The sequence below is a fragment of the Nocardioides scoriae genome, from assembly GCF_900104965.1.
Lineage (GTDB): Bacteria > Actinomycetota > Actinomycetes > Propionibacteriales > Nocardioidaceae > Marmoricola > Marmoricola scoriae.
This window is the reverse complement of sequence record NZ_LT629757.1, coordinates 1305994-1534943: the sequence shown is the minus strand read 5'-3', so window position 1 is coordinate 1534943 and position 228950 is coordinate 1305994. Positions and strand designations below refer to the sequence as shown.

The 228950-nt window shown below is 73.2% G+C and carries 212 protein-coding genes, 1 tRNA gene and 2 pseudogenes (1 of these 215 running past the window's edge); 135 read left to right on the top strand and 80 right to left on the bottom strand.

The window, feature by feature from the left end; translation table 11 throughout:
- Positions 1-6: 6 nt before the first annotated feature.
- From BLU55_RS07345 to hisF, 8 genes are read left to right on the top strand one after another with little or no spacing between them, the layout of a single operon-like run.
- Entirely contained in the window at positions 7-885 is an 879-nt protein-coding gene (locus BLU55_RS07345; RefSeq protein WP_091727837.1) for an aldo/keto reductase, read from the top strand.
- Positions 886-887: 2 nt separating this feature from the next.
- Positions 888-3065, top strand: coding sequence for a DUF4185 domain-containing protein (locus tag BLU55_RS07340; protein WP_091727834.1), 2178 nt, complete (start codon positions 888-890; stop codon positions 3063-3065).
- A gap of 35 nt (positions 3066-3100) precedes the next feature.
- A complete protein-coding gene (gene hisD / locus BLU55_RS07335) occupies positions 3101-4405 on the top strand; it encodes a histidinol dehydrogenase (RefSeq protein WP_091733577.1) in 1305 nt (434 codons plus the stop codon).
- Positions 4402-5562: a histidinol-phosphate transaminase gene (locus BLU55_RS07330; protein ID WP_091727831.1), complete on the top strand. Its 1161-nt coding sequence runs from the start codon at positions 4402-4404 to the stop codon at positions 5560-5562. The genes hisD and BLU55_RS07330 overlap by 4 nt, the downstream gene beginning before the upstream one ends.
- The gene (gene hisB, locus BLU55_RS07325; RefSeq protein WP_091727829.1) at positions 5559-6167 is read left to right on the top strand and encodes an imidazoleglycerol-phosphate dehydratase HisB; all 609 of its coding nucleotides are present in this window, start codon (positions 5559-5561) and stop codon (positions 6165-6167) included. The genes BLU55_RS07330 and hisB overlap by 4 nt, the downstream gene beginning before the upstream one ends.
- Entirely contained in the window at positions 6164-6814 is a 651-nt protein-coding gene (gene hisH, locus BLU55_RS07320) for an imidazole glycerol phosphate synthase subunit HisH (protein WP_091733575.1), read from the top strand. The genes hisB and hisH overlap by 4 nt, the downstream gene beginning before the upstream one ends.
- Positions 6815-6834: 20 nt before the next feature.
- The gene (priA, locus tag BLU55_RS07315) at positions 6835-7644 is read left to right on the top strand and encodes a bifunctional 1-(5-phosphoribosyl)-5-((5-phosphoribosylamino)methylideneamino)imidazole-4-carboxamide isomerase/phosphoribosylanthranilate isomerase PriA (protein ID WP_091727826.1); all 810 of its coding nucleotides are present in this window, start codon (positions 6835-6837) and stop codon (positions 7642-7644) included.
- Positions 7641-8402 (top strand): imidazole glycerol phosphate synthase subunit HisF, encoded by a 762-nt coding sequence (hisF, locus tag BLU55_RS07310; RefSeq protein WP_091727823.1) that lies wholly within the window; start codon positions 7641-7643, stop codon positions 8400-8402. Before priA ends, hisF begins: the two co-directional genes overlap by 4 nt.
- Positions 8403-8417: 15 nt before the next feature.
- Here the strand turns inward: hisF and BLU55_RS07305 are convergent, their stop codons facing one another.
- Both BLU55_RS07305 and BLU55_RS07300 read right to left on the bottom strand, forming a co-directional pair.
- Positions 8418-9275 carry a septum formation family protein gene (locus BLU55_RS07305; protein ID WP_091727820.1) on the bottom strand — a complete coding sequence of 286 codons (858 nt, stop codon included), beginning with the start codon at positions 9273-9275 and terminating at the stop codon, positions 8418-8420.
- 10 nt (positions 9276-9285) lie between these two features.
- Positions 9286-10092 (bottom strand): septum formation family protein, encoded by an 807-nt coding sequence (locus tag BLU55_RS07300; RefSeq protein ID WP_091727817.1) that lies wholly within the window; start codon positions 10090-10092, stop codon positions 9286-9288.
- Positions 10093-10314: 222 nt separating this feature from the next.
- Between BLU55_RS07300 and BLU55_RS19410 the strand changes: the two genes are divergently transcribed.
- The 4 genes from BLU55_RS19410 (at position 10315) to leuA (ending at position 16723) form a co-directional block, all read left to right on the top strand.
- Positions 10315-10842: a heme NO-binding domain-containing protein gene (locus tag BLU55_RS19410; RefSeq protein WP_157682778.1), complete on the top strand. Its 528-nt coding sequence runs from the start codon at positions 10315-10317 to the stop codon at positions 10840-10842.
- A 7-nt stretch (positions 10843-10849) separates the two neighbouring features.
- Complete coding sequence (locus tag BLU55_RS07290; protein WP_091727812.1) at positions 10850-12301, top strand: sensor histidine kinase; 1452 nt, start codon at positions 10850-10852, stop codon at positions 12299-12301.
- A gap of 37 nt (positions 12302-12338) precedes the next feature.
- Complete coding sequence (locus BLU55_RS07285; protein WP_231917095.1) at positions 12339-14834, top strand: GH92 family glycosyl hydrolase; 2496 nt, start codon at positions 12339-12341, stop codon at positions 14832-14834.
- 152 nt (positions 14835-14986) lie between these two features.
- Positions 14987-16723, top strand: a complete 1737-nt coding sequence (leuA, locus tag BLU55_RS07280) for a 2-isopropylmalate synthase (RefSeq protein WP_091727810.1) — start codon at positions 14987-14989, stop codon at positions 16721-16723.
- On the opposite strand, the gene BLU55_RS07275 is transcribed toward leuA, so the two are convergent.
- Together BLU55_RS07275 and BLU55_RS07270 are read right to left on the bottom strand one after the other, a co-directional pair.
- A complete protein-coding gene (locus BLU55_RS07275) occupies positions 16710-19205 on the bottom strand; it encodes an ATP-binding protein (RefSeq protein ID WP_091727807.1) in 2496 nt (831 codons plus the stop codon). The genes leuA and BLU55_RS07275 overlap by 14 nt on opposite strands.
- Positions 19206-19254: 49 nt before the next feature.
- Entirely contained in the window at positions 19255-22050 is a 2796-nt protein-coding gene (locus BLU55_RS07270; RefSeq protein ID WP_172833883.1) for an ATP-binding protein, read from the bottom strand.
- Between the two features lie 104 nt (positions 22051-22154).
- Here BLU55_RS07270 and BLU55_RS07265 point away from each other — a divergent pair, with 104 nt between their 5' ends.
- The 5 genes from BLU55_RS07265 (at position 22155) to BLU55_RS07245 (ending at position 25613) form a co-directional block, all read left to right on the top strand.
- Positions 22155-23003 (top strand): alpha/beta fold hydrolase, encoded by an 849-nt coding sequence (locus tag BLU55_RS07265; RefSeq protein ID WP_091727802.1) that lies wholly within the window; start codon positions 22155-22157, stop codon positions 23001-23003.
- A 15-nt stretch (positions 23004-23018) separates the two neighbouring features.
- The gene (gene recO / locus BLU55_RS07260) at positions 23019-23780 is read left to right on the top strand and encodes a DNA repair protein RecO (protein WP_091727799.1); all 762 of its coding nucleotides are present in this window, start codon (positions 23019-23021) and stop codon (positions 23778-23780) included.
- Positions 23780-24571 (top strand): isoprenyl transferase, encoded by a 792-nt coding sequence (locus BLU55_RS07255; protein ID WP_091727796.1) that lies wholly within the window; start codon positions 23780-23782, stop codon positions 24569-24571. Before recO ends, BLU55_RS07255 begins: the two co-directional genes overlap by 1 nt.
- A 106-nt stretch (positions 24572-24677) precedes the next feature.
- Positions 24678-25061 (top strand): hypothetical protein, encoded by a 384-nt coding sequence (locus BLU55_RS07250; protein WP_091727794.1) that lies wholly within the window; start codon positions 24678-24680, stop codon positions 25059-25061.
- Positions 25062-25121: 60 nt separating this feature from the next.
- On the top strand, positions 25122-25613 hold the full coding sequence (locus tag BLU55_RS07245) for a metallophosphoesterase family protein (RefSeq protein WP_091727791.1): 492 nt from the start codon (positions 25122-25124) through the stop codon (positions 25611-25613).
- 3 nt (positions 25614-25616) lie between these two features.
- Here BLU55_RS07245 and BLU55_RS07240 read toward each other — a convergent pair whose 3' ends face one another.
- From BLU55_RS07240 to BLU55_RS20145, 8 genes and pseudogenes are all read right to left on the bottom strand, one after another.
- On the bottom strand, positions 25617-25802 hold the full coding sequence (locus BLU55_RS07240; RefSeq protein WP_091727789.1) for a hypothetical protein: 186 nt from the start codon (positions 25800-25802) through the stop codon (positions 25617-25619).
- 55 nt (positions 25803-25857) lie between these two features.
- On the bottom strand, positions 25858-26292 hold the full coding sequence (locus BLU55_RS07235; RefSeq protein ID WP_091727786.1) for a hypothetical protein: 435 nt from the start codon (positions 26290-26292) through the stop codon (positions 25858-25860).
- Positions 26289-28217, bottom strand: a complete 1929-nt coding sequence (locus BLU55_RS07230; protein ID WP_091727784.1) for an alpha/beta hydrolase — start codon at positions 28215-28217, stop codon at positions 26289-26291. The genes BLU55_RS07235 and BLU55_RS07230 overlap by 4 nt, the downstream gene beginning before the upstream one ends.
- Positions 28217-28546: a hypothetical protein gene (locus BLU55_RS07225; RefSeq protein WP_091727781.1), complete on the bottom strand. Its 330-nt coding sequence runs from the start codon at positions 28544-28546 to the stop codon at positions 28217-28219. The genes BLU55_RS07230 and BLU55_RS07225 overlap by 1 nt, the downstream gene beginning before the upstream one ends.
- A gap of 53 nt (positions 28547-28599) precedes the next feature.
- On the bottom strand, positions 28600-29598 hold the full coding sequence (locus tag BLU55_RS07220; RefSeq protein ID WP_197681123.1) for a metal ABC transporter permease: 999 nt from the start codon (positions 29596-29598) through the stop codon (positions 28600-28602).
- Positions 29598-30428: a metal ABC transporter ATP-binding protein gene (locus tag BLU55_RS07215; RefSeq protein ID WP_197681122.1), complete on the bottom strand. Its 831-nt coding sequence runs from the start codon at positions 30426-30428 to the stop codon at positions 29598-29600. The genes BLU55_RS07220 and BLU55_RS07215 overlap by 1 nt, the downstream gene beginning before the upstream one ends.
- A pseudogene (locus tag BLU55_RS07210) lies at positions 30425-31180 on the bottom strand (metal ABC transporter substrate-binding protein); the annotation flags it as partial. The pseudogene BLU55_RS07210 and the gene BLU55_RS07215, both read right to left, overlap by 4 nt.
- Positions 31181-31245: 65 nt before the next feature.
- Positions 31246-31455: pseudogene (locus BLU55_RS20145) on the bottom strand (hypothetical protein); the annotation flags it as partial.
- Positions 31456-31516: 61 nt separating this feature from the next.
- Between BLU55_RS20145 and BLU55_RS07205 the strand changes: the two are divergent.
- The 5 genes from BLU55_RS07205 (at position 31517) to BLU55_RS07185 (ending at position 36261) form a co-directional block, all read left to right on the top strand.
- Positions 31517-31831: an antibiotic biosynthesis monooxygenase family protein gene (locus tag BLU55_RS07205; protein ID WP_091727776.1), complete on the top strand. Its 315-nt coding sequence runs from the start codon at positions 31517-31519 to the stop codon at positions 31829-31831.
- 108 nt (positions 31832-31939) lie between these two features.
- Entirely contained in the window at positions 31940-33337 is a 1398-nt protein-coding gene (locus BLU55_RS07200) for a glycine--tRNA ligase (protein WP_091727773.1), read from the top strand.
- 47 nt (positions 33338-33384) lie between these two features.
- A complete protein-coding gene (locus BLU55_RS07195; RefSeq protein WP_091727770.1) occupies positions 33385-34053 on the top strand; it encodes a hypothetical protein in 669 nt (222 codons plus the stop codon).
- A 49-nt stretch (positions 34054-34102) separates the two neighbouring features.
- Positions 34103-35254 (top strand): tRNA dihydrouridine synthase DusB, encoded by a 1152-nt coding sequence (gene dusB / locus BLU55_RS07190; RefSeq protein WP_269457942.1) that lies wholly within the window; start codon positions 34103-34105, stop codon positions 35252-35254.
- A gap of 122 nt (positions 35255-35376) precedes the next feature.
- Positions 35377-36261: an SH3 domain-containing protein gene (locus BLU55_RS07185; RefSeq protein ID WP_157682777.1), complete on the top strand. Its 885-nt coding sequence runs from the start codon at positions 35377-35379 to the stop codon at positions 36259-36261.
- 45 nt (positions 36262-36306) lie between these two features.
- Here BLU55_RS07185 and BLU55_RS07180 read toward each other — a convergent pair whose 3' ends face one another.
- Complete coding sequence (locus tag BLU55_RS07180; RefSeq protein ID WP_091727765.1) at positions 36307-36951, bottom strand: TIGR03085 family metal-binding protein; 645 nt, start codon at positions 36949-36951, stop codon at positions 36307-36309.
- Positions 36952-37023: 72 nt separating this feature from the next.
- On the opposite strand from BLU55_RS07180, the gene BLU55_RS07175 reads away from it, so the two are divergent.
- Genes BLU55_RS07175 through BLU55_RS07150 form a run of 6 tightly spaced genes read left to right on the top strand, consistent with a single transcriptional unit; the run spans position 37024 to position 42608 of the window.
- Positions 37024-38865, top strand: a complete 1842-nt coding sequence (locus BLU55_RS07175; protein WP_331713774.1) for an ABC transporter ATP-binding protein — start codon at positions 37024-37026, stop codon at positions 38863-38865.
- Positions 38862-40736, top strand: coding sequence for an ABC transporter ATP-binding protein (locus tag BLU55_RS07170; protein ID WP_331713773.1), 1875 nt, complete (start codon positions 38862-38864; stop codon positions 40734-40736). Before BLU55_RS07175 ends, BLU55_RS07170 begins: the two co-directional genes overlap by 4 nt.
- A 35-nt stretch (positions 40737-40771) precedes the next feature.
- On the top strand, positions 40772-41143 hold the full coding sequence (hisI, locus tag BLU55_RS07165; protein WP_091727762.1) for a phosphoribosyl-AMP cyclohydrolase: 372 nt from the start codon (positions 40772-40774) through the stop codon (positions 41141-41143).
- On the top strand, positions 41136-41879 hold the full coding sequence (locus BLU55_RS07160) for a Trp biosynthesis-associated membrane protein (protein ID WP_157682776.1): 744 nt from the start codon (positions 41136-41138) through the stop codon (positions 41877-41879). The genes hisI and BLU55_RS07160 overlap by 8 nt, the downstream gene beginning before the upstream one ends.
- 37 nt (positions 41880-41916) lie before the next feature.
- On the top strand, positions 41917-42165 hold the full coding sequence (locus tag BLU55_RS07155) for an HGxxPAAW family protein (protein WP_091727755.1): 249 nt from the start codon (positions 41917-41919) through the stop codon (positions 42163-42165).
- Positions 42165-42608 (top strand): DUF2752 domain-containing protein, encoded by a 444-nt coding sequence (locus tag BLU55_RS07150; protein WP_091727753.1) that lies wholly within the window; start codon positions 42165-42167, stop codon positions 42606-42608. The genes BLU55_RS07155 and BLU55_RS07150 overlap by 1 nt, the downstream gene beginning before the upstream one ends.
- Before the next feature lie 15 nt (positions 42609-42623).
- Here the strand turns inward: BLU55_RS07150 and BLU55_RS07145 are convergent, their stop codons facing one another.
- Positions 42624-43067, bottom strand: a complete 444-nt coding sequence (locus tag BLU55_RS07145) for a DUF4190 domain-containing protein (RefSeq protein WP_091727750.1) — start codon at positions 43065-43067, stop codon at positions 42624-42626.
- A gap of 131 nt (positions 43068-43198) precedes the next feature.
- Here BLU55_RS07145 and trpC point away from each other — a divergent pair, with 131 nt between their 5' ends.
- The 8 genes from trpC to pyk all read left to right on the top strand — a co-directional run bounded on the left by trpC (position 43199) and on the right by pyk (position 55328).
- Positions 43199-43993, top strand: a complete 795-nt coding sequence (gene trpC, locus BLU55_RS07140) for an indole-3-glycerol phosphate synthase TrpC (RefSeq protein ID WP_091727747.1) — start codon at positions 43199-43201, stop codon at positions 43991-43993.
- Positions 43990-45291: a tryptophan synthase subunit beta gene (trpB, locus tag BLU55_RS07135; protein ID WP_091727745.1), complete on the top strand. Its 1302-nt coding sequence runs from the start codon at positions 43990-43992 to the stop codon at positions 45289-45291. Before trpC ends, trpB begins: the two co-directional genes overlap by 4 nt.
- The gene (gene trpA / locus BLU55_RS07130) at positions 45288-46088 is read left to right on the top strand and encodes a tryptophan synthase subunit alpha (protein WP_091727742.1); all 801 of its coding nucleotides are present in this window, start codon (positions 45288-45290) and stop codon (positions 46086-46088) included. The genes trpB and trpA overlap by 4 nt, the downstream gene beginning before the upstream one ends.
- Entirely contained in the window at positions 46081-46737 is a 657-nt protein-coding gene (locus BLU55_RS07125) for an SCO family protein (RefSeq protein ID WP_091727740.1), read from the top strand. The genes trpA and BLU55_RS07125 overlap by 8 nt, the downstream gene beginning before the upstream one ends.
- The gene (gene lgt, locus BLU55_RS07120; protein ID WP_231917093.1) at positions 46734-47630 is read left to right on the top strand and encodes a prolipoprotein diacylglyceryl transferase; all 897 of its coding nucleotides are present in this window, start codon (positions 46734-46736) and stop codon (positions 47628-47630) included. Before BLU55_RS07125 ends, lgt begins: the two co-directional genes overlap by 4 nt.
- A gap of 181 nt (positions 47631-47811) precedes the next feature.
- Entirely contained in the window at positions 47812-52344 is a 4533-nt protein-coding gene (gene gltB / locus BLU55_RS07115; RefSeq protein WP_091727737.1) for a glutamate synthase large subunit, read from the top strand.
- Positions 52337-53815 (top strand): glutamate synthase subunit beta, encoded by a 1479-nt coding sequence (locus tag BLU55_RS07110; protein ID WP_091727735.1) that lies wholly within the window; start codon positions 52337-52339, stop codon positions 53813-53815. Before gltB ends, BLU55_RS07110 begins: the two co-directional genes overlap by 8 nt.
- Positions 53816-53885: 70 nt before the next feature.
- On the top strand, positions 53886-55328 hold the full coding sequence (gene pyk / locus BLU55_RS07105; RefSeq protein WP_091727732.1) for a pyruvate kinase: 1443 nt from the start codon (positions 53886-53888) through the stop codon (positions 55326-55328).
- A 1-nt stretch (position 55329) separates the two neighbouring features.
- On the opposite strand, the gene BLU55_RS07100 is transcribed toward pyk, so the two are convergent.
- Positions 55330-55405 (bottom strand) — tRNA-Leu (locus BLU55_RS07100).
- Positions 55406-55661: 256 nt separating this feature from the next.
- On the opposite strand from BLU55_RS07100, the gene BLU55_RS07095 reads away from it, so the two are divergent.
- Complete coding sequence (locus BLU55_RS07095) at positions 55662-56999, top strand: ABC transporter substrate-binding protein (RefSeq protein ID WP_231917092.1); 1338 nt, start codon at positions 55662-55664, stop codon at positions 56997-56999.
- Positions 57000-57476: 477 nt separating this feature from the next.
- On the opposite strand, the gene BLU55_RS07090 is transcribed toward BLU55_RS07095, so the two are convergent.
- From BLU55_RS07090 to BLU55_RS07075, 4 genes are read right to left on the bottom strand one after another with little or no spacing between them, the layout of a single operon-like run.
- Positions 57477-58379 (bottom strand): ABC transporter ATP-binding protein, encoded by a 903-nt coding sequence (locus BLU55_RS07090; protein ID WP_231917091.1) that lies wholly within the window; start codon positions 58377-58379, stop codon positions 57477-57479.
- Entirely contained in the window at positions 58376-59302 is a 927-nt protein-coding gene (locus BLU55_RS07085; RefSeq protein WP_091727729.1) for an ABC transporter ATP-binding protein, read from the bottom strand. Before BLU55_RS07085 ends, BLU55_RS07090 begins: the two co-directional genes overlap by 4 nt.
- Positions 59292-60266, bottom strand: coding sequence for a branched-chain amino acid ABC transporter permease (locus BLU55_RS07080; RefSeq protein WP_091727726.1), 975 nt, complete (start codon positions 60264-60266; stop codon positions 59292-59294). The genes BLU55_RS07085 and BLU55_RS07080 overlap by 11 nt, the downstream gene beginning before the upstream one ends.
- 13 nt (positions 60267-60279) lie before the next feature.
- Complete coding sequence (locus BLU55_RS07075; RefSeq protein WP_091727723.1) at positions 60280-61626, bottom strand: branched-chain amino acid ABC transporter permease; 1347 nt, start codon at positions 61624-61626, stop codon at positions 60280-60282.
- 219 nt (positions 61627-61845) lie between these two features.
- Between BLU55_RS07075 and BLU55_RS07070 the strand changes: the two genes are divergently transcribed.
- Entirely contained in the window at positions 61846-62535 is a 690-nt protein-coding gene (locus BLU55_RS07070) for an ANTAR domain-containing response regulator (RefSeq protein ID WP_197681120.1), read from the top strand.
- On the opposite strand, the gene BLU55_RS07065 is transcribed toward BLU55_RS07070, so the two are convergent.
- Positions 62532-63305, bottom strand: a complete 774-nt coding sequence (locus BLU55_RS07065; protein WP_091727720.1) for a DUF554 domain-containing protein — start codon at positions 63303-63305, stop codon at positions 62532-62534. The genes BLU55_RS07070 and BLU55_RS07065 overlap by 4 nt on opposite strands.
- 128 nt (positions 63306-63433) lie before the next feature.
- On the opposite strand from BLU55_RS07065, the gene BLU55_RS07060 reads away from it, so the two are divergent.
- Together BLU55_RS07060 and polA are read left to right on the top strand one after the other, a co-directional pair.
- Positions 63434-64003, top strand: coding sequence for a GNAT family N-acetyltransferase (locus tag BLU55_RS07060; protein ID WP_091727716.1), 570 nt, complete (start codon positions 63434-63436; stop codon positions 64001-64003).
- A 71-nt stretch (positions 64004-64074) separates the two neighbouring features.
- Complete coding sequence (gene polA, locus BLU55_RS07055; protein ID WP_197681119.1) at positions 64075-66774, top strand: DNA polymerase I; 2700 nt, start codon at positions 64075-64077, stop codon at positions 66772-66774.
- A gap of 10 nt (positions 66775-66784) precedes the next feature.
- Here the strand turns inward: polA and BLU55_RS07050 are convergent, their stop codons facing one another.
- Positions 66785-68041 (bottom strand): lipopolysaccharide biosynthesis protein, encoded by a 1257-nt coding sequence (locus BLU55_RS07050; RefSeq protein ID WP_091727713.1) that lies wholly within the window; start codon positions 68039-68041, stop codon positions 66785-66787.
- A 92-nt stretch (positions 68042-68133) separates the two neighbouring features.
- Between BLU55_RS07050 and BLU55_RS07045 the strand changes: the two genes are divergently transcribed.
- Together BLU55_RS07045 and BLU55_RS19405 are read left to right on the top strand one after the other, a co-directional pair.
- Positions 68134-69870, top strand: a complete 1737-nt coding sequence (locus BLU55_RS07045) for a hypothetical protein (protein ID WP_091727709.1) — start codon at positions 68134-68136, stop codon at positions 69868-69870.
- A gap of 46 nt (positions 69871-69916) precedes the next feature.
- Positions 69917-70078, top strand: coding sequence for a DUF2613 family protein (locus tag BLU55_RS19405; RefSeq protein WP_157682775.1), 162 nt, complete (start codon positions 69917-69919; stop codon positions 70076-70078).
- Positions 70079-70094: 16 nt separating this feature from the next.
- Here the strand turns inward: BLU55_RS19405 and BLU55_RS07040 are convergent, their stop codons facing one another.
- On the bottom strand, positions 70095-71285 hold the full coding sequence (locus BLU55_RS07040) for a glycosyltransferase family 4 protein (RefSeq protein WP_091727706.1): 1191 nt from the start codon (positions 71283-71285) through the stop codon (positions 70095-70097).
- 36 nt (positions 71286-71321) lie between these two features.
- Between BLU55_RS07040 and BLU55_RS07035 the strand changes: the two genes are divergently transcribed.
- Together BLU55_RS07035 and BLU55_RS07030 are read left to right on the top strand one after the other, a co-directional pair.
- Positions 71322-72071, top strand: a complete 750-nt coding sequence (locus BLU55_RS07035; protein ID WP_091727703.1) for a class I SAM-dependent methyltransferase — start codon at positions 71322-71324, stop codon at positions 72069-72071.
- Positions 72068-76222 carry an alpha-(1->3)-arabinofuranosyltransferase domain-containing protein gene (locus BLU55_RS07030; protein WP_172833882.1) on the top strand — a complete coding sequence of 1385 codons (4155 nt, stop codon included), beginning with the start codon at positions 72068-72070 and terminating at the stop codon, positions 76220-76222. Before BLU55_RS07035 ends, BLU55_RS07030 begins: the two co-directional genes overlap by 4 nt.
- Here the strand turns inward: BLU55_RS07030 and BLU55_RS07025 are convergent.
- Positions 76135-77397 (bottom strand): acyltransferase family protein, encoded by a 1263-nt coding sequence (locus BLU55_RS07025; RefSeq protein WP_157682774.1) that lies wholly within the window; start codon positions 77395-77397, stop codon positions 76135-76137. The genes BLU55_RS07030 and BLU55_RS07025 overlap by 88 nt on opposite strands.
- Positions 77394-79259: a hypothetical protein gene (locus BLU55_RS19400; RefSeq protein ID WP_157682773.1), complete on the bottom strand. Its 1866-nt coding sequence runs from the start codon at positions 79257-79259 to the stop codon at positions 77394-77396. The genes BLU55_RS07025 and BLU55_RS19400 overlap by 4 nt, the downstream gene beginning before the upstream one ends.
- Before the next feature lie 120 nt (positions 79260-79379).
- On the opposite strand from BLU55_RS19400, the gene BLU55_RS07020 reads away from it, so the two are divergent.
- Complete coding sequence (locus BLU55_RS07020) at positions 79380-80315, top strand: DUF3068 domain-containing protein (protein ID WP_157682772.1); 936 nt, start codon at positions 79380-79382, stop codon at positions 80313-80315.
- Here BLU55_RS07020 and BLU55_RS07015 read toward each other — a convergent pair.
- Entirely contained in the window at positions 80279-81094 is an 816-nt protein-coding gene (locus BLU55_RS07015) for a class I SAM-dependent methyltransferase (RefSeq protein ID WP_091727694.1), read from the bottom strand. The genes BLU55_RS07020 and BLU55_RS07015 overlap by 37 nt on opposite strands.
- Before the next feature lie 64 nt (positions 81095-81158).
- Here BLU55_RS07015 and BLU55_RS07010 point away from each other — a divergent pair, with 64 nt between their 5' ends.
- From BLU55_RS07010 to BLU55_RS06980, 7 genes are all read left to right on the top strand, one after another.
- On the top strand, positions 81159-82049 hold the full coding sequence (locus BLU55_RS07010; RefSeq protein ID WP_091727692.1) for a phosphotransferase family protein: 891 nt from the start codon (positions 81159-81161) through the stop codon (positions 82047-82049).
- Positions 82050-82178: 129 nt separating this feature from the next.
- Entirely contained in the window at positions 82179-83324 is a 1146-nt protein-coding gene (locus BLU55_RS07005) for an ABC transporter substrate-binding protein (RefSeq protein WP_091727689.1), read from the top strand.
- A 36-nt stretch (positions 83325-83360) separates the two neighbouring features.
- Complete coding sequence (locus BLU55_RS07000; RefSeq protein ID WP_091727686.1) at positions 83361-84221, top strand: ABC transporter permease; 861 nt, start codon at positions 83361-83363, stop codon at positions 84219-84221.
- Positions 84218-85084, top strand: coding sequence for an ABC transporter permease (locus BLU55_RS06995; RefSeq protein WP_231917090.1), 867 nt, complete (start codon positions 84218-84220; stop codon positions 85082-85084). Before BLU55_RS07000 ends, BLU55_RS06995 begins: the two co-directional genes overlap by 4 nt.
- Positions 85081-86142 carry an ABC transporter ATP-binding protein gene (locus BLU55_RS06990; protein ID WP_091727684.1) on the top strand — a complete coding sequence of 354 codons (1062 nt, stop codon included), beginning with the start codon at positions 85081-85083 and terminating at the stop codon, positions 86140-86142. Before BLU55_RS06995 ends, BLU55_RS06990 begins: the two co-directional genes overlap by 4 nt.
- A gap of 224 nt (positions 86143-86366) precedes the next feature.
- Complete coding sequence (gene rpsA / locus BLU55_RS06985) at positions 86367-87836, top strand: 30S ribosomal protein S1 (RefSeq protein WP_091727681.1); 1470 nt, start codon at positions 86367-86369, stop codon at positions 87834-87836.
- 133 nt (positions 87837-87969) lie between these two features.
- Complete coding sequence (locus BLU55_RS06980) at positions 87970-89829, top strand: hypothetical protein (protein WP_091727679.1); 1860 nt, start codon at positions 87970-87972, stop codon at positions 89827-89829.
- Here BLU55_RS06980 and BLU55_RS19395 read toward each other — a convergent pair.
- The gene (locus BLU55_RS19395) at positions 89826-89978 is read right to left on the bottom strand and encodes a hypothetical protein (RefSeq protein ID WP_157682771.1); all 153 of its coding nucleotides are present in this window, start codon (positions 89976-89978) and stop codon (positions 89826-89828) included. The two genes, BLU55_RS06980 and BLU55_RS19395, sit on opposite strands and share 4 nt — an antisense overlap.
- A 93-nt stretch (positions 89979-90071) precedes the next feature.
- Here BLU55_RS19395 and BLU55_RS06975 point away from each other — a divergent pair, with 93 nt between their 5' ends.
- Both BLU55_RS06975 and BLU55_RS19390 read left to right on the top strand, forming a co-directional pair.
- Positions 90072-91040: a GlxA family transcriptional regulator gene (locus BLU55_RS06975; RefSeq protein ID WP_091727677.1), complete on the top strand. Its 969-nt coding sequence runs from the start codon at positions 90072-90074 to the stop codon at positions 91038-91040.
- Positions 91037-91177 carry a hypothetical protein gene (locus BLU55_RS19390; protein ID WP_157682770.1) on the top strand — a complete coding sequence of 47 codons (141 nt, stop codon included), beginning with the start codon at positions 91037-91039 and terminating at the stop codon, positions 91175-91177. Before BLU55_RS06975 ends, BLU55_RS19390 begins: the two co-directional genes overlap by 4 nt.
- A gap of 3 nt (positions 91178-91180) precedes the next feature.
- Here BLU55_RS19390 and BLU55_RS06970 read toward each other — a convergent pair whose 3' ends face one another.
- A complete protein-coding gene (locus BLU55_RS06970) occupies positions 91181-91756 on the bottom strand; it encodes a mismatch-specific DNA-glycosylase (protein ID WP_091727675.1) in 576 nt (191 codons plus the stop codon).
- Complete coding sequence (locus BLU55_RS06965; protein ID WP_091727674.1) at positions 91756-93030, bottom strand: class I adenylate-forming enzyme family protein; 1275 nt, start codon at positions 93028-93030, stop codon at positions 91756-91758. Before BLU55_RS06965 ends, BLU55_RS06970 begins: the two co-directional genes overlap by 1 nt.
- Positions 93031-93105: 75 nt before the next feature.
- Between BLU55_RS06965 and BLU55_RS06960 the strand changes: the two genes are divergently transcribed.
- The 3 genes from BLU55_RS06960 to coaE are packed head-to-tail and all read left to right on the top strand — an operon-like array spanning position 93106 to position 94469.
- Complete coding sequence (locus BLU55_RS06960) at positions 93106-93489, top strand: PLD nuclease N-terminal domain-containing protein (RefSeq protein ID WP_091727672.1); 384 nt, start codon at positions 93106-93108, stop codon at positions 93487-93489.
- Positions 93490-93532: 43 nt separating this feature from the next.
- The gene (locus BLU55_RS06955; protein ID WP_091727671.1) at positions 93533-93811 is read left to right on the top strand and encodes a DUF3072 domain-containing protein; all 279 of its coding nucleotides are present in this window, start codon (positions 93533-93535) and stop codon (positions 93809-93811) included.
- Between the two features lie 40 nt (positions 93812-93851).
- Entirely contained in the window at positions 93852-94469 is a 618-nt protein-coding gene (coaE, locus tag BLU55_RS06950) for a dephospho-CoA kinase (RefSeq protein WP_091727669.1), read from the top strand.
- 64 nt (positions 94470-94533) lie between these two features.
- Here coaE and BLU55_RS06945 read toward each other — a convergent pair whose 3' ends face one another.
- Positions 94534-95484: a sigma-70 family RNA polymerase sigma factor gene (locus BLU55_RS06945; protein WP_091727668.1), complete on the bottom strand. Its 951-nt coding sequence runs from the start codon at positions 95482-95484 to the stop codon at positions 94534-94536.
- 253 nt (positions 95485-95737) lie between these two features.
- Between BLU55_RS06945 and BLU55_RS06940 the strand changes: the two genes are divergently transcribed.
- The 3 genes from BLU55_RS06940 to BLU55_RS06930 are packed head-to-tail and all read left to right on the top strand — an operon-like array spanning position 95738 to position 97955.
- Entirely contained in the window at positions 95738-96481 is a 744-nt protein-coding gene (locus tag BLU55_RS06940) for a LamB/YcsF family protein (protein ID WP_091727666.1), read from the top strand.
- A gap of 3 nt (positions 96482-96484) precedes the next feature.
- On the top strand, positions 96485-97102 hold the full coding sequence (gene pxpB / locus BLU55_RS06935; protein WP_091727664.1) for a 5-oxoprolinase subunit PxpB: 618 nt from the start codon (positions 96485-96487) through the stop codon (positions 97100-97102).
- Positions 97095-97955: a 5-oxoprolinase subunit C family protein gene (locus BLU55_RS06930; protein WP_091727661.1), complete on the top strand. Its 861-nt coding sequence runs from the start codon at positions 97095-97097 to the stop codon at positions 97953-97955. Before pxpB ends, BLU55_RS06930 begins: the two co-directional genes overlap by 8 nt.
- Here BLU55_RS06930 and BLU55_RS06925 read toward each other — a convergent pair.
- Positions 97930-99291, bottom strand: a complete 1362-nt coding sequence (locus BLU55_RS06925) for a DNA polymerase IV (RefSeq protein ID WP_091733549.1) — start codon at positions 99289-99291, stop codon at positions 97930-97932. The two genes, BLU55_RS06930 and BLU55_RS06925, sit on opposite strands and share 26 nt — an antisense overlap.
- Before the next feature lie 122 nt (positions 99292-99413).
- Here BLU55_RS06925 and BLU55_RS06920 point away from each other — a divergent pair, with 122 nt between their 5' ends.
- The gene (locus BLU55_RS06920) at positions 99414-100502 is read left to right on the top strand and encodes a DUF4192 domain-containing protein (protein ID WP_091727658.1); all 1089 of its coding nucleotides are present in this window, start codon (positions 99414-99416) and stop codon (positions 100500-100502) included.
- A 66-nt stretch (positions 100503-100568) separates the two neighbouring features.
- Positions 100569-102041, top strand: coding sequence for a glutamate--cysteine ligase family protein (locus BLU55_RS06915; protein WP_091727655.1), 1473 nt, complete (start codon positions 100569-100571; stop codon positions 102039-102041).
- A 29-nt stretch (positions 102042-102070) separates the two neighbouring features.
- On the opposite strand, the gene BLU55_RS06910 is transcribed toward BLU55_RS06915, so the two are convergent.
- Positions 102071-102514: a hypothetical protein gene (locus tag BLU55_RS06910; RefSeq protein WP_091727651.1), complete on the bottom strand. Its 444-nt coding sequence runs from the start codon at positions 102512-102514 to the stop codon at positions 102071-102073.
- Between the two features lie 68 nt (positions 102515-102582).
- On the opposite strand from BLU55_RS06910, the gene BLU55_RS06905 reads away from it, so the two are divergent.
- From BLU55_RS06905 to BLU55_RS06845, 13 genes are all read left to right on the top strand, one after another.
- Positions 102583-103149 carry an HhH-GPD-type base excision DNA repair protein gene (locus BLU55_RS06905; protein WP_091727648.1) on the top strand — a complete coding sequence of 189 codons (567 nt, stop codon included), beginning with the start codon at positions 102583-102585 and terminating at the stop codon, positions 103147-103149.
- A gap of 164 nt (positions 103150-103313) precedes the next feature.
- Positions 103314-104516 (top strand): RNA polymerase sigma factor, encoded by a 1203-nt coding sequence (locus tag BLU55_RS06900; protein ID WP_331713767.1) that lies wholly within the window; start codon positions 103314-103316, stop codon positions 104514-104516.
- Positions 104517-104632: 116 nt separating this feature from the next.
- Entirely contained in the window at positions 104633-105121 is a 489-nt protein-coding gene (locus BLU55_RS06895) for a hypothetical protein (protein WP_157682769.1), read from the top strand.
- Positions 105118-106035 carry a tyrosine-type recombinase/integrase gene (locus BLU55_RS06890; RefSeq protein WP_091727643.1) on the top strand — a complete coding sequence of 306 codons (918 nt, stop codon included), beginning with the start codon at positions 105118-105120 and terminating at the stop codon, positions 106033-106035. The genes BLU55_RS06895 and BLU55_RS06890 overlap by 4 nt, the downstream gene beginning before the upstream one ends.
- Positions 106032-106565 carry a hypothetical protein gene (locus BLU55_RS06885; protein ID WP_157682768.1) on the top strand — a complete coding sequence of 178 codons (534 nt, stop codon included), beginning with the start codon at positions 106032-106034 and terminating at the stop codon, positions 106563-106565. Before BLU55_RS06890 ends, BLU55_RS06885 begins: the two co-directional genes overlap by 4 nt.
- 424 nt (positions 106566-106989) lie before the next feature.
- Positions 106990-107202: a DUF6011 domain-containing protein gene (locus BLU55_RS20140; protein WP_407938413.1), complete on the top strand. Its 213-nt coding sequence runs from the start codon at positions 106990-106992 to the stop codon at positions 107200-107202.
- Positions 107199-107480, top strand: coding sequence for a hypothetical protein (locus BLU55_RS06875; RefSeq protein ID WP_091727635.1), 282 nt, complete (start codon positions 107199-107201; stop codon positions 107478-107480). Before BLU55_RS20140 ends, BLU55_RS06875 begins: the two co-directional genes overlap by 4 nt.
- Complete coding sequence (locus BLU55_RS06870; RefSeq protein ID WP_091727632.1) at positions 107477-108712, top strand: AAA family ATPase; 1236 nt, start codon at positions 107477-107479, stop codon at positions 108710-108712. Before BLU55_RS06875 ends, BLU55_RS06870 begins: the two co-directional genes overlap by 4 nt.
- A 277-nt stretch (positions 108713-108989) precedes the next feature.
- Positions 108990-109370, top strand: coding sequence for a helix-turn-helix domain-containing protein (locus tag BLU55_RS06865; RefSeq protein WP_157682767.1), 381 nt, complete (start codon positions 108990-108992; stop codon positions 109368-109370).
- Positions 109367-110056, top strand: a complete 690-nt coding sequence (locus tag BLU55_RS06860; protein ID WP_091727627.1) for a hypothetical protein — start codon at positions 109367-109369, stop codon at positions 110054-110056. Before BLU55_RS06865 ends, BLU55_RS06860 begins: the two co-directional genes overlap by 4 nt.
- 117 nt (positions 110057-110173) lie before the next feature.
- Positions 110174-110392, top strand: a complete 219-nt coding sequence (locus tag BLU55_RS06855; protein ID WP_091727624.1) for a hypothetical protein — start codon at positions 110174-110176, stop codon at positions 110390-110392.
- Positions 110389-111261 carry a hypothetical protein gene (locus BLU55_RS06850; RefSeq protein ID WP_091727622.1) on the top strand — a complete coding sequence of 291 codons (873 nt, stop codon included), beginning with the start codon at positions 110389-110391 and terminating at the stop codon, positions 111259-111261. The genes BLU55_RS06855 and BLU55_RS06850 overlap by 4 nt, the downstream gene beginning before the upstream one ends.
- A gap of 49 nt (positions 111262-111310) precedes the next feature.
- Positions 111311-113521: a hypothetical protein gene (locus BLU55_RS06845; protein WP_091727620.1), complete on the top strand. Its 2211-nt coding sequence runs from the start codon at positions 111311-111313 to the stop codon at positions 113519-113521.
- A 174-nt stretch (positions 113522-113695) separates the two neighbouring features.
- On the opposite strand, the gene BLU55_RS06840 is transcribed toward BLU55_RS06845, so the two are convergent.
- Positions 113696-114304, bottom strand: coding sequence for an SEC-C metal-binding domain-containing protein (locus BLU55_RS06840; protein WP_157682766.1), 609 nt, complete (start codon positions 114302-114304; stop codon positions 113696-113698).
- 88 nt (positions 114305-114392) lie between these two features.
- On the opposite strand from BLU55_RS06840, the gene BLU55_RS06835 reads away from it, so the two are divergent.
- Entirely contained in the window at positions 114393-114572 is a 180-nt protein-coding gene (locus BLU55_RS06835) for a hypothetical protein (RefSeq protein ID WP_091727615.1), read from the top strand.
- A gap of 135 nt (positions 114573-114707) precedes the next feature.
- Positions 114708-115004, top strand: coding sequence for a hypothetical protein (locus BLU55_RS06830; protein WP_091727612.1), 297 nt, complete (start codon positions 114708-114710; stop codon positions 115002-115004).
- Positions 115005-115502: 498 nt separating this feature from the next.
- Here the strand turns inward: BLU55_RS06830 and BLU55_RS06825 are convergent, their stop codons facing one another.
- The 4 genes from BLU55_RS06825 to BLU55_RS06800 form a co-directional block, all read right to left on the bottom strand.
- Positions 115503-115883, bottom strand: a complete 381-nt coding sequence (locus tag BLU55_RS06825; RefSeq protein ID WP_091727609.1) for a hypothetical protein — start codon at positions 115881-115883, stop codon at positions 115503-115505.
- A gap of 278 nt (positions 115884-116161) precedes the next feature.
- Positions 116162-116476 (bottom strand): tyrosine-type recombinase/integrase, encoded by a 315-nt coding sequence (locus BLU55_RS20135; protein ID WP_407938429.1) that lies wholly within the window; start codon positions 116474-116476, stop codon positions 116162-116164.
- A gap of 206 nt (positions 116477-116682) precedes the next feature.
- Positions 116683-117855: a CHAP domain-containing protein gene (locus BLU55_RS06815; protein WP_231917160.1), complete on the bottom strand. Its 1173-nt coding sequence runs from the start codon at positions 117853-117855 to the stop codon at positions 116683-116685.
- A gap of 1399 nt (positions 117856-119254) precedes the next feature.
- Positions 119255-119668, bottom strand: a complete 414-nt coding sequence (locus tag BLU55_RS06800; protein ID WP_091727596.1) for a hypothetical protein — start codon at positions 119666-119668, stop codon at positions 119255-119257.
- A gap of 198 nt (positions 119669-119866) precedes the next feature.
- On the opposite strand from BLU55_RS06800, the gene BLU55_RS06795 reads away from it, so the two are divergent.
- Positions 119867-121258 (top strand): hypothetical protein, encoded by a 1392-nt coding sequence (locus tag BLU55_RS06795; protein ID WP_157682764.1) that lies wholly within the window; start codon positions 119867-119869, stop codon positions 121256-121258.
- 129 nt (positions 121259-121387) lie between these two features.
- Here the strand turns inward: BLU55_RS06795 and BLU55_RS06790 are convergent, their stop codons facing one another.
- The 6 genes from BLU55_RS06790 to BLU55_RS06765 form a co-directional block, all read right to left on the bottom strand.
- Positions 121388-122197 (bottom strand): hypothetical protein, encoded by an 810-nt coding sequence (locus tag BLU55_RS06790; RefSeq protein WP_091727590.1) that lies wholly within the window; start codon positions 122195-122197, stop codon positions 121388-121390.
- 441 nt (positions 122198-122638) lie between these two features.
- Complete coding sequence (locus tag BLU55_RS06785; protein ID WP_091727588.1) at positions 122639-123073, bottom strand: hypothetical protein; 435 nt, start codon at positions 123071-123073, stop codon at positions 122639-122641.
- Positions 123070-123405 (bottom strand): DUF6907 domain-containing protein, encoded by a 336-nt coding sequence (locus tag BLU55_RS06780; protein WP_157682763.1) that lies wholly within the window; start codon positions 123403-123405, stop codon positions 123070-123072. Before BLU55_RS06780 ends, BLU55_RS06785 begins: the two co-directional genes overlap by 4 nt.
- 11 nt (positions 123406-123416) lie before the next feature.
- On the bottom strand, positions 123417-123683 hold the full coding sequence (locus tag BLU55_RS06775; RefSeq protein ID WP_157682762.1) for a hypothetical protein: 267 nt from the start codon (positions 123681-123683) through the stop codon (positions 123417-123419).
- Positions 123684-124149: 466 nt separating this feature from the next.
- Complete coding sequence (locus tag BLU55_RS06770) at positions 124150-124755, bottom strand: hypothetical protein (protein WP_091727579.1); 606 nt, start codon at positions 124753-124755, stop codon at positions 124150-124152.
- Positions 124756-124879: 124 nt separating this feature from the next.
- Entirely contained in the window at positions 124880-126445 is a 1566-nt protein-coding gene (locus tag BLU55_RS06765) for an amino acid permease (protein WP_091727576.1), read from the bottom strand.
- A 148-nt stretch (positions 126446-126593) separates the two neighbouring features.
- Here BLU55_RS06765 and BLU55_RS06760 point away from each other — a divergent pair, with 148 nt between their 5' ends.
- From BLU55_RS06760 to egtD, 11 genes are all read left to right on the top strand, one after another.
- Positions 126594-127346: a FadR/GntR family transcriptional regulator gene (locus BLU55_RS06760; protein WP_231917089.1), complete on the top strand. Its 753-nt coding sequence runs from the start codon at positions 126594-126596 to the stop codon at positions 127344-127346.
- Positions 127347-127359: 13 nt separating this feature from the next.
- Positions 127360-128724, top strand: coding sequence for a glutamine synthetase family protein (locus BLU55_RS06755; protein ID WP_091727574.1), 1365 nt, complete (start codon positions 127360-127362; stop codon positions 128722-128724).
- An 80-nt stretch (positions 128725-128804) separates the two neighbouring features.
- On the top strand, positions 128805-130166 hold the full coding sequence (locus BLU55_RS06750; protein WP_172833880.1) for an aldehyde dehydrogenase family protein: 1362 nt from the start codon (positions 128805-128807) through the stop codon (positions 130164-130166).
- Between the two features lie 50 nt (positions 130167-130216).
- Positions 130217-130996, top strand: a complete 780-nt coding sequence (locus BLU55_RS06745) for a 3-oxoacyl-ACP reductase (RefSeq protein ID WP_091727571.1) — start codon at positions 130217-130219, stop codon at positions 130994-130996.
- A gap of 4 nt (positions 130997-131000) precedes the next feature.
- Positions 131001-131711 carry a gamma-glutamyl-gamma-aminobutyrate hydrolase family protein gene (locus BLU55_RS06740; protein ID WP_091727569.1) on the top strand — a complete coding sequence of 237 codons (711 nt, stop codon included), beginning with the start codon at positions 131001-131003 and terminating at the stop codon, positions 131709-131711.
- 147 nt (positions 131712-131858) lie between these two features.
- Positions 131859-132578: a hypothetical protein gene (locus BLU55_RS06735; protein WP_091727566.1), complete on the top strand. Its 720-nt coding sequence runs from the start codon at positions 131859-131861 to the stop codon at positions 132576-132578.
- A 93-nt stretch (positions 132579-132671) separates the two neighbouring features.
- Positions 132672-133841, top strand: coding sequence for an aminotransferase class V-fold PLP-dependent enzyme (locus BLU55_RS06730; protein ID WP_157682761.1), 1170 nt, complete (start codon positions 132672-132674; stop codon positions 133839-133841).
- Between the two features lie 172 nt (positions 133842-134013).
- Positions 134014-135336: an ergothioneine biosynthesis glutamate--cysteine ligase EgtA gene (gene egtA, locus BLU55_RS06725; RefSeq protein ID WP_091727560.1), complete on the top strand. Its 1323-nt coding sequence runs from the start codon at positions 134014-134016 to the stop codon at positions 135334-135336.
- Positions 135329-136645 (top strand): ergothioneine biosynthesis protein EgtB, encoded by a 1317-nt coding sequence (egtB, locus tag BLU55_RS06720; protein WP_231917088.1) that lies wholly within the window; start codon positions 135329-135331, stop codon positions 136643-136645. Before egtA ends, egtB begins: the two co-directional genes overlap by 8 nt.
- On the top strand, positions 136646-137359 hold the full coding sequence (gene egtC, locus BLU55_RS06715) for an ergothioneine biosynthesis protein EgtC (protein ID WP_157682760.1): 714 nt from the start codon (positions 136646-136648) through the stop codon (positions 137357-137359). It begins immediately after the preceding gene.
- A complete protein-coding gene (gene egtD / locus BLU55_RS06710) occupies positions 137356-138327 on the top strand; it encodes an L-histidine N(alpha)-methyltransferase (protein WP_331713765.1) in 972 nt (323 codons plus the stop codon). Before egtC ends, egtD begins: the two co-directional genes overlap by 4 nt.
- 18 nt (positions 138328-138345) lie before the next feature.
- Here egtD and BLU55_RS06705 read toward each other — a convergent pair whose 3' ends face one another.
- From BLU55_RS06705 to BLU55_RS06695, 3 genes are all read right to left on the bottom strand, one after another.
- Positions 138346-139209, bottom strand: coding sequence for a DMT family transporter (locus BLU55_RS06705; RefSeq protein WP_157682759.1), 864 nt, complete (start codon positions 139207-139209; stop codon positions 138346-138348).
- On the bottom strand, positions 139206-139691 hold the full coding sequence (locus BLU55_RS06700) for a DUF456 domain-containing protein (protein WP_091727557.1): 486 nt from the start codon (positions 139689-139691) through the stop codon (positions 139206-139208). The genes BLU55_RS06705 and BLU55_RS06700 overlap by 4 nt, the downstream gene beginning before the upstream one ends.
- A gap of 79 nt (positions 139692-139770) precedes the next feature.
- The gene (locus tag BLU55_RS06695; RefSeq protein WP_091727554.1) at positions 139771-139989 is read right to left on the bottom strand and encodes a DUF7455 domain-containing protein; all 219 of its coding nucleotides are present in this window, start codon (positions 139987-139989) and stop codon (positions 139771-139773) included.
- Positions 139990-140293: 304 nt separating this feature from the next.
- Between BLU55_RS06695 and BLU55_RS06690 the strand changes: the two genes are divergently transcribed.
- Positions 140294-142399, top strand: a complete 2106-nt coding sequence (locus BLU55_RS06690; RefSeq protein ID WP_091727550.1) for a DNA gyrase/topoisomerase IV subunit B — start codon at positions 140294-140296, stop codon at positions 142397-142399.
- A gap of 40 nt (positions 142400-142439) precedes the next feature.
- The gene (locus BLU55_RS06685; RefSeq protein ID WP_091727547.1) at positions 142440-142781 is read left to right on the top strand and encodes a DUF2200 domain-containing protein; all 342 of its coding nucleotides are present in this window, start codon (positions 142440-142442) and stop codon (positions 142779-142781) included.
- A 15-nt stretch (positions 142782-142796) separates the two neighbouring features.
- Here BLU55_RS06685 and BLU55_RS06680 read toward each other — a convergent pair whose 3' ends face one another.
- The 5 genes from BLU55_RS06680 to BLU55_RS06660 are packed head-to-tail and all read right to left on the bottom strand — an operon-like array spanning position 142797 to position 148823.
- Positions 142797-143204, bottom strand: a complete 408-nt coding sequence (locus BLU55_RS06680) for a PPOX class F420-dependent oxidoreductase (RefSeq protein WP_091727545.1) — start codon at positions 143202-143204, stop codon at positions 142797-142799.
- Between the two features lie 4 nt (positions 143205-143208).
- Complete coding sequence (locus BLU55_RS06675) at positions 143209-143709, bottom strand: beta-class carbonic anhydrase (RefSeq protein WP_091727542.1); 501 nt, start codon at positions 143707-143709, stop codon at positions 143209-143211.
- A 58-nt stretch (positions 143710-143767) separates the two neighbouring features.
- Entirely contained in the window at positions 143768-145600 is a 1833-nt protein-coding gene (locus BLU55_RS06670; protein WP_091727539.1) for an MFS transporter, read from the bottom strand.
- Positions 145601-145608: 8 nt separating this feature from the next.
- Positions 145609-146340: an LppX_LprAFG lipoprotein gene (locus BLU55_RS06665; protein ID WP_091727536.1), complete on the bottom strand. Its 732-nt coding sequence runs from the start codon at positions 146338-146340 to the stop codon at positions 145609-145611.
- A 5-nt stretch (positions 146341-146345) separates the two neighbouring features.
- Entirely contained in the window at positions 146346-148823 is a 2478-nt protein-coding gene (locus BLU55_RS06660; RefSeq protein WP_091727533.1) for a DNA gyrase/topoisomerase IV subunit A, read from the bottom strand.
- Between the two features lie 76 nt (positions 148824-148899).
- Between BLU55_RS06660 and BLU55_RS06655 the strand changes: the two genes are divergently transcribed.
- The 3 genes from BLU55_RS06655 to BLU55_RS06645 are packed head-to-tail and all read left to right on the top strand — an operon-like array spanning position 148900 to position 153409.
- On the top strand, positions 148900-151617 hold the full coding sequence (locus BLU55_RS06655) for a bifunctional acetate--CoA ligase family protein/GNAT family N-acetyltransferase (protein ID WP_231917086.1): 2718 nt from the start codon (positions 148900-148902) through the stop codon (positions 151615-151617).
- Between the two features lie 32 nt (positions 151618-151649).
- A complete protein-coding gene (locus BLU55_RS06650; protein WP_091727531.1) occupies positions 151650-152240 on the top strand; it encodes a DUF5998 family protein in 591 nt (196 codons plus the stop codon).
- A gap of 8 nt (positions 152241-152248) precedes the next feature.
- Positions 152249-153409 (top strand): alkaline phosphatase family protein, encoded by a 1161-nt coding sequence (locus BLU55_RS06645; protein ID WP_091727528.1) that lies wholly within the window; start codon positions 152249-152251, stop codon positions 153407-153409.
- 40 nt (positions 153410-153449) lie between these two features.
- On the opposite strand, the gene BLU55_RS06640 is transcribed toward BLU55_RS06645, so the two are convergent.
- Positions 153450-154103 carry a thymidine kinase gene (locus tag BLU55_RS06640; RefSeq protein WP_091727524.1) on the bottom strand — a complete coding sequence of 218 codons (654 nt, stop codon included), beginning with the start codon at positions 154101-154103 and terminating at the stop codon, positions 153450-153452.
- A 16-nt stretch (positions 154104-154119) separates the two neighbouring features.
- Here BLU55_RS06640 and BLU55_RS06635 point away from each other — a divergent pair, with 16 nt between their 5' ends.
- Both BLU55_RS06635 and BLU55_RS06630 read left to right on the top strand, forming a co-directional pair.
- Positions 154120-154983, top strand: coding sequence for a sulfurtransferase (locus BLU55_RS06635; RefSeq protein ID WP_091727521.1), 864 nt, complete (start codon positions 154120-154122; stop codon positions 154981-154983).
- Between the two features lie 9 nt (positions 154984-154992).
- A complete protein-coding gene (locus BLU55_RS06630; RefSeq protein ID WP_091727518.1) occupies positions 154993-155760 on the top strand; it encodes a class I SAM-dependent methyltransferase in 768 nt (255 codons plus the stop codon).
- Positions 155761-155763: 3 nt separating this feature from the next.
- On the opposite strand, the gene BLU55_RS06625 is transcribed toward BLU55_RS06630, so the two are convergent.
- From BLU55_RS06625 to sepH, 3 genes are all read right to left on the bottom strand, one after another.
- Positions 155764-156279 (bottom strand): DUF952 domain-containing protein, encoded by a 516-nt coding sequence (locus BLU55_RS06625; RefSeq protein ID WP_091727515.1) that lies wholly within the window; start codon positions 156277-156279, stop codon positions 155764-155766.
- Positions 156280-156282: 3 nt separating this feature from the next.
- Positions 156283-158292, bottom strand: a complete 2010-nt coding sequence (locus BLU55_RS06620; RefSeq protein WP_091727513.1) for an SDR family oxidoreductase — start codon at positions 158290-158292, stop codon at positions 156283-156285.
- 97 nt (positions 158293-158389) lie between these two features.
- Positions 158390-159547: a septation protein SepH gene (gene sepH, locus BLU55_RS06615; RefSeq protein ID WP_091727510.1), complete on the bottom strand. Its 1158-nt coding sequence runs from the start codon at positions 159545-159547 to the stop codon at positions 158390-158392.
- A gap of 57 nt (positions 159548-159604) precedes the next feature.
- On the opposite strand from sepH, the gene BLU55_RS06610 reads away from it, so the two are divergent.
- Positions 159605-160246: a trimeric intracellular cation channel family protein gene (locus tag BLU55_RS06610; protein ID WP_091727507.1), complete on the top strand. Its 642-nt coding sequence runs from the start codon at positions 159605-159607 to the stop codon at positions 160244-160246.
- A 52-nt stretch (positions 160247-160298) separates the two neighbouring features.
- Here BLU55_RS06610 and BLU55_RS06605 read toward each other — a convergent pair whose 3' ends face one another.
- Both BLU55_RS06605 and BLU55_RS06600 read right to left on the bottom strand, forming a co-directional pair.
- Entirely contained in the window at positions 160299-161597 is a 1299-nt protein-coding gene (locus tag BLU55_RS06605; RefSeq protein WP_091727505.1) for a D-arabinono-1,4-lactone oxidase, read from the bottom strand.
- Positions 161594-162817 (bottom strand): MFS transporter, encoded by a 1224-nt coding sequence (locus BLU55_RS06600; RefSeq protein WP_157682758.1) that lies wholly within the window; start codon positions 162815-162817, stop codon positions 161594-161596. The genes BLU55_RS06605 and BLU55_RS06600 overlap by 4 nt, the downstream gene beginning before the upstream one ends.
- Between BLU55_RS06600 and BLU55_RS06595 the strand changes: the two genes are divergently transcribed.
- The 3 genes from BLU55_RS06595 (at position 162816) to BLU55_RS06585 (ending at position 165240) form a co-directional block, all read left to right on the top strand.
- Positions 162816-163895, top strand: coding sequence for a ferrochelatase (locus BLU55_RS06595; protein ID WP_091727500.1), 1080 nt, complete (start codon positions 162816-162818; stop codon positions 163893-163895). The genes BLU55_RS06600 and BLU55_RS06595 overlap by 2 nt on opposite strands.
- Positions 163896-163899: 4 nt before the next feature.
- The gene (locus BLU55_RS06590) at positions 163900-164697 is read left to right on the top strand and encodes an inositol monophosphatase family protein (RefSeq protein ID WP_091727497.1); all 798 of its coding nucleotides are present in this window, start codon (positions 163900-163902) and stop codon (positions 164695-164697) included.
- A 252-nt stretch (positions 164698-164949) separates the two neighbouring features.
- On the top strand, positions 164950-165240 hold the full coding sequence (locus tag BLU55_RS06585) for a DUF4193 domain-containing protein (protein ID WP_091727494.1): 291 nt from the start codon (positions 164950-164952) through the stop codon (positions 165238-165240).
- 118 nt (positions 165241-165358) lie between these two features.
- On the opposite strand, the gene BLU55_RS06580 is transcribed toward BLU55_RS06585, so the two are convergent.
- Positions 165359-165697 carry a DUF4235 domain-containing protein gene (locus BLU55_RS06580; protein WP_091727493.1) on the bottom strand — a complete coding sequence of 113 codons (339 nt, stop codon included), beginning with the start codon at positions 165695-165697 and terminating at the stop codon, positions 165359-165361.
- 78 nt (positions 165698-165775) lie between these two features.
- Positions 165776-166276 (bottom strand): DUF3093 domain-containing protein, encoded by a 501-nt coding sequence (locus BLU55_RS06575; RefSeq protein WP_091727490.1) that lies wholly within the window; start codon positions 166274-166276, stop codon positions 165776-165778.
- A 64-nt stretch (positions 166277-166340) separates the two neighbouring features.
- On the opposite strand from BLU55_RS06575, the gene dut reads away from it, so the two are divergent.
- From dut to BLU55_RS06555, 4 genes are read left to right on the top strand one after another with little or no spacing between them, the layout of a single operon-like run.
- Positions 166341-166808: a dUTP diphosphatase gene (gene dut, locus BLU55_RS06570; protein WP_091727488.1), complete on the top strand. Its 468-nt coding sequence runs from the start codon at positions 166341-166343 to the stop codon at positions 166806-166808.
- Positions 166805-167476, top strand: coding sequence for a DUF3710 domain-containing protein (locus tag BLU55_RS06565; RefSeq protein WP_091727485.1), 672 nt, complete (start codon positions 166805-166807; stop codon positions 167474-167476). The genes dut and BLU55_RS06565 overlap by 4 nt, the downstream gene beginning before the upstream one ends.
- Positions 167473-167868 carry an OB-fold nucleic acid binding domain-containing protein gene (locus tag BLU55_RS06560; RefSeq protein WP_231917084.1) on the top strand — a complete coding sequence of 132 codons (396 nt, stop codon included), beginning with the start codon at positions 167473-167475 and terminating at the stop codon, positions 167866-167868. The genes BLU55_RS06565 and BLU55_RS06560 overlap by 4 nt, the downstream gene beginning before the upstream one ends.
- Positions 167868-168596, top strand: a complete 729-nt coding sequence (locus BLU55_RS06555; protein WP_091727482.1) for a DUF3159 domain-containing protein — start codon at positions 167868-167870, stop codon at positions 168594-168596. The genes BLU55_RS06560 and BLU55_RS06555 overlap by 1 nt, the downstream gene beginning before the upstream one ends.
- A 16-nt stretch (positions 168597-168612) precedes the next feature.
- On the opposite strand, the gene BLU55_RS06550 is transcribed toward BLU55_RS06555, so the two are convergent.
- On the bottom strand, positions 168613-169290 hold the full coding sequence (locus tag BLU55_RS06550; RefSeq protein ID WP_091727480.1) for a potassium channel family protein: 678 nt from the start codon (positions 169288-169290) through the stop codon (positions 168613-168615).
- The gene (locus BLU55_RS06545; protein ID WP_407938428.1) at positions 169290-169937 is read right to left on the bottom strand and encodes a potassium channel family protein; all 648 of its coding nucleotides are present in this window, start codon (positions 169935-169937) and stop codon (positions 169290-169292) included. The genes BLU55_RS06550 and BLU55_RS06545 overlap by 1 nt, the downstream gene beginning before the upstream one ends.
- Before the next feature lie 75 nt (positions 169938-170012).
- On the opposite strand from BLU55_RS06545, the gene BLU55_RS06540 reads away from it, so the two are divergent.
- The 4 genes from BLU55_RS06540 to BLU55_RS06525 all read left to right on the top strand — a co-directional run bounded on the left by BLU55_RS06540 (position 170013) and on the right by BLU55_RS06525 (position 175450).
- A complete protein-coding gene (locus BLU55_RS06540) occupies positions 170013-172040 on the top strand; it encodes an APC family permease (protein WP_091727477.1) in 2028 nt (675 codons plus the stop codon).
- Positions 172037-173239: a class I SAM-dependent RNA methyltransferase gene (locus tag BLU55_RS06535; RefSeq protein ID WP_231917083.1), complete on the top strand. Its 1203-nt coding sequence runs from the start codon at positions 172037-172039 to the stop codon at positions 173237-173239. The genes BLU55_RS06540 and BLU55_RS06535 overlap by 4 nt, the downstream gene beginning before the upstream one ends.
- A gap of 31 nt (positions 173240-173270) precedes the next feature.
- Positions 173271-174776 (top strand): hypothetical protein, encoded by a 1506-nt coding sequence (locus BLU55_RS06530; protein ID WP_091727474.1) that lies wholly within the window; start codon positions 173271-173273, stop codon positions 174774-174776.
- A gap of 326 nt (positions 174777-175102) precedes the next feature.
- Complete coding sequence (locus BLU55_RS06525) at positions 175103-175450, top strand: MmcQ/YjbR family DNA-binding protein (RefSeq protein WP_091727471.1); 348 nt, start codon at positions 175103-175105, stop codon at positions 175448-175450.
- Positions 175451-175553: 103 nt separating this feature from the next.
- Here the strand turns inward: BLU55_RS06525 and BLU55_RS06520 are convergent, their stop codons facing one another.
- Positions 175554-176516, bottom strand: a complete 963-nt coding sequence (locus BLU55_RS06520; protein WP_172833878.1) for a hypothetical protein — start codon at positions 176514-176516, stop codon at positions 175554-175556.
- Between the two features lie 172 nt (positions 176517-176688).
- The gene (locus BLU55_RS06515; protein ID WP_091727466.1) at positions 176689-177717 is read right to left on the bottom strand and encodes an aldo/keto reductase; all 1029 of its coding nucleotides are present in this window, start codon (positions 177715-177717) and stop codon (positions 176689-176691) included.
- Positions 177718-177883: 166 nt separating this feature from the next.
- Between BLU55_RS06515 and BLU55_RS06510 the strand changes: the two genes are divergently transcribed.
- Positions 177884-180718 (top strand): aconitate hydratase, encoded by a 2835-nt coding sequence (locus tag BLU55_RS06510; protein WP_091727463.1) that lies wholly within the window; start codon positions 177884-177886, stop codon positions 180716-180718.
- Positions 180719-180737: 19 nt separating this feature from the next.
- On the opposite strand, the gene BLU55_RS06505 is transcribed toward BLU55_RS06510, so the two are convergent.
- Both BLU55_RS06505 and BLU55_RS06500 read right to left on the bottom strand, forming a co-directional pair.
- Entirely contained in the window at positions 180738-182861 is a 2124-nt protein-coding gene (locus BLU55_RS06505; protein WP_091727461.1) for a sensor histidine kinase, read from the bottom strand.
- Positions 182862-182947: 86 nt separating this feature from the next.
- Positions 182948-184963, bottom strand: a complete 2016-nt coding sequence (locus BLU55_RS06500) for a sensor histidine kinase (protein ID WP_091727458.1) — start codon at positions 184961-184963, stop codon at positions 182948-182950.
- Between the two features lie 108 nt (positions 184964-185071).
- Here BLU55_RS06500 and BLU55_RS19715 point away from each other — a divergent pair, with 108 nt between their 5' ends.
- From BLU55_RS19715 to BLU55_RS06475, 5 genes are read left to right on the top strand one after another with little or no spacing between them, the layout of a single operon-like run.
- Positions 185072-185386, top strand: coding sequence for a thiamine-binding protein (locus BLU55_RS19715; RefSeq protein WP_091727456.1), 315 nt, complete (start codon positions 185072-185074; stop codon positions 185384-185386).
- On the top strand, positions 185383-186009 hold the full coding sequence (locus BLU55_RS19610; protein WP_197681117.1) for a GNAT family N-acetyltransferase: 627 nt from the start codon (positions 185383-185385) through the stop codon (positions 186007-186009). Before BLU55_RS19715 ends, BLU55_RS19610 begins: the two co-directional genes overlap by 4 nt.
- The gene (locus BLU55_RS06485; RefSeq protein WP_091727453.1) at positions 186006-186410 is read left to right on the top strand and encodes a YjbQ family protein; all 405 of its coding nucleotides are present in this window, start codon (positions 186006-186008) and stop codon (positions 186408-186410) included. The genes BLU55_RS19610 and BLU55_RS06485 overlap by 4 nt, the downstream gene beginning before the upstream one ends.
- Before the next feature lie 7 nt (positions 186411-186417).
- Entirely contained in the window at positions 186418-187146 is a 729-nt protein-coding gene (locus BLU55_RS06480; RefSeq protein ID WP_231917082.1) for a sulfite exporter TauE/SafE family protein, read from the top strand.
- Between the two features lie 14 nt (positions 187147-187160).
- The gene (locus tag BLU55_RS06475; RefSeq protein WP_091727450.1) at positions 187161-187640 is read left to right on the top strand and encodes an XdhC family protein; all 480 of its coding nucleotides are present in this window, start codon (positions 187161-187163) and stop codon (positions 187638-187640) included.
- Here the strand turns inward: BLU55_RS06475 and BLU55_RS06470 are convergent.
- Together BLU55_RS06470 and BLU55_RS06465 are read right to left on the bottom strand one after the other, a co-directional pair.
- Positions 187604-188884: an RNA polymerase sigma factor gene (locus BLU55_RS06470; RefSeq protein WP_091727447.1), complete on the bottom strand. Its 1281-nt coding sequence runs from the start codon at positions 188882-188884 to the stop codon at positions 187604-187606. The two genes, BLU55_RS06475 and BLU55_RS06470, sit on opposite strands and share 37 nt — an antisense overlap.
- Positions 188885-188928: 44 nt before the next feature.
- On the bottom strand, positions 188929-189312 hold the full coding sequence (locus BLU55_RS06465) for a YciI family protein (protein WP_091733525.1): 384 nt from the start codon (positions 189310-189312) through the stop codon (positions 188929-188931).
- A gap of 133 nt (positions 189313-189445) precedes the next feature.
- On the opposite strand from BLU55_RS06465, the gene BLU55_RS19380 reads away from it, so the two are divergent.
- The 9 genes from BLU55_RS19380 to BLU55_RS06425 all read left to right on the top strand — a co-directional run bounded on the left by BLU55_RS19380 (position 189446) and on the right by BLU55_RS06425 (position 199364).
- Positions 189446-189859, top strand: coding sequence for a hypothetical protein (locus tag BLU55_RS19380; RefSeq protein ID WP_157682756.1), 414 nt, complete (start codon positions 189446-189448; stop codon positions 189857-189859).
- Between the two features lie 18 nt (positions 189860-189877).
- A complete protein-coding gene (locus BLU55_RS06460; RefSeq protein WP_157682755.1) occupies positions 189878-190306 on the top strand; it encodes an NUDIX domain-containing protein in 429 nt (142 codons plus the stop codon).
- On the top strand, positions 190303-191259 hold the full coding sequence (locus tag BLU55_RS06455; protein ID WP_091727442.1) for an SMP-30/gluconolactonase/LRE family protein: 957 nt from the start codon (positions 190303-190305) through the stop codon (positions 191257-191259). The genes BLU55_RS06460 and BLU55_RS06455 overlap by 4 nt, the downstream gene beginning before the upstream one ends.
- A gap of 101 nt (positions 191260-191360) precedes the next feature.
- Positions 191361-193304 (top strand): 1-deoxy-D-xylulose-5-phosphate synthase, encoded by a 1944-nt coding sequence (gene dxs / locus BLU55_RS06450; protein ID WP_091727439.1) that lies wholly within the window; start codon positions 191361-191363, stop codon positions 193302-193304.
- Entirely contained in the window at positions 193246-194532 is a 1287-nt protein-coding gene (locus BLU55_RS06445; protein ID WP_091727437.1) for a gluzincin family metallopeptidase, read from the top strand. The genes dxs and BLU55_RS06445 overlap by 59 nt, the downstream gene beginning before the upstream one ends.
- A 60-nt stretch (positions 194533-194592) precedes the next feature.
- Positions 194593-196125, top strand: coding sequence for an amino acid permease (locus tag BLU55_RS06440; protein WP_091727434.1), 1533 nt, complete (start codon positions 194593-194595; stop codon positions 196123-196125).
- A 38-nt stretch (positions 196126-196163) separates the two neighbouring features.
- Entirely contained in the window at positions 196164-197072 is a 909-nt protein-coding gene (locus tag BLU55_RS06435) for a proteasome assembly chaperone family protein (protein WP_091727432.1), read from the top strand.
- A gap of 4 nt (positions 197073-197076) precedes the next feature.
- Complete coding sequence (locus BLU55_RS06430; RefSeq protein ID WP_091727429.1) at positions 197077-197940, top strand: acyl-CoA thioesterase; 864 nt, start codon at positions 197077-197079, stop codon at positions 197938-197940.
- A gap of 113 nt (positions 197941-198053) precedes the next feature.
- A complete protein-coding gene (locus tag BLU55_RS06425; RefSeq protein WP_091727426.1) occupies positions 198054-199364 on the top strand; it encodes a VCBS repeat domain-containing M23 family metallopeptidase in 1311 nt (436 codons plus the stop codon).
- Positions 199365-199397: 33 nt separating this feature from the next.
- On the opposite strand, the gene BLU55_RS06420 is transcribed toward BLU55_RS06425, so the two are convergent.
- Together BLU55_RS06420 and BLU55_RS06415 are read right to left on the bottom strand one after the other, a co-directional pair.
- Positions 199398-200273, bottom strand: a complete 876-nt coding sequence (locus tag BLU55_RS06420) for a MaoC family dehydratase (protein WP_091727422.1) — start codon at positions 200271-200273, stop codon at positions 199398-199400.
- The gene (locus BLU55_RS06415) at positions 200270-201607 is read right to left on the bottom strand and encodes a 3-oxoacyl-ACP reductase (RefSeq protein WP_091727419.1); all 1338 of its coding nucleotides are present in this window, start codon (positions 201605-201607) and stop codon (positions 200270-200272) included. The genes BLU55_RS06420 and BLU55_RS06415 overlap by 4 nt, the downstream gene beginning before the upstream one ends.
- Before the next feature lie 168 nt (positions 201608-201775).
- On the opposite strand from BLU55_RS06415, the gene BLU55_RS06410 reads away from it, so the two are divergent.
- The gene (locus tag BLU55_RS06410) at positions 201776-203071 is read left to right on the top strand and encodes an acetyl-CoA C-acetyltransferase (RefSeq protein ID WP_091727416.1); all 1296 of its coding nucleotides are present in this window, start codon (positions 201776-201778) and stop codon (positions 203069-203071) included.
- A gap of 102 nt (positions 203072-203173) precedes the next feature.
- On the opposite strand, the gene BLU55_RS06405 is transcribed toward BLU55_RS06410, so the two are convergent.
- Positions 203174-203851, bottom strand: coding sequence for a TetR/AcrR family transcriptional regulator (locus tag BLU55_RS06405; RefSeq protein ID WP_091727414.1), 678 nt, complete (start codon positions 203849-203851; stop codon positions 203174-203176).
- A 71-nt stretch (positions 203852-203922) separates the two neighbouring features.
- On the bottom strand, positions 203923-204363 hold the full coding sequence (locus BLU55_RS06400; RefSeq protein WP_157682754.1) for a GtrA family protein: 441 nt from the start codon (positions 204361-204363) through the stop codon (positions 203923-203925).
- Positions 204364-204449: 86 nt separating this feature from the next.
- On the opposite strand from BLU55_RS06400, the gene BLU55_RS06395 reads away from it, so the two are divergent.
- On the top strand, positions 204450-205229 hold the full coding sequence (locus BLU55_RS06395) for a CDP-alcohol phosphatidyltransferase family protein (RefSeq protein ID WP_231917081.1): 780 nt from the start codon (positions 204450-204452) through the stop codon (positions 205227-205229).
- Here the strand turns inward: BLU55_RS06395 and BLU55_RS06390 are convergent.
- Complete coding sequence (locus tag BLU55_RS06390; RefSeq protein WP_091727408.1) at positions 205189-206730, bottom strand: ATP-dependent DNA ligase; 1542 nt, start codon at positions 206728-206730, stop codon at positions 205189-205191. The genes BLU55_RS06395 and BLU55_RS06390 overlap by 41 nt on opposite strands.
- A gap of 50 nt (positions 206731-206780) precedes the next feature.
- Here BLU55_RS06390 and BLU55_RS06385 point away from each other — a divergent pair, with 50 nt between their 5' ends.
- Positions 206781-207725 (top strand): DNA-3-methyladenine glycosylase family protein, encoded by a 945-nt coding sequence (locus BLU55_RS06385; RefSeq protein WP_091727405.1) that lies wholly within the window; start codon positions 206781-206783, stop codon positions 207723-207725.
- Positions 207726-207755: 30 nt separating this feature from the next.
- On the opposite strand, the gene BLU55_RS06380 is transcribed toward BLU55_RS06385, so the two are convergent.
- Positions 207756-208754 (bottom strand): LacI family DNA-binding transcriptional regulator, encoded by a 999-nt coding sequence (locus BLU55_RS06380; protein ID WP_197681116.1) that lies wholly within the window; start codon positions 208752-208754, stop codon positions 207756-207758.
- A 246-nt stretch (positions 208755-209000) separates the two neighbouring features.
- Between BLU55_RS06380 and BLU55_RS06375 the strand changes: the two genes are divergently transcribed.
- From BLU55_RS06375 to BLU55_RS06365, 3 genes are all read left to right on the top strand, one after another.
- Entirely contained in the window at positions 209001-210077 is a 1077-nt protein-coding gene (locus BLU55_RS06375; RefSeq protein ID WP_091727400.1) for a substrate-binding domain-containing protein, read from the top strand.
- Between the two features lie 105 nt (positions 210078-210182).
- Complete coding sequence (locus BLU55_RS06370; RefSeq protein WP_091727397.1) at positions 210183-211238, top strand: ABC transporter permease; 1056 nt, start codon at positions 210183-210185, stop codon at positions 211236-211238.
- Positions 211235-212065, top strand: coding sequence for an ATP-binding cassette domain-containing protein (locus tag BLU55_RS06365; RefSeq protein ID WP_091727395.1), 831 nt, complete (start codon positions 211235-211237; stop codon positions 212063-212065). The genes BLU55_RS06370 and BLU55_RS06365 overlap by 4 nt, the downstream gene beginning before the upstream one ends.
- 110 nt (positions 212066-212175) lie before the next feature.
- Here the strand turns inward: BLU55_RS06365 and BLU55_RS06360 are convergent, their stop codons facing one another.
- The 3 genes from BLU55_RS06360 to BLU55_RS06350 all read right to left on the bottom strand — a co-directional run bounded on the left by BLU55_RS06360 (position 212176) and on the right by BLU55_RS06350 (position 217321).
- Complete coding sequence (locus BLU55_RS06360; RefSeq protein WP_091727392.1) at positions 212176-214416, bottom strand: cytochrome P450/oxidoreductase; 2241 nt, start codon at positions 214414-214416, stop codon at positions 212176-212178.
- A 71-nt stretch (positions 214417-214487) separates the two neighbouring features.
- A complete protein-coding gene (locus BLU55_RS06355) occupies positions 214488-215510 on the bottom strand; it encodes a LacI family DNA-binding transcriptional regulator (protein ID WP_231917080.1) in 1023 nt (340 codons plus the stop codon).
- Entirely contained in the window at positions 215507-217321 is a 1815-nt protein-coding gene (locus BLU55_RS06350; protein ID WP_331713756.1) for a gamma-glutamyltransferase family protein, read from the bottom strand. Before BLU55_RS06350 ends, BLU55_RS06355 begins: the two co-directional genes overlap by 4 nt.
- Positions 217322-217472: 151 nt before the next feature.
- Between BLU55_RS06350 and BLU55_RS06345 the strand changes: the two genes are divergently transcribed.
- Positions 217473-219125 carry a fatty acid--CoA ligase gene (locus BLU55_RS06345; protein ID WP_091727389.1) on the top strand — a complete coding sequence of 551 codons (1653 nt, stop codon included), beginning with the start codon at positions 217473-217475 and terminating at the stop codon, positions 219123-219125.
- 6 nt (positions 219126-219131) lie between these two features.
- On the opposite strand, the gene BLU55_RS06340 is transcribed toward BLU55_RS06345, so the two are convergent.
- From BLU55_RS06340 to BLU55_RS06330, 3 genes are read right to left on the bottom strand one after another with little or no spacing between them, the layout of a single operon-like run.
- Complete coding sequence (locus BLU55_RS06340; RefSeq protein WP_231917079.1) at positions 219132-219650, bottom strand: Lrp/AsnC family transcriptional regulator; 519 nt, start codon at positions 219648-219650, stop codon at positions 219132-219134.
- Positions 219651-219695: 45 nt separating this feature from the next.
- Positions 219696-221090: an NAD(P)/FAD-dependent oxidoreductase gene (locus tag BLU55_RS06335; RefSeq protein ID WP_091727386.1), complete on the bottom strand. Its 1395-nt coding sequence runs from the start codon at positions 221088-221090 to the stop codon at positions 219696-219698.
- Between the two features lie 2 nt (positions 221091-221092).
- Positions 221093-221569, bottom strand: a complete 477-nt coding sequence (locus tag BLU55_RS06330; protein ID WP_172833876.1) for an Lrp/AsnC family transcriptional regulator — start codon at positions 221567-221569, stop codon at positions 221093-221095.
- 173 nt (positions 221570-221742) lie between these two features.
- Between BLU55_RS06330 and BLU55_RS06325 the strand changes: the two genes are divergently transcribed.
- From BLU55_RS06325 to BLU55_RS06305, 5 genes are read left to right on the top strand one after another with little or no spacing between them, the layout of a single operon-like run.
- Positions 221743-222930 carry an ABC transporter substrate-binding protein gene (locus BLU55_RS06325; RefSeq protein WP_231917078.1) on the top strand — a complete coding sequence of 396 codons (1188 nt, stop codon included), beginning with the start codon at positions 221743-221745 and terminating at the stop codon, positions 222928-222930.
- Positions 222923-224098 (top strand): ABC transporter ATP-binding protein, encoded by a 1176-nt coding sequence (locus BLU55_RS06320; RefSeq protein WP_231917077.1) that lies wholly within the window; start codon positions 222923-222925, stop codon positions 224096-224098. Before BLU55_RS06325 ends, BLU55_RS06320 begins: the two co-directional genes overlap by 8 nt.
- Entirely contained in the window at positions 224095-225009 is a 915-nt protein-coding gene (locus BLU55_RS06315) for an ABC transporter permease (RefSeq protein WP_091727377.1), read from the top strand. Before BLU55_RS06320 ends, BLU55_RS06315 begins: the two co-directional genes overlap by 4 nt.
- A complete protein-coding gene (locus BLU55_RS06310; protein WP_231917076.1) occupies positions 225006-225830 on the top strand; it encodes an ABC transporter permease in 825 nt (274 codons plus the stop codon). The genes BLU55_RS06315 and BLU55_RS06310 overlap by 4 nt, the downstream gene beginning before the upstream one ends.
- A complete protein-coding gene (locus tag BLU55_RS06305; RefSeq protein WP_091727374.1) occupies positions 225827-227251 on the top strand; it encodes an NAD(P)/FAD-dependent oxidoreductase in 1425 nt (474 codons plus the stop codon). Before BLU55_RS06310 ends, BLU55_RS06305 begins: the two co-directional genes overlap by 4 nt.
- Positions 227252-227321: 70 nt before the next feature.
- On the opposite strand, the gene BLU55_RS06300 is transcribed toward BLU55_RS06305, so the two are convergent.
- Both BLU55_RS06300 and BLU55_RS06295 read right to left on the bottom strand, forming a co-directional pair.
- The gene (locus BLU55_RS06300; protein ID WP_091727372.1) at positions 227322-228593 is read right to left on the bottom strand and encodes an HNH endonuclease signature motif containing protein; all 1272 of its coding nucleotides are present in this window, start codon (positions 228591-228593) and stop codon (positions 227322-227324) included.
- 219 nt (positions 228594-228812) lie between these two features.
- Positions 228813-228950, bottom strand: the 3' portion of a protein-coding gene (locus BLU55_RS06295) for a hypothetical protein (RefSeq protein WP_091727369.1). It continues 81 nt past the right edge of the window; the window shows 138 of its 219 coding nt (coding positions 82-219); its start codon lies beyond the right edge, outside the window; its stop codon occupies positions 228813-228815.

Here is a 228950-nt window from a genome sequence, read left to right as displayed (position 1 = left end):
GAACCCATGGAGACCCGTCGTCTCGGCCGTCTCGAGCACCGCTCCTCGGTGCTGATCTACGGCGCCGCCTCCCTGGGCGAGGTCGACCAGGACACCGCCGACGCGTCCGTCGCCGAGGCGCTCGCCGCGGGGATCAACCACGTCGACGTCGCCGCGGCGTACGGCGAGGCGGAGCTGCGGCTGGGCGCGATGATGACCGACCTGCGCGACCGGGTGTTCCTGGCCACCAAGACCGGCCTGCGCACCGAGGAGGAGGCCTGGCGGCAGATCAACGAGTCGCTCGAGCGGCTGCAGACCGACCACGTCGACCTGCTCCAGCTGCACGAGGTGGGCAAGCTCGCCGACCTCGACCGGTGCACCGCCGAGCAGGGCTCGCTGGCCGCGGCCGTCCGGGCGCGCGACGAGGGGCTGGTCGGGGCCATCGGGATCACCGGCCACACCCACGACGCGCCCGCCACCCACCTCGAGGCGCTGCGGCGCTTCCCCTTCGACACGGTCCTCACGCCGCTCAACCGCACCCTGGTCCGCGTGCCCGGCTACGCCGAGGACTACGCCGCCCTGGTCGAGGCCGTGAGGGCGGCCGACGTCGGGCTGATGACGATCAAGACCGTCGCCCGTCGCCCCTGGCCGACGCCGGAGCACCGCTGGGCGACCTGGTACGAGCCCTTCGACGACCAGCCCCACGTCACCGCGGCCGTCGCCTGGGTGCTCGACGGGCACCCCGAGGTCACGGGCATCGCCACCGCGGGGGAGACCCGGTTGCTGCGCCAGGCGATCCGGGCCGAGCAGGAGCGCCACGACCTGGCGGCCGGCGAGGCCGAGCGGGTCCTCGACGCCCTGCCCGACACGGACTACTCGTCGCCCTTCGTGGGCGCCGACGCCTGAGGGTGCCGAGGAGGTACGCCGGCCCGCTGGTCGTCGCCCTGCTGCTGGTGCCGGTGGTGCTGCTGCTGGTGCACGCCGCCCGCGCCACGCCCCGCCCCCACGAGGTCCCGGTCGCCGTGCAGGCGCCCGCCGTGGTGGCCGACGCCGTGGTCGCGCGCCTGGACGCGCTGGCCGGCTCGCCGGTCCGGGCACGGGCGATCCCCGAGGACGCCGACCCGCGCGAGCCGTTGCGGCAGGGCACCGCGGCGGCCGTCGTGGTCGTCGACCTGCGGGTCGCGCAGGACGTGCTGCTGGTCCCTGCCGTCGGAGACCCGGAGCTGACCCGGTTGCTGGAGGGCCTCTCGGACCGGGTCGGCACCCCGCTGGGCCGCACGTCGCGGACGGTGGAGGTCGCGCCCGTGCGCGACCCGTCGCTGGGCCGCGGAGCGCTCGCGGCGTCGGTCGGGGCCTGGGTCCTGGTCGGCGTCCTCGTCGGGGTCGCCGCGGGGCTGGTCGTGCCGCTGCTGCGCCGCCGTCGCGGACGGGCCGCGCCCTCGGTCCGGGTGCGGGTGGCCCGGGTGCTGCTGGTCGCCGGGCTCGCGGGGGTGGCCGCCGGTCTGGTGGTCGCGCTGGTGGCGTCCTGGCAGGGCGGCCTGGCGCCGGGGGCGGTGCCCGCGTGGTGGCTGCTCGGGGCGGGCGTGGTGGCGGCGACCGCGCTGGCCACGGCCGGGCTCGAGGCCGTCGGCGGCCCCTGGGGGACCGCCGTGGCGGGCCTGCTGGTGCTGGCGCTGACCGGTCCGCTCGTCACCGGACGCGACCCGCGGGTGCTGCCCGAGCCCTGGCCGGTGCTCGCGGGGTCCACGGTCCACGGCGCGGGCCTGGCGCTGGCCCGGGCGACCGCGTGGACCGGCGGGCTCCCCGCGGGGAGCGTGCTGCTCCTGCTGCTGGTCGCGGTGCTCGGGGTGGGGCTGCTGGCGTGGGACGCGGCCCGCTCCGCCGGTCGGCCCGCGACCCCCGCCGACCAGCCGCGGCGGCTGCCACTGCTCGGTGCGCTGGGTGTGCCCCTGGCCGTGGCGGCGCTGGGGGCGACCCTGCTGGCCCCGCGACAGACCGACGGGCTGAGCGCCGCCCCGGTGGCCCGGGCGGCCCAGACCGAGTGCCTCGAGGTGCCCGACGTCTCGGACCTGGCCGGTCTCAACCGGTTCGCGGGGCGGGTGCGCGGGGGACCGTCGTTCCAGGGCGCCGACGTCGGGGCCGACGTACGCCTCCAGGACGGGCGGCGGCTGTGGGTCTTCGGCGACACGCTGCGCTCCGCGTCGTTCCGCGGCCAGCGGTTCGTGCGCAACTCGATGCTGGTCTTCGGGCCGGGCTGCGTGCGCAGCGTGCTGCCCGCCGACGGGGGCGCGCTGGTCCCCGACCGGGCCGACGGCGTGGGCTACTGGCCGATGTCGGTCGCCCGGGTGCAGCGGCCCGGCTACGACCTGGTCGGGGTCGCCACCCAGCGGGTGCGCTCGACCGAGGCCCCCGACGGTGCCGGGGCCTTCGACAACCTCGGTCCCTCGATGGCCGTCTTCGTGGTGCCGCGGGGCGGCACCCCCCAGCTGGTCGAGCAGCGCGACCTCGGCCCCGACAGCGCCGACCCGGCCCGACCCGAGTGGGGCGCCGCGGCCGTGGTGCGCGGCGGCTGGGTCTACCTCTACGGCACCGCCCGGCCCGACACCCCGGGCGTGTTCGGCTTCTCGCTGCGGGTCGCGCGCACCCGGCCCGAGCAGCTGCTGCGGCAGCGGTCCTGGCGCTACTGGGACGGCGAGCGGTGGCAGGCCGACCCGGACCGGGCCGGCGAGCTGGTCCCGGCGCGCGGCGGGGTCTCCCAGACGCTGAGCGTGTTCCCCCGGGGCGACCGGTGGTACGCCGTGAGCAAGCGCGACGAGTTCCTCGGCACCGACCTCGTGGTCTGGTCGGCGCCCTCGCCGACCGGTCCCTTCGACGGGGGCACCACCGTGGCGCGGATCCCCTCCGACGTGGCCGCGGGGGAGCTGCGCTACATGCCGCTGGCCCACCCCGACCTGCTGCCGGAGCCCGGCTCGGTGGTGGTGTCCTACAGCCGCAACGACACCGACGTGGCAGCGGTCGAGGCCGACCCGTTCCGCTACCGCCCCGCCTTCCTCCGGGTGCCCCTGCCCGCCGCCGGAGCGCGCTGACCGGCGCGCCCGGACCCGGCTCTAGAATGGGTCCCATGATTCGCCGGATCGACCTCCGGGACGGCGCCGCCGGCGCCGATCCCGACTACCGCACCCTCGTCCCGCGCGCCGACTTCGACGTCGAGGCCGCGGTCCACGTGGTGCGCCCGATCTGCGACGACGTCCGCGACCGCGGCGTCGAGGCGATCCGGGAGTACACCGCGCGGTTCGACGGCGTCGAGCAGACCGAGGTCGCCGTGCCGCGCGAGGCGCTGCGCGACGCGCTCGCGGCCCTCGACCCGCAGGTGCGCGCCGGTCTGGAGGAGTCCATCCGCCGGCTGCGGCTCACCTGCGAGGCCGAGCTCGAGTCCGACGTCGTCACCGAGGTCGCCGCCGGCGCGCGGATCACGCAGCGGCTGGTCCCCGTCGACCGGGTCGGGCTCTACGTCCCCGGCGGGCTCGCGCCCCTCGTCTCCAGCGTGGTGATGAACGTCGTCCCCGCCCAGGTGGCCGGGGTGTCCTCGATCGCGCTGACCAGCACGCCCCAGAAGGCCTTCGGCGGGCTGCCCCACCCCACGATCCTGGCCGCCTGCGAGCTGCTCGGCGTGGAGGAGGTCTACGCCGTGGGCGGGGCCCAGGCCATCGCGATGTTCGCCTACGGCGCTGGTCCCTGCCGCCGCGTCGACCTCGTGACCGGGCCGGGCAACATCTACACCGTCTCGGCCAAGCGGCTCCTCAAGGGCGTCGTCGGCATCGACTCCGAGGCCGGGCCGACCGAGATCGCGGTGCTCGCCGACGACACCGCCGAGGCGGGCCACGTCGCCGCCGACCTGGTGAGCCAGGCCGAGCACGACCCGATGGCCGCCTCCGTGCTGGTCACCGACTCGCTGCGGCTCGCCGACGAGGTCGAGGCCGAGCTCGACAAGCAGGTGGCCGCCACCCGCCACGTCGACCGCGTCCGCACCGCCCTGGACGGCGTCCAGTCCGGCATCGTGCTGGTCGACGACGTCGAGCAGGGCCTGGCGGTCATCAACGCCTACGCCGCCGAGCACACCGAGATCCAGACCGCCGAGGCCGCCTCGGTGGCGCGCCGGGTCCGCAACGCCGGGGCCGTGTTCGTCGGCCCGTGGGCGCCGGTCTCGCTGGGCGACTACTGCGCCGGGTCCAACCACGTGCTGCCCACCGCCGGCTGCGCCTGCCACTCCTCGGGGCTCTCCGTGCGCTCCTTCGTGCGCGCGGTCCACCTCGTCGAGTACACCCGCGAGGCCCTGGCCGAGGTGGCCGGCCACGTCACGACGCTCGCGCACGCCGAGGACCTCCCCGGCCACGCCGCGGCCGTCGACGTCCGGTTCGACCGGTGAGCACGAGCACGCAGCCGACCTCCACCGAGCGCTCCTGGGTCCCGCTGCGCGAGGAGCTCCGCGGGGTGGAGCCCTACGGCGCGCCCCAGCTCGACGTGCCGGTCCAGCTCAACGTCAACGAGAACCCCTACGCGCCCTCGGCGGCCGTCGTCGAGGACGTCGCCGCCTCGGTGGCGCGGGCGGCCACGACGCTCAACCGCTACCCCGACCGCGAGTTCACCGAGCTGCGCGAGGGCCTGGCGGCGTACCTGGGTCGCGAGGCGGGGGTCGTGGTGGACCCGGCGCAGGTGTGGGCGGCCAACGGCTCCAACGAGGTGATGCTCCAGCTGCTCCAGGCCTTCGGCGGCCCGGGCCGGACCGCGATCAGCTTCGCGCCGACCTACAGCATGTACCCGGAGTACGCCCGCGACGCGATGACCGGCTGGGTCGCCGGGCGCCGCCACGAGGACTTCAGCTTCGACCTCGACGAGGCCCGCCGGCTGGTGCGCGAGCACCGCCCCAGCGTGGTGCTGCTGCCCTCGCCCAACAACCCGACCGGCACCGCGCTGCCGCACGACGTCATCGGCACCCTGTGCGAGCTGGTCGGCGACGACGGCGTCGTGGTCATCGACGAGGCGTACGCCGAGTTCCGCCGCGCCGGCACGCCCTCGGCCCTCGAGCTGCTCGCCACCGCGGACGGGCAGGGTCACCGCAACCTGGTCGTCACCCGCACCATGAGCAAGGCCTTCGCCCTGGCCGGTGCCCGGCTGGGCTACCTGGCCGCGGCGCCGGAGCTGTGCGACGCGCTGCGCGTGGTGCGGCTGCCCTACCACCTCTCCGCCGTCACGCAGGCGACGGCGCTGGCCGCGCTGCGCCACGCCGACGAGCTGCTCGGCAAGGTCGAGGAGCTGCGCGCCGAGCGCGACCGCACCGTCGCCTGGCTCGAGGAGCAGGGTCTCGAGGTCGCCCCCAGCGACGCCAACTTCGTGCTCTTCGGCCGCTTCGCCGACCGCCAGGCGGTCTGGCAGCGGCTGCTGGACGACGGCGTGCTGATCCGCGTCACCGGCCCCGAGGGCTGGCTGCGGGTCTCGATCGGCACGGCCGCGGAGATGCAGGCCTTCCGGAGCGCCCTCACCGGAGCGCTCGCCCACCCCACCACCGAAGGAGCCGGCCGATGAGCCGCACCGCCCGCATCGAGCGCCAGACCAAGGAGTCGAAGGTGCTCGTCGAGCTCGACCTCGACGGGTCGGGCCGCACCGAGGTCTCGACCGGCGTCGGCTTCTTCGACCACATGCTCACCGCTTTCGGGCGCCACGGCCTGTTCGACCTGACCGTGCAGACCGAGGGCGACGTCCACATCGACGGACACCACACCGTCGAGGACACCGCGATCGTGCTGGGCGACGCGCTCCTCGAGGCGCTCGGGCCGAAGTCCGGGATCCGGCGCTTCGGCGACTCGCTGGTGCCGCTCGACGAGGCGCTGGTGCAGTGCGCCGTCGACGTCTCGGGCCGGCCCTACTGCGTCCACACCGGCGAGCCCGCCGGCCAGGAGTACTTCCAGATCGGCGGCAGCGGCGTGCCGTACGCCGGATCGCTCACGCGCCACGTCCTGGAGACGCTGGCCCACCACGCCCAGATCGCGCTGCACGTGCGCGTCCTCGGCGGCCGCGACCCCCACCACGTCGTGGAGGCGCAGTTCAAGGCCGTGGCCCGGGCGCTGCGCGACGCGGTCGCCCTCGACCCGCGCGAGACGGGCGTGCCCTCCACCAAGGGCACGCTCTGAGCACCGCAGCGCCCCGGGTCACGGTCCTCGACTACGGCTCGGGCAACCTGCGCTCGGCCGTGCGTGCGCTGGAGCGGGCGGGGGCCGAGGTCACGCTGAGCGCCGACCGCGCGACGGCCATGGACTGCGACGGCCTCGTCGTGCCGGGCGTGGGCGCCTTCGCCGCGTGCATGGAGGGCCTGCGGGCGGTCCGGGGCCACGAGGTGATCGGTCGCCGGCTCGCCGGCGGTCGTCCCGTGCTGGGCATCTGCGTCGGCATGCAGATCCTCTTCGAGCGGGGCGTCGAGCACGGCGTGGAGACCGCCGGGTGCGACGAGTGGCCCGGCGTGGTCGAGCGGCTGCAGGCGCCCGTCGTGCCGCACATGGGGTGGAACACCGTCGAGGCCCCCGAGGGGACACGACTGTTCTCCGGGCTGGAGCAGGAGCGGTTCTACTTCGTGCACTCCTACGGCGTGCGCGACTGGACCCTGCAGACCAACGACCGCACCCGACCGCCGCTGGTCACCTGGGCCGAGCACGGCGGCGACCGCTTCGTGGCGGCCGTCGAGAACGGCCCCCTGACGGCCACCCAGTTCCACCCCGAGAAGTCCGGTGACGCCGGGGCTGCGCTGCTGCGCAACTGGGTCGCCTCGCTGCCCCGCCCCTGACGACCCACCCGGAGGACCACATGACCCAGCACCCCGCCAGCCAGATCCCGGCGCCCCACCTCGAGCTGCTGCCCGCCGTCGACATCGCCGGCGGCCAGGCCGTGCAGCTGGTCCAGGGGGTCGCCGGCTCCGAGAAGCGGTTCGGGGACCCGGTCGAGGCGGCGCTGCGCTGGCAGCAGGCCGGGGCGGAGTGGATCCACCTCGTCGACCTCGACGCCGCCTTCGGGCGCGGCCACAACCGCGAGCTGCTGGCGCGGATCGTCGGCACGCTCGACATCGACGTCGAGATGAGCGGCGGCATCCGCGACGACGCGTCGCTGGAGTCGGCCATGACGGCCGGCTGCCGCCGGGTCAACATCGGCACCGCGGCGCTGGAGCAGCCCGAGTGGTGCGCCTCGGCGATCGCCTCGCACGGCGACCGGATCGCGATCGGGCTCGACGTGCGCGGACGCACGCTGGCGGCCCGGGGCTGGACCCGCGACGGCGGCGACCTGTACGACGTGCTGGCCCGTCTCGACTCCGAGGGCTGCGCGCGCTACGTCGTCACCGACGTCAACAAGGACGGCATGCTCCAGGGCCCCAACCTCGACCTGCTGCGGGCCGTGTGCGCCGAGACCGACCGCCCGGTGGTGGCCTCGGGCGGCATCACCGAGCTGGCCGACCTCGAGGCGCTGATGGGCCTGGTGACCCCGGCCGACCAGCCGGGCGGCGTCGAGGGCGCCATCATCGGCACCGCGCTCTACGAGGGCCGCTTCACGCTCCCCGACGCCCTGGACCTGACGTGGCCGGAGCGGCCCCGCCCGGTGGACCAGCCGGTGCCGCAGCCGTGAGCCTGGCCGTCCGCGTCATCCCCTGCCTCGACGTCGACGCGGGGCGGGTCGTCAAGGGCATCAACTTCCAGTCGCTGCGCGACGCCGGCGACCCGGTGGAGCTGGCCAAGGTCTACGACGCCGAGGGCGCCGACGAGCTCACCTTCCTCGACATCTCGGCCTCCCACGAGGGTCGCTCGACCACGATGGAGATCGTCTCGGCCACCGCCGAGCAGGTCTTCATCCCGCTCACGGTCGGAGGGGGCGTGTCCAGCGTGGCCGACGTCGACCGGCTGCTGCGGGCCGGCGCCGACAAGGTCGCGGTCAACACCGCCGCCATCCGCCGCCCCGAGCTGGTCGCCGAGATCGCCGACCGGTTCGGCAACCAGGTGCTCGTGCTCTCGGTCGACGCCCGCCGCGCCGCGGGCACCGACTCCGGCTTCGAGGTCACCACCCACGGCGGGCGGACCTCCGCGGGTCTCGACGCCCTGGAGTGGGCCTCGCGCGCCGCGGAGCTGGGGGCCGGCGAGATCCTGCTCAACGCCATGGACGCCGACGGCACCCAGGACGGCTTCGACCTCGACCTGGTCCGCGCCGTGCGCCGCGAGGTCGCGGTGCCCGTCATCGCCAGCGGCGGCGCCGGGGCCCTGGACCACTTCGCCCCGGCCGTCGACGCGGGCGCCGACGCGGTGCTGGCCGCCACGGTCTTCCACTTCGGCACGCTGCGCATCCCCGAGGTCAAGGACACCCTGCGCGCCGCGGGCCACGCCGTCCGCTGACCCCGGGGCCCGCCCTCAGGCGGCGGGGACCCAGCACCACCCGTAGCGCTGGCCGGCGTCCCACCGGGTGCGGGTGGGCCACTCGAAGGACCAGGAGAACTCCAGGTCCCCTCCGGCGCGGTCGGACGCGACGGCACGGCAGCGGTCGTCGCCCTGGGCGGTGAGGTCGGCGGCGAGGTAGCGCGCCCCCTGCGGCAGCGCCACGACGTCGACCGCGCGCCAGGTGTGCCCCAGTGCGCAGGCCACCCGCTCGAAGCGGCGGGCGTCGGGGGCGGCGGTGCCGCAGGTGCCGTAGGTGTCGAGCGCGCCGGCGCCGTCGAGGAGCCCGCGGGCCCGGCCGGGCAGGCGCTGCAGGCGGTCGGAGGAGGCGACCGAGACCAGGTCGCAGCGGAACCAGTCGGCGCCGGCGTCGGCCTGCTCGAGCGTCGGGGTGAACCACACGACCTCGAGCCGGCTCAGCCGGCGGGCGGTCTCGTCGCCGCCCGCCCAGCTCGCCAGGGAGGCGGGGCACGCCGCGGCGACCCGGGCCCGGGTGGTGCGCGAGTCGACCGACAGCAGGTGTCCGTCGGCCAGCGAGGACAGCCGCCCGACCCTGACCGTCACCGAGGTGTGGGGACGGGCACAGCCGACGGCCTCCCCGTCGTCCACCGGCCGGGTCGCCGCGGTCAGGGTCAGGTCGTGGCAGCTCCCGACGGCGGGGGCGCGCGGGGCCGTGGCAGCCGCCGTGACCGAGGCCGTGGGGGAGGGCGAGGCGGAGCGCGAGGTGACCGGGGCGTCGCCGGCGGTCCCGGGGCCCCCCGAGCTGCAGGCGCCGAGCAGGAGCACCAGGGGGACCAGCAGGACCCCCAGGCGCCGTCCGCGCCCCGCCGTCATCGTGCCGGCCTCACCGGTCGGTCCTCGCCCAGCAGACCGAGCGCCGGTTGCCGGCCTGCCACTCGGCCTCCTTGAACCACGTGTAGCCGTACTCGTAGTCGACCGGGTAGTTCATCCAGGCGCCGACCGAGTCGGAGCAGAAGTCGCGGGTGCGCACCTGCACCAGCCGCTCGCCGGGGTACTCGTCGTCGGGCTGGCCGAGCTTGATGGTGGTGACCGCGCGCCAGTCGTGGGGCTCGGTGCAGGGCAGCTTCTCGGCCTCCAGCACGGTGGGCCCGGAGGCGCAGGTGAGCCACTGCTCGGGTGGCTTGGCGGCGAACAGGCCCTTGGCGTCCTGCGGGAGCGGGCGGTACGCCGTGGCCTCGGTGCTGCCGCCGACGAGGTCGCAGCGGTACCACCGTGCGCCCTTGTCCCAGCCCTCCTGCGAGGGCCGGAACCACGCCCAGCTCAGCTGGATCCGCATCGCCAGGCTCTCGTCGACGCCGAGGAACTTCTCGAAGGCGGCCTCGCAGCGCGGGTAGATCCAGCGGCCGTGCGCGCGGTCGTCGTACGCCGCGCCCGTCGACTCCGGCAGCGTGCCGACCGCGAAGGTCTGGGAGGTGTGGGCGGCGCCGCACGCGACCGGGTCGGTGTCGTTGCTGCTGCTCCCGACGTCCTCGGGGGTGAGCGGGTAGCAGGCGCCGAGCTCCGGCGGCGAGGTCCGGTCGGAGGCCTCCGGGCGGGCGAGCGGGGCCGACGAGCAGCCCGCCAGCACCACGAGGACCGCCAGCAGGGCGGCGACCGGGCCCGCGAGCACGGGCGTACGCCGAGGACGCACGGACTCTCCTCCCCACCCCTCGGGCCCCTGCCCGACGAGCGCTGGCCGCGATGCTACCGCCGCCGGCCGTCCTCGTGCGGCCGTTCGCGGCCGCGAGGGTGGCTAGACCAGGACACGCCTGGGTGGACGGTTGTACTGATCGTTCGCGCCGCCTTCACTAGCCTCCCAACCGGAAGGTTGTGGCCGCGGACTCCTGGGGGCCTCGTAGTGAAGGGCGTCATCTTGAACCTCGTCGAGGAAGCCGTGGTGCTGCAGCACGGCGACGCGGTGTGGGACCGGATCCTGGTGGACGCGGACCTCGACGGCGTGTGGACCAGCCTGGGCAACTACCCCGACGACGCGCTCCCACGCCTGGTGGGGGCGGGGTCGGAGCTCCTGGGCGTGGCGGAGGCCGACCTCTGCGTCGAGCTGGGACGCCACGCCACGCAGGGACTGTCGCAGCGCTACCCGGGTCACTTCGCCGCCCACGACGACGTCCGGTCCTTCCTGCTCACGCTCGACGACCTCGTCCACGCCGAGGTGGTGCGCCTGCACCCCGACGCCCAGCCGCCCCGCTTCTGGTTCGACGACGGTGAGGACGGGTCACTGCTCGTGCACTACCGCTCCCACCGCTCGCTCTGCGCGCTCGCCGAGGGCATGATCGAGGGGGCCGGCGTCGTCTACGACGAGCCGACCGCGGTCCACCACGAGGCGTGCCAGCTCCACGACGCCCCCCACTGCTCGCTGCGCGTCACCTTCGAGACAGGCTGAGGACCCCATGGAACTGGTCTCCGACACCGTCGAGTCGACGGACCCCGTCGCCGAGGTGCGACGGCTCCGTCGGCAGCTGCGCCGCGAGCAGGCGCGCCGGCAGGCGGCCGAGTCGATCGGGGAGCGGGCCACGGCCGACCTCTACGACTCCGTGCGCGAGCTGCGCAACGCCCAGGCCGAGCTGCTGGAGCGCGCCGACCAGGCCCGCGTGGTCACCGAGCTGGCCCGGGCGCTGCGCCAGGACTTCGACTCCGCCCAGCTGGTCAACCGTGCGGCGGAGTCGGTCGGGCAGGCCACCCAGGTCGACCGCTGCGACGTGCTGCTGGTCGACGCCGAGCGCTACTCCGCCGTCCGGGGGGCGTGGTCGGCCGGCCCCGAGGCCGCCCGGCTGCCGCAGCCCGCGTCGTTCGTCGACCTCCCCGAGTCGCTGACCTCGCTGCTGCTCGAGGCCGCCCAGCAGCTCGAGCCGCTGCGCATCGACCACGTCGGCGACGACCGCCGCCTCGACCCGGTGGGTGCGGCGGAGATCGTCGAGGCCCTCGGCGTGGTGGCGCTGGCCGCGGTCCCGGTCGCGGTGGGCGACGAGGTCGTCGGGTGGCTGCTGCTGTCCTCCATCCGGCCCCGCGCCTGGCAGCCCCGCGAGCTGGCGATCTGCCAGGGCGTCTCCCACGACCTGGTGGCCTCGCTGGTGCAGGTGCAGGCCTTCGAGCAGCAGCGCGAGTCGATGCGCCGCCTCGAGGAGCTCGACCGCGCCAAGGACGCCTTCATCTCGACCGTCTCCCACGAGCTGCGCACGCCGCTGACCAGCATCGTCGGCTACCTGGAGCTGATGAGCGAGGGCGGCATGGGCGAGCTGACCTCCGACGTCGCCCAGAGCGTGACCATCATCGAGCGCAACGTCGGACGGCTGCGCGCGCTGGTCGAGGACCTGCTCTCGCTCTCGGCGTACGACGCGGAGCAGGTCCACCTCGACCTGCGCGCCCTCGACCTGGCGCCGGTCGTGGCGGAGTGCCAGCAGACCCTGGCGCCGTCGACCGCGGCGAAGGACATCGAGGTGACCGTGGTCTCCGACTCCGAGGTGCCCCTGGTCCTCGGCGACCGCCGCCAGCTCGAGCGGGTGCTGCTCAACCTGCTCAACAACGCGGTCAAGTTCAGCCACCCGCACGGCGCGGTGACCGTGCGGCTGCACGCCGAGGGCGACGACGTCGTGCTCTCGGTGGTCGACACCGGCATCGGCATCCCGGCCGCCGAGCAGGACCGCCTGTTCTCCCGCTTCTTCCGCTCCTCCCTCTCGGTCGCCGACGAGATCCAGGGCACCGGCCTGGGCCTGGCCCTGGTGCAGTCGGTGGTCGAGTGGCACGGCGGCAGCGTCGAGATCGAGTCGCAGGAGGGTCGCGGGACCACCGTGCTGGTGCGGTTGCCGCGGGCGCCGCAGGAGGACGTCGCCACATGGGCCTAGTGTGACCCGGACCACAGCCCGCACTCGGAGGTCTCCCGTGAGTCGTCACGTCCACCGCTCCTCCGGACGCCGGTTGCTGCCGGCCCTGGCCCCGTCCCTCGTGCTGGCGCTCGGCGTCACCGGGCTGGCCCTCCCGGCCGCCGGGCCGGCCGTCGCCGCCCCGTCCGAGCGCAGCAGCGGCGAGGCGGGCTCCGGTGCCGCTCGCACCGTCCGCTCCGCCGTGGCCTACGTCGACCCGCTCATCGGCACGGCCAACGGCGGCAACACCTACCCGGGCGCCGTGCGCCCGTTCGGGATGCTGTCGTGGTCGCCCACCAGCACCAGGGGCGACCAGACCGACACCGGGGCGGCCAACGGGTACCAGTACGACACCACCCGGCTGCGCGGCTTCGCGCTCACCCACGTCAACGGCGCCGGGTGCCACCCCGGTGCGGCCGGCGACGTCCCGGTCTTCCCCCACGTGGGCGACATGACGGTCTCGCCGAGCGCCGACAGCGCCGATGCCACCTACGCCAGCGACTTCTCCCACGACGACGAGGTCGCCGAGCCCGGCCGCTACGCCCTGGGCCTGGCCAACGGAGTGCGCACCGACTTCGCGGCCACCACCCGCGCCGGCATCGGCACCTTCCGGTTCCCCGCCGACGAGCCCGCGCACCTGCTCTTCCGCGTGTCCAACTCGCTCAACGGCAGCGAGGCGGCCGACGTCCGCATCGACCGCAGGGCGCGGATGGTCACGGGGTCGGTGCTGACCGGCGGCTTCTGCGGTCGGCGCGCCAACGGCGGCGGCAGCAACAAGTTCTCCTACTACCGGCTCCACTTCACCGCCCACTTCGACCGCGCCTTCGCCTCGACCGGCACCTGGGTCGACGGGCAGCTCCGGCCGGGCACCACCACGGCCAGCGGGGGAGAGGGCTACGAGACCGGCGACCTGCGCCGCGGCCGTGGCTCGGGCGGCTACGTCGGGTTCGACACCTCGGGGCGCAACCGGCCGGTGACGATGCGCGTCGGGCTGTCCTACACCAGCGCCCGCGCCGCCGAGGCCAACCTGGCGGCCGAGCTGGGCCGCCGCGCCACCGTCCGCACCGTGGCCGCGGCCGGCACCCGCGCCTGGGAGCGGCAGCTGCGCAAGGTCGAGGTGGCCGGCGGCACCCGCGACGACCGCACGGCGTTCTACACCGCGCTCTACCACGCGGCGCTGGAGCCCAACGTCGCCAGCGACGTCGCCGGCACCTACCTGGGGGCCGACCGCTCGGTGCGTCGACTCGCCCGCGGCCAGGCTGCGCAGTACGGCAACTTCTCCGGGTGGGACCAGTACCGCGCCCACACCCAGCTGCTGGCCCTGCTCGACCCGCGGGTGGCCGGCGACTTCGCGCAGTCGCTGCTCAACCTCTCGCGCCAGCGCGGCGGCGTCTGGGACCGGTGGGTCCACGTCAACGGCGCCACCCGCGTCATGACCGGCGACCCCAGCGCCCCGACGCTCGCCGGCATGCACGCGCTGGGCGTGCGCAACTTCGAGGTCGGCGCCGCCTTCGACTCCCTGGTGCGCCAGGCGAGCGTGCCGCACCCCGACAGCCTGTCCGACTACGGCTGCCCCGGGCAGTGCGCGGGGATGCGCCCCGGCCTCGCCGAGTACCTGCGCCTGCACTACGCGCCGCAGGACGACTGCCACTGCTGGGGCGGCGCGGCCGAGACGCTCGAGGACGCCACCGCCGACCAGGCCCTGTCCGACTGGGCCCGCCGGCTGGGGCGGCCGGCGACCGAGCGCCGCTTCGCCGACCGCGCGGGCTGGTGGGAGAACACCTTCGACCCGGACGCCACCCCCGAGGGCGGCTACCAGCGGGCGCGCAACGCCGACGGCTCCTGGCTGGAGCCCTTCACCCCGGCGACCGGTGACGGCTTCGCCCAGGGCACGTCCGCGACGTACACCTGGATGGTGCAGCACGACGTGCAGCGCCTGGCCGAGCTCATGGGCGGGCGGAGGGCGGCCGCGAAGCGCCTCGACGCGTTCTTCCACACCGAGGACGGCTCGTGGTCCACGACGGTCGACCCGCTGCGCTACGACCCCACCAACGAGCCCGGCATCCACGTGCCGTGGCTCTACAACGCGCTGGGCCAGCCCTGGAAGACGCAGGAGACGGTCCGGGCCTACCAGCGGCTGGTCTACGGCACCGGCCCCACCGGCCTGCCCGGCAACGACGACCTCGGCACCATGTCGGCGTGGTACGTCTGGGCCGCCCTGGGGATGTACCCCCAGACCCCGGGCCGCGGCGAGGTGCTGCTCTCGAGCCCGACCTTCACGCTGGCCCGCATCCACCGCGGGGGCGGTCGCACCCTCACCGTCCGCGCGCCCGAGGCGTCCGCGCGCGCGATCTACGTCGAGGGCCTGCGCGTCGACGGCCGCCGGTCGACCCGCAGCTGGCTCCCGGCCTCGGTGCTCGTTCGGGGCGGCGAGCTGCGCTACGACCTCTCCACCCGGCCCGACCCCGACTGGGGGACGGGGGAGGGCGACCTGCCCGTGGACCACGGGCGCTGAGGGTCGGTGCCCGGGGTCTGGGCTAGGGTGGCCCCGATGACGTGCAGCCTCCTCCTTCGCTGCCGCAGCGAGGTCTGACCCGGCCGGACCCCTCGCCTGCGGAGAGCTCGACGCGCCCGGCTCGCACCCCGCAGCGACCCCGAGGATCCCCGATGACCCTGCAGCACTCCGGCTTCACCAACACCCAGCAGCCGAGCGGCATGCCGTTCCAGCGCTACCGCGCCTTCCCGCCCATCGACCTGCCCGACCGCACCTGGCCCTCGGCGCAGATCACCCAGGCGCCGCGGTGGCTCTCCACCGACCTCCGCGACGGCAACCAGGCCCTCATCGACCCGATGTCGCCCGAGCGCAAGCACCGGATGTTCGACCTGCTGGTCAAGATGGGCTACAAGGAGATCGAGGTCGGCTTCCCGTCGGCCAGCGAGACCGACTTCGCCTTCGTGCGCCAGCTGATCGAGCGCGACAAGGTGCCCGAGGACGTGACGATCTCGGTGCTCACCCAGGCCCGCGAGGACCTGATCGAGCGCACCACCCAGTCGCTGGTGGGCATCCACCACGCCAACATCCACCTCTACAACGCGCTCGCGCCGCTGTTCCGACGGGTGGTGTTCCGGGCCAGCAACGACGAGGTCAAGGACATCGCGGTGCGCGGCACCGAGATGTTCATGAAGTACGCCGAGCAGAACCTCGCCCAGACCGTCATCGGCTACGAGTACTCCCCGGAGATCTTCACCAGCACCGAGCTGCCGTTCTCGCTCGAGGTCTGCGAGGCCGTCTCCGACGTGTGGCAGCCCGAGGACGGCCGCGAGATCATCCTCAACCTGCCGGCCACCATCGAGGTCGCGACGCCCAACGTCTACGCCGACCAGATCGAGTGGTTCTCCCGCCAGCTCACCCGGCGCGAGCACACCACCATCAGCCTGCACCCCCACAACGACCGCGGCACCGCGGTGGCGGCCACCGAGCTGGCCCAGATGGCCGGCGCCGACCGCGTCGAGGGCTGCCTGTTCGGCCACGGCGAGCGCACCGGCAACGTCTGCCTGGTGACCCTGGGGATGAACCTGTTCAGCCAGGGCATCGACCCGCAGATCGACTTCTCCGACATCGACGAGGTCCGGCGCACGGTCGAGTACTGCACCCAGCTGCCGGTCCACCCGCGCCACCCGTACGCCGGCGACCTCGTCTACACGGCCTTCTCCGGCTCCCACCAGGACGCCATCAAGAAGGGCCTCGAGGCGCTCGAGCAGGAGGCCGAGCGCGCGGGCCGTCCCGTGGGCGAGCAGACCTGGGAGGCGCCGTACCTGCCGATCGACCCCAAGGACGTCGGCCGCACCTACGAGGCCGTGATCCGCGTCAACAGCCAGTCCGGCAAGGGCGGCGTGGCCTACGTGATGAAGTCCGAGCACAAGCTCGACCTGCCGCGCCGGCTGCAGATCGAGTTCAGCCGCGTGGTGCAGGAGCGCACCGAGTCCACGGCCGACGGCCAGGGCGGCGAGATGACCTCGGCGGCCATCTGGGAGGCCTTCCGCAGCGAGTACCTCGACCGTGACGCTCCGCTGGCGCTCGACTCCGTGCACACCTCCTCCGCGGCCGGCGAGCAGGACCAGCTCGACGTGCGCGTGAGCATCGACGGCGAGCTGCAGCAGCTCCACGGCGCGGGCAACGGCCCGATCGCGGCGTTCGTGGACGCGCTCAACTCGCTGCCCCAGGAGCTCGACGTGCGGGTGCTCGACTACGCCGAGCACGCCCTGTCCTCGGGCGGCGACGCGATCGCCGCGGCGTACGTCGAGTGCGCGGTGGGCGAGCAGGTGCTGTGGGGCGTCGGGCTCGACGCCAACATCGTCACCGCCTCGCTCAAGGCGGTGCTCTCGGCGGTCAACCGGCGCTGAGCCCCGCGGCCGGCGCCACCGCCGGCGCCGCCGCCACCGGTGCCGCCACGGCAGCGGGGGCGGCGGCCAGCGGCAGCCGCACCGTGAACGTGGTGCCCTCCAGGTGGGCGGAGCGGACGCCGACGTCGCCGCCGTGGGCCCGCACGATCGAGTGGATGATCGACAGGCCCAGGCCGGTGCCCTGGATGGCGCGCTCCTGGGCCGTGGAGGACCGGAAGAACTTGGTGAACAGCTCGTCCTGCTCGTCGAGCGGGATGCCGATGCCGGTGTCGCTGACCTCGAGCACCGCGGTGCCCTCGTCACGGTGCAGGCGGCACCGCACCCGGCCGCCGTCGGGGGTGAACTTCACGGCGTTGCTCAGCAGGTTCATCGCGACCCGGTCGAGGTGGGCCGCGTCGCCGCTGACGAGGACCTCGCCCCAGGAGACCTCGACGTCGACGTCGAGGTCGCGGTCGGCGAGCAGCGGGTGGATCGCCTCGCGGGCGTGCTCCACGACCTGCACCAGGTCGACCGGCACCCGGGTCCACGACGCGCTGTCGCCCGACTCGAGGCCGGCCAGGGTGAGCAGGTCGCTGGCGACCGAGATCAGCCGCTCGCCGTTGCGCGCGATCGCGTCGAGCATCACCTCCTGGCCGGGGGAGACCGGCCCGGCGGCGCCCTCGCGCAGCATCTCGGTGTAGCCGACGATGCTGGTGGTCGGGGTCCGCAGCTCGTGGCTGACGGTGGAGACGAAGTCGTTCTTGGCGGCATCGAGGCGGCGCAACCGGTCCACGACGTGGCGCTCCTTCTGCAGTGCAGCGACCAGCATCTCCTGGCTGCGGCGCTGCTCGGTGACGTCGCGCCCGACGCACAGGTAGCCCGTCACCCGGCCGACCACGTTGGTGACGACGCTGATGGTGGTCGAGACGACCAGCTCGGTGCCGTCCGCGTGGCGCCAGGTCCAGTCGTGGGTCTCGGGCACGCGGGCCGGGCAGTGCGAGGGCTCGAGCGGGCCCAGCTCGCCGGGCGCGGGGCCGTCGGCGCCGGGGCACACCGGCGTACCGCTGATGAAGGCGTGGGGGTGGCCCGAGGTGACGACGGTCGAGACCGGGCGCGAGACGAGGTCGGCCTCGCTGCGTCCCAGCAGGGCTTCGGCGCCGTGGTTGAGCAGCACCACCCGGCCGAGGTCGTCGAGCGCGACCAGGGCGGTGGCCACCGGTGCCTCGAGCAGGTGGCGGACCAGGCCCGAGGTGCTGCGCTCGCTGGTGACGTCGGTGGCGGTGCACACCACGCGGACCACCTGGCCGGCGGCGTCGCGGACCACGTTGTTGCTCCAGACCACGCGCAGCCGCTCGCCCGAGGCGGTGAGGACGTCGGCCTCGCGGAACTCCGGCACGCCCGACCCGTCGGGGTCGGCGAAGATCCGGCGCACCGTCTCGGCGCGCTCGGGCGGGACCAGGGGGCACTCCCAGAACCGGAGCCCGAGCACGTCCTCGGGGGTGAACCCGGCCAGCCGGGTCAGGGTGGCGTTGCACTGCAGGATCGTGCCGCCGGCGTCGCTGACCACGATGATCGCCGAGGTGGTGTCGAGGGTGGTGGCGCTGAGCTCGCGCTCGGCGGCCAGGCGCCGGGTCAGCTCGGCGCGCTGCGCGGAGGCCAGCGCGGTCGGCACGGCCAGCAGCGCGGCGCAGACGAGGTAGCCCTGGACCGACGCGCCGGCCTGGAGCGGGTCGAGCAGGCCGTCTCGCCCGGCGAAGGGTCCGGCGCCCAGGGTTGTGCTGGCGGTGGCGACCACGGCCAGTGCCCCGACCTGGAGCGCGGCGAGGTACGGCGTGAGCCGCAGCGCCGCCCACACCAGCACCGGCAGCGGCAGGAAGGACAGGCTCAGCGGCCACGAGGGCCAGAACACGGCCACCACCGCGAGCACGAACAGCGTGCCCTGGGCGAGCGCCTCGACGCGCTGCCCCGCCGGCACGCGCAGCCGCACCGGCATCAGCAGCAGCGGCACGATGACCAGGGTCGCGGCCAGGTGCGAGGGAGCCACGGTGCGGGCGCTGGCCCACGCCGGCTCGCCCACCAGGGCGGTGGCCAGCGCGGTGCCGAGCCCGATGGTGAGCGCGGCGGCGCAGGCGGCGGCGAGGACGCCGGCGTACCCCTCGGGGGCCTGCAGGCGCAGCCGACCGGCGCCCCGGCCCAGGTGGGTCAGCACGGTCGCCGCCACCAGCGCCTCGAGCGCGGTCGCCGCGCCCATGAGCAGGCTGATCGGCACCGCCCTGCCCGCCACCAGCGAGGACACGCCCGTGCAGGCGCCGACGGCGAGCAGCAGCAGCGGCCACGAGGAGCGCCGCGACAGCGCGAGCAGTGCCACCGCGAAGCCCGCGGCGGGCCACCACGTGGCGACCGCCTGCGGGTCCGGCCGCCACAGCAGCGAGGTCAGGGAGGCGCCGAGCACCGCCGCCAGGAGGGCCACGGCACGCAGGGCCCTCCGGGGATCGGTGCTCACGCCCCGATTCTGCGCCGGATCGGACCGAAGATTCTCACAAATCGGACTTTTAGGTTGGGGGAGCGCTGCGGGTGGAGCGGTGGGCGAGCGGCAGGGTCAGCGCGAAGGTGGTGCCCTCGCCGACCCGGGAGCGCACGGTGATGCTCCCGTCGTGGCTCTCCACGATGCTGCGGACGATCGACAGGCCCAGGCCGGATCCCTGGATGGCGTGCTCCTGGACGACCGAGGTGCGGAAGAACCGGTCGAAGACGTGCTCGAGGTCGGCCTCGGGGATGCCCAGCCCGGTGTCGGCGACCTCGACGACGACCGAGCGCCGGTCGGGCAGCGGCCGCAGGCCGACCGTCACGCGGCCGCCGTCGGGGGTGAACTTCACGGCGTTGGTGAGCAGGTTGGTGACGGCGCGCTCCAGGTGGGAGGCGTCCCCCGAGACGGTCACGGGCTCCTGGGGCAGCTCGCAGCCGGTGGCGAGGTCGCGCCCGGTCAGCAGCGACTCCACCGACCGCACGCTCTCGCGGACCACCTCGACCAGGTCGAGCTCGGCGCGCTGCGCCGGCCACGCCTCGCGGTCGAAGACGGCCATCAGGAGCAGGTCGTCGGCCAGGGCGAGCAGCCGGTCGCCGTTGCGGGCGATCACCTCCACGAGCTGCTGCTGCCCGGGCTCGAGCTCGCCGGTGATGCCGTCGGCGAGCATCTCGGCGCTGCCGATGATGCTGCTCATCGGGGTGCGCAGCTCGTGGCTGACGGTGGAGACGAAGTCGTCCTTGGCCCGGTCGAGGTCCTGCAGCCGGGCCACGACCTCGCGCTCGCGCCGCAGCGCGTTGACGAGGATCTCCTGGTTGCGGCGGGTGTCGGTGACGTCGCGGGCCACGAACAGGTAGGCGAACACCTTGCCGAAGCCGGTCGCCACCGGGCTGCTGGTGAGCGAGACCCGCACCCCGGAGCGGCCCTGCGGCAGCATCGTCCAGTCCTGGGTCTCGGGGGTCAGCTCGCCACCCCGCCGGCCGAACAGGTCGACCAGCTCGAGGGGGGTGCCGGGCTCCGGGCCCTCCTCGTCGTGGACCGGCGCCAGGAAGTCGACCAGCCGGCGGCCCTGGGCCTCGGCGGAGGTCAGCCCCAGCAGCCGCTCGGCGCCGGTGTTGAACAGCGTGATCCGGCCCTGCAGGTCGGTGCCGACGAAGGCGATGGTGGTGGCCGACTGCAGCACGTGCTGGACCAGGCCCGCGCTCTCGCGGGCGTCGGTCACGTCGGTGGCGCTCAGCACCAGCGTCACCGGCCCCTCCGGGTCGCTGCGGTGGACCACGTTGGAGAACACCACGGTGCGGTGCTCGCCCGAGCGGGTCATGACGGTCGCCTCGCCCTGCCGCGGCAGCGAGACCAGGTTGCCGATCAGGTCGCTGACGCCGGCGCGCAGGTGCTCGGGCATCAGCGTGTCCCAGAACGACCGGCCCACCAGGTCGCCCTCGGCGTACCCGGTCATGCGGGTGGTGGCGGGGTTGGCCGCGATCACGGTGCCGCGGTCGTCGGTCACCAGGATCATGCTCGACGCGGTGTCGATGACAGCGCGGGTGTAGGTGCGCTCGGCCTGCAGCCGGGCCTGCAGCTCCAGCGTCTCGGTCAGGTCGGTCAGGTGCAGCGACCAGCGCCCCGCGCCGGGACCGGTCTCCAGCTGCGAGAGCACCGCGTCGAGCCGGGCGCGCGGGCGGTCGTGGAGGCCGACGCGGCCCGACCACCCGCCGTCGACCTCGCCCCGGGCACCGGCCGCGGCGACCCGGTCCCAGCCGTCGAGCAGGTCGGGTGCGGTCACCAGGTCGCCCAGCCGTCGCGCGGGCAGGTCCGCGAGCGGCTGCTCGAGCAGGACGGCGGCGGCCTCGTTGCCCTCCTCGACGACGAGGTGTCCGGTGTCCTCGCGGACCAGCAGGATCGGGACCCGGGACGCGGTGAAGGCCTGGCGGGCGTGTCGCTCCCGGCTGGCCAGGCGGCGCAGCGCCTGCTCGCGCTCGCCGACGGCCAGCGCCAGCGGGAGCCCGATCAGCCCGGCGCAGGTGAGGTAGACCTGCGAGACCACCGCGCTCACCGTGCCCGGGCCGGCCATGGTGACGAAGGGCCCCCACTCGGCAGCGGTGCCGACCGAGACGACCACGGCCAGCGCCACCAGCTGCAGCGCCACCGTGCGCACGGGGAAGCGGCTGGCCGCCCACACCACGAGGGGCAGCGGCACCAGGCCGAGCCCCTGCAGCGACGCCCCGAGGGGGCCGAAGGCCAGCAGCGCCACGACCAGCAGCAGCGTGGTGTGCAGCGCGACCTCGCGACCGCGCTCGTGCGACCCCGGGCGCCACGCGACCATCCCCAGCGGGGCGATGAGCACCACCGACGCGAGGTGGGCCGGGGCGATGGTCGCCAGCGTCGCGGCGTACGGCCGGTCCAGGAGCAGGGAGTACGCCGCCGCGACGCCGACGCCGGCCACCACGGCGCCGCAGACCGCCGCCAGCACCAGCCACCAGGCGTCCTGGAGCCGCCTCAGCCGTCCGCCGGACCAGCGCTGGAGCAGCGCCATCACCACCGCCGCCTCGACCGTGTTGGCGGCGCCCAGCAGCAGGGCGGCGAGCGGCGGCCGCCCGGCCGTCAGGTTGGCGCCGACCCAGGCGACCAGCAGCGCGAGCAGCACCACCCGGCGCCGGCGGGGCGGGGCCAGCAGCAGCGCGACGATCCCGAGCCCCGCGGCCGGCCACCACGAGACGGTGACCTCGACGGTGTAGGCGGCCCACAGGCTGGCCACCGCGGCGACGTAGCTGGCCAGCACCAGCGCCACCACCGGCCCGCGCCCGGTCGTCGTCTCGGAGTCCACGCGGTGATTCTGGTCCCTGCCGCCGGCCGCTGTCGCGCGGCCCGCGTGCCCGTGATGCGGACGCGACCCCTGCACCCCGACCGCGCGCCTGCCAAGGTGGCCCCATGAGCCTGGTCTCGGAGCGCATCGGTCAGTTCTTCCACGACGGCCACCGCCTGGAGTTCACCGAGTACGGCGGCGGCGACCGCTGGGTCGTGCTGCTCCACGGCCAGCTGATGCCGCGCCGCATGCACCAGCCGCTGGCGCGCCACCTGGCCTCCCAGGGTGCCCACGTCATCACCCTCGACCTGCTCGGCCACGGCCGCTCGGACCGCCCCGACGACCCGCTGCTCTACTCGATGACCGCCTTCGGCGAGCAGGTGATCGCGCTGCTCGACGAGCTCGGCATCGAGCGCGCCGTCATCGGGGGCACCTCGCTGGGCGCCAACACCTCGCTCGAGGTGGCCTCGCTGGCCCCCGAGCGGGTGCAGGGCCTGATCTGCGAGATGCCGGTGCTCGACAACGCGCTCGAGGCCGGGATCCTGGCCTTCGCCCCCCTGCTGTTCCTCTCGCGGTTCGTGCCGCTGAGCGTGAGCGCCCTGCGCACCGTCACCCGCGCCGTCCCGCGCGGGCTGGTGCCCTTCTGGACCGGCATCGCGCTCGACACCATGGACCAGCGCCCGGCCCCGATGGCGGCCGCCATCCACGGCATCTTCTTCGGTCGGGTCGCCCCCTCCTCGCGGCTGCGCCGCCGGATCCAGGCCCCGGCGCTGGTCGTGGGCCACCCCAGCGACCCGATCCACCCGGCCGCCGACGCCGCCATGCTCGCCGGCGAGCTGCCCGACGCCCGCTTCGTCGAGGCCCGCTCGATCCTGGAGTGGCGGGTGCGGCCGGCGCGGCTCGACGGGCTGACCAGCGACTTCGTGGCCGAGTGCTTCGCCCGCGAGGCGGTGCCGCGCTCCGTCGGGAGCTGAGGGGACAATGGGCCCATGCCCCTGTACAGCGACGAAGCGGTCGTGCTCCGCACGCACAAGCTGGCCGAGGCCGACCGCATCATCACGCTGCTGACCCGCCAGCACGGCGTGGTGCGCGCCGTGGCCCGCGGCGTGCGACGGACCTCGTCGCGGTTCGGCTCGCGCCTGGAGCCCTTCACCCACGTCGACCTGCAGCTCGCCGAGGGGCGCAACCTCGACACCATCACGCAGGCCGAGACCCGGGCGCCGTTCGGGGCCACCATCTCGGCCGACTACGACCGCTACACCGCCGCCTGCGTGATGCTCGAGACCGCCGAGCGGCTGGTCGTGGAGGAGCGCCAGCCCTCGGTGCAGCAGTACCTGCTGCTCGTCGGGGCGCTGCGGGCGATGACCGCGGGGGAGCACCGCCCCGGCGACGTGCTCGACTCGTTCCTGCTGCGCTCGCTGGCCGTGGCGGGCTACGCGCCGTCGTTCGTGGCCTGCGCGAGCTGCGGGCTCGAGGGCCCGCACCGCGCCTTCAGCCCGGCCGCCGGCGGCTCGCTGTGCACCACCTGCCGCGTCCCCGGCTCGGCCAACCCGGCGGGGGAGACGCTGACCCTCATGGGCGCGCTGCTCGCCGGTCACTGGGACGTCGTCGACGAGGCCGAGACGCGGCACCGGCGCGAGGCGCGCGGCCTGGTCGCGGCGTACGTCTCGTGGCACCTGGAGCGCGGGCTGCGCTCGATGCCCCACCTCAGCGAGACCTGGGACGCCCGCCCCGGCGTGGCGGGCGCCTGATGCGCCGTTCCCGCCGGTCGGCACCGGACCGCGGTCCGGTCCGGCCCCCGACCCCCCACGCCAGCGGCGCCACCGCGCCCGACGTGCCGCTCGACCTGGTGCCGCGCCACGTCGCGATCATCATGGACGGCAACGGCCGCTGGGCCCAGGAGCGCGGGCTGCCCCGCACGGCGGGCCACGCCGAGGGCGAGTCCTCGCTGTTCGACGTGGTCGAGGGCGCGATCGAGGTCGGGGTCAAGGCGATCTCGGCGTACGCCTTCTCCACCGAGAACTGGTCGCGCTCGGCCGACGAGGTGAAGTTCCTCATGGGCTTCAACCGCGACGTCATCCGCCGCCGCCGCGACGAGATGCACGAGCTCGGCGTGCGCGTGCGGTGGGCCGGCCGCGCCCCCCGGCTGTGGCGCTCGGTGATCAAGGAGCTGCAGGTCGCCGAGGAGCTGACCCGCGACAACGACGTGCTGACCCTGACCATGTGCGTCAACTACGGCGGCCGCGCCGAGCTCGCCGACGCCGCCCGCGCCCTGGCCCAGGACGTCGCCGCCGGACGGGTGGACCCCGACCGCGTCGACGAGCGCACCTTCGCGCGCTACCTCTACGTCCCCGAGCTCGCCGACGCCGACCTCGTCTGGCGCACCTCCGGCGAGCAGCGCCTGTCCAACTTCATGCTCTGGCAGGCCGCCTACAGCGAGCTCGCCTTCACCGACGTCCTGTGGCCCGACGTCGACCGCCGCCACCTGTGGGCCGCGGTCGAGGAGTACGCCGGCCGCAACCGCCGCTACGGCACCGCCTGACTCCTCCCGGTCCCTGAGGAACGACGGAGTCGTGTCTCGAAGGGCGCCGCCCGTCCGCCGGACGCGGGGGCTGACGGGTGTCGGTGGCCGGGGTTAGCGTGCCCCGGTGAGACGCGCACCCCACGAGAACGTCGCCACCGTGCTGGTGGAGCCGGGCGTGCTCGCGGACCTCGAGCTCACGCTGATGGCGCTCGACCTGCGGCTGTGGCCGGTGCGGACGGCGCCGATCGTGGAGGACGGCCCGCGCCAGGAGTTCCAGGTGCGGCGGCGGCTGCTGGTGGCGCAGCGGGGGGCGTGGGACCTCGCGCAGACCTGGACGCCGGTGTGGATCGGGTTCGGCCCCTCGTGGCACCACGACGGCGACCCGCTGCCCTGGGCGGCCCACGTCGCGCTGTGGCGCTCCCTGGAGGCGTACGCCGACCACGTGCGCTTCCACAAGCGCCTCGGCGGGGTGCAGCGGCTGCCGCTGCCGGCCGACATCGACGTCTGAGGCACGGCCCCGTCCCGGCCCCGTCCCGGCCCTCGACCGCCCGGCCGCCACACTGGACGGGTGCGCATCGCCGTCCTCGCCGACACCCACTCGCCCCGCTTCTGGAAGGGCTGCCCGCCGGCCGTGGCACGGGCGCTGGAGGGGGTCGACCTGGTGCTGCACGCGGGCGACGTCTGCCGCGCGGAGACGCTGGACGAGCTGGCGGCGCTGGCCCCGGTGCGGGTGGTGCTCGGCAACAACGACGGCCCGGACGTGGCCGCGTGGGGGGCACCGGAGGTGCTGGAGCTGACGCTGGCGGGCGTCGCCGTGGCGATGCTGCACGACAGCGGGCCGGCCAGGGGGCGCGGTGCCCGGCTGCGCCGGCGGTTCCCGCACGCCGACCTGGTGGTCTTCGGGCACTCGCACGTGCCGTGGGACGAGGTCCACGAGGGCCAGCGGGCCTTCAACCCGGGGTCGCCGACCGACAAGCGGCGCCAGCCGCACCGCACCATGGGCGAGCTGGTGCTGGAGGACGGCGAGGTCCGCAGCAGCCGGGTCCTCGTGCTGGACTGAGGCTCAGCCGATCCCGACCGTGCGCAGCAGCCAGTCGGTCTCGGCCTCCTGGGCGCCCCGCTCGACGGGGTCGGGTCGCACGTCGTGGACGGCCCGCAGGTCCTCGAAGCGCACGGCCGGCGGCAGCTCGGCGTACCTGCTGCGCGGTGCGGGTGCGACGGGCCGGTCGGCGTCGGCGGGGTGCGTCATGGCGACCTCCAGGGATCGCTCCCAGCGTACGCCGCGCCGCCCGCGACGGCGACGCTCAGCGCACGCATCCGCCGCTGCCGCTGACCGCGGCGAGGCCCTTGTCCTCGAACACGGTCACGCCCATGGTCACCTCGCCCTTGCGGAACACGGTGTTGTCCGAGCCGCGGGGGCGCACCTCCCAGCCGTCCTGCTCGTACTGCTGGGCGACCTCGGAGCGCACCCGCTCGAGGGTGCCGGGCTGCACGGTGACGCGGACGTTGTAGATCAGGTCCTTGCCGGAGTCGCGGTCGCCGGGCACGCAGTCGGTGATGGTGTCCTGCTGGACCTCGGGGTCCTGGCCGACCCGGCCCGCGAGCTCGTCGATGAGGGTGCGGGCCTCGGCGGCCACGGTCTCGATGTCACGGTCGGGCACGGAGGGCTCCTTGCTGCTGGTGCAGGCGGTGAGGGTGGTCAGCAGGGCGACGAGCACGAGGGCTGCTGCGCGGGTCACTCGATGTCCACCTGTTCCCCGGGTCCCCACCCGGTCTGGTAGGACGACACGCCACCGTAGGGGGAGGTGACGTAGTCGTACTCGGGCGCCCGGTAGGTCGTCACCTCGCCGCCGTTGAGCACCTCGACCATGTTGTACCAGGCGTCCGACTGCTCCTCGAACACCGCGCTGTGGGAGTCCGTGCCGGTGTTGAACTCCCCGTCGGCGGTGTTGCCGGTGTCGAGCCGGACGGTGCCGGGGAAGCTGTCCGGGTCGGCCCCGTGGCCGATGTTGTCGCCGGCCTGCGTGCCCTGGGAGAGCTCGATGACGTCACCGGGGGCGGTCATCGAGTAGCGGTCGACACCGGCCTGCGAGGCCGGCAGGTCACCGGGGTCCTGCACGTCGTGGCCCATGCCGGCGGACTCGACGTGCAGCACGCGGTCGGCGTCGAGCCCGGCGAGCTCGGAGCGCCCGACGACGGCGCCGCCGTAGGAGTGGCCGAGGTAGGTCGTCTGCGCGTCGTTGCCCGCGGCCGCCGAGTGGTCGATCTCCTGGCGGACGTCGTGGGAGAAGTCGGCCAGCCGGGGACCGAGGTCGCGGGCGTAGTTGGCGAACGGGGCGTCCTGCACGACGCTGTCGGGCAGGTCGCCGCCCATCCACGAGATCATCGCGAGCTCGCCGGGCGGGCTGGCGTTGACGAACGACTCCGAGCGGTCCGCGACGCCCTGGTAGCCCGCCAGGTCGGTGCCGGTGCCGGGCACGCTGACCCCGACGTTGCGGGTCTCGGCGCCGATGTCGCCGTGCAGCTCGGCGATGGCGCCGTCGCCCGCGGGGTCGAAGTAGAGGATCTGCCGGTCGTCGCCCAGGATCGACTCGTAGAGGTCGATGCGGCTCTGCGCGTCGGACAGGGGGCCCTCGAGGTCGTCGTTGTTCAGCCCGAGGAAGTCCCAGTCGTCCTGGTTCTCGGCGTGCTGGTCCTCGAGGTCGGACAGGTGGGCCCGCTCGTCGGCGAGGGCGACGACCACGGCGACGGTGTTGGCGTCCGCGCGGTTGCCGAAGGGGACGCCGTCGAGGTTGCCGACCACACCCGGGTAGAGCATCGCCAGCAGCGCGGCGTCCTCGGGCGGGAGGCTCTCGAACAGCGCGCGGGCGTCCTCGCGCCGCTGCTCGTGCAGGGCCGCGGAGCCGTCGGGGGTGGTGAGCGCGGGTGCGAGGATCGCCGCGAGCTCGGCGGCGGGACCGGTGCCGGGCGGGGGCCGCCGCTCGAGCAGGGCGGCGGCTGCCTCGGGGTGGTCGATGATCCAGGCCCGCAGCTCCTCGCTGGTCATCCCGGCCGCCCCGGGGGGCAGCGTGCCCCGTGCGACGAGGTCGGCCACGAGGGCGTCGAGGGAGCTCGAGCGGGAGGCGACGTACTGCCCCGCCTCGGCGGGCGTGTCGGATCCCTGCAGCACCGCGACCAGGGTGTCCTCGGCGCGCGTCGTGTCGTCCTGCCAGGTCTGGACGCGCTGCACGAAGGCGTCGACGTCGGCCTGCAGCGCCTGGGCGCGCTGGCGCAGGTCGGCCTCCTCGTCCTCGGTGTACGACGCGCCGTCGGCCGCCAGGGTGCGCTGCCGGTCGGCGAGGCTGCCGCGCTCCTCGACGAGGTCGGTGCGGCGCTGCTCGAGGGTGGCGACGGTGTCGAAGAAGGTGTCGAGCGCCGTCGCGACGCGGTGCAGCACGGCGACGGCGGCGTCGAGGTCGGTCGCGAGCGCGCTCATCGCGTGGCCGGCCGCCTCGGAGGCGTCGCCCTCCCACCCGGGCGGCACGCCGTCGGCCGCGGCCCAGTCCGACACCTCGCCGGTCGTGGTGGCGGCGTCGCGCACCGGCCGCACCATCGGGGAGCCGGTCGAGCGGGGCTCGAGGAGGGGCACCTCGGGCGGCGGCGCCGGGATCACGACGGCGGCCATCAGGACCCCTCGGGGCGGCTGGTGCGCTGGTCCCAGGGCAGCAGGGCGGCCATGGCGGCGTGGCTGGCCTCGTCGGTGGCGTCGTACGACGCGGCCGAGGCGTCGAGGTCGTCGGCGTGCCGCTCCGCGGTGTCCGCGTGCAGCGTGAGCGCCTCGACCCAGGTGTCGAGGAAGGCCGACAGGGCGGGCTCGACGCGGGGTCCCGCGGCGGTGGCGGTGCCCTCGGCGCCGGCCAGGCCGCTGCGGGCCGAGCGCAGGGTGGCCTGCTGGTCGCGCCACGCGGTGGCGGCGCCGCGCAGGCTCGCGGTCCAGGCGGTGACGTCGGTCATGACCCTCCCGGTGGTGTCGGCACGGATCCTAGGGCGCCGACGGACGCGGCGGGTCAGTGTTCGTCGTAGTGCTCGTCGTGCGCCGCGTGCCGGTGGCCGCCGTGGACGTAGTCGAGGTGGTCGCCGTGGCTGACGGCGACGTGGCCGCAGTCGGGCCCGTGGTCGTGGGGGTGGGGGTCGGTCTCGAGGTGCTCCGGCGGGTCGACCTCGGCGAAGGGAGCCCGCAGCCGGGCGCGGTGGCGCACCCACACGCCCAGGGGCCAGGTGGCCACGAAGCCGGCCAGCGAGAGCAGCACGATCGCCGGTCCGGGCGCCACGGCGGTGGTCGAGGGGGCCAGGGCCGAGAGCACGAGGCCGCCGACCGAGGCGAGGGTGCCGAGCACCATCGCCGCGGCCAGGGTGGAGCGGAAGGTGCGGCTGAGCTGCTGGGCGGTGGCCACCGGGACCACCATCAGGGCCGAGACCAGCAGCAGGCCGACCGTGCGCATCGCCACGGTGACGGTGACGGCGGCCAGCACCGCGATCAGCACGTTGTAGGCGCGGACCCGCAGGCCCGCGACGCGCGCGAACTCCTGGTCGTGGGCGATCGCGAACAGCTGGGGCGCCAGGCCCACGCAGCACAGCACCACGACCGCGGCCAGCACCATGGTGACCAGCACGTCGGGGATCGCGATGGTGGTGATGGCGCCGAAGAGGTACTCCTGCAGCCGGGCCGCGCTCTGCCCGCCGAGGCCAGTGAGCAGCACGCCGCCGGCCAGGCCGCCGTAGAACAGCAGCGCCAGCGCGACGTCGCCGTTGGTGTGGCCCCGCTCGCGGATCACCTCGATCAGCACCGCGCCCAGCACCGCCACCACGACCGCGGTCCAGGTGGGGGAGGTGCCGGTGAGCAGGCCCAGCGCCACGCCGGTCACCGCCACGTGGCCGATGCCGTCGCCCATGAGGGCCATCCGGCGCTGCACCAGGTAGGTGCCGATGGCGGGGGCGGCCAGGCCCACGAACAGCGCGGCGATCAGCGCGCGCTGCATGAAGCCGTAGTCGAAGATGTCGGGCATCAGTGGCGCTCCAGCGGGGCCGCGACGTGCGGGACGTGGTCGTGGCGCGGCGGGTGGTCGTGGACCTGGCGCGGGTGGTGGTGGTGGGCGTGCAGCTCGCCGAACGCCGCGTCGTGCACCTCGTGGTCGCCCAGGGGGGCGCCGTCGTAGGCGACCCGGCCGTCGCGCATCACCACGGCGCGGTCCACGAGCGGCGCCAGCGGGCCGAGCTCGTGGGCGACCAGGACGATGGTGGCGCCTCGCTGCTTGAGGGTCCCGAGCGCATCGGCGAGGGCCTGCTGGTTGAGCGCGTCGACGCCGGCGGTGGGCTCGTCGAGGAAGAACAGCTCCGGCTCGCCGGCCAGGGCACGGGCGATGAGCGCGCGCTGCTGCTGGCCACCGGAGAGCTGGGCGATCCCGTCACGGGCCTTGTCGGTGAGGCCCACCACCTCCAGGGCCTCGCGGACCGCGGCGCGGTCGGCCCGCGAGAGCGGCCGCAGCAGCCGGCGGCGGGTCAGCCGCCCGGAGGCGACGACCTCCCACACCGAGGCGGGGACGCCGGAGGTCGCGCCGGTGCGCTGCGGCACGAAGCCGACCCGCTGCCAGTCGTGGAAGTCGGCCACCGGCTCGCCGAAGACGCGCAGCTCGCCGGAGGTGAGGGGCAGCAGCCCGGTCAGCGCGCGCACCAGCGTCGACTTGCCCGACCCGTTGGCCCCCATCAGGGCGAGGAAGTCGCCGGTGCCGACCGCGAGGTCGATGCCGCGCAGGATCGGGCGCCCGCCGATGGCGACCGACCCGGCGACGAGGCTGACGGGGACCTCGGCGGGGGTGCTGCGGGGGGTGGGGTTCACGAGCACCCGTTGGCCTTCTCCAGCGCCGCGAGGTTGGCCTCCATCAGCGAGAGGTAGTCCTGGTCGGCGGTCTGGTCGCTGAGCCCCTCGATGGGGTCGAGGACGGCGGTGCCGACCCCGGCGTCGCGGGCCAGCGAGGCGCTGAGACGCGGGCTGACCAGACGCTCGGAGAACACGGTGGTGATGCCGTCGCGCGCGATCAGGTCCTGGAGCCGGGCCAGGTCGGCCGGCGTGGGCTCGGCGCCGGGGGACAGGCCTGCGATGGGCTCCATGACCAGACCGTACTTCGCCAGGTAGTTGAACGCGTCGTGGGAGACGACCACGGTGTCGCGCTGGCAGGACGCCAGGCCCTGCTCGTAGGCGCGGTCCAGGTCCTCGAGGTCGCCGCGCAGGTCGGCGGCGTTGGCGGCGTACTCCTCGGCGTGGTCGGGGTCGACGTCGGCCAGCTGCTCCGCCACGGCGTCGCCGAGGTCGGCCATCCGGGCCGGGTCCTGCCAGAAGTGGGGGTCGAGGTCGGAGTCGCCGTGGTCGTGGCCGTCGCCCTCGGTGTGGTCCTCCCCGGTGTGGTCCTCCCCGGCGTGGTCCTCCCCGGCGTGCTCCTCCTCCGCGGCGTGCTCGGCGGCGAGCTCCTGGAGGTCCACGACGTCGGCGGCGTCGAGGGTGTCGCCCTGCGCGTTCTGCTCGACGGCGTCGTCCACCGCGGGCTGGAAGCCCGACTCGTAGACCACGAGGTCGGCGTCGACGATCTCGACGGTCTCGGCCGGGGGATCTCCAGGTCGTGGGGCTCGCCGCCCGGCTTGGTGAGGTTGGCGACCTCGCCCCGGTCGCCGACCACGCGCTGCGCGACGTACTGCAGCGGGTAGAAGGCCGCGACCACCTGCACCTGCCCGTCGGACGCGGCGGCGCCGGGGCCGCCGTCGTCGCTGAAGGCGGCGCAGCCGCTCAGGGCCAGGGCGCCGGACAGCAGGCCGGCGGCGAGGGGGAGCCGGGTCGGTCGGGCCGGGCGGGACGGTCGGGGGAGGTGCATGAGAACGATTCTCATTGAGCCTGAGAATCATTGTCAAACCGAGCGGCGTACTGTCCGGTCCGTGCTGGTGGTGAACCGATTCCGGGTGGACGAGGACGACGCCGAGGCGTTCCGGCGCGACCTGGAGGCAGCGCACGCGGTGATGGCCGCGCAGCGCGGCTACGAGTCCGGCGACCTGGGGCGCAACGTCGACGACCCCACGCTGTGGACCATGGTGACGCGCTGGCGCGACGTCGGCAGCTACCGCCGCTGCCTGTCGTCGTACGACGTGAAGGTCGGCGCCGTGCCGCTGCTGAGCCGGGCGCTGGACGAGCCGTCGGCGTACGAGCCCCTCGACGGGGAGCTCAACCGGTGGGAGGCCCGCGAGCGCGGCTGAGCGTCGACCCGACTCCTCGGTAGGGTGTCCACTTCGCCCTGACCCGGGCGGACCGAACCCGTGACCGGCGCAGCCAGCGACCGGCAGAAGATCCCAGGAGCTCCACCCGTGGCCAAGCCGCCCCCGTCGACCGTCGACCACGTCGTCTCCCTCGCCAAGCGGCGCGGGTTCGTCTTCCCCTGCGGCGAGATCTACGGCGGCACCAAGTCCGCCTGGGACTACGGCCCGCTGGGCGTCGAGCTCAAGGACAACATCAAGCGGCAGTGGTGGCGCCAGACCGTCCAGGCCCGCGAGGACGTCGTCGGCCTGGACTCCAGCGTGATCCTGCCCCGCCAGACCTGGGAGGCGTCGGGCCACGTCGCGACCTTCTCCGACCCGCTCACCGAGTGCCAGTCCTGCCACAAGCGCTTCCGCGCCGACCACCTCCAGGAGGCGGTGGCGGAGAAGAAGGGCATCGACGACCCCGACACCGTCGACCTCGCCGAGCTCGCCTGCCCCAACTGCGGCACCCGCGGCGCCTGGACCGAGCCGCGGCAGTTCTCGGGCCTGCTCAAGACCTACCTGGGCGTGGTCGAGGACGAGTCGGGCCTGCACTACCTGCGCCCCGAGACCGCGCAGGGCATCTTCCTCAACTTCGCCAACGTCGTGACCAGCTCGCGCAGGAAGCCGCCCTTCGGCATCGCCCAGATCGGCAAGAGCTTCCGCAACGAGATCACGCCGGGCAACTTCATCTTCCGCACCCGCGAGTTCGAGCAGATGGAGATGGAGTTCTTCGTCAAGCCGGGCGAGGACGAGGAGTGGCACCAGTACTGGATCGACGAGCGCACGCGGTGGTACACCGACCTCGGCATCGACCCGGCCAACCTGCGCCACTACGAGCACGCCCAGGAGAAGCTCTCCCACTACTCCAAGCGCACCGTCGACATCGAGTACCGCTTCAACTTCGCCGGCTCGGAGTGGGGAGAGCTCGAGGGCATCGCCAACCGCACCGACTTCGACCTCAAGACCCACTCGGAGCACTCCGGCACCGACCTGTCCTACTTCGACCAGGCGGCCGGCGAGCGCTACCTGCCCTACGTCATCGAGCCGGCGGCCGGGCTCTCGCGCAGCCTGATGACCTTCCTGGTGGACGCGTACACCGAGGACGAGGCGCCCAACACCAAGGGCGGCGTGGACAAGCGCACCGTGCTCAAGCTCGACCCGCGGCTGTCGCCGGTCAAGGTCGCCGTGCTGCCGCTGAGCCGCAACGATGCGCTGACGCCGAAGGCCCGCGACCTCGCCGCCGAGCTGCGCCGGTCGTGGAACATCGAGTTCGACGACGCGGGCGCCATCGGCCGCCGCTACCGCCGCCAGGACGAGATCGGCACGCCCTTCTGCGTCACCGTCGACTTCGACACCCTCGAGGACGGCGCCGCCACCGTGCGCGAGCGCGACACGATGGCGCAGGAGCGGATCAGCCTCGAGGGCCTGCACCGCTGGCTCGGGGAGCGACTCGTCGGCTGCTGAGGCCGCAATGCGGCCCGGGGAGGGCGGCCGGCTGGCACGATGTGCGGGTGCTGCCGCCTTCCCCCTCGCGCCGGTCCTCCCGGACCGCCCTGCTCGCCGTGCTGGTCTCCTCGGGGCTGCTGGTCGCCGGCTGCGGCGGCGGTGACGCCTCCACCGGCGCGTCCGCCTCGGCCTCCACGTCGCCGTCCGCCTCCCAGCCCACGACCGACGTCGAGGTCCCCGACGGCGTCGAGCTCACGGCGGCCGGCACCGGCCTCGACCTGGGCCAGGACGCGGTCGTCCCCTACGAGCCCGGGGGCGCCGGGTCCGACGGGTCGGTGCTGTCGCTGCGCGTGGCCTCGGTCCGCACCGGCACCGTGAAGGACCTGGCGGCCTACCAGCTCGACGCCCGCACCCGCCGGTCGACGCCCTACTACGTCCGCTGGTCCGCCGAGAACGTCGGCACCGGCGACCTCGGCGGTGCGCCGGTCCCGCTGTACGCCGTCGACTCCGACGACAGCCTGGTGCAGCCCTCCTCGTTCACCAGCAGCTTCACCACCTGCCCCTCGACCCCGCTGCCGAAGAAGTTCGGCCAGGGCCGGAAGACCTCGGGCTGCCTGGTCTACCTGCTGCCCGACCGGGGGAAGCTCACCGGTGTCAGCTTCCGACCCGTGCAGCAGGTCGCCCCGATCACCTGGACCGGCGAGGTCCAGCCCGTGGCGAAGAAGAAGGGCTGACCCCGCCGGCGATTTGGGCGGCCCCGCGCCGGCGTCGCACACTGGTGCCGTGACGACCGCCGCCGCTCCCGTGCTGCCGCCGCTGCGCCTGGGGCCCCTCGAGGTTCCCACGCCGGTGGTGCTGGCGCCGATGGCCGGCATCACCAACGCGGCGTACCGCCGGCTGTGCGGCGAGCAGGGGGCGGGCCTCTACGTCTGCGAGATGATCACCAGCCGCGGCCTGGTGGAGGGCGACGAGACCACCCGCCGGATGCTGGTGTTCGACGAGGCCGAGACGGTGCGCTCGGTGCAGCTCTACGGCACCGACCCGGCGTACGTCGGGAAGGCGACCGAGATCCTCGCCACCGACTACGGCGTGGCCCACGTCGACCTCAACTTCGGCTGCCCGGTGCCCAAGGTGACCCGCAAGGGCGGGGGAGCGGCCCTGCCCTGGAAGCGCCGCCTGCTCGCGGAGATCCTCGAGGCCGCGGTCACCGCCGGCGAGCGCCACGGCGTGCCGGTGACGATGAAGACGCGCAAGGGCATCGACGAGGACCACCTCACCTACCTCGACGCCGGCCGGATCGCGCAGGAGTCCGGCGTGGCGGCGATCGCGCTGCACGGCCGCACCGCCATCCAGGGCTACTCCGGCACCGCCGACTGGGAGTCGATCGCCCGGCTCGTCGAGCACGTCGACATCCCGGTGCTGGGCAACGGCGACGTCTGGGAGGCCTCCGACGCGCTGCGCCTGGTCGCCGAGACCGGCGCCGCCGGCGTCGTGGTGGGACGCGGCTGCCTCGGCCGGCCGTGGCTGTTCCGCGACCTGGCCACGGCGTTCGCCGGCGAGCCGACCACCACCCTGCCCTCGCTGGGCGAGGTGGCGGTGATGATGCGCCGCCACGCCGAGCTGCTGTGCGCACACCTCAGCGAGGAGTGGGGCTGCAAGGAGTTCCGCAAGCACGTCGCGTGGTACCTCAAGGGCTTCCCCGCCGGCGGTGACCTGCGCCGCGCGCTGGCCCTGGTCAGCAGCCTGGACGAGCTGGACCGGCTGCTCGCCGAGCTCGACCCGGCCGCGCCGTTCCCGGTGCTCGAGCTGGGCTCGCCGCGGGGTCGGCAGGGCGCTCCCCGCAAGGGCGTCGCGCTGCCCGAGGGCTGGCTCGACGACACCGACGGGACCGCCGGACTGGCCCGCGAGGACGTCGCCGAGACCACCGGCGGCTGAGCGCCCGACCGGCGCCGGACGTGTCCGAGGTCACCCCCGGACCCGGGAACCTCGATTGGCCAGGCGGGGTCCCGCCATGTTTGTGTGGTGCGAATGCCCTGACCCCGACGTGAGGAATCCTCGTGCCCCGAGGCCCCCGCCGCCTGGTGCCCGGCTCTGCCCGCACCCGCACCATCGCCCTTGTCACCGCCCCCCTCCTGACCGCCGCCGTCGTCGGCGTCGGGGTCGCCGCCGGCGACCCGGAGCGCGCCACCCCGGCCGCCACGGCCTCGATCTCCGACGCCGCCGCGACGCCGTCCGCCGAGGCCTCGCCCACCGAGGAGCGCACCCTCGGCACCTCCCGCTCCGCGGCCCGCGTGCCGCTCGTGAGCACCCGGGTGCCGAAGGCCACCGGCAAGCTGTGGACCACCGCCCCGCTCAAGCTGCGCGTGCAGCCGCGCGAGCAGACCCGCAGCGTCGGCACCGCCGCCGAGGACACCCGCGTCGCCGTGACCGGCGAGCGCCGCGACGGCTACGCCGAGGTCGTGGTCGGCAGGACCGCCCGCTGGGTCACCGCGTCGTACCTCAGCCGGACCAAGGTCGTCGACCCGCCGCCCGCGGCCGCCTCGGGGAGCGGCAGCGCCGGGAGCAGCTCGTCGGCGTCCGGCACGAGCAGTGCGCCGTGCCCCGACGGGTCGAGCATCGAGTCCGCCCTGCAGCCCGGCGCGGTGAAGATCTACCGGGCCGTGTGCGCCGCCTTCCCCGAGCTCTCGGCGTACGGCGGCCAGGACGGCCACGGCGAGCACGTCAACGGCGAGGCCATCGACTTCATGGTGCCCAGCGGCGACGTCGGCGAGCGGGTCAAGGACTACCTGTACGCCAACCGCGCGGCGTTCGACCTGTTCGACATCATCTGGGCCCAGCACATCTGGACCATCGAGCGCTCCGCCGAGGGCTTCCGGCCGATGGAGGACCGCGGCTCCGCCACGGCCAACCACTTCGACCACGTCCACATCAAGATCAACTGACGCCCCGACCGGGCGGCGCGGCCGCGCGGGCGGCGACCGGGGACGCTAGAGGCCCAGGTCGCTGCCGCGCAGGCGTCGCACGCCGTCCGGCGGGCCCTCGACCGTCACGCCGCGGTGCTGGTCGCGACCGAGCAGCAGCATCGCCACCTCGCTCGGCTCGCCGCTGACGACCACGGGATCGGCGCCGCTGCGCAGCGTGGTCGCCCCGGTGCCCTCGGGGGCCCCCGGCCAGCGCAGCTGCACGGGCACGCCCGAGGAGCGGACGGCACCCCGGCCCGCCACCGCGAGCGAGCGCCACAGCGCTCCCTGCTCGGTCGTGGTCAGCTCCCGCGGCTCCCACGACGGCGCCGCCCGGCGCACGTCCTCGTGGTGGACGAAGAACTCCAGGGTGTTGGCCGCGCGCTCCACCGGGGGCAGCGCCATCGGCGACCACACCGGCGGACCGCTGCGCACCCGCTCGACCAGGGCCGTGAAGTCCTGGCGGGCCAGCGCCCGCGAGGTGCGGGTGGTGAGGAACGACAGCGGCGGCGCCACGATGCCGGTGGCGCCGAGCGGGTGGCGCTCGCGCACCACCAGGTGGACCACCAGGTCCTTGACGCTCCAGCCCTCGCACAGGGTCGGGGCGTCCTGTCCCGCCTCGAGGGCCGAGTTGCACAGGGCCGAGCGCTCCGAGCGGGACATCGGTTGCATGACCACGATCCTAGGACGGGCGGCGCGACCGGTGTAGGCGCTGTCGGTGGTGGTGCCTACTGTGGGGGAGTTGTGTCGAGCCCCTCACCCGCCCCGTCCCCACCCACCGCCCCGACCCGCGCCCCCGCCGCCGCCGCGGCCCCGGGCCGACGCCGGGCCTCCAGCCTGTCCGCGGGCTTCCGCGTCCTGGGCGTCGGCATCCGCCGCGAGCCGTGGGTCTTCACGCTGTCGGCCATCGGCAGCGTGCTCTTCGGAGCGCTGACCGTCGCCGACGCCTGGGTGCTCGGCTGGGCCACCGACCACGTGCTGCTGCCCGCCTTCGACACCGGCACCACGACGACCAAGGGGCTGCTGGCGATCCTCGCGCTGTTCCTCGGCGTCGCGATCCTGCGGGCGGTGGGCATCGTCGCGCGGCGCCTCGGCGCCGGCATCATGCAGTACCGGATGCAGGCGGCCTACCGCCGCGAGGTGACTCGCCAGTACCTCACCCTGCCGATGGACTGGCACCAGCAGCACCCCACCGGCGAGCTGCTCTCCAACGCCAACTCCGACGTCGAGGCCGCCTGGGCGCCCATCGCGCCGCTGCCGATGGCGGTCGGCACGCTGGCGATGATGGTGATCGCGGTCGCGCAGATGCTGTTCACCGACCTGCTGATGGCGGTCGTGGGGCTGCTGGTCTTCCCGCTCGTGATGGTGGCCAACGTCGTCTTCCAGCGGCTGTCGTCGCCCATCTTCACCCGCATCCAGTCGCTGCGCGCCGAGCTCAGCGAGGTGGCCCACGAGTCCTTCGACGGCGCCATGGTCGTCAAGACCCTGGGCCGCGAGGAGCAGGAGACCGAGCGGTTCGCGGCCAGGGCCCGGATGCTGCGCGACGAGGGCATCCGCGCCGGTCGCATCCGCGCCGCCTTCGACCCGCTGCTCGAGGGCCTGCCCAACCTCGGCGTGCTGGCCGTGCTCGGGGTGGGCGTCGCCCGCGTCGGCTCCGGCGCCGCCGACCCCGGCGACGTCGTCACCGTGGCCTACCTGCTCACCATCGTCGCCTTCCCGATCCGCTCCATCGGCTGGCTGCTGGGGGAGTTCCCGCGCTCGGTGGTGGGCTACCAGCGCGTGCACCGCGTGCTCGACGTGGTCAGCACGACCACCCACGGCGAGGCGCGCCCGGTCGTCGACGACCGGGGCGCACGCCTCGAGGTCGAGGGGCTCGACTACCGCTACGTCGCCGACCAGCGGCTCCTGGAGGGCCTCGACTTCGAGCTCGCCCCCGGGCGCACGGTCGCGGTCGTGGGCGCCACCGCGTCGGGCAAGAGCACCCTGACCTCGCTGGTGACCCGGCTCGTCGACCCGGTCGGCGGCCGGCTGCGCCTCGACGGCCACGACCTGCGCGACCTCGCGCCCGGCGAGCTCGCGCGCCACGTGGCGCTGGTGCCCCAGAGCGCCTTCCTCTTCGACGACACCGTGCGCGGCAACGTCACCCTGGGGGCCGAGGTGCCCGACGAGGACGTCTGGGAGGCGCTGCGCACCGCCCAGGCCGACGGCTTCGTCGCCGCCCTCCCGCACGGCCTCGACAGCCGGCTGGGTGAGCGCGGCACCTCGCTCTCCGGCGGCCAGCGCCAGCGCCTGTCGCTGGCCCGGGCGCTGCTGCGGCGGCCGCGCCTGCTCGTCCTCGACGACGCCACGTCGGCCGTCGACCCCGAGGTCGAGGCCCGGATCCTCGCCGGGATGCGACGCACCGGCGGCGGCACCACGATGCTGCTCGTGGCCTACCGCAAGGCGACCATCGCGCTGGCCGACGAGGTGCTCTTCCTCGAGCACGGCCGCATCGCCGACCGCGGCACCCACCAGGAGCTGATCGCCCGCAACCCGGGCTACGCCCACCTGGTCAACGCCTACGAGACCGAGGGGGCCGCGTCGTGAGCACCAGCACCGACTCGGGCACCGACCCGACCGCGGACCCCACGACCGACCCGGTCGAGCAGCTGGCCGCCGAGGGCACCAGCGTCGAGAGCGGCGACGAGATCGGCGCCTGGGCCACGATGCGCCAGGGCCTGGTCCACTCGCCCGAGCTGGCCGAGGGCTTCGGCCTCACCCTGTTCCTCGCGCTGGTCGGCACGGGCGGCCGGGTGGTGGTGCCGGTCGCGGTGCAGCAGACCCTGGACCGCGGCATCAACGCCCCCGGTGGCATCGACTACGGCTTCGTGGGCCAGATGGCGCTGCTGGCCGGTCTCGCGATCGTGCTGACCGGCGCCTCGTCGTACCTCATGACGGCGCGGCTGTTCACCTCCGCCGAGCGCGGCCTGGCGACCCTGCGCACCAAGGCCTTCCGCCACGTGCACGACCTGCCGCTGCTCACCCAGAACACCGAGCGCCGCGGCGCGCTGGTCTCCCGCGTCACCAGCGACGTCGACCAGGTCTCGCAGTTCGTCGTCTTCGGCCTGGTCTTCGGCATCATCAGCGTCGGCCAGGTGCTGCTCGCCACCGTGGTGATGCTCGTCTACTCCTGGGAGCTGACGCTGCTGGTGTGGGTGTGCTTCGCGCCGCTGTTCATCTCGCTGCGCTACTTCCAGCGGCGGCTGTCGCTGGCCTACGGCGTGGTGCGGCGCTCGGTCGGCAGCATGCTCTCGGCGATCTCCGAGCCGGTGGTGGGCGCGGTGACCGTGCGCACCTACGCCATCGAGGAGCGCACCCAGCAGCGCATCGACGAGGCGATCCGGGTCAACCAGGCGGCCTCCACCCGCGCCCAGGGGCTGACCGCGTTCTCGTTCTCGCTCGGGGGCGTCTCCGCCGGCCTGGCCAACGCGGGGGTGCTCATCCTCGGCATCTGGCTCGGCCTCGACGGCGGCATCACCTCGGGCCAGGTGCTGGCCTTCGCCTTCCTGGTGACGCTGTTCGTGGGGCCCGTGCAGATGGGCACCCAGGTGCTGACCGACGCCCAGAACGCCATCGCCGGCTGGCGACGCGTCATCGGCATCCTGGACACCCCGGCCGACCTCGACGACCCGGGCCCCTCGGGCAGCTCGCTGTCCCGCGGCGCGATGGACGTCACCTTCGAGGACGTCTCGTTCGGCTACCCCGGCGGCACGCTCGTGCTGCGCGAGGTCGACCAGCACCTCGCCTCGGGCAGCCGGATCGCCGTCGTCGGCGAGACCGGCTCGGGCAAGACCACCTTCGCCAAGCTGCTGACCCGGCTGATGGACCCCACCTCGGGCCGGGTGCTGCTCGACGGCGTCGACGTGCGCGAGGTGGAGTTCGCCTCGCTGCGGCGCCGCGTGGTGCTGGTGCCCCAGGAGGGCTTCCTGTTCGACTCCTCGCTGCTGGACAACGTCCGCTACGGCGACCTCGACGCCACCCGCGCCCAGGTGGTCGCCGCGGCGACCGAGCTCGGCCTGGGGGACTGGCTCGAGGGCCTGCCCCACGGCCTCGACACCCGGGTCGGGCAGCGCGGGGAGTCGCTCTCCGCCGGCGAGCGCCAGCTGGTCGCGCTGCTGCGGGCCCACCTGGCCGACCCCGACCTGCTGGTGCTCGACGAGGCCACCAGCGCGGTGGACCCCGCCCTGGAGATGCGCATCGGCCGGGCCCTGGAACGGCTGATGAGCGGGCGCACCAGCGTCACCATCGCCCACCGGCTGTCCACCGCCGAGCAGGCCGACGAGGTCATCGTCTTCGACCGCGGCCGCGTCGTGCAGCGGGGCCACCACGCGGCGCTGGTGCAGGAGCGGCTCGAGGGCGACGAGCCGTCGGTGTACGCCCGCCTGCACGCCTCCTGGGTGGCCCAGCAGGCCCTGTAGGCCCCGGCCGTGCCCGCGGCAGGGATACTGGACGCGTGACCCGGCAGCAGACCAGCGACCTCGACCCGGCCGTGGCCGGCCGCCTCAAGCGGACCTCCGACGGGCTGGTCCCCGCCGTCGTGCAGCAGCACGACACCGGCGAGGTGCTGATGCTGGGCTGGATGGACGACGAGGCGCTGCACCGCACCCTCACCACCGGGCGCGGGACCTACTGGTCGCGCTCGCGCCAGGAGTACTGGGTCAAGGGCGAGACCTCCGGCCACGTGCAGCGGGTCGTCGACGTCCGCCTCGACTGCGACGGCGACACCCTGCTGGTGCAGGTCGACCAGACCGGCCCGGCCTGCCACACGGGCGACCGCACCTGCTTCGACGCCGACCGGCTGCCGCTGGCGCCTGCCCGTGGCTGAGCGCAGGCGCAGCTTCGGTCCCGTCGTGCTCGCGGGCCTGGTCACCGCCGGGCTCGCCGCGCTGGCGGCCGGCCGCTCCTGGGTCGGCGGCGCGAGCACCGGCGACGCCCGCACCAACGGCTCGCTCGCCGGCGCGGTCTCCGACAGCAGCACCACCTACCCGCTGGCGTCGGCCCTGAGCCTGGTGCTCCTGGCCTGCTGGGGCGTGCTGCTCGTCACCCGGGGCCGCGTCCGCCGCACCTTCGCCGTGCTGGCCGCCGTCGCCGCCGTCGGGCTGGTGGCCGCGGTCGTCGTGGGCGGGCTCACCCTGCCCGGGGACGCCGGCAGCTCCTACGACCGGCTGATGGGCCGCTCGGTCGACACCGGCCTGACCGCGTGGTTCTGGACCGCGGCCGTCGCCGCCGTGCTGGCCGTGGTGCCCGCGGTCGCCGCCGTGCGGCTGGTCCCGTCGTGGCCGGAGATGGGCTCGCGGTACGACGCCCCCACGGCGTCGGCCGGGGCGGGCGAGACCACGCGCCGTGGCCCGGAGCGGGCCGACGCCGGCCCCCCGACCGAGCAGGAGCTGTGGAAGGCGCTCGACGAGGGCCGCGACCCGACCGACGTCCCGGCCGACGTCCCGGGCGACCTCCCGGACGACGTCCGGGGCGAGGTCAGGGCCGACGTCCGGGGCGACGCAGGAGGCCCCCCGGACCCGTCGGGGCCGTCCACCGGCGGGCAGCGCGACCCCTCTGCCTAGAATGTGCGCCACGTCCACCCACGAACCGAGGAGCTCCATGTCCGACAACCACGGCAACACCCCGGCAGCCTGGTCGGCCGTGGTCGTCGGCCTCGCCGCCTTCGTCGTGGGCGGGATCGGGCTGATGATCGGCAGCATGCTCACGTTCTGGATCGGGGTCGCCCTGGCGCCGATCGCCCTGGTCGTCGGCGCCGTGATGTCCAAGCTGGGCTTCGGCGGCCGTGACCACAGCAAGGAGCGCGCCGAGGCGCGCGGGCGCGAGCACGGCGAGGAGCCGGCGCGCTGATGCCGCCGTCCGCCGGGCCCTCGGCCCCGGCGGTCCCCGGCTGGGCCCGGGCCCGCCAGCCGCTGCTGGTCGGCGCCGGCGTCGCCGCGCTGACGCTCGCGCTGCGGCTGCGCGACCCGCACCAGCAGGGCAGCTGGGGCGTGTGCCCCTACCTGCTCACCACGGGGTTCTACTGTCCCGGCTGCGGGGCCCTGCGGGCGGTCAACGACCTCGCCCACGGCGACGTCGCCGGCGCGCTCGGCAGCAACCTGCTGCTCACGCTGCTGGTGCCCGTCGTGGTGGTGCTCTGGGCCCGCTGGCTGCTGCGCTCCTGGCGCGGCGCGCCTCCCGGCCCGGGCCCGGGCCGCGCCGGCCGGGTCGCCCTCGTGGCCGTGGCCGCCGTGGTGATGGTGACCTTCACCGTGGCGCGCAACACCCCCCAGGGCGCCTGGTTGGCTCCCTGAGGGGTGTGGCACGCCTCAGCCGAGGTTGATCTCGCCGCTGTTCCAGCCGAAGACGATGTTGAGCACGAACAGCACCACGCCCAGGACGAGGCCGACGATGCCGAGGACCAGGCCGGCCTTGGCCAGGCCGTCGCCCTTCTGCCGGCCGCCCGACTGCGCGATCTGCTTGCGGCCGATGACGCCGGTCACCACCGCGGCGATGCTCAGCACGAAGAAGTTGCAGCACAGCACCCCCAGGATGCCGGTCACCAGCGAGACGATCGCCAGCGGCGAGGTCTGCTGGGGCTGCGGGTAGCCGTCGGGCGCGCCGTACGGCCCCGGCGTGCCGGGCGGCGGGGGCGGTGGCGGGGTGGCGCCGTACCCGGGCTGGTCGACGGGCCGGTCGCCCGGGCGGGTGGGGTCGTGCGGGCCGCCGGTGGGCTCCTGCCCCGACCCGTACGGGGGGTAGTCGTTGCTCATCTGGACCCTCTCGCGGTCTGGTGGGAGACGCCGAACCTACCGACACCCGCCCCTGCGGCCTGTGAGAACCTGGTACCTGCACCGGACCGTGTCGCACCGACCGGTCCCGCACCACTGCTGGAAGGCCTCGCATGTCCGTGCTCGACGACATCGTCGCCGGCGTGCGCGAGGACCTCGCCGCCCGCCAGGCGCAGGTGGGGGAGTCGCAGCTGCTGGAGGCGGCCGCCGTCCTCCCGCCCGCGCTCGACCCGCTCCCGGCGTTCCGCGCGCCCGGCCTCTCGGTCATCGCCGAGGTCAAGCGCAGCTCGCCCAGCAAGGGCCACCTCGCCCCGATCCCGGACCCGGCCGCGCTCGCCGCGGCCTACGCCGCGGGCGGGGCCGACGCGATCTCGGTGCTCACCGAGCAGCGTCGCTTCGGGGGCAGCCTCGACGACCTGCGCCAGGTGCGCGCCGCCGTCTCGACGCCGCTGCTGCGCAAGGACTTCGTGGTCACCGGCTACCAGCTGCTCGAGGCGCGCGCCGCCGGCGCCGACCTGGTGCTGCTGATCGTCGCCGCGCTCGACGACGCGCTGCTCCACGACCTGCACCAGCAGGCCGGCGAGCTGGGCCTGACCGTGCTCACCGAGGTGCACGACGAGGCCGAGACCGAGCGCGCGCTGGCCGTCGGAGCCCGGCTCGTGGGCGTCAACGCCCGCAACCTCAAGACCCTCGAGGTCCACCCCGAGGTCTTCGGACGGCTCGCCGGGCTGCTGCCCGACGACGTCGTCACCGTCGCCGAGTCCGGGGTCACCGGGCCCGACGACGCCGCCAGGTACGCCGCTGAGGGTGCACAGGTCATCCTGGTGGGCGAGGCCCTCGTCAAGGACGGGGATCCCCGTGGCGCCGTCGCGGCGATGCGGGCAGCAGCACCAGGAGGAGAGCGATGAGCACCACCGTCAACCGCCCCGAGACCACCCCTGCCGCAGGAGCCCCCGGCTCTGCCGGCGGCCCCGACGAGGCCGGCCGCTTCGGCAGCTTCGGGGGCCGCTTCATGCCCGAGGCGCTGATGGCGGCCCTCGACGAGCTGACGCTGGCCTGGCAGGACGCCATGGGCGACGCGGCGTTCGTGGGCGAGTTCGAGCGCATGCTGCGGGAGTACGCCGGCACGCCGAGCCTGCTCTACGACGCCACCAAGCTCTCGGAGAAGGCCGGCGCCCGGATCCTGCTCAAGCGCGAGGACCTCAACCACACCGGCGCCCACAAGATCCGCAACGTGCTCGGCCAGGCGCTGCTGACCAAGCGGATGGGCAAGACCCGGGTCATCGCCGAGACCGGCGCCGGCCAGCACGGCGTCGCGACGGCCACCGCCGCGGCGTACCTCGGGCTCGACTGCACCATCTACATGGGCGAGGTCGACACCCAGCGACAGGCGCTCAACGTGGCGCGGATGCAGCTGCTCGGCGCCGAGGTCATCCCCGTCACCTCGGGCGCGCGCACCCTCAAGGACGCCATCAACGAGGCGATCCGCGACTGGGTCTCCACGGTCGAGCACACGGCGTACTGCTTCGGGACCGCCGCCGGCCCGCACCCCTTCCCCGCGATGGTCCGCGACTTCTGCCGCGGGATCGGCGACGAGGCCCGCGAGCAGACCCTGGCGCTGACCGGGGCCCTTCCCGACGCGGTGCTCGCGTGCGTCGGTGGCGGCTCCAACGCCATCGGCATCTTCACGGCGTTCCTCGACGACACCGGTGTCGACCTGGTCGGCCTCGAGCCCGGCGGCGACGGCGTCGACACCCCGCGCCACGCCGCGACCATCCACGCGGGTCAGGTCGGCGTCCTCCACGGCGCGCGCACCTACGTCCTGCAGGACGACGACGGCCAGACCTCGGAGTCGCACTCGATCTCCGCCGGTCTCGACTACCCCGGCGTGGGTCCGCAGCACGCCCACCTCGCCGAGACCGGCCGCGCGACGTACCGCCCGGTGACCGACGCGCAGGCCATGGACGCGATGGCGCTGCTCTCGCGCACCGAGGGGATCATCCCGGCCATCGAGTCGGCCCACGCCGTGGCCGGCGCGGTGCAGCTGGCCGCCGAGCGCCCCGGGTCGACGATCCTGGTCAACCTCTCGGGCCGCGGCGACAAGGACATGGGCACCGCGATCGAGTGGTTCGGCCTCGGGCAGACGACGCCCGACGGCGAGCCGCGACCGGCCACCGAGGAGCAGATCGCCGAGGGGGCCAAGTGAGCCACTCCACCGCCACTGCGTTCGAGAAGACCCGCGCCGACGGCCGGGCCGCGCTGGTGGGCTACATGCCCGCCGGCTTCCCCGACGTCGACGGCGCCGTCGAGGCGATCGGCGTCATGGTCGAGCACGGCTGCGACATCATCGAGATCGGGCTGCCCTACAGCGACCCGGTGATGGACGGCCCCACCGTCCAGGCCGCCGCCCAGCAGGCCCTCGAGGCCGGCACCCGGACCACCGACGTGGTCCGCACTGTCGAGCGCGTCGCGGCGATGGGCGTGCCCACCGTGGTGATGACCTACTGGAACCCCGTCGAGCGCTACGGCGTCCCGCGGTTCGCCGCCGACCTGGCCTCGGCCGGGGGAGCAGGGCTCATCACCCCCGACCTGACCCCCGACTCCGCCGAGGAGTGGATCGCCGCCGCCGACGAGCACGACCTCGACAAGGTCTTCCTGGTGGCGCCGTCCTCCACGGACGCACGGCTGCGCTACACCACCGACCACTGCCGCGGCTTCGTCTACGCCACCGCCGTCATGGGCGTGACCGGCACCCGCACGTCGTCCTCCGACCTGGCCGGACCGCTCGTCGGGCGCACCCGCCAGGCCACCGACCTGCCCGTCGGGGTGGGTCTGGGGGTCTCCAACGGCGACCAGGCCGCCGAGGTCGCGGCGTACGCCGACGCGGTGATCGTCGGCTCGGCCTTCATCCGCGTGCTGCTCGACGCCCCCGACCGCCGCACCGGCCTGGCCGAGCTGGCCCGCGTCACCGCCGACCTCGCCGACGGCGTGCGACGTGGCTGAGCGCCGCGCCCGCCGGGTGGTCTCGGGCCTGCTCGCCGCCGGCCTGCTCGGGCTCACCGCCGCGTGCGGGGGCGGCGGCGAGAGCGGCGCACCCGTCACCGGCATCACCAGCAGCGACGACGACGGCTACCGGGGCATCTACTTCGCGCCCGACGAGGCCTACCAGGTCCCCGACGTGACGCTGACCGACACCGAGGGCCGGCCCTTCGACCTGGCCACCCAGCAGAAGCGGACGCTGGTCTTCTTCGGCTACACCAACTGCCCCGACATCTGCCAGACCGTGATGAGCACCATCGCCTCGGCGGTGGCCAAGCTGCCCCAGGCCGACCAGGACAAGCTCCAGGTCGCCTTCGTCACCACCGACCCGGCCCGCGACACGGCCTCGGTGATGCGGCGCTACCTGGACCGCTTCGACCCCGACTTCGAGGGCGTCACCGGCTCGCTCGCCGACATCGACCGGCTCGGCACCCCCATGGACATCTACGTCGAGAAGGGCCGCAAGCTGCCCAGCGGCGGCTACGAGGTCGACCACTCCACCGTCGTGGTCTCGGTGTCCGACGCTCGCGGCGACCTCGTCTGGACCGGGGCGACCTCCCCGTCGGACATGGCGGCCGACCTCGAGCAGGTGCTGCGGGACGACGCGGCGTGAGCGGCACCGTCCTGGCGCTGCTGCCGCTGTCCATCCCCAGCCCGTCGCAGGGCGTCTGGTACCTCGGCCCGGTCCCGATCCGGGCCTACGCCCTGTGCATCATCCTCGGCGTCGTGGTGGCCGTGTGGCTCGGCGAGCGTCGCTGGGTGGCTCGCGGCGGCGTGCGCGGCCAGGTCGGCGACGTCGCGCTGTGGGCCGTGCCCGCGGGCGTGGTCGGCGCCCGGCTCTACCACGTGGCGACCGACCACGACCTCTACTTCGGGCCCGGCCGCGACGCCTGGCGGGCGCTGGAGATCTGGAACGGCGGGCTCGGCATCTGGGGCGCCATCGCCGGCGGGTTCCTGGGCGCGTGGTTCTACTGCCACCGCCACGGGATCCTGGTGCGCCCCTTCGCGGACGCCCTGGCCCCGGGGCTGCTGCTCGCCCAGGTCGTGGGCCGCTTCGGCAACTACTTCAACCAGGAGCTCTACGGCCGGCCCACCACGCTGCCCTGGGGCCTGGAGATCGACCCGGCCAACTGGCCCACGGGCCTCACCTTCGCGGCCGGCACGACCTTCCACCCGACCTTCCTCTACGAGGCGCTGTGGAACCTCGCGGGCGTCGCGCTGCTGCTGGTGCTCGACCGTCGCCTGCGCCTGGGCTTCGGGCGGGTGTTCGCGCTCTACGTGATGATCTACACCGCCGGACGCGGTTGGATCGAGACCTTCCGCATCGACACGATCGAGCTCGACGACGTGCTCGGCCTGCGCTGGGGGGTGTGGATGTCGCTCGTGCTCTTCGTGCTGGCGGCGCTCTACTTCGTGGCCGCCGGACGCCGGCACCGGTCCCCGCAGACCCGCGAGCCGGTGCCCTACCGGGAGGGCGCGCGCGCCGCCCAGCCCGTCGCCGACTGAGAGATTCCACGCACCGTCCGCGGAGGGTGGCGCACGCCACGCCTGCGGTAGGCTCAGGGCTCCGCCTGGGCCAACGTCGTCCCAGCATCTGCTCACCACCGCCGCACCGTGCGGGCCCGGGTCGGACGTCGAGTCCCACCTCGGTCCCTGCTGTGCGCCGACCGACGACGGGAGAGGGCACGTGCAGGCATTCCCGCCGCCCCAGGGCCTCTACGACGGAGCCCACGAGCACGACGCGTGTGGCGTCGCCTTCGTGGCCACCATGACCGGTGTGCCGAGCCACGACATCGTGGCCAAGGCGCTCACCGCGCTCCGCAACCTCGACCACCGCGGCGCCGCGGGCGCCGAGATCAACTCCGGCGACGGCGCCGGCATCCTGATGCAGGTGCCGGACCGCTTCTTCCGCGAGGTGGTCGACTTCGAGCTGCCCAAGAAGCACGCGTACGCCGTCGGCACGGCGTTCGTCCCCGGTGACGAGGAGCAGGTCGCCACGACCCGCCGCCGCATCGAGGAGATCGCCGTCGAGGAGGGCCTGACCGTCCTCGGCTGGCGCGAGGTCCCCACCGACCCGTCCTCGCTGGGCCGCACGGCCGTCGACTGCATGCCGTCGTTCAGCCAGCTCTTCGTGGCCTCCGCCGGCAGCCGCCTCATGGGCATGGGCCTGGAGCGTCTCGCCTTCTGCCTGCGCAAGCGCGCCGAGCGCGAGACGGACGTCTACTTCCCGTCGCTGTCGAGCCGCACCATCGCCTACAAGGGCATGCTCACCACCGACCAGCTCGACCACGTCTTCCCCGACCTGGTCGACGAGCGCGTCGAGAGCTCCATCGCGGTCGTGCACTCGCGGTTCTCGACCAACACCTTCCCGAGCTGGCCGCTCTCGCACCCGTTCCGGTTCATCGCCCACAACGGCGAGATCAACACCGTCATGGGCAACCGCAACTGGATGCGGGCCCGCGAGGCGCTGCTCAAGTCCGACCTGATCCCGGGCAACCTCGACCGGTTGTTCCCGATCTGCACCCCCGGGGCCAGCGACTCGGCGTCGTTCGACGAGGTCCTCGAGCTGCTCCACCTCGGCGGGCGCAGCCTGCCGCACTCGGTGCTGATGATGATCCCGGAGGCCTGGGAGAACCACACCGAGATGAGCGCCAAGCGGCGCGCGTTCTACGAGTTCCACTCCACCCTGATGGAGCCCTGGGACGGCCCCGCGTGCGTGGTCTTCACCGACGGGTCCCAGGTCGGCGCGGTCCTCGACCGCAACGGCCTGCGCCCCTCGCGCTACTGGGTGACCGACGACGGCCTGGTCGTGCTGGCCAGCGAGGTCGGCGTGCTCGACATCCCGCAGGAGTCGATCGTGCGCAAGGGCCGGCTGCAGCCGGGCCGGATGTTCCTCATCGACACCGAGGAGCACCGCATCGTCGAGGACGAGGAGGTCAAGGAGGCCCTGGCCGCCGAGCACCCGTACGACGAGTGGCTGCACGCCGGGCTGATCAAGCTGCCCGACATCCCCGACCGCGAGCACGTCATCCACAGCCACGCCTCGGTGACCCGCCGCCAGCAGATCTTCGGCTACACCGAGGAGGAGCTGCGCGTCCTGCTCACCCCGATGGCCAACACCTCGGCCGAGCCGATCGGCTCCATGGGCACCGACACCCCGGTCGCGGTCCTCAGCGACCGTCCGCGGCTGCTGTTCGAGTACTTCGCGCAGCTGTTCGCCCAGGTGACCAACCCGCCGCTGGACGCCATCCGCGAGGAGCTGGTGACCAGCCTCAACGGCAGCATCGGCCCCGAGGCCAACCTGCTCGACCCGACGCCCGCGTCGTGCCGCCAGGTGGTGCTGCCCTTCCCGGTCATCACCAACGACGAGCTGGTCAAGATCCGCCACATCAACCGTGACGGCGACATGCCCGGCTTCATCGCCCACGTCTCGCGCGGGCTCTACGACGTCAACGGCGGGGGCGAGGCGCTGGCCGCGCGGCTGCAGGAGATCTGCGAGGAGGTCAGCGCGGCGATCGCCGAGGGCGCCCGCGTCATCGTGCTCTCGGACCGCCACGCCGACGCCACCCGCGCGCCGATCCCGTCGCTGCTCATGACGGCGGCCGTGCACCACCACCTGGTGCGCGAGAAGACCCGCACCCAGGTCGGCCTCGTGGTCGAGGCCGGCGACGTCCGCGAGGTCCACCACGTCGCCCTGCTCATCGGCTACGGCGCCGCGGCCGTCAACCCCTACCTGGCCATGGAGACCGTCGAGGACCTCGCCCGCGACGGGTTCTACGTCAAGGTCGAGCCCGAGAAGGCCGTGGCCAACCTGGTCAAGTCCCTGGGCAAGGGCGTGCTCAAGGTGATGTCCAAGATGGGCGTCTCCACGGTCGCCTCCTACACCGGCGCCCAGATCTTCGAGGCCCTCGGGCTCTCGCAGGACCTGGTCGACCAGTACTTCACCGGCACCACCTCCAAGCTCGGGGGCGTCGGGCTCGACGTCATCGCCGAGGAGGTCGCGCTGCGCCACCGCACGGCGTACCCCGTCGGCGGCATCGCGCCCGCCCACCGCGAGCTCGAGGTCGGCGGCGAGTACCAGTGGCGCCGCGAGGGCGAGCTGCACCTGTTCGACCCCGAGACCGTCTTCCGCCTGCAGCACTCCACGCGGGCCGGCAAGTACGACGTGTTCAAGCAGTACACCTCCCGCGTCAACGAGCAGTCCGAGCGGCTGCTGACGCTGCGGGGGCTGTTCCGCTTCAAGGACGGCGAGGCCACCGGTCGGCCGCCCGTCGACATCGACGAGGTCGAGCCGGTCTCGGAGATCGTCAAGCGCTTCTCCACCGGCGCCATGTCCTACGGGTCGATCTCGCAGGAGGCCCACGAGACGCTGGCGATCGCGATGAACCGCCTCGGCGGCAAGTCCAACACCGGCGAGGGCGGCGAGGACGCGGAGCGGCTCTACGACCCCGAGCGCCGCTCGTCGATCAAGCAGGTCGCCTCGGGCCGCTTCGGCGTCACCTCGGAGTACCTCACCAACGCCGACGACATCCAGATCAAGATGGCCCAGGGCGCCAAGCCCGGCGAGGGCGGCCAGCTGCCCGGCCACAAGGTCTACCCGTGGGTGGCCAAGACCCGCTACAGCACGCCCGGCGTGGGCCTGATCTCCCCGCCGCCGCACCACGACATCTACTCCATCGAGGACCTCGCCCAGCTGATCCACGACCTGAAGAACTCCAACCCCTCGGCGCGGGTGCACGTCAAGCTCGTCGCCGAGGTCGGGGTCGGGACGGTCGCGGCCGGCGTCTCCAAGGCGCACGCCGACGTGGTGCTCATCTCCGGGCACGACGGCGGCACCGGCGCCTCACCGCTGACCTCGCTCAAGCACGCGGGCGGACCCTGGGAGCTCGGCCTGGCCGAGACCCAGCAGACGCTGCTGCTCAACGGACTGCGCGACCGGATCGTGGTGCAGGCCGACGGCCAGCTCAAGACCGGGCGCGACGTCGTCGTGGCGGCGCTGCTCGGGGCCGAGGAGTACGGCTTCGCGACCGCACCGCTGGTGGTCTCCGGCTGCATCATGATGCGGGTCTGCCACCTCGACACCTGCCCGGTGGGCGTGGCGACGCAGAACCCCGTGCTGCGCGAGCGCTACTCCGGCCAGGCGGAGTACGTCGTCAACTTCTTCACCTACATCGCCGAGGAGGTCCGCGAGCTGCTCGCCGAGCTGGGCTTCCGCAGCCTCGACGAGGCCATCGGCCACGCCGACGTCCTCGACTCCACCGAGGCGGTGAACCACTGGAAGGCCGCGGGCCTCGACATCAGCCCGATCTTCCACGTGCCCGAGCTCCACGAGGACACCGCGCGGCGCCACGTGCGCCCGCAGGACCACGGCCTCGACAAGGCGCTGGACAACGAGCTGATCCGGCTCTCGGCCGACGCCCTCGAGCGCGGCGAGCCGGTGCGCGCCCAGGTGGCGGTCCGCAACGTCAACCGCACGGTCGGGACGATGCTGGGCCACGAGGTGACCAAGCGCTACCGCGGCGAGGGCCTGCCCGACGGCACCATCGACCTGACCCTGGTCGGGTCGGCCGGCCAGTCGTTCGGCGCCTTCGTGCCCCGGGGCGTGACGCTGCGCCTGGAGGGCGACGCCAACGACTACGTCGGCAAGGGCCTCTCCGGCGGACGGATCGTGGTGCGGCCCGACCGGGCGGTCACCTTCGACCCGAGCAAGCACATCATCGCGGGCAACACGATCGCCTACGGGGCCACGTCGGGGCAGATCTTCATCCGCGGCGGCGTCGGCGAGCGCTGCGCCGTGCGCAACTCGGGTGCCCACCTGGTCACCGAGGGCGTGGGCGACCACGGCTGCGAGTACATGACCGGCGGTCGCGTGGTCGTGCTCGGCAAGACCGGGCGCAACTTCGCCGCGGGCATGAGCGGCGGCGTCGCCTGGGTCCTGGACCTCAAGGACTTCCGCGTCAACCAGGAGCTGGTCGAGCTCGGTCCCGTCAGCGGGGACGCCGAGGTCGAGCTGCACGACCTGGTCCGCGCCCACTTCGAGGAGACCGGCTCGGCCGTCGCCGAGGCGCTGCTCGAGGACTGGGAGACCGCCCTGACGCGGTTCACCGAGGTGATCCCGCGTGACTTCCGGATCGTCATGGACGCCAAGGCCAAGGCCGAGGCCGACGGGCTGGACGACCACGAGATCGCGAACAAGATGATGGAGGCCCTCCATGGCTGACCCCAAGGGATTCCTCAAGGACGGGCGCCAGGTCGCGGACCGGCGTCCCGTCGAGGAGCGCACGCACGACTGGAACGAGGTCTACCCCGGTGGCCCCGGTCGCGCCCTGCTGCCGATCATCACCACCCAGGCCGGTCGCTGCATGGACTGCGGCATCCCGTTCTGCCACCAGGGCTGCCCGCTGGGCAACCTGGTCCCCGAGTGGAACGACCTGGTCTGGCGCGACGACTGGGACGCCGCGATCGAGCGGCTGCACGCGACCAACAACTTCCCGGAGTTCACCGGCCGGCTGTGCCCGGCCCCCTGCGAGACCGCCTGCGTGCTGGGCATCAACCAGGACCCGGTGACGATCAAGAACGTCGAGGTCGCGATCGCCGACCGCGCGTGGGAGTCGGGCGCCGTGCGCCCGCAGCCGCCGGAGTGGCTCACCGGCCGCACCGTCGCGGTCGTCGGCTCGGGCCCGGCGGGCCTCGCCGCGGCCCAGCAGCTGACGCGGGCGGGCCACACCGTGGCCGTCTACGAGCGGGCCGACAAGATCGGCGGGCTGCTGCGCTACGGCATCCCGGAGTTCAAGATGGAGAAGAAGGTCCTCGACCGGCGCCTGGACCAGATGCGGCGCGAGGGCACGGTCTTCCGGGCCGGCGTCGACGTCGGCGGCTCGCTCACCGGCGACCAGCTGCGCGAGCGCTACGATGCCGTCGTGCTGGCCATGGGCGCCACCGAGGCGCGCGACCTCGACATCCCGGGTCGCGACCTCCAGGGCATCCACCAGGCGATGGAGTTCCTGCCGCAGTCCAACCGGGCCTCGCTCGGCGAGCCCGCGACGGCGGACGGCTCGGAGCAGATCCGCGCCGACGGCAAGCACGTGGTCATCATCGGCGGCGGCGACACCGGGGCCGACTGCCTCGGCACCTCGATCCGCCAGGGTGCGGCGTCGATCACCCAGCTCGAGATCATGGACCGTCCCGGCGACGAGCGGCCCAGCAACCAGCCGTGGCCGACGTACCCCATGACCTACAAGGTCTCCTCGGCCCACGAGGAGGGCGGCGAGCGCGTCTACTCGGTCTCCACCCAGGAGTTCCTCGGTGACGACCAGGGTCGGGTGCGTGCGCTGCGCCTGGCCGAGGTCCGCTACGAGGACCGCCAGTTCGTCGAGGTCGAGGGCAGCAGCCGCGAGATCCCGGCCGACCTGGTGCTCTTCGCCATGGGCTTCACCGGCCCCGAGAAGGCCGGACTGGTCGAGCAGCTCGACGTCGCCCTGGACGAGCGCGGCAACGTGGCGCGCGACGACGGGTACGCCACCTCGGTGGACGGCGTCTTCGCCGCCGGCGACGTCGGCCGGGGCCAGTCGCTCATCGTGTGGGCCATCGCCGAGGGCCGCGCCGCCGCGGCCGCGGTCGACGTCTACCTCTCGGGCAGCACCACCCTGCCGGCGCCGATCCCGCCGACCGCACGGCCGCTCACCGCCTGACCCGGACGCCCCGGACCCCCACGGGTCCGGGGCGTTGGATCGTTCAACTCGGGAGGGCTAGGCTCGACCCGTGCGAAGAGCAAAGATCGTGTGCACCCTGGGTCCGGCCACCTCCAGCCCCGAGCGGATCCGAGAGCTGGTGGCCGCCGGCATGGACGTCGCCCGTCTCAACCTCTCCCACGGGGCGTACGCCGACCACGAGGCCATCTACCGCCAGGTCCGCGAGGCGGCCGAGGAGTCGGGCCACGGGGTCGGCGTCTTCGTCGACCTCCAGGGCCCCAAGATCCGGCTGGCGAAGTTCAAGGAGGGCTCGGCACGCATCACCGCCGGCCAGGCCTTCGTCATCACCACCCGCGAGGTCCCGGGCAACCACGAGATCGCCGGCACGACGTACGCCGGGCTCCCGGGCGACGTCGGCGTGGGCGACCAGATCCTCATCGACGACGGCAAGGTCCGCCTGCGCGTGAGCGAGGTCGACGGCCAGGACGTGCACACCGTGGTGGTGACCGGTGGCCGCATCAGCGACCACAAGGGCATCAACCTGCCCGGCGTGCCGGTCAGCGTGCCGGCGATGTCGGAGAAGGACATCGAGGACCTCCGCTGGGGCCTGCACCTCGGGGTCGACTTCATCGCGCTGTCCTTCGTGCGCAACGCCCGCGACGCCGAGGACGTGCGCGCGATCATGCGCGAGGAGGGCGTGATGCTCCCCGTGATCGCCAAGATCGAGAAGCCGCAGGCGATCGAGAACCTCGACGAGGTCATCAAGGCCTTCGACGGCTTCATGGTCGCGCGCGGCGACCTCGGCGTGGAGTGCCCGCTCGAGGACGTGCCGTTCCTGCAGAAGCGGGTGGTCACCAAGGCCCGCCGCAACGCCAAGCCCGTCATCGTGGCCACCCAGATGCTCGAGTCGATGATCTCCAGCCCGGCGCCGACCCGCGCCGAGGCCTCCGACGTCGCCAACGCGGTCCTCGACGGTGCCGACGCGGTGATGCTCTCGGGCGAGACCAGCGTGGGGGAGTACCCCATCGAGACGGTCCAGACGATGGCGCGCATCATCGAGTCGACCGAGAACCACGCGCTGCACTCGATGGCCGAGATCGACTGGCAGCCCCGCACCCGCGGTGGCGTCATCGCCAAGGCCGCGGCCGAGGTCGCCGAGCGCACGGGCGCCAAGTTCCTGGTGGCCTTCACCCAGAGCGGCGACTCCGCGAAGCGGCTCGCGCGCTACCGCGGCTCGATCCCGGTGCTGGCGTTCACCCCCGACCCGCAGGTGCGCTCGCAGCTGTCGATGACGTGGGGCGTGGAGACCTTCCAGACCGACGCCGTCGAGCACACCGACGAGATGGTGCGCCAGGTCGACGAGCAGCTGCTGCAGACCGGCCGCGTGCAGGAGGGCGACCTGGTGGTCATCATCGCCGGCAGCCCGCCCGGCATCCCCGGGTCGACCAACGCGCTGCGCATCCACCGGATGGGCGACGCGATCAACGAGGTCGCTCCGGCGTACCGCCGCTAGCTGGTGCCCCGGGTGGGATTCGAACCCACACTGGACGGTGTTTGAGACCGCTTCCTCTGCCGTTGGGATACCGGGGCCACGAGGGCGGGCACACGCTATCCCAGAGCGGGGTTTGTCCAGTCAGCAGCCCGCGCGACCCCGACCGGTCCAGGCCAGTACGTGCGCAACATGTCCGAATCGTCGCGATCGGGGCGGGGTTGGTCACGACTTCGCAACGAGGCGCGTGGGGTGCTGCCCCCTGACCTGCGGCGGAACCTATGTTGTGGGCACTCCGGTGCGGCACAGGTGTGGGTGCACATGTCACGGAGCATGAATCGCGATCACGGAGGTCACATGTCCCGTCCCAACCGCTTCACCCGCCTCGCCGTGCTGGCGGTCGCCGGCACGTTCGCCCTGTCCGCGTGCGGCAGCGGCGACGACTCGAGCAGCGACTCCAGCGGTGGCTCGTCGAGCAGCAGCGGCAGCTCCTCGGAGAAGGCCGGAACGCAGCTCTACTTCGTCGACGGCAACACCGCCAACTACTCCGAGGACTTCGACCCGGGCACCCTCAAGGGCGTCAAGGCGACCTACCCCGGTGCCGAGCTCGGCGACGCCTTCAAGGAGCGCCTGCTGGGCGTCAACAAGAACCTGAAGGACTTCACCTACGGTCCCGAGTCCTACGACGCCACGATCGTGACCGCGCTCGCGGCGATCGCGGCCGACAACGACTCCGGCAAGGCGATCGCCCAGGAGATGGCCAACGTCTCCGGCGGCGGCGAGAAGTGCACCGAGTTCAAGCAGTGCGCCGACCTCCTGGCCGACGGCACCGACATCGACTACGACGGCGTCTCGGGTCCCATCGACCTGAACTCCACCGGCAGCCCCTCGGCCGCCACCATCGGCATCTTCCAGTACGGCGAGGACAACAACTACAGCAACCTCGACTACGTCACCGGCGAGATCCCCGACGAGTCGGACGTCAAGGACAACCAGAAGGTCTCGGGCGGCGCCGGCAACGGCGACGGCACCCTGACCGTCGGCACGCTGCTGCCGGCCACCGGCGACCTCGCCTTCCTCGGCCCCCCGGAGTTCGCGGGCGTCGACCTGGCCGTCAAGGAGATCAACCAGGGCGGCGGCGTCCTCGGCAAGGACGTCAAGCAGGTGAAGGCCGACTCCGGTGACGGTTCGCCCAACATCGCGCCGTCCGAGACCGACAAGCTGCTCCGCGGTGGCGCCGACGCCATCATCGGTGCGGCCTCGTCCTCGGTGTCGCTCTCGGTCATCGACAAGATCACCGGTGCCGGCGTCGTCCAGGTCTCCCCGGCCAACACCTCGACGGCGTTCGACACCTACGCCGACAAGGGCCTGTACTTCCGCACCGCCCCTTCCGACGTCCTGCAGGGCCAGGTCATGGCCCAGACGGTCTCGAGCGACGGCTTCCAGAACATCGCCATCCTGGCCCGCCAGGACTCCTACGGCGAGGCGCTGGCGCAGAACGTGCGCAAGTTCTACGAGGAGGCCGGCGGCAAGGTCGTCAGCTACACCCTGTACGACGCCAACGCGGCCAACTACACCGCCGAGGTCGAGGAGATCAAGGGTCAGGACCCCGACGCGATCGTGCTGATCGCGTTCGACGAGACCAAGAAGATCGTCCCCGAGCTCATCAAGGCGGGTCTCGGCCAGAACGGCTGACCCACCCCGCTCCACCTGCTCCATCCCGACCCCCCGGACCGCTCTGGTCCGGGGGGTCGCGGCGTCCGTGGCCAGCTCGTACCGGCGGCCCGACGTACCGGCGGCCCGACGTGCCGGCGGACGTCATGCGGTGTGGTCACCAGGGCGACCGTTTCGCATGACCTCCCGGGGGACGTCGTGCGGTGTGGTCGCCGGGGCGACCGGCTCGCATGACGTCCCGGACGGCGTCATGCGGCCCGGTCGCCGGTCGACCAGCTCCTACGACGTCCGGGTGGACGTCGTACAGCCTGTTTGCGCGGCCGGCCCGGACGTCATGCGGTGTGGTCGCGGGGGCGACCTGCTCGTACGACGTCCCGGCGGACGTCATGCGCTGTGGTCGTCGGGACGGCCGGTTCGCACGACGTCCACGTGTCGGGCCCCGGACGCGACGACGCCCCCGGCCGAGGGCCGGGGGCGTCGAAAGGTGGAGCAGAGGACCTACTTGTTCGACTCCGCCAGCGTGCCGAGGTAGAGCTCGATGACCTTGGGGTCCTTGGCCAGCGAGGCGCCGGTGGCGGTGTAGGCGTTGCGGCCCTGGTCGAGGACGTAGCCGCGGTCGCAGATCTGCAGGCAGCGGGCGGCGTTCTGCTCGACCATGATGACCGAGACGCCGGCCTTGTTGATCGCCCGCGTCTGGACGAAGACCTCGTCCTGCATGGCGGGGGACAGGCCGGCCGACGGCTCGTCGAGCAGCAGCACGGACGGCTCCATCATCAGGGCGCGACCCATCGCCACCATCTGGCGCTCGCCACCGGAGAGCTGGCCGGCGCGCTGCTTGCGCCGCTCGCCCAGCGCCGGGAACAGCGTGGTGACGAAGTCGAACCGCGAGGCGAACTTCTTGGGGGCCTGGTAGCAGCCCATCTGGAGGTTCTCCTCGATGCTGAGCGAGGGGAACACGTTGTTGGTCTGGGGCACGAAGCCGATGCCCTTGGCGACCAGCGTGTCCGCCCGCTCGTTGGTGACCTCCTGGCCGCGCAGCGTGACGGTGCCGGAGTTGATCCGGACCAGGCCGAACAGCGCCTTGAGCAGCGTCGACTTGCCGGCGCCGTTGGGGCCGATGATGCCGACGAGCTCGCCCTCCTGGCAGTAGAGGTCGGCGCCGTTGAGGATGTTGACGCCGGGCAGGTAGCCCGCCAGCAGGTCGTCGGCCCGGAGGACGGCGCCCTCGGCGGCCTGCAGGTGGACCTTGCGGGCCTCCTGGTCGACCTTGGGGGCGTAGGGGTCGGCCTCGGCGACGATCTCGCCGTCCTCGGAGACCACCGGCTCCTCGGTGGGCTTGTTGGCCGCCGCCAGCGGGTCCTCGGCGGCCGCGGCGTCGTGGTCGTGGGGTGTCTGGCTCACGCGGAGTGGTCCTTTCCGTGCTCGGCCTCGACGACCTGCTCGAGCTCGCTGATGTCGGTGTCGTGGTGCGCGCCGAGGTAGGCGTCGATCACGCGCTGGTCGGTCATGATCGAGCGCGGGGGACCCTCGGCGATCACCTTGCCCTGGGCCATCACGATGACCCAGTCGGAGATGTCGCGGACCATGTCCATGTCGTGCTCGACGAAGAGGACGCTCATGCCCTCCTCGCGCAGCGACTTCACGTGGGTCAGCAGCGACTGCTTCAGCGCCGGGTTGACTCCCGCCATCGGCTCGTCGAGCATCACCAGCTCGGGCCCGACCATGAGGGCGCGGGCCATCTCGAGCAGCTTGCGCTGGCCGCCCGACAGGGAGCCGGCGAAGTCCTGCTCCTTGGCGTCGAGCTTGAAGCGGCCGAGCAGCTCGCGCGCCCGCTCGGTGATCTCCTGCTCCTGGCTCTTCCAGAGGAAGGGCAGGGCGCCGGCCCAGAACTTCTCGCCGCGCTGGGAGGTGGCCCCCAGGCGCATGTTCTCGAGCACGGTCAGCTTGGAGAGCACCTTGGTCAGCTGGAACGTGCGCACCATCCCGAGGCGGGCCACGCGGTAGGCGGACTTGCCCTTGAGGGAGGTGCCGTTGAAGCTCCAGGACCCGGAGTCGGGCTGGTCGAAACCGGTCAGCAGGTTGAAGAAGGTCGTCTTGCCGGCGCCGTTGGGGCCGATCAGCGCGGTGATGACACCGCGCTGGATCTCGACGTGCTCCACGTCGACGGCCGTGAGGCCGCCGAAGGTGCGGCGCACGTCGGAGGCGACGACGATCGGGTCCTTCTTCTTCACGCCGGGCTCGGTGGGCAGGCCCTCGAGGTCGGCGCGGCCCTGGTCGGCCACCGAGCGCGTCGGGGTCGAGGTGGGAGAGGTGTCAGCGGGCATCGAGCGCGATCTCCTTCCGGTCGCCGAAGATCCCCTGGGGTCGGTAGATCATCAGCAGCATCAGCACCAGGCCGACCAGCATGAGCCGGACGTTGGAGGCCTGGTCGGCGTTCATGAACTGCGCCACGGTGGGGTTGGACGAGAGGTCCGAGAGGATCGTGCCGAGGAACGACAGCACCGCCCAGAACAGGATCGCCCCGACGACCGGCCCCAGCACGCGCGCGGCGCCACCGAGGATGAGCATCGTCAGCGCGATGAAGGTGAAGTCCAGGTTGAAGGTGTCGGCCTGGACCGAGGCGGCGCCGAAGGCACCGACGAAGCCGCCGATGCAGCCGATGACGCCGCCGAGGACGAGCGCCTGCATCTTGTAGCCGTAGACGTTCTTGCCCAGCGAGCGGACGGCGTCCTCGTCCTCGCGGATGCCGCGCAGCACGCGGCCCCACGGCGAGCGCATCAGGGCCCACACGAGCACGCAGATGAGGATCACGACGGTCCAGCCGACGATGATCGTCCACAGCTCGTTGCGGCTGAAGGTGAGGAAGAACCCGTCGTAGTCCGGCAGCGGGTTGAGGCTGCGGAAGCCGTCGGCGAAGCCGGTGACGCCGTCCTTGCCGCGGAAGTACTCGCGGAAGGAGGTGCCGAAGACGAGCCGGAGGATCTCCGCGGCCGCGATGGTGACGATGGCCAGGTAGTCGGCGCGCAGCCGCAGCGTGGGCACGCCGAGGATCAGCGCCAGCGCCACCGCGAAGAGGATCGCGATGAGCATGGCCGGGATGGTCGGCAGGCCGCTGGTCGCGATGGCCGCGCCCATGATGTAGCCGCCGATGGCGAGGAAGGCGGCCTGGCCGAAGTTCAGCAGGCCGGCGTAGCCGAACTGGATGTTGAGTCCGATGGCGGCCAGGCAGTAGGAGATGGCCACGTAGCCGAACCCGTCGTGGAGGGCTCCGGTGATTGCGTCGAGCATGTCGTGTCCTTCCTCAGCCGATCCTCTGGGCCCGTCCGAGCAGGCCTTGTGGCCTGAACAGCAGCACGATGATCAGCAGGATCATGGCGCCGGCGTACTTCAGCTCGGAGGGGATGAACAACGTCGAGGTCTCGACGAAGACGCCGATGATCAGCGAGCCGACCATGGCGCCCCAGATGGAGCCGAGGCCACCGACGCAGGTGGCGGCGAAGATCAGCAGCAGCACCTGGGCGCCGAGCTGGTAGGTCACCGACTGGGAGAAGCCCAGGAACGCACCGCCGAGACCTGCGAGCGCGGCCCCGAAGATCCAGACCGTGGTGATCACCCGGTTGACGTTGATGCCCGTCGAGGCGGCGAGCGCGGGGTTGTCCGAGACCGCGCGGGTGGCCCGGCCCAGGCGGGTGAACTGCAGCGCCATCGTGACGGCGACGAGCGTCAGGAGGCTGACGGCGATGATCACGATGTCGCGGGTGGTGTAGGTGAACAGGCCGAAGGCGTCCTGGCCGACCGGGGTGACGTACTCGCGGTAGGTCAGCGAGCGACCGCCGGTGAAGTACTGGTAGAGGTTGCGCAGCAGGAACTGCAGGCCGATGGAGACGATCATCATCGCGATCAGACCGGTGCCGCGGCGGCGCAGCGGGGCCCACAGGCCCTTGTCGTTGAGCCAGCCGAAGGCCGCGGAGAGCACGACCGCCATCAGCACGGAGACCACGATCGGCAGCCCGAAGACGCGGTTGCCCATGTAGGTCATCACGGCGCCGAAGGTGACCAGCTCGCCGTGGGAGAAGTTCGTCAGGCCGGTGGTGCCGAAGACCATCGACAGGCCGAGCGCGCCCAGCGACAGCACGATGCCGAAGAGCAGGCCGTTGTAGAGCAGCTGCGGCACCTGGTCCCACTTGGTCGACACCTGGCGGTTGTCGGGGCCGAGCGCGAAGTTGGCCGTGATGGTGCTCAGGCTGCCCGTCGGCTTGAGGGTGTCGGGAGCGCCGGGACGCAGGTCGACGCCGTCGGGGAGGGTGTCGGTGTCGAGGACGACGCTGAGGGTGCCGTCGTCGGAGGCCGGCACCGAGATCTCGAAGCGGCCCTCGTCGTTGCTCTCCCCGGTGTAGGTCTCGCCCTTGCTGGACTCGACGTTGATCGTCACCCCCGGCACCGGGTTGTTGGCGTCGGCGGAGTTGCGCAGCGTCCCGATGACGGTGCGGTCACCGTCTGCGGCCTGCGCGGGCGACCCGAGGGCCAGGACGGCGAACACGCTGGACATCACCAGCAGCAGCAGGGTGGCGGCGGGGCCGCGACCACGGGTGCGGCCGGTCGCGCGGGCGGTCCCGCGGTGGGGCGCTCGTCGGCTCGAGGGCGGCATGGTCCTCCATTCACGGATGGCGCCGGAGGGTCCCGGCAGGGGCAGACCTGACGCCGTCGGACGGCGTCCGACGGCGGGGTGGGGGTGAGCATAAGGCGTGGCGTGACCTGCAGCACGTCACCGCCGATCGTGGAGCATCCCCGTTACCGGACTGTTTCCTCGCGACGTCTTCCGTGATCGGGCCGGGGTCCCCGAGCGCGGGGCGCTAGCCTGCTGCCCGTGAGCGAGCAGACCCCTCGACCGCCGTCGGGCGCGACCCCCGGGAGCACCCCCGGGACGGGCGCAGGCGCGGCCCCCCGCGTGGTGATCGCCGAGGACGAGGCGCTGATCCGCATGGACCTCGCCGAGATGCTCGAGGAGGAGGGGTACGTCGTGGTCGGCCAGGCCGACGACGGCGAGAAGGCCGTCGCGATGGCCACCGAGCTGCGCCCCGACCTGGTCATCCTCGACGTCAAGATGCCCCGGCTCGACGGCATCGCCGCGGCCGAGCAGATCGCGCGCCAGCGGATCGCGCCGGTCGTCATCCTGACGGCGTTCAGCCAGCGTGACCTGGTGGAGCGGGCCCGCGACGCGGGTGCGATGGCCTACCTGGTCAAGCCCTTCGACCAGACCGACCTGGTGCCGGCGGTCGAGATGGCGCTGAGCCGCTTCGCCGAGCTGCGCCAGGTCGAGGCCGAGGTCGCCGACCTGCAGGAGCGCCTGGAGACCCGCAAGGCGGTCGACCGCGCCAAGGGCGTGCTGCAGGAGCGCCTGTGCCTGACCGAGCCCGAGTCGTTCCGCTGGATCCAGAAGACGGCGATGGACCTGCGGCTGTCGATGCGCCAGGTGGCCGACGGCGTGGTGCTGCACGGCCCGGGCGGCTCCGGCCCGGCCCGCAGCGGCGGGTCCGGCGGCCCCGACGTGGTCTAGCGCACCACCACGACCAGCTGCGTCAGCAGCGGTGCCACCACCAGCGCCGGGAGCAGGTCGGCGACCTTGACCTGCTTGAGGTCGAGCAGCCGCAGCGCCACCCCGACGAGCAGCAGCCCGCCCGTGGCGGTGAGAGCGGCCAGGTGGGCGTCGGGGACGAAGCTGCCCAGGCCCGCACCGAGCACGGTCAGCCCGCCCTGCACCACGACCAGCGAGAGCACGCTGGCGCCGACCCCCCAGCCGAACGACGCCGCGAAGGCGATGGCCGCGAAGCCGTCGAGGGCGCTCTTGAGGAGCAGCTGGTCGGCGCCGTTGCCCAGCCCCTCCTGGAGCGAGCCCAGGATGGTGAGGGGGCCGACGCAGAACACGAGGGAGCTGACGACGAAGCCCTGGACGAACCGTGCCCGGGCGCGCTCGGCGGCGTCGTCCTGGTCGGGGCCGCGGCGCGCACGTCGGGTGGCGGCGCGCTGCAGCAGGCCGCCCAGCGCCTCCAGCCGGTCCTCGATCCGCAGCAGCGAGCCGGTGATCCCGCCGACGAGGACCGAGCCCAGGACGACCAGCAGGGGAGCGGCGTCGCCGACCGCGTCCGACAGGGCCGCGTCACCGACCGCGGCGGCGGAGCCGGCCGCGATGAGCAGCGTCACCAGGCCGAGCCCGTCGGTGACCACGGTGCGGGTGCGCTCGGGGAGGCGGTGGCCGACGGAGGTGCCCACGAGGGTGCCCAGCAGCACCGTCACGACGTTGACGAGCGTGCCGACCCCCGGGAACATCCATCTCCTTTACAACGCAACTACGACGGCGGATAGTCTCTCACCGTCCGGGTCCGCCGACGGGTCCGGCGTCTCGGGTCGAGTGTGTCCACGCATCCTGCGTCTCGTCCGTGTCCACAGGAGGTCCGATGCCGCGCCAGGCGCCACAGATCCGTGATGCCGTCCCGGAGGACGCCGAGCGGCTGCTGCAGCTGTGGGCGGAGACGACCCGCACCGGCGAGGGCAGCGAGCAGGCCCGGCGCGACGCCGAGCAGTCGCTGGCCAACCTCGCGCTCAACCCCGACGAGCGGCTCCTGGTCGCCGAGTGCGACGAGCGCATCGTCGCGGCGCTGCACCTCCAGCGCGGGCCGATCTCGCCGCTCTCGCTCGACACCGCGGTGCACACCTCCTACCTGGTGGTGCTCCCGGCCTACCGCCGCCACGGCTACGCCCACGCGCTGATGGAGGCCGCGGTCACCTGGGCCGAGGAGAAGGACGTCGAGCAGCTCAGCGCCTTCACCGACGGCAACCGCGAGACCAACCGCTTCTTCGCCCGCCTGGGCCTGCAGACCGTGGCCACGGTGCGGCTGGTGAGCACCCCCGCCCTGCGCAAGAAGCTCTCGGTGGAGCGCGCCCGGGCCGGTGCCGGCACCAACCGCCACCTCGTCGAGGTGCTCGCCCAGCGGCGCTCCGCCCGGCGTCGCCAGGCCGGCGCCTGAGCCTGCCGACCGGCGCTCGACGGCTCCACCGCGCCCGCGGCGCTGTCGGTGCCCCGCGTTAGGGTCGGCCCGTGGCCGAGTCAGCTGAGATCACCCGCCCGCGCCTGCTCCTGCTGGACGGGCACTCGTTGGCCTACCGGGCCTTCTTCGCCCTGCCCGTGGACAACTTCTCCACCACCACGGGGCAGCACACCAACGCGGTCTACGGCTTCGTCTCGATGCTCATCAACGTGCTGCGCGACGAGCAGCCCACCCACCTCGCGGTCGCCTTCGACGTCTCGCGCCAGACCTTCCGCTCCGAGGCCTACGTCGACTACAAGGCCAACCGGTCGACCTCGCCCTCGGAGTTCGGCGGGCAGGTCTCGCTGATCAAGGAGGTGCTCAACGCGCTGCGGGTGCCGTTCCTGGAGAAGGACGGCTTCGAGGCCGACGACATCATCGGCACCCTGGCCACCCAGGCCTACGCCGACGACTTCGAGGTCCTCATCTGCTCGGGCGACCGCGACTCCTTCCAGCTGGTCAACGAGCGCACCACCGTGATCTACCCGATGCGCGGCGTCTCGGAGATGAAGCGGATGACGCCCGAGGCCGTCGAGGAGAAGTACGGCCTCGCCCCGGCGCGCTACCCCGAGCTGGCGGCGCTGGTCGGGGAGACCTCCGACAACCTGCCCGGCGTGCCCGGCGTCGGCCCCAAGACCGCCGCGAAGTGGATCGCGACCTACGACGGCCTCGAGAACGTCATCAACCGCGCGGAGGAGATCAAGGGCAAGGCCGGCGAGAGCCTGCGCGAGCACCTGGGCGACGTGATCCGCAACCGCCAGCTCAACGCGCTCGTGGTCGACCTCGACCTGCCGCTGGTGCCCACCGACCTCGCCGTCCAGCCCTGGGACCGCCAGGAGGTGCACACCCTGTTCGACGGCCTCGAGTTCCGGGTGCTGCGCGACCGGCTCTTCGAGACCCTCGAGTCGGTCGAGGACATCGACGACTCGGGCTTCGCCCTCGACTCGACCCGGCTCGAGCCCGGCGCGGTGGGTGCCTGGCTCGCCGAGCACGCCAGCGACGGCCAGCGCGTCGGGGTGCACGTGGAGGGGGAGTGGCGCGCCGGGTCGGGCGAGGTCCTCACGCTCTCGTTCGCCACCGCTGCGGGCACCGCCGCTCACCTGGTCGTCGAGCAGCTGGCGCCGGAGGACGACGCCGCCGTCGTGACCTGGTTCGGCGACGCCGGGCAGCCCAAGGTGCTCCACGACGCGAAGGGCCCGCTGCTGGCCCTGGCCGCCCGCGGCTGGCAGCTGCGGGGCCTCGAGCGCGACACCGCCCTCTCGGCCTACCTGGCCCGGCCCGACCAGCGCTCCTACGACCTGGCCGACCTGACCGTGCGCTACCTCAAGCGCGAGCTGAAGCAGAACGTCGTCGACGACGGCCAGCTGAGCCTGGACGGCCTCGACGGCGACGCGGGCGACGCGGGGGCCGAGACGGCGATGCTGCACGCCGGTGCGGTCCTCGACCTGGCGGCCGCGCTCGACCAGGAGCTCGAGGAGCGGGGCGGCACCCAGCTGCTCGCCGACGTCGAGCTGCCGCTGATCGACGTGCTCGTCGCGATGGAGCAGGTCGGCATCGCCGTCGACCGCGAGCTGCTCTCCGAGCTGGAGGCGGGCTTCGGGGTCGGGGTCCGCGAGGCGGCCGACGACGCCTACGGCGTCATCGGCAAGGAGATCAACCTGGGCTCCCCCAAGCAGCTGCAGACCGTGCTGTTCGACGAGCTCGACATGCCCAAGACCAAGCGCACCAAGACCGGCTGGACGACCGACGCCGACGCGCTGCAGGGCCTCTACGAGAAGACCGAGCACCCCTTCCTGCTCCACCTGCTGCGCCACCGCGACGTGATCCGGCTGCGCCAGACCGTGGAGGGCCTGCTCAAGACGGTCTCCGACGACGGGCGCATCCACACGACGTTCAACCAGCTGATCGCCGCGACCGGACGGCTGTCGAGCACCGACCCCAACCTGCAGAACATCCCGGTCCGCACCGAGGCCGGGCGCCGGATCCGCGAGGGCTTCGTGGTCGGTCCCGGCTGGGCCGAGCTGATGACGGCCGACTACTCCCAGATCGAGATGCGCATCATGGCGCACCTGTCCGAGGACGAGGCGCTGATCGCGGCGTTCCGCTCGGGGCACGACTTCCACTCCGTCACCGCGGGGCGCGTCTTCGACGTCGACCCGACCGACGTCACGGGCGAGATGCGGGCCAAGATCAAGGCGATGAACTACGGCCTCGCCTACGGCCTGTCGGCGTTCGGCCTCTCCCAGCAGCTGCGCATCGACACCAGCGAGGCCCGTGGCCTCATGGACGAGTACTTCGAGACCTTCGGCGGCATCCGCGACTACCTCGGCGGAATCGTCGACGAGGCCCGGCGCAGCGGCTTCACCGAGACCATCATGGGGCGCCGCCGCTACCTGCCCGACCTGACCAGCGACAACCGGCAGCGGCGCGAGATGGCCGAGCGGATGGCCCTCAACGCACCCATCCAGGGCTCGGCCGCCGACATCATCAAGGTCGCCATGCTCAAGGTCGACGCGGCGCTGCGGGCCGAGGGGCTCACCTCGCGGCTGCTGCTCCAGGTCCACGACGAGCTGGTGCTCGAGGTGGCCCAGGGCGAGCGCGAGCAGCTCGAGGCGCTGGTGCGCCGCGAGATGGCCGCGGCCGCCGACCTGACCGTGCCCCTCGACGTGTCCGTCGGCACCGGCATGAGCTGGCACGAGGCCGCGCACTAGCCGACCGGCGCTAGCCGACCCGGGCGTCCTCGCGCACGACCGTCCGGCTGCCCCGCAGGCCGTGCACGCTGGTGGCGAGCAGGGCCAGCATGACCACGGCGTCGACGGCCACCACGACCAGCGCCAGCGACGTCGCGTCGTCGACCGCGCGGGTGGCCAGCACCAGGGCGACCAGGCCGCCCCACAGCAGGTAGACCGACCGGCGCGACTGCCGGGCGACCACGCTGTAGACGAGCAGCTGCACCACCGACAGCACGGTGCCGAGGATCGCGAACAGCCAGAGCCGGTCCTGGATCTCGGCGTATTCCGGGCCGCCGACGAAGACCAGCGCCAGGCCGCTCAGCACCAGGGCGCCCAGCGTCGAGACCACGCCCAGGACCAGCACGACGCCCACGCTGCCGGCCAGCGCACGGCCTCGGCTGCGACCGTCGGACATCGACGGGAAGGCGACCACGACCACGAACTGCGGCAGGAACAGCACCGCCTTGACGAGGATCAGGCCGCCGGCGTAGAGCCCCGACTCGTGGCCGCCGAGCACGTCGCGCGCGATGATGACGTCGGCGTTGGAGAGCGCGAAGAACGCGAGCAGCGCGTGGGAGTTGCGGAAGGTCTCGGCCAGGATGCTGCGCTCGTCGTGGAGCCCGGTCGCTGCCTGGCTGCGACCCGGCGCGGAGCGGCGCAGCGCCCACCACCCGACCACGACGGGGGCGACGAAGGCGACGGTCACCGCCAGCACGGCCATGGTCTCGGTCGGGCGCCACGCCAGCAGCGCGCCGCCGAGGAGCAGGCGAGGCACCCCGGCCGCGAGGTAGAGCGCCGCGAGGGCCCGCCACCGCCGCTCGCCCTGGAGGACCCCGGCCTGGCCGCCCATCACCGTCATCGGCAGCGCGGTGAACGCCACCAGGACCGCGGTGGGCAGGCTGCCGAGGTGGAGCAGCCGGTCGACCAGCGGCGAGAGCAGCAGGCAGACCAGGGCCAGGACGGCGGCCGCGCCGTAGGTGACCCGCATCAGCGCCCGCTCGACCTCGGCGACGCTCTCGGGCTGGGCCGCGATCCGGCGCGCGCCGGTGGTCTGCAGGCCCAGCTGGAGGACGCCGATGACGAGCAGCAGGCCCATCACGGCGGCGAAGGCGCCGTAGCTGCCGGGGCCGAGGAGCCGGGCCGCCACCATGGTGTAGCCGTAGGTGGTCACGTTCATGACGGCCATGGCCACGGCGATGACCCCGCCGTTGCGCGTCCAGTCGCCGCGCGTGCTGCCCTCCGTCACCAGGTGAGCCTACGGGGCGCGGTTCCGGGTGGTTTGATCTGGTGTCGCTCCGACGAACCGCGCCGGGGCGCCGCAGCCGGGGAGGCCGAGACGTGGGGTCGACGTGGCGTCGCCGGCTGCCCGTGGTGTGGGTGCTGGTGCTCGCGGTGGTGCTGCTCGGACCGGCGCTGCTGCCGGGCCACGTGCTGACCTACGACATGGTCTGGGTGCCCGACCTGGCGCTGACCCGCGACGCCCTGGGCGTGGGCAGCGCGCTCCCGCGTGCGGTGCCCTCCGACGCGGTGGTGGCGGTCCTCGACGAGGTGGTGCCGGGCCAGCTGCTGCAGCACCTCGTGCTGCTCGGGACCCTGGTCGGGGCCGGTCTCGGCGTGCTCCGGCTCGCCGACCGCGGCTCCCTGGTGGCGCAGCTGGTGAGCGCCACGGCGTACGTCTGGAACCCGTTCGTGGTCGAGCGGCTGGTGATGGGGCACTGGCCGGTCCTGGTGGGGTACGCCGTCGCCCCGTGGGTCGTCTCGGCGGTGCTCGCCTGGCGACGCAGCGGCGTGGTGCCCGCGTCCCTGTGGGGGCTGGTCCCGCTGGGCAGCCTGAGCGCCAGCACCGGGCTGGTGACCGCCCTGCTCCTGCTGGCCACCACCCTCACCGTCGGGCCGGCCCGTCGGGGGCGGGGACTGCTGGTCGTCGCGGCGACGCTGCTCGTGGCGAACGCGCCGTGGCTGGTGTCGGGGCTGCTGCACGCGTCGGTCGCGACGACCGACGCGGGCGCGTCGAGCCGGTTCGCCCTGCAGGACGAGGGCGGGCTCCCGGGCCCGCTGGCCGCTCTCACGCTCGGCGGCATCTGGAACGCCGAGGTCGTCCCCGCCAGCCGGCTGGGCGTCCCGGGCTGGCTGTGGCTGGCGGCCGTCGTGGTGCTGGTCGTGCTGGGCGCCACCGGGCTGCGCCGCCGGCTCGGGACCCCGCTGGTCGCGGCCCTGGCGGGGTGTGCCGTTCTCGGCTGGGGCGCGGCGACCCTGTCCTGGGTCGCGCCGACGGCGCTGGGCTCGCTGGCCGCGTCGGTGCCCGGGGGAGGGGTGCTGCGCGACAGCACCCGGCTGCTCGCCCTGGTCGCCCCCGGGCTGGCGCTGGTCCTCGGGGAGGGAGCGGCCCGGCTGGTCCGGGCGCTGCCGGCGGCGGCGCGCCCGGGACTGGGCGTGGCGCTGGTGCTGCTCCCGGTCGCCACGCTGCCCGACGCCGGCCTCGGCGCGGGCGGTCGGCTGGAGGCGGTCGAGCTCCCCGCCGACCTGGCGGCGGCCCGCGCGGTCGTGGCGGGGCTCGACGGCGACGTGGTGCTGCTGCCGTTCAGCAGCTACCGCCAGCCGGCCTGGAACGGCGACCGCAAGGTGCTCGACCCGACCGGGCGCGCCCTGGGACGCGACTTCGTGGCCGACGACGCGCTGTCCGTGGGCGGTCGCGTCGTGCCGGGGGAGGACCCCCGCGCACGGGCCGTCGGCGAGGCGCTCCGACAGGGGGACGAGCGCGCCCGCGCCGACGCCCTGCGCGACCTCGGCATCGGCGTGGTGGTCACCGAGCGCGACGCCGGCGAGGCGCCCGCGGTCGCCGGCCGCACGGCGTACGACGGCGACGTGCTGCTCGTGCAGGCCCTGGGCGACGTCGCCCCGCCGGTCGTCCCGCGCACCTGGGTGGTGGCCATGACCCTGGCCTGGGCGGCGTACGTCGGGGCGCTGGTGGCGGGCACCGTCCTGGGCCTGCTCCGGGCCGTGGGCGCCCGACGAGGGCGGCGTCACGAGGGCCGGACCAGCCCACCGCGCGGCGCGACCCCGCCGATGCGGTGATCGGGCCTACCTGTTGGTAGGGTCACCGGCGACTAGGGAGGTCCACATGGTGGGAACGTCGATCGTGACGACCATCGCCAGCGTTGTCGCCGGCGGAGCAGTAGCAGCGGTCAGCATCGTGGGGCTGGTGAGCTCGCAGACCAGCGCGCCCAGCGAGTCGCCGGCCGACGTCAACGCCCCCGTCGTCATCGACTACGGCAGCAACTGACCTCCCGTCCCGCCCGCTAGGACTCGTCGGGGTCCTGGCTCTCCACGCGTCGGCCCGCCAGCACCTCGCGCAGCACCACGGCGAAGGACTCCTGGGCGTGCTCCCAGGTGAAGAGGTGGCTCATCCGTCGTGCCCCGGCCGAGAGCCGTGAGCGCAGCTCCGGGTCGCGCAGCAGCGCGCCCAGCGCGGCCGTGAGCTCGTCGGGGTCGTCGACCAGCAGCCCGGAGACGCCGTCCTCGATGGACTCGCGGGTGCCGCCCGCGCTGGCGTAGGCCACCGTCGGGGTGCCGTGCATGCCGGCCTCGCCGACGACCAGGCCCCAGCCCTCCTTGAGCGAGGGCAGGGCCAGCACCCACGCCTGCTGGTAGACCTCGTGCTTGCGCTGCTCGTCGACGTGGCCCTCGAAGACGACCGAGCCGGCCGCGTGGGTCTCGGCGTGCTCGTGCAGGCGGCCCTCCCACCAGCCGCCGCCGACGACGTGCAGGCGCAGGTCGGGGAACTCCTCGCGCAGCGCCACGGTGGCGTCGATGGCGTGCTCGACCTGCTTGTGGGGGACCAGCCGCCCGACGACCGCGACCAGCGGGTGGTCGGCCTCGGCGGTGCCCGTGGGCACGGCCGGGTCGGTGCCGTTGTGCACCACGGCCACGCGGCGCCCCCGCACCCCGAGCTCACGCAGCTCCGTGCGCGTGGCGCGCGACACCGCGACGTACTGCGAGCTCCGGTAGAGCACGGGGGAGAGCCGGTGCTCGATCCACCAGCCGACGCGGCCCACCAGGCCGGGGTAGACGACCGGCCACTGCTCGCGGTGCACGTGGTGGACCAGCACCACGACGGGCGCGCGGGTGACCAGCCGCGAGAAGAACGGCAGGCCGTTCTGGACGTCGACCACGAGGTCGGGCTCGCCGAGGTCGCCGCGCCGCAGCGCGCGCATGCCGGCGGGGTAGACCGAGAGCTTGGAGCCGCGGCGCACGAACCGGATGCCGTCGCGGGTCTCGTCGGGCGGTGCGGCAGCGTGCGCGGCGCAGAAGATGGTCACGTGGGCGCCGCGGGCGACCAGCCCGGCGGCCATCTGCTCGAGGTAGCGCTCGGCGCCGCCACCCTCCGGGTTGTGGGTGTCGCGCCAGCTGAGGAAGACGATCCGGGCGCCGTCGAGGGCGTCGCTCCCGAGCGGCGGACCGGGGTGGGACGAGGCGTCGGGGCGGGGCATGCGGGGCACCCTAGGCCCACGGGTACGCTCGCCCGCGTGTCCGCCCCCCGAGACGGCGCCCCCCGGTGGCGCGCCACCCTGCAGCGGGCGGTCCGGTTGCTCGGCGAGTTCCGCCACGAGCAGACCGACCCGGCACGCTTCTACGGCGCGCTGGCCGAGGACTCGGCCGAGCAGCTGCGCCACTTCGTGGACCTGCGCGGGGCGCTGATGCTCGACGTCGGCGGCGGCCCGGGCTACTTCCGCGACGCCTTCCAGCGCGAGGGCGCCTCCTACCTGGCGCTGGACGCCGACGCCGGCGAGCTCGCCGGTCTGGGCGACATCGCGACCGGCACGGTCGTCGGCAGCGGCATGGAGCTGCCGTTCCGCGACGCCGCCTTCGACGTCTGCTACTCCAGCAACGTGCTCGAGCACGTGCCCGACCCGTGGCGGATGGCCGAGGAGATGGTGCGCGTCACCCGCCCCGGCGGGACCGTCTTCCTCAGCTGGACGGTGTGGTTCGGGCCGCACGGCGGCCACGAGACCGCTCCGTGGCACTTCCTCGGCGGCCGCCGGGCACGGGCGCGCTACCGCCGCACCCACGGGCACGAGCCCAAGAACCGCTTCGGCGAGTCGCTGTTCGCCGTCACGGTCCGCGACGGCCTGCGGTGGGCCCGCCGCCAGCAGGACGCCGACGTCGTCGCCCTGCTCCCGCGCTACAACCCGCGCTGGACCTGGTGGCTGCTGCGCGTGCCGGTCGTGCGCGAGGTGGTGACGTGGAACCTCGTGATCGTGCTGCGCAAGCGGTGAGCGAGCGGGAGACCCCCGCACCCGAGCAGGAGGGCGGTCACCGCACCCGGCTGCGGGTGGCGGCCGCCTGCCTGCTGCTCGTGGGACTGGCCTTCGTGCAGGACCCCGGGCTGCTCGCGGCGGACACCAAGTTCGACCTCGTCGTCGACCCCGGGCGCTTCCTGCGCCGCGCCCTGCACCTGTGGGACCCGGCCGGTGCCTTCGGCCAGCTGCAGAACCAGGCCTACGGCTACCTGTGGCCGATGGGTCCCTTCTTCTGGCTCGGCGACCTGCTGCAGCTGCCCGGCTGGGTGGTCCAGCGCGGGTGGTGGGCGCTGCTGCTGTGCGTGGCCTTCGTGGGGGCCGTCCAGGTGGTCCGGGCGCTCGGGGTCCGCTCGGACCTGGCCGCGCTCGTCGCCGGGGCGGCGTACGCCCTCTCGCCGCGGATCCTCACCGTGATCGGCCCGATCTCGATCGAGGCCTGGCCCAGCGCGCTCGCGCCCTGGGTGCTGCTCCCGCTCGTGCTGGGCTCCAGGACCGGGTCGGCCCGCCGGGCCGCGGCGCTCTCGGCGCTGGCCGTGGCCATGGTCGGCGGCGTCAACGCCGCGGCGACCTTCGCCGTGCTCCCGCTGGGGGCGGTGTGGGTGCTGACCCGCAGCCGGGGCCCGCGCCGCCGCCAGCTGCTGGTCTGGTGGCCTCTGTTCACGCTGCTCGGGACGCTGTGGTGGCTGGTGCCGCTGTTCGTGCTCGGCGCCTACAGCCCGCCCTTCCTCGACTTCATCGAGACCAGCTCGGTGACGACCTTCCCGACCACCGTGCTCGACGCGATGCGCGGCACCTCGGACTGGGTGCCCTACCTGTCGCTGGAGTCCCGGGCCGGCAACGACCTGGTCTCGCAGGGCTACCTGGCCCTCAACAGCGGCGTGCTGCTCGCGCTCGGGCTCGCCGGCCTGCTGGTGCGCCGCCACCCGCACCGGCTGTTCCTGTCGCTGTCGCTGCTGGTGGGCCTCGTCATGGTGACCGCGGGCCACCAGGGCAGCGTGCAGGGCCTGTTCGCCGACGGGCTCGGCGGCCTGCTCGACGGGGCCCTGGCCCCGCTGCGCAACGTCCACAAGTTCGACCCCGTCGTCCGGCTGCCGCTAGTGGTCGGGCTCGGCCTCGTGCTCCAGACGCTGCTGGACGCCGGCCGGGCGCGGGCGGGCGCCGCCCACCTGCGCGTGGACCGCACCGTGGCGCTCGGGCTGGCGCTGCTCGCCGTGACCGTCTGCGCCGGGCCGGCCCTGGCCACGCGCCTGGCCCCGGGCAACGCGGTCCTGGAGGTGCCCGGCTACTGGCGCGCGACGGCCGCCTGGCTGGACCGCAACGCCACCGACGGCACCACGCTGCTGGCACCGGGGTCGGGCTTCGCCGACTACGCCTGGGGCTCCCCGAAGGACGAGCCGCTGCAGTACCTCACCGGATCCTCGTGGGCGGTCCGCAACGCGATCCCGCTCGCCCCGCCCGGCAACATCCGGGCCCTCGACCGCGTGGAGCAGTCGTTCGCCCGGGGGGAGGGCTCCGCGGGCCTGGCCGAGCAGCTGCGCCGCGCGGGCGTGCAGCACCTCGTGGTCCGCAACGACCTCGCGCCCCGCGAGGACGTGCCCGACCCGGTGCTGGTCCACCAGGCCCTGGCGCGGACGCCCGGACTGAGCCGCGTCGCGACCTTCGGCCCCAGCGTCGGCGGCGGTGCCCACCTCTTCGACGGCGACCGCCGGCTGGTCGTCAACGGCGGCTGGCAGGCCGAGCGACCCGCGGTCGAGGTCTTCGCGCTGGACGCGGCGCGCGGGGACGCGGCGGCGACCACCGCTCCCACGGTGGTGGCCGGCGGCCCCGAGGACCTGGCCGACCTCGTCGACGCCGGCGTGGTCGGCGACGGGGCGACCGTGCTGGCCCCCGACGTGCCCGACGGCGACCTGGCGTCCCTGCCGGCCGGCACCGGCGTGGTGCTCACCGACGGGCTGCGGGCGCGGGAGCGGTCCTTCGGCCGGATCCACGACGGGGCGTCCGCGACCCTGACCCCCGGTGACGTGCGCCGCACCGGCAACCCGACGCGCGACTACCTCGACGCCGGCCAGGACGCCTGGTCGACCACCGCGTCGCTGCAGGGGGCCGCAGCCGTCGCCGCGTCGTCCTCGGCCAGCGACGCGATCGCGTCCGGCGGCGCCGACCGCGGCCGGCTGCCGTACGCCGCCCTCGACGGGGACGCGCTGACCGAGTGGGTCGCCAACCGGGGCGGGGACCGCCCCGACCGCTGGCGGGTCACCTTCGACCGGTCCCGGCCCCTCGGCACCGTGACCCTGCTCGGCGGGAGCTCGGCGGGCGAGCGCCAGAGCGTCCGGGTCCGCACCCAGGCGGGCACGACCGCGCCCGTGCCCCTGGCCGCGGGGGTGCGGGCCGAGGTCGACCTCGACGGTGCGCGGACGTCGTGGCTCGAGGTCGAGGCGGTCGGCTCCGGGCCGCCGCTGGCGCTGGCCGACGTCGGCACCGACGGGCTGTCCGTGGTGCGACGCCTGGACCTCCCGACGCTGCCACGCGCCTGGGGTGCCCCCGACGCCGTGGTGCTGCGACCCGACCTCGACCCGCGAGACGGCTGCGCGGAGGTGGGCGCCGCGGTCCCGTGCCGTCCCTCGGTGGTGCGCAGCTCCGAGGAGCAGGCCGGGGCGGCCCGGGGCTTCGCCCTGCCCGCCGCCGCGGCGTACGACGCGCAGCTCACCGTCCGCCCGCAGCCCGGTGCGGCCCTCGACGAGCTGCTGTTCCGCGAGCAGCCGGTCAGCGTCGCGGTGTCCTCGACCGGGGTGGACGACCCGCGCGCGGGCGGACTGGCCGCCGTCGACGCAGACCCCGGGACGGCCTGGCTCGCCGACGTCGACGACCCGCGCCCGACGCTGACGGTGGGCTGGCTGCAGCCCCAGCGCGTCTCCGGGCTCTCGCTGGCGCTCTCCGACGACCTGCCGGCCGCGCGTCCCACCGAGGTCGTGCTCACCTGGTCCGGCGGCCGGCGCGTGGTGGAGCTCGACGACGACGGCGAGGCGAGCTTCCCGGCGCTGCGCACCCGCCTGCTCCGGATCGCCGTCACGGCCACCGCCCCGACCGAGGACCTGGACCCGGGCGCCCCCTCGGGGCAGGTCGGTGCCGGGGTGGGGGAGCTGCGGCTGCGCGGAGCCGCCGGGCTGCCCCTGACGCCCTCCGCGCGCGTGGTCGAGCGCGGCTGCGGCAGCGGCCCGATGGTCGAGGTCGACGGCACGGCGGTGCCGACGTCGGTGCGCGCCTCGGACGCCGACCTCTACGCCGGCCGCAGCCTGCCCGCCACGCTCTGCACGGCCGGCGCCCGCGCCGGGGGCACGCCGACCGGTGACGACGCCGGCCCGCTGTCCCTCGCCGCCGGCACGCACGAGGTCGTGCTGCGCCCGGGCGGCGGGTTCGAGGCGACCAGCCTGGTGCTGCGCCGGGAGGGCGGCGTCGCGCTGCCCGCGGTCGCGGCCGACCCCGTCACGGCGACCCGGCCCGGCCCCACCGAGCTGCACACGGGTGCAGCCGCGGCGGGCCTGGTGACGGTGCGCCAGAACCGCAACGCCGGCTGGTCGGCCACCGCCGACGGCCGGTCGCTGACCGCGGTGACGGTCGACGGCTGGCAGCAGGGCTGGCTGCTGGAGGAGCCGACCGACGACCTGCGGGCCCGGTTCGGCCCCGACACGGTCTACCGGGCCGGGGTCGGCGCCGGGCTGGTGACGCTCGTCGGGCTGCTGCTCGGCGCCGCGCTGCTCCGCCGGCGCGGCGACGGCGCGCGCCTGCCCGGGCTGCACGAGGTGCGCGCACCCCGGGTGGTGGGCGCCGCCGCGGCCGTGGTCGGTGGCACCCTGCTCGCCGGGTGGTGGGGGGCCGGGCTGGCCGTGCTGTGCGTGCTGGCCGACGCGCTGCGCGCCCGCCGCGGCTGGGACCCGCCGGTGGTGCCGGTCGCGGGGCTCGCGGTCGTCGCCTCGCTGGCCTACCTGGCCCGGCCCTGGGGGAGCCCGTCGGGCTGGGCCGGCGACCTGGCGTGGCCGCACTACCTCGTGCTGGTGCCGGTCCTGCTCGCCCTGGTCGGGAGCGCCACCGAACGCAGCCGCATCGCCGGGCGCTCGACCAGGCGGTAGGCGAGCTCGGCGGCCACCAGGCTGAGGACGACGGTGAGCACGAAGATGCCCAGCAGGTGCCCGTCGAAGAGCTCCCAGCCGGTCAGCCACATCACCAGGTGCAGCACCGGCAGGTGGAGGCAGAACAGGCTGTAGGAGACCAGGCCCAGGTGGCGGGCGGCGGGGTGGGAGAACGCCCGGGTGAAGCGGCCCTCGGGGGCGAAGACGCCCGTGAGGACCAGCAGCAGCCCGACCCCGGCGTACGCCAGGTGCTTGAAGGTGCCCTCGGCCGCGGTGGCCGGGGCGAGCATCGAGGGGCCGGCCAGCGGCGTCGCGCTGACCAGCAGCAGCGCGCCGGCCATCGCCCAGCAGACGCCGGGCTGGCGCCCGAGCCGGACCAGGGGAGCGGTCCACCGGTCCCAGCGGCCGCGGCGGCGCAGCTCGACGAGGAGGGCCACCAGGATGCCGCACGCGAACCACGAGAGGTACGCCGGCAGCCACTGGCCGGGCTGGCCCGCGACCCGGCCCTCGAGCGCGGGCGTCGCGACCAGGTGCCACAGCAGCGAGACCGCCACCAGGCCCACCAGCACGGCCAGCACCCGGCCCGGCGCCCAGGGCCGGACCCGCCGGCGACGACCACCGGTAGCCAGCAGCATCAGGGCCGGGAGCACCAGGTAGAACGCCGCCTCGACGGCCAGGCTCCACATCTGGGTCAGGCCCGCGGGCAGCAGGTCGTGGACGTAGGTGTCGAGGAGCAGCAGCGAGGCGATCCAGTCCAGGACGCCGCGGTCGCGGTTGTCGGCGATGAGGGACAGCGCGAGGACCACCGTCACGGCGTACACCGGGAGGATGCGCAGGGCCCGCTTCCACAGGTAGCGGCCGGCGGCCGGCGCGGGTCGCTCGTCGGCGGCCGAGGCCAGCCAGGGGCGGGCGAGCAGGAAGCCCGAGAGCACGAAGAACACCGCGACGCCCACGTCGAGCCGCGAGAGCAGCGTGCCCCAGACGCCGTGGCCGGTGTAGGCGCCGGCCCAGAAGGCGGTGTGGGTCGTGAGGACCGCCAGCGCACCGACGGCGCGCAGCGAGTCGAGGACCGGGAAGTGCGCGCCGGCGGAGACGCGGCCGTCGAGGTCGGCGAGGCCGGGGTCGGACGGGGTCTCGGCGGCGCCGGGGGGCCGGGGACCGGCAGTGGCGCTCACGGCGCGGGCACCGCCGACACGTCGCCCACCGACACGCGGTCCAGGCAGAGCGCGGTGCCGGGCCGGTCGGTGCGGATGCTCACCCGGTCGACCGGGCCCTCGCCGCGGACGTACCAGCGGTGGAGCCCGGCACGGACCTCGCCGCGCAGCTGCTGGTCCCCGACCGTGATCGTCATGGCCCCATCCTGACTGGCGAGGTAGGCGACCTCCAACCACCAGAAGAAGCGCTGCGGCTGGCCGGACATCGGCAGGTCCACCGGCGTGGTGCGCACGGCGTACCCGCAGTCGCGCAGCGGCCCGGGCTCGGAGACCGCCCCGGCCACCTCCGGCACGGCCGGCGCCCCGTCGTCGTCGAGGATCCCGAGGTCGGTCCCGGCGTCGCTGGCCGCCACGCGCTCGCGCCCCAGGGGCGCGAAGACGCGGCTCGGCAGGTTCTCGGGGAAGCTGGTGCCGGGCACGACCCGGCCCGGCACCGGCTCGTCGAGGAGCTCCAGGCGCTGCGTCTGGCTCTCGCCCACCACGCGCTGCACGTAGGCGCGTGTCGGGAAGTCGGCCGTCCAGTGGCCGGCGTAGCGCACGCTGGAGACCGCCGTCCCCGCCACCAGGGCCAGCACGAGCGCCGCGCCACCCAGGGTCTCCCACCGTGCCGTCCGCGGGTCCCAGGCCGCGCGGGGCGGGAGCGAGGGCAGGTGCGGGCCGTCGTGACCCGGGGCGGGCGCCAGGGGCCGGCGGCCGACGACGACCAGGCCCAGCGCCAGGGAGAGCACCGGCGCGAGGTCGGCCAGGTAGCGCAGCTCGAGGCCGGAGTCGACGCCCAGCAGGCTCGCGCGGCCACGGGCGACGAGCACGACCGACACGACGAGGTAGGGCAGCACCACCGCCGCGGGCCGCCAGCCCGGCCGGAAGGTGCGCCACAGCCCGACGAGGACGCCGAGCAGGACCAGCCAGCTGAGCGCGACGGCCCACCCCGGGGCGGCGGACACGGCGAGCGGCGGGTTGCGGTCGTCCCAGGTCCAGGGGCCGCCGAGCAGGGCGGGTCCGAGCGAGCGACGGACCAGGGTGTCGGCCAGGCCGAGGTACGGCGTGGCCTCGCCGGTGGCGACCGGGTTCGGCACCCGCAGCAGGTAGTAGGCGAGGTAGCCGCCCACCGCCACGGCGTACGCCGCCCACAGGACCAGGTGCGCGCGCAGGTGGGCGACCGCCCGGGCGAGGGGGCGGCGGCCCGGGTGCTCCTCGAGGCCCCACCAGAGCACGCTGAGCGCCAGCAGCGGCAGCACCACCAGGACCGCCTTGACGTAGCAGGCCAGGCCGAGGAGCAGCGCGGCCACCGCCAGCACGCCGTCGCGCCGTCGCCCCGAGCGCAGGTGGCGCACGTGGAGCAGCACGACGAGGAAGAAGCACAGCTGCACCGGCACCTGGTTGAGCGCGGCGGCCCACCAGAAGAACGCCGTGAGGGTCAGCGGGCTGAACAGGTAGAGGGCCAGGGGGGCCAGGCACCACCAGCGCACCCCGAACAGCTCGCACAGCATCGCCCAGCAGGCCGTCCCGGCGAGCGCCTGGAGCACCAGCACGCTGACGGCGGCCGCGGCCCACGGGTAGTCGCCGACCCGCTCGACCAGCCACGTGAGCGCGATGCCGCCCGGCATCAGCTGGCTGTCGTGGGGCGCGAGCAGGTAGGACAGGCTCAGCGGACGGCCCTGGGCCTGTCGCAGGAACTCCAGGTCGTCGCCGTAGAACCAGCCCTGGACCAGACCAGTGCCGCGCAGCAGCAGCTGCAGCAGGACGAGCCCGGCGGCCGCTGCCACCGCGGGGTGGTGGGCGTCACGCCAGCTCGACGTGGGCGTGGCGGCGGCGTGGGACACGACCGGGACTATCTCACGCGGCTAGTCTGTGACGGCCATCACGTTTACCGGGTGGTAACCGAGATGCTGCGGGTGGGTTACGGTTCCGCCGCAAGGATTCCTGGGGAGGGACGAGAAAAGATGCGCAAGCTCGCGCCAGTGCTGTTCGGTCTGGGCGGTTTCCTGCTCGTGGCGGGTCTCATCGCCGCGTTCTGGGCGCCCGGAGCCGTGAAGAAGACGCCGCTCGACGTCGACTCGACGACCCGCCTCGCCGGCCAGGTCGAGAAGCTCGACACCGCCACCGGGGAGCTCGAGGGCAACCCGGTCAAGGCCACCAGCATCACCAAGGCCGACAGCGAGCGCTCCTCCGACTCCACCGTGCTGTTCACCAACAGCCAGTGCCTGGTCATCGACACCGACGACCCGGGCGACTGCGTGGACGGCGAGGACCCGCGCCTGATCACCGCCAGCACCGACGTGTGGGCCGCCAGCCGCAGCACCGCCCTGGCCGTCGACTCCGACCAGCTGCCGTCGGACGCCGTGCCCCACGAGGGCCTCACCAACAAGTGGCCCTTCGGCGCGGAGGAGAAGACCTACCCCTACTGGGACGGCACCACCGCGAAGGCCGTGCCGGCGAAGTTCGACCGCACCGAGACCGTGCGCGGGCTGGACGTCAACGTCTACCAGGTCGACATCCAGAAGGCGCCGATCGAGATCGGCGAGGGCATCCCGGGGACCTACGACGACCTCAAGGAGATCTGGATCGACCCGGCCACGGGCGCGATCATCAACCAGGTCGACGACCAGCAGCGCTACCTCGAGGACGGCACCAAGGTCCTGGACCTGCAGCTGTCGTTCACCGACGAGCAGGTCGCGACCAACGTCAAGGACACCGAGGCCAACGTCAGCAGCCTCAAGCTGATCACCTTCTGGGTCCCCGTCGTCGGCATCGTCCTGGGCCTGCTGCTCCTGCTCGGCGCCGTGCTGGCCCTGCGCAGCGCCCGTCGCCCCGGTGACGGGTCGGCCGCCACCACCAGCGCTCAGGTCGACGAGCCGACCCCGAGCCGCGCCACGTAGAGCGCGGTCCCGGGGGTCAGCACGCCCCGGACGCGGCTCCAGCCACCCCAGGTGCGCTCGTGGTCCGGGGGCCACTCCGGCTCGAGCAGCCCGGTGATGACGAAGCCGGCCTGCGCGAGCGCCGCGACCCAGTCGCCGATCGTGCGGTGGTGCTCGACGTACCTCGTCTCGCCGGTCTCGTCGTCCACCTCGACGTACGGCGTGCGGTCCCAGTAGGACTGCGAGGCGACCAGCCCCTCCTCGCCGGGGTCGTCGGGGAACATCCAGCGCGTCGGGTGGGTCACCGAGAACGCGAAGACACCTCCCGGGCGCAGCACCCGGGCGGCGTCGACCACCAGCGCCTTGGCGTCGGCCACGAACTGCAGCGCGCCGAAGGCCGAGAAGACGGCGTCGAAGCTGGCGTCGCGGAAGGGCAGCCCCGCGGCCGACGCGCACACCGTCGGCACCACGACGCCGTGCTCCTCGTCGATGCGGCGGCTGTGCTGCAGCTGGCGCATCGACACGTCGATCCCGACGGGCCGCCCGCCGTGCTCGAGCACCCAGCGCGAGCACTGCCCGGCGCCGCTGCCGATCTCCAGGACGTCCCTGCCGGCGACGTCGCCCAGGGCGTGCACGTGGTCCTCGCGCATCCCCTCGGGTCCCCACAGGAACCCGCTGTCGCCGAGGAACTCGCCGTGGGTGGACTGGTACTCGTCGGCGTAGGCGTCCCAGTCGGCGCGGTTCGCGCGGAGCGACTCCTGCTCGTCGACGGGACGGCGCTCTGGGCGGACTCCGGACACGGGCCGACCCTAGCCCCGCCGCGGCGGGGCCGGGGTCCCGTCCCCGGCGTGGGAGGGTCGGGCCATGGACGCCTTCGCGACCTCGCTGCGCCCGCTGGCCGGGGGCCACAGCGGTGAGACCTTCCTGGCCGGCGCGGGCGACGAGCAGCTCGTCGTCCGGGTGTACGCCGCCCGCTCGCGCGCCCGGGGCCCGCTCGCGCCGGAGGTCGACGCCGCCGTCCTCGAGCTGGTCCGCGGCCTGCTGCCGGTGCCGACCGTGCTCGAGGTGCGCCGCGGCGACCCGGACACCGACGTCCCGGGCCTGCTGGTCACCTCCCTCGAGCCGGGGGAGCGGCTCGACCTGGTGCTGCCCGGTCTCGACGACGCGGGCCTGGCCGCCACCGGTCACGCGCTCGGGATCGTGCTGGCCCGGCTGGGCCACGTGGTGCAGCCGCGGGCGGGGTTCTTCGGCGACCGGTCGCTGGTGCCCGTCGCCCCGCTGCCCGACCTGGTGACCTTCCTCGACGCCCACCTGGACGCGCTCGACCGGGTCCTGGGCGCCGAGGCGGTGGCTGCGCTGGAGCCCGTGGTCGGGGTGGCGCAGGACCTGCTCGACGCGGACCGCCGCACGGTGCTCGTCCACGCCGACCTCGGGCCGGGCAACGTCCTGGTCGACCCGGCGAGCGGGGAGGTGACCGCGGTCGTGGACTGGGAGTTCGCCCACGCCGGGAGCCCGTGGTCCGACCTGGGCACGCTGCTGCGCGACGAGCGGCGGCCGGCGTTCGTCGGCGCGGTGCTGGCGGCGTACGCCTCGTGGGTGCCGGACGTGCCCGACGACGTCCTCGACCGCGCCCGCTCGGTCGACCTCGCCGCCCTGGTCGACCTGGCGGTGCGCGACGGGGCGAGCGCGCCGGTGCTGCGCGCCCGCGACCGGCTGCTCGCGGTGGCGCGCACCGGTGACGTCCACGCCTGCTGACGACACGTCGGCGGCACGTGCCCACCTGAGCCCCACGCGGCGCGGGTGGGGCTACGTTGCCCGGAGGCGTTCGTCCCGCCGTCACCGGCAGGTTGCACCCGCGTCGTCTCCTCTCCCGAAGGTTGGCACATGTTCACTCGATCCTCGTCCGCTCGTCGGACCCCGCTCCTCCTCGCCGCCGCCGCGATGGCCCTGGTCCCGCTCGCCGCCTGCGCCCCGCCCCAGTCCGACAGCACGTCCGCCGAGACCGACTCGGGGGTCAAGGTCGACGAGGCCACCTCCGCGCAGGACTTCGGCGGCATGGACAAGCTCGTCGCCGCCGCGAAGAAGGAGGGCGAGCTCAACACCATCGCCCTGCCGCCCGACTGGGCCAACTACGGCAACATCATCTCGGCCTTCTCCGACAAGTACGGCATCAAGGTCAACTCCGCCCAGCCCGACGCGGCCAGCCAGGACGAGATCAACGCCGCCAACCAGCAGAAGGGCAAGAGCTCGGCCCCCGACGTCTTCGACCTCGGGCAGTCGGTCGCGCTGGCCAACACCGCCATGTTCGCGCCGTACCAGGTCACCGACTTCGACCAGATCCCCGACGAGTTCAAGGACCCCGACGGCGCCTGGGTCAACGACTACGGCGGCTACATGTCGATCGGCTACGACTCGAGCAAGGTCTCGCCGATCACCAGCGTCGACGACCTCCTCCAGCCCGAGCTCAAGGGCAAGGTGGCCCTCAACGGCGACCCGACCCAGGCCGGCGCCGCGTTCTCGGGCGTCGTGATGGCGGCGCTGTCCCAGGGCGGCTCGGCCGACGACGTGGCCCCGGGCGTCGACTTCTTCGCCAAGCTCAAGGACGCCGGCAACTTCCTGCCCGTCGACCCCACCCCCGCGACCATCGAGTCGGGGCAGACCCCGGTCGTCATCGACTGGGACTACCTCAACGCCGCCGAGACGGCGAAGCTGCCGTCCTGGAAGGTCGTGGTGCCGGAGAACGCCGCCGTCGCCGGCTACTACTTCCAGGCCATCAACAAGGACGCCCCGCACCCGGCGGCCGCCCGGTTGTGGCAGGAGTTCCTCTACAGCGACGAGGGCCAGAACCTGTGGCTCGCCGGGGGTGCCCGGCCCGTGCGCGCCGACGCCATGGTCGAGGCCGGCTCCATCGACCAGAAGGCCTACGACGCGCTGCCCGAGGTCTCGGGCGACCCGGTGATCGTCAGCGAGGACCAGGCCGCCACGGCGACCAAGTACCTCCAGGCCAACTGGGCCAAGGCCATCGGCTGACCTGACCACCTCGACGCGACCCACCGAGAGACCCCGATGACGACGAGCAGCACCAGCCGCAGGCTCCGCGAGGGCCTGCCGCTGGTGCCGTTCGCGCTGTTCCTGCTGGTGTTCCTGGTCGTGCCGACGGTGACGGTGGTGACCCACTCCTTCTACGAGGGCGGCGTCCTCACCACCGAGCGGCTGCGCGCGCTGGGCAGCGACACGGCCGTGGCGGCGCTGTGGCGCTCGCTGGTGCTCTCGGGCAGCACGGCGCTGATCGGCGCCGTGCTGGGGGCGGTGCTGTGCTGGCTGGTCACCGCCAGCCCGCCGACCTCGCTGCTGCGCCGGATGGTGGTCTCGGTCTGCAGCGTGCTCGCGCAGTTCGGGGGCGTGGCGCTGGCGTTCGCGTTCCTGGCGGTGCTGGGCCTCAACGGCGTGCTGACCGTGTGGGCCCAGGACCTGCTGGGGTGGGACCTCGCGGGTTCCGGCTGGCTCTACTCCCTGCCCGGGCTGGTCCTCGTCTACACCTACTTCCAGATCCCGCTCATGGTGATCGTCTTCCTCCCCGCCCTGGAGGGCCTGCGCGAGCAGTGGCGCGAGGCCGCGGTCAGCCTGGGGGCCACCCGCTGGCAGTACCTGCGCGAGGTCGCGGTGCCGCTGCTGCGGCCGGCCTTCCTCGGCTCGTTCCTGCTGCTGTTCGCCAACGCCTTCGCGGCGTACGCCACCGCCGCGGCGCTGATCAGCCAGGGCAGCAGCATCCTGCCGCTGCTCATCCGGGCGGCCCTGACGAGCGAGGTCGTGCTGGGCCAGGCCGGGTTCGCCTACGCGCTGGCCACGGAGATGATCGTGGTGGTCGCGATCGCGATGGTCGCCTACGCCGCCCTGGTGCGTCGTACGTCGCGGTGGCTGCGGTGAGCGCCGTCGGTGCCGGCTCGACCGGCGGCCGCGTCGGCCGCGGCGTGCTGCTCGTGCTGTTCTGCCTGTTCTTCTTCTTCCCGCTCTATGCCATGGCCGACTTCAGCACCCGCGAGCCCGGGGGCGACGGCCGCACGCTGGACGCGTGGCGCAACCTGATCGCCGACCAGACGCTGTTCTCCTCGATCGTGGTCTCGCTCTCGCTCGCCGCGCTCACCGTGGGGCTGATGCTGCTGGTGCTGGTGCCCACGATGATCTGGACGCGGCTGCGCGCCCCGTGGGCCCGGGGCACCATCGAGTTCCTGTGCCTGCTCCCGCTGACGATCCCGGCCCTGGTGATCGTGGTCGGGCTGCGCGACGTCTACCTGTGGGTGACCTACTTCTTCGGCGAGTCCGCGCTCACCCTCACCTTCGTGTACGCCGTGCTGGTGCTGCCCTACTCCTACCGGGCCATCGACGCCGCGCTCTCGGCGATCCCGCTCACCACCCTCGCCGAGGCCGCCCGCTCCCTGGGCGCCGGCTGGACCACGGTGATCGCCCGCGTGGTGGTGCCCAACATCTGGTCGGGCATCCTCTCGGCGGCCTTCGTCTCGGTGGCCATCGTGATCGGGGAGTACACCATCGCCTCGCTCAGCGGCTACACCAACCTGCAGGTCACCATCGTCCAGATCGGCAAGACCGACGGCGCCACCTCGGTGGCCGCGTCGCTGGCGGTGCTGCTCCTCGGCTTCGTGCTGCTCTCGCTGCTGGCGCTGCTCACCCGCAGCCGGCGCCGCAGCGGCCACGAGACCGCGGCGGCGGTCACGGCTGCCGTGGCCAGCCCGGCGCCGACCACCCCCACCACGACAGGAGCCCACCCGTGAGCGCCAGCCCCGCCCCCGCCGGACGCGACGGCGTCGCCGTCGAGCTCACCGAGCTGACCCGGGTCTACGGCTCGGTCCGCGCGCTCGACGGCCTGACGCTGCACCTCGAGCCCGGCGAGCTGGTCGCCCTGCTCGGCCCCTCGGGCTGCGGCAAGACCACGGCGCTGCGGATCCTGGCCGGCCTCGACGAGGCCACCTCGGGCACCGTCACCGTCGGCGGCCAGGACCTGACCCGCGTGCCGGCCAACAAGCGCGACATGGGCATGGTCTTCCAGGCGTACTCGCTGTTCCCGCACCTCACGGTGACCGACAACGTCGCCTTCGGGCTCAAGCTGCGCGGCACCGACACCCGCGCCCGGCGGGCGCGGGCGATGGAGATGCTCGAGCTGGTCGGGCTCTCCGCCCACGCGGACAAGTACGCCGACCAGCTCTCCGGCGGCCAGCAGCAGCGGGTGGCCCTGGCCCGCGCCCTGGCCATCGAGCCGCGGGTGCTGCTGCTCGACGAGCCGCTCTCGGCGCTGGACGCCAAGGTGCGGGTGCAGCTGCGCGAGGAGATCCGCCGGGTGCAGCTCGAGGTCGGCACCACCACGCTCTTCGTCACCCACGACCAGGAGGAGGCGCTGGCCGTCGCCGACCGGGTCGGGGTGATGAGCCAGGGCCGGCTGGAGCAGCTGGCCACGCCGACCGAGGTCTACGCCCGGCCGGCCACGCCGTTCGTCGCCGAGTTCGTCGGCCTGCACCACAAGGTGCCGGTCGAGGTCGTCGACGGCCGGGTGCAGCTGTGGGGGAGCGAGGTCGAGGTGCTGGCGGGCTCGCCGACCTCGGGCCCGGGCCGCGCGATGCTGCGCCCGGAGTCGGTCTCGCTGCGCTCGGACGGCCAGGACGCGGTCGTCGGCTCCATCGCCTTCCTCGGCCCGGTGTCGCGGGTGCGGATGACGCTGCCCGACGGCTCCGAGGTGGGGGCCCAGCTCGGCAGCACCCAGGCCCGTGGCCTGCGGGTGGGCGACCACGTCGGCCTCACCGTGGACCCCGCGCCGGTGCTCGTCGTCCCCGCCTGATCCGGGCGGGGCTCACGCCCGGGCCCGGTTGGACGCTCGTGCCGCCGCGCGCGTAGACTCGGACACTGCGCCAGAAGTCTGCGTCGGTCTCAGACAGAGCAGGCTCACGCTCGCTGTCAGTCCAGCGATGGTCCCCGCGGCCGCCGATCTCGACTCCAGATGGTGAAACCAGCTTCTGCGCGTGCCCGCACGACTTCTATCCACCCGAAGGTTTCCCTCTCCCTATGACCATCACCCCCACCCTCTCCGACGCTCCGCAGGTCGCCGTCAACGACATCGGTTCGGAGGAGGACTTCCTCGCCGCCATCGACGCGACGATCAAGTACTTCAACGACGGCGACATCGTCGAAGGCACCATCGTCAAGGTCGACCGCGACGAGGTCCTGCTGGACATCGGCTACAAGACCGAGGGTGTCATCCCCTCGCGCGAGCTCTCGATCAAGCACGACGTCGACCCCAACGAGGTCGTCGAGGTCGGCGACCGGGTCGAGGCCCTGGTCCTCCAGAAGGAGGACAAGGAGGGTCGGCTGATCCTGTCCAAGAAGCGCGCCCAGTACGAGCGCGCCTGGGGCACGATCGAGCAGGTCAAGGAGGAGGACGGCGTCGTCGAGGGCACCGTCATCGAGGTCGTCAAGGGCGGCCTGATCCTCGACATCGGCCTGCGCGGCTTCCTGCCCGCGTCGCTGGTCGAGATGCGCCGCGTGCGCGACCTGCAGCCCTACGTCGGCCAGACGCTCGAGGCGAAGATCATCGAGCTCGACAAGAACCGCAACAACGTGGTCCTGAGCCGTCGTGCGTGGCTCGAGCAGACCCAGTCCGAGGTGCGTCACGGGTTCCTCACCCAGCTGCAGAAGGGCCAGATCCGCAAGGGCGTCGTGTCCTCGATCGTCAACTTCGGTGCCTTCGTGGACCTCGGTGGCGTCGACGGCCTCGTGCACGTCTCGGAGCTGTCCTGGAAGCACATCGACCACCCGTCCGAGGTCGTCACCGTCGGTGACGAGGTCACCGTCGAGGTCCTCGACGTGGACATGGACCGCGAGCGTGTCTCCCTGTCGCTGAAGGCGACGCAGGAGGACCCGTGGCAGCACTTCGCCCGCACCCACCAGATCGGCCAGATCGTCCCGGGCAAGGTCACCAAGCTGGTGCCCTTCGGTTCGTTCGTCCGTGTCGAGGAGGGCATCGAGGGCCTGGTGCACATCTCCGAGCTGGCCGAGCGCCACGTGGAGATCCCCGAGCAGGTCGTCCAGGTCAACGACGACGTCATGGTCAAGATCATCGACATCGACCTCGAGCGTCGCCGGATCTCGCTGTCCCTCAAGCAGGCCAACGAGACCGCCGCTGCCACCGAGGTCGAGGAGTTCGACCCCACGCTCTACGGCATGGCCGCGACCTACGACGACCAGGGCAACTACATCTACCCCGAGGGCTTCGACCCCGACACGGGCGAGTGGCTCGAGGGCTACGAGGACCAGCGCAAGACCTGGGAGGACCAGTACGCCCAGGCCCACGCCCGCTGGGAGCAGCACGTCAAGCAGCAGGCCGACGCCAAGGTGGCCGAGGCCGAGGCCGGCGAGGCCACGTCCTACAGCTCGGGTGGCGACGACACCGGCGCCAGCCAGGCCGAGGGCGGCTCGCTCGCCTCGGACGAGGCGCTGCAGGCGCTGCGCGAGAAGCTGACCGGCGGGGGCGCCTGACCCGCACGCACCACCTGTCCGGAGCCCGGTCCCCTCGTGGGGCCGGGCTCCGGCGCGTCCGGGGGACCTTCCGCCCCGTGCTCGACCCGCAGCCCCTAGGGTCTGCCTGGACCGCAGCAGGGGAGGGGGCCCGGTGAGCCACGTGCAGCTGCGCCCGCGCGCCCCGCTCGCGCCCGGTGCCCGGGGACTTCTGGCGCGCCTGGACCGGCTGGACCGGACGCCGTACGCCCTCGCGGTCGCAGCGCTGCTCGTCGCGGTGGTCGCGGTGCGCCTGTGGTCGGTGTCCCGGTGGACCTGGGTCGACGACGACTGGATCTACCTCGAGCGGGCCGGCTCCACCGGCCTGGGCCCCTACCTCGTCCAGAACTACAACGGGCACCTGATGCCGGGCGAGTTCCTGGTGGTGTGGCTGCTCACCCGCCTGGCTCCGCTGGCCTTTCTGCCGGCGGTGGCGCTGGTCGCCCTCACCGCCGCGGGCAGCGCCGCGCTGTGGTGCCGGGCGCTCGCCGAGCTCGTCGGTCCGCGGCTGCGCGTGCCGGCCCTGGTCGCGCTGATGACCCTCTCGCCGCTGCTGCTGCGCCCGACCATGTGGTTCGCCTCCGCGCTCCAGGTGCTGCCGCTCCAGCTGTGCACCGCGCTGGTGGTGCTCTTCGCGGCCCGCGTGGCGCGTCGCGGGGAACGGGCGGACCACCTGGGGCTGGTCCTCTCCTTCGTGCTCGGCCTGCTGTTCTGGCAGAAGGCGCTGCTGCTGCTGGTGCCGGTCACGGCCGTGCTGGTGTTCACCTCCGGCGACCGGTTCCGGGTCACCGTGCGACGCCACCTCGGCGTCGTCGCCGTCCTGGGTGGGGTCACGGCCGCCTACCTGGCGCTCTACCTGTGGCTCACGGCCGTCGACCCCGGCCAGCGCGACATGCGGGCCTCGCTCGCAGCCGACCGCAGCGTGGGCGACGCCGTCACGGTCTTCGCTCGCGCCGCTGGCGACCTGCTGCTGCCGGGCCTGCTCGGAGGCCCCTGGGGGACCATGCCGGTCGAGGGCGACAAGGGGGCTCGCCCGCCCCTGGCGGTCCTGCTGGTGTGTGCGGTGCTGGTCGCGGGGACGGTGGCGGTGCTGGCCGCACGGCGGCGGCGCGCCTGGCAGCCGCTCGCCATGGTGGTCGTGCACGCCGCCGTGTCGTGGTCGCTGGTGCTGTTCAGCAACCGCTTCGACATGCTCGGGCCCGAGGCGATCAACGACGAGAGGTACCACGCCGACGTGCTGACGGTGGCGGTCCTGGCGCTGGCGATGCTGAGCACGCCGACGGTGGCCGAGGACCCGGCGGGCGCCTGGCGCCGGCCCTGGCCGGCCTGGTCGGGCTCGGGCCGGCTCCGCGTCGTGGCGGTCGGGGTGCTCGTGCTCTCCCTGGTCGTGGGCAACGTGAGCGCCCTGGTGCGCATCGGCACCCACCCCGGCAAGGCCTGGCTCGCGCACGTGCGGACCACCCTCCCCGAGGGCGAGGTGGACCTGGTGGACGCCTACGCCCCCGACGACGTGCTGTCCGCCGCGTTCTGGGCGCGCAGCGCGCGGGTCTCGGCGATGCTGGCGCCGCTGGGCGACCGGCTCGACTTCGCCGGCACGGGGAGCCCGCTGCACGTCGTGGCACCGGACGGGCGGGTGCGGACGGCCCGGGTGGACCCGGCCGTGAGGGCCGAGCCCGGACCGGTGGCCGGCTGCGGCTACGCGGTCGGACCCGCGACGCCCAGCCGGGTCCCGCTCACCGGGGAGCTGTTCGACTACGACTGGGCGGTGCAGGTCGACACGGTGGCCGGGTCGTCCGGTCGCCTGGTGGTGGAGCTCGACGGCCAGGACCTCGAGCTCGAGGTGCCGCGCGGGCTCGGGGCCGTCCAGGTGGCGTTCACGGGCCCGGTCACCGAGGCGGTGCTGCGGGTGCCTCCCGGGGAGCCGACGCTGTGCGTCGCCGGTCTCGTGGTCGGCCCCGTCCGTCCCGCGGGCTAGAGGCTGGCGTACCACGCGGGCGGCGGCCCGTCGTGCGCGTGGCTGCGGGGCGGGGCGAGGTCGGGGCGCCGCGGGTCGTGGCGCCAGGCGTGCGCCACGGCGTACGTCGTCAGCAGGAACAGGGCCAGGAGCAGGAGGAGTGCGGTCATGGCAGCAATCCTGCGCTCGCTCGGATCCAGCCACCAGTGGCAGAAGAGTCATGCTCCGTCGATTTCCTGCCGGTGGCATGGCATGCTGACGGCGTGCTGACCAACGTGGCCGTCGTCGTGGACGAGGGCGTCGCCCCCTTCGAGCTCGGTCTGCTCTGCGAGGCCTTCGGCGTGGACCGCAGCGACGACGGGGTGCCGCTCCTCGACTTCGCCGTGTGCGGGCCCGGGCGGGCCACCGTGCGCACCTCGGGCGGGTTCACCGTCACGCCCGACCACGACCTGGCCCGGCTCGCCGAGGCCGACCTGGTCGGGGTGCCGGCCTTCGACGGCCACCTGCGGGCCTCGCCGCCGGTGGTGGAGGCGCTGCGGGCGGCGCACGACCGCGGGGCGCAGCTGCTCTCGGTCTGCTCGGGGGCCTTCGTGCTCGGCGACGCGGGCCTGCTCGACGGCCGTCGCTGCACCACGCACTGGCGCCACACCCAGGAGCTGGCCGAGCGCTTCCCGCTGGCCGTGGTGGTGCCCGAGGTGCTCTACGTCGACGACGACCGGGTGGTGACCAGCGCCGGCACCGCCGCCGGGCTGGACGCGAGCCTGCACGTGTGGCGCCAGGAGCACGGGTCGGCGGTCGCCTCCGCGGTGGCGCGCCGGATGGTGGTGCCGCCGCAGCGCGAGGGCGGCCAGGCCCAGTTCGTGGCGCGTCCGGTCGTCGACTGCGACGCCGAGACGCTGGCCCCGCTGCTGACCTGGGCGCTGGGCCACCTCGAGGAGGACCTGGGCGTCGAGGCGCTGTCGCGGCAGGCGCTGCTGTCCCCGCGCACGTTCGCCCGCCGCTTCCGCGAGGAGACCGGCACCACCCCGCACGCCTGGGTGACGGCCCAGCGCCTGGCCGAGGCCGAGCGGCTGCTCGAGACCAGCGACCTCTCGGTGGAGCAGGTCGCCCAGCGCGTCGGGATGAACGGCGCCGCGACCCTGCGCCACCAGTTCCAGCGGGCCCGGGGGATCAGCCCGCAGACCTACCGCCGCGCCTTCCGCCGGCGCGACGACGAGGCGGCCGCGTCGTGAGCGCCGTCGAGGTCACGGTGCGGGGCGAGCACGTCGTGCTGCTGCCCCCCGAGCGCGCGACCGTGCGCGCCGAGGTGTCGCTGGAGGCGGGGTCCGCCCAGGCCGCGCTCGCCGACGCCCGCTTCGTCGTCGGCTGAGCCTCAGGGGAGCAGGCCGGCGGCGCGCCCGACCTCGGCGTACGCCGCGGCGAGGCTGACGACCGTCTCGTGGGCGTTGAGCCCGCTCGGGTTGGGCACCACCCACAGCTCGCAGTCCTCGAAGCGCTCCGGCTGGCGACCCGCGCTGGCGCGGCGCAGCCCGAAGGCCTGGCGGTACGCCGTGACGCCCGCGACCGCGACCACCGCGGGTCGGCGCAGGCGCACCAGGGCCCGCAGCTGCTCGCCGCCCGCCTGCAGCTCCTCGGTGCTGAGCTCGGAGGCGCGGGCGGTGGCCCGCGGGGCGAGGTTGGTGATCCCGAGACCCCGGTCGGTGAAGCGACGCCGGTCGTCGTCGGTCATGCCGCGGCTGGGGTCGACCGGCTCGTGGAGGATGCCGGCGCGCAGCAGCGCGGGGTAGAACCGGTTGCCGGGGTGGGCGAAGTGGGTCTGCGTCGCCGCGGTCCACAACCCCGGGTTGATGCCGACGAGGAGCAGGCGCAGCGGTCGGCCGTCGGGAGGGAGCAGGTCGGGGACCAGCGCCCCGACGTAGGACTCCAGCTCGGCGCGGGTGAACCCCATCAGCCGCGCCCGGCAGCCAGGTCGGGCAGGTCGAGGCGCCGCACCTTGCCGGTAGCCGTGCGGGGGAGGGCGTCGAGCCGCAGGTAGTCCTTGGGCCGCTTGGCGGGCGCCAGGTGCGTCCGGGCGTGCTCGCGCAGCGCGGCCTCGGTGGCCGGGCCGACGACGGCCGCGCAGACCCGCGCACCCCAGCGCTCGTCGGGCAGCCCGAAGACCGCCACGTCCGTGACGCCCTCGACCTCGGCGAGCACGCGCTCGACCTCCGCGGGGTAGACGTTGACGCCGCCGCTGATCACCAGGTCGTCGCGGCGACCGTCGAGGAAGACGTGCCCGTCGTCATCGATGCGCCCCAGGTCGCCGACGGTGAACGCGGGGCCCAGGGGGGTCTCGCGCCACGCCGCCGCGGTCTTCCCCGGAGCCCGCCAGTAGGAGAAGCGCGCGTGCTCGGGCACGACGCACCACAGCCGACCGTCGGGGTCGACGGTCATGGTCCGCCCGGGGCGGGCCCGCCCGAGCGTCCCGGGCCGCTCGAGCCACTCCTCGCTGCGGCACGCGGTGAACTGCCCCTCGGTCGAGCCGTAGAACTCCCACGTCGAGCCGGCCGGGAACGCCGCCACCAGCTCCCGCTTGACGTGGTCCGGGCAGGGAGCGCCGGCGTGGGCCACGAGGCGGAAGCCCGACAGGTCGGGGCGACGGTGCTGCTCCCAGTGGGCGAACAGGCGCTGCAGGTGGGCCGGCACGCAGAACATCGTGGTCGGACGCTCGGCCTCGATCGCCGCGGTCACCCGCGCCGGGTCGAAAGGGCCGGGCACCACGACCCGGCCGCCGGCCAGGCGGGTGCCGACGGCGAAGCGCAGCGGCGCGGAGTGGTGGATCGGGCTGAGCACCAGGTTGACGTCGTCCTCGCGAAAGCCCCACAGCTCGCGCTCCTCGGCCACCAGCGCCGCCGCGGCACCGGGCTCGAGCAGGCCCGAGAACACGCCCTTCGGCCGGCCGGTCGTGCCGCTCGTGAGGTGGACCGGCCTGCCCAGCGGCGGTCCGTCGACCGGGTCCGCGTCGAGCGCGATCCGCAGGTCCTCGAGCTGCTCGGTCGTGGTCACGACCAGGGCGGGCTCCAGCTCGGCCAGCAGCGGCTCGCGCTCGGTGGGGGTCAGGCCGAGGTCCATCGGCACCGGGAAGACGCCGCGGCGCAGCAGAGCGATCACCAGGTCGACGTACGCCGGGCTGCCGGGGACGAGCAGCGCCACCCGCTCGCCGGGGCGGGGAGTGGTGCTCACGCGGCGATCCTGCCAGGCGGACCGAAGTCGCGGACCGCCGGACAGGGGCGGGTCGGCTGCCCCACACTGCTGCCCATGGTGCGCGTGGAGCTCTTCCTCGGTCTGGCGGTCCTGGCGCTGTGGATCTACTCGCTGATCGACGTCATCGGCAGCGACGAGGGCGGCATCCGGCACCTGCCCAAGCTGTGGTGGCTGCTGATCGTGCTGCTGTTCCCCTTCGCCGGGTCGGTGGCGTGGCTGGTCGCCGGTCGTCCGACCGGCGCCGGGCGCGGCCGCTCGCCGCACGAGCGTGCGGTGCCGGAGTTCCCGGAGTACGACCGCCCCGGCCGGATGGCGGCGACCGACGCGCGCGCCGACGAGGAGTTCCTGCGCGGGGTGCGCGAGCGGGCCGAGGAGCAGCGCCGGCGCCACCGCGAGGAGCAGCGCAGGCGCGAGCAGGAGGGTCCCGGCGCGGGCTGATCCCGGCCGTGTCGTGTCGGTGGCGGTGGGTACTGTCGAACACATGAGCGAACAGACCCCCACCCACGACCAGCCCAGCGGCGAGACCCTGGGCAGCGCCACCCCCGAGACCGGCGCCCAGCGCGACCCCGAGGAGTGGGTCACCGGCGACGAGCCGATGACCGGTCCCCAGCGCAGCTACCTCGACAACCTGGCCCGCCAGGCGGGCGAGGAGCTGCCCGCCGACCTGACCAAGGCGCAGGCCTCCGAGCACATCGACCGCCTCCAGTCCAAGGTCGACGGCGCCGGTGCCGGCCAGCAGGACGACGCCACCACGCGCTGACGCACCCGCTGCGGGCCACCCCGCCTGCGATGATCGCCCCGTGAGCACACGGGTGGGTCTGACGGGCGGGGTGGCCTCGGGCAAGAGCACGGTCACCGCGATGCTGCGCGACCTCGGCGCGGTCGTGATCGACGCCGACGTCCTCGCCCGCGAGGTCGTCGCCCGCGGCACCCCCGGGCTGACCGCCGTCGTGGAGGCCTTCGGCGAGGAGCTGCTGACGCCCGAGGGCGACCTCGACCGACCGGCCATGGGCCGCCTCGTCTTCGGCGACGCCGAGTCCCGGCGTCGCCTCGAGGCGATCGTCCACCCGCTCGTCTACGAGCGCATCGCGGCCCTCGAGGCCGAGGCGCCGGCGGGTGCCGTCGTGGTGCACGACATCCCGCTGCTCGCGGAGAACCGTCGCGCCGGCGACTTCGACCACGTCGTGGTCGTCGACGCGCCCCGCGAGCTCCAGCTCGAGCGGATGCTGCGCGACCGCGGGTGGACCCGTGAGGACGCCGAGTCGCGGATCGACGCCCAGGCCTCCCGCGAGGACCGGCTGGCGGTCGCGACCCACGTCGTGGAGAACACCGGGACGCGCGAAGACCTCCGCGACCGGGTCGCGGAGGTCTTCGCTGACGTGGTCTCGGCGGGTTCCGGAGCACCTGGACGCCCCTGAGGGTCGCCTGGGTCGTTCCGGAACCGGCCGAGCGTCGGTGGGCGGGACGCGTGTCCCGCGCGGGTCAGGCCGCCAGGTCGGGGTCGGCGATCTTGCGCAGCTTGGTGATCGCCTCCCGCTCCAGCTGGCGCACGCGCTCGGCGGAGATGCCGTGGCGGGCGCCGATGTCGGCGAGCTTGTGCTGGCGTCCGTCCACCAGGCCGTAGCGCGAGCGCACGATGTCGGCCGAGCGGTCGTCGAGCAGGCCCACCAGGTTGTTGAGCCGGTCGCGGGACTCGGTGTCCAGCACGGTCAGGTCGGGACCCGGGGCGCTCTCCTGGGCGATGAGGTCGCCCAGCGAGGTGTCGCCGTCCTCGTCGACCGGGGTGTCGAGGCTGACGTGGTCGCGTCCCCACGACATCAGGTCGAGCACGCGGTCGACGTCCATGTCGAGCTCGGCGGCGATCTCGGCCGGCTCGGGGTCGCGGCCGAGCTGCCGCTCCAGGGTGCGGCGTGCGGAGCCGACCTGGTTGAGCTCCTCGACCACGTGGACGGGGAGCCGCACGACGCGGGCCTGCTGGGCGATGCCGCGGGTGATGGCCTGGCGCACCCACCACGTGGCGTACGTCGAGAACTTGTAGCCCTTGGCGTAGTCGAACTTCTCGACCGCGCGGATCAGGCCGGTGTTGCCCTCCTGGATGAGGTCGAGCATCGGCATCTGCGAGCGGCCGTACTTGCGCGCTATGGAGACCACGAGGCGGAGGTTGGCGTTGATGAAGCGCTGCATGGCGCGCTCGCCCTCCTCGACCAGCCAGGTCAGCTCGGCCTCGTTGGCCGACTTGGGGGCGCCGCCCTTGCGGCGTCCGATGCGGCCCTCCTCGAGGAGCTTCGCGGCGAACAGCCCGGCCTCGATCGTCTTGGACAGCTCGACCTCGGTGATGGCGTCGAGCAGGGGGGTGCGGGCGATCTCGTCGAGGTAGAGGCCGACGCTGTCGCGGCCCTCGATCTCACGCTCGTTGCGGACGGTGGTGGTCATACCTGACTCGTTCCCTTCCTACAGGTGGGTCGACACAGGACCCTGTGCTGTCCAACGCCTGCGAGGTGGTCGGGATTCCCGCCGGGTCGGCCGCGTCACGTTCGTGAAGCGTCATCGGTTAGGACGTCCGGGTACCCCGCCGAGTTGCTGCTCAGCCCACTTCTCAGCCACTTCTCAGTGACGTGTTGCCGCCATCCCCGCAGGTCGCCGCGGAGGTCGCGCGGCCACGTCGCGCGGGCGGCAGACTGGGCCCATGGGCGAGCCGCGACACGTCGACCTCAACGCCGACCTGGGGGAGGGCGTCACCGACGACGACGGCCTGCTCGACCTGGTCACGAGCGCCAACCTGGCCTGCGGCTTCCACGCCGGCGACGAGGAGACGATGCGCCGGGTGTGCGCGGGCGCCGCCCGGCGCGGGGTGGTGGTCGGGGCCCAGGTGTCGTACGCCGACCGCGCGCACTTCGGGCGCCGCCACCTCGACGTGGCCCCCGACGTGCTCGTCGGCTGGGTCCGGGAGCAGGTCGGGCTCCTGGGGTCGCTGGCGGTGGAGGCGGGGACCGAGGTCGCCTACGTCAAGCCGCACGGTGCGCTCTACAACCGCGTGGTCGACGACGAGGAGCAGGCGGCGGCGGTGCTGGCCGGCAGCGGTGACCTGCCGGTGCTGGGCCTGCCCGGGTCGGCCGTGCTGCGGCTCGCGGCCGGGGCCGGGCGGGTGACGGTGACCGAGGGGTTCCCCGACCGGGGCTACACCGACGACGGCCGGCTGCTGCCGCGGGACCGGCCGGGCGCCCTGGTGGAGGGGGCCGAGCAGGTCGCGGCCCACGCCGTCGCGATGGCCCGCACCGGCGAGGTGAGGTCGCTGTGCGTGCACGGCGACTCCCCGGGTGCGGTCGCCACCGCGCGGGCCGTGCGCCGGGCGCTGGAGGCCGCCGGCTGGGCCCTGCGCCCGTGGTGGCCCGGGGACGGCCGGGCACCGCGCCCCGGCGAGGACGGCTGAGGCGTGCCCGCCCCGGAGGCGCGTCGCGTCGGTCAGCACGCGCTGCTGCTCGAGTGCGGCTCGACCGACGCCGTGCGGGCCGTCCACGCGGCCGCGCTGGAGCGGCGCGAGGCCGGGCTGCTCCGGTGCGTCGACGTGGTGCCGGGCGCGACCACGGTGCTGCTGGACGGGGTGGCCTCGCCCGAGGAGGTCCGCTCCGGGCTCGGGGGGTGGGAGCTGCGTCCGGTCGCCGACCTGGAACGGCGGGTGGTCGAGCTCCCGACGGCGTACGACGGGCCGGACCTCGAGGACGTCGCCCGGCTGTCCGGCCTCGACGTCGACGGGCTCGTGGCCCGCCACCGGGCGGCCGAGCTGGTGGTCGCCTTCTGCGGGTTCGCCCCGGGGTTCGCCTACCTCGCCGGTCTGCCGGCCGAGCTGCACGTGCCGCGCCGCGACGAGCCCCGCAGCCGGGTGCCCCAGGGGGCGGTCGGGCTGGCGGGGGAGTTCTGCGGGGTGTACCCGCGGTCCTCCCCGGGCGGGTGGCAGCTGGTCGGGCGCACCGAGGTGTCGCTGTGGGACGCCGCCCGCGACGAGCCGGCCCTGCTGCTGCCGGGGACGACCGTGAGGTTCACCGGTGCCTGAGCGCGTGCTGGAGGTCCTGGACGCCGGGCCGCAGGTGCTGGTCGTGGACCTCGGCCGGCCGGGCCTGGCACACCTCGGCGTGCCGCGCTCGGGGGCCCTGGACCTCCCGGCGCACCGCCTGGCCGACCGCCTGGTCGGCAACCCCGAGTCCGCCGCCACCCTCGAGGTGCTCGGGGGCGGGCTCCGGGTGCGGACCAGCGCCGCCGTCACGGTCGCGGTGACGGGGGCGGTCGTGGCGGTCGCCGTCGACGGCCGTCCGGCCGCGTGGGGGCAGGCGGTGGCCGTGCCCGCGGGGGCCACCGTCACGCTCGGTCCGGCGACCGCCGGGCTGCGGGCCAGCGTGGCCGTCTCGGGTGGCGTCGCGGTCGCGCCCGTGCTCGGGTCGAGGTCCAGCGACGTGCTCTCCGGACTCGGCCCGCGGCCGGTCACCGCGGGCGACCGGCTGCCGCTCGGCGACCCCACGGGCGATCCCGTCCCCGTGGACGCCGTGGCGCCGGTCCCGGCCCCCGGCGTGCTCGACCTGGTGCTCGGTCCGCGCGACGACTGGTTCGTGCCGGCGTCGGTGCGGCGGCTGGGGACGACGGCGTACGTCGTGGGCGCCGCGTCCAACCGGATCGGGCTGCGGCTCGAGGGCGAGCCGGTGGTGTGGGAGCGCACGGGCGAGCTGGCCAGCGAGGGCATGGTGCTGGGGGCCGTGCAGGTCCCGCCCGGCGGCCAGCCGGTGGTGTTCCTCGCCGACCACCCCACGACCGGGGGCTACCCCGTGGTCGGCGTGGTGGACGAGGCGTCGCTGGCCCGGTGCGCCCAGCTGCGGCCGGGCGACGAGGTCAGGTTCCGGGTGCGTCGGGGCTGAGCGGGTCGAGGTCGTCCTCCGGCGGCACCAGGGAGAAGCGGTGCAGGGCCGGGTCGTCGGCGGCCAGGCTCAGCACCCGTCCGGGCGGGGTCTCGGCGGTCTCGAAGCGCACGGTCACCACCCCGCGCCCGGCGCCCCAGACCCAGCCGCGCCCGTGCACGTCGTGCTCGACGTCGAGCCCGGGGGACCAGCCCTGGCCTCGCGAGGCGGCCGCGAAAACGGCGGCGGCCATGGCCTCGTCGACCTCGGGCTCGGCCTGCACCTCGTCGGCGAACAGGTCCTCCTGGATCCAGTCGGCCAGCCCGGAGACCCCCACGCCCAGCAGCCGCACGCCGGCCGAGGTGTCCAGCTCGCCGAGCAGCCGGCGGGCCACCCGGGCGATCAGGCGCCCGTCGTCGCTCGGCTCCGGCAGCGTGGCCGAGCGGCTCACGGTCGAGAAGTCGTGCAGCCGCACCTTGATCGACACGGTGCGGCCCGAGAGCCGGGCCTTGCGGAGCCGCTCGGTCACCTTGGCCGACTGCCGGTCGAGCAGCGCCGACAGCAGGCCGGCGTCGACGTGGTCGGTCTCGTAGGTGTCCTCGACGCTGATCGACTTCGCCCCGCGGGCGTGCTCGACCGGACGCGGGTCCTGGGCTCGGGCCATCGCGAACAGCGAGCCGCCGTGGGCGCGACCCAGCAGCCGCACCAGCTCGTCCTCGCCGAGCTGCTCCAGGTCGAGCACCGTGTGCACGCCCGCGCGCCGCAGCCGCTCCGCGGTCGCGGGGCCGACGCCCGGGATGACGGTCACCTGCATCGGCCGCAGCAGGTCCTGCTCGAGGCCCGGGGCCACCACGACCAGGCCGTCGGGCTTGTCGAGGTCGCTGCCGATCTTGGCGACCAGCTTGGAGGTGCCGATGCCGACCGAGGCGGTCAGGCCGCCGGTCGCCTCGGCCACCCGGGCGCGCAGGTCGCGGGCCAGGGCGCTCACCGAGGCCACGGAGTGGTCCGGCAGGTCGGCGGCCTCGAGGTCGACGTACGCCTCGTCGAGGGAGAGCGGCTCGATGACCGGGCTGGTCTCGCGCAGCACCCGCATCACCTGACGGCTGGCCTCGCGGTAGGCGTCGAAGCGGCCGCCGAGGAAGGCCGCGTTGGGGCACCGCCGGCGGGCCTCGGCCGTCGACATCGCCGAGTGGACGCCGAACGCCCGCGCCTCGTACGACGCGGTGGCCACCACGCCCCGCCCGCCGGTGCCGCCGACCACGACCGGCCGGCCCCGCAGGCTCGGCTTGTCGCGCTGCTCCACGGCGGCGTAGAAGGCGTCCAGATCCAGGTGGAGGATCGTCGGCTCGGCACGCACCCCCGGATCGTGCCACGCACCCCGCCTGCCCGCCGTCCACAGGGGGCCGGTGCGACCGGCCTGCTCCACAGGCCCGCTCCTGCCCCTGCCCGCGGCCCCGGCGGCGTCCGAGGGTGGGCGCCATGTCGAACCGTCGCCGCTCCCGTGCCGCCCGCCGCGCCTCCCCGCACGACTCCCTGCGCGCCGTGCCTCCGGTGCCCCCGCCGTCCCCGCGCCCGCCCTACGTCGCCCGGTCCACCACCGACCTCGTCGCGATGGTGCCGCTCGTGCTGGGCTTCCACCCCGAGGACTCGGTGGTGGTGCTCAGCTTCGGCCACGCCCGCGGGCCGTTCTCGGCCCGCGTCGACCTGCCGTCCGGGCGCGAGGAGCAGGCGGAGGTGGCCGAGCTCCTGACCGGGGCGTGCACCGCCAACGGCGTCGACCGGGCGGCCGTGCTCGTCTACACCGACGACGTGGTGCGCGCCCGCACCCAGGGCCTGCTGCTGCTCGACCGGCTGCTCGAGGTGGGCATCGAGGTCATCGACGTGGTCCGGGTCGAGCCGGGTCGGTGGTTCGCCGTGCTGGAGGACGACGCGCACGCCGGCGCGGCCGGGACGGCGTACGACCTCGGCTCGCACCCGTTCACCGCCCGCAGCGTCTTCGAGGGCCAGGTCGTCCACCGGGGCCGCCGCGAGGTGGTGGAGAGCCTGACCGCCGGCGACGAGGTGGAGCGGGCCGAGGCCGTCACGCTCGCCGGGCTCGCCGCCCAGCGGGCCGGGCTCGCCGACGCCGCCGCCCACCCCGCGCGGTTCTGGGCCCGCGAGGCCCGCTGGCTGCAGCAGCGGGTCCGGGAGCAGGTGGCGACGGGGGAGCGGCTCGACGCGGTCGACGCGGCCCGGCTCGTGGCGCTCGCCAACGAGGTGCCGGTGCGCGACGTCGCCTGGGCCGAGATCGACCGGGAGGGCGCAGCGGCCCACGTCGAGCTGTGGCGCGACCTGGTCCGGCGCTGCCCCGTCCACCTGCTGCCCGGCCCCGCCAGCCTGCTCGCCTTCGCGGCCTGGCAGGCCGGTGACGGGGCGCTGGCGTGGTGCGCGATCGACCGCTGCCACGAGGCCGACGCCGACTACTCGATGGCCGCTGCCGTCGCCCGGCTGCTGGTCGAGGCGGTGCCGCCGCAGACCTGGACGCGGATCCCGCAGGAGGCGCTGCAGGTGCTCGACGACGTGGGCTGAGCCCGGCTGCGCCCCGTCCGGCGTCCGCGGGGATCCCGGGGGCCCGGGCGGTCTAGTGTCAGGCCCATGGGAGAAGAGGTCGACCTGCAGGAGTTCACCCGCGCCGACCGCACGCGGCACCGGGAGAAGGTCCGCCGCTGCCTCGACGTGCTGGCGCGGATGCTGCGCGAGTCCCGCTTCGACGTCGAGAACCCGATGACCGGCATGGAGATCGAGTTCAACCTCGTCGACGACGACGGGCACCCGTCGCTGAAGAGCGCCGAGGTGCTCGAGGCCATCGCCGACCCCGCCTTCCAGACCGAGCTGGCGCAGTTCAACCTCGAGATCAACATGCTGCCCCGGCCGCTGGGCGACCGCGGCGCCACCGGCTTCGAGGACGACCTGCGCGCGAGCCTCAACGAGGCCGAGACGCGGGCCAACGAGGTCGACGCCCACATGGTGATGATCGGCATCCTGCCGACCCTCGAGGACGGCCACCTCAGCCCGTCGAGGATCAGCCCCAACCCGCGCTACAAGCTGCTGAGCGACCAGATCCTCGCGGCCCGTGGCGAGGACCTCGTCATCGACATCGCCGGCGCCGAGCGGCTGAGCACGACGTCCGAGTCGATCATGCCCGAGGCGGCGTGCACGAGCACCCAGCTCCACGTCCAGGTCAGCCCGGACAACTTCGCGGCGTACTGGAACGCCTCGCAGGTGATCTGCGGCATCCAGCTCGCGATCGGCGCCAACTCGCCCTACCTGCTGGGCCGCCGGCTGTGGGCCGAGACCCGGATCCCGCTCTTTGAGCAGGCCACGGACACCCGCAGCGAGGAGCTCAAGGAGCAGGGCGTGCGTCCCCGGGTGTGGTTCGGCGAGCGCTGGATCACCTCGATCTTCGACCTCTTCGAGGAGAACGTCCGCTTCTTCCCCGCGCTGCTGCCCATCACCGACGAGGAGGACCCGCTCGAGGTGCTCGAGGCCGGGGGCACCCCCGCGCTCTCGGAGCTCAAGCTGCACAACGGCACGGTCTACCGCTGGAACCGCCCGGTCTACGACGTCGTCGACGGCGTGCCCCACCTGCGGGTCGAGAACCGCGTGCTGGCGGCCGGGCCGACCGTCGTGGACACGCTGGCCAACGCCGCCTTCTACTTCGGGCTGGTCCGGGTGCTGGCCGAGGACGACCGGCCGATCTGGTCGCGGATGTCCTTCCAGGCCGCCGAGGAGAACTTCCACGTCGCCGCCCAGCACGGCATCGACGCCAAGGTCTACTGGCCCGGCGTGGGCGAGGTGCCGGCCACCGAGCTGGTGCTGCGCCGGCTGCTGCCGATGGCGCGCGAGGGCCTGGCGCGCTGGGGCGTCGCCGACGACGAGGCGGAGCGGCTGCTCGGCATCGTCGAGCAGCGCTGCGTGCTGCACCGCAACGGCGCGTCCTGGTACGTCGACCGCGTGGCCGCCCACGAGGCCGCAGGCGAGGACCGGGCCGAGGCGCTGCGGCTGACGCTGCTGGAGTACCGCCGCCACATGCACTCCAACGAGCCCGTGCACACCTGGCCGCTCTGAGCCCACCCGATCACGTGCACGGCCCCGCGCTACCGGGGCGCGGCGCGCACCCGGGACCACCGGCGCTGGTCGCCGCCGACGAGGTCGACCCAGCCGTGGCGGTTGAGCACCACGAACGCCGCCACCTCGAGACCGTGGCGGCCGAAGCCCGCCCGAGCCGCGGCGTGCCAGGCCAGCTCCTCGTCGCCGGCCAGCAGCGGGCCCGACCGCGCCACCCAGGCGAGCGCGCCGCGGGCGTCCTCCAGGCCGTCGAGGGCGCGCTCCACGAGGTCGGCCCGCAGGCCCGCGTCGGCGTCGCTCCCGGGGCCGGGCAGCAGCAGGGAGGCGCCGCCCGGACGACCCACCCGGCAGGTCGCGGGCACCAGCCGACGGGTCCCGGCCTCGGTCACGAAGCGGCGCACCTCGGCGCGCAGCCCCGCCACGACGGCCGGGGGCAGCGCGCGCGTCGCGTGCGGGGTCACCGGTCGGGTCACGGGGGCATCCTGCCCACGTCGCGGCGACCGTGCTCGTCGTCGTCCACAGGGGGTGGGAGCATCGGTCCATGGCGATCCACATCACCGGCGACGACCGCGCCGACCAGGTGCTCCAGGACGACCCCTTCGCGCTGCTCATCGGCATGCTGCTCGACCAGCAGTTCCCGATGGAGCGCGCCTTCGCCGGGCCGGCCACCATCCTCGAGCGCCTCGGCACGCTGAGCCCCGCCGAGGTCGCCGCCGCCGACCCCGAGCAGTTCGCGGCGCTGGTGGCGCAGACCCCGGCCGTGCACCGCTTCCCGGGCTCGATGGCGGCGAAGGTGCAGGCCGTCGCCCGCATCGTCACCGAGGAGCACGACGGCCGCGCCGAGCGGCTGTGGACCGAGGCCACCGACGCGCAGGACCTGGTGAAGCGGATCACCGCCCTGCCCGGCTTCGGCCAGCAGAAGGCCAAGATCTTCGTCGCGCTGCTGGCCAAGCAGCTCGGTGTGCGCCCCGAGGGGTGGGAGCGGGCGGTCGGTGACTACGCCCTCGAGGGGTATCGTTCGGTCGCTGACGTGGTCGACACCGCTTCGCTCGAGAAGGTCCGGGCCTTCAAGAAGGAGCAGAAGGCGGCCGCGCGCGCCGAGCGATGACCTGCGCTCCGGAGGGGTTCCGGAGCGTGGACACCAGCGCCCACGGCGGTTTCGGCCCGGCTTGGTCCTCGTGCCACAATGGACGAGCAGCGTTTGACACCAGCGGGTCGAGTCACGCCCCCTCGGTTTCCTGAACGTTCCCTGAATGCTTTGGAGAGTTGGTTTTGTCCCCTACCTCGGCAAGTTCGACCGTCAAGAAGACGGCGGCGAAGAAGGCCCCCGCGAAGAAGGCTCCGGCCAAGCGGGCGGCAGCCGCCAAGACCGCTGAGCAGATCCAGGCCGAGGCTGCCGCCGTCGGCCCGGACGGCAAGAAGCTGCTCGCGGACGTCCCGGACGAGGTGTTCGAGGCCGACGTCAAGAACGACCCGACCATCAAGGAGGACGAGAAGGAGGCCACCTTCGTCGTCTCCTCCGCCGACGAGACCGACGAGCCCGAGCAGCAGGTCATGGTCGCCGGTGCGACCGCCGACCCGGTCAAGGACTACCTCAAGCAGATCGGCAAGGTCCCCCTCCTCAACGCCGAGATGGAGGTCGAGCTGGCCAAGCGCATCGAGGCCGGTCTCTTCTCGGAGGAGAAGCTCGCCAAGGGCGGCAAGATCACGCCCAAGGTGCTCGACGAGCTCCAGTGGATCGTGCAGGACGGCCGCCGCGCCAAGAACCACCTGCTCGAGGCCAACCTGCGGCTCGTGGTCTCGCTGGCCAAGCGCTACACCGGTCGCGGCATGCTCTTCCTGGACCTCATCCAGGAGGGCAACCTGGGCCTCATCCGTGCGGTCGAGAAGTTCGACTACACCAAGGGCTACAAGTTCTCGACGTACGCCACCTGGTGGATCCGCCAGGCCATCACGCGTGCCATGGCCGACCAGGCCCGCACCATCCGCATCCCGGTGCACATGGTCGAGGTCATCAACAAGCTGGCCCGCGTGCAGCGCCAGATGCTCCAGGACCTGGGCCGCGAGCCCACCCCGGAGGAGCTCGCCAAGGAGCTCGACATGACCCCCGAGAAGGTCATCGAGGTCCAGAAGTACGGCCGCGAGCCCATCTCGCTGCACACGCCCCTGGGCGAGGACGGCGACTCGGAGTTCGGCGACCTCATCGAGGACTCCGAGGCCATCGTGCCGGCCGACGCCGTGTCGTTCACGCTGCTCCAGGAGCAGCTGCACGCCGTGCTCGACACCCTGTCCGAGCGCGAGGCGGGCGTGGTCTCGATGCGCTTCGGCCTCACCGACGGCCAGCCCAAGACGCTCGACGAGATCGGCAAGGTCTACGGCGTGACCCGCGAGCGGATCCGCCAGATCGAGTCCAAGACGATGTCGAAGCTGCGCCACCCGAGCCGTTCCCAGGTCCTGCGCGACTACCTGGACTGACGTAGGTGTCGCCCGCTGGGTGTTCATGCAGGCCAGAGGCTTGTGAGGCATCTGGTGGGCGACACGCTACCCCCGCACAGCGCTCCTAGTCCAGATATCGCAGTAGACTGCGTGCCGTGGACGAGCCAGCAGCGCCCTCAGGCTGGCGGAACCGTGCGTGGCACGGGTTCAACGGCCTCGGCGTCGTGCTGCTGGCGCTCGCCCTGTTCGACCTGTGGCACCCCTGGACGACCCTCGCCATGGTGGTCGCCTTCGCCGCTGGCCCCGTCGTGCGCGGCGACTTGAGCCGTCGTGTGATCGACCTGCGAGACGAGGCGTCACGCCTGGGCCGCCGGCCCCGGACGGCACGAGAGCTGGCTTGGCGCGAGTTCACGGCGGGCTTCTGGGCCGGCCACCGCAAGTGGTTCGCGCTCGCGGTCGCGGTCGGTGGCCTGCTCACCGGCTCAATGCTGCTCTGGGGCGGTTCGGCCCCGTTGTGGCTGGTCAACGTCGGCTTCCTCGCCAGCCTCGTCCTGCTGGGGTTCGGGATCCTGGGCCACGAGATCTCGGAGGTCCGCGCCCGCCGGCGTGCCCAGGTCGAGACGGAGGGTCCAGCCCGACCATGACCCTCACCGTCGCCGACCTCGAGTCCTTGGCCGTCTCCTGGCAGCTCTCCCTGCGCGCCGAGCGCAAGAGCCCCCAGACGCTCAAGACCTACGGCGACGGCGTCCGCTTCTACCTCGCCTGGTGCGACACCAGCGAGGCTGGTCCGTTGACCCAGACGTCCCTCAACGGCTGGATCGCTGGCCTCATCGAAAGCGGCTCGGCAGCGTCGACCGCACGCTCCCGCCAGCTCGCCGTCCGCCGCTTCACCGCCTGGCTGGCCGAGGAGGACGAGCTCCCCGCCGACCCGTTCCTGGGCGTCAAGGCGCCCAAGCTCGACGAGCGGGTCATCGAACCACTGACCGACGACGAGCTCCGCCGGCTCCTCAAGGCGTGCCAGCCACCCAAGGGCGCCGACCCCAAGGTCGCGATGCGGTTCCGGCGCGACGAGGCCATGGTCCGCGTCATGTTCGAGACCGGCACCCGGGCAGGGGAGGTCGTCGCCATGGAGGTCGACGACCTCGACCTGGTCGCTGGAACCGCCACCGTCCGCCGCGGCAAGGGCGGGAAGGGGCGCGTCGTGCCCATCGGACCCGACGCCACCCTCGCTCTCGACCGGTACCTCCGGCTCCGACGCGGACACCGACTCGCGCAGACCTCGGACCTGTGGCTGGGGGACCGGGGCAAGCGGTTCTCCTACGACGCCCTCCACAAGACCCTCGCCGAACGCGCCGAGGCCGCGGGCATCACGGGCTTCCATCCCCACAAGCTGCGCCACACCGCCGCGCACCGCTGGCTCGCGGCCGGCGGCTCCGAGTCCGGACTGATGGCCGTCGCCGGCTGGACCCGCCCCGACATGCTGATGCGCTACACCAAGGCCCAGGCTTCTGCCCGTGCCGCCGAGGAAGCCAAGAAGCTTAACCTGGGGGAGTTGTGACCGAAGGCGACCTATCCACGGTGCGCGCGGCAGTGCGTCAGCAACAGACTCGAGCAGTTGAGATCGAACGGCGACGCAAAGCCCTCCTTGGGTCCGAGGATCGCAACGGCCGAAGCCTCACGCTGCGCTGCACGAAAGGTCACGGCGGTGGCAAGCAGCCCATGGTCGCCGAGGTGCAAGCCACAAGCCAGGGAACATTTTTCCACTCGACACTGCCCTGGGCTCGGTCGGACGCGGGTCAACTCCGGCCGTGGGTCGCTGACGTCTACTTGGCTCGCGTCTTGACCGGGTCGTCGTTGGACGACGACGAACTGCTGAGTAACGCTCTCGACAACCTTGCGGAGATGCGGAAGTCCGGTCCCGGCGATCTGAGCTGGATCGCAGACCGCGCTGGCCGCGCCCACCAGATCCTGGAGGTGATCGACCTGCCCTTCGCCGAGGGACGTATCCCGCTCTGGGTGCGTTGCCCGCTCCATCTCGAGGACTTCGAGGTTGTCGACCCCCGGCGTCTGGTGGACAGGCTGCGGTAGTCCGCCCTACTCAACTGGTATTGTTCTGTTGGTTAGCAGTACACCGCTCCGCAGGGAGCGGCGGGGCCAGGATGACTCGTCTCCAGACCACCGCACCAGTGAACGGGCGTTCGGTGCACCTTCTTCGTGAGGTGCATCATGCCCGAACTGACCCAGGCCGAGCGTTCGCTTCTCGGCACCATCGCAGCCCACCAGTCGTGGGCGAACACGAGCAATCGCGCCGCGCGCACGGCACCGGCTCGCGCAGCGCACGATCGCAAGTTTCTCGAGCAGGCGGATTGGGACCCCGTTCGGGCCGCTCACCTTCGGAAAGCTCACTATGCGCGCCTGGCATTGAAGTCGGCGCAAGCCCGCCGTAGGGCTCGAGAGGCTCTCGCGTCTGCTGAGGCCGCAGAGACTGAGCTTGAGTCGCTCGGGGGCGCAGATGACGCTGCCTGAACGGCACGAACGCCGCCCCCTGGCAGAGACGGCGCCCGAAGTTATCCACGACGACAACATGGCCATTGTAGCAACTGCTACAGAAGATCCCGTGCGTTGCCGACGGTGCGGGCACGCCCTGACGGCGGAACGCTCGGTTGAGCTCGAGGTCGGTCCCCACTGCCGGCACCTCTTGGGGCTCGAGCGGGTGGTCGCATGATCACGGGCAACGTCTACGTCGATCTGCGCAAGAGCAGCGACGATCCCTACCAGGAGTGCCGAGCTGACCGACGTCGGCTCGCGGTTCTCGAGCGCTGTCCAGATGGCGCCAGTGTCCTGGTGGACATCGGCAGGCGCCAGTACATCTCGGAGGACGCGGCCCGCCACCTGCACGAGCAGGACCACCGGCTCGCCATCACCATCCAGGGCGACCTCCCCGAAGCGGTGGCTCGCTTCGTGCGTGCCGCTCGGGATGCCGAGTGGAGCGTGGTCGCATGACCGGGCTGGGCTACTCGGACTTCCCAGACGTGGATGTTCCCCCGCCCTACGACGACGACCCGGTGTTCCGCCGGATCAAGCTGACCAGTGCCGACACCATCAAGATCCGCCCGGTGCATTGGCTCTGGACCGACCGGATCGCCTTGGGCACCCTGGCCCTCTTGGGTGGCCGCGAGGGCATCGGCAAGTCCACGGTGGCCTACCAGCTGGCGGGCGACATCACCCGTGGGCGCCTCGCCGGTCGGTTCCACGGCACACCGCGCGCGGTGATCGTTGCAGCGACCGAGGATTCTTGGAAGCACACCATCGTGCCGTGCTTGATCGGCGCCGATGCAGACCTCACCCGGGTCTACCGGGTGGACGTCGAGACGGTCACGGGAGCTGAGGTGGGGCTCAGCCTCCCGCGCGACCTCGGTTCGCTCGCGGATGCGGTCCGGGAGGTCGACGCCGCGTTGATCCTGCTCGACCCCCTGATGAGCCGGCTCGACGCCAAGCTCGACACCCACAAGGACGCAGAGGTCCGTCAAGCCCTTGAGCCCCTTGTCCGGATCGCCGATCAGACCAACGCGGCGATCCTGGGGCTCATCCACCTCAACAAGTCGCTGAGCACCGACCCCTTGACGATGCTGATGGGCTCGCGGGCGTTCGCAGCGGTGGCCCGTGCGGTGCTGTTCGCGATGGTCGACCCCGAGGACGAGACCAAGCGGATCCTGGGGCAGCCGAAGAACAATCTGGGGCGCACCGACTTGCCGACACTCGCGTTCCAGATCGTCTCCGCCCACGTCGCTGACACCGATGAGGGCCCCGTCTGGACGGGCCGCGTGGACTGGCAGGGTGAGTCGACGCGTCTGCTCGGTGAGGTGCTCGAGGCGGCGTCAGACGGCCCCGATGCCCGCACGGCGACCCAGGAGGCAGGAGAGTGGCTGGGCGACTGGCTCGTCTCTGTCGGGGGCGTGGACGATTCGGCGTCGATCAAGAGGAAGGGGCAGAAGGCCGGTCACTCGCAGGACTCGCTCAAGCGAGCTCGGCGCCGTATCGGAGCGCTCATCCACAGCGAGGGCTTCCCTCGGCGGACGTTCTGGTCACTGCCTGACTCACAGCCAGTTGGAGCACCCTCTGGGGAGACTGCTCCAACTGCACCAACTACACCCACTGCACCGACTGGGGCTCAGTGGGAGCAGTTGGCGCAGTCAGTGCAGTCGGCTGAGGCTCCAGGGCGGTGCTCCGAATGAGGCGCCGCAATCAAGTGGTGTCAGGACGGCTGAGCCGGCGCTGCGTCCGGAAGCGGGTCGGGGGCCTCGTTGGGCTGTTCGGCCGGCTGCTGCTCAGCAGGGTCGATGCCGGGCTCGATCGGGTCAGGGGTCTCGGGTGCAGTGGTCATGTTTGCTGTCGTACCCGGATGGGCGGGGGTCCCTCCACCCCCGGCACGCGACGCCCCTCTCGGCATAGGCGGCGATCTCTCCGGGTCGTTTTTTTCGCATCGGGGGGTGAGATGCGATGAGCGCCCGGATGGACACCTCGCCCTTGGTCCTGCGGCTGTCGGGAGAACTTCTGGCATACGTCGTCGACGCTCTTCGGAACCACGCTCGGCTCTACAAGGCGAACGGGATGTCGCAGCCGTCCGGCGTGGACGGGTTGGTGTCCGCACTCGCTTTTCGCGCCAGCGAGGGCCAGCCGGGGACGAGCAATGCAGGCGGTTGCGATCACGGGCAAGTTGAGGCTGTGAAGCCACGACTCGTCTCCTACGACACCGCCGCCAGCATGCTCGATTGCTCGACGCGGCAGGTGAAGCGGCTGGTTTCCGACCGGACGCTGCGGCCCGTTCTGGTGGGCGGGCTGCGGCGTCTGCGGATCAGTGACATCGACGCGTTCATCGAAGGGCAGGCGTGACCATGGTCAACTCTCAGCAGATCCTCGAACTGGCTGGCACTAGCCGGTGGACGCGGATGACCCACGGCAAGCTGGACGCTCTGGAGCGTTTCGCCTCGACCACCCGAACCTGGGAGACCGCTAGCCGCCGAAAGATGCTCGACGACCTCCGGCAGGTGCCGCTGGCCCCCCGCAGTGCTGGTTACGTCCATCCCGAGCAGACCGCTGGGGTTCAGTCCTACCGGCGCGAGTCCGGCGCCACAGAGCTGACGCCGGCTGAGTTGGTATGGCTTCAGCGGCTGCCGCTCGAGCCCGAGCGAGTCAGCCACGGCGACGCGGTTCGTCTGGCGGGGATGGCCGCCACGATCGACCGACAAACGAGCCCGTCAAGCCACCAACTCGTCCAGTCGGTCTGGGGCCCCGTCAAGGAGCTACACGACCACCAGCAAGCCGCACACGAGCTCGAGGTGCTACGTGCGTCGCCCCCGCCCAAGCTCCCCGCCTCGGTCCTGGACGCCCTGACCGAGGCGTTGACGGAGGAGAACCCCGACTGGCCCCTAGCGGGTGCGCAAGAGCGAGCCCTTGAGCTGCTCGGCCAGCAGATCAACGAGCGCGATCGATACCTCGCGGCTGCCGAACGGGCTCTCCAGGAGCGCATCACCGCCGTCGAGAACGCGGCGTCGGAGCGAACGGCGCTAGTTCGATGAGCGCCCGCGAGGAAGTTGCTGGCATCCACCGGCCCTGGGGCCACAGCTATGTGCGGCATCGGGCTTCCTTTCACACGGAGATCGAAGGCCCTCGACGCCCCGAGCGGAGCGACTCCCATGGCTGAGGTGGCATCTGCTTTCGTCAGCATCCTCCCCAGCACCCGGGGTTTCGGGACGGCGCTCGAGGGCGACATCGGAGCCGATGTCGACAGGGTCGGCAAGTCGGCCGGTGGTCGCTTCGGTTCCGTGTTCGGCACCGCGTTGAAGCTGGGCGGGATCACTGCGGGTGTCTCGTCGGCGCCGCTGTTCCGTGCTGGTCCTGAGGTGGTCGCATGACCCTCATCGCCTTCGCCGCCTACGGCAAGAAGCGGGCCGAGTTCGTCACCGACACCTGGGCCTACAACGCCGTCGCAGATTGGTCGGGGCAGTGCACCAAGCACCTCGTCCTCAACCACCTCGACGCGGCCGCGCTCAACACCGGTCCGATCGACTTCTGCCACATGTTCCGAGCGGTTGTCCTCGAGGCCAGCGTCGGTCTTGCGAGCTTCGACGAGCTGGCCGATGGTGCGCCGTCGATGCTGCTCGAACTTCGACGGTTCTGGCGTGAGCACAGTCCAGCCGGGAGCCGGACTGGCGCCCACTACCAGCCGACCGTCGCTCTGGTCGGCTGGTCTGACCGAGCACAGGAGTTCGCCGGTTTCGTGTTCGCGGCGGCGTCTGACTTCGATCCCACCGTGCCCGAGGGGCTCTGGGTGTCGACATCGACCGAAACGCAGAGGGCGAATCCTGCCCGCCTCGACGACTGGCGCGCACTGGCCCTCAAGGCCCGCCGCGACGCGTCCGAGGTGGGCGGCATTCCTGTCGGCGGCGACGTCGTTCACACCAAGATCGAGCGCGGCAGCGCGATCACCAAGCGGATCCACACCTTCAACGACGGCGGTGAGGAGTTCGCCAAGATGGTCGAGGGCACAGCCCATCCCGTGGCCCTGGCCCGGGACTGCTACTGCGGGAGCGGAAGCTCCTTCGGCGACTGCCATGTCTCCGACCTCCTCGCCAAGCCCTGCTACTGCGAATCAGGCAGCCCGCTCGGACAGTGCTGCCTGCACGCGCTCGACAACGCCCAGCAAGTCGACCAGCGCACTGACGAGCCGATCCGCGAGCCCGACATCCCGATCTTCCGCACCTCGACAGCCGGCCGCTCGTGACCGTCCACGGCTGCCGTCACCGCACCTCATCCACTTCCTAGGAGTCTCCGTGCCGATCCCTGCCCCAGACCCCACCGTCGACGGTGACCTCGAGCCCGACCCGACAGCACCTGTCGGATCCGCGACCATCGCCGGGTCCGTCAAGCTGCCCACCGACGACATGCCCGTCCGAGGCACCTGGAGCGTCCGCCTCCACTCCAACGTCAACGCTGCGATCAACCCCGACGGCACCATCCGGGCAGGCATCTCCCTGGCCACCGACGCTGGCACCGGCGCAACCATGACGCTCCCCGTCGGCCACTACGAGGCTTCCTTCGCCTCGTCCACGACCCCCGGCGGACACCCGGTCAACCTCGGCCCCTATCTCTTCGAGCTCACCGAGGACTGCTCGTGGGGCGACGTCATGACCACGCCCTACATCGCACCCGTCACCCCCCAGGACGTCGACCTCGCTCGCGAGGCCCGGGACGAGGCGGTCGCGGCTGCGGCTCAGGCAATCACGGTGATCGGCTCCGTCCAGCGCGAGCAGCCCGGTGGTGTCGCTGGCCTCGACGCGAACGGCGACATCCTGCCCGAGCGTGTGCCGGACATCTTTGGACGCAAGCCCGCCAGCACGGACGGCACCGTCTACCTGTCCAAGGCCACCTCGGCCAATGACAGCAACGACGGCCTCTCGGCGGGTAGCGCAAAGGCAACCCTCCAGGCCGCCTACGACGCCGCCCCGAACGGCGGCTCCGTCCTGATGCTGCACGGCACCTGGGACCTGGGCGCCGGTGCGATCGGGTTCAAGCACGCCCCGGGCAAGCGGGTCCACTTCCGCGGCTACGACGAGCGCATGACGACCCTGACCTACAACGGCACCGGGGTCGCCTTCCAGGTCGGCGACGGCCGCACCATCACCGACCTCGCCATCAGCAACACCAGCGTCAGTGTCGCCACCTCGGCGACCGCGAACTTCACCCAGGACGACGTCGGCCGCACCATCTACACCCCCGAGGGCGAGCTCGGCGCCGACACCAAGATCCAGTCGATCAACAGCCCCACCTCGATCAACCTGTCCAAGCCGTCCCAGTCCGGGACCAGCGGTGCCACCGCCCACATCGCCACCCCGCACCTCCAGTGGGGATCCATGAGCGGCTTCCAGATCGTGTGCACCGCGTTCGGTGCTCAGACCGCGGTCAAGCTTTGGGACGCCCACGACGGCGACGTGTCGATTCGTGCGCTCGGGAACTCCTACAGCGCCGGCTCCCGCGGCATCCACGCCATCAACTGCTTCACCATGCGCTACACCAAGGGCGGCACCGTCCAGAACTTCGAGACCGGCATCGACCTCGACGGCGGATGCCACGACTCCGGCATCTACGACTGGAACATCGGCGCCAAGAAGGTCTGCGTCCGGGTCAAGAACTCCACCGACGTCCGCACCTGGGGCGGCCAGCACTCCACCACCGGAGCGGCCAACGGTGGCATCGGCTACATGGCGATCTGCACCTACGCCGCGTCCACCGATGGCGGCTGCGACAAGCTGTTCCTGGGCCAGGTCCACTACGAGGGCAACGGCACCGGCCTCGACATCGCCATTGGCCGCGCAGTCGACGGGTCCACGTTCAAGATCCGCTGCCCCGAGATCGACGGCGGACTCCCTGCCGGCGGCACCCTCGACAAGGTCACCAGCCCCATCGTCAAGCGGCTCGATGTCGCGTTCAACGGCGCCTGGAACGTCACCAACCAGTGCACCGACCTGCTCTACGTCGGCGAACCGTCCCTCAACGGCACCTTCACCGACAGCGGCATCCGATCCTCGAAGGCATCGGACCGGCTGACCCTGCGCAACGGCGGCCGCATCGACCTCTCGCTCCTCGGATTTCCCTTCGGCGTCGGGCAGGGCGACTGGTCCACCGTCACCCAGGACTCCGGCGCGTTCCACGGCGGGTTCCGCACCAACGCCGGCGGCACCCCGGCGGTCAATGACCGGATGAGCCACTCCATCTACCTGCCCGCCGGGACTTACGCCGTCGACCTGTTCTTCAAGAAGGGGCCCGACGCGGGCGACGTCACCGTGACCCTCGCCGGCACCACGTTCCCTGGACAGGCGACCGGCTACGCCGCCAGCCCGGCAGGCGCGATGGTGACGCTCCAGCCCGTCGTCGTGCCCACCAGCGACACCCAGGGCGTCGAGTTCAAGGTCATCGGCAAGAACGCCAGCTCGAGCGGACTCGTTGTCCGCTTGTCGCACGCGCTGTTCCGGCGCGTCGCGTGACCGGGTACTGCGCAGACGGTGGCTGGGTCCTTGCGTCGCTGCCACTCGTCATTCTCTGGCACACGGTTTGCACTCTGTTGGCGACCACTTCTCGGCTGCGTGCGCTTGCGGCCGCCTGCACAGCAGTAATGGTGTGCGTCTTCAGCTTGCTCGCCCTGCTGCGGTGACTGCTGGCTACCTCTGGTCGCTTCTTGGGAACCACGATGACGTGGGCGGTGCGCCATGGCATCGCTTGTACTTCTTTTTGCTCCCGCAGGGGCACGGGGCGTTGCGGGGCGCCTGGGGCACGTCGTCGTTCGCCGACTGCAGTTCTCGCAACTGCTCGCGCTCAATGCGGATGATCTCGTCGATCTGAGACTTCGTAGGTTGCTCTCCCGACTGCTGCTGTTGAATCAGGAAAATCACAACGGTGATGAGAATGCCGAGCAGCCCGATCACGGGACCGCTCCAGTTCGTCCACTGAGACGCAGGGGCACCGCTCAAGCGGGTAATGGCCCTCTCGGCGCCCTGTGCGTCGCCCGTCGCTCGTAGATTCTCGAGTTCGGCTCGGAGCTCTCGTAATTCGTTGAGGTCAGCCTTCGCGAGGTAATCGACAACGCGTCGCAGCCGGCCGTCATGCCCAGTGCTCCACACTCCGTCTCCCGGTGCCCCGTCGAAGCTGTGCCCGCACTTGGGGCAGGGCATCATGACGTTCGTCCGGTTGTTCCGAAAGTCGACGCCTTCGAGCGTGACGGAACGCGTGTACGTGTGCTGGCATTTGGTGCAGGTCAGCGTCGTGGGCACCGCTAGACAGTATGTGACGGCGCTGAGAACAAGGCTCACGTCGGCCGGGTACGTTTCGAGTTCGTCTGCCAGCACGGAGGTTGCCGGAATGAGCAAGTACGTCGCTACCGCTCTCCGCTGGGAGAGCGGCTGGGAGCTGCACGTCGAGGGCGAGGGTGTGACTCAGGTCCGCACGCTCGACAACGCGGTGGCCCAAGTCCGTGACTACCTCGAGACCGTCCACGACCGGAGCTTCGACGACGCCGAGGTCGAGATTGTCCGAGGCTGAGCTCCGCTAGAGGGCTATACCGCGAAATCTCACCTTCCCGGCATTGACCTCGAAGGTGGCCTTGCAAGGGGCAATACGGAGGACGCTGCGAACAGAGCTGGCCGGCCGGGGCCTGCAACGTCGAACGGGGTCGTCATGTCGTCACTCGCGCAGTCACTGGTGTACCTCGGCGGGTTTTTAATCCTGATGCTCACCGTGTTGCAGGGGATGCGGATCTTGAAGGGCGGCAAGTTCTCGTCCAACTTCGCCAAGCTCTTCGGGCTCATCACCCTCGCCGTCTTGGCGACGATCATCGCCGTCCAGGGGATCCCCGAAGAGGCCCGGACTCCACTGTTCACGCTCTTCGGAACGATCGCGGGATACCTCGCTGGCTCAAAGACGAGCGCTGCGACCGTTCCCGACGGGGCAAAGATCAACGAGAACGGGCTGTAGCCAGTGCGTTGCCCGCGAGTTGTGCGTGATCTGCCCGCACCCAATCTCGAACCCCCTGGCGCATGTGGGGGATCGTGCCCTTTCGGGCACGCTTGCCTTCCGCCAAGTGTGGGCTCTAGATGTAGCTAGGCTGCACCCGTGAGTTCGCAGACTTCTCGGCTAGCAACAACCGCAGTCATGTGTGCGGGATTATTTGTCGGTGCTGGCGCCGCGCCTGCCCATGCCGCCGAGTGCATGTCAAGTGCGGAGTTCTCCAGCGCCAGGACCGCTTGGCAGTCGGAGGGGCTGACCCGTGCAGGCGTGCGAGCCCGGTTCGACTTCGACGGCAAGTTCGTGTCCCAGAAGGACGGCACTCTTACCCGTCGCTACGTCGCCTGCTCCGGAAAGCCGGGGATCGTCAGGTACCGCCACTTTCAAGCAGCTCCGGGACCCTCGTCGGTTTGGTGGGTCGTCCAAATGAAGCGAGGTTGAGGTCCAGAGCCGCACAACCGTGAGTGCTCAGAATCGGGCCACCCATGGGTGCATCGACTTTGGGCCGGGGCTGTAGTCCTTGTTTCCGCCTGACTGTGTAGCAACGCGGACACGGACCTTCGAGTACTTCCCAAGGCACTTCGGTCCGGTAGTCCACCGGATGACGTCCGACTGGTAGTTCAGCCCCTGCTCGATAGGGCAGTTCAGTGGCTCGTTGCCGCCGACCTTGAAGATCTGCCAGTCCGAGTCGTAAAGCCCGCTGCCGATCTGAAACTCCGCTCCGGGCTGATCGGGGTTGGTGTCAAGCAAAGCGCTCGCCGACCTGCCGGCCTTCTTCTGCAGATCGTCCACCACGATGCGCACCGTCAGGCGCTCCTCGTTCACCAAGGTGACCTTCCAGATGTCCATAGGGCCAGCCGTGGTCTTCCCGTCAGAGAAGGTGCGGGTGTCGGCAGATGCAGGCGCTGCGGTCGCAGCGACTAGGCCCGCGAGCATGAGTGCTGCCAGGGTGACGCGGGTTGCTGACCGGGACACGACTCTCCCCATTCACTCGAGACACCGGGACGGCCTCAGCCTCGCTTTGGACCGGTGCGTTGCGCAAGGGCGGCCAACCTCCACGTCCGCATCTGCGGGTCAAGGTGCCGCCCGGTCCGCTGGGCTCGAGCGTAGGACATGTGCGGGGGAGTTCAGCTGCTGAGGAAGGCGACCAGTGAGTGCACGGCGTGATCGTCGAGATTTGATCGATTGCGGTCGTACTGCATTGTCGTTCTGGGCTCAGCGTGTCGGGCGAGATCCTGCACTTTGCGGAGTGACGCCCCCGACTCCAGTGCGTTTGTGATGCAGCTGTGCCGCAGCAGGTGGGGGTAGGTGCGACCCGGGATGCCGGCTCGTCGCGCGATGCCTCGGACGATGGTCGCGGGCCCGCGCCTGACGATCCGGGCGGTTACGCGGGTCGGGTAACAGGCCCCGCAGCGGGCGAGTTGTTGCCCGCGATCCCACATCATCGGTCGGCACCTACATCCGCACCCCGTCCCAAATGTCAGGGTCGCGCCCTCGAGACGGACCTTGTCACAACCCGCATGAGGAGCTGCTGCGGGTTGAGGAGCGGCATCGCCCGTGCCCGTTCGCCCCCGCAACCCTGGGCTCAAGGTCCAAGAGGAACCGGCCTCTTTGGCGTCCAGCCGGACCGGTGCCACTCCGGTATGGGTCATGTGCCAGGAGCGATGTGCAGGAACGCTGCTGGGTATTCGGCGGTGCCGGGCGTAAGTACTCTGCGCCCGCTACCGATGTTGTAGCTGGACTCCGTAATCCAGACACGACCACCCTCAACCCGTTCCACAACTGCTACGTGGCCCGACGGACCAATGCCGTAACCCCACCAAGCGATTGATCCGACCGCAGGGGTGCCATTGACTCTCGCAGCACCGAACTGGTTGACGGTCCGTTGTCGCCAAGTGCTGGCGTTGCCCGATCCCGAAAGGCGGGTAGCACCCCGTCTGCTGAGGCTGTATGCCGCATAGTTCGTGCAGTTCCCCAGGGGGTTGACATCCTGGCCCCAGACGGAGACGTTGGGGTTAAAGCCGGTGTAGGCAACGCAGGCGTTGCTACGGGCCGTGCAGGGGAACGGGCTGGGTAGAGCCGATGCGGAGGTCAGAATCTGCCCCTTGGCCCAGAGCGCCCCGCCGGAGCCGTAGATGACGAGATTCCCATCGTCTTGCATCGCCAGCTGGGCTCCGCTGCTGGGAGCCGTGCCGCTGGAGTAGATGGCGCGACCACCGGGGGCGTAAAGCACGAGGTTGCCGTCGGTCTGCATGATGGCGACGACGCCAGGTCCCACTCCTCCGGTGCCCGTCGACCAAGTCGCGCCATTCGGGCCGTAAACGACGAAGTTGCCGTCCGATTGCATGATGGCCGTGTACGAGCCATTCCGGGATCGGACAGATTGACCGGTGTTGAGAACACTGCCTGCGGCCAGGACGTCCTCTCTGTTTGGCGTGCGCCCTCCGCGGCTAGACCAGAGCGGTAGCCCTCCCGACGAGTAGATGACGAGGTTTCCATCGTTCTGCATGACGAGCGTGTTGCCCCGGCTGGGGGCCGTATCTGAACTGAAGGTAGCGACCCCTCCTGCGCGATATACGACGAGGTTTCCGTCGTCCTGTAGGACGACGGACGCCCCATCGCCGGTTCCACCCGTGCCGCTCTGCCATACAGCTCCGTTCGCTCCATAAACGACAAAGTTGCCGTCGTGTTGCATCTCGGCTCTGAACTGACTGTCCGGCGACGAGATCCGCTCACCCGCGCTCATGCGTTGTCCGGAGAACAATGAGCTGGACTCAGCAGCGGTCGCGTCTGGCGCGCTGGCTACGCCAGCCAGCATCATGACGAACACCGCGATAAATCTGGTAACCCAGTGGGTCCTCATAACTGGCCGGCTTTCCGGTTGGTGCGGACACATTCCTGTTGGAACGGTGATGGGTCATGTGGGTGAAGCGCAATAGTGGTCTAAGAAATACAGGGCCGCCCCTCCCGATTGGGTGTGAGAACAACGAAGGCCAGGGATTGCCACTGCGCCTCTGGCGCGACCTGGCCGGCTAGTCGCGACAGCTTCGTGCCCGCCTTCGGCATGATCGAACGTATGTTCTAACGTGAGACCATGCCGCGTCAGCCCCCGTTCCACGTCTGGGTGGACATGACGGGGAAGTGGTCCCTCCCGGTGCCGGGGGTGCTGCTGTCTTGGCGGCGCACCGATCGTCGCGGGTGGGAGGCGTGGGTCGTCCGTGTCGAGTCGTACTCGACAGGGACGGGCTCAGAGGTGCTCGTGTCGCAATCGTGGGTCCCGACGGCGTTGGTGCGGCCTGCTGATGGGTCTTAGTTCAAGGCCAGACCGTCCTGGGTAATGCAGAGAGCGGGTCTCGGGCGGTTGGTAGCTCTGCGTCCGCGGAGTCGTCGATGAAGACTTGGGCCTCGGGTCGGTCAGCGGGTTGGTCGACGCGCTGCCCGGGCGCGTGGCGCCCGGTGCCACCGGGCGCCGACAGGTAGGGCGATGAGGGGGCGGTTGTCACTGCGGTGATCCCTCTCGCGAGGAACCTGGCGGAGCGGAGAGATCGCGGTAAGCGTTCATCGGGTGTGCCGACATGATCCGCCGGAAGACTGTCCGCAAACGTCACGCGCAGCCGGCGTCCTCCAGCCTCTTCAGGGCAATGTGGTATCGCCTCGTAGCGTCACCGCGCTGGCTCTTTAGAAACCCAGCACCCGACCCCGTTACGAGCCCGCCCGCTCCGGTTACGAGGGCGTTAAATGTCGCCCCGGAGCGTGCCAACGTGAAGGCGGCCCAAATCAGAAGAAGCAGCGCAACTCCCGCCAATACGGCTACGAGGACCTGATAGAACATCATGAAACGGTATTGATCATCTACTTCACGTTCGTACTTGGCGCACGTGCTGCGGCTCGGTCCGGCGACGCTTCGTGTTGACGGATCTCCCTCGATGCTCCAGGTCAGGGCTTCCGCATACTCCGTGTCTGTTAGCTTCCCGCTTCTCTCCATGCGACGCGTCTACTCGCTGCGCTCACCGCGTGGCCGGCTTTCCGGGATTGAGTCCACATAGTGGTACGCGCAAAAGTCCCATTAAGGGACTTGGTGACACCAAGCTCGCAAAATGAGGCGGAACTGGTATAGACGCTTCAATACGTGGGCGCCCTGCGAATCTCGCCGCTGAGTCTCGACATTCGGACCTTGACAGCACGCCATTTGGTGGGCACTTCGAATCGCCGCAACGTCCCTAGGCGGGGCGCAGGATCTGCCGGGCAGTGCGGGAGTTGGCCGCAATCTGGGCGTGGTCTGCCCGCACCCATACGCGGACCCCTTGACGCACATGCGGGATCTTCCCCCTCTTGGCCCGCTTGCCCACCGCCTGCCCGCTGATGCCGATGACCTCGCCGGCCTCTTCGAGCGTCAGCCACTCGTGGTCGTCGTCAGGAGGCGCTGTAACGGGTCGTGGGGGAGGGGCGGCCTCCTGCCCGGCCTTGGCCCGGCGGCGCTCCCTGCGACGCTCGAGCACAGCCTCGACGTCCGCACGCAGCAGCGAGGCGTGAGGGCCGCGGGTGCCCCGGGACCGGATCTCGCCGCGGGTCACCAGCTTGGGGACGTTGGAGACGTGGACGCCGAGGATCGCTGCCGCCTGGGCATACGTCACGAAGGCGCCCGTGGTCGCGGCCGGCGTCGACGTTGTGCGGCATGGGACGAGGGTAGTTAAACCCGTGGTGCTCCGACGCAGTTGTCGTGGTGGTTGCGCCCTAGAGGTCACTGCACATAGCGCCGACCTGGCCAAGTATGTCCACAATGGCGCTACGACCGCCCCTAGATCCACCGCAATGGCCTAGGGTCCGCTTGCATGTCGTCCTCGGGTGAAGCAGCGGAAGTCGAAGCAAACGAGTTGTCGCCCTTCGTGGCGGACATCGTTGAGGCGTACGGCCAGTTCGCTGGGCTACAGCAGCAGAAGTTGCGCATGGTCAAATTTGTTGCTGGCCGTGAGGCCGAGATTGACGACCCGGTTGCCACTACAAGCGCCATCCTGCGGGAGCGTTACACGCACGTCGATGGCGACAAGATAGACGCTGTCTTGAACGAAGTAAGTCAGCACCTAACTGTCAAGAAGGGAACCGGAGGGGCGGACCCCACGGTTGCCGTGACCGACCAGATCGAAGAGGTGATGCAGCGATGCCTTTCGATCTTGCCTGCCCACTATGTCTCAACGTGCTTCCTTGAGTTCCTGCAGCAGTCTCTTGAGGCTGCTCGTCGTCCGGGCCAGGCACGCGATTTCCGGACCTCAGTGTTTGCTTCCATGATAGCAGACTTTGAGGCCCTTATGGTCAATGTTGCAACGCGGATGTATTCCGAGAACCCGCTTGCGCTATCGGCAAAAGAGCGCGCGGTAGCGTGGTCCGAAATCTTTAAGCTCGTTGACATTGACGATTTTCGCGAGCAGTTGATTGACGAGGCAGTCGTGGATCTGATGAGAGGGTCCTTTAGTGACTGGATGTCAACTCTTAAGAGAGATCACGGTATCGACCTTGCCAAGTACGCCTCGTCTCCCCAGATCATCGAGGTGTTTCAACGACGTCACGTCCTGATGCACAACGGGGGGATTGTCTCATCTCTTTATCTTCGCAACTGCCCCAAGGTCACGGCGCAGCGCGGTGACAGGCTCGATGTGACCGACGACTATTTCGCTCAGTCCGCCGATCTACTATCCGTTGTGGCCCTCGCACTTTCAGTGCAGGCGTTATTCAAGTACTCGAACGAAGAACGAGTGCAGACCGAGTTGCGCATGGCGGACTGGGTTTACCAACTGCTCTTGCGCCGTCGATACGGTGCGGTGCACGACTATCTGGTCGAGGTTCCGTTTGACAGGATGGCTAGCCTTTCCTCGAAGGAGATCTGTCGGATCAACATGTGGCTGGCGCTCAAGCGTCTAGGGCGCTTCGACGAGTGCCGGTCAGAAGTCGAAGCCTGGCAGGTCGGACACCTCGAGGATCGGTTCAAGCTGGCTCGGCATTGCCTTCTGGGCGAGGTCGAGGAGGCAGCTCAGTTGTGTGCGGAGATGCGGACCAATGGGTCGCTCCCCCTAAAACACTGGGCAGAGTGGCCGATTCTCGAAGAGGTGCGTGAGTACGAAGCAGAGAGGCCTGACGATCCGGTCATTCCAGAGGTGCCTGCCCTCGAGCCCGAACCCGAACTCGACGGTCCTAACGGCCTTGCCGGGGAACATGACAGCCATCCCTGATCGTTGTATCTTTGAGGCCAAGAGAGACGGAAGGACACCCTCATGAGCACCGAGAGCCACTGACCCAAGTCACATCACCGCGAAGGGGCCGCCCGCTGGGGCTGGTCCCTTCGTCTTTCTCCGCTCCTCCTACCCCGGCTCCGGAAAATTCTCCGTCGTGAGGCCGCCGCGCGGCAGTTGTAGCTTGCTCCGCGTCTCCCCAGCCCGCCGCGCGTTCCAAGCCATCACCACGAGCGCCATGCTCTCGGTCTCATTGACCCGCCCCCCTCCCACGCGCATCTTTACGATGCGGTTGCGCAGCGCGGCAATCGGGTCGTCGGCCGCGAGCCCGTCCCCATCCGCGAGTCGGGCGAGGAACCACAGCGCCTCGTCGGGGTCCAGGTCGCTGAACAGCCAGTGGCAGAGCCCGATGATGCTGGCCGGCAGCATCGTCTTGGGCGCGAGCTTGGAGGCGACCTCGGCGGACCCGCGAAGGCGCTTGTGCTGCTGCAGGAACGCTGACATCTCGGTGGCAGTGGGGCTCAACGAGCCCGTCTTGGTGCGGTAGCCCTTGTCCCACAGGATCGCCCGACGGGTGACCGCTGCGAGCGCGGCGGTGTTCTCCTCGCCCTGGATCCGCAGCGCGTCGGCGTAGGTCCGCTTGGCTCCCGCGTCGACGGTGGGCATGACCTCGGGAGGGATGTCGCGGACCACGATCATGGGGACGGTCGTGCCGGCCGCTACGACGGCGCTGAGGCGGTGCTGGCCGTCCAGGAGGTGCCCGGTGGTCGAGATCTTGATGGTCTCGCCGTTAGTCACCCAGGAGCCCGCAGCCATGTCCCGGGCATACGACGCGATGACCTGGCCGCGGAGGTTGCGGTTGTTGGGGTTCCTTGAGAGCCACTGCTCGGCCATCTCGGGGGAGACGTCGAGGATCTCGACGGTGGGGGTGGGGGGCACTTAAGTCTTTCGGTGTTGGTGGCGGTAGGGGTGGACCAGCGACGGAGGCTGACGGGTGAAAGCCCCGCGGCGTTGGTCGCGGATGGGCACACTGGCTGGATGAAGTTGAAACCCTGGGAGGTTGCCGTACTTCTGGCCGCGGCGGTGTTCCTGCTGGCCTTCAAGTGGATGGGCCGCGGACAAGCAGTGCCGCCGGCATACATGTGGTTCGGTCTGCTCGCCTTCATGCTGGCTTGCTTCTACATAGCCTTCTCGAAGGGGAGGGGGCGTGGGCGAAGGGCCCACTCGAACCCTCCTCGTGCAGATGAGTCCTCCACCCGCACGGAACCCCCCGCCCAGTCCGGCGGGCGTGATGGTGGGGAGCGGCCCGGGGGATAGGTATGGTTCACCGAGCCCCCTCGTCCTCGGTGATCCCGGTCTGCTGCGGGTCGGCTTGGGCCGTCATGAACTGAGGTCCAGGAGGTCGGCGAAGTGCAGCAGCTGCCGCGCCAGGACTCGGGCTTCGCCACCAGTCATGTTGAGCACGATGTGCTGGCGGGTCTTGTGCCCGTCGTACACGTCGAGGTTCACCGCGGGCGTACCCCAGCAACGCTTGTCGCCGGGTGCCTGGAGGATCAGGTCCCAGCCGGCGCTGCGACCTTCGCGCACGACCTGCCCCGTGACCGAATTCCGCAACTCTTCGAGCCGACCCACCAGGTCCGCGGTGCTGTGTACGGCGGCGGCCTCGGCCGTCACGCCTTCATCCACGGCGCGGTGATGCTCGCTGTTGCACCATGCCGGGCACGAAGGGATCAGCTCCTCGAGGAGGGTGTGTTCCCGAGCGAGCTCGCCAGCGGTCTGCTGAAAGGTCTCACGGGTGGCTGTCGTGTCGCTCATGCCTGGCCCTCCAGCAGTTCGCAGGCCAGCAGGAGCGCACGGCCGAGTCGTCGGGCGTCGGCAACGCCCAGGTCCACGCCGTCGTCGAAGCCGGGGTTCGTCTGACCCAGTACCTCGATCGTGTCGGGCCAACGCTCGGCATCGCCTGTGTCGAAGCGGGTGCCGGAGATCCGGACGACGATGGGGTCCTCCGTGTCGGCGGGGAGCCAGCGGTCGATGTCGGGGCTGCTGTGCCAGACGCAGGCATCGTCGGGGTGGCGGTCGCGGTCGATGACGTGTTGGCCGCCGCACCATGTCGGGCAGCCGGTCACCTCGACGGGGGAGGCGGTCACTGTCTGGCTCGTCACGAGTGGGCCTCCATCCACTCAGCGGCGGCAACGGCAGCAGCCGCGAGCCGGCGCAGGTCGTGGGGTGACATGTCGCTGAGCGGGGTCGAGATCAGCCCGCGCGGTGCGCCTTCACCGACCGCCTGAGTGCCGAGCACGCCGAAGTCGGGGCCGTAGTGGTTGGGCGGGTTGTTCTCGTCGACCACGTCCGCGTCGTGGTCGTAGCGCATGCACCACGGCGGACAGACGATGGCTGGGGCTTCGGGGGAGGAGATGAGGGTCATGACGGCTCCGGCTCAGTCGGGGATATTTCACCCCACACCGCTCCTGACCTGCGCGCTTACCTCGCTGAACCGAACAGCGCTCATCCGGTTCTAGTGCGCGACTACCTGGACTGACGACCGTCGGGACCCCCACCAGGGTCCGACGCACGACAGCCCCCGACCACCAGGTGGTCGGGGGCTGTGGTGCGTCGAGACCGGCGTCAGCGGGCGGTGCGGCCCAGCAGGCGGCTCAGCGTCTGTCGCAGCGGCGAGAGGCTGACGATCGAGCGGTCGTGGTCGGCGGAGTGGGCGAGCTCGAGGTCGAGCAGGGTGTGCATGATGGTCCTTCGTCGAGGTGCGGTGCCACGTCGTCGTGGCTCCGGTGCAACCTCGCCGGTGCCCCGCCCCATCCCGGTCGTGCGCCGGGAGGGCCGTGACGTCCGACACCCCGGACCGCCGGGGCGCCGGCCGTCGGCGGCGGGACTGCTCAGGGCTCCATCGGCATGGTGGTGTCCGGCAGCTCGGGAGCCTCGGGGCCCTCGGGGACCTCGACCTCGGGCGTCTCGACCTCGGGGGCCTCGCACGCCTCGAGCGCGCCCTTGGCGTCGCGCAGCGCCTTCTTGGCGGCGTCCCACGTGGCCTTGAGCTCGGCCCGGTCTGCCTTCACGGCGTCGCGCAGCGCCCGGTCGCTGGCGCGCTTGGCGTCGCGGGCCTCGCGGGCCTGCTGCTTGGCCAGGCGGTCGGCGGCCTTCGCGGCGTCGCGTGCCTCCTTGCCCTCCTTGCCCTTCGACGCCTCGGCGGCGTCCTTGGCCGCCTCGCGGGCCGCCTTGGCGGCCTCCCTGGCCTCGCGGGTCTCCTTGGCGCGGTGCGCCTCGGCCTGCTCGTGGGCCGAGGCCTTGGTGTGGCTCGTGTACGCCTGCTGGGCGGCGCGGGCGGCGGTCTGCGCCGTCACGACGGAGGCGGTCAGCGCGGTGGTGTCGCAGGAGTTCGCGCTGGGCGCGGGGGCGTCGGCGAGGGCCGAGGTGGCGGTGCCGCCCAGGACGAGGGCGCTCAGGGCGCCGGCGGCAGCGAGGCGACGGACGGTGTGGCTCATGGGGATCCTCCAGGATGACGGTGCGCCGAGGGAGCGCTCCTGCATCATCACAAATCCGACATATCACCGCATCGGTTTTGGTCGAACGGACGGGCGGGGACGCGGGTCCCGCCCGGGGCCAGGCTCAGTCGTCGAAGGCCTCGACGACGTCGCGGTCGATGGTGACCTTGGGCCCGGTGAACCAGTGTCGGGCCGAGAGCCGCCACCACACCGCGAGGACGAGCAGCGAGCCCAGCGTCAGCACGGGGGCGTAGTTGACGAACTTGAAGGAGAAGTCGTCGCTGAACGGCACGGCCGCCGGGGTGAAGGGGAGCACGAAGTAGACGCAGATGATCGCGATCTCGGCCACGGCGAGCAGGTTCATCCAGCGGTACTTGCGACCCAGGGTCCACGAGCCGGGCTCGAAGGCGTCGCCCATCCGCCAGCGCAGGAAGATCGGGATCAGGAACGACAGGTAGAGCCCGATGACCGCGACCGAGGTGACGGCGTAGAACGCCACCGGCACGGGCGCACCGGCGATGTCCACCTCGATGAGGGCCGGCAGGGTGATGACCACGCCGACCGTGGCGACGAAGACCACGGCGTGGGCGGGGATCTTGGTGCGGGGGTTGACCTGCGAGAGCCAGCGCGAGCCCGGGATCGCGCCGTCGCGGCTGAAGGCGAACGACATCCGCGAGGCACTCGTCAGGCAGGCCACGCAGCAGAAGAGCTGCCCGGCCGTGGAGATGAGCAGCACCAGGAAGTGCCAGCCCTCGGGCAGGGCCTGGCCGAAGATCAGGTCGACGCCGCCGCCGCCCTCGGTGACGGCGGCGGGGTCCTGGACGGCGAAGACGAAGGCGAGCAGCAGCACGTAGCCGCCGATGGCGGAGTAGAAGATCGAGCGCCAGATGCCCTTGGCCGCCCCCTCGGCAGCGCCCTGGGTCTCCTCGGAGAGGTGGGCCGAGGCGTCGAAGCCGGTGATCGTGTACTGCGTCAGCAGGAACCCGAGCGGCAGCACGAGGAACCAGTAGAAGCCGCTGTCGTAGCCCGAGTTGTTGATCCGCTCGGTGAACACGAAGTCGGCGCTCTGGTGGGTCGTGGGCACCAGGACGAGCACGGCGATGACGATCGCGGCGCCGGCCACGTGCCACCACACCGAGATGTTGTTGATCATGGCCAGCAGGTGGCCGCTGAAGATGTTGGCCAGCGAGGCCAGCACGAAGATGGCCACGAACAGCAGGAACACCCGGGTCAGCGAGTAGCCGTCGGCCCAGCTCGAGCTCACCGTCGAGATGGTGAGGTCGAGGAAGGTGGCCGCGCCGTACGCCACGGACGCCGTGACGGCGAGCAGGCCGATGAGGTTGAGCCAGCCGGTGAAGAAGCCGGCCGCGGGGCCGCCCATCTTGGCCGCCCACCAGTAGATCCCGCCCGAGGTGGGGTACGCCGAGACCAGCTCGCTCATGGTGAAGCCGATGATGAGGATGAACACCGAGATGACCGGCCAGCCCCACGAGATCGCGACCGGCCCGCCGTTGTTCCACGCCTGCCCGAAGGTGGTGAAGCACCCGGCCAGGATCGAGATGATCGAGAACGAGATGGCGAAGTTGGAGAAGCTCGACCAGGAGCGGCTGAGCTCCTGCTTGTAGCCGAGCTTCGCGAGCAGCTGGTCGTCGGCGGACAGGCCGTCGGCGTCCCGGGTCGCATCGGTCATGAGGCACTCCTGGCGTGGGGGAGGGGCGCGGGAAGGGGGCGGGCTGCTCGGAGGCTAGACCCGGCCGCAGACCGAGTCCATAGCCCTGTCCGGTTTGGTTTGAACTCAGACCATTGACAGTCCTGAGCAGGGTGCGAGACTGACCCTCGTGCCCCCGTCCGCCCCCGCGCCGCTCGCCGTCGGCCACACCCTGGGCGAGGCGGTGCTGCGTCCCGTCCGGGGCCAGCACGCCTTCGAGTCGTGCGTGGAGCAGCTGGCGACCGCGATCCGCCTCGGCGCCTACCCTCGGGGCAGCGTGCTGCCGCCCGAGCGCGAGCTCGCGGAGCGGATGGGCGTCTCGCGTGCGACGCTGCGCGAGGCGATGGCCGCCCTGCGCGAGGCGGGCCTGGTCGAGACCCGGCGCGGCCGCGGCGGCGGCACGGTCGTCATCAAGCGCCCCGACCTGCGCACCCGGACGACGGCGCGCCAGCAGGCGTCGCGGCGGGCCGGCTGGCTCGACGCGCTGGACTTCCGACGCGTCGTGGAGCCGGGCGCCTGCGCCCTGGCGGCCACCCGGGCGGCCGGGGACCCGGGTGCGGCCGCCGGGCTGGAGGACGCGCTCGCGGCGGTGCACGCCGCCGGCGACCCCGGCTCGCACCGGCAGGCCGACTCGCGCCTGCACCTGCACCTGGCCGCGCTCAGCGGCTCGGACCGGCTGATGGAGGCGGTGACCTCGGTGCAGGCGAGCCTGGACGAGATGCTGCGCGCGATCCCGTCGCTGGAGACCAACATCGCGCACTCGCACCGCCAGCACGACATGATCGTGCGAGCAGTCCTCGCCGGGGACGGCCCACGGGCGCGCCGCGCGATGGAGCACCACTGCGACGACACGGCCGCGCTGCTGCGCGGCCTCCTCGGCTAGGGACGGAGACCCCATGACCCGCAACGACCGACACCTCACCAGCGAGGACCTCGTCACGCGCATCGACGCGGGCAGCATCGACACGGTGGTGGTGGCCTTCACCGACATGCAGGGCCGGCTGCAGGGCAAGCGCCTGCACGCGGCGTACTTCCGCGACCACGTGCTGGGCCACGGCACCGAGGGCTGCAACTACCTGCTCGGGGTCGACGTCGACATGAACACCGTCGAGGGCTACGCCATCACCTCCTGGGAGCGGGGGTACGGCGACATGGAGTTCGTCCTCGACCTCGACACCATCCGGCTGCTGCCCCACCTGCCCGCGACCGCGCTCATCCAGTGCGACCTGGCCTGGCCCGACGGCTCGCCGGTGGTGCAGAGCCCGCGCTCGATCCTGCAGGCCCAGATCGACAAGGCCGCCGAGCGCGGCTGGAAGGCCGTGGCCGGCACCGAGCTGGAGTTCATCGCCTTCGAGGACACCTACGAGCAGGCGTTCACCAGCGGCTACACCGGCCTGACGCCGGTCAACCAGTACAACGTCGACTACTCCATCGCCGGCACCACCCGGGTCGAGCCGCTGCTGCGGGCGATCCGCAACGCGATGTACGACGCGGGCATGGACGTCGAGAGCGCCAAGGGCGAGTGCAACTTCGGCCAGCACGAGATCGGCTTCCTGTTCGCCGACGTCCTGGAGACGGCCGACAACCACGCCGTCTACAAGACCGCCGCCAAGGAGATCGCCGCCCAGCACGGCCAGTCGTTGACCTTCATGGCGAAGTACGACGAGCGCGAGGGCAACTCGTGCCACATCCACCTCTCGCTGCGCGGGCTCGACGACGAGATCGTCTTCTGGGACGACGACGCGCAGGGCCGCACCGCCCTCTACAGCTCGTTCGTCGCCGGCATCCTCGACGGCCTGGCCGACTTCACGCTGCTCTACGCCCCCAACGTCAACTCCTACAAGCGCTTCGCCGACGGCTCCTTCGCGCCGACCGCGATCGCCTGGGGCGAGGACAACCGCACCTGCGCCGTGCGGCTGGTCGGCCACGGCGCCGGCGCCCGGATGGAGAACCGCGTGCCCGGCGGCGACGTCAATCCCTACCTGGCCATCGCCGCCATGCTGGCCTGCGGGCTCGACGGGATCGAGCGCGGCCTCGAGCTGGAGCCGCCGACCGAGGGCAACGCCTACACCTCGGGCAAGCCCACCGTGCCCCGCACGCTGCGGGCCGCGCGTGAGGCGTTCGCCACCTCCGAGCTGGCCCGCCGGACCCTGGGTGACGAGGTCGTCGACCACTACACCAACATGGCCGACGTCGAGCTGAAGGCCTTCGAGGCCACGGTCACCGACTGGGAGCGCCGGCGCAGCTTCGAACGCATGTGACCGCACCGCTCCCACCCCGCCCCACCACCGGCCCGCCGGCCGGCCGCACCCCGTTCCCCGCTGCCCCAGGAGACCTCACCGTGTCCACCCACGCCGTGATCGACCCCGCCACCGCCACGACCTTCGCCGAGGTCGAGATGGCCGACCTGGCCGCCACCGACGCCGCCATCGAGCGCGCCCACGCGGCGTCCGCGAGCTGGCGGGCGGTGGCGCCCGGCGAGCGGGCCAGGCTGCTGCGGGCCTTCGCGTCGGTCGTCGACGCCCACGTCGAGGAGCTGGCGGCCCTGGAGGTCCGCAACGCGGGCCACACCCTGGGCAACGCGCGCTGGGAGGCCGGCAACGTCCGCGACTGCCTCAACTACTACAGCGCCACCCCCGAGCGGCTCTTCGGCCGCCAGATCCCGGTGCCGGGCGGCATCGACGTCACCTTCCACGAGCCGCTGGGCGTGGTCGGCATCATCGTGCCCTGGAACTTCCCGATGCCGATCATGGCGTGGGGGATGGCCCCCGCCCTGGCGGCCGGCAACACGGTGGTGCTCAAGCCCGCCGAGCTGACGCCGCTCACCGCCGTCCGCATCGGCGAGCTCGCGCTGGAGGCCGGGCTGCCCGAGGGCGTCCTGACCGTCGTCCCGGGCGAGGGCCCGGTGGTGGGGGAGCGCTTCGTCACCCACCCGCTCGTGCGCAAGGTCTGCTTCACCGGCTCCACCGCCGTCGGCAAGCGCATCATGGCCGGCTGCGCCGACCAGGTGAAGCGGGTGACCCTCGAGCTCGGCGGCAAGAGCGCCAACATCGTGTTCGCGGACGCCGACGTGGCCGCGGCGGCCGCCAGCGCGCCGTACGCCGTGTTCGACAACGCCGGCCAGGACTGCTGCGCCCGCTCGCGGATCCTCGTCGAGCGGTCGGCGTACGACGAGTTCCTGGGCCGCCTCGAGACCGCGGTCGCCGGGATGCGCGTGACCAACCCGGCCGACGACGACGCGAGCGAGATGGGGCCGCTCATCTCGGCCCTCCAGCGCGACCGGGTGCAGGCCCACGTCGACGCGGCGCAGGTCGCCTTCACCGGCAGCGTGCCGGACCTGCCGGGGTTCTGGGTGCCGCCGACCGTGGCGCTGACCGAGGACACCACCGCGCCGATCTGGCGCGAGGAGGTCTTCGGACCCGTCGTCGCCGTGATGCCCTTCGACGACGAGGCCCACGCCGTGGCGCTGGCCAACGACTCCGACTACGGCCTGTCCGGGTCGATCTTCACCCGCGACCTCGGCCGCGCGCTGCGCGTGGCCCGGGGCGTCGAGTCCGGCAACCTCAGCGTCAACTCCCACTCCGCGGTCCGCTACTGGACCCCCTTCGGTGGCTTCAAGCAGTCCGGCCTGGGCCGCGAGCTGGGGCCGGACGCCCCCGAGGCCTTCACCGAGACCAAGAACGTCTTCATCGCCGACGCCTGAGCGCGTCCACCGACTCGGAACCCACCCCTAGAGAAAAGGACCAGATCACCATGGCAGGACGTCTCGACGGCAAGGTCGCCGTCGTCACCGGCGGGTGCAGCGGCATCGGCCTCGCGACCGTGCAGCGCTTCGTCGAGGAGGGCGCCAAGGTCGTCATCGGCGACATCGACGACCGCCGCGGCCACGAGGTCGTGGGCCAGCTCGGTGGCACCGACCTGGTCACCTACGTCCGCGTGGACGTGACCGACAAGGAGCAGGTCGACGCGCTGTTCAAGACGGCCAAGGACACCTACGGCTCGGTCGACGTGGCCTTCAACAACGCCGGCATCAGCCCGCCCGAGGACGACTCGATCCTCGACACCGACCTCGACGCGTGGCGCAGGGTGCAGGAGGTCAACCTCACCAGCGTCTACCTGTGCTGCAAGGCGGCGCTGCCCTACATGATCGAGCAGGGGCGGGGCTCCATCATCAACACCGCGTCGTTCGTCGCGGTCATGGGCGCGGCCACCAGCCAGATCTCCTACTCCGCCTCCAAGGGCGGCGTGCTCTCGATGAGCCGCGAGCTCGGCGTGCAGTTCGCCCGCCAGGGCGTGCGCGTCAACGCGCTGTGCCCCGGACCGGTCAACACCCCGCTGCTGCAGGAGCTGTTCGCCAAGGACGCCGAGCGGGCCGCGCGCCGGCTCGTGCACGTCCCCATGGGCCGCTTCGGCGAGCCGGAGGAGATGGCCAACGCCGTGCTGTTCCTGGCCTCCGACGAGTCCAGCTTCATGACCGCCTCGACGTTCCTCGTCGACGGCGGCATCAGCGGCGCCTACGTCACGCCCCTCTGAGCCGGTGAGCGCCCCGCTGATCGGCCTGACCACCTACCGCGAGCCCGCGCGCTGGGGGGTCTGGGACCAGCTGGCCGACCTGCTGCCCACCTCCTACGCGCTGGCCGTGGAGGTGGGCGGCGGGGTGCCGGTGCTGCTCCCGCCCGCGATGCCGTACGACGAGGCCGCCATGGCCGTGGTGCGGCGCCTGGACGGGCTGGTCGTCTCCGGCGGGGCCGACGTCGACCCCGCGCTGTACGACGAGCCCGCCCACCCCGCGACGGGGGCGCCCCGCCCCGATCGCGACGCTTGGGAGCTGGCTCTGCTGCGGGCCGCCGAGGACGTCGACCTGCCGGTGCTCGGGGTGTGCCGCGGCCTGCAGGTGATGGCCGTGGCCGCCGGTGGCTCGCTGGTCCAGCACCTGCCCGAGACCCTCGGGACGGCCGCCCACGACCCCGGCGGCGACGGCTTCGGCGACGTCGCGGTGCGCCTCGACCCGACCAGCACGCTCGCGCGCCTGCTCGGGGCCGAGCGCACCGGCGTGCGGTGCCACCACCACCAGGCCGTCTCCACCCACCCCGGCCTGACCCCGGTGGCCTGGGCCGACGACGGCACCGTCGAGGCGCTCGAGCGCCCCGGCGACGGCTTCTGGCTGGGCGTGCAGTGGCACCCCGAGGTCTACGGCGACGCCGACCTGTTCCAGGCGCTGGTGCGGGCGGCCTCGGGGACGGTCTAGACCGTCTCACCGCCGGGTCCCGAGGGGTGGGCCGGCGCCCCCGAGCTCCTTGTCGAGGTGTGGCGCCGGTCACAGACTCCGGGGGCCTCCTCGGGTGAGCCACCCGGTCGCGACGTCGTCGCAGGGGGCCTCACCCCAGGGGGAACCTTGCAGATCCGCACCCTCGGTCGCCTGACCGCAGCCGTCGCCGGCCTCACCGCCGCGCTCGTCACCGGTCCCGCCCTCGCAGCGGGCGCCGGCACCATCTCCGTCCCGGACGACTTCGCCAAGCCGCTGTCCGACACCCGCGCCACCGGCCACTACCAGGTCGTCGGCACCGGGCTGCGCGTTTGGACCGAGGGCAGCACCAGCACCGACAAGGTCGCGGAGTACGTCGCCACGTCCACGCCACTGGCCTCGGCCGGGGAGCCCAGCCTGGAGCTGACCAACAACACCGACGGCACGATCCCGCCCGGGTTCCAGCTGGTGACCGACTTCGACGGCGACGGCAGCGCCGACGGCATCCTGGTGGGGGAGAGGGTCTACGGCGGCGACTGGTGGGCGAGCAACAGCTCCAAGCCGTTCGTGAAGGCCGGGGCCCCCGTCACGGGCGCGGGTTCGGGGACGCCCTGGCACGGCAGCCTGGACCAGTGGCGCGCCGCCTTCCCGCAGGCACAGGTGCAGGCCTACGGCTTCTCCCTCGGCTCCGGCGTCAAGGGCGACTGGACCATCGACGCCCTCACCTTCGCCGGCACCCGCTACACCTTCGCCACGCCGGTCGTCCTGACGAGCAGGGACCAGTGCAAGAACGGCGGCTGGGCCACCAGCACCAAGCCCGTCTTCCGCAACCAGGGCGAGTGCGTCAGCTCCTTCGCGTCCGCGAAGTAGCCCGGCCCTCACCTCACTCCCCGCAGCCCCCGGCCGACCGGTCGGGGGCTGTCGGTCGTCCGGGGCACGCGCGTGTGTGGCAGGTTGGCGCCCGTGAGCGAGCCCACGACCTCCGGCACCACGTCCTGGGACGACTGGGCCGCGGCCCGCCCCCGCGGGGCGACGCTGCACCTCGACAGCGCCTCGGCCGGCCGGTCGTCGGCGGCGGTCCTCGACGCGGTCGCCGCGCACCTGCGCGCCGAGGCCCGCGACGGCGGCTACGTGGCCGCCGAGCACGCGGCGCCGGTGGTCGAGCAGGCGCGGGCCGACACCGCCGCGCTGCTCGGCACCGATGCCGCGGGGGTGGCGTTCGTGGAGAGCGCGACCGCCGCCCTCGACGTCCTGCTCGACGTCTGGCCGCTGCCGGAGCACGCGCGGGTGGGCACCACGGCGTCGTCCTGGGGGCCCAACGTGGAGCTGGTCGAGCACCGCGGCCACCGGCCCGAGCTGCTGCCGGTGGACGACCTCGGGGTGCTCGACCTCGACACGCTGGAGGTCCGGCTCCGGCAGGACCCGCCCGACGTGCTGCTGCTCGACCTGGTGGCGGCGCACCGCGGGCTGGTGCAGCCGGCCCGGGAGGCGGTCGAGGTGGCGCACGCGCACGGCGTGGCGGTCTGGGTCGACGCCGCCCAGGGCATCGGGCACGTCGACGCGACCAGCGGGGCCGATGCCTCGCTGGCCACCAGCCGCAAGTGGCTGACCGGTCCGCGGGGCGTGGGCATGGTGGCCGTCGCCCCGTCCTGGCGCGACCGGCTGCGGGTCCGGCCCCTGGCCAAGCAGCCCGGGTCGACGCCGGTGCAGCGGCTGGAGTCGGGGGAGGCCCACGTCGCCGGACGGGTCGGGCTGGGGGTCGCGCTGCGCGAGCTCCACGACCTCGGTCCGGCGCGGGTCCACGCCCGGCTGGCCGAGGTCGGCGCCCGCGTCCGCGAGGCCGTGGCCGGTCTGCCCGGGTGGGAGGTCGTGCTGCCCCAGGCCCCGGCCGGGGCGCTGACGGCCGTCGCGCCGACGGCGGGCCAGGACGTCGTCGCCGTCCAGGCCCGGCTGCTGCACGACCACGGCGTCCTCACGACCGTCTGCCTGCCCTGGCGGGCGCCGTCGGACGACGCGGTGGCGGCCTGGCCGGTGCTGCGGGTCAGCCCCCACCTCGACCTGTCGGACGACGACCTCGAGCGGCTCGTGGCCGGACTGCTCGCAGCAGGGCCGGACCGCGGCGCTCGCCCCTGACCCGTCCCCGGCCGGGGCTTGGGTGCCCGGCCCTCGTGTGCGAGGCTTGCGACGTACGTCGTGCCGCCCCGAGCGGGTGGCCCTCGTGCTGACGAGGACGGTCTTGCGGGACCGGCCCCGCACCGACCCGCGGTCGTGATCAGGCGACCGGTCCGGACCAGGAGGGGCAACGATGACGACCCAGGAGCAGGCCCACGAGCGGCACGCACCCGACTGCGGTGCAGCGGCGCCGGAACGGGTGCTCGCCCGGCGGACCCTGCCGCACGCCGACCTGCTGCTGACGGCCGACGACCCCGTCGCCGCCGCGCTCGACCACGTCGCGTCGACCGCGCTCACCGAGGACACCGGTGGCCGGGTGGGGCTCGAGCTCGAGCTGCACCTCGTCGACCTCGCGCGCCCGTCGCGCCGCCCGATCTGGGGCGAGGTGCGCCACCTCGTCGACGGGCTCGACCCGATGCCCATGGGCAGCAGCGTCACGATCGAGCCCGGCGGCCAGGTCGAGCTCTCGACGCCCCCGGGCGACGACGCCGTGCTCGCGATCGCCGCGCTCGGCCTCGACCGGGAGTCGCTGCGCACCCAGCTGGCCGAGGCCGGCTTCGGAGCGGCGCCGATCGGCACCGACCCGGCCCGGCCCTCGCGGCGCATCAACCCCGCCCCGCGCTACAGCGCGATGGAGCGCCACTTCGACGCCCTGGGCTGCGCCGGCGCCGGCAAGCAGATGATGACCTCCACAGCGGCCCTGCAGGTCAACCTCGACGCGGGTCCGGCGGCCGAGTGGTCGTGCCGGCTGGCCCACCTGCGGGCGCTGGTGCCGGTGCTGGTGGCCGCCTCCTCGACCTCTCCCTGGCTGGCCGGCGAGACGTCGGGCTGGCACTCGATGCGCCAGGGCGTGTGGGACGGCATCGACCACGGGCGCAGCGACCCGTTCCCGGCCGGTCCGCCGGCGCAGGCCTGGGCGGCGTACGCCCTCGACGCGCCGCTCATGCTGCTCCTGGACGACGGGGTGCTGCGCGGCGTCACCGAGCGGGTGAGCTTCCGCCAGTGGCTGGAGGGCACGGCGCCGTTCGACCGCCGCCCGGTCGTGGCCGACCTCGACTACCACCTCACGACGCTGTTCCCGCCGGTGCGGCCGCGCGGCTACCTCGAGGTCCGCTGCCTCGACGCCCTGCCCGACCGCTGGTGGCCGGCGGTCGCCGCGATGACGGCCACCCTGGTCGACGACCCGATCGCCGCCGACGCCGCGCGCGAGCTGTGCGAGCCGGTGGCCGAGCAGTGGGAGGTCGCCGCCCGCGACGGCCTCGCCGACGAGCGGGTGCGCCGCGCCGTCCTCGGCTGCGTGGAGGTCGCCGTCCGGCGTGGGCCGACCGAGCTCTCCACCGAGCTGGAGGCCCTGCACGCGCTCTTCGACTCCGGGAGCAGCCCCGCCGACGAGCTGCGCCGACGCGTCGAGCAGGTGGGCCCGCTCGCCGTCCTGCGGGAGGAAGCCGGTGCCTGAGATCCGCCCTGGGACCCGACCCGGGACCGCCCCCGACACCGCCGAGCTGACCTTCCGCGCCCTCGACGCCGCCCGCTCCCGCACCCTGGCCCTCACCGACCTCGACGAGGCCGAGCTGACCGCCCAGCACAGCCCCCTGATGAGCCCGCTGGTCTGGGACCTGGCGCACATCGGCCAGCAGGAGGACCTGTGGCTGCTGCGCGGCGGCAACGCCGCGGCCCAGGGGCTGCTGTCGTGCCGCGTGGAGCAGCTCTACGACGCCTTCGAGCACCCGCGGGCCTCCCGCGTGGCGCTGCCGCTGCTGGGACCGGGGGAGGCGCGCGCCTACCTCGCCGACGTCCGGGGCCGCGTGCTCGACGGGCTCGGGCGGCTGCGCGGCGACAGCGCCGAGGAGCTGTTCCCCGCGCGGATGGTCGAGCAGCACGAGCAGCAGCACGTCGAGACCATGCTCGCCACCCACCAGCTGCGCCGGGGCGCGCCGCTCCTCGGAAGCGGCGCTCCGCTGCCGCCGGCGCGGCCCGTGCCCCACGACGCGGTGCTGGTGCCGGGCGGTCCCTTCGAGCTCGGCGTCGACGGCCACGACGAGCCGTGGTCGCTGGACAACGAGCGCCCCGCCCACGTCGTCGACGTGGCGACCTTCCGGATCGGGCGGGTGCCGGTCACCAACGCCGAGTGGGCGCAGTTCGTCGCCGCCGGCGGGTACGACGAGCCCCGGTGGTGGTCCGAGCGCGGCTGGGCGCACCGCCAGGAGGCCGGCCTCGAACGCCCCCTGTTCTGGCAGCCCGACGGCTCGCGCCGCCGCTTCGGCCACGTGGAGGAGCTCCCGGCCGACGAGCCCGTGCAGCACGTCGACCACTTCGAGGCCGAGGCGTACGCCGCGTGGGCCGGCGCCCGGCTCCCCACCGAGCAGGAGTGGGAGAAGGCCTGCGTGTGGGACCCCGCCCTCGGTCGGCGGCGCCGTTGGCCGTGGGGCGACGAGGACTGGACCCCCGAGCGGGCCAACCTCGGCGGCACGGCGCTGCGGCCGGCCCCGGTCGGCAGCTACGCCGCAGGCGCGTCGGCGTACGGCGTGGAGCAGCTGATGGGCGACGTCTGGGAGTGGACCAGCTCGTCGTTCGAGCCGTGGCCCGGCTTCGAGACGATGCTCTACGCGCAGTACAGCGCGCCCTTCTTCGGGGGCGACTACCGCGTGCTGCGGGGCGGCTCCTGGGCCGTCGACGCGGGTGCGGTGCGGCCGTCGTTCCGCAACTGGGACCACCCCTACCGGCGCCAGATCTTCACCGGCGTGCGCCTGGCCTGGGACGCCTGAGTGTGCCGACACCTCGCGTGGCTGGGTGAGCCGCGCTCGCTCGCGGACCTGGTGCTCGCGCCGGAGCACGGCCTGCTGCGCCAGAGCTACCAGCCGCGGCGCCAGTCCCACGGCCTGATGAACGCCGACGGCTGGGGCGTGGGCTTCCACGTCCCGGGACGCGACGAGCCGTCGCGGTGGCGCTCGTCGCGGCCGCTGTGGAGCGCGACGTCCTTCGCCTCGGTCGCCCCGGTGCTCTCCTCGGGCTCGGTGCTCGCCGCGGTCCGCTCGGCCACCGCCGGCATGCCGCTCGACGAGTCGGCCGCCGCGCCGTTCGCCCGTGGCCGGTGGCTGCTCTCGCACAACGGCCGGGTCGAGCGCGCCGTCCTCCCGTCCAGCGCCGAGGCGGAGTCGGTGTGCGACTCGGCCGTCCTGGCCGCCCACGTGCTCGCCGAGGAGCCGACGGCCGCGCGGCTGGGCGAGGTCGTGCGCGACGTCGCCGGGCGCGACCCCGCCGCCCGGCTGAGCCTGCTGCTGCTCGACGGCGAGCGCATCCTGGCCACGACCTGGGGCGACGCGCTGTCCTACCGGCTCGACGACTCCGGCGTGCTCGTGGCCAGCGAGCCCTCCGACGACGGCCCGGGCTGGGTCGACGTGCCCGACCACCACCTGGTGGAGGCGACCCGCGAGGGCGTCGTCGTCACCCCCCTCGACCCACCGGGAGACCAGCCGTGACCGTGACCGACCCGCTCGTGCTGCTCGACCCGGAGGCGCTGGCCGGCCAGCTGGCGGTCGACGTCCGGGCCGGCCTGCTGGCGCGGCCCCGCACGCTGCCGCCGAAGTACTTCTACGACGCCCACGGCAGCCGCCTGTTCGACGAGATCACGCGGCTGCCGGAGTACTACCCGACCCGCGCCGAGCGGGCGGTCCTCGAGGAGCACGCCGACGACGTCGCCGCCGCGACCGGGGCGCAGTCCCTGGTCGAGCTCGGCAGCGGCACCTCGGAGAAGACCCGGCTGCTGCTCGACGCGCTGGACCGCGCCGGCACGCTGCGGCGCTTCGTGCCCTTCGACGTCGACCCCGCCATCCTGCGCGAGGCCGCAGCCGCCGTCTCCGCGGAGCTCCCGGGCGTCGACGTCGCGCCGGTCGTGGGCGACTTCGAGCACCACCTCGACCAGCTGCCGCGCGACCCGCGGCGGCTGGTGGCGTTCCTCGGCTCCACCATCGGCAACCTCGACCCCGACCAGCGGGCCGGCTTCCTGGCGGGCGTGCGCAGCACCCTCGTCGACGGCGACGCGTTCCTGCTCGGCACCGACCTGGTCAAGCCGGAGGCCCGGCTGGTGGCGGCGTACGACGACGCGCAGGGGGTCACCGCCGCCTTCGACAAGAACGTGCTGACGGTCATCGACCGGGAGCTCGACGCCGACTTCGACCTCGACGACTTCGCGCACCGCGCGGTGTGGGTGCCCGAGCACGAGCGGATCGAGATGCGCCTGGAGTCGCTGCGCGACCAGCGGGTCCGCATCGGCGCCCTCGACCTCGAGATCGACCTGGTGGCGGGGGAGCAGATCCGCACCGAGATCTCCTCCAAGTTCCGCCGCGAGGGGGTCGAGCGCGAGCTGGCGGCCGCCGGGCTGCGGCTGACGCACTGGTGGACCGACGCGCCCGGTGACTTCGCGCTGTCCCTTTCGGTGCCCGTCTGAGGCAGCGACCCGGTCGGCTCAGCCGACCGCGACGCAGACCACGGAGACGGCGCACAGCGCGAGCCCGGCTCCCTGCACCCGGTGGACGCGCTCGTGGAGCAGCAGCGCCGCCAGCAGCACGGTCGCGGCGGGGTAGAGCGAGGCCAGCACCGCCGAGACGGTGAGCAGGCCCTGCTGGGTCGCGAGCAGGAAGCCCACGACCGCCACCACCGAGAGCGCCCCGGCGCCCGCACCCCCGGCCAGTGCGGTGCGGTCGCGCGGCACCCAGGCGCCGCCCAGCAGCGTGGCCAGGACGACCACGGACAGCACCCCGACGCCCTGGCTGACCGCGACCGGCCAGTAGCCCGCGCCGTCGGGCACCTGGCCGAGCGCCGCGAACAGCAGCCCGAACCCCGCTCCGGCGAGGAGGCCGTCGACCAGGCCCGCGCCGGCCGGGGAGGAGCCGGGGGAGGAGGCGCCGTCGTCGGCCGCTGCTGCCGGCTCGCGGGCCACCAGCCAGATGCCGGGGAGGGCGGCCACGATGCCCAGCCACACCAGGGCGGCGGGCCGCTCGCCGCCGAGGACGCCCACGGCCACCGGCAGCACGGCGGCCCCGACGGCCGAGACCGGCCCCACGACGCCCATCCGCGCCCGGGAGAGACCGCGGTAGAGGAAGGCGCCGCCCAGGCCGTTGCCGACGCCCGCCAGCGCGCCCCACGCGAGGTCGTCGACGCCCGCGCGGCCGGGCAGCACGAGCGCGAGCCCGACCGAGAGCAGGCCGCCGACGGCCGACCCGACGACCGCGACCGCCCACGCCGAGGTGCGCCGCGACGCGACACCTGCGACGAAGTCCGACAGCCCGTAGGCGACCGCGGCGCCCAGGGCCAGGAGCACGGCCGTCACGTCAGCACCACCCCGGCGACCCAGGTGCTGGCCGCGAGCAGGCAGGCCGTCAGCTCGATCAGCATCGAGAGCCCGGCCGCCTCGAGGGCGTGGACGGTGGACGGCCACGCCCGCGACGAGCCGACCCGCGCCAGCTCGCTGAGGTAGACACCGCCCAGGAAGCCGACGAACAGGCCCACGACGGGGATCACGAAGAAGCCGACCACCCCGAGGGCGGCGCCCAGGACCAGGGTGCGGCCGGGGACGCCGGCCGCCCGGAGCCGCCGACCCGGGACGAGGTACATCGCGACCTGGCCCGCGGCGAGCAGCACCACCGCCACCGCGAGCACGACCCAGGCGGTGGTGGTCCCGACGTAGGCCGCCCAGACGAGGATCGCGCCGCCGACGGCGAGGGAGCCCGGCAGCACCGGGACCACGACGCCGACGAGCCCGAGCAGGACGACCAGCGCCACGAGGGTCTCGACGACGGCCAGGGTGCTCATGCGGGGACGATCTCACGACCCCCGGGACGCGACGAGACCCCGGTCGGCGACCGGGGTCTCGTGCGGTGCGTCAGGTGGGTCAGCCGGCGCTGGGGGCCGGGTTGCCCAGCTTGGAGGTCTCGTCCTGCACGTGCTCGGCGACCTCGCGGAGCTTCTCGCCGTGCTCGCGGGCGTGGTGGGCGCAGAAGAGCAGCTCGCCACCGCCCTTGAGCTGGACGCGGAGGTAGGCCTGCGCGCCGCAGCGGTCGCAGCGGTCGAGCGCGCTGAGCGGGGCGGTCGGGGCGGTCGCAGTGGTCACGGGGGCCTCACTCTCGTTCAGGGGTGACTGGGAGGGGGGAAAGACAGGCAGGGTGCCCAGGTCGTTCGATCTCGACAGTCACAACAGTCAACCACGGTGGATGCTTCCCGTTACCCAGGTGTCCACCGCCTACTCGCGGTGGTGTGCCTCACAGGTCCTGCGTCGAGTGTGCCTGCTCCCCGGGACTGCAGGAGCAGAACGGACAATCTCGTCACTCGTGGATCTCGTCGTTCCGTCCCTGTCAAGTGGAGCACACCGCACAAGCCCGGGGTGGCAGCACGGCGCTGTCGGCGCGGCTCGGTAGATTCCGAGCACCGCCCCGCAGCCCGTCACGACACCAGAGGTCACGGTCATCGACAACACCTACAACGCCCAGCACCTGCTCGTCCTCGAGGGCCTCGAGGCCGTGCGCAAGCGCCCGGGCATGTACATCGGCTCGACCGACACCCGTGGCCTGATGCACTGCCTGTGGGAGATCATCGACAACTCGGTCGACGAGGCGCTCGGCGGCTTCTGCTCCCACGTCGAGGTCCTGCTGCACCCCGACGGCTCCGCCGAGGTCCACGACGACGGCCGCGGCATCCCGGTGGACAAGGAGCCCAAGACCGGCCTCTCGGGCCTCGAGGTCGTCTTCACCAAGCTGCACGCGGGCGGCAAGTTCGGCGGTGGGTCCTACGCCGCGACCGGCGGCCTCCACGGCGTCGGGGCCTCGGTCGTCAACGCCCTCTCGGCTCGGCTCGACGTCGAGGTCGACCGGTCGCCGGCCACCCAGGCGATGTCCTTCCAGCGCGGCGTCCCCGGACGCTTCGCCTCCGACGGCCCCGGCACCCCCTTCGAGGCGGCCTCCGGCCTGACCAGGGGCGCCCGCGTCAAGAAGGGCGTGACCGGCACGCGGGTGCGGTTCTGGCCCGACCGGCAGATCTTCACCAAGGACGCCGCCTTCACCTGGGACGAGCTGGTCACCCGGGCCCGGCAGACGTCGTTCATCGTGCCCGGCCTCGAGCTGCGGCTCACCGACGCCCGCGGCGCCGAGCCGGTCACCGAGTCCTTCCGCCACGACGGCGGGATCACGGAGTTCGCGACGTTCCTGGCCCACGACGAGGCCGTCACCGACGTGCTGCGCCTGCAGGGCTCCGACGTGTTCACCGAGACCGTCCCGCTGCTCGACGAGCAGGGCCACATGACCCCGCAGGACGTCGAGCGCGAGCTCGGCGTCGACGTGGCGGTGCGCTGGGGGACCGGCTACGAGACCGAGCTGCGCTCCTTCGTCAACGTCATCTCCACCCCCAAGGGCGGCACCCACGTCGCCGGCTTCGAGGCGGCGCTGACCAAGACCTTCAACGACGCCATGCGGGCCTCCCGGGTGCTCAAGGTCGGTGACACCGACGTCCTCAAGGAGGACGTGCTGGAGGGCCTGACCGCGGTGGTCACCGTGCGCCTGGCGGAGCCGCAGTTCGAGGGCCAGACCAAGGAGGTGCTCGGCACCCCCGCCGCGCGCTCGGTGGTGCGCAAGGTGGTGGCCGCCGAGCTCAAGGAGTTCCTCACCTCGACCAACCGGGCCCAGAAGGCCCAGGCCAAGCTGGTGATGGACAAGGTCGCCGGCGCCGCCAGGACCCGGCTCGCCGCCCGGGCCCACCGCGAGAACCAGCGCCGCAAGAACGCCCTGGAGTCCTCGGCCCTGCCCGCCAAGCTCAACGACTGCCGCACCAACGACGTCGACCGCTCCGAGCTGTTCATCGTCGAGGGCGACTCGGCCATGGGCACGGCCAAGGCGGCCCGCAACTCCGAGTTCCAGGCGCTGCTGCCCATCCGCGGCAAGATCCTCAACGTCCAGAAGGCCACCGTCGCCGACGTGCTCAAGAACGCCGAGTGCGCCTCGATCATCCAGGTCCTCGGCGCCGGCTCCGGGCGCACCTTCGACGTCGAGGCCCGCCGCTACGGTCGCATCATCCTCATGGCCGACGCCGACTCCGACGGCGCCCACATCCGCTGCCTGCTGGCCACGCTGTTCTTCAAGTACATGCCCCAGATGGTCACCGAGGGTCGCCTGTTCACGGCCGTGCCGCCGCTGCACCGCATCGAGCTGACCAACCCCAAGAAGGGGATGGACAGGTACGTCTACACCTACTCCGACCCCGAGCTGCAGCGGAAGCTGGCCGAGCTGACCAAGAAGGGCGTCCGCTGGAAGGACCCGGTCCAGCGCTACAAGGGCCTCGGCGAGATGGACGCCGACCAGCTGGCCGAGACCACCATGGACCCCCGCCACCGCACCCTGCGCCGCATCACCGCCGACGACGCCGCCCGCGCCGCCGAGGTCTTCGAGCTGCTGATGGGCTCCGAGGTCGCCCCCCGCAAGGACTTCATCGTCGCCGGCGCCTACGAGGTCGACGCGGACCAGATCGACGCCTGAGGCCCGGGCTGCGGGGCCATCACGGGCTAGCCTGCGGGGGATGAGCCGGATCTTCACCACGAGCGTCGCCTCGGTCTACCCGCACTACGTCGCGAAGGTGGAGCGCAAGGGGCGCACGCGGGCCGAGCTCGACGAGGTGATCACCTGGCTGACCGGGTACGACGCCGCCGAGCTGGCGCACCACCTCGAGGCGGGGACCACGTTCGAGGACTTCTTCGCCGGGGCGCGGCTCACGCCGCACGTCGACCTCATCACCGGGGTGGTGTGCGGGGTGCGGGTCGAGGACGTCGAGGACCCGCTGATGCAGCGGATCCGCTGGCTGGACAAGCTCGTCGACGAGCTGGCGCGCGGCAAGGCGATGGAGAAGGTGCTGCGGGGCTGAGCCGCGCGGCGGACCTCAGCCCTGGCGCTGCGGTCCCGCGCGGGTGGGCGTGATCCGGAGCACGACGCGCTGCTCGCGCTCCATGCCGGCGCGGTACTCGTCCCAGTCGTCGGCCTCGCCGCTGATGTCGCGGTAGTAGTCCACGAGCAGGTCCATCGCCTCCGGCAGCGAGACCACCTCGGCCTTGCCCTCGAGGTAGACCCACTCGCCGAAGAAGCCGTCGGGGAAGACGCAGAGCTGGGCCCAGGGGTCCGCCCGCAGCTGCCGGGTCTTGTACGCCGTCTCCCGGCTGCTGACGACCAGCCGGCCGCGGTCGTCGACACCGACGAGCACCGGGCTCTGGTGGACCCGCCCCGGGCTGCGGGTGGCCAGCACGGCGCGGTGGTGGGTGCGGACGAAGTCGACCGCGGCGTCGAGGTCCACGGCGCTAGACGAGCTGCTCGAGCAGGCCGCTGTCGACGTCGTACAGGAAGCCGCCGACCTTGACCTCGTCGGGGATCAGGGGGTGCGAGCGCACGGCGTGGACGTCGTCGGCGAGCGAGGCGCGCTGGTCGGTGACCACGCCGAAGGGCTGCCAGGTGGCGTCGAGGCCGGCGGACTCCGAGACCCGGGCGCGCAGCTCCTCGAGCGTCGAGGAGGCCATGGCGCAGCGGGTGTGGGGCACCACCAGGATCCGCTCCACGCGGAGCAGGTGGGCTCCCAGGACGAGCGCCTCGAGCGCCTGGGGCGTCACGCGGCCGCCGGGGTTGCGGAAGATCTTCGCGTCGCCCGGCTTGAGCCCGAGCATCCCCAGCGGGTCGATGCGCGAGTCCATGCACGTGACGATGGCGATGCCGGCGTGGGCGACGCCGTCGAACCCGCCGAGGTCGAACGTCTCGGCGAAGGCGCGGTTGGCGGTGAGCAGGTCGTCGAAGTCTGCGGAAGGCACGCCCCAGACCGTAGTGGGTGCGCCCCGCTCCCGCGAGGGCGCGGCCGGGCGACGTGGGTCACTCGGTCGTGCTGCGCCCCGCCCGGGGCACCCGCAGCGTCAGCAGGGCCAGCACCGCGGCCACCACCGCGCACACCGCCGCCCCGAGGAAGATCGCCTGCAGCTGCTCCAGGCCGGCCAGCTCCAGCAGCCGGGTGTACGCCGCGCAGCGGGTGCTCGTGCCGCCGCAGACGTCGACGGGGGCCGGGATGTCGCCCTGGACGGCGTAGTAGCGCCGCAGCCCGATCGTGGTCAGCGCGGAGATGCCGACCAGCATCCCGACCATCCGGGCCACCACGAGCAGCGCGCTGGCGACGCCGTGCACCGCGTCGGGCGTGGCGGCGAGCAGCGCGGCGTTGACCGGCGCCAGGGCCAGCCCGAACCCCAGACCGGTCAGGGCCAGCACCGCGACGGCCACGGGACGGCCCATCGAGTCGGGTCCCCAGGTGGTCATCACGGCGAAGCCGGCGGCGGCCAGCAGCATCCCGCCGGCGGCGACGAGGGCGACCGGCACGCGGCGCACGGCGTACCCGCCCACCAGGGCGCCGACCGGCAGCGCCACGAGGAACTCCACGAGCACCAGCGCCGCCCGCAGCTGGTCGCCGTCGGCGACGGTCAGCCGGGCGAAGATCGGGATGTCCACCAGGGCCGCGATCAGGGCCGAGCCGACGAAGAAGCTGACCAGCACCGCGCCCCACGCCGGCCGCTCGCGGAAGGCGCCGTGGGGGACCAGGGGGGCCGCCGCGCGCCGGTTGTGCAGCACGAAGAGCACGGCCGCCAGGGCGGCGACGCCGAGGTAGACCGGTCCGGCCTCGGAGAAGACCTGCACCTCGGGGTCGGCGGTCGCGAAGGCCAGGATCACCCCGCCCAGCGCGACCGAGAGCAGCGCGGCGCCCACCAGGTCGGCCTCGCGCACCGAGGCCCACCACCCGCGTGCGTCGAACAGCGGCCGCGGCGCGAGCACCGTCCAGGCCAGCGTCGCGAGGCCCAGGAGCACCACGACGGTGCCGACCGGGGACAGCCAGACCGACCCGCCGTCGGCGTACGGCACGAACGGCCCGCCCCAGGCGACCGAGGTGACCAGGGCATCGGGCTGGCGCATCACGAGCAGCAGCCCCACCAGCGACAGCGCCACCAGCAGCAGCCCGACGACGTCGGGCCGGCGCCGACGCGCCGGGTCGGGGCCAGGGTCGGGGCCTGGGTCGGGGCCAGGGGCGGGGCCGGCGGCCGGACCGGCGAGGGCGGCGCGCCGGGTCACGAGCACGCGGATCGCCGCGGCCAGCAGCAGCCCGACGGCCAGGTTGAGCCAGAAGATGTCGCGCCAGTCGCCGACGGCCAGCACCACGGCCCCCAGCAGCGGCCCCAGCACGCTGCCGAGCTCCTGCACCGCGCCGACCACGCCCAGGGGCACGCCGCGACGCTCCGCGGGGTAGAGGTCGGCCACCAGCGCCAGCGTGACCGGCACCAGCCCACCGCCGCCGACGCCCTGGAGGAAGCGCCCGGCGACCAGGCTCGGCAGGTCGTACGCCGCGGCGGTCACCAGCGAACCGAACGAGAACACCACCAGCGAGGCGAGCAGCACCGGGGTGCGGCCGCGCAGGTCGGCGATGCGGCCGATGAGCGGCAGCATGGCGACGTAGCCGAGCAGGAAGCCGCTGACGATCGGGGCGGCCCGCTGCAGCTCGTCGACCGAGAGGCCGACCGAGCCCATCATGTCGGGCAGCGCGAGCACCACCACGTAGGTGTCGGCGGCGGCGAAGGCGACCGCCACGGCCGCCAGGCCCAGCAGCAGCCGCGCGACGGGGTCCGGGGTGGGGTGCTCGGGTGCCGCCCGGACGGCGTCGCTGGCCACGGGTCAGGTCAGGAGGTCGGCTTGGCGATCGTGACGTCGCGGTCGTACTGCGAGAACCCCACGTCGTAGGTCACGTCGGCGCCGTCGGAGAAGAACGGCCCGGTGATGGTGACCGAGGTGGCCTGGCCGGAGTCGTCGACGCCGACCTTGGTCGGGTAGTCGGACCTCGCGTCGGCGCTCGGCACGATCCGCTTGACCGAGGCGCCGGGCAGGGTGCCGGAGTAGGTGGTCAGCACCTGGTCCCCGTCGCGGGTCTGCTCGCCCTTCTTCGCGCCCTCGACCTCGGTCAGCAGCGAGGACAGGCCCTGGTCGGGGTCGCCGAAGTCGGCCGGGTCGGGGGCGCCGTACTCCTCGGGGTCGATCGCGGCGTACTTCGTGGTGAGCGGCAGCTTCGCGTAGACCGTGCCGCCGACGGAGGTGACCGGCACGGTCGCGGTGATGCCGCTCAGCAGCACCTTGACGTCGCCCTCGAAGGCCGGGGCGTCCGTGACCACCCCGCTGGCGCCCAGGACGCCGTTGCCGGCCTCGGGCACCGAGTCGGTGCTCAGCTCGATCCGGACGCTGGCGGCGTCGTCGAACTGCTTCTTGGCGGCGGCGAGCACCTGGGTGGGCGTCTTCTCGGCGGCGGCCTCGTCGCCGCCACCGCACGCGGCGAGCGAGAGGGTGGCCAGCACGGCGACCGCCGCGACCAGGGGACGGGCACGACGGGCCGGGCGGCGGGCCGGGGAAGGGGGCAGCATGCGGCTCAGCCTGCCACGTCGCCCGGCACGGCCGGGGGCAGCAGCGCGGACACGGGACCCGAGACCGCGACGACCGGCTGGCTGGCCGGCACGCCGGAGCCGTCGCGGCGCTCCACCGGCTCGGGCAGGTCGACCGGTGCGCCGCTGTCGGCCGCGGCCGCCGGCGGGGAGGGCACCACGGCGGCCAGCACCAGGGTGTCCTCGCCCCGCAGGAACCGGTGGCACCGGACCCCGCCCGTGGCGCGGCCCTTGGCGGGGTACTCCGAGAACGGCGTCACCTTGACCGAGCCGGCCTCCGTGCCCGGCAGCGCCGACGAGGCGCCCGAGACCGAGACCAGCACGGCGCCCTCGGGGTCGACGGCCCCGAAGGACACGACCCTGGCCTTCGGGCCGAGCTTGATGCCGGCGATGCCGCCACCGGCCCGACCCTGCGGGCGCACCCCGGAGGCCGCGAAGTGGAGCAGCTGGGCGTCGCTGGTGACGAAGCACAGCTCCTCCTCGCCGGTGCGCAGCTCGACCGCCCCGACGACCTCGTCGCCGTCCTTGAGGCCGATGACCTCCCAGTCGTCGCGCGCGGCGAGGAACTCGGGGTTGACCCGCTTGACCACGCCCTGGCGGGTGCCCAGCGCCAGCCCGGGGGAGCCGGGGTCGAAGCCGGTCAGGGCCAGCACCCGCTCGCCGTCGAGCGTGACGAACTCGCCGACCGGCGCCCCGCCCTGCAGGTGGGGGTGGCTGGCGGTGCTGGGCAGGGTGGGCAGGTCGAGGACGGGCAGCTTCACCACGCGCCCGGCCGAGGTGACCACGCCGATCTCGCCGCGGGCCGTCGTGGCGACCGCGGACACGACGACGTCGTGGCGCACACGGCCCTCGCGCTCGCCGGGGGCCTCGAGCGAGGTGGTGCGGGCCAGCAGCCCCGAGGAGGACAGGAAGACGTAGCAGGGGTCGTCGGCGACCTCGAGCGGCGTGCTGGCCGTCGCGGTCTGGCCCGAGGACTCCAGCAGCACGGTGCGCCGCGGGGTGCCGTAGGTCTTCGCGACGTCGGCCAGCTCCTGGGAGACCACGGCCCGCAGCTTGGTGTCGTCGCCGAGGACCTCGTCGAGGGCCTCGATGGTGGCGCGCAGCTCGGCGGCCTCCTGGTCGAGCTCGAGCGTGGAGAACCTCGTCAGCCGGCGCAGCGGCATGTCGAGGATGTAGGTCGCCTGGACCTCGCTGAGGTCGAACACCGTGGTGAGCCGCTCGCGCGCCTGCTCGGCGTTGTCGCTGGAGCGGATCAGCGCGATCACCTCGTCGATGTCGAGGATCGCGGTGAGCAGGCCCTCGACGAGGTGGAGCCGGTCGTGGGCCTTGCCGCGGCGGTACGTCGAGCGCCGACGGACCACGTCGAAGCGGTGCCCCAGGAAGACCTCGAGCATCTCCTTGAGCCCGAGCGTGCGGGGCTGGCCGTCGACCAGGGCCACCGCGTTGATGCCGAAGGACTCCTCGAGCGGGGTGCTGCGGAACAGCTGCTCGAGGATCGCCTCGGGGTGGAAGCCGTTCTTGACCTCGATCACCAGCCGCAGGCCCTGCTCGCGGTCGGTGAGGTCCTTGACGTCGGCGATGCCCTGGAGCTTCTTGGTCTGCACCAGCTTCTTGATCGCGGCGATCACGCGCTCGGTGCCCACGCCGTACGGCAGCTCGGTCACGACGATGCCCTTGCGGCGGGCGGTGACCGACTCGATGCGGGTGGTCGCGCGCATCTTGAAGCTGCCGCGCCCCGACTCGTAGGCGTCACGCACCCCGTCGAGGCCGATGATCTTGCCGCCGGTGGGCAGGTCGGGCCCGGGGACGAAGCGCATCAGGGCGTCGAGGTCGGCGCCGGGCGTCTTGACCAGGTGGCGCAGCGCCTGGACGACCTCGACCAGGTTGTGCGGGGCGATGTTGGTCGCCATGCCGACCGCGATGCCGGCGGCGCCGTTGACCACCAGGTGCGGGATCGCGGCGGGCAGCACCGAGGGCTCCTGCTCGCGGCCGTCGTAGTTGGGGCGGAAGTCGACGGTGTCCTCGTCGATGCTGCCGGTCATGGCGACGGCGGCCGGGGCCATCCGGGCCTCGGTGTAGCGCATCGCGGCGGGCGGGTCGTCGGGCGAGCCGAAGTTGCCGTGGCCGTCGACCGTCGGCAGCCGCATCGAGAAGGACTGCGACATCCGCACCAGGGCGTCGTAGATCGCGCCGTCGCCGTGCGGGTGGAAGCGGCCCATGACCTCGCCGACGACGCGGGAGGACTTCACGTGCCCGCGGTCGGGGCGCAGCCCCATGTCGTGCATGGCGTAGAGGATCCGGCGCTGGACGGGCTTGAGCCCGTCGCGGGCGTCGGGCAGCGCCCGGGAGTAGATGACGGAGTAGGCGTACTCCAGGAAGCTGGTGCGCATCTCGTCGCCGACGTCGATGTCGACGATGTGCTCCTCGAAGTCCTCCGGGGGAGGCGCTGCTGTGCGACGGGCCATGCGGGCGATTCTCCCCAACGCCCGCCGCGCTGCTCGACCGGGCGCGCCGTCGAGCCCCGGACGGTACATTTCAGCCGTGACCAGCCTGGAGACCGAGACGCCGTCTCCCGCCCCCCGGGACTACCCCGAGCACTGGGAGGCCGACGTCCTCCTCCGCGACGGCCGGACCGCCCACCTGCGCCCGATCCTGCCCAGCGACGCCGAGGGGCTCGTCGAGTTCTACGCCCAGGTCTCCCAGCAGTCGAAGTACTACCGCTTCTTCGCCCCGATGCCGACCCTCTCGGACCGCGACGTCGCGCGCTTCACCACCGTCGACCACCGCCAGCGGGTGGCCTTCGTGATCACCCTGGCCCAGAAGATCCTCGCCGTGGGCCGATACGACCTGCTCGACGCCGAGCGCGCCGAGGTGGCCTTCCTCGTCCAGGACCAGCACCAGGGCCGCGGCATCGGCCAGGTGCTGCTCGAGCACCTCGCCCAGGCCGGTCGCGAGCGCGGCGTGAAGCGCTTCGTGGCCGAGGTGCTGCCCGACAACCGCCGGATGATCCAGGTCTTCCGCGAGCAGGGCTACTCGGTCAAGGGCGGCTGGGAGGAGGGGGTGATGCACCTCGAGTTCGACATCGACCCCACCGAGACCTCGATCGGCGTGATCGCCGCCCGCGAGCACCGCTCCGAGGCCGCCTCGATCGCCGCCTTCCTCAACGCCGGCTCGGTCGCCGTCATCGGCGCCTCCCGCCGCCGCGACACCATCGGCGCCACGCTGGTGCGCAACCTGGTGCTGGGCGACTACGCCGGCCGGGTGTACGTCGTGAACCCCGCGGCCGACTCGGTGGCCGGCATGCCGTCGTACGCCACGGTCGGCGACATCCCCGGCGACGTCGACGTCGCGATCGTGGCGGTGCCGGCCGACAAGGTGCAGGACGTCGTGCTCGACTGCGCGGCCAAGGGCGTGCACGGCCTCGTGGTCATCTCCAGCGGCTTCGCCGAGACCGGCGAGGAGGGTCGCAAGCGGCAGCGCAAGCTGGTCGGGCTGGCCCGCTCCTACGGCCTGCGGCTGATCGGCCCCAACTGCCTCGGCGTCATCAACACCGCCTCCGCGGTGTCGCTCAACGCCTCGCTCGCGCCGGTGATGCCGCCGCGGGGCCGGGCGGGCTTCTTCTGCCAGTCCGGCGCGCTCGGCACCGCGATCCTGGAGAAGGTCCGGGCCCGCGGCCTCGGCCTGTCGACCTTCGTCAGCGCCGGCAACCGCGCCGACGTCTCGGGCAACGACCTCCTGCAGTACTGGGAGGAGGACGAGGCGACCGAGGTGATCCTGCTCTACCTGGAGTCCATCGGGAACCCGCGCAAGTTCTCCCGGATCGCGCGCCGCGTCTCGCGCTCCAAGCCGATCATCGCCGTCCGCTCGGGGCGCACCACCCAGGGGGTGCCGATGGGCCACGCCGTGCGCCAGATCGCCGCGCCGCCCGAGGCCGTCGACGCGATGTTCAAGCAGGCCGGCATCCTCCAGGTCGACACGCTCGAGGAGATGTTCGACGTCGCCCAGCTGCTGGCCCACCAGCCGCTGCCGTCCGGCTCCCGGGTGGCCATCGTCGGCAACTCCGACGCGCTGGGCCTGCTCGCCGTCGACGCCGCGGTCGCCAACGGGCTCACGGTCACCAGCGCCACCGCCCTGGGGGCCGACGCCACCGCCGAGGACTTCGAGGACGCGCTCGACGCCGCCATCGACGACGACCACGTCGACGCCGTCGTCGCGGTCTACATCCCGCCGCTGGACGCCGGCGGCGAGGAGGTCGCCAACGTGCTGGCCGCGGTGGGGGAGCAGTCCGACAAGCCGCTGGTCTCGACCTTCCTGGGCCGCGAGGGCGTGCCCGAGCTGCTCCGCGTGCCCGACCTCTCGGGCGACACCGCCGGCCGCGGGTCGGTGCCGTCCTACCAGGCGGTCGAGGCCGCGGTGCGCGCGCTCGCCCGCGTCGTGGAGTACGCCGCGTGGCGCGACCGCGACGACCAGGACGGCGCCGTCCTCGAGCACGTCGACCTCGAGGCCGCGACCCGCCAGGTCAACGAGCTGCTGATGCACCACCCCCAGGGCAAGAACCTCTCCGACGTCGAGCTGCAGGCGCTGCTGGGCCACTACGGGGTCGACCTGTGGGAGCGCGTGCACGTCCACTCGGTGGAGGAGGCGCTGGCCGCCGCCCGTCAGCTCGGCTGGGACGTCGTGCTCAAGGCGACCGCCGAGCGGCTGCGCCAGCGTCCCGACCTGGCCCACGTGTGGCGCAACATCGACGACGAGGACGACATGCGCGACGCCTGGGCCTCGCTCATGGAGCTGATCGCGGACCCGGCCGACGCGGAGTTCGTGGTGCAGCGCACCGCCTCCCCGGGCGTGCCGATCGCCATCGGCGGCCTCGAGGACCCGCTGTTCGGCCCGGCCGTCTCCTTCGGCATCGCCGGGGCGCTGACCGACCTCGTCGGTGACAAGGCCTTCCGGATCCCGCCCATCAGCGCGGTGGACGCCGCGGAGACGGTGCGCTCGGTCAAGGCCGCGCCGCTGCTGTTCGGCTTCCGCGGCAGCGAGCAGGTCGACGTGGCCGCGGTCGAGGACCTGATCCGTCGGGTCGCGCAGCTCAAGATCGACCTGCCGCAGGTCAGCCAGCTCGACCTGGTGCTGGTGCACGCGACCGCCGGGGGCGTCACGGTGCTGCACGCCACCGGCCGGGTGGCGCCGGTCGCCGACGCCCGCTCGGACCTGTTCGTCCGGCGGCTGACGGCCCCGGCGGGCGACACGCTGCCCGGCTGAGGCCGTCCACGGGCCGTGACAGACTGACCCGCATGCGCACCGTCACGTCCCCGGACCGGTTCGGCGCCCTCGTGGCCGCCATCGAGAAGACCGGGTACTACCCCGAGGTCGTGGCCGCGGGCGTCCGCGCCGCCGTCGCGGGCGAGCAGGTCGACGCCTTCCTCGTCCACCACGAGCCGACGATCGACCGCGACGAGGTGCGTCGCCACATCACCGTCGTGGTGCTCACCGACAGCCGGCTGATCCTGTGCCACACCGACGAGCACGCCCCCGACGACCTGCTGCCCGAGCCCTACACCTCGACCTCCACCGAGGCGGTGCGGCTGTCCTCGGTGCGCTCGGTCGTGGTCAACCGGATGGTGGCCAACCCCGAGTCGTTCGCCGGCCGCGGCCAGCCCGTGCCCAGCGAGGCCGTGCTGACCGTGGGCTGGGGTGGCCTCAACCGGCTCGACCTGGAGCCGGCGGGCTGCGCCGACCCCGAGTGCGAGGCCGACCACGGCTACACCGGCGTGCTCGCCTCCGACGACTTCTCGCTGCGGGTCAGCTCCGCCGCCGACGGCCAGCAGGCGGTCGACGACCTGCTCGTCTTCGCCGAGAGCCTCTCGGCCCGCACGCACGGCTGAGCGCCCCGGTGACGCAGGGGGCGTGGGGGTCGGGCCCCGCCACGGGGTTCCTCGCCCCGGCGTGGTCCTCCGCCGACGCCGCCGGCCGGACCCTGGCCGACGTGCTGCCGGCCGTCGCGCGGGCGCTCGGGGTGGACCTCGGCGGCCACGCCAGCAGCCTCGAGCTGCCACCGGCCCCGGCGTACGTCGTGGTGCTGGTCGACGGCCTCGGCCACGAGCTGCTCGCCGAGCACCGCGCCCAGGCGCCCTACCTGCACTCCCTGCTGGGCACGCCGCCCGCCACCTGCGGGGTGCCCTCGACCACCGCGACCTCGCTGACCTCGCTCGGCACCGCGCTGGCGCCCGGCCAGCACGGCCTGGTGGGCTTCACCTCGCGCGTGCCGGCCACCGGCGAGCTGCTCAACGCGCTGTTCTGGGACCGTGACGTCGACCCGCTCGACTGGCAGCCCCACCCCACCGCCTTCGCGCGCCTGGAGGCGCTGGGGGTCCGCACGACCGTGGTGAGCAAGCGCGAGTTCGCCGGGTCCGGGCTCACCCGCTGCGGCCAGCGGGGCGCGGCGTACGTCGGGGCCGACGACATCGCCGAGCGGGTCGCCGGCGCGGTGGCGGCCGCTGCCCACCGGCCCTCGCTGACCTACGTCTACGACGGCGACCTCGACTGGCACGGCCACCGCGCGGGCGTGGACTCCCAGCGGTGGCGGGGGCAGCTGCGCGACGTCGACGAGGACGTCCAGGAGCTGCGCGACGCACTGCCGCCGGAGGTGCGGATCGTGGTCGTGGCCGACCACGGGATGGTCGACTGCGGCCCCGAGACCCGCGTCGACGTCGACGTGCTGCCCGGGCTGCGCGACGGCGTCACGCTGCTCGGCGGCGAGGCCCGGTTCCGCCACGTCTACTGCCACGACGGGGCCGTCGACGACGTCGCGGCCACCTGGCGCGAGGTGCTGGGGGAGCGCGCGACCGTGCTGACCCGCGAGCAGGCCACCGCGCGCGGCTGGTTCGGCCCGGTCGACGCGGGCGTGCGGCCGCGCATCGGCGACGTCGTGGCCGCGGCGCACGGCACCTGGGGGCTGTTCAGCACCACCGACTTCGCCTACGAGACCACCCTGGTCGGCCTGCACGGCTCGCTGACCCCGCAGGAGATGCTCATCCCCCTCCTGGTCTGCTGAGGGGGCCCCGCCGGGCCCCTCTGCCGGCGCCCGTCGGGGCTCAGGCGAAGGGGAGCGGCTCGGCGATCATCGAGATCGCACGCGCGCGGGCGGCGGTCATCCGGCGCCGGTGGTGGGCGCGGCAGAGCACCTCGTAGACGACCTCGGCCGGCGGCGCCGACTGGTCCTCGACGTCGCCGACCACGACCTGCTCGCCCTCGACGACCATGGTGCCGTCGACCGAGCGGGCGTTGTGGGTGGCCCGCTTGCCGCACCAGCACAGCGCCTCGACCTGGAGCACGTGCATCCGGTCGGCGAGCTCGACCATGCGGCGCGAGCCCTCGAAGAGCTGCGTGCGGAAGTCGCTGAGGATGCCGAAGGCGAACACGTCGATCTGCAGCTCGTCGACGACCTTGGCCAGGTCCTCGACCTGGCGGCCGGAGTAGAACTGCACCTCGTCGCACACCAGGTAGTCGATGCGCTGCCCCCGGGTCAGCTGGTCGACGACGTAGCGCCAGAAGTCGAAGTCCTCCTCGACCTCGAGCGCGTCGTGGGTCAGGCCCAGCCGGGAGGAGATCAGCGCCTGCCCGGCGCGGTCGTGGGTGGTGAAGATCCGCCCCAGGCGACCGCGTGCGGCGTGGTTGTGGTTGGTCTGCAACGCCAGCGTGCTCTTCCCCGAGTCCATGGTCCCGGTGAAGAACTGTAGTTCGGCCACGGGGCAGGATCATGCCATGCAGCCGACCGCCGCCCCGCACCCGCTGATCGCCGTCGACGAGCTCGCCCGCCTGCTCGAGGACGAGCCGGCGCCCACCCTGCTCGACGTCCGCTACCGGATGGGCGGGCCGCCCGGCGGGGCGGAGTTCGAGCGCGGCCACGTGCCCGGCGCGGCGTACGTCGACCTGGACGGTGCGCTGGCCGCTCCGCCCGGCGACGGCGGTCGGCACCCGCTGCCGGACCCGGCCGACCTGCAGGCCGCGCTCCGGGCCGCCGGGGTGCGGGAGGGACGTCCGGTCGTGGTCTACGACGACTGGCAGGGGCGCGCAGCCGCCCGCTGCTGGTGGCTGCTGCGCTGGGCCGGCCACGGGTCCGTGCGGGTCCTCGACGGTGGCTGGGGCGCCTGGGTCGGCGCGGGGCACCCGGTCGCGACGGGCGCCGGGGCTCCCGAGCCCGGCGACCTCGTGGTCCGCCCGGGGTCGGTGCCGACCGTCGGGCCCGAGGAGGTGCTCGACGTCGCGGCGCGCGGCCTGCTGCTCGACGCCCGCGAGGCGCCCCGCTACGCCGGCGAGACCGAGCCGGTCGACCCCGTGGCCGGCCACGTGCCCGGGGCGGTCAACGCCCCCACCAGCGCCAACCTGGCCGACGACGGCCGGTTCCGCAGCCCCACCGAGCTCGCCGAGGTGTACGCCGCGGCGCGCGGCCGCGAGACGGCCGTGTACTGCGGCAGCGGGGTCACGGCGGCCCACGACCTGCTCGCGATGGCGGTCGCCGGCCTCGACGGCGCGCTCTACCCCGGCTCCTGGAGCGAGTGGGTGCGCGACCCCGCGCGGCCCGTGGCCACCGGGCCGACGCCGTCCGGGGGCGTCGCGGAGCACTAGGCTCCGGGCATGAGCGACTCGGCGTACACCGCGGAGGACTTCGACCGGTGGTACGCCGACCTCGACGCCTCGACCGCCCGCGACGACCTGGAGCAGCGCCACCTCGGGCTGTCCCCCGAGCTGTCGCGCACGGTCACCGGGCTGGTGCCCCTCGACGGCCTGGCCGCGGTCACCAGCGCGCTCTGGCTGGCGCCCGACGAGCTGCTGCTCGACCTGGCCTGCGGGCAGGGCGGCTACGGCCTCGAGGTGGCCTCGCGGACCCGCGCCCGGCTGCTCGGGATCGACTTCTCGGCCGAGGCGGTGCGCCAGGCCACGGCCGAGGCGGCCCGCCAGGAGCGCGACGCGACCTTCCGGGTCGGCTCGCTGACCGACACCGGGCTCGAGGACGCCAGCGTCGACGCCGTGATCTGCCTCGACTCGGTGCAGTTCGCCGAGCGGCCCGACGCGGCGTACGCCGAGGTGGCGCGGGTGCTGCGCCCCGGCGGGCGCCTGGTCCTCACCGCCTGGGAGCCGCGCGACGCCGCCGACGAGCAGGTGCCCGCCTCGATGCGCCGGCTCCGGCTCGCCGACGGCCTCGTGGTCGCGGGCTTCGAGGACGTCGAGGTCGAGGAGTGCGACGACTGGGCGGCACAGGAGCGGGCGCTGTGGGAGGAGGCCCGCGGCACCGACCCCGGCGGCGACCCGGCGCTGGAGGCGCTGCGGGACGAGGCGCTCAGCGTGCTGGCGACCTTCGACCGCGTCCAGCGGGTGATGGCCAGCGGCACCCGCCGCGCCTGAGCCTCAGCGCCGGCGGCGCAGCACGACGACGAACACCACGACGCCGAGCGCCAGCCCGGCCAGCGCCCCCACCAGCGGGGCGCCGTCGGTGCCGCTCAGCCCGGCGAGCTGCGCCCCGAGGCCGGCCAGCAGCATCGCGACGACCGCCAGCCCGACCCGCCACAGCATCTCGCCGACGAACAGCCGCGTGAACGACGGCAGGCTGCCGTCGGCCGCGAACGGCTGCGCGGCCACCACCGCGTCGGGCGACAGCGGGCCGTAGATGTGGGGGAACCGGTCCTGGCCCACCTCGTCCTCGCGCCACGGCACGTCGAGGCGGTCGGTCTCGATGGTGAGCAGCACCAGCGGCTCGCGGGCATCGGCGTAGAAGGCCCGGTAGGTGCCGGGCACCTGCTCGCGGCGCGAGGCGTGCAGGAACCCCTCCTGCTCCAGCGTGCGGCCGCGCGTCGAGGTGGTGTAGGCGCCCGAGCGCCGGGCGGCCGCCCAGTCGGCGGCGGTGGCGATGTGGAAGACCTGCACGGGCTACCAGTGCACGCCCTGCAGCAGCCGGGCCAGCAGCAGCTGCTCGCTCTCAGACTTGCCGGCCGGGGTGGTGCCGGCCTTGGCGGCGGTCGAGTCGGGGAAGACCTGGTAGGCCAGGTGCAGGATCCGGAAGGCCGTCTTGGGCGCCAGCGTGTGGGCCAGCGCGCCCAGGTTGCCGGTCTTGGTGTTGATCTCGTGGGGCCGGTCGACCAGCGCGGTGATCACCTTGCGGGCCGCCTGGCCGGGGCTGATGGTCGGGAACCGGTCGTAGAGCTTGGTCGGCGCGATCATCGGCGTGCGCACGAGCGGCATGTGGATCGTGGTGAAGGAGATCCCGTCGCCCACGAGCTCGCTGGAGACCACGTTGCTCCAGGCGTCGAGCGCGGCCTTGGAGGCGACGTACGCCGAGAACCGGGGCGGGCTGGTCAGCACGCCGATCGAGGAGACGTTGACGATGTGGCCCGACTGCTGCTCGCGCATCGCCGGGAGCAGCCCCATGACGAGCCGGATGGCGCCGTAGTAGTTGAGCTGCATGGTGCGCTCGAAGTCGTGGAAGCGGTCCTCGCTCAGCTTCAGCGACCGGCGGATCGAGCGGCCGGCGTTGTTGACGACGAAGTCGACGTGGTCGAAGTCCTCGCGCAGCTGCTTGGTGAGCGCGTCGATGGCGTCGAGGTCGGACAGGTCGCAGGGATAGGCGTGTGCCGTGCCGCCCTGCGCCTGGATGAGTCGCACCGTGTCGTCGAGCTTCTCGCGGCCGCGCGCGACCAGGACCGGCACGCCGCCGGCCCTGGCGACCTGGACGGCGGTGACCAGGCCGATGCCGGAGCTGGCGCCGGTGATGACGACGGTCTTGTTGGCCAGCGCCCGCACGGCCGCGCCGTCGTCCTTGATCGAGTCGTCGAGCTTCTCCTCCCACCACGACCACAGCGCCGGGGCGTAGGAGTCGAGGTCGGGCACCGAGATGCCGGAGCCGGCCAGCGCCCTCTCGGTGCGGCGGGAGGCGTAGACCGACGAGAACGACACGTGGCCGAGGACCTCGGGCGGGATGCCGAGGCGCCCGATGGTCTGCGCCAGGGCCAGCTGCACCGGCGGCAGGTGCAGCGCCCGGCCGAGCAGCGCGGCGGGCCGCAGCGCCCGGGGGAGCAGCTGGGTCGGCAGCAGGCCGGTGACGGTGCGGTCGACCGGCACCGCGAACCGCGGTGCGTTGGCGGCCGCGGCGAAGGTGTTGACCAGGCCGACGGTGTTCATGGGCTCGGGGTTGACGAGGTGGAAGGCCTCCCCGTCGTGGCCGGGCACGTGGGCGAGGTGGTCCATCGCCTTGGCGACGTAGTCGACCGGCACCACGTTGGTGTCGCCGAGGTCGACGCCCACCAGCGGCACCCAGCCGGGCAGGGCGTCGCGCATCCGCTTGAGCAGCGGGAAGAAGTAGTAGGGCCCGTCGACCTTGTCCATGGCCCCGGTCTCGGAGTCGCCGACGACCACCGCGGGCCGGTAGACCCGCCACGGGACCTCGCACTCCTCGCGCACGATCCGCTCGGACTCGAACTTGGTGCGGTGGTAGGGCGACGGCAGCCGCTGGCCCTCGTCGAACATGGTCTCGTCGAAGACCCCGACGAAGTCGCCGGACGCCGCGACGGAGGAGACCTGGTGGAAGCAGCCGGCGCCCAGGTGCTCGGCCAGCGCCACCGCGTTGCGGGTGCCGCCGACGTTGAGCTGCTCGTTGAGCTCGTCGCTCGCGGTCATGTCGTAGATGGCGGCGAGGTGGAAGACGTGGTCGACGTCGCCGCGGTGCTCGGCGATCCACTGCGGGTCGACGCCGAGGTCGGGCTCGGAGAGGTCGCCGACGACCGGCACCACCCGGTCCTCGCCCCACTGGTCCACCAGCGCCTGCAGCCGTGCCCGGGAGCCCTCGCGGCACAGCGCGTAGATGGTGCCCTCGCGGTTCTCGACCAGCTCGGTGACGAGGTAGCGGCCGATGAAGCCGGTCGCGCCGGTGACGAAGTAGGCCATGCGGGTGCACCACTCTCTCGGATCGTGCCTGCGGATCGTGCCTGCGGGGATCGGCCGAGATTACCGTCAGGTAACGGCAAAGGGCGAGGGCTCGGGACTAGGAGTCGGACCCGCCGCCGCCGAACATGATCTCGTCCCACGACGGCACCGACGCGCGCTTCCTGCGGGCCGTGCGCTGCTTCTCCTCGGCCGACTGGGGCGGGACGCCCAGGTCCAGCTCGTCCTGGTCGGGCTCGGGCCCGGACCGGGCCTCCAGCTCCGCGTCGACGACCTCCGGGTCCGCGGCGGGGACGACGGGCTCGTCGTCGGCCTCCGGCTGCTCGTCGTGGGGCCCGTCGTCGGTGCGGGGGACGGCGACGGTGTCCTCGAGGTCGGGGTCGCGCTCGTCGGCGTGGTCGTGGCCGGCGTCGTCGAGGCCGTCCTCGTGGGCGGGTGCGCTGGTCGGCTCCTCGACGGGGGCGGCGCCGTCGGCGATCCAGTCGGCGTCGGCGGTGTCGGCGCCGGGGTCGAAGGCCTCGGCGGTCGACGACGGCTCCTCGCGGTCGCGGACCAGCTCGATGGCGTCGTCGCCCAGCGGCAGGTCCTCGCCCGGCCGCAGCGCGGTGAGGCGCCGGGGGGCGGCGGCGACGGCGCCGGTGCCGCGGTCCTCGACGAGCTCGCCGGTGAGCAGGCGGGCGTCGTCGTTCTCGGCCAGCACGTAGCGGCCCGGCAGGTCGGCGGTGAGCTCGGCGTGGCGGTCGCGGCCCGCGACGGTGACGTCGGCGGTCAGCGCCCACCGGCCGTCGGGCCGGCGCCAGGCGTCCCACTCGACGTCGTCGTCGTGGAGGCGGTGCTCGGCGAGGAACTGCTCGACCGCCTCGCCGAGGGTCCGGGCGCCGCCGGTCGGACCGCCGGGGCGGCGCACGGAGGCCTTGAGCGCGGTGTAGGCGACGTGGGCGCGCTCGGCGAGCACGGGGGAGGCGTACGGCATGATCGTCTCGACCGGGGTGCCGGCGGCCTGGGCCACCTGCTCGGCGGACTCGCCGGCCCGGATCCGCGCCTGGATGTCGCGAGGTCGCAGGGCGCTGTCCATCGTGTTCTCCTGCTTCTGCCCGGTGCGGGCGGCCCGTGAGGTGGAGGGTGCACCTGCTGGTCGGTCGCGCAGCACCTCGCGCAACCGGGCGTCCACGTCGACGGCGTACTCCTCACCCGAGTCGCTGACCAGGATCAGCCGTGAGCCGTCCTCGCTGCGCCCCGTCGGGGTGAGGTGCTGCATGTGTCCGCTGCCCCTTCGTGTCCACCTGGGGGGCGAGCCTACCTAGGCTGTCGGCCCATGGGCGATCCGACCGGCGGGCCGAGCACGCTGCTCCTGGTCCTCGACCTGAGCGGCATCTTCGTGTTCGCCATCTCCGGCGGCCTGGTCGCGGTCCGCAAGCAGCTCGACATCTTCGGCGTGCTGGTCCTGGCCGGCACCACCGGTCTCGGCGGCGGCTTCCTGCGCGACGTCCTCATCGACGCCACCCCGCCCGCCGCGCTCGCCGACTGGCGCTACCTGCTGGTCCCCGTCGCCGCAGGCCTGCTCACCTTCGTCTTCCACCCCATGCTGGGCCGCCTCGAGCGCGTCACCACCGTCTTCGACGCGGCCGGGCTCGGCCTGTTCTGCGTCACCGGTGCCCTCAAGGCCCTGGACTTCGGGCTCGGCCCCGTGCCCGCCGCCCTCATGGGCATGGTCACCGGCATCGGCGGCGGCATCGCCCGCGACCTCCTGGCCGGACGCGTGCCCGTCATCTTCTCCAGCGAGCTGTACGCCACCCCCGCCCTGCTCGGCGCCACCTGGGCCGTCGTCGCCGCCGGCCTCGGCGCCCCCGAGTGGGCCGTCACCTTCCCCGGCGTCGCCCTGTGCTTCGGCTTCCGCATGCTCGCCCTGCTCCGCAACTGGCGCGCCCCGCTGCCCAGCGGCTCCGCCAGCGTCTGACGCGACGGCGCCCTCCGTGGCCGTCTCCGGGCGTGCCGGCGGCCGGCCGGGGTCAGGGGCCGAGGACGCGGTCGAGGTAGGGGTTGGCGAACAGCCGGTCGGGGTCGAGGCGGTCGCGGGCGGCGAGGACGTCGTCCCAGCGGTCGTACGCCGGGGCGAGGTCGGCCGCGGTGCGGGTGTGCAGCTTGCCCCAGTGGGGCCGGCCGTCGTGGGCGCGGAGCACCGCCTCGACGCCGGCGAAGTAGTCGGTGTGGTCGCTGGCGGCGTTGACGTGGACGGCGATCCAGGCGGTGTCGCGGCCGTGGGCGGGGGAGAGGGGGACGTCGTCGGCGGGGGTGACGCGGTACTCCACGGGGAAGCCGATGCGCCAGCCGGAGCGCTCCACCAGGCGGCGCACGTCGCGGAGCGCGTCGAGGCCGGCCTCGCGCGGCACGGCGTACTCCATCTCGCGGAAGCGGACCGTGCGCCGGGTGGTGAACACCCGGTGGGGCACGTCGCTGTAGCGGCGCTCGCCCAGGGCCCGGGCCGAGAGGTCGTTGATGCGGGGGATCGCCCGGGGGACCCGGTTGCCGACGCGGTTGGTGAGCGAGAAGACCCGGTTGGACAGGAACTGGTCGTCCCACCACTCGCGGAACCGGGACAGCGGTGCGGGGTCCTCCAGGACCCGGTCGTTGACCTTGGACAGCAGCCGGTCGGTGTGGGGGAACCAGTACATCTCGACGTGGTGGTGCTCGGCGGCCCGCTGGTCGAAGCCGCCGAGCGCCTCGTCCCAGCGCAACGGGGCCTCGTGGGCCTCCAGGGTGAACAGCGGCTCGACCTCGACGGTCACGGAGGTGAGCACCCCGAGGGCGCCGAGTCCGACGCGGGCGACCGCGAGCAGGTCGGGGTGCTCGTCGCGGTCGAGGTGGAGCACCTCGCCGGTGCCGGTGACCAGCTCGAGGCCGACGACCTGGGCGCTGAGCGAGCCGCGGGTGCCGCCGGTCCCGTGGGTGCCGGTGGAGATGGCGCCGGCCAGGGTCTGCTCCTCGACGTCGCCCATGTTGTGCAGCGACAGGCCCAGGCGCACCAGCCCGGCGTTGAGCTCGCGCAGCGGGGTGCCGGCCAGGGCGGTGACGGTCAGGGCGGCCCGGTCGACCGCGACGATGCCGGTCAGCCCGCCGGGGTGCAGCAGCACGCCGTCGGTCACCGCCACGTCGCTGAAGGAGTGTCCCGAGCCGGGCATCTTCAGGTGCAGGCCTCGCTCGCGCGCCGAGGCGACCGCCGCGACGACGTCGTCGAGGTGGTGCGGCGTGCGTGACTCCACGGGCCGGGCGGTGCTGAGCCCCGACCAGCTGGTCCAGGAGGTGGTCACCCGACGAGGCTAGTCCGGGTGTCGGCGGGCGTGCGGACCGCGAGGCCCGACACGGCGGCGAGGACCGCGGAGACGGTGCAGACCCAGAACGCGGTGGACCCGCCGGCGGCGTCGGCCACCACCCCCGCGCCCCACGCGCCGGGGGCGATCCCGGCACCGACCCCGGTCTGGACGACGCCCATCGCCTCGTTGAGCCGGGCCGCCGGCACCGCGGCCTCGATGAGCGAGAACAGCGAGATCAGGGTCGGGGCCAGGGCCAGGCCGGTGAGGAAGAGCGCGACCGTGACCAGCAGCAGCCCGGGCAGCAGCGGCAGCGCCACGGTGCCGACCGCGAGCACGGTCATGCCGATGCGGGCGCGGGTGAGCGGCGGTCGGCGGGTCGGGGTGGCGCCGGCGACGACCCCGGCGACCAGGCTCCCCAGGGAGAACGCCGCCAGCATCAGGCCGGCCACCGCCTTGGTCCCCTCGTCCTCGGCCAGCGCGACCGTGGCGACCTCGAGCGCCCCGAACAGGCTGCCCAACGCGACGGCGCCGAGCGCGAGCGGCACCAGCAGCAGCCACGGCATCGGCGGCCGGGTCGTGCCCGCGACGGGTCGGTGCGGCGGCGGCTCGGTGCGGCGCTGCGCGGCCAGGGCGAGCGAGCCGACGGTGCCGGCCACGATCGCCACCACCAGCCCCGACTGCGGGGCGAAGCTGGTGGCCAGCAGGGTCACCAGGGCCGGCCCGGTCACGAACACGACCTCGTCGGCCACGCCCTCGACCGAGAACGCCGTGTGGCGCTCCTGGTCGTCGGTCAGCAGGTGGGCCCAGCGGGCGCGCACCATGGTCCCGACCTGGGGCACCGACATGCCGGCCAGCAGCGCCAGCAGGTGGGGCCACGGCAGCGACCAGTCGGCACTGACGGCCACCACCGTGAGGCTGGAGGCGAGCCCGAAGACGACCGTGTCGACCCGGAGCACGCGGCGCTGCCCGAAGCGGTCGGCCAGGCGGCCGTGGGGGACGGCGAACAGCGCGTTCCCCACGACGTACGCCGCCGACACCTGCCCGGCGAGCGCGTAGGAGCCGGTCAGCGCGCTGACGAGCAGCACGATCCCCAGCGTCATCATCGAGATCGGGAGCCGCGCGACGAGACCGGTGGCGGAGAAGGCGGCCGCACCGGGGTGGGCGAACACCCGGCGGTAGGAGGTGAGCATCGGGTCGAACTCTAGGCTGGGCGGCATGCCCGACCCCACGCCGTACGACGCCCTGCTGCTGGTCTCCTTCGGGGGGCCCGAGAAGCCCGAGGACGTGGTGCCGTTCCTCCGCAACGTGACCGCCGGGAAGGACATCCCCGACGCCCGCCTCGAGGAGGTCGGCGAGCACTACTACGGCTTCGGCGGCCGCAGCCCGATCAACGACCAGAACCGCGCGCTGCTCGAGGCCATCCGCGGCGACCTGGCCGCCAGCGGGGTCGACCTGCCGGTCTTCTGGGGCAACCGCAACTGGGACCCCTACCTGGCCGACACGCTGGTCGAGATGCGCGAGGCCGGCGTCACCCGGGCCCTGGCCCTGGTCACCAGCGCCTACTCGTCGTACAGCGGCTGCCGGCAGTACCGCGAGAACCTCGCCGGTGCCGTCGCCGAGGTCCCCGGCGCCCCGCAGCTGGACAAGCTGCGCCACTACTACAACCACCCGGGCTTCATCGAGCCGATGGTGGACGCCACCCTCGCCGCCCTGGCCGAGCTGCCCGAGGACGCCCGCCGGAGCGGCCACCTCGCCTTCGTGACCCACTCCATCCCGACCTCGATGGACGCCGCGAGCGGGCCCGAGGGCCACGCCTACGTCGCCCAGCACCGCCTGGTGGCCGCCGAGGTCGTCGACCGGGTGCGCGAGGAGACCGGCCACCGCTACCCGTGGGAGCTGGTGTTCTGCTCGCGCTCGGGCCCGCCCCACGTGCCGTGGCTGGAGCCCGACGTCAACGACCACCTGCGTGGGCTCCGCGACGCCGAGGTCGCGGGCGCGGTGGTGGTGCCGATCGGCTTCGTCTCGGACCACATGGAGGTCATCTACGACCTCGACACGGAGGCCCGTGCCACGGCCGAGGAGATCGGGCTGCCCTTCGCCCGGGCCGCCACGGCCGGTGTCGACCCGCGGTTCGTGGCCATGGTCCGCGACCTGGTGCTGGAGCGGGCAGCCCAGGAGCGGGGCCAGGTGGTGGAGCAGGCGGTCGTGTCGGGCCCGCCGTCCTGGAACGTCTGCCCCGCGGGCTGCTGCGCCAACCCGCGCGGCCCCCGTCCGGCGCTGTGCGGGCAGGACTGAGCCGGTGAGCCACGAGGACGAGCAGCTGCTGGCCCTGGCCCTGGAGGTCGCCCGGGAGGGCGGTGCCCTGGTCGAGCGGATGCGGCGCGAGGGCGTCTCGGTCGCCGACACCAAGAGCAGCCAGGTCGACATCGTCACCGCCGCCGACCGGGCGTGCGAGGACCTGGTCCGCGCCCGGGTGCTGGCCGCCCGGCCCGACGACGGCGTGGTGGGCGAGGAGGGCGACGACGTCCGCGGCAGCTCCGGCGTGCGGTGGGTCGTCGACCCCATCGACGGCACCGTCAACTACCTCTACGGCCTGCCCCACTGGGCGGTCTCGGTGGCGGCCGCCCGCGGCGACGAGGTGGTGGCCGGCGTGGTGCTGGCGCCCGCGCTCGGGGTCACCTACACCGCCGTGAGGGGTGGGGGCGCGTTCCGCGACGGGTCCCCGCTGCAGGTGCGCGAACCCGTCGAGGTGGCGCAGAGCCTGGTCGCCACCGGGTTCAGCTACTCCCCGGAGGTCCGCGCCCGGCAGGGACGGGCCGTGGCCCGGCTGCTGGCCCGGGTGCGCGACGTGCGCCGGATGGGGTCGTGCGCGCTCGACCTGTGCGGCGTCGCCGAGGGCAGCCTGGACGGCTACGTCGAGGAGGGGCCGCACTGGTGGGACCACGCCGCCGGCGCCCTGGTGGCCCAGGAGGCCGGCGCCGTCGTGGAGGTCACCCGCGGCCCGGCGCTCGACCTGGTCCGAGCCGCCCCGCGCGGCGCCTGGGACCAGTTCGCCGCCCTGGTCGAGGAGTGCGGCTTCCTCGAGGCGAGCACCTGAGGAAACCGTCGGCGAGGCGCGTGGGAACGGCGCGATCGGGCACGGGAACAACCTGCCCGGACCCCCTGTTCACGTGAGGTCCACCACGGGTGGGCCGCCCGGTACCTCCCGGGTGTGCTTTATGACGGTGACTGGTGCACAATCGCGCCCGTCACCGTGGGACGACAACGGGCATCGGGGCTCGTCGACGGGCGATGACGCCCGACCGATCACCCGGGACCACACTGGGACTTGGGAGCAGGAGACACGCACATGGCAACCGACTACGACGCACCGCGCAAGACCGAGGAAGAGCAGAACGAGGACAGCCTCGAGGAGCTCAAGGCACGACGTCACGACAAGAACTCCGGGAAGGTCGACGAGGACGAGGCCGAAGCCGCCGAGTCCTTCGAGCTCCCCGGCGCGGATCTCTCGCACGAGGAGCTGGCCGTCGAGGTCAAGCCCAAGCAGCTGGACGAGTTCACCTGCATGAGCTGCTTCCTGGTGCACCACCGCAGCCAGCTCGCGGACGAGAAGAAGCTCATCTGCCGCGACTGCATCTGACGCCACGCCCGGCCGGACCCGTCCGGCCGTCCCGGTCCGCACCACGACGAAGGGCCGCCTCCCACGTGGGAGGCGGCCCTTCGTCGCGTCTGCGTGCGGTCCCGCGGGACCGGGTGGCTCAGGTGGTCGCGGGGTCCGACTTGCTCGGGTCCTGGTTGTCCCTGCCCAGCCCGGGGGGCAGGTGGCCGGTCGAGCGCGCGTAGTAGTGCGCGGCCCGGCGCGAGAACAGCATCCGCGCGATCTGGATGATCGTGCCGCTGGCGGCGGCCCACAGCACGGCCTCCCACAGGTCGACGTCGGGGTCGGCCGGGTTGGCGGGCGGGTTCTTGCCGGTGGCGGCCTGCCAGGACTTGGTCACGGTCTTGCGGGCGACGGTGGCCCCCAGCAGGGCCGCGCCCAGGGAGAAGATCGACCAGACCTTCGAGCTGTCCTGCTGCTGCGTGTCCTTCTTGGCCATGTCCTGCCTCTCGCTCGTCGTGACGGGTCGTGGGTTCGCCGTCACGGTCCTGCTCGCCGTACCCCGTCACCCTAGGACCTATCGCGGGGGCGGCTGCTCCGTGGCCCGCCCGAGCGCCGCGGCGAGCCGGTCGGGGCGCCGCGAGGAGATCAGCCAGTACGGCGTGGGGTCGCGCGGGTCCTCGACGGGCACCCGCACCGAGCGCTTGAGGTAGGGGCGGGTGAGCAGGAAGGCGCGGGCGTCGGCCTCGACGCCGTGCACCCGGCGGGTGCCCTCGGCGTCCAGGGGCTCCGCGGGCCCGAGGAGCGCGACCTCGATCCGGGCGCGGCCGGCCTGCAGCACGCCGTCGCGCACCGACACGGTGGTGCCGCCCACCCAGGCGAACAGGCCGTAGACCCCGGCCAGCAGCGCCCCGGAGATCGCGAACGCCGCCCACGCCGGCATCGCGACCACGAAGGCCAGCCACAGCGTCGCGAGCAGCATGGTCGCCTGCACCCACCAGCGCAGCGGCACCGTCAGCCGCTCCTGGTAGACCGGGCGCGGGGCGCTCGGAGCAGGTGAGGGGGAGCGCTCGGGCACGGGGCAAGCCTGTCACCTCCGTCGCGCCCCCGGGCGTCCGGCCCCGCGGGTAGGGTCGGTCGCCATGGTCCGCATCCCCGTGACGAGGCTCGACCCCGGTCTGCCGCTGCCGTCGTACGCCCACCCCGGCGACGCCGGCGCCGACCTGCACGCGAGGGTGGAGACCCGCCTCGAGCCGGGTGAGCGGGCCCTGGTGCCGACCGGCATCGCGCTCGCGCTGCCCGAGGGGTACGTCGGCCTCGTCCACCCCCGTTCGGGCCTGGCCGCCCGCCACGGCATCTCGATCGTCAACGCCCCCGGCACCATCGACGCGGGCTACCGCGGCGAGGTCCAGGTGTGCCTGGTCAACACCGACCGCCGCGAGCCCTTCGTCGTGCGCCGCGGCGACCGCATCGCCCAGCTGGTCGTGCAGCGCTGCGAGACCGCGACCTTCGTGGAGACCGACGACCTCGGCGCCTCCGCGCGCGGCGATGGCGGCTACGGTTCCACCGGAGGTTTCTCCACCGCTCCGAGGGAAGGCACAGCATCGTGAGGTTCGGCCGCAAGCGTGCGCACGACGACGAGACCCCCGAGGGTCCCGAGGAGGTCGCCAGCGACGACGTCGTCGACCCCCAGGCCGCCCCGCCGCCCTCGCGCACCCGCGACGCCCCCGAGTCGGGCCCCTTCGACGTCTCCGAGGTCGACCTCGAGGACACCGACATGGTCGACCTCGGCAGCCTGCTGATCCCGCGCCCGATCGACGTGGAGCTCCGCCTCCAGGTCGACGACGCCTCCGGTTCGGTCATGGCCGTGCTGCTGGTGGGGGAGGACGGCGCGCTCGAGCTGCGTCCCTTCTCCGCCTCCCGCGGCGGCGGCGCCTGGGAGGAGCTGCGGCCCCGGATCGCGGCCGAGACCACCCGCGTCGGCGGCACCGCCACCGAGCAGGAGGGGGTCTTCGGCGCCGAGCTGCTCTGCCTGGTCCCGGTGCAGTCCCCCGAGGGCGAGCCCGCCACCCAGGCCAGCCGCTTCGTGGGCCACGAGGGTCCGACCTGGCTGCTGCGCTCCAACCTCATGGGCAACCCGGCCGTCGACCCCGGCGTCGCCGGTGGCTGGGACGACATCATCCGCGCGGTGGTGGTGCGACGCGGCACCGAGGCGATGCCCCCCGGCAGCCCGCTGCCGCTGACGCTGCCGCCCGACGCGGTGCCCTCGGCGGAGTGACCACGGTGGCCGACGAGCACGACGGGGCGCGCCACCGCAGCCGGCTGCGCGCGTCCATCTCGCGCTGGGCCAGCAGCGACCGCGAGGAGGCCCGCGAGCTGCGCAAGGACACCCGCAAGGCCGGTCTGGTGACCATCGAGGACGCCGTCGACCGCGAGCGGGTGATCCTGCAGGGCACCCTCAAGACGGTCTCGCTGCGTCCCCGCGGCGGTGTCCCGGCCCTGGAGGCCGAGCTCTACGACGGCTCCGGGTCGATCTTCGTGGTGTGGCTGGGTCGACGCCGGATCGCCGGCATCTCCCCGGGCCGCGGCATCCGGGTGGTGGGCCGCATCGGCGTCCAGGACGGCCACCGGGTGATGTACAACCCGCGCTACTTCCTGCGGCCCACCTGATGGCGGCGCCCTCGGAGCAGGCGGCGTCCCCGTCGCACCCGGTCCCCTCGGAGCAGACCGTCGAGGAGGTCGTCCGCAAGCAGCTCGGCGACGCCCTGGGCGGGGTCCGCGGCATGCTCGAGGCGGCGGTGCCCACGATCGCCTTCACCGTGCTGTTCCTGACCCTGCACGACCTGCGCCTGGCGATCACCGTCAGCCTGGCCGCCGCCGGGGTGCTCCTGGCCGTGCGGCTGGTGCAGCGCTCCTCGGTCCAGTTCGTGCTCAACGCGCTGTTCGGCATCGGCATCGGTGCGCTCTTCGCCTGGCGGGCCGCCCGCGGGGGCGGCGACGAGGGGGAGCAGGCGCTGGCCTACTTCCTGCCCGGCCTCATCTACAACGCGGCGTACGCCACCTTGATGGTGCTCACCATCGTGGTCCGGTGGCCGCTCGTGGGGTTCATCGTCGGGAGCGTCGCCGGCGACCCGACCGCCTGGCACGCCGACCGGTCGGTCGTGCGGCTGTGCACGAAGCTGACCTGGCTGCTCGCGCTGCCGTGCGTGCTGCGGGTCGCCGTGCAGGCGCCGGTCTACCTCGCCGGCACCAACGGCTGGTGGTCGACGGGGTCGGCCGTGGCGGCACTGGGCGTGGCCAAGCTGGTGATGGGCTGGCCGCTGCAGGTGGCCTGCCTGGCCGGGATGGTGTGGGTGCTGACCCGCAACCGCACCCCGGTCGCCACCCCCGCCCCCTGAGGGACCCGCCCGGGCCTCAGCCCTTGCTGCGGTGCTCCACCGGGGCCAGCAGGCTCTCGAGCTGGTCCTCGATCTCCGCGGAGACCACGAACAGCAGCTCGTCACCCGCCTCGACCGGCTGCTCGGCGTCGGGCACGTAGACCTGGCCGTCGCGCAGGATGGTCACCAGCGCGCAGTTGTCGGGGAAGGGGATCAGGCCCGAGGGCTTCCCGACGTACGGCGAGTCCGCCGGCAGCGTCATCTCGACCAGGTTGGCGTTGCCCTGGCGGAAGGTGAACAGCCGCACCAGGTCGCCGACCGTGACGGCCTCCTCGACCAGCGCCGACATGATGCGCGGGGTGGACACGTTGACGTCGACGCCCCAGGCCTCGGTGAACAGCCACTCGTTGTTGGGATGGTTGACCCGCCCGACCGTGCGCGGCACGCCGAACTCGGTCTTGGCCAGCAGCGAGGTGACCAGGTTGACCTTGTCGTCCCCGGTCGCGGCGATGACGACGTCGCACTCCTGCAGCCGCGCCTCCTCCAGGGAGGACAGCTCGCACGAGTCGGCCAGCAGCCACTCGGCGTCGGGCACCCGGTCGGGCTTGATGGAGCGGGGCTCCTTGTCGATGAGCAGGACGTCGTGGCCGTTGCCGATCAGCTCCCGGGCGATCGAGCGGCCGACGGCCCCCGCCCCTGCGATAGCGACGCGCATCAGTCGGCCTCCGGCCCCTTCGTGAGTACGTCGTAGACCCGCGTGGCGTTCTCCTCGCGCATCACCAGGTGGAGCACGTCGCCCTCCTGGAGCACGGTCTCGCGGGTCGAGAGCATGCCCTCGCCGAGACGGTCGATCCAGGCGATCCGGCTCCCGGACTGCTCCTGGAAGTGGATCGTGCGCTGGGCGACCCAGGGCTCCGGCACGGGGATCTGGTCGACCCGGATGGTGCCCGAGGGGTCGCGGAAGTCGGGCTCGGCGCCGACCGGGAGGATCCGGCGCAGCACCTGGTCGGCCGTCCACTTGACCGTGGCCACCGTGGTGATGCCGAGCCGCTGGTAGACCTCGGCGCGGCCGGGGTCGTAGATGCGGGCGACGACCTGCTGGATCCCGAAGGACTCGCGGGCCACGCGCGCGGCGATGATGTTGGAGTTGTCACCGCTGCTGACGGCCGCGAAGGCGTCGGCCCGCTGGATGCCCGCCTGGGTGAGCACGGCCTGGTCGAAGCCGTAGCCCGTGACCTTGGTGCCGTTGAACGACGGACCCAGCCGCCGGAAGGCGTCGGGGTTGGAGTCGATGACGCTGACGGTGTGGTTCCGGTCCTCGAGACTCCGCGCCAGCGTCGAGCCGACGCGGCCGCATCCCATGATCACGACGTGCACACGCTGCACAGTAGTGGAGGTCGCCCGCAGCGGTGGGCCGGTGTGCTCTAGCCTCAGTCCGTGGGCGTCGGAAATGTCAGCAAGCGCATCCTGCTCGGGCGCAAGCTGCGGAGCTCGCAGCTGGGGGAGACCCTGCTGCCCAAGCGGATCGCGCTCCCCGTGTTCGCCAGCGATGCGCTGTCCTCGGTCGCCTACGCGCCCGACGAGGTGTTCATCATGCTGGCCATCGCCGGCACCTCGGCGTACGTCTGGTCCTGGAAGATCGCCCTGGCGGTGGCGCTGGTGATGCTGACGGTGGTCGCGTCGTACCGCCAGACGGTGCACGCCTACCCCTCGGGAGGCGGCGACTACGAGGTGGCCACGGTCAACCTCGGCGTCGCGGCGGGCAAGACCGTGGCCAGTGCGCTGCTCGTGGACTACATCCTCACCGTGGCGGTCTCGATCTCCTCGGCCTCGCAGTACGCCGGGGCCGCGCTGCCCTTCGTGCACGACCACCAGGTGGTGGTCGCCTCCGCGCTGGTCGTCGTCCTGGCCTCGCTCAACCTGCGCGGCGTCCGCGAGTCCGGCACGTTCTTCGCGGTGCCGACCTACCTGTTCATGTTCGCCATCATCGGGATGTGCGTGCTGGGGCTGTTCCAGCTGGTCACCGGGTCGCTGCCCGACGTCGAGAGCGCCGGCTACGAGATCACGCCGAAGCCGGGCTGGGAGCAGCCGCTGACCACCATCGGCCTGGTCTTCCTGCTGGCCCGGGCGTTCTCCTCCGGCTGTGCGGCGCTGACCGGGGTCGAGGCCATCTCCAACGGCGTCCCGGCCTTCCGCAAGCCCAAGAGCCGCAACGCCGCCTCCACGCTGCTGCTGCTCGGCCTGATCGCGATCACGATGATGGTCAGCGTCATCACGCTGGCCCGCCAGATGGGGCTGCGCTACGTCGACCCCAACGACCTGGAGAACCTCCGCCTGCCCGGCGGGGCGCCGGTGCCGGACGGCTTCGTCCAGGACGCCGTCATCGCCCAGCTGGCGCGCGCGATCTTCGACCAGTTCCCGCCCGGCTTCTACTTCGTGGTCGTGGTGACCGGCGTGATCCTGGTGCTGGCCGCCAACACCGCCTTCAACGGCTTCCCGGTGCTGGGCTCGATCCTGGCCAAGGACGGGCTGATGCCGCGCGCCTTCGGCTCCCGCGGCGACCGCCTGGCCTACAGCAACGGCATCGTCTTCCTGGCCTTCATGGCGATCGTGCTGATCGTCGCCTTCGACGCCCAGACGACCAAGCTGATCCAGCTCTACATCGTGGGCGTCTTCGTCTCCTTCAACCTCAGCCAGCTCGGCATGATCCGCCACTGGACCCGCCACCTGCAGACCGAGCGCGACCCGGGCGTGCGCCGCAAGATGATGCGCTCGCGGGCGATCAACACCTTCGGCCTGGGGCTGACCGCGGTGGTGCTGGTGATCGTGCTCATCACCAAGTTCCTCGCGGGCGCCTGGATCACGATCCTGGCGATGGGCACCTTCTACCTGATCATGTCGGCGATCCGGCGCCACTACGACCGCGTCGAGGAGGAGCTGGTCGTCGGCGACAGCGACCCGGTCCTGCCCACGCGGGTGCACGCCATCGTGCTGGTCTCCAAGCTCCACAAGCCGACGATGCGTGCCCTGGCCTACGCCAAGGCGACCCGGCCCAACGTCCTGGAGGCGGTCTTCGTCGACGCCGACAGCGACCGCACCAACCGGCTCGTCGACGAGTGGGACGCGATGCGCATCGACGTGCCGCTGAAGATGCTCTACTCGCCCTACCGCGAGGTGATCCGCCCGATCGTGCAGTACACCTCCGAGATCCGCCGCTCCAACCCCCGCGGCGTGGTCGCGGTCTACATCCCGGAGTACGTCGTGGGCCGGTGGTGGGAGCAGCTGCTCCACAACCAGACCGCGCTGCGGCTCAAGGGGCGGCTGCTGTTCAGCCCCGGCGTCATGGTCACCTCGGTGCCCTACCAGCTGCGCGGTGCCGAGCAGGCCAAGGCCCGCACCGAGCGCGAGTTCGCCCGGGTCCACCCCGGCGACGAGCGCCGCGGCCGCACCCGGACGCAGCGGTGAGCGCCCCCGAGGGCACCGCCCCGGCCGTGCCCGAGGCCGGTCGTCCCGCCGTCGGCGACCGGCTCGAGCTGGTGGCCGGCCCGGTCGCCCACGGCGGCCACGTCGTCGCCCGCGTCTCCGAGGGCGGCCTGGTCGTCTTCGTGCGCCACGCCCTGCCCGGGGAGCGGGTGGTCGTGGAGGTTACCGAGGACGACGGCCGGTTCCTGCGCGGCGACGCCGTCGAGGTGCTCGACGCCTCGCCCGACCGCGTCGTCCCGCCCTGCCCGTACGCCGGCCCCGGCGCGTGCGGCGGCTGCGACTCGCAGCACGCCTCGCTCGACGCCCAGCGCCGCCTCAAGGGCGCGGTCGTCTCCGAGCAGCTCGCCCGGCTCGCCGGCATCGACCGCGAGGTGGTCGTCGAGCCCGTCCCCGTCGGTGGGGCCGGCGGGGTCGACGACGGCCAGCGGTGGCGCTCGCGGATGCAGTACGTCGCGCTGCCCGACGACCAGGTCGGCCTGCGCTCGCACCGCTCCCACGACGTGGTGGCCGTGGAGGACTGCCTGATCCAGTCGCCCGAGGCGGTCGTGACCGTGTCCACCGGCCTGGACCGCCGGGCCGGCTCCGGCGGCTCGGGGGCCGCGGCCCCGACGGTGACCGAGACCGTCACGACGTACGCCGGCACCCGGACCTTCGAGGTCGCCGCCGACGGCTTCTGGCAACCCCACGTCGAGGCGCCCCGGCTCCTGGTCGAGACCGTGCTCGAGCTGGCGGCGCTGCAGCCGGGCGAGCGGGTGCTCGACCTCTACGCCGGGGTCGGCCTGTTCGCGGCGTACCTCGGGCAGGAGGTGGGGCCCGAGGGCTCCGTCGTCGCCATCGAGGGCGACGGCGCGGCGTCCCGGCTCTCGCGCCGCAACCTGGCCGACGTGCCGGCCGCGGAGGTCGTCACCGGCCGCGTCGACCGGGCGCTGCACCACGGGGTCGGCGCCGCCGACGTCGTCGTGCTCGACCCGCCGCGGGTCGGCGCCAAGCGGCAGGTCGTGCGCCACCTCACCGCGCTGGCCCCCCGCGCGGTCGTCTACGTCGCCTGCGACCCGGCCGCCCTGGCCCGCGACGTCGCCTACTTCGCCGAGCAGGGCTACCGCCTCGACGCGCTCCGCGCCTTCGACCTGTTCCCGATGACCCAGCACGTGGAGTGCGTGGCGCTGCTCGTCCCCGCCTGACTGCGGCCTCCCCACCTCTACCATCACGCCCGTGCGCCTGCTCTCGTCGATCTTCGGGTTCGCACTGCGCAAGGCGGGCCTGTTCGTGGCCCTGCTGCTCTCGCTGTTCCTCGTGCTCCTGCTGATGTCAGCCCTCGTGCCCGCACTCCGGGAGGCCGAGGCAGGTCGGGACCGCCTGGTGCAGGTGGTGGAGGAACGACGCAGCCTGGAGCGTGAGCTCACGATCCAGCGGACGGAGGTCGGAGCGGCGCGGAACGCCACGGTGCAGCGGGTCCGGGCGAGCGCCGAGCAGACGTTCGAGACGACCCGCCGCGAGGTCGTTGATGGGAAGTCGGAGGTGAGCGACAAGCAAGGCCAGCGGGACGACGCCTGTGGGTTCTTTGCTTCGCTGCCCGAGCGGCTGCCTGTCGGCCCCAACCCTTGCGCGACCGCGCAGGCAATTCTGGACGAGGCGGACGCGGCGCTGAAGACCGCCGAGGCGACCCGAGACGAGGCTCAGGCCCGGCTGGGGACGCTGCGTGACGGGAAGCTCACCAGCACCGAGAAGCTGGACCGGCTGGGTGAGCAGTCCGACCGGCCTGACCTCGAGCGACGTCTCGACAGCACGGAGTCGGACCTCGCCCGGACACGTGCAGAGGAACGCAGCTTGCGGGCCGACGAGAACTCCTGGTCGGGGCGAGTGGTCTCGCTGTGGGCAGGGTCGTGGAAGTGGTTGGCGATGGCTGCTGCGCTCGCGATCCTCCTGCCCGGCCTGCTCCGTCTCCTCAGCTACTTCGTGCTGATGCCGCTGGTCGCCCGCGCGGGCGCACCCATCGAGCTGGAGGACGAATCGGACCACGGTTCGGCTCGCATCAGCACGTCTCCCGCCGTGCGGACCCTCTCGGCTCGGTTGGGAGCCGGCGAAGCCCTGTCGGTGCGGTCGGAGCACGTGCGCTCCGTCCCGGGGCGGGTGGGCAGTCGGCTCCTCTACTCACCGAGGTCTCCGTTCATCAGCTTCGCGGCCGGGCTCTACGGGCTCAGCCACGTCATCGGCGAGCGGGACGGGACGCCGGTGACGTTGGCAGCGCCCAACGATTCTGACTCCTACCTGATGCGCATCGACTTCGAGAGGCACCCGGGACTGGTGATGTACCCCAAGCACGTCGTGGGCGTCATCGGGTCGCCGCGGTTGACGAAGAGGTGGCGGTGGGGCATCCAGGCTCTCGCGACGGGGCAGGTGCGGTACGTCATGTTCGCCGGCACCGGCAGCCTGATCGTCCAGGGCAGCGGCGACGTGGTCTCGGTGGTGCCCGACGGCGGTCCGACGCGGATGGACCAGCACCTGGTCATGGGTTTTGACTCCCGCACGAGCATCCGGGTGCGCCGTACCGAGAGCCGCTGGGGCTACCTGTGGGGCAAGACCGACCTGGTCGTCGACGAGTTCACGGGGCCGCACCCGTTCTTCTGGCAGAAGTCGAGTGCTGAGCGACCCTCCAACCCCGTCGCCAGGACGTTCAACACCTTCTTCTCGGCCATCGGGAAGCTGCTCGGCTTCTAGTCGCGGGGTCGCGCCGAGTCGAGGCCGTCGATTGAGGGGCGGGTGGAGGGTCGGGCCGCCGGGACGCGACGTGGTCGTCGTCACCGGAGTGGGTTGTCGGGCTGGACGTGTCTGCGAGCGATAGGTCTGGCGCAGGGCGCCGACGTGCGGGACCTGGTGAACGACCTCGACCGGGCGCGTGGCACTGCCATCGTCACGGTCCTGCACGACCCCGACCTCGACCTCGACCTCGCCCCAAGGAACGCCGACCACCTCGTCGCTGCGCGAGACGGCCCAGAGCTGCCGATGGGCCGTCACCACTCGGGCGCTGCGGTGGAGACTGAGGCATGCCCACCACGGACGACGCCCTCGCCCTCGTCGCGCAGCTCGACGACGTGGTCGTCCACCAGAACGCCCGCTACCGGGTGATCCAGGTGGCGGGCCGCACCTTCGGCTACCTGTGGGAGCCCACCCGCACCGTCGGCCTCAAGCAGACCCTGGTGGAGCAGGCCGCACTGGTGGGGGAGCGCCCCGAGGTGTTCGAGGTGCAGTTCACCGCCGGCGGCTTCGGCTGGGTGGTGGTCCACCTCGAGGGCGTCGAGCGCTCCGAGCTCGCCGAGCTGGTCTTCGAGGCCTGGCGCCTCACCGCCCCTCCCGAGCTCGCCCTCGCCCGGGGGGACCGGCTGCCGGTGTGAGGGGGACCCGCGGTTTCCCAGGGGCCCCTGGGAAACCGCGCTGTCCGTACGCCCCGCACGCGACACGCCGTACCCCAGGTGCCGTGCGGTCGGACAGTGGCCCTCAGCTGGCCGCGATCGCCACCCAGGCCCGGTCGAGGTCGCCGTCGAAGCGGCACCGGGCGCGGGCCTCCAGCAGCCGTCGCACCACCAGCGCCCGGTCGGCGAGGTCGGGCCCCGAGAAGCGCGCCACCTCGAGCCCGACCCGGCGCAGCCGGTCCTCCCGTCCCAGGTCGGCGGCCTGACGGCGCGAGGTCCGGTGGTCGGCCCCGTCGTACTCCGCGACCAGCCCGGCCACGGGGTCGAGGAGATCGGCGATCCCGAGGAACCGACCCGCCCGGTCGCGGATGGTGGGGTTGACCAGGGGCGCGGGCAGGCGGGCATCGAGGAGCCACGCCAGCCGCAGCCGGCTCTCGCGGGGCGACCGGCTGTGCGGCGTCGCGAACCCGGCGGCGCGGAGCACCGTCCGGCGGTCGCGCGGCTGCTGGTCGGCGTACGCCGCGAGCTGCTCGAGCGTGGTCAGCCCCGCGGCCAGGGCCATGTCGAGGGCGACCACCGCGCCCCGCGGCCCCGCGGCCAGCCGGACCGCGTCGTACGCCGCCCGCACCGGCACGACCGTCGCGATGCCGTGGAGGTGAGCACGGTCGGACGGGAGGAGGACGTGGTGCACGGCCGTGGCCCCGGGGTCACCGCGCAGCCGTCCCGACGGCCCCACGGCGAGCGGGACCGGGAGGCGGGTCCGCCCGTCGTCGGCGAGACCGTCGAAGAAGGCCGCACCGTGCACCCGGCACGCCGCCCAGCCCGTGACGGCTCCCGCAGGTGGCAGCCGCTCGGCCTGCTCGAGGACCCGCTGCTCGGCGCGTGTCCGGTCGGTGTCGGCGGGGACGTAGCGGGCGGTCGAGGTACGCACCCAGTACGGTCCGGCGGCCTCGCGCCTGGTCGGTCCGGCCACCCCGAGCGGGTCGACCGCGACCGGTCGCACGAGGTCGGTGGGCCAGGGGGCGGTGGGTTCCCAGCGATGCGGCACCCCCCGACCCTGACGCCGGAGGGCCGGTGCGGCCAACGGCCGTCCACAGGGCCGGCCCCGTGCCCGGTCGTCCGACCACACGGCACCCGGCGTACGGCGCGTCACGTGCGGCACGTCCGGACGACGCGGAACCCCAGGGGACCTTGGGAAACCGCGGGCCGGCCTCGCGCGCCTACCCGCCCGCCAGCTCCCGCGACCGCTGGTCGATGCCGAGGGAGCCGTAGGGGTAGTCGGTGGCGTGGAGGTCGCTGGCGTCGTCGAGGCGGGCGGTCTCCTCGGGGGTGAGGCGCACGTCGGCGGCGCCGAGGTTGTCCTCGAGCTGCTCCACGGTGCGGGCGCCGAGGATGGTGGAGGTGACGCCGGGGCGGTCGGTGACCCAGGACAGGGCCACCTGGGCCATCGAGACGCCGCGGGCCTCGGCGACGGCCTGGACGGCCTCGACGACGGCCCAGGTGCGCTCGGTGCCGCGCCGCTCCCAGGCCTCCATGCCGCGGCCCGGGTCCTCGCCGAGGCGGGTGGTGCCGGTGGGGCGCTGGTCGCGCTGGTACTTGCCGGTCAGCCAGCCGCCGCCGAGGGGGCTCCAGGGGAGCAGGCCCATCGAGGCGTCGAGGGCGGCCGGGACGACCTCCCACTCGATCTCGCGGACGATCAGGCTGTACTGCGGCTGCAGGGTGACGGGGGCGGCGAGGCCGAGGGCGCGGGCGAGGTGGACGGCCTTGGTCAGCTGCCAGCCGCTGAAGTTGGAGAAGCCGTAGTAGCCGATCTTGCCGCTGCGCACGAAGCCGTCGAGGGTGCGCAGGGTCTCCTCGAGCGGGGTGTGGGGGTCCCACGCGTGGGCCTGGTAGAGGTCGACGTGGTCGACGCCGAGGCGGGTCAGGGAGGCGTCGAGGGCGCGGCGCAGGTGGCGCGTCGAGGTGCCGACGCCGTTGGGCTCGGAGGCCGTCGCGAAGCGGCCCTTGGTGGCGAGCACGACCCGGTCGGTCACCTCGGCCGGGCGGTCGGCGTACCAGCGGCCGATGATCTCCTCCGAGACCCCCGCGCTGTAGACGTCGGCGGTGTCGACGAGCGTGCCGCCCGACTCGACGAAGCGGTCGAGCTGGGCGTGGGAGCCCGCCTCGTCCGTCTCCGCCCCGAAGGTCATCGTGCCGAGGCAGAGCTCGGAGACCGAGCAGCCGCTGTTTCCCAGGGTCCGGTAGCGCATCCGGCCACGCTAGCCGCCCGCATCAGGGGCGCTGCCACCCCCGCCGTGGTATCTTGACGTCAAGATAAATGTCCCGCACACCCCCGGGTGAGGGTCACCTTCGCTTCCCACCGCCACGGCGCGTGGGCAAGATGGACCGGACACCACACGCAACGCGAGGAGAACCATGGCTGGCTCAGGCGAGCGACAGGACAGCTTCGGTGCCAAGGGCACCCTGGACGTCGACGGCAAGTCCTACGAGATCTACCGCCTCAGCGCGGTCGAGGGAGAGGGCCTCGACGTCGACTCGCTCCCGTTCAGCCTCAAGGTGCTGCTGGAGAACCTGCTGCGCACCGAGGACGGCGCGGACATCACCGCCGACGACATCCGGGCCCTGGCCGGGTGGGACGCCGACGCCCACCCCGACAAGGAGATCCAGTTCACGCCCGCGCGCGTGATCATGCAGGACTTCACCGGCGTGCCCTGCGTGGTCGACCTGGCCACCATGCGCGAGGCGATGAGCGACCTCGGCGGCGACCCGTCGAAGATCAACCCGCTCGCGCCCGCCGAGATGGTCATCGACCACTCCGTGATCGCCGACGTCTTCGGCACCCCCGAGGCGTTCGAGCGCAACGTCGAGATCGAGTACGAGCGCAACCGCGAGCGCTACCAGTTCCTGCGCTGGGGCCAGGGCGCCTTCGACGACTTCAAGGTCGTGCCCCCGGGCACCGGCATCGTCCACCAGGTCAACATCGAGCACCTCGCCCGCGTGGTCTTCACCCGCGAGGTCGACGGCGAGCTCACGGCCTACCCCGACACCTGCGTCGGCACCGACTCCCACACCACGATGGTCAACGGCATCGGCGTGGTGGGCTGGGGCGTCGGCGGCATCGAGGCCGAGGCGGCCATGCTCGGCCAGCCGGTCTCCATGCTGATCCCGCGCGTGGTCGGCTTCAAGCTCGGCGGCGACCTGCCCGAGGGCGCGACCGCCACCGACCTGGTGCTCACCATCACCGAGATGCTGCGCCAGCACGGCGTGGTCGGGAAGTTCGTGGAGTTCTACGGCCCCGGCGTCTCCGCGCTGCCGCTGGCCAACCGCGCCACCATCGGCAACATGAGCCCGGAGTTCGGCTCCACCATCGCGGTCTTCCCGATCGACGAGGAGACCACCAAGTACCTCGAGCTCACCGGCCGCACGCCGGAGCAGATCGCGCTCGTGGAGGCGTACGCCAAGGAGCAGGGTCTGTGGCACGACCCCGCCGCCGAGCCGCGCTACTCCGAGAAGCTCGAGCTCGACCTGGCCACGGTCGTCCCGTCGCTGGCCGGGCCCAAGCGCCCCCAGGACCGGGTCTCGCTGTCCTCGGCCAAGGAGGCCTTCCGCACCTCGCTGGGCGACTACGTCGACGGCGAGGCCGGCGACTCGGTGCGCTCCAAGGTCGACGAGGCCTCGGCCGAGTCCTTCCCCTCCAGCGACGCCCCCTCGGTCTCCGAGGGCGGCAACGGCGAGGGCAAGCCCGACGACTGGCGCAACCACCCCGCCGGCAGCGGTGACGGACGTCCGTCCAACCCGCAGCACGTGCGGCTCTCCGACGGCACCGAGTTCGACCTGGACCACGGCGCGGTCGCCATCGCGGCGATCACCTCGTGCACCAACACCTCGAACCCCTCGGTGATGATCGGCGCGGCGCTGCTGGCCAAGAAGGCCGTCGAGAAGGGCCTCACCACCAAGCCGTGGGTCAAGACCACGCTGGCGCCGGGCTCCAAGGTCGTCTCGGACTACTACGAGCGCGCCGAGCTGACGCCGTACCTCGACAAGCTGGGCTTCAACCTCGTCGGCTACGGCTGCACCACCTGCATCGGCAACTCCGGCCCGCTCATCCCCGAGGTCAGCGACGCCGTCAACGCCGGCGACCTGGCCGTCACCTCGGTGCTCTCGGGCAACCGCAACTTCGAGGGCCGGATCAACCCCGACGTGAAGATGAACTACCTGGCGTCGCCGCCCCTGGTGGTCGCCTACGCGCTGGCCGGCTCGATGGACGTCGACCTGTTCAACGACCCGCTGGGCACCGACGAGGACGGCAACGACGTCTTCATGCGCGACATCTGGCCCTCCGCCTCGGAGGTCGAGGAGGTGATCGCCTCCGCGATCACCTCGGAGATGTTCACCGAGGACTACGCCGACGTCTTCGCCGGCGACGAGCAGTGGCGCTCGCTGCCCACCCCCGAGGGCGACACGTTCGAGTGGGACCCGCAGTCCACCTACGTCCGCAAGCCTCCCTACTTCGACGGCATGCCCGACGAGCCGAGCCCGGTCGAGGACATCACCGGCGCCCGGGTGCTGCTCAAGCTGGGCGACTCGGTGACCACCGACCACATCAGCCCGGCCGGTGCCATCAAGAAGGACAGCCCGGCGGGCAGCTACCTCGCCGAGCACGGCGTGGGCCAGCGCGACTTCAACTCCTACGGCTCGCGCCGCGGCAACCACGAGGTCATGATCCGGGGCACCTTCGCCAACATCCGGCTGCGCAACCAGCTGGCCCCGGGCACCGAGGGCGGGTTCACGCGCGACTTCACCCGGGACGGCGCCGACAGCACCGTCTTCGAGGCCAGCGAGAACTACCTCGCACAGGGCACCCCGCTCGTCGTGCTGGCGGGCAAGGAGTACGGCTCCGGGTCCTCGCGCGACTGGGCCGCCAAGGGCACCGCGCTGCTCGGGGTCAAGGCCGTCATCGCCGAGTCCTACGAGCGGATCCACCGCTCCAACCTCATCGGCATGGGCGTGCTCCCGCTGCAGTACCCCGAGGGCGAGAACGCCGAGTCGCTCGGCCTCACCGGCGAGGAGGAGTTCTCCTTCAGCGGCGTCACCGAGCTGAACTCCGGGTCCACCCCCCGCACCGTCAAGGTCACGGCGGGGGACACCGAGTTCGACGCGGTCGTCCGCATCGACACCCCCGGCGAGGCGAACTACTACCGCAACGGCGGCATCATGCAGTTCGTCCTGCGCAACCTGCGCAAGGCCTAGCCGCTCGTCCCGGGGCCCGTCACCGCGAGGTGACGGGCCCCGTGGCACGTCCGGGTGCCTCCGGCGCCGCCAGCGGCAGCCGGACCGTGACGGTGGTCCCGGCACCCGGCTGCGAGGCGATCGCGACCTCGCCGCCGTGCTGCTCCACGATGGCGTGCACGATGCTCAGGCCCAGGCCGGTGCCCTGGATGGCGCTGTCGGTCGCCTCGGCCGCGCGGAAGAACCGCGTGAACAGCTGCGCCTGGTCCTCCTCGCTGATGCCCATCCCGGTGTCGCTGACCTCGAGCACCGCGGCCCGGGGACCGCCGGCGCCGGCACCGCCGTCCGCGGACACGCACACCGCCACCCGGCCCCCATCGGGGGTGAACTTGACGGCGTTGCTGACCAGGTTGGTCACCACCCGCTCGAGGGCGACCGGGTCGCCGACGACGGTGACGGGCGCGTCGGGCAGCGTGGTGGCGACGGCCAGGTCACGGCTGCGGACCAGCTCGTCGAGCAGCTCCACCGCCTCGCCGGCCACCCCGACCAGGTCGACCTCGTCCTGCACCAGGTCGAGCTGGCGCGCCTCGGCCCGCGACAGCAGCAGCAGGTCCTCGACGAGCAGTCCCAGGCGCGCGGTGTTGCGCTCGATCCGGTCGACCGCGTCGCGCTGCGAGGGGCTGAGCTCGCCCAGGCTGCCGTCGGCGAGCAGCTCGACGTACCCGGAGATGCTGGTGATCGGCGTGCGGAGCTCGTGGCTGACGTTGGAGACCAGCTCCTGCTTGACGTGGTCGACCTCCTGGAGGCGGACCACCGACTGGTGCTCGCGGTCCAGGGCGGTCACCAGCGCCTCCTGCGCACGCAGCCGCTCGGTGATGTCCTCGCCCGAGGCGATGTAGCCCAGCACCCGCCCGCCGGGGGCGGTGATCTGGTTGAGCTCCAGCGAGATCATCCGGACCTCGCCGTCCTGGCGCACGAACTCCCAGTCGCGTCGCTCCCGGGAGGCGACCTGGGCCATCACGACGGCGGTGTGGTCGGGCGGGGTCGCGAAGTGCGCGGCCTGGCGGGCGACCTCGGCGGCGGTGTGGAACATCACGGGGCTGCGACCGAGCACGTCCGCGGCGGCGTACCCCAGGGTCTGGTGCGCCCCGTCGTTGTAGTGCGTCATCCGGCCGAGCTCGTCGGTGGCCACGAAGACCGTGCGGGTGGCGGAGTCGAGCATCCGCTCGACGGTGGTCTCCGAGCGCTCCTGCTGGCGGGTCACGGCCGAGAGCCGGTCGACGGTCCGGGCCAGCGGCACCACGAGGTAGGACAGCGAGGCGATGAACAGGAACAGCGTCACGTCGGAGAAGGCGGGCGGCAGGTTGCCCGGGAGGTCGGCGGCCAGCGGGCCGTGGCCCGCCAGCGTGAGGACGTACGCCGCGACGCTGGTGCCGAACACCTGCAGGTGGGTCTCGCGCTGGCCGGCGCGCAGGCCGCCCCACCCCAGCACCGGGAAGAGCAGGAAGATCAGGCCCACCCCGGTGGTGGGCCAGAAGATCGCCGCGACCACCAGCACCAGCGCCGCCCGCTGGGCCAGCAGCTCGACCCGCCCGGCCGCGGCCGCCCGCCGGCCCGGGGCCGAGAGCAGCGGGAGCACGACCAGCAGCGCGGTGACGGCGGTGACGAAGGCCAGCGCGCAGACCGGCAGCGCGGCGCCGCTGCCCCGGGTGCCGACCACGAACGGGTAGGCGACCAGGGCGCACAGCAGGCCGACGCCGAGGACCACGAGGTGGAAGCGGCGGGAGCCGAAGGTGGCGGCCGGCAGCGCCCCGACCCGGCCGCCGGGGTCCAGCAGCCAGGCCGCCAGCAGGGCGGGTGCGGTGACGGTGGTGGTCGCGCCGACGGCGGTGGCGGGGGACAGGTCGTAGGCCAGCGCCAGCAGGGGGGCCAGCAGCACGGTCAGCGCGACGAGGCAGGCCGGGAACCGGCGGCGTCCGAGGTAGACGAGCAGCGCCGCGCTCAGCCCGAGCGTCGGCCACCACATGTCGCGGCCGAGCTCCCACTGCGGAGGCAGCACGGACAGTGCCACCAGCGCGAGCAGCACCGCGGTCACGAGGGCCGTCCGCCCGAGGGGTCCGGCGTCGGCCCGCTGCTCGGGGGCAGCGCCGGGGGTCGTCGTCACGGCGCCTCCTCTCGGTGCGTCCCGACCGGTCGGCTCCATCGTGCCGCGTCGCGTGCGGCGTCGCGAGCGCCGGGGTGCGGTGTCGCTCAGGTGGTGGCGGGCAGCTCGACGTGGACGCGCGTGCCCTGGCCCGGACGGGACCGGATCGACACCTGGCCCCCGTGGTGGGAGACGATCGCGTGCACGATGCTCAGGCCCAGGCCGGTGCCCTGGATGGCGGCGTCGGTGGCCGCGGCGGAGCGGAAGAAGCGGGTGAACAGCTGCTCCTGGTCGGGCAGCGCGATGCCCATGCCGGTGTCGCGCACCACGAGCAGCGCGGCGCCGTTCTCCCGCTGCGAGACGGTCACCTCGACCTCGCCGCCGTCGGGGGTGAACTTCACCGCGTTGGAGACCAGGTTGGTCACCACCCGCTCCAGCGCGTCGGCGTCGCCCAGCACGGTGACCGGACCCGAGGGCAGGCGCAGCGCCGCACGCAGGTCGCGCTGGCGCAGCTGCTCCTCGAAGATCTCCCAGGCGCCGCCGACCACGCGGCGCAGGTCGACCGGGCTGCGGTCGAGCTGCAGCCGGCCGGCCTCGGCGCGCGAGAGCGTGAGCAGGTCCTCGACCAGGCCCTGCAGGCGCAGCGTGTTGCGCTCGATGCGCTGCACGGCGTCCAGCTGCGGGTGGGCCAGGTCGCCCAGGCTGCGGTCGGCGAGCAGCTCGGCGTACCCGGCGATGCTGGTGATGGGGGTGCGCAGCTCGTGGCTGACGTTGGAGACCAGCTCCTGCTTGACGCGGTCGACCTCCTCCAGCCGCTTGACCGACTCGTGCTCGCGCTCCAGCGCGGTGCGCATCGCCTGCTCCGCGCGCAGCCGCTCGGTGATGTCCTCGCCGGTGAAGATGTGGCCGCCGACGCGGCCCGACGGCTCGGTGATCCGGCTGACGCCGAGGGAGACGGTGCGCCGGCTGCCGTCGGCGCGCTGCAGGTGCCAGGGGCGCCGCTCGCCGGTCTCGAGCTGCGCGAGCATCACCCGTGTGGGGTCGGGCTCGGTCCCGAAGTGGGCCGCCTGGCGCTCGATCTCGTCCGGTGGCATGAACACCACGGGGGAGCGCCCCACCGCCTCCTCGGCGGCCAGGCCCAGCGTCTGCTGCGCGCCGGTGTTGAAGTGGGTGATGAGCCCGGCCCCGTCGACGGCGACGAACATGGTGCCGGTGGCGGAGTCGAGCATCTGCTCCACGGCCGAGGAGGCGCCCACCGCCTGCCGCGTGACCGTGGACAGCCGGTCGACGACGTGGGCGAGCGGCACCGAGCAGAAGCACAGGGCCAGGACGTAGAGGTAGAGCAGCGCCGCCTCGAGGCTCGGCGACAGGTCGCCGACCGAGCCGGGCGCGTAGGGACCTCGCCCCGCGACCGACCAGGCGTAGGAGGCGGTGCTGACGAGGAACAGCTGGACGTGCGCCTCGCGCTGCCGGGCCCGCACCGCGGCCCAGACCAGGACCGGCGGCACGAGGAACGCCAGCCCGAGGGTCGAGCGCGGCACGAAGACCCCCACGACCACCGCCACCACGAGCAGCCGCTGCAGCGCCAGCTCCGTGCGGCTGCCCGAGGCCGGCCGGTCGGAGGTGCGGACGAACAGGGGGAGCACCACGAGCAGCGCCGACTGGGCGCCGAGCAGGGAGACCAGCGCCATCGACGCCGCCGCGGCCGCGCCGTCCTGCGCCAGCGCGGCCCCGACGGGCAGCGGCAGGTTGACCAGGGCACCGGCGAAGGTGACGGCGAGGAAGCGGGCGCTGTCGACCGGCGGCGGACCCGGGTCCTGGTCCGCGGGGTCCGGGAGCAGCCAGCGGGCCACGAGCACGGCCGGCGCCACCAGCGCGAGGGCGCCGGCCAGGCCCAGGACGACGGGGGCGTCGTACCCGATCGCGATCGCCGGGGCGCTGACGAGCACCACCAGCAGGGCGGCCCGCAGCCGCAGCCGCGCGGGCAGGTGCAGCAGCAGCGCGACGACCAGACCCAGCGCCGGCCACGCGGCGTACGCCATGGGCAGGCGCGCGGGGTTGGCCAGCAGCACCACCGCGACCAGCAGCAGCGCCAGCCGCGAGGCCCAGACCCTGAGGTCCACGCGATCCCCCCTCCGCGTCGCGCCCCCGCGCGACGCCTGATTGTCGCCCACGCGGGCGGTGCCGGAAAACACGACGGCGCGCCGGGAGCGGCATGACAGGGTGGGGACATGCTCGTCGCCATCAGCATCAGCCCGTCCGGAGCGCCCTTCGAGGGAGCCGCCGCCGCCGACGGCGGGGTCAGCGACGCGGTCGCCGCCGCCGTGCAGGTCGTCCGCGACTCCGGCCTGCCCCACGAGCTCAACGCGATGTTCACCAACATCGAGGGGGAGTGGGACGAGGTGATGGCGGTCGTCAAGCAGTGCGTCGACGTGGTGGCCGCGCGCTACCCGCGGGTCGGGCTGGTGCTCAAGGCCGACGTCCGCCCGGGGTACGACGGGCAGCTGGCCGCCAAGGTGGAGCGGGTGCAGGAGCGGCTGTCGTGACCCCGCCGCCGGGGCTCGTGGTGCGCCCGGCGACGTGGGACGACCAGGTGCTCGCCCTGGTGCGCGAGGCCTTCGGGGCCGAGGGCGACCAGGTGGCGGCCCTGTGGCGCCAGGTCGGCACCTCCGACCTGCTCCGCGCCTCGCTGGTCGCCGAGCGCGACGGCGAGCTGGTCGGCCACGTCGGCCTGTCGCGCGCCTGGCTCGACGCCCGTCGCCGCCTGGTGGACGTGTGGCTGCTCTCCCCGCTCGCGGTGCGTCCCGCGCACCAGGGCCGCGGCGTCGGCGCCGCCCTGCTGGAGGCCGCGGTCGCCACCGCCCGTCGCGCCCGGACCCCCTGGCTGGTCCTCGAGGGCGACCCCGGCTACTACGGCCGCCACGGGTTCGAGCCGGCCGCCGCCCACGGCATCGCCCCGGCCACCGACCGCACCCCGGCCCCCGCGTGCCAGGTGGTGCGCCTCGAGGCGGCCGAGGACTGGATGAGCGGACGCGTGGTCTACCCCGACGTGTGGTGGCGCCACGACGCCGCCGGGCTGCGCGACCCGCAGCTCGCCCAGGTCGAGCAGGCCCTCGGCCTGGCGCCCACCACCAGCACCACCCACCAGCAGGAGGAGAGCACCCCATGAGGTCCGAGCTGCGTCGCTACCGCACCGGTGACGAGGAGGTCGTGCTCGACCTGACCTCGGACTGCGCCGACTTCGTCGCGGGGGAGGGCGACGGGCTGCTCCAGCTGTTCGTCCCGCACGCCACCGCCGGCATCGCCGTCATCGAGACCGGCGCCGGGTCCGACGACGACCTGCTCGCCGCCCTGGGCGACCTGCTCCCCGCCGACGACCGCTGGCGCCACCGCCACGGCTCGCCCGGGCACGGCCGCTCGCACGTGATGCCGGCCGTGGTGCCGCCGTACGCCACGGTGCCGGTGCTGGACGGGCGGCTGGCGCTCGGCACCTGGCAGAGCATCTGCCTGGTCGACCTCAACGTCGACAACGCCGAGCGGCAGGTCCGGCTGTCCTTCCTGCCCGGGTGAGCGGCGCGTGATCCTCGGGGTCTCGCTGCCGGTCCTGCTCCTCGTGGCCCTCGCGGTGCTGGTGGGGGCCCTGGCCCAGAGCCTCGTCGGCCTCGGCCTCGCGCTGGTCTCGGCCCCGGTGGTGACGCTGGTGGCGCCGCGGCTGATGCCCGAGCTGGTGCTCGCGCTGGCGATCCTGCTGCCCCTGCTGACGCTGCTGCACTCCAGGCGCGGCATCGACTGGCCGGGGCTCGGCTGGGTGCTGGGGGCGCGGGTCCCGGGCGTGGCGGTCGGCGTGCTGCTGCTGGCGGCGTTCTCCGACCGGTCGCTGGGCGTCGCGGTCGGCGTGATGGTGCTGCTGGCCGTCGCGGCGAGCCTCGGCACCTGGGAGCTGCGCGCCTCGCGCCCGACGCTGGCCACCGCCGGGTTCCTGTCCGGGGTGGCCGGCACCACGACCTCCATCGGCGGCCCGCCCGTGGCCCTGGTCTACCAGCGCCGACCCCCGGAGCAGCTGCGCTCGACGCTCGCGGTCTTCTTCGCGGCCGGGGCGGCCCTGTCCCTGGCCGGTCTCGGGCTCGCGGGCCGGCTGCACCCCGGCAGCCTGCTCCTGTCGGTGGTGCTGCTGCCGGTGCTGCTGCTCGGGCAGGTCCTGGGGGTGCGGCTGCAGGGCCACCTGGCCCCCGGCCTGACGAGGTACGCCGTGCTGGCGCTGTGCGCGGCCTCGGCGCTGACCCTGTTGGTGCGGAGCCTGGCCTGAGGCAGGCTGGCCCCATGACGACGCCCCGCGAGCAGCCCTGGTCCGACGACGGCGGCGCCCCTGGCCGGGTGGTGCTGCTGACGCGCAACCCGATCTCCGAGGCGGTCGCGGCGATCGCGGGCGTGGTCGGGCGCGAGACGGTCCTGGTCGAGCCCGACGAGGGCGGCCGCGGGCTGGCCGAGGTCGAGGGGCTCTCGCTGCGGGCCGGCGACGCCGTGGTGCTGTGCGACCACGACGCCCCGGACGCGCCGGCCGTGATGCGGCACGCGCTGGCCTCCGACGCGTCGTACGTCGCGATGATGGCGAGCCGGCGCCGCTCCGAGGGCCTGGTCGCGGAGCTGACCGAGGAGGGTGCCCCGGGGCTGTCCAAGCTGCACGTGCCCGCCGGCCTCGACACCGGCGGCAAGGCGCCGGGCGAGATCGCGCTGTCGGTGGTCGCCGAGGTCGTCGCCGAGTCCTACGGCCGCGGCGGCGGCCCGATGCGCTCGGCCTGAGCCGCGCGACGTTCGCAGAACCTCCTCACCGGCTCCCCGTCGGCCTGCTGCGCCAGGGCGCGGTAGCGCGCCGCCGCCTCCGGGCCGCGTCCGGTGCGCCAGCACAGGTCCGCCAGGGCGTACGCCGCGTCCCGGCGCGCGTAACCGGGGCCGTCGGCCGCCAGCGACACCAGGGCGGCCTCGACCTCGGCCACGACGGCGGCGTCGGCGGGCAGCGGGCGATCCGCCAGCTGGGCCGCCAGACGGGCCGCCAGACGGGCCACCGTGACGGCGGGGGAGGGCCACACCTGCTCGAGCGCGCCGTAGAGCTGCACGATGCGCGGCCAGTCCGTCAGCTCGGAGCTCGGGGCCACCGTGTGCAGGCCGGAGATGGCGGCCTCGAGGGCGAAGCGTCCGTCGCCGGCCGCTGCGCTCGTGGCGTCGGCGAGCCCGAGCCGCACCAGCCGGGTGTCCCAGCGGGAGCGGTCGACCTCGGCGAGCGTGAGCGCGACGCCGTCCGCGTCGACCCGTCCGGGGCGACGGGCCAGCCCCAGCCGCACCACGGCCCGCAGTCCTCGCAGCTCGGTCGAGCCCGGGTGCAGGGCGACCAGCGCGTCGGCGAGGGAGAGCGCCTGGCTGCCGGTGTCGGCCAGGGCGTCCGGCGGGTCGAAGCCGGCGCGGTGCGCGACCGTGAACAGCCCCGCCACGCAGTCCGCCACGACCGGCAGCCGCTCCAGCCGCTCGGCCGCGTCGGGCACCTGGAAGCTGCCACGGGCCCGGGCGAGGGAGCGCTTGGCGCGCGTGAGCCGGGCCGCGGCCGTGGTCTCGGTCAGGCCGAGGTGGCGGGCGACCTCGCGCAGCGGCAGGCCGCACACCACCCGCAGGGCCAGGACCAGCTGGGCGCCGGGGGACAGGGCCGGGTCGCAGGCGACGAACAGCAGGGCGGTGCGGTCGTCGAGACCGTCCGGCAGGGTGCCGGCGTCGGGGCCGTCGCGGTCGTCGGTCACGGTCGCTGCCACCTCCGCCCGGGCGAGGTCGGGCGTGATCCGGGTGAGCACCTCGGCGCGCCGGCGCTCGTCGATCAGGGACCGCTTCGCGACCCGCACGCACCAGGCGGTGAGGTCCTCGACGTCGTCGTGCTCGACCGCGCGCGCCATGGCCTCCGCGACGTGGTCCTCGGCCGCGTCCAGGCTGCCGCTCCACGCGGCCACCACCCGGACGGCCCGCGGCCAGGCCGCCCGGAACTGCTCGCTGGTGGGACGCACGACCCCATCGTGGCCCAGCGGCCGTGCGTCCCGACAGCGTCGGGTCACCCGGTGGGGAAGACCTTGCGCCACTCCACGGTGCCGTTGGTCGGGACCAGCGCTGCGACCGTGCGGGCCTGCGCGTCGTCGGCGCACTCCACGGCGTAGAAGCCGGTGATCAGCTCGCTGGAGTCGGCGTACGGGCTGTCGGTCCACACGGCGTCCTCGACCTGGCGCCCCTCCGGTCCGGGCGTGACCACCCCGCCGTGCCGGGCGTGCTGCAGGGCCTGGCCGCCGACGATGCGGGCGCCGAGCGCCGCGACCGCCTCCTGGAACTCGCGGTGCTCCCCGAAGGTCGCGTCGAGGTCGGGTGCCTCCTCGGCCCCGGGCAGGAACCGGTCGGAGTCCCAGTCGTGCTCGCGGATGAGGAAGACGTAGGTGTCGGTCATGGGATCGATCCTCTCGAGGTGGGTGGCGAGGTCCGCCACACCACCTTGACGAACGAGGCGCCCCGAGATCGACAGGTGGACCGGATCTCGTCGAGGATCGAACACGTGTTCGAAGGTCGGCTAGGATCAGCGCATGTTCTCGCCGCCCGCCCGCCAGCCCCGCCACCGGCCGCAGGGGAGCGCCGGCGTCGCCCCGCCGGGCTGGCCCCACGAGGTCCGACCGCCCGGGGTCCCCGACTGGGAGGCGACCGCCACCTCGTGGCTGCTCGACCTGTGCCCCCCGGAGTACCGCTCCTACCCGGCCGTCCGGCGCCACGTCGTGGTGCTCGCCCGGTTCGCTGTGCTCCACGTCGAGGCGTGCCAGGACGCCGTCAACCGGGGCCTGAGCCAGGCCCGTGGTGAGCTGCGCGAGGTGGCCGACCCCGACGTCGTGGAGGCGGCCGTGCAGACCTGGCAGCAGGAGTCGGCCCGGCTGATCGGGTTGCGCCGCGAGGTCGGGCTGGTGGAGGAGGCGCTGCGCGGGCGGCGCTTCGTGGCCCGGCTCTGAGCCCCTAGGGTGCTCAGCGTGCCCCGCATCGCCGTCGTCTTCCTGGTCGATCCCCGCGGCTGGGTCCTGCTCCAGCACCGCGACGAGCACGCGCCCCGGGCCGCCGACCAGTGGGGCATCGTCGGGGGCCACGTCGAGGACGGCGAGGACTTCGACGCGGCGGTGCACCGGGAGCTGCTCGAGGAGACCGGGGTCCGCGCCGACCTGCAGCTGTGGCGGGCCCAGGAGTTCCGCTACACCGACGGGCACACCTCCTCCTACCAGGTGTACGCCGGCCGCGTGGACCTCACCGACGACGACATCGTGCTCGGCGAGGGGCGCGCCATCGTGTTCGTCGACCCGTCGCAGGTGACCGCGCTCGACCTGGCCGAGTCGTGCGCGTGGTTCCTGCCGCAGTTCCTGGCCGGCGACCTCTACCGCGAGCTGGTCGGGGGAGCGGCCCGGTGAGCGCCACCGCCACCCGCCTCGAGGTGCCCGGCCACGGCGCCGAGGACGTCGTCGTCGAGCCCTCCGGGGACGCGCTGACCGGCACCGAGGACGGTGCCGTCGTGCGGGTCTCGCGCGACGGCTCCCTCACCGAGGTGGGCCGCACGGGTGGGCGGCCGCTGGGCCTGGAGCTCCTCGACGAGGACCGCCTCGTGGTGGCCGACGCCGAGCGCGGGCTGCTCGCGCTGGACCGCCGCGACGGTCGCGTCGAGGTCCTGGCGACCGAGGCCGCCGGCCGCCCGATCGGCGTGTGCAACAACGCGGCCGTGGGGGCCGCCGGCGAGATCTGGTTCAGCGACTCCAGCGCCGTCCACCCGCTCGCGCGCTGGCGGGCCGACCTCGTCGAGCGCACCGCCTCGGGACGGCTGCTGTGCCGGCGCGCCGACGGCGACGTCGAGGAGCACCTGAGCGGCCTCGACTTCGCCAACGGCGTGGCGCTGGCGGCCGACGGCTCGTTCGTCGTGGTCGCCGAGACCGGGGCCCGCACCGTGCGCCGGCTCTGGCTGACCGGTGACCGCGCCGGCACCGACGACCTGCTGGTCGCCGACCTGCCGGGCTACCCCGACAACGTCTCGCTCGGCAGCGACGGGCTCGTCTGGGTGGCGCTCGCCTCGCCGCCCGTCGCGGCCCTCGAGCTGCTGCGCGCCCATGCGCCCGCCGGCCTGCGCCGGGCGCTGCGGCGGGTGCCGCCGGCGCTGCTCCCGGCCCCGATCCGCCAGGTCCACGCCCAGGCCTACGACGCGACCGGCCGGCTGGTCCACGACGTCGTGCTCCCGCCCCACGACTTCCACATGGTCACCGGGGTGCGCGAGCACGACGGCTGGCTGTGGCTCTCCAGCCTCGAGGAGTCGGCGCTGCTCCTGGTCGAGGGGGCCCTCGACGCCCCGCCCGGAGCGGTCGTGGGCCCCGTCTAGACTCGGGAGACCCGGCCCCGGGACCCGACCCCGAGGCCCGCCGTCCGCGTGCCGACGGCCCTCACCCACCCCGCACGGCACGTCAGGAGGCAGCGACTCACATGGGTCACCTGCAACAGCTCACCGGCCCCGCCGACCTCGCCCGCCTCGACGACCACGAGCTGGACGAGCTGGCCGCCGAGGTCCGCGACGAGCTGATCCGCACCTGCGCCCCGCGCGGCGGGCACCTCGGCCCCAACCTCGGCGTGGTCGAGCTGACCATCGCGCTGCACCGCGTCTTCGACTCCCCGCGCGACCGCGTGGTCTTCGACACCGGCCACCAGGCCTACGTCCACAAGATGCTCACCGGGCGCGCCGACCGGTTCGACCGGCTCCGCGAGGAGGGCGGTCTCTCGGGCTACCCCAGCCAGGCGGAGTCCGAGCACGACATCGTCGAGAACTCCCACGCCTCCACCTCGCTGTCCTACGCCGACGGCCTGGCCAAGGCCTACGCCCTGCGCGGCGAGGACCGCCACGTGGTCGCCGTCATCGGCGACGGCGCGCTCACGGGCGGCATGGCCTGGGAGGCGCTGAACAACATCGCCGAGACGCCGCGGCACGGGCCCGACAAGCGGCTGGTGATCATCGTCAACGACAACGGCCGCTCCTACATGCCGACCGTCGGCGGCCTGGCCGACCACCTCACCGCGCTGCGCACCAGCCCGCGCTACGAGCAGCTGCTCGACGTGGTCAAGCGCCGGCTCAACGGCGTCCGCGGCGTCGGCCCGGCCGTGTACGACGCGCTGCACGCCATGAAGAAGGGCATGAAGGACGCCCTCGCCCCGCAGGGCCTCTTCGAGGACCTGGGCCTGAAGTACGTCGGCCCCGTCGACGGCCACGACCGCCAGGCCATGGAGCACGCGCTGACCCAGGCCAAGAAGTTCGGCGGGCCCGTGATCGTCCACGCCGTCACCCGCAAGGGCTTCGGCTACGACGCCGCGGAGCGCAACGAGGCCGACCAGTTCCACCAGATCGGCCCCTTCGACGTCCTCACCGGCGTCGGCAGCCCCAAGGGCCGGATCTGGACCGACTGGTTCGCCGAGGAGATGGTGGCGATCGGCGCCGAGCGCGCCGACGTCGTGGCCATCACGGCCGCGATGCTCTACCCCGTGGGGCTCGATCGCTTCGCCGCGGCGTACCCCGAGCGCACCTTCGACGTCGGCATCGCCGAGCAGCACGCCGTCACCAGCGCCGCGGGCCTGGCGATGGGCGGGTTCCACCCGGTGGTCGCCATCTACGCCACCTTCCTCAACCGGGCCTTCGACCAGGTGCTGATGGACGTCGCGCTGCACCACTGCGGCGTCACCTTCGTGCTCGACCGGGCCGGCGTCACCGGCGACGACGGGGCCAGCCACAACGGCATGTGGGACATGTCGATCCTCCAGGTGGTGCCCACCCTGCGGATCAGCGCGCCGCGCGACGGCGTCCGCGTCGCCGAGCTGCTGCGCGAGAGCGTGGCCGTCGAGGACGCGCCCACCGTGGTCCGGCTGCCCAAGGGGGCCCCGCCCGCCGCGGAGATCGAGGCGGTCGACCGCGTCGGCACGATGGACGTGCTCGTGCGCGACGGGGCCCGCGACGTGCTCATCGTCGGCATCGGCTCGATGGCAGCGGTCTCGGTCGAGGTCGCGGCCCGGCTGGCCGACCAGGGGATCGGTGTCACCGTTGTCGATCCGCGCTGGGTCAAGCCGTGGGATCCTGCGATCGTCGACCTCGCCCGTGACCATCGCCTGGTGGTGTGCGTTGAGGACAACGGCAGGGTCGGGGGATGCGGCTCGACGCTGCTGCAGCTGCTCAACGACGAGCGGGTGGCGACGCCGTTCCGCCAGCACGGGATCCCCCAGGAGTTCCTCGACCATGCCAAGCGCGACACGATCCTCGAGCGGATCGGCCTCACGGCGCAGTCGCTGGCGCGGGGGATCGTCGAGGAGGTCACCGCGCTCGACCGCGGTGCTGCTGACGGCGCTGCTCCTGCTGCTGCCGACGGGCTGTCGCAGCGACGACGCTGACCCCGGCAGCGCCCTGGGCCCCGCCGACGGCAGCGCCGCCGGCTCCCAGGGATCGCCCGCCGCCCGGCTGACCCCCGAGCAGCGCCGGGCCCGCGAGCAGCGCGTGCTCGACCAGCGCGCCCGCGCGGTCCGCGAGGGCGACCTGCCGCTGTTCCTGCGCAGCCTGGACCGCCGCGACCGCGCGTTCGTGGCCCGGCAGCGCCGCTACTTCGCCAACGTCGTGCAGCTCCCGCTGGAGCGCTTCGACTACCGGGTGCTGCCCCAGCAGTGGGACGTCACCCGCCGGCCCGGCTGGGGCCCCGACGCCCAGGTCCCGCAGGTGGACCTGGTGACCCAGCTGCGCGACTTCGACACCCGGCCGGTGCGCCGCACCGTCGGCTTCGCCTTCACCTGGGTCGGGGGTCGGCCGCGGCTGGTCTCGGACCGCGGTGCCGCCGACGAGCCGATGTACGCCGGCGCCCCCGCGCCCTGGGACCTCGCCGCCGTCACCGTGCGCCGGCGACCGGGCGTGCTCGGGGTCTTCGACCGCCGCACCGCCCCCTCGGCCGACCTGGTGATGTCGTCGGTCGAGCAGGGGATCGCGCAGGTCGACGAGGCGCTGCCGTTCACCTGGCCCGGCCAGGTCGTGGTCTACAGCGTCGAGGACTCGGCCGTGCTCGACTCCTTCACCGACGTCCCCGGCGGCTCGATCGACCTGCTCGGGGCGATGACCTTCCCGACGTACGCCGCGCCGGAGAGCTCGCCGGTCGCCTCCACCCGGATGCTGGTGATGGCGGGCTCGGTCGCCGCCGGCCAGCCGTTCCTGGGCCGGATCGTGCGCCACGAGCTGAGCCACGTCGCGCTCGGCACCCGCGACGACGGCGCGCCGACCTGGCTCTCCGAGGGCCTGGCGGAGTACCTCGGCGCCCGCAGCGTGCCGCTGGACCAGCGCATCATCCCCACGGCCGCCGTCGAGCGGGCCCGGGAGGGCGACGCCCGGCTGCCGGTGTCGGGGGAGTTCAACGGCAGCGACCAGGAGTGGAACTACGCCCTCAGCTGGATGGCGGTCGACCACCTGGCCACGGCCCAGGGCGAGGACCGGGTGTGGGACCTGGTCGCCGCCCTGCACGACGACGGCCGCGGCACCCCCGACGAGGCCCAGGACGCCGTGCTGCGACGGGTCGTCGGGATGGACTCCCGGCAGCTCGCGGCACGCGCCGCGGCGCGGATCCGCAGCCTCTACGGCTGACCCGGCGGCCCGGCGCGGGGCGTCTCGTCACGGGGCCTGCCCGGTTGTAGCGTGCCGCCCATGGACCTGTTGCGAACCAAGTCGGTCGAGCAGTCGCTCAGCGACACCGAGGACCCTGACTTCAAGCTCAAGCGGAACCTCACCGCCCTCGACCTGACGGTGTTCGGCATCGGCGTCATCATCGGCGCCGGCATCTTCACCCTCACCGGCAAGGCGGCCCAGCAGTACGCCGGACCGGCGGTCGTCTTCTCCTTCGTCATCGCCGCCGTGTGCTGTGGCCTGGCGGCGCTGTGCTACGCCGAGTTCGCCTCGACGGTGCCTGTCAGCGGGTCGGCGTACACCTTCTCCTACGCGACGCTCGGCGAGCTCGTGGCCTGGATCATCGGCTGGGACCTGATCCTCGAGCTGATGCTGGGCGCCTCGGTGGTGGCCCAGGGCTGGAGCCAGTACTTCGTCAACTTCCTCGACGCCATCGGCCTGGGCTGGCCCGACGCCATCGGCCCGGCCGCGGAGTCCGGCTGGGGCCACGTCAACCTCGCGGCGTTCCTGCTCGTGGCCGTGCTCACCGCCCTGATCGCCGTCGGCATCAAGGAGTCGCTGCGGGTCAACCTCGTGCTGGTCGGCGTGAAGCTGTTCATCGTGCTGTTCGTCATCGTCGCCGGCCTGTTCTTCGTCAAGGGCGGCAACTACACGCCGTTCGTCCCGCCGTCGGCCGGCTCCCAGGACGCCAGCGGCATCACCCAGCCGCTGTTCCAGTGGATCTTCGGCTTCGAGGCGCAGACCTACGGCATCCTCGGCATCGTCTCGGGCGCCTCGATCGTGTTCTTCGCCTACATCGGCTTCGACGTGGTGGCCACCACCGCGGAGGAGGCCAAGAACCCCCAGAAGGACCTGCCGCGCGGCATCATCGGCTCGCTGGTCATCTGCACCTTCCTCTACGTCGCCGTCGCGCTGGTGATCACCGGAATGGTCCGCTACGACCGGATCGACCCCAACGCCGCGCTGGCGACCGCCTTCCAGGACGTCGGCAAGGACGGCTTCGCCACCCTCATCTCGGCCGGCGCGGTCGCCGGCCTCACGACCGTGGTGATGACGCTGATGATCGGCGCCGTCCGCGTGCTGTTCTCGATGAGCCGCGACGGCCTGCTGCCGCGCGCGTTCGCCAAGACCTCCAAGCGCACCGGCACCCCGGTCACCATCACCCTGACGATCGGCACCGCCGTGGCGCTGGTCGCCTCGCTGACCCCGATCGGCGACCTGGAGGAGATGGTCAACATCGGCACCCTGACGGCGTTCGCACTGGTCTCGCTGGCCGTGCCGATCCTGCGCCGCACCCGCCCCGACCTGGAGCGCTCGTTCAAGGTGCCGTTCAGCCCCGTGCTGCCGATCCTGGCCGCCGTGGTGTGCGTCTACCTGGCCCTCAACCTGTCCATCGAGACCTGGCTGCGGTTCCTCATCTGGATGGCGCTCGGCTTCGCGATCTACTTCGCCTACGGCTACAAGCACAGCCGGGTCGGTCTGGCCGACGGCGCGCCCCCGGTCGACCACGCTGCTGCCCGGTCCGGCCAGGGTCACGACCGCACCCCCGACTAGGGTGGGACGGTGCCCGAGCGGGCACCGGAGGAGGTCAGGTGAGCCAGGCACGGTTCGTGCACATCGTGGACGAGGTCCCCGAGCTCGAGGGTCGCAGCGACGGTCCCGTGCTCGTGGTGGCGCTCGAGGGCTTCCTCGACGCCGGCAACGCCTCGAGGATCGCGGTGGCCCACCTGCAGGGCGACCCGTCGGGCCGGGTGGTGGCGAGCCTGGAGATCGACGAGTTCTACGACTACCGGGCGCGGCGCCCACCGCTGACCTTCCTGGAGGACCGCTACGCCGACTACGTCGCCCCGCGGCTGGTCGTGCGGCTGCTCGAGGACCAGCTCGGCGCGCCGTACCTGCTGCTGAGCGGGCCCGAGCCCGACTTCCGCTGGGAGGGCTTCGCCCGCGCCGTGCGTGCGGTCGTCGAGCACTTCGGCGTGCGGCTCGTGGTCTCGCTGGGCTCGGTGCCGATGGCGGTGCCCCACACCCGCCCGGTGCAGCTGACCAACCACGCCAACGCCCAGCGGCTGCTGGTGCAGGACAACGTCTGGAAGGGCGAGATCCGCGTCCCGGCCAGCGCCCAGGCGCTGCTCGAGGTGCGCCTGGGGGAGTGGGGGCACGACGCGATGGGCTTCGTGGCCCACATCCCGCACTACGTGGCGCAGTTCGACTACCCCGGCGCCTCGGCCGCCCTGGTCGAGGGCCTCGAGGACGTCACCGGCCTGCAGTGGGACACCGAGCCGCTGCGCGAGGCCGGCGAGGCCCGCCAGGTCGAGCTGGCCACCCAGATCGCCGACTCCGACGAGGTGCGCGAGGTGGTGCACGGCCTCGAGCAGCAGTACGACGCCTTCCACACCGCGTCCGCGTCCCTCCTCGCCGAGGACCAGCCGCTGCCCAGCGGCGAGGAGCTCGGCGAGCAGTTCGAGCAGTTCCTCGCCCGCCTCGAAGACCCCGAGGAGTAGCCCCGTGCCCCAGTCCGTCGACGAGCTGCTCGCGCTGCTCGACCTCGAGGCCATCGAGGACAACCTGTTCCGTGGCCAGCAGCCCGACACCCAGCTGCAGCGCGTCTTCGGCGGCCAGGTCGCCGCCCACGCCCTGGTGGCGGCCTCGCGCACGGTCCCGGAGCGCTACGTCGTGCACAGCCTGCACTCCTACTTCCTGCGCCCGGGCGACACCTCCGTCCCGATCGTGTACGACGTCGACACTCTCCGCGAGGGCCGCAGCTTCGCCACCCGCCGCGTGATCGCGCGCCAGCACGGCCGCCCGATCTTCGCGCTCACCTCCAACCACCAGGTCCCCGAGGACGGGCTCGAGCACCAGGACCCGATGCCCGAGGTCCCGGCTCCCGAGGACTGCCCGAGCCTGGTCGACGTCACCCAGGGCCCGCCCGAGGTGGCCGAGCGCTGGAAGCGGGAGTGGGACGTCCTGGAGATCCGCCACGCCGGCGACACCCGGCCCGGCGGCAGCCTCCCTCACGACGGCCGGGCGGCCCGGTCGCGGCTGTGGATCCGGATCAGCGGCGCGCTGCCCGACGACCGGCTCACCCAGGTCGCGGCGTTCACCTACGCCAGCGACATGACGCTGCTGGCCGCCGCGCTCGTGCCCCACGGCCTGGAGATCAGCTCGCCGGGCCTGCAGGCGGCGTCGCTGGACCACGCCGTGTGGTTCCACCGGCCGTTCCGGGCCGACGACTGGTGGCTCTACGACCAGGTGTCGCCCTCGGCCTCCGGTGGTCGCGGCCTGGGCCTGGCGCGCGTGTTCACCCGCGACGGCGTGCTGGTCGCGACCGTCGCCCAGGAGGGGCTGATCCGCGTCCGCGACGCGGACTGAATCGGGCGAAGTCGTCACCTAATAGCGCAAATATTCGCACAATGGTGACGACACGCCGTTAGCTCCGTTACTTTCTGAGCACCCAAGCGGCTCGAGTGACGGATGTGGTTCATGTGATCAGGCTTCGACGTGACGACCGGGGGACCCGGCGCACGCCGCTCCTGACCGGCATCACCCTCGCGCTGGGCGCGGCCCTGGGCGTCTCCACCGCCCTGGCTGCCGGTCCGGCCGCGGCCGCCAGCGACGCCGGTCACGGGTCGGGCCGCATGGGACCCGAGTCCGCCCGCACGGTGACCGTGGACCCCGCCACCGGCCCCGACTTCGAGATGCCCTTCACCTGTGGCCAGTCGTGGACCGGCAGCAGCCGGGCGTCGCACTCGCCCAGCGCCTGGACCGTCGACTGGAACACCCCCGACGACCTCGGCAAGCCGGCCCTGGCCAGCGCGCCGGGCGTGGTCACCCTGACGCGCTCCCTCACCACCAGCTACGGCCGCTACGTCGTGGTGGACCACGGCAACGGCTGGACCACGCTCTACGCCCACCTGAACGCGATCGTGGCCACCGTCGGCCAGGTCGTCGACCAGGGCGACCTGATCGGCTACGTCGGCAGCAGCGGCGGCTCGACCGGTCCGCACCTGCACTTCGAGGAGCGGCTCGGCGGCGCCTACTTCGCGCCGTGGTTCACCCGGACCCGCTGGATCTTCGGCGCCACCGCCGCCTCCGGCAGCTGCGGCGACCGGCCGCTGGCCGGCGACTGGGACGGCGACGGCAAGGACGAGCCGGGCGTGTGGCGCCCCACGGCCACCGGCGGACGCTTCCTGCTGCGGGCCCCGGCGGGCAAGCAGACCATCGCCTGGGGCCGGGCGGGCGACACCCCGGTCGTCGGCGACTTCGACGGCGACGGCACCTCGCAGGTCGGCACCCGGGGGCTCGGCTCCTCGAGCTGGCAGCTGCGCGGTCGCACCGGCGCCACCGCGACGGTCGCGGGCCTGGGCACGGGCTCGGACGCCCCGCTGAGCGGCGACTGGAACGGCGACGGACGGGCGGAGCTGGGCTGGTACCGCTGGTCGTCGCACACCTTCGTGCTCCGCCGGACCGACGGCACCCTCAAGAGCTACGTGTGGGGCCAGACCGGCGAGCAGCCGGTCGTCGGCGACTGGGACGGCAACGGCGCCGACGACCTCGGCGTCTACCGCCCGACCACGGGGACGTGGCGGCTGCTGACGATCGGCACCTCGGGCACGAGCTCGCGCACCGTGACCTACGGCGGTCCCGGCGAGCTCCCGGTCGTGGGCGACTGGGACGGCGACGGCACCGACGACCTCGGCACCTGGAGGTCCACGACCGCCAAGTTCTCCCAGCGGCTGGAGACCTCGTCGGGCTCGCGCTCCACGCTCGTCGGGTTCGGGCTGCGCCGGGGCTGAGTCCCCGCGGGGCCCCGGCGCCCGGCCCGCCGCTCAGAGGCGGCGGGCCCGGCCCACCAGGTGCGGCTTGCCGCTGCGCGGGTCGGTGAGGGAGAAGTCCAGGCCGTCCTCGGCGGTGCGGGACCCGAAGGCGACCGACCCCGGCAGGAAGACCGGCTTCTTGAACTCGACCTCGACGCGCGAGGCGTCCCCGAGCCGGTTGGCGAAGGCGGCCACGCAGCGCGCCTTGGACCACATGCCGTGGGCGATCTGGCGCTTGAAGCCGAACGCCCGGGCGGTCAGCGGGTAGAGGTGGATCGGGTTGTGGTCGCCGGACACGGCGGCGTACCGCCGGCCCAGGTCGCCCGGCAGCCGCCAGGTCAGCCCGGTGCCGCGCACGACGTCGAAGGGCTCGCCCTCGACGCGCGCGCCCTCCTCGCCCCGGCCGACCCGGAGGTAGGTCGAGGTCGACTCCCAGACGCGCTCGCCGTCGGCCGAGACCTCGGTGACCAGGTCGAAGACCCGTCCCTTGGGGTGGGGCCGCAGGTCGCGGGCCGTGGCCGAGACGTCGAGCCGCTCGGTGGGTGCGAGCGGCCGGTGGGAGGTGATCGCGTTGCCCAGGTGGACGGTGCCGATCGCCGGGAACGGGAACGACCGGTCGGTCATGATCCCCATGTGCAGGCCGAAGGCCAGCATGTGCGGGTAGGTCACCGGCAGCACCTGGCTGGGCTCGAAGCCGCAGACCCGGGCGTACGCCGCGACGTGCGCCGGGTCCACCGCCACCCCCTCGCGGCGCAGCACCAGGTCGGGCAGCTCGGTGCCGTGCCGGGCGACGCCGGGGAGCAGGTTGACCCCGGGCAGGACGGGCAGCGCGGCCTTGAGCATCATCGGCAGCCCGCCGGGCTGCCCCTGCACCGTGCGGTCGGTCATGCGCCCAGCATCATCTGGCCGCAGACCCGCACGACGTTGCCGTTGACGGCGGTCGAGCCGGGGGAGAGGTACCACGCGATCGCCTCGGCGACGTCGACCGGCAGCCCGCCCTGCGACATGGCGTTCATGCGCTGGCCGACCTCCCGGGTCGCGAAGGGCACCGCGGCGGTCATCTGCGTGATGATGAAGCCGGGCGCCACCGCGTTGACGGTCACGCCGTTGTCGACCACGTCGGCCAGGGCGTCCACGAGGCCGATGACGCCGGCCTTGGACGCGGCGTAGTTGGTCTGGCCGACGTTGCCCGCGATGCCGGCGATCGAGGAGACGCCCACGATGCGGCCGTTCTGGGCGACCAGGCCCTGCTCGAGCAGCTCGCGCGAGATCCGCTCCGGGGCCATGAGGTTGACCCCGATGACCGAGGACCAGCGGTCCTCGGCCATGTTGGCCAGCTTCTTGTCGCGGGTGATGCCGGCGTTGTGGACGACGGCAGCCACCTGGCCGTAGGTGTTCTTCACGTGCTGCGCGATCCGCTGCGGTGCGTCCTTGGCGGTGATGTCGAGGACGAGGTGGTCGCCCTCGATCTCGCGCATCACGGCCTGCAGCTCGCTGGCGGCCTGGGGCACGTCGACGCCGAGGACCTTGGCCCCGTCGCGGTGCAGCACCCGGGCGATCTGCTCGCCGATCCCGCGCGAGGCGCCGGTGACCACGGCGACCGTGCCGGCGAGGGGACGGGCCGGGTCGGCGACCGTGCCGGCCTCGGTGGTGCCGGTGGCGCCCAGGCGGACGACCTGGCCCGAGACGTAGGCGCTCTTGGGGGAGAGGAAGAAGGCCAGGGTGGAGGCCAGCGTCTCCTCGGCGCCGGGGGCGACGTGGACGAGGTTGACCGTGCTGCCGTGCCCGATCTCCTTGCCCAGGGAGCGGGTGAAGCCCTCCAGGGCGCGCTGGGCGACCCGCTCGCCGGCGCTGTCGGTCTGCTCGGGCACGGTGCCGAGCACGACGACGCGTGCGCAGGAGGTGAGGCTGCGCATCAGCGGGGTGAAGAAGCGCTGCAGCTCGACGAGCTCCTCGGCCGAGGTCAGGCCGGTGGCGTCGAAGACCAGGCCGCGGTAGCGCTCGCCGGTCGTGGGGACGGCGACGTTGGCGATGCCGAGGTCGTCGAGGGCGACGACCAGGCTCTTGCCGAGGCGGCCCCGGCCCCCGGTCACGACGGTGCCGTCGACGAGCGGGGCGCCCTCGGTCCAGCGCACGAGCGGGGTCGGCGCGGGGAGCCCGAGGTTCTTGACGACCAGCTTGCCGATGGGGGTCGAGGTGAAGAACTGGTATCGGTCAGACATCACGGTCCTCTAGTCTGGGGCGGGGTTGCTACTCGTCAGTACGTCGTCAATGTAACGACGGGTGTAACTCGGCGTCCATTTTTCGTGACGTGGCACTCAGTGCGTTCATCCTGCCCCACCGCTGGGTCAGGATGGGTCGTGCCGGACCAACCAAGGAGCAGACACCTGATGCAGTCCCAGACGCGCCGCGTCGCCGTGCTCGGCGGCAACCGGATCCCGTTCGCCCGCTCGAACTCCGTCTACGCCAACGCCTCCAACCAGGAGATGCTGACGGCGGCCATCGACGGGCTCGTGACCCGCTACGGCCTGCAGGGCCAGCGGCTCGGCGAGGTCGTGGCCGGCGCCGTGCTCAAGCACAGCCGCGACTTCAACCTCACCCGGGAGTCGGTGCTCGGCTCGAAGCTGGCGCCCGAGACCCCGGCCGTCGACCTGCAGCAGGCGTGCGGCACCGGCCTCCAGGCGGCGGTCTACGTCGCCAACAAGATCGCGCTCGGCCAGATCGACGCCGGCATCGCCGGTGGTGCCGACACCACCTCCGACGCGCCCATCGCGATCTCGGAGAAGCTGCGCAAGAAGCTGATCAAGGTCAACCAGCAGAAGGACAACGTCAGCCGCCTCAAGGCGCTCGGCGCGATCCGGCCCACCGACCTCGGCATCGAGGTCCCCCAGAACGGCGAGCCCCGCACCCGGCTCTCCATGGGCGAGCACGCCGCGCTGACGGCGCTGGAGTGGCAGGTCACCCGCGAGGCCCAGGACGAGCTGGCGGTCACCTCCCACCACCGTCTCGCCGCGTCGTACGACGCCGGGTTCCAGGACGACCTCATCACGCCCTTCAACGGGCTCGAGCGCGACCAGAACCTGCGCGCCGACTCCTCGCTGGAGAAGCTCGCCACCCTCAAGCCGGTCTTCGGCAAGGGCGAGGCGGCCACCATGACGGCGGCCAACTCCACGCCCCTGACCGACGGCGCCTCGGCCGTGCTGCTCGGCACCGAGGAGTGGGCGGCCGAGCACGGCATCAAGGTGCTGGCCTGGTTCGTCGACGCCGAGACCGCGGCCGTCGACTTCGTCCACGGCGGCGAGGGCCTGCTCATGGCCCCGGCGTACGCCGTGCCGCGGATGCTCGCGCGCCACGACCTGTCCCTGCAGGACTTCGACTTCTACGAGATCCACGAGGCGTTCGCCTCGCAGGTGCTCTCGACCCTCAAGGCCTGGGAGGACCCGGTGTTCTGCAAGGAGCGCCTGGGCCTGGACACCGTGCTCGGCTCGGTGGACCGCGCCAAGCTCAACGTCAACGGGTCCTCGCTGGCGGCCGGTCACCCCTTCGCGGCGACCGGTGGCCGGATCGTGGCCAACCTGGCCAAGCTGCTCGACCAGAAGATGGCGGCCACCGGTGAGGGCGGCCGCGGCCTGATCTCGATCTGCGCCGCCGGCGGCCAGGGCGTCACCGCGATCCTGGAGCGCTGAGCCCCACCCCGATCCGGGACGGCGCTGGAGGTCCCCCCGCGTGCCAGCGCCGTCCCGCCCCCACCCGTCGCGACGCGGCGGGTGTGGTGCCGCCCGAGCGCCTCAGGCGCCGGCGGCCAGGGCGCGGGCGGTCGCGACGACGTTGCGCCGGACCTCGTCGGCCGAGACCGGCGCGATCTCGGGCACCCCGGGGGACGACTCGCCCACGAGCATCCCGACGCGGGCGAGCTGCAGGGCGCCGAGGCCGCTGGCGTACATGTGGTTGGCCAGCAGGCGTGGGTCCTCGACCCGGAAGTCACCGGCCTCGTTGCCGGCCACCAGCACGTCGCGGAGCCGGGCGAGGCAGGCGGCGATGCCCCGGCCGAGCCGGAACAGCGCGCTCTCGCTGATCTCCTCCAGCAGCTCGGGACCCGGACGGCGCATCAGCGTCTGCGCGCAGTCCACGAAGGCCGGGTGGGCGACGCCGAAGTCGACGAACGCCTCGACCACGGCCACCAGCTGCTCGGGCGGCGTGGTGCGGGCGGCCGCGGCTCCCGCGAGCTCGGTCTCGAGGTCCTCGAGGTAGCTGACCAGGGTGAGCGCGAACAGCTCCTCCTTGCCGCTGAAGTGGCGGTAGATGATCGCCCGGTTCACCCCCACGGCCCGGGCGATGTCCTCGATCTGGGCGTCGCGGACGCCGGTCTCGTCGAAGAGCTCCCGGGTGGCGGTGAGGATCTCGAGCTCGCGCGCCCGGCGCCGTGCGGCAGCCGGCTGGCGAGGGGTCGTCCGCGTCGTGCTCATCGTGCGATGGTAGTGCAACTGCGGTTTACACATGTGTACCGAAGTGCGGGCCCGGCCCCGACCGGCCGACCTCAGGCGGGCGCGACCTCGCGGCGGCGCACGTCGGCCGGCACCATCGCCAGCCGGAAGAGCACGAACCGCACCAGCCCGCAGCCCAGGTTGGCGGCGACCAGGACGGCCACCTCGGCGCGCCGCGACGGGTCGCCCGCGCTGGCCTGGTCGAGCAGCCACAGGGAGCCGGAGGTGACCGCGAGGCTGAACGCCAGCAGCGCGAGCCCGAGCACCTGGTGGCGCACGGTGCGCGCCGTGCCCCGGACCCCGAAGGTGACCCGGCGGTGGCCCCAGGTGCCCGCGATGGTCGAGAGCACCAGGGCGACGGCGTTGGCCAGCTGTGCGTCCCACCACACGCGCAGCAGCAGGTAGAGCAGGGCGTAGACGACGTTGAACGCCGCGCCCACCCCTGCGAAGACGACGAGCTGGACGAGGGGAGACGACGTCCGGCCACTCTTCACGGGCGAAATCGTACCGACACGGTCACCGCCGGTTCGCATCCGACGGCGGCATCGGAGACCATGGGGCCCCCCGACGAAGGACGCCAGTGGACTCGACGCACGTCAGCCGTGACGCTGCACCCCCGTCACCCGGACCCCAGGAGCGACCCGGCGGGCCCGGCCGCCAGCTGGCCGCCTGGCTGGTCCACCTCTACACCGCCTCCGGCACCGCCCTGGCGATGCTGACGCTGATCGCGGTCCTCGACCGCGACCTCGAGCGGGCGCTGTGGCTGGCCCTGGTGGCGATGCTGGTTGACGGCACCGACGGGATGCTGGCCCGGGCGCTGGAGGTCAAGCGGCACGTCCCGTGGTTCGACGGCGCCCTGCTCGACAACATCGTCGACTACCTGACCTACGCCTTCACGCCGATGGTGCTGCTGTGGAGCTTCGGCTACCTCGGCGAGGGCACCAGCGCGACCGTGCTCGCGGTGGTCCCGCTGCTGGCCTCGGCGTACCAGTTCTGCCGGGTGGACGCGAAGACCGACGACCACCTGTTCCTGGGGTTCCCCAGCTACTGGAACATCCTGGCGTTCTACGTCGTGGTGATGGACCTCGGCACCCCGGTGGTCACCGTGCTGCTGCTGGTGTGCACCGTGCTGGTCTTCGTGCCGGTGGGCTACGTCTACCCCTCGCGCACCGAGTCGCTGCAGGCGCTGACGCTGGTGCTCACCACCACCTGGCTCGCGGCGTACGCCGTGCTGCTGGCGCAGCTGCCCGACCCCTCACCGGTCTGGCTCGCGGTCTCGCTGGCCTACGTCGCCTACTACGTGGTGCTCAGCTTCTGGCTCACGGGGCGCCGCCGGGCACGAGTGCACGCAGCGCGCTGACCCCGTCGACCTCGTCGGCCGGCTTGTCGTCGCGGTAGCGCAGCACCCGGGCGAACCGCAGGGCCACGCCGCCGGGGTAGCGGGTGGAGCGCTGGACGCCGTCGAAGGCGATCTCGACGACCTGCTCGGGGCGCACGAAGACGGTGCCGGTGGTGCGGCGGGACTCCAGGGCGAGGAAGCGCTCGGTCTGCCAGGCCAGCAGCTCGTCGGTGAGGCCCTTGAACGTCTTGCCGAGCATCACGAAGCCCTCGTGGCCGGGGCGGTCGTCGCGGGCGCCGAGGTGGAGGTTGGACAACCAGCCCTGGCGCCGGCCGCTGCCCCACTCGACGCCGAGCACCACCAGGTCGAGGGTGTGGCGCGGCTTGACCTTGACCCACGCGGACCCGCGGCGGCCGGCGTCGTAGGGCGCGTCGAGGCGCTTGAGGACGACGCCCTCGTGGCCCTGGGCGACGACGTCGGTGAAGAAGTCCTGGGCGGCCTCGGGGGAGTCGGTGACCAGGCGGGCGACCCGGTGCTCCTCGGGCACGACGGCGTCGAGCCGGGCCAGGCGCTCGCGGGTGGGCACCTCGACGAGGGAGTCGGGACCGTCGAGGAGCAGGTCGAAGAAGAACGGCCGGACGCCGGCGTCGGCGGCCGCCGAGGGGCCGTGGGTGGCGGTGCCGGAGGCGGTCTCCTGGAACGGTCGCGGCCGCCCGGTCTCGTCGAGGGCCAGCGCCTCGCCGTCGAGCACCAGGTCGTCGGCGGGCAGCGACCGGGCGACCGCGACCACCTGGGGCAGCCGCTCGCCGATCTCCTCGAGGCTGCGGGTGAAGACCAGCACCTCGTCGCCGTGCTTGTGCACCTGGATCCGGATGCCGTCGAGCTTGGTGTCGACGGCCAGGGCGGCGTCGGGGGAGGCCTTGGCGACGCCCGCCGCCACGTCGGGGGCGGTGCCCGCGAGCATCGGGCGCACCGGCCGGCCCACCAGCATCGAGAAGCCGGCCAGCGCCTCGGCGCCGCCGCCCAGCGCGGCCACGGCGATGGGCCCGGTGGGTGCGCTGAACATCGCGGCCCGGCGCACCTCGGCCAGCGGCACGTCGGCGGCCGTGGCGATCGCGTCGAGCACCACGGAGTCGAGCGCGCCCTGGCGCACGTTGCCGGTGACCAGGTTGCGCAGGTGCTCCTGCTCCGGGGCGGTGAGGCGGGCGAACAGCGATGTGGCCGCCTCCCGGCGGGCGCCGGCGGATCCGGGACCGGCGAGCGCGGCGATCCGCTCGAGGCCGGCGTCGACCTCGAGGAGCTCGACGGTGGCCGTGGCAGCCGGCGGCGGCAGCGCGGCCACGCCGCGCCACCCCAGGCCGGTGCGGCGCTGGCGCAGGGTGCCGGAGAGGTAGGTGGCGACGAGGTCGAGCTCGTCGCCGGTCACCTCCCGGAGCAGGCCGGCGATCAGGTCGCGCTTGGCCAGCCGCGAGCGGGTGGAGGCGACCTGCGTGGACACCTCGACGAGGCGGGCGAGCAGCATGGGGCCATTGTGTCCGGGGGCACCGACAGCGCCCGGCATACGCTGCGGGCATGGCCCCCGGCACCGCTCCCGCGCTGACGCGGGTGTGGCGGCCCGGCTGGCCGTGCCCTGTCCCGGTGGTGCTCTCGACCCACCGGCGCGGCGGGGGCGACCCGACGTTCCGCCGCACCGCCGATGGCGCGATCTGGCGCGGCGTGCGCACCCCCGAGGGCCCGGCGAGCCTGCGCCTGCTCAGCCGCCCGGCCGACGCAGAGGTGGACGCCACCGCCTGGGGCGACGGCGCGGCGTGGGTGCTCGACTCGGTGCCGCGGATGCTGGGGGCCGAGGACGACCCCAGCGGGTTCGTGCCGCCCCCGCCGCTCGCACAGGCGTGGCGCCGCTTCGGCGACTGGCGCCTGGGGGCCACCGGCCTGGTGATGGAGGCGCTGCTGCCCGCGATCCTGGAGCAGAAGGTGACCGGCCAGGAGGCCTTCGCGGGGTTCCGCACCCTGGTGCACCGCTTCGGCGAGCGCGCCCCGGGCCCGCCCGCCCAGCCCGACCCCGAGGTGCGGCTGTGGTTGCAGCCGACGCCGGAGCAGCTGCGGCAGGTGCCCTCGTGGGAGTGGCTGGCGCTGCACGTCGACGGCGGCCGGTCGCGCCCGGTGCTGGCGGCGGCCCGGGTGGCGACGGCGCTGGAGCGCGCCGGACGCGAGACCCCGGTGGAGTTCGACCGGCGGCTGCGCACGCTGCCGGGGATCGGGGTCTGGACCAGCGCCGAGGTGCGCTCGCGCGCCCTGGGCGACGCCGACTCGGTCAGCTTCGGCGACTACCACGTGGCGAAGAACGTCGGGTGGGTGCTGACGGGGGAGCCGGTCGACGACGACGGGCTGGCCGAGCTGCTGGCGCCGTACGCCGGGCACCGCCACCGCGTGCAGCGCCTGGTCGAGCTCGCGGGCCTGCGGCGCCCGCGCCACGGTGCCCGGATGGCCCCGCGGACCCACCTGCCCTCGCGCTGAGGCCGGGTCGCGGCACGCGCTGCGGTGGGCTCAGCCGCGGTCGACCGCGGGCGCCGGGATCTCGCCGGACCCGCGCACGACCAGCTCGGTGGGCAGGTCCACGACGCGACCGGGTCCCTGGTCGCCGTCGAGCCGCGCGAGCAGCAGGTCCATCGCCTGCTCGCCGATGGCGCGGGTGTCCTGGCGGATGACGGTGACCGGGGGGTCGAGGAGCTCGGCGAGCGGCACGTCGTCGAAGCCGACCAGGCCGACCTCGTGGGAGCGCCCCTGCCGCCGCAGCGCGTCGACGACCCCGGTGCACAGCACGTTGCGGGCGGCGAAGAACGCCGTCGGGGGATCGGCGAGCGCGAGCAGCTCGGTGGCGTGGGCGGACGCCTCCTCCCGGGTGCGGGCGCCGAGGCGCTCCAGGGCGGGGTCGTGGGGCAGGCCCGCGTCGGCGAGCGCCCGGCGGTAGCCGTCGCGCCGCTCCAGGGCGGTGACGATGTCGCTGGCGTCGCCGAGGATCCCGATGCGGCGGTGGCCGTGGGCGAGGAGGTGGGCGACGGCCGTGCGGGCCCCACCGGCGTTGTCGACCACGACGCCGTCGATGCCGGGGTCGGCCGGCCGGCGGTCCACGGTCACCACGGGCACCCCGTCGGCGTGCTCGACGGTGAGGTGGCGCTGGTCGCGCCCGGTCGGCATCACGATCATGCCGTCGATGCGGCGCGAGAGCAGGCCGTCGATGAGCTCGCGCTCGCGGTCGACGTCCTCGTCGGTGCTGGAGGCGAGCAGCACGATGCCGCGGCCGCGGGCGCGGTCCTCGATCGCGCGCAGCACCTCGCTGCAGAAGGCGTTGCCCAGGTCGTCGACCAGCACGCCGATGGAGGCGGTCCGCTGGCCGCGCCGCAGGTTGCTCGCCGCGAGGTTGTGGCGGTAGCCCAGCTCCTGGACGGCGGTCCGGACCCGGGTCGCGAGGGCCTCGGAGACCCCCGGCTCGCCGTTGACCACGCGCGAGACCGTCTTGATCGAGACCTCGGCGCGTCGGGCCACGTCGTGCATCGTGGCGCGCTCCGGCGCACGACGGGCCGGCATCATGTCTGAATGTCCTGACATATGGAACCTCCCCTCGGCGACCGACACGACCTGGACTGGACCAGATCCCTGACATCGTTGTCAAGAGTGGGCTGTGACCCTTGACACACCCGAGGACGGAGAGCAGAGTACCGCAGCAGACAACGTTGTCACCACCGGTCAGGAGCCACCTGCGGGGACGTTGCAGTCGAAAGGTAGAACCAGATGCTCAACATCACGAGAGGCCGGCGCGCAGCGGTCGTCGCCGCCTTCGGTGTGGCCACCATGGCGCTCACGGCCTGCGGCAGCGGCGGAGGCAGCGGCAGCGGCGACTCCGGCGACACCGCGGTCACGCTCATCACCAAGGACTCGGTCAACCCGTTCTTCGTCGCCATGCAGGAGGGCGCCAAGACGGCCGCCAAGAAGGACGGCGTCAAGCTGTCCATCGCGGCCGGCAAGGAGGACGGCGACGAGCAGGGCCAGATCCAGGCCATCGAGAACGCCATCGCCAACGGCGACCAGGGCATCCTCATCACCCCCAACGGCCCGGGCGTCAACCCGGCGATCAAGAAGGCGCGCGACGCGGGCCTCTACGTCATCGCCCTCGACACCCCGCCCGACCCGGCCGACACGGTCGACATCACCTTCGCCACCGACAACTTCAAGGCCGGCGAGCTGATCGGCGAGTGGACCAAGACCCAGCTGAAGGGCGAGAAGGCGACCATCGCCATGCTCGACCTGTTCAACGACAAGATCGTCTCGGTCGACTACAACCGCGACCAGGGCTTCCTGACCGGCATGGGGATCGACACCAAGGACAAGAAGAAGAACGGTGACGAGGACGCCACCGGCAGCTACGACGGCGGCGACTACGAGATCGTCTGCAACGAGCCCACCCAGGGCTCCGAGGACGGTGGCCGCACGGCCATGGAGAACTGCCTGTCCAAGAACAAGGACATCAACGTCGTCTACACGATCAACGAGCCCGCGGCTGTCGGCGCCAACGGCGCGCTGAAGCAGGCCGGCGTCCAGGGCGCGCTCATCTCCTCGATCGACGGCGGCTGCGACGGCGTCGACCAGGTCAAGAACGGCGTCATCGGTGCCACCTCGCAGCAGTACCCCGTGAAGATGGCCGAGCTCGGTGTGGAGGCGATCAAGAAGATCGCCGACGGCGGCGAGGCCCCCAAGCCCAGCGAGGGCCTGGACTTCTTCGACACCGGTGTCGCGCTCGTCACCGACACCCCGGCCGACGGCGTCGACTCCATCGACACCACCGAGGCCGCCAAGATCTGCTGGGGCTGAGACCCCGCACGTCTGACCCGCACCAGCGCAGCAGTGGCCCGGAGCCCACGGTCTCCGGAGGCCCGGGCCACTGCTGCGTTCACCAACGGCCAAGGAGGAAGAGCCGTGTCCACAGCCACCGACACCACCACACCCAGCACGCCCCCACCGTCCAACACCGCCGCGGAGCAGTTCGCCAAGCGGCGCCAGTCCCCGATCCAGCGCGTCCAGCACACCCTGCACGCGCACCCGGCCATCAGCCCGTTCCTGGTGCTCGTCGTCTCGTGGCTGGTCTTCACGTACCTCAACCCCAACTTCGGCACGCTGCGCACCACCTCGCTGATCCTGCAGCAGGTCGCCGTCGTCGGGGCCCTGGCGATCGGCCAGACCCTCATCATCCTGACCGCGGGCATCGACCTCTCGGTCGGCGCGATCGCCATCCTCGCGATGCTGTTCAGCGCCAAGCTGAGCGCCGAGCAGGGCGTCCCCGGCATCGTCGCCATCGTGCTCGGCATCCTGGCCGGCACCGCCGCAGGCGCCATCAACGGCCTGCTCGTGACACGGCTCAAGCTGCCACCGTTCATCGTCACGCTCGGCACGCTGAGCGTGTTCACCGCGATGGCGCTGCTCTACTCCGGCGGCCAGAGCATCTCGGGCTCCTCGATGCCCGACCTGATGTCCTGGACCGGCACGGTCATCCCGATCGGCGACTTCCGGCTCACCACCGGCGTGCTGATGGTGCTCGCGATGTACGCCGTCGTGGCCTTCGCCCTCAAGCAGACCACCTGGGGCCGCCACGTGTACGCCGTGGGCAACGACCCCGAGGCCGCCCGCCTGGTCGGCATCTCGACCAACCGCGTGCTGCTCTCGGTCTACACGGTCGCCGGCCTCATCTACGGCATCACGGCGTGGGTCCTCATCGGCCGCGCCGGCGCTGCCGGTCCCAACGCCGCGGCGGACGCAAACCTGGAGTCCATCACCGCGGTCGTCATCGGCGGCACCAGCCTCTTCGGTGGTCGCGGCGCCGTGTTCGGCACCCTGCTGGGTGCGCTCATCGTCGGCTTCTTCCGCACCGGCCTCTCGCTGGCCGGCGTGGACGACCAGTGGCGGGTGCTGACCATCGGCCTGCTCGTCATCATCGCCGTCTCCATCGACCAGTGGATCAGGAAGGTGCGGGCATGACCGCCACGACGGCCGAGACCGGCCACACCACCAGCAACGACGGACGCACGCCGGTCCTCTCCGCGAGGGGCCTGGTCAAGACCTTCGGCCGCGTCGTCGGCCTGGACGGCGTCGACTTCGACCTCTACCCGGGCGAGGTCCTCGCGATCATCGGCGACAACGGCGCCGGCAAGTCGACCCTCATCAAGGCGGCGACCGGGGCCATCGTGCCGGACGCCGGCGAGGTCCGCCTCGACGGCGAGGTCGTCAACTTCAAGCGTCCCCAGGAGGCCCGCGAGGCCGGCATCGAGACGGTCTACCAGACCCTCGCGGTGGCGCCGGCCCTCGACATCGCGGCCAACATGTTCCTGGGCCGCGAGATGCGGCGCTCGGGCCCGCTCGGCTCGATCTTCCGCATGCTCGACCACAAGGGCATGCGCGACAGTGCCGGCCAGTCGATGTCGGACCTCGGCATCGGCACCCTGCAGAACATGTCGCAGCCCGTGGAGACGCTCTCCGGTGGCCAGCGCCAGGCGGTCGCCGTGGCCCGTGCCGCGGCCTTCGCCAAGAAGCTGATCGTGCTCGACGAGCCGACGGCGGCGCTGGGCGTCAAGGAGACCAACCAGGTGCTCAACATGATCAACCGGGTGCGCGAGAGCGGCCTGCCGGTCATCCTCATCAGCCACAACATGCCCAACGTGTTCGAGGTGGCCGACCGGATCCACATCCAGCGGCTCGGGCGCTGCGCCGGCGTCATCACCCCGAAGAGCCACACCCCCAACGAGGCGGTGGCGATCATGACCGGCGCCACGACCCTCGAGGAGACCCCGGGCAGGGCTCCCGCCTGACGGGTGCGGGGTGGCTCCCCGGATCCGTCACACCTCCCGGGCCGCCCTGCCCGGACACCGGCCCCCGTCCGGTCTCACCGCTGCTGAGACCGGGCGGGGGTCGTCCGCGTTCAGAGGTCGAGCACGAGCTGCGGGTCGCACGAGCGCGAGACGCAGATCATCAGGCAGTCGCCCCGCTCGCGCTCGGCGGCGTCGAGCACGGAGTCGCGGTGGTCGGGCCGTCCGGTCAGCACCCGCGTCTCGCACGACCCGCAGGTGCCCTCGGCGCACGACGACTGCGTGGGCACGCCGGCCGCCTCGACGACCTCGAGCACCGACCGCTCCGGCGGCACCTCCAGCACCAGCCCGCTGCGGCGCAGCACCACCTCGAAGGCGGTGTCGCGGACCGGGGCGGTCGGGGTGCGGGGCGCGAACCGCTCGACGTGCAGGGTGCTCGGGGGCCAGTGCCGCGAGTGCTGCTCCACCGCGTCGAGCAGCGCCTCGGGACCGCAGCAGTAGACCAGCGTGCCGGGCGCCGGCTCGTGCAGCAGGGCGGGCAGGTCGAGCAGGCCGTGCTCGTCCTGCGGGCGCACGGCCACGCGGTCGCCGTACGCCGCCAGCTCGTCGAGGAAGGCCATCGACGAGCGCGTGCGGCCGCCGTACACCAGCCGCCAGTCGGCGCCCGCGGCCTCCGCGGCGGCGACCATCGGCAGCAGCGGAGTGATGCCGATGCCCCCCGCGACGAAGAGGTACGACGCCGCCGGCTGCAGCGCGAAGTGCTGGCGCGGGCCGCGGACCGCGACGACGTCGCCGACCTCGAGCCGGTCGTGGACGTGGCGCGAGCTGCCGCGGCCGGCGTCGTCGCGCAGCACGCCGAGGCGGTACGACGACGGGTCGGCCGGGTCGCCGCACAGGGAGTACTGCCGCGTGGCCACGTCGTCGCCGAGGACCAGGTCGACGTGGGCGCCGGGACCCCAGCCGGGGAGGTCGTCGCCGACGGGCTCCAGCGTGAGCGCGACCACGGCGTCGGCGGCCGGCTCCTTGGCCACCACGCGGACCGCGGTCAGCCGCTCGGCGTGCGGTGCGGCCGGTGCGGTGACCGGCTCGGTGGTCGGCCGGGGGGTCGACAGGTCGGCGGCCCGAGGGCCGAGCCGCACGGGCAGCGAGGCCCAGCAGTACATGTTGGGCGAGCTCGGGTAGAACCCCGGAGCGCCGTCGAGGGCGTAGTCGCCGAGCACCGGCAGCGCCTCCTGGAGCGCGACCGTGGCCTCGAGGCGGGCCAGGTGGGCGCCGAGGCAGCCGTGGACGCCCTCGCCGAAGCCGAGGTGGCGCACGCGGCCGCGGGTGAGGTCGAACGCGTCGGGCCGCTCGAAGGCGCGCTCGTCGCGGTTGGCGGCACCGGTGACGGCGACGACCCGGGCGCCCCGGGGGATGGTGGTGCCGTGGAGCACCACCTCGCGCGAGGTGGTGCGGGCCGTCAGCTGCAGCGGCGTGGCCATCCGCAGGGTCTCCTCGACGGCGACCGGCACCAGCGAGGGGTCGGCGACCAGCAGCGCGCGCTGGTCGGGGTGCTCGGCGAGCAGCTTGAACATCGTCGCGGTGAGGCCGGCCGTCGACTCCACGCCGCCCAGGAAGAGCACCATCATCAGCCCGAGCACCTCGGAGGTGGGGGTGATGTGCTCGTCGGCGAAGGGCACGCCGTCGATGTCGGCCCGCACCAGGTGGGAGACCAGGTCCTGCTGCGGCTGGCGGCGGCGCTGCTCGAGGACCTCGACGAAGAACTCGTTGATCCGGGCGGTCGCACAGGTGGCCGCGGGCGTCAGGTGCGGCGTGCCCGCGACCCGGCCCTTCTGCTCGTGCATCCACCGCTCCAGCTGGGCGCGGCCCTGGTCCGCGGCGTCGGGGAACCCCATCAGGCTGAAGAACACGTCGAAGGGCAGCGGCCAGGCGAGGTCGCGGGCCAGGTCGGCGCGCCCGGTGGCGCGACCGTTCGCCTCGACGCCGGCCAGCAGCCGGCGCACGACCGCCCGGACGGCGTCCTCGTGGGCACCGACCCGCCGGGGCAGGAACCACGGCTGCACGATCCGGCGGATCTCGTCGTGGCGCGGGTTGTCCATGTTGGGCAGCGAGCCCGGGCCGGCCTGGTCCTGCTCGGTGTCGTCGATGTCCATGCCCTCGAAGGAGCGGTAGGTGTCGGGGTCGGTCAGCACCGCCCGGACGTCCTCGAAGCGGGTCAGGGCGTACCAGCCCCACTTCTCGCTGCGGTAGACCGGCGCCTGGTCGCGCATCAGCCGGTAGGTGTCGAAGGCGTGGTCGTAGAACCCCGGGGCGAAGGGGTCGTACTCCCAGGTCCGGGCGGGGGCGAGGGCCATGCGGGTCTCCTGACTAGAGCGCTCTAGCAGGGAGCGTAGGAGCCGCCCCGAGGCGGTGTCAACGACCGGGGCTACGGGTGCGGCGGGGGAGCGGCGGTGGTGCCGCCGACCCGCAGGACGGGCTCGAGCACCAGCTCGCGGCCTCCGTCCGGCCCGCCGGGGCCGGGCGCCGCCTCCGCGCGGGCCACGGCCCGCTCGATCGCGGCCCGGGCCAGGGCGACCGGGTCCTGCACCAGCGTGGTGAGCACCCGGGGCGACAGGCCGGAGACCTCCTGGCCGTCGAGGCCCACGACCGAGACCCGGCCCGGCACGTCGACGCCGTGCTGGGCGAGCACGCCCTGCGCGGCGACGGCCACGTCGTCGTTGTAGGCGACCACGGCCGTGGGCAGCGGACCCGCGATCAGCTCGCGGGCGGCCCGCATGCCGTCGAGCTGGGTCTCGCCGCCGCTCACGACGCGCGCGTGCCGCTCCAGGCCGTGGCGCGCCATCGCCGCGGCGTACGCCGACCGTCGCGAGGCCGCGACCAGGCCGGACCCGCCGTCGAGGTGGACGACGTCGCGGTGGCCGAGCCCCACGAGGTGGTCGACCGCCTGGTCGAGGGCCGAGGTGTCGGAGGTGCGGACGACGTCGACGCGGGGGTCGTCGACCTGCCAGCCCACGACCACGACCGGCACGGTGCCGGCCAGCAGCGGGGCGGGGGTCTGCGGGGCGAGCATCACGAGCGCGTCGAAGCGGAAGTCCTGCAGCGAGAGCACGGCCGCCTGCTCGTCGCGCCCGCGGGTCAGGGCGCTCAGCACGAGCTCGTGGCCGTGGTCGCGGGCGGCGGCGTACAGCCCCTCGAGGAGGTCGAAGTGGAAGCTGCCCGCGACGCCGAAGGTGACGCCGATCAGCCGGGAGCGCTGGCCCGCGAGCGCCCGGGCGCGCACGTCGGGTCGGTAGCCCAGCTCGTCGGCCGCGGCCAGCACCCGGGCGCGGGTCTGCTCGCCCGCCCCCTTGGCGCCCCGCATCACGATCGAGACCAGGGCGCGCGAGACCCCGGCGTGCCGGGCGACGTCCTCGAGGGTGACCCGGGAGCCCTCGGGGACGGGGGTCACCGGCCCACCGCGTAGCCCTGCATCCCGCGCGGGTTCGCCCCGGCCGCCAGCAGGCCGGTGGCGGGGTCGCGCGTGACCGCGCACATCCGGCCCAGCGACCACGGGCCCGCGGTGGTGACGACGTGGCCCCGGCGGCGCAGGCCCTCGACCACGTCGGCGCCGACGCGCGCCTCGACGGTCAGCGACCCCGGCTGCATCTCGCGGGGGTGGAAGGAGCCCGGGAAGGAGTCGGTGTGGAACATCGGGGCGTCGATCGCCTGCTGCAGGCTCTTCCCGCCGACGACGTGGCGCAGCAGGAACAGCGTCTGCCACTGGTCCTGCTGGTCGCCGCCGGGCGAGCCGCACGCCAGCACCGGCTCGCCGTCGCGCAGCACCAGGGTGGGGGTGAGGGTGGTGCGGGGCCGCGCGCCCGGCGCCAGCGAGGCGGGCAGGCCCTCGTCGAGCCAGAACATCTGGGCCCGGCTGCCCAGGCAGAAGCCCAGCCCGGGGATCGTGGGCGAGCTCTGCAGCCAGCCGCCGCTGGGGGTCGCGGAGACGAGGTTGCCCCAGCGGTCGACGACGTCGAGGTGGCAGGTGTCGCCGCGGGTGGTGCCGTCGCGCTCGACGGTGGGCTCGCCGGTGGTGACGTCGGCCGCACGCCCGGTGTCCTCGCCGGCCAGCAGCCGGTGCACGTGCGCGGCCAGCCGCGGCTCGTGGCCGCCGGGGGACCCGGGGCGCAGCCCGAGGTCGGCCGTCTCGCCGACCAGCGCGGCCCGCGCGGCGACGTACGCCGGGTCGAGGAGCTGCTCGGGCGTGACGGGGGAGGCCTCGCCGAACCACGCCTCGCGGTCGGCCATGGCCAGCTTCCAGGTCTCGGTCACGCAGTGGATGCCGAGCTCGGTGTCGGGGTCGAGCACGTCGGGGCCGTGCTCGGCGGCCAGCACGTCGAGCATCGCCAGCACCTGGAGCAGGGCGGGACCCTGGCCCCACAGCCCGATCTTGGCCACCTCGACGCCGTGCCAGGTCGCGGTGGTCGCGTCCTCCCAGCCCGCGGCGTACGCCGCCAGGTCGCTGCCGCGCACCAGCCCGGGGTGGCCGGAGTGGCGGGGCTGCTCGGCGGCGGCCTCGACCGCCTCGGCGACGAACCCGTGGGCCCACTCGCGGCGGGCGGCCTCGGCCTGGGTGGCCACCTCGGTGCCGGCGGCCGTGCCGGTCGCGACCAGCCGCTCCAGCACCGCGGCGTACGCCGGGTTGGCGAACAGCTCGCCGGCCGCGGGGACCCGGCCGCCGGGCAGCCACAGCTCGGCCGAGGTCGGCCAGTCCTGCTCGAAGAGCCCGCGCACCCGCTCGATCGTGGCCGCCACCCGGGGCAGCAGCGGGTGGCCGTCGCGGGCGTAGCCGATGGCCGGCTCCAGCACCGCCGCCAGCGGCAGCGTCCCGTGGTCGCGCAGCAGCAGCAGCCAGGCGTCGACGGCGCCCGGCACGCAGGCCGCCACCGGTCCGGACCCCGGCACGTGGTCGAGGCCCATCGCCGCGAACGCCTCGGGCGTGGCCGCCGCCGGGGCCGGGCCCTGGCCGCACAGCACCCGCGGGCGCGGGTCGGCGGCCGTGGCCACGACGGCCGGCAGGTCGCCACCGGGGCCGTTGAGGTGCGGCTCGACGACGTGGAGGACGAAGCCGCCCGCCACCGCGGCGTCGAAGGCGTTGCCGCCCAGCTCGAGCATCCGCATCGCGGCCTGGGAGGCCAGCCAGTGGGTGGAGGACACCATGCCGAAGGTGCCGGTGAGGGTCGGGCGGGTGGTGAAGTCGGGGTCCGAGGTGGCAGCAGTCACGCCCCCGACCCTAGGAGACGGCCCGGCGGCGGCGCCCGGCTCGGGTCCAGGGCGGGCGTGGGCCGGGCACGAGGTGGGCCTGGGGCTGGTCTTCGCCCACCCGGTGCGGGAGGCTCTGTGCCACCCGTCACACCGGCCCGGAAGGACCCCCATGCGCAGCACCATGCAAGACGTCCCGCTGACCATCGGCGCCATCACCCGCCACGGCACCACGGTGCACCGCGACTCCGAGGTGGTCACGGCGACGGCCGACGGCACCCGCTCGATGTCCTACGCCGAGCTCGGCGTGCGCGTGGCCCAGCTGGCCGGGGCGCTGCGCGGGCTCGGCATCGACGGCGACCAGCGCGTGGGCACCTTCATGTGGAACAACGCCGAGCACCTGCAGGCCTACCTCGCGGTGCCCTCGATGGGTGCGGTCCTGCACACCCTCAACATCCGGCTCCCCGCCGACCAGCTCGTCTACATCGCCAACCACGCCGAGGACCGGGTCGTGGTGGTCGACGGCTCGCTGGTGCCGCTGCTGGCGCCGCACCTGCGGGAGATGACGACCGTCGAGCACGTGCTGGTCGCCGGCCCCGAGGCGGCCGACGCCGACCTCGACGCGCTGCGGGCCTCCGGCAAGCAGGTCCACCTGTACGACGAGCTCCTGGCCGCCCAGCCGGAGACGTTCCCCTGGCCCGAGCTGGACGAGCGCGACGCCGCGGCGATGTGCTACACCAGCGGCACCACGGGCAACCCCAAGGGCGTCGTCTACAGCCACCGGTCGGCGTACCTGCACTCGATGGCGATCTGGACCGGCACGGTGGCCGGGCTCGACGCCCACGCGCGGGTGCTGCCGATCGTGCCGCAGTTCCACGCCAACGCCTGGGGTCTCGTGTACGCCGCCCTCATGAGCGGGGCGTCGCTGTGCATGCCCGACCGCTGGCTGCAGGCCGAGCCGCTGTGCCGGTTCATGGCGGCGTCGCGCCCGACGGTCTCGGGGGCGGTGCCGACGGTGTGGAACGACGTCCTCGGCCACCTCGACCGCCACCCGGAGGCCAAGCCGGAGTCGCTGCGGCTGATCCTGTGCGGCGGCTCGGCGGTGCCGCTCTCGCTGCAGAAGGGCCTGTGGGACAAGCACGGCATCGAGGTGCGCCAGGCGTGGGGGATGACCGAGACCTCCCCGGTCGCCTCGGCCGGGCGGCCCCCGCTCGGCGTCGAGGAGGGGACCGACGAGGCCTGGCACTACCGCGGCACCCAGGGCCGGCTGCTGTGCGGCGTCGAGGGCCGCATCGTCGACGACGCGGGCGAGGTGATGGCGACCGACGGCGCGGCGGTGGGGGAGCTGGAGGTGCGTGGACCCTGGGTGACGGGGGCCTACTACAAGTCGGACGACCCCGAGGCGGCCGCGAAGTTCCACGACGGCTGGCTGCGCACCGGCGACGTCGGCAAGCTCGACGAGCTCGGCTTCATCACGCTCACCGACCGCTCCAAGGACGTCATCAAGTCGGGCGGGGAGTGGATCTCCTCGGTCGACCTCGAGAACGCCCTGATGGCCCACGAGGCGGTCGTGGAGGCGGCGGTGGTCGCGATACCCGACGAGAAGTGGGACGAGCGCCCGCTGGCCTCGGTGGTGGTGCGCGAGGGCGCGAGCGTGACGCCGGCCGAGCTGCGCGACTTCCTGGCCAAGGACTTCGCCAAGTGGCAGCTGCCCGACGCCTGGGCCTTCATCGACGAGGTCCCGCGCACCAGCGTGGGCAAGTTCGACAAGAAGGTCATCCGCAAGTGGTACGCCGACGGCCAGGTCGACGTGGAGCAGGCCTGAGGCGCCTCAGCGCACGCCCCACGTGTAGGTCTGCTTCTGCAGCTCGAGGTAGAGGAAGGTGTGGATCGCCTTCACCCCGGCGATCGGCTTGATCGAGGCCGAGACCAGCTCGAGCAGGTGGGCGTCGCTGTTGCCGACCACCTCGACGAGCAGGTCGAAGCCGCCCGCGGTGAGCACGACGTAGGACACCTCGGGGATCTCCGAGACCTGCTCGGCGACCAGCTTGGCCGGCACGCCCTCGACGGTGAGGCCGAGCATGGCCTGGCGGGCGAACCCCAGCTGGAGGGGGTCGGTGACCGCGGTGATCTGCATGACGCCGGCGTCGACGAGGCGGCGCACCCGGTGCTCGACCTCGGCCCTGGTGAGCCCGAGCTCCTCACCGATCTCGGCGTACGGGCGACGGCCGTCCTGCTGCAGCAGCCCCACGATCGCCTTGCTGGCCGGGTCCATGCGCGCCGGCGCCGGGCGCGTCGCGGCCGGGCCGGGGGGAGGACCCCCGGCGCTCGGCAGCTCACCCTTGATCACGGGAGGAGTCTCCCACCCGCGTGGCAGGACCGCCCGGAGATTGGCTCAGTGGCCGCCGGTCAGGGGCGCCATGAGGCGTGCCAGCCGGCTGCTGCGCCCGGTGCGGGCCTCCTCGGCGTCGGCGAGGGTCATCGCCCGGAGGCCGGCGTTGATGCCGAGCCAGCGCAGCGGCTCGGGCTCCCAGCGCGGGCTGCGGTGCTGCACCCAGGGCAGGTGGACCAGGTCGCTGTCGGCCCCGGTGACGAGGTCGGCCAGCGTGCGTCCGGCCAGGTTGGTGGTCGAGACGCCGTCGCCGACGTAGCCCCCGGCCCACCCGAGCCCGGTCGAGCGGTCCAGGCCCACCGAGGCGGCCCAGTCGCGGGCGATCGCCAGCGGGCCGCCCCAGCGGTGGCTGAACCGGACCCCGGAGCTCTCGTCGCCCAGCTGGGGGAGCAGCTGGCGCAGGGTGCGCTCGAGGTCGGCGAACACGCGCGGCTCCGCGTCGTACGACGGGTGGACGCGGCTGCCGAAGTGGTACGGCGCGCCCCGGCCGCCGAAGGCCAGCCGCCCGTCGGCGGTGCGCTGGCCGTAGATGATCAGGTGGCGGCCGTCGGTGAAGGTCGGCCGGTCGGAGAGCCCGATGCGGTCCCAGGTGGCCTCGTCGAGGGGCTCGGTCGCGACCATGAGGGAGTAGACGGGCACGACATCGCGGGCGTGGCCCTCCAGGGAGGGCGTGAACCCCTCCGTCGCCCGGATGACGTGGGCGGCGCGCACGGTGCCGTGCTCGGTCTCGACGCGGCCGGGCGCGATCCGCAGCACCCGGGTCTGCTCCACGAGGTGGACGCCGGCGGCCTCGACGACGCGGGCGAGCCCGCGCACCAGTCGGGCGGGGTGGACCGCGGCGCAGTGCGGCGTGAAGGTGCCGCCCACGACGCCGTCGGCCGCGAGCACGGCGCTCGCCTCGGCGGCGTCCAGCAGCCGCTCGTCGTCCTCGCCGAGCCCGCGGGCGTGCGCGGTGGCGACGTCCGCGGCGAGGCGCTCGAGCTGCACCGAGGTGCGGGCCAGGGTGACCGTGCCGCCCTGGTGGAAGCCGGCCTCGATGCCCTCGCGGGCCACGACGCGGCCGACCTCGCGGACGGTCTCCTGCATGGCGCGGTGCTGGCGCAGCGCGCCGTCCTCGCCGCCCGCCTGGACCAGGCGGCTCCACGAGGTCGGGAAGAGCGCGCTGCACCAGCCGCCGTTGCGCCCCGAGGCGCCGAAGCCGGCGATCTCCTGCTCGAGCACCACCACGCGCAGGGTGGGGTCGGCGCGACGCAGGTAGTAGGCGGTCCACAGCCCGGTCAGGCCGGCCCCGACGATCGCGACGTCGTGGTCGGCGTCACCGGCGAGCGGGGCACGCGGGGTCAGGTCGTCGTCGCCGGCGGTGGCGTGCCACAGCGAGAGGGAGGCGTAGCCGCTCATGCTCAGCGCACGCCCCACGAGTAGGTCTGCTTCGCGAGCTTGAGGTACATGAAGGTCTCCGTCGAGCGCACGCCCTCGACCGCGCGCATCCGGCGGGCGACCAGGTCGAGCAGCTCCTCGTCGCTGGCGCTGACCACCTCGCACAGCACGTCGTAGCCGCCGGCGGTCATGACGACGTAGATGACCTCCTCCATCTGCGCCAGCGCGTCCGCGACCGGCTGCACCGCGCCGTCCACGTGGATCCCGACCATCGCCTGGCGGCCGAAGCCGAGCTGCAGCGGATCGGTCACGGCCACGATCTGCATCACGCCGGCCTCGGTGAGGCGCTGCACCCGCTGCCGCACGGCCGCCTCCGAGAGGCCCACGGCCTTGCCGATGGCGGCGTACGAGCGGCGGCCGTCCTGCTGCAGCTGCTCGATGATCGACTTCGAGACGTCGTCGAGGAGGCCGTTGCCGCGCGCCTGGGACCTGTCCGTCATGGGCGCCATGGTGTCCGCCCGGGACGGCGCCTGGCAAGCGCGGCACCCCTCATTTCGTGTCCGGGAGCCTCCGAATATGACGTTTCCGTGGCAATCATGTGTCGTGGCAACGGAATCCCTTGTCACAGCGGCCGGTGTCGTGTGATCGTGTGCCGCGAGATCGAGGAGGCCCCGTGACACCTGCCCCACCAGGACCGACCGGCCCGTCCCGGCGTACGTTCCTCAAGGCCGGAGGCTTCGGCGCCTTCGCCATCGGGTCCGCCGCCGTGCTGCCGCTCTTCGGCACCAACGGCGCCGTCCAGGACCCGATGACGTGCAAGGCCAAGGACGTCTCGGCCAGCGCCAAGAAGCTGGTCGTGTCCAACTGGCCGGCCTACATCGACCCGCCGGCGAAGAAGTACGTCACGACCCTGAAGGACTTCGAGCAGCTGACCGGCATCAGCGTCGACTACACCGACGACGTCAGCGACAACGCGGAGTTCTTCGCCAAGGTCCGCAACCAGCTGAGCGCCTGCCAGTCCGTCGACCGCGACCTCATGGTGCTCACCGACTGGATGGCCGCCCGGATGATCAACCTGGGCTGGTGCCAGCCGCTCGACAAGGACAAGGTCCCCAACCTCCACCAGAACCTGATCCCGGCCCTGCGGGACCGCGCCTGGGACCCCGACCGGACGTACTCCGCTCCCTGGCAGAGCGGCCTGACCGGCATCGCCTACAACGCCAAGCTGACCAAGGAGGTCGGCAGCTTCGAGGCGCTGCTGACCCGCCCCGACCTCAAGGGCAAGATCACGCTGCTCTCCGAGATGCGCGACACCATGGCCTTCGTGCTGAAGGTGACCGGCGCCGACCCGGAGAAGTTCGGCGACACCGAGTGGGAGCGCGGGATCGACTACCTCGGCACGGTGGTGCGCGGCGGCCAGGTCCGCGCCTTCACCGGCAACGAGTACATCCAGGACCTCACCGCCGGCAACATCGTGGCCTGCGAGGCGTGGTCCGGCGACGTCATCCAGGCGCAGTTCGAGAACCCCGACATCAAGTTCGTCGTGCCGGAGGAGGGCCTCAACCTCTGGAGCGACAACATGCTGGTGCCGAACAAGGCCCAGCACCTCGACAACGCCGAGCAGTGGATCAACTACTACTACGAGCCCGAGGTGGCCGCGAAGCTCGCGGCCTGGGTCAACTACATCTGCCCCGTCGAGGGTGCCCGCGAGGCCATGGAGAAGATCGACAGCTCGCTGGTCGACAACCGGCTGATCTTCCCCACCGAGGAAGACCTGAAGGACACGTTCGACTTCATGGCGCTCGACGAGAACCAGAACAAGAAGTACGAAGGAGAGTGGTCCGATGTCACAGGTGGCTGAAGCCCCGACGCACCCCGACACCGGTGGCCACGCCTCCGGCAGCGGGCTCCACCTGCGGTCGCTGACCAAGGAGTTCGCCAGCTTCACCGCGGTGCAGTCCCTGGACCTCGACATCCCCAGCGGGTCGTTCTTCGCGCTGCTCGGCCCCTCGGGCTGCGGCAAGACCACGACGCTGCGGATGGTGGCCGGCCTGGAGACCCCGACCTCGGGCAGCATCGTGCTGGGGGACAAGGAGATCACCTGGGACAAGCCCTACCGGCGCCCGGTCAACACCGTGTTCCAGAACTACGCGCTGTTCCCCCACCTCGACATCTTCGAGAACGTCGCCTTCGGCCTGCGCCGTCGCCGGCGCAAGGAGGTCGACCAGGCGGTCAACGACATGCTCGAGCTGGTGGAGCTGCAGACCCAGGCCCGCAAGCGGCCCGCCCAGCTCTCCGGTGGCCAGCAGCAGCGCGTCGCGCTGGCCCGGGCGCTCATCAACAGCCCCGAGGTGCTGCTGCTCGACGAGCCGCTGGGCGCGCTCGACCTCAAGCTGCGCCGCGCCATGCAGATCGAGATCAAGCGGATCCAGACCGAGGTCGGACTCACCTTCGTCCACGTCACCCACGACCAGGAGGAGGCCATGACCATGGCCGACACCATCGCGGTGATGAACGCCGGGCGCATCGAGCAGATGGGCGCCCCGGCCGAGCTCTACGAGAACCCCCGCACCACCTTCGTGGCCAACTTCCTCGGTCAGTCCAACCTCATCGAGGGCGAGATCAAGGGCCGCGACGGCGACTTCGTCAAGGTCGACATGCAGGGCACGATCGTCTCGATCCCGTCCGCCCGGGCGCACGTCACGGGCACGCCGGGGGAGAAGGGCTGGGTCGGCGTGCGCCCCGAGAAGGTGCTGATCGGCGAGGTCGGCGAGGTCATCGACGCGCCGGGCAACAGCATCCCGGGCGGCACGATCACCGACGTCAGCTTCGTCGGCGTCTCGACCCAGTACCTCGTGCGGATGCCGTGGGGCCAGGAGCTCCAGGTCTTCGAGCAGAACACCGGCCGCCGCCGGCTGTTCCGCACCGGCGAGCAGGTCGACGTGTCGTGGCGACCGGAGTACGCCTTCCTGCTCGACCACTCCCAGGACGCCTCGGCCGGCGTCGACCGCTCGGACCTGGTGCTGTGACGGCGACGGCGACGCGCGAGGCCCCGGCGAGCGCACCCGCGGACCCGCCCGCCACGCGCCACCGGGAGCGGCGCGACCTGACCGGCTACTGGCTGCTGCTGCCGGGCGCGCTGTGGCTGCTGGTCTTCTTCGTCGTCCCGTTCTACTCCCTGGTCGCGACCAGCCTCTACGACCCGAACGGGTCGGTGCTCGAGGGCTTCGACATGACGTGGGCGTTCGGCAACTACGCGACCGCGCTGCAGGAGTACTGGCGCCCGCTGGTGCGCTCGCTGCTGTACGGCGCCGTCGCCACGGCCATCTGCCTCGTGCTCGGCTACGTCCTGGCCTACGCCATCGCCTTCAAGGCGGGCCGCTGGAAGAACCTGATGCTGATCCTGGTGATCGCGCCGTTCTTCACCAGCTTCCTGGTGCGCACGCTGTCGTGGAAGCTGCTGCTGCGCGACGACGGCGTCGTGGTCAACACGCTGCAGTTCCTGCACGTGCTCGGCTCCGACGGCCGCCTGCTGGCCACCCCGGTGGCCGTGGTCGCGGGCCTGGTCTACAACTTCCTGCCGTTCATGGTGCTGCCGCTCTACGCCAGCATCGACAAGATCGACCACCGCCTGATCGAGGCCGCGGGCGACCTCTACTCGCGCCCCGTCGTGGGCTTCCTCAAGGTGACCTGGCCGCTGTCGCTGCCCGGGGTGGTGTCCGGCACGCTGCTCACCTTCATCCCGGCGGTCGGCGACTACATCAACGCCCAGCTGCTCGGCAGCCCCGGCCAGCGGATGATCGGCAACGTCATCCAGAACCTGTTCACCGACGCGGGCGACTACCCGGTCGCCGGGGCGCTCTCGGTGATCCTGATGCTGCTGATCCTCGCGATGGTGCTGCTCTACGTCCGTCGCGCGGGGACGGAGGAGCTGCTGTGAACGGCCCCCTGCAACGGCTCGGCCGGTGGGTCGGCTCTCACCTCGTGATGGCCGGCGGCCTGCTCGTGCTGCTCTACATGTTCGTGCCGATCTTCGTCGTGGTCCTGATGAGCTTCAACAAGCCCGACAGCCGGCTGATCTACCGCTTCGACGCCTTCACCCTGGACAACTGGGCCAACCCCTGCGCCGCCGACGGCCTGTGCGGGGCGCTGAGCCGCAGCATCCAGATCGGCCTGCTCGCCACCGTGGTCGCCACGGCGCTCGGCACCCTGATGGCCTTCGCGCTGGTGCGCCACCGCTTCCACGGCCGCAGCGCCGCCAACCTCGGCATCTTCCTGCCGATGGCCTCGCCCGAGATCGTGATGGGCTCCTCGCTGCTGGCGCTCTTCGTCGCCGGCGGCTTCGGCGGCAAGCTCGGCTTCTGGACGATCCTCATCGCCCACATCATGTTCTGCCTGTCCTTCGTGGTCGTCACCGTGCGGGCCCGGCTCGCGGGGCTCGACGACAACCTCGAGCAGGCGGCCATGGACCTCTACGCGACCGAGGCGCAGACCTTCCGGCGGGTGACGCTGCCGCTGGTGTTCCCCGGCATCCTGGGCGCGGCGCTGCTGTCGTTCTCGCTGTCCTTCGACGACTTCATCATCACCAACCTCAACGCCGGCAACACCACGACGTTCCCGATGTACGTCTGGGGCGTCGCCCAGCGCGGCGTGCCGATGCAGGTCAACGTGGTCGGCACCGTGATGTTCCTGATTTCGGTGGCGATCGTCGTCGGCGTCGAGGTCAACCGGCGCCGGCAGGAGAAGGCGCTGGCGCGATGAGCGCGTCCGGCTCGACCCCGCACCACCTCGCCGCCCTGCGCGGCGCGGTGGGCGCGCCGTACTGGCTCCAGGACGCGGCCCGCCCCGCCCCGCTGCCGCCCCTGGCCGGTCCCGACGCCGCCGACCTCGTGGTCGTGGGCGGCGGCTACCTCGGGCTGTGGACGGCGCTGCTCGCCGTCGAGCGGGAGCCGCAGCGCTCGGTGCTGGTGCTGGAGGCCGAGAACTGCGGCCACGCGGCCAGCGGTCGCAACGGCGGCTTTTGCGAGGCGAGCCTGACGCACGGCTTCGGCAACGGCACGGCCCGCTGGCCCGAGGAGATGTCGACGCTGCTCGAGCTGGGCCGCGAGAACCTCGACGGCATCGAGAAGACCATCAGCGAGCACGGCATCGACTGCGACTTCCGCCGCACCGGCTCGCTGGCGGTCGCCACGCAGCCCCACCAGGTGGAGTGGGCCGCCGGCGAGCACGCCGCGATGCAGTCAATGGGGATGGACGTCACCTGGCTCGAGGGCGACGCGCTCCGTGCCCGGATCGACTCCCCGACGGCGCTGGCCGCCTTCCACGACCCGGACTCCGCGATGCTCGAGCCCGCCCGCCTGGCGTGGGGCCTGCGCGAGGCCTGCCTGTCGCGCGGCGTACGCATCCACGAGGGGACCCGCGTCACCGGCCTGGCCACCTCCGGCGCCGGTGTCGCCCTGGCCACCGACGCCGGCCCCGTCGCCGCCCGCCAGGTGGTGCTGGCCACCAACGCCTGGCCCTCGCTGCTGCGCCGGCTGCGGTTGATGACCGTGCCGGTCTACGACTACGTGCTGATGACCGAGCCGCTCACCCCCGCCCAGCGCGACGCCATCGGGTGGGCCGGCCGGGAGGGCTACTCCGACGCGGGCAACCAGTTCATCTACGCCCGCACCACCCGCGACGGCCGCATCCTGTGGGGCGGCTACGACGCGATCTACCACTACGGCAGCGCCATGGGTCCGGCGTACGAGCAGCGGTGGGCGACGTACGAGACGCTCTCCGAGCGCTTCTTCACCGCCTTCCCCCAGCTCGCCGAGGTCGACGGCGGCGTCCGCTTCAGCCACACCTGGGGCGGCGTCATCGACACCTGCACCCGCTTCGCCGCCTTCTACGGCACCGCCCTGAAGGGCCGCGTCGGCTACGCCGCCGGCTTCACCGGCCTCGGCGTGGGCGCCACCCGCTTCGCCGGCGACGTCCTCCTCGACCTGCTCGGCGGCCTCGACACCCCCCGCACCCGCCTGGAGATGGTCCGGACCAAGCCCCTGCCGTTCCCGCCCGAGCCGCTCCGCTGGGCCGGCATCGAGGCCACCCGACGCTCGCTCGCCCGCGCCGACGCCAACGGCGGCAAGGAGAACCTCTGGCTCCGGGCGACCGGTGCGCTGGGGCTGGGGTTCGACAGCTGAGCAGGACCTGCGCGTAGCGCAGGACCCTGCCGGGCACAGCAGTGCCGCCAACCTCAGTCCGCTCTGACCCTCACTCCCGCCGGTGGAACCGGAGGGACCCGTCCGGCAACCGCTCGTGGCGGTAGGACGGGTCGTGGACGCGGCGGTGGTGGTGGCCGCAGAGCAGGCGGCCGTGGGCGAGGTCGGTGGTGCCGACCTGGCTCCAGGGTCGGTCGTGGTGGGCGTGGCACAGAGCCGGGGGAGCGTCGCAGCCGTGGGCGGTGCAGTGGCGGTCCCGGAGCTGGAGGGCGATCCGCTGCTGGGCCGAGAAGAACCGGCGCTGGCGCCCCGCGTCGAGGGGGACCGAGGCGCCACCGAGCACGACCGGGACGATGCCGGCCCGGGAGGCGAGACGGCGGGCCTCGGCGGCGCTGACCCGGCCTCCGGTGTCGAGCGTGGCGACGCCGGCGGCGTCGAGGTCGGCCAGCAACTGCTCCATCGTCATGGTGACCACGACGGTGGCGCCGCAGCCGCCGGCGGTGGGCAGGCTCTCGGCGGGGATCCGCTCGATCAGCTCGGTCAGGGCGACGCCGTGGCGGACGGGGAGCGGCTGGGCCTCGGCGTCGGGCGCGCTCGACGGGGGCGGGGTGAGCGCCAGGATCATCTTCGTCAGCATCTGCCCGTGGCGGGCCGGGATCCGGAAACGGCCGTGGCAGACGCCCAGGTCGTCCTCGCGCATCGTCAACGACGTGCGCCGCGCCGCCTCCTGCTCCTCGGCCTCCAGCAACCGGCCCTCGATCTCGTCGGCACGCTCGGGGCAGATCACCTCGAACAGCCGCCGCCCCAGCATCCGCAGCGCCTGGGCGTCGTGGTGGGCGGCCTGCTCGACGAGCCACCGCTCGGCGCGGCAGCGCTGCTCGGGCGAGACCGCGAGGTCGCCGCCGGCCGGCAGGTGGTCGAGCGCCGCGACGACGGCCCGCGCCTGGTCGGCGTTGGCGTCGCCCCGGGCAAGAGCGGTGGCGAGGACGTGGTGCCGCTCCAGGGCGCTGGCGAGGCGCAGGTCGGAGCGAGCGGCTGCGCGCCGCTGCCGGGTCTCGACGGCGACCCAATCGGCGGCCGAGCGGTCGGCGTGCGCGGTGGTGGCACCGGAGCGGTCAGCCTCGGCGAGCACCCGGAGGCGCAGCGCCTCGAGCTGGGCCTGGGCGGTCGCGAGCTCGGTCAGGACGTGGCGCTGCTCGGAGGTGTCGAGCGCCCAGACCGGCCGGCTCGCAGGGGAGGCGAGGTCGTCGAGCCGGGCGCGCAGCCGGACCACGAGATCGACGACCGGGTGGGCCGCCGAGGTGTCGTGGGGGGAGCTGCTCATGGGTCCATCGAAGCACCGAGCACCGACAGTCACGGCAAGGGTCAAATCGCTCTGACCTGGGCTTTGTCGTCCGAGACGACCAGCCGGCGGGTCGAGGCGGTGGGCGGACGAACAACTACCCCACCCGTCACACCTGACGTCCTTCTCGACCACTTGACGCCTGTTGCAACACGCGCCAAGTGACTGATTACCCGGACGTCCGGGTAATCAGCGGACCCCTCAGAGCCCGGTGAGCTTGGGGTAGGGGCTCGTGATCCGCACGGTGCGACCGTTGAAGTCGACCGAGACGGCCGCGGACTCGACACCGACGATGCGGCCGAGGCCGTACAGGTCGTGGCTCACCCGGTCACCGAGCTC

Bases quoted from the DNA above. Each gene is read 5' to 3' on its own strand.
- BLU55_RS07150 (WP_091727753.1), top strand. From the start codon at position 42,165: ATGCCGCCGTCCGCCGGGCCCTCGGCCCCGGCGGTCCCCGGCTGGGCC.
- BLU55_RS06335 (WP_091727386.1), bottom strand. From the start codon at position 221,090: ATGAGCGGCTACGCCTCCCTCTCGCTGTGGCACGCCACCGCCGGCGAC.
- BLU55_RS06815 (WP_231917160.1), bottom strand. From the start codon at position 117,855: ATGATGCTGGCTGGCGTAGCCAGCGCGCCAGACGCGACCGCTGCTGAG.
- BLU55_RS06835 (WP_091727615.1), top strand. From the start codon at position 114,393: ATGAGCAAGTACGTCGCTACCGCTCTCCGCTGGGAGAGCGGCTGGGAG.
- BLU55_RS06905 (WP_091727648.1), top strand. From the start codon at position 102,583: ATGGCGATCCACATCACCGGCGACGACCGCGCCGACCAGGTGCTCCAG.
- BLU55_RS07145 (WP_091727750.1), bottom strand. From the start codon at position 43,067: ATGAGCAACGACTACCCCCCGTACGGGTCGGGGCAGGAGCCCACCGGC.
- BLU55_RS06960 (WP_091727672.1), top strand. From the start codon at position 93,106: ATGGTGCGCGTGGAGCTCTTCCTCGGTCTGGCGGTCCTGGCGCTGTGG.
- BLU55_RS20140 (WP_407938413.1), top strand. From the start codon at position 106,990: ATGACGCTGCCTGAACGGCACGAACGCCGCCCCCTGGCAGAGACGGCG.
- BLU55_RS06330 (WP_172833876.1), bottom strand. From the start codon at position 221,569: ATGACGGACAGGTCCCAGGCGCGCGGCAACGGCCTCCTCGACGACGTC.
- BLU55_RS06745 (WP_091727571.1), top strand. From the start codon at position 130,217: ATGGCAGGACGTCTCGACGGCAAGGTCGCCGTCGTCACCGGCGGGTGC.
- BLU55_RS06385 (WP_091727405.1), top strand. From the start codon at position 206,781: ATGGCCCCCGGCACCGCTCCCGCGCTGACGCGGGTGTGGCGGCCCGGC.
- BLU55_RS07020 (WP_157682772.1), top strand. From the start codon at position 79,380: ATGCGCAAGCTCGCGCCAGTGCTGTTCGGTCTGGGCGGTTTCCTGCTC.
- BLU55_RS06850 (WP_091727622.1), top strand. From the start codon at position 110,389: ATGACCCTCATCGCCTTCGCCGCCTACGGCAAGAAGCGGGCCGAGTTC.
- BLU55_RS06630 (WP_091727518.1), top strand. From the start codon at position 154,993: ATGAGCGACTCGGCGTACACCGCGGAGGACTTCGACCGGTGGTACGCC.
- BLU55_RS06375 (WP_091727400.1), top strand. From the start codon at position 209,001: ATGCTCAACATCACGAGAGGCCGGCGCGCAGCGGTCGTCGCCGCCTTC.
- BLU55_RS06545 (WP_407938428.1), bottom strand. From the start codon at position 169,937: ATGGGATGCGGCCGCGTCGGCTCGACGCTGGCGCGGAGTCTCGAGGAC.
- BLU55_RS07040 (WP_091727706.1), bottom strand. From the start codon at position 71,285: ATGCCCCGCCCCGACGCCTCGTCCCACCCCGGTCCGCCGCTCGGGAGC.
- recO (WP_091727799.1), top strand. From the start codon at position 23,019: ATGCCCCTGTACAGCGACGAAGCGGTCGTGCTCCGCACGCACAAGCTG.
- BLU55_RS06955 (WP_091727671.1), top strand. From the start codon at position 93,533: ATGAGCGAACAGACCCCCACCCACGACCAGCCCAGCGGCGAGACCCTG.
- BLU55_RS06485 (WP_091727453.1), top strand. From the start codon at position 186,006: ATGAGGTCCGAGCTGCGTCGCTACCGCACCGGTGACGAGGAGGTCGTG.
- BLU55_RS06550 (WP_091727480.1), bottom strand. From the start codon at position 169,290: ATGCGCGTCGCTATCGCAGGGGCGGGGGCCGTCGGCCGCTCGATCGCC.
- BLU55_RS19380 (WP_157682756.1), top strand. From the start codon at position 189,446: ATGTTCTCGCCGCCCGCCCGCCAGCCCCGCCACCGGCCGCAGGGGAGC.
- BLU55_RS06600 (WP_157682758.1), bottom strand. From the start codon at position 162,817: ATGCCGCCCAGCCTAGAGTTCGACCCGATGCTCACCTCCTACCGCCGG.
- egtA (WP_091727560.1), top strand. From the start codon at position 134,014: ATGACGACCCAGGAGCAGGCCCACGAGCGGCACGCACCCGACTGCGGT.
- BLU55_RS06635 (WP_091727521.1), top strand. From the start codon at position 154,120: ATGCAGCCGACCGCCGCCCCGCACCCGCTGATCGCCGTCGACGAGCTC.
- BLU55_RS06875 (WP_091727635.1), top strand. From the start codon at position 107,199: ATGATCACGGGCAACGTCTACGTCGATCTGCGCAAGAGCAGCGACGAT.
- BLU55_RS06620 (WP_091727513.1), bottom strand. From the start codon at position 158,292: ATGGCCTACTTCGTCACCGGCGCGACCGGCTTCATCGGCCGCTACCTC.
- BLU55_RS07230 (WP_091727784.1), bottom strand. From the start codon at position 28,217: ATGGCCGCCGTCGTGATCCCGGCGCCGCCGCCCGAGGTGCCCCTCCTC.
- BLU55_RS06360 (WP_091727392.1), bottom strand. From the start codon at position 214,416: ATGGCCCTCGCCCCCGCCCGGACCTGGGAGTACGACCCCTTCGCCCCG.
- priA (WP_091727826.1), top strand. From the start codon at position 6,835: ATGACCCAGCACCCCGCCAGCCAGATCCCGGCGCCCCACCTCGAGCTG.
- BLU55_RS06970 (WP_091727675.1), bottom strand. From the start codon at position 91,756: ATGGGGTTCACCCGCGCCGAGCTGGAGTCCTACGTCGGGGCGCTGGTC.
- BLU55_RS06300 (WP_091727372.1), bottom strand. From the start codon at position 228,593: ATGAGCAGCTCCCCCCACGACACCTCGGCGGCCCACCCGGTCGTCGAT.
- BLU55_RS20135 (WP_407938429.1), bottom strand. From the start codon at position 116,476: ATGTGGGATCGCGGGCAACAACTCGCCCGCTGCGGGGCCTGTTACCCG.
- BLU55_RS07225 (WP_091727781.1), bottom strand. From the start codon at position 28,546: ATGACCGACGTCACCGCCTGGACCGCGAGCCTGCGCGGCGCCGCCACC.
- BLU55_RS06510 (WP_091727463.1), top strand. From the start codon at position 177,884: ATGGCTGGCTCAGGCGAGCGACAGGACAGCTTCGGTGCCAAGGGCACC.
- rpsA (WP_091727681.1), top strand. From the start codon at position 86,367: ATGACCATCACCCCCACCCTCTCCGACGCTCCGCAGGTCGCCGTCAAC.
- BLU55_RS07095 (WP_231917092.1), top strand. From the start codon at position 55,662: ATGTCCCGTCCCAACCGCTTCACCCGCCTCGCCGTGCTGGCGGTCGCC.
- BLU55_RS06465 (WP_091733525.1), bottom strand. From the start codon at position 189,312: ATGACCGACACCTACGTCTTCCTCATCCGCGAGCACGACTGGGACTCC.
- BLU55_RS06870 (WP_091727632.1), top strand. From the start codon at position 107,477: ATGACCGGGCTGGGCTACTCGGACTTCCCAGACGTGGATGTTCCCCCG.
- BLU55_RS06775 (WP_157682762.1), bottom strand. From the start codon at position 123,683: ATGACCCTCATCTCCTCCCCCGAAGCCCCAGCCATCGTCTGTCCGCCG.
- BLU55_RS07085 (WP_091727729.1), bottom strand. From the start codon at position 59,302: ATGCCCGCTGACACCTCTCCCACCTCGACCCCGACGCGCTCGGTGGCC.
- BLU55_RS07240 (WP_091727789.1), bottom strand. From the start codon at position 25,802: ATGACGCACCCCGCCGACGCCGACCGGCCCGTCGCACCCGCACCGCGC.
- BLU55_RS19395 (WP_157682771.1), bottom strand. From the start codon at position 89,978: ATGACCGCACTCCTCCTGCTCCTGGCCCTGTTCCTGCTGACGACGTAC.
- BLU55_RS06585 (WP_091727494.1), top strand. From the start codon at position 164,950: ATGGCAACCGACTACGACGCACCGCGCAAGACCGAGGAAGAGCAGAAC.
- BLU55_RS06855 (WP_091727624.1), top strand. From the start codon at position 110,174: ATGGCTGAGGTGGCATCTGCTTTCGTCAGCATCCTCCCCAGCACCCGG.
- BLU55_RS06555 (WP_091727482.1), top strand. From the start codon at position 167,868: ATGGCGGCGCCCTCGGAGCAGGCGGCGTCCCCGTCGCACCCGGTCCCC.
- BLU55_RS06660 (WP_091727533.1), bottom strand. From the start codon at position 148,823: ATGGCCCGTCGCACAGCAGCGCCTCCCCCGGAGGACTTCGAGGAGCAC.
- hisD (WP_091733577.1), top strand. From the start codon at position 3,101: ATGATTCGCCGGATCGACCTCCGGGACGGCGCCGCCGGCGCCGATCCC.
- BLU55_RS06525 (WP_091727471.1), top strand. From the start codon at position 175,103: ATGCCCACCACGGACGACGCCCTCGCCCTCGTCGCGCAGCTCGACGAC.
- BLU55_RS06390 (WP_091727408.1), bottom strand. From the start codon at position 206,730: ATGCTGCTCGCCCGCCTCGTCGAGGTGTCCACGCAGGTCGCCTCCACC.
- BLU55_RS07345 (WP_091727837.1), top strand. From the start codon at position 7: ATGGAGACCCGTCGTCTCGGCCGTCTCGAGCACCGCTCCTCGGTGCTG.
- BLU55_RS06410 (WP_091727416.1), top strand. From the start codon at position 201,776: ATGCAGTCCCAGACGCGCCGCGTCGCCGTGCTCGGCGGCAACCGGATC.
- trpC (WP_091727747.1), top strand. From the start codon at position 43,199: ATGTCCGTGCTCGACGACATCGTCGCCGGCGTGCGCGAGGACCTCGCC.
- BLU55_RS07155 (WP_091727755.1), top strand. From the start codon at position 41,917: ATGTCCGACAACCACGGCAACACCCCGGCAGCCTGGTCGGCCGTGGTC.
- BLU55_RS06365 (WP_091727395.1), top strand. From the start codon at position 211,235: ATGACCGCCACGACGGCCGAGACCGGCCACACCACCAGCAACGACGGA.
- BLU55_RS06770 (WP_091727579.1), bottom strand. From the start codon at position 124,755: ATGAGCCACACCGTCCGTCGCCTCGCTGCCGCCGGCGCCCTGAGCGCC.
- BLU55_RS06920 (WP_091727658.1), top strand. From the start codon at position 99,414: ATGTCGAACCGTCGCCGCTCCCGTGCCGCCCGCCGCGCCTCCCCGCAC.
- dxs (WP_091727439.1), top strand. From the start codon at position 191,361: ATGGGTCACCTGCAACAGCTCACCGGCCCCGCCGACCTCGCCCGCCTC.
- BLU55_RS06915 (WP_091727655.1), top strand. From the start codon at position 100,569: ATGGGAGAAGAGGTCGACCTGCAGGAGTTCACCCGCGCCGACCGCACG.
- BLU55_RS06700 (WP_091727557.1), bottom strand. From the start codon at position 139,691: ATGAGCACCCTGGCCGTCGTCGAGACCCTCGTGGCGCTGGTCGTCCTG.
- BLU55_RS19715 (WP_091727456.1), top strand. From the start codon at position 185,072: ATGCTCGTCGCCATCAGCATCAGCCCGTCCGGAGCGCCCTTCGAGGGA.
- BLU55_RS06420 (WP_091727422.1), bottom strand. From the start codon at position 200,273: ATGACCGACCGCACGGTGCAGGGGCAGCCCGGCGGGCTGCCGATGATG.
- BLU55_RS06890 (WP_091727643.1), top strand. From the start codon at position 105,118: ATGACCCTCACCGTCGCCGACCTCGAGTCCTTGGCCGTCTCCTGGCAG.
- BLU55_RS06515 (WP_091727466.1), bottom strand. From the start codon at position 177,717: ATGCGCTACCGGACCCTGGGAAACAGCGGCTGCTCGGTCTCCGAGCTC.
- BLU55_RS06580 (WP_091727493.1), bottom strand. From the start codon at position 165,697: ATGGCCAAGAAGGACACGCAGCAGCAGGACAGCTCGAAGGTCTGGTCG.
- BLU55_RS07305 (WP_091727820.1), bottom strand. From the start codon at position 9,275: ATGACGGCGGGGCGCGGACGGCGCCTGGGGGTCCTGCTGGTCCCCCTG.
- hisB (WP_091727829.1), top strand. From the start codon at position 5,559: ATGAGCCGCACCGCCCGCATCGAGCGCCAGACCAAGGAGTCGAAGGTG.
- BLU55_RS06765 (WP_091727576.1), bottom strand. From the start codon at position 126,445: ATGACCGATGCGACCCGGGACGCCGACGGCCTGTCCGCCGACGACCAG.
- BLU55_RS06595 (WP_091727500.1), top strand. From the start codon at position 162,816: ATGCCCGACCCCACGCCGTACGACGCCCTGCTGCTGGTCTCCTTCGGG.
- BLU55_RS07265 (WP_091727802.1), top strand. From the start codon at position 22,155: ATGAGCCTGGTCTCGGAGCGCATCGGTCAGTTCTTCCACGACGGCCAC.
- BLU55_RS07110 (WP_091727735.1), top strand. From the start codon at position 52,337: ATGGCTGACCCCAAGGGATTCCTCAAGGACGGGCGCCAGGTCGCGGAC.
- BLU55_RS06305 (WP_091727374.1), top strand. From the start codon at position 225,827: ATGAGCGCGTCCGGCTCGACCCCGCACCACCTCGCCGCCCTGCGCGGC.
- BLU55_RS06650 (WP_091727531.1), top strand. From the start codon at position 151,650: ATGCGCACCGTCACGTCCCCGGACCGGTTCGGCGCCCTCGTGGCCGCC.
- BLU55_RS07080 (WP_091727726.1), bottom strand. From the start codon at position 60,266: ATGCTCGACGCAATCACCGGAGCCCTCCACGACGGGTTCGGCTACGTG.
- BLU55_RS07290 (WP_091727812.1), top strand. From the start codon at position 10,850: ATGGAACTGGTCTCCGACACCGTCGAGTCGACGGACCCCGTCGCCGAG.
- BLU55_RS06415 (WP_091727419.1), bottom strand. From the start codon at position 201,607: ATGTCTGACCGATACCAGTTCTTCACCTCGACCCCCATCGGCAAGCTG.
- BLU55_RS06440 (WP_091727434.1), top strand. From the start codon at position 194,593: ATGGACCTGTTGCGAACCAAGTCGGTCGAGCAGTCGCTCAGCGACACC.
- BLU55_RS07010 (WP_091727692.1), top strand. From the start codon at position 81,159: ATGGACGCCTTCGCGACCTCGCTGCGCCCGCTGGCCGGGGGCCACAGC.
- BLU55_RS06755 (WP_091727574.1), top strand. From the start codon at position 127,360: ATGACCCGCAACGACCGACACCTCACCAGCGAGGACCTCGTCACGCGC.
- BLU55_RS07000 (WP_091727686.1), top strand. From the start codon at position 83,361: ATGACGACGAGCAGCACCAGCCGCAGGCTCCGCGAGGGCCTGCCGCTG.
- BLU55_RS07060 (WP_091727716.1), top strand. From the start codon at position 63,434: ATGCCGCGCCAGGCGCCACAGATCCGTGATGCCGTCCCGGAGGACGCC.
- BLU55_RS06865 (WP_157682767.1), top strand. From the start codon at position 108,990: ATGGACACCTCGCCCTTGGTCCTGCGGCTGTCGGGAGAACTTCTGGCA.
- BLU55_RS06940 (WP_091727666.1), top strand. From the start codon at position 95,738: ATGGGCGAGCCGCGACACGTCGACCTCAACGCCGACCTGGGGGAGGGC.
- BLU55_RS06825 (WP_091727609.1), bottom strand. From the start codon at position 115,883: ATGGACATCTGGAAGGTCACCTTGGTGAACGAGGAGCGCCTGACGGTG.
- BLU55_RS06945 (WP_091727668.1), bottom strand. From the start codon at position 95,484: ATGACCACCACCGTCCGCAACGAGCGTGAGATCGAGGGCCGCGACAGC.
- dut (WP_091727488.1), top strand. From the start codon at position 166,341: ATGGTCCGCATCCCCGTGACGAGGCTCGACCCCGGTCTGCCGCTGCCG.
- BLU55_RS06610 (WP_091727507.1), top strand. From the start codon at position 159,605: ATGGGCGATCCGACCGGCGGGCCGAGCACGCTGCTCCTGGTCCTCGAC.
- BLU55_RS07180 (WP_091727765.1), bottom strand. From the start codon at position 36,951: ATGCAACCGATGTCCCGCTCGGAGCGCTCGGCCCTGTGCAACTCGGCC.
- BLU55_RS06785 (WP_091727588.1), bottom strand. From the start codon at position 123,073: ATGAGCGACACGACAGCCACCCGTGAGACCTTTCAGCAGACCGCTGGC.
- sepH (WP_091727510.1), bottom strand. From the start codon at position 159,547: ATGCAGCACCTCACCCCGACGGGGCGCAGCGAGGACGGCTCACGGCTG.
- BLU55_RS06830 (WP_091727612.1), top strand. From the start codon at position 114,708: ATGTCGTCACTCGCGCAGTCACTGGTGTACCTCGGCGGGTTTTTAATC.
- leuA (WP_091727810.1), top strand. From the start codon at position 14,987: ATGACCCTGCAGCACTCCGGCTTCACCAACACCCAGCAGCCGAGCGGC.
- BLU55_RS07065 (WP_091727720.1), bottom strand. From the start codon at position 63,305: ATGTTCCCGGGGGTCGGCACGCTCGTCAACGTCGTGACGGTGCTGCTG.
- BLU55_RS06405 (WP_091727414.1), bottom strand. From the start codon at position 203,851: ATGAGCACGACGCGGACGACCCCTCGCCAGCCGGCTGCCGCACGGCGC.
- BLU55_RS07075 (WP_091727723.1), bottom strand. From the start codon at position 61,626: ATGCCGCCCTCGAGCCGACGAGCGCCCCACCGCGGGACCGCCCGCGCG.
- BLU55_RS06795 (WP_157682764.1), top strand. From the start codon at position 119,867: ATGTCGTCCTCGGGTGAAGCAGCGGAAGTCGAAGCAAACGAGTTGTCG.
- BLU55_RS06345 (WP_091727389.1), top strand. From the start codon at position 217,473: ATGCGCAGCACCATGCAAGACGTCCCGCTGACCATCGGCGCCATCACC.
- BLU55_RS19405 (WP_157682775.1), top strand. From the start codon at position 69,917: ATGGTGGGAACGTCGATCGTGACGACCATCGCCAGCGTTGTCGCCGGC.
- trpB (WP_091727745.1), top strand. From the start codon at position 43,990: ATGAGCACCACCGTCAACCGCCCCGAGACCACCCCTGCCGCAGGAGCC.
- BLU55_RS06475 (WP_091727450.1), top strand. From the start codon at position 187,161: ATGACGACGCCCCGCGAGCAGCCCTGGTCCGACGACGGCGGCGCCCCT.
- BLU55_RS07005 (WP_091727689.1), top strand. From the start codon at position 82,179: ATGTTCACTCGATCCTCGTCCGCTCGTCGGACCCCGCTCCTCCTCGCC.
- BLU55_RS06685 (WP_091727547.1), top strand. From the start codon at position 142,440: ATGAGCCGGATCTTCACCACGAGCGTCGCCTCGGTCTACCCGCACTAC.
- BLU55_RS06665 (WP_091727536.1), bottom strand. From the start codon at position 146,340: ATGCTGCCCCCTTCCCCGGCCCGCCGCCCGGCCCGTCGTGCCCGTCCC.
- BLU55_RS07255 (WP_091727796.1), top strand. From the start codon at position 23,780: ATGCGCCGTTCCCGCCGGTCGGCACCGGACCGCGGTCCGGTCCGGCCC.
- BLU55_RS07220 (WP_197681123.1), bottom strand. From the start codon at position 29,598: ATGCCCGACATCTTCGACTACGGCTTCATGCAGCGCGCGCTGATCGCC.